General features: G+C 70.2%; 190 protein-coding genes, 4 tRNA genes and 1 other RNA gene (1 of these 195 only partly in view). 96 read left to right on the plus strand and 99 right to left on the minus strand.

Annotation, left to right across the window (positions count from 1 at the left end; all coding sequences use genetic code 11):
• Positions 1-804, minus strand: the 5' portion of a protein-coding gene (locus IEZ27_RS12145; RefSeq protein WP_189647259.1) for an MFS transporter. Its footprint begins 462 nt before the window's first position; 804 of the gene's 1,266 nt are visible here — the first part of the coding sequence; it begins with the start codon at positions 802-804; its stop codon lies beyond the left edge, outside the window.
• Between the two features lie 627 nt (positions 805-1,431).
• Between IEZ27_RS12145 and IEZ27_RS12150 the strand changes: the two genes are divergently transcribed.
• Positions 1,432-2,598: a site-specific integrase gene (locus tag IEZ27_RS12150; RefSeq protein ID WP_189647260.1), complete on the plus strand. Its 1,167-nt coding sequence runs from the start codon at positions 1,432-1,434 to the stop codon at positions 2,596-2,598.
• A 120-nt stretch (positions 2,599-2,718) separates the two neighbouring features.
• Here the strand turns inward: IEZ27_RS12150 and IEZ27_RS12155 are convergent, their stop codons facing one another.
• The 10 genes from IEZ27_RS12155 to dnaA form a co-directional block, all read right to left on the minus strand.
• The gene (locus IEZ27_RS12155) at positions 2,719-3,429 is read right to left on the minus strand and encodes a hypothetical protein (protein ID WP_189647261.1); all 711 of its coding nucleotides are present in this window, start codon (positions 3,427-3,429) and stop codon (positions 2,719-2,721) included.
• 160 nt (positions 3,430-3,589) lie between these two features.
• Positions 3,590-3,663 (minus strand) — tRNA-Ile (locus IEZ27_RS12160).
• Positions 3,664-3,799: 136 nt separating this feature from the next.
• Entirely contained in the window at positions 3,800-4,453 is a 654-nt protein-coding gene (locus IEZ27_RS12165) for a DUF3566 domain-containing protein (protein WP_189647262.1), read from the minus strand.
• Positions 4,454-4,456: 3 nt separating this feature from the next.
• A complete protein-coding gene (gyrA, locus tag IEZ27_RS12170; protein ID WP_189647263.1) occupies positions 4,457-6,955 on the minus strand; it encodes a DNA gyrase subunit A in 2,499 nt (832 codons plus the stop codon).
• Positions 6,956-6,970: 15 nt separating this feature from the next.
• On the minus strand, positions 6,971-8,914 hold the full coding sequence (gene gyrB, locus IEZ27_RS12175; protein ID WP_189647264.1) for a DNA topoisomerase (ATP-hydrolyzing) subunit B: 1,944 nt from the start codon (positions 8,912-8,914) through the stop codon (positions 6,971-6,973).
• Between the two features lie 302 nt (positions 8,915-9,216).
• Complete coding sequence (locus tag IEZ27_RS12180) at positions 9,217-9,714, minus strand: DUF721 domain-containing protein (protein ID WP_229823898.1); 498 nt, start codon at positions 9,712-9,714, stop codon at positions 9,217-9,219.
• Positions 9,704-10,936 carry a DNA replication/repair protein RecF gene (gene recF, locus IEZ27_RS12185; protein ID WP_189647265.1) on the minus strand — a complete coding sequence of 411 codons (1,233 nt, stop codon included), beginning with the start codon at positions 10,934-10,936 and terminating at the stop codon, positions 9,704-9,706. The genes IEZ27_RS12180 and recF overlap by 11 nt, the downstream gene beginning before the upstream one ends.
• Positions 10,937-11,024: 88 nt before the next feature.
• A complete protein-coding gene (gene gnd / locus IEZ27_RS12190; protein WP_189647266.1) occupies positions 11,025-11,966 on the minus strand; it encodes a phosphogluconate dehydrogenase (NAD(+)-dependent, decarboxylating) in 942 nt (313 codons plus the stop codon).
• A gap of 49 nt (positions 11,967-12,015) precedes the next feature.
• Entirely contained in the window at positions 12,016-13,155 is a 1,140-nt protein-coding gene (gene dnaN, locus IEZ27_RS12195; protein WP_125640714.1) for a DNA polymerase III subunit beta, read from the minus strand.
• A 526-nt stretch (positions 13,156-13,681) separates the two neighbouring features.
• Complete coding sequence (gene dnaA / locus IEZ27_RS12200) at positions 13,682-15,262, minus strand: chromosomal replication initiator protein DnaA (RefSeq protein ID WP_125640711.1); 1,581 nt, start codon at positions 15,260-15,262, stop codon at positions 13,682-13,684.
• A gap of 448 nt (positions 15,263-15,710) precedes the next feature.
• Here dnaA and rpmH point away from each other — a divergent pair, with 448 nt between their 5' ends.
• From rpmH to IEZ27_RS12240, 8 genes are all read left to right on the plus strand, one after another.
• Complete coding sequence (rpmH, locus tag IEZ27_RS12205) at positions 15,711-15,848, plus strand: 50S ribosomal protein L34 (protein WP_043614899.1); 138 nt, start codon at positions 15,711-15,713, stop codon at positions 15,846-15,848.
• A gap of 83 nt (positions 15,849-15,931) precedes the next feature.
• Positions 15,932-16,273: a ribonuclease P protein component gene (gene rnpA, locus IEZ27_RS12210; protein ID WP_229823899.1), complete on the plus strand. Its 342-nt coding sequence runs from the start codon at positions 15,932-15,934 to the stop codon at positions 16,271-16,273.
• Positions 16,270-16,548: a membrane protein insertion efficiency factor YidD gene (yidD, locus tag IEZ27_RS12215; protein WP_125640704.1), complete on the plus strand. Its 279-nt coding sequence runs from the start codon at positions 16,270-16,272 to the stop codon at positions 16,546-16,548. Before rnpA ends, yidD begins: the two co-directional genes overlap by 4 nt.
• Positions 16,549-16,552: 4 nt before the next feature.
• Positions 16,553-17,476, plus strand: a complete 924-nt coding sequence (yidC, locus tag IEZ27_RS12220) for a membrane protein insertase YidC (RefSeq protein WP_189647267.1) — start codon at positions 16,553-16,555, stop codon at positions 17,474-17,476.
• 20 nt (positions 17,477-17,496) lie between these two features.
• Positions 17,497-17,985 (plus strand): Jag family protein, encoded by a 489-nt coding sequence (locus tag IEZ27_RS12225; protein WP_125640699.1) that lies wholly within the window; start codon positions 17,497-17,499, stop codon positions 17,983-17,985.
• A gap of 544 nt (positions 17,986-18,529) precedes the next feature.
• Positions 18,530-19,201 (plus strand): 16S rRNA (guanine(527)-N(7))-methyltransferase RsmG, encoded by a 672-nt coding sequence (rsmG, locus tag IEZ27_RS12230; RefSeq protein ID WP_125640696.1) that lies wholly within the window; start codon positions 18,530-18,532, stop codon positions 19,199-19,201.
• A gap of 137 nt (positions 19,202-19,338) precedes the next feature.
• On the plus strand, positions 19,339-20,280 hold the full coding sequence (locus IEZ27_RS12235; protein WP_195826692.1) for a ParA family protein: 942 nt from the start codon (positions 19,339-19,341) through the stop codon (positions 20,278-20,280).
• A 445-nt stretch (positions 20,281-20,725) separates the two neighbouring features.
• The gene (locus tag IEZ27_RS12240) at positions 20,726-21,691 is read left to right on the plus strand and encodes a ParB/RepB/Spo0J family partition protein (RefSeq protein WP_125640693.1); all 966 of its coding nucleotides are present in this window, start codon (positions 20,726-20,728) and stop codon (positions 21,689-21,691) included.
• 886 nt (positions 21,692-22,577) lie between these two features.
• Here IEZ27_RS12240 and IEZ27_RS12245 read toward each other — a convergent pair.
• From IEZ27_RS12245 to IEZ27_RS12255, 3 genes are all read right to left on the minus strand, one after another.
• Positions 22,578-23,624: a threonine aldolase family protein gene (locus IEZ27_RS12245; protein ID WP_189647268.1), complete on the minus strand. Its 1,047-nt coding sequence runs from the start codon at positions 23,622-23,624 to the stop codon at positions 22,578-22,580.
• 1,440 nt (positions 23,625-25,064) lie between these two features.
• Positions 25,065-26,021 carry a D-alanine--D-alanine ligase family protein gene (locus tag IEZ27_RS12250; protein ID WP_125640687.1) on the minus strand — a complete coding sequence of 319 codons (957 nt, stop codon included), beginning with the start codon at positions 26,019-26,021 and terminating at the stop codon, positions 25,065-25,067.
• Positions 26,022-26,150: 129 nt separating this feature from the next.
• Complete coding sequence (locus IEZ27_RS12255) at positions 26,151-27,383, minus strand: aminotransferase-like domain-containing protein (RefSeq protein WP_229823935.1); 1,233 nt, start codon at positions 27,381-27,383, stop codon at positions 26,151-26,153.
• A gap of 269 nt (positions 27,384-27,652) precedes the next feature.
• Between IEZ27_RS12255 and IEZ27_RS12260 the strand changes: the two genes are divergently transcribed.
• Positions 27,653-28,270 (plus strand): GNAT family N-acetyltransferase, encoded by a 618-nt coding sequence (locus tag IEZ27_RS12260; protein ID WP_125640681.1) that lies wholly within the window; start codon positions 27,653-27,655, stop codon positions 28,268-28,270.
• 91 nt (positions 28,271-28,361) lie between these two features.
• Here the strand turns inward: IEZ27_RS12260 and trxA are convergent, their stop codons facing one another.
• The 8 genes from trxA to IEZ27_RS12300 form a co-directional block, all read right to left on the minus strand.
• Positions 28,362-28,676, minus strand: a complete 315-nt coding sequence (trxA, locus tag IEZ27_RS12265; RefSeq protein WP_125640678.1) for a thioredoxin — start codon at positions 28,674-28,676, stop codon at positions 28,362-28,364.
• A 10-nt stretch (positions 28,677-28,686) separates the two neighbouring features.
• Positions 28,687-29,619 carry a thioredoxin-disulfide reductase gene (trxB, locus tag IEZ27_RS12270; protein WP_189647269.1) on the minus strand — a complete coding sequence of 311 codons (933 nt, stop codon included), beginning with the start codon at positions 29,617-29,619 and terminating at the stop codon, positions 28,687-28,689.
• 124 nt (positions 29,620-29,743) lie between these two features.
• Complete coding sequence (locus IEZ27_RS12275) at positions 29,744-30,622, minus strand: anti-sigma factor family protein (protein ID WP_189647270.1); 879 nt, start codon at positions 30,620-30,622, stop codon at positions 29,744-29,746.
• Positions 30,612-31,247 carry an RNA polymerase sigma factor SigM gene (sigM, locus tag IEZ27_RS12280; RefSeq protein ID WP_125640669.1) on the minus strand — a complete coding sequence of 212 codons (636 nt, stop codon included), beginning with the start codon at positions 31,245-31,247 and terminating at the stop codon, positions 30,612-30,614. Before sigM ends, IEZ27_RS12275 begins: the two co-directional genes overlap by 11 nt.
• Before the next feature lie 16 nt (positions 31,248-31,263).
• The gene (locus IEZ27_RS12285; protein ID WP_189647271.1) at positions 31,264-32,781 is read right to left on the minus strand and encodes a protein kinase family protein; all 1,518 of its coding nucleotides are present in this window, start codon (positions 32,779-32,781) and stop codon (positions 31,264-31,266) included.
• Positions 32,782-33,011: 230 nt separating this feature from the next.
• Positions 33,012-34,616, minus strand: a complete 1,605-nt coding sequence (murJ, locus tag IEZ27_RS12290; RefSeq protein ID WP_229823900.1) for a murein biosynthesis integral membrane protein MurJ — start codon at positions 34,614-34,616, stop codon at positions 33,012-33,014.
• Positions 34,613-36,703: a DUF6049 family protein gene (locus tag IEZ27_RS12295; RefSeq protein ID WP_189647272.1), complete on the minus strand. Its 2,091-nt coding sequence runs from the start codon at positions 36,701-36,703 to the stop codon at positions 34,613-34,615. Before IEZ27_RS12295 ends, murJ begins: the two co-directional genes overlap by 4 nt.
• Before the next feature lie 50 nt (positions 36,704-36,753).
• A complete protein-coding gene (locus IEZ27_RS12300; protein WP_229823901.1) occupies positions 36,754-37,308 on the minus strand; it encodes a YbaK/EbsC family protein in 555 nt (184 codons plus the stop codon).
• A 100-nt stretch (positions 37,309-37,408) separates the two neighbouring features.
• Between IEZ27_RS12300 and IEZ27_RS12305 the strand changes: the two genes are divergently transcribed.
• Entirely contained in the window at positions 37,409-38,833 is a 1,425-nt protein-coding gene (locus IEZ27_RS12305) for a CCA tRNA nucleotidyltransferase (protein ID WP_189647273.1), read from the plus strand.
• Here IEZ27_RS12305 and IEZ27_RS12310 read toward each other — a convergent pair.
• Positions 38,813-40,102: an MFS transporter gene (locus tag IEZ27_RS12310; protein WP_189647274.1), complete on the minus strand. Its 1,290-nt coding sequence runs from the start codon at positions 40,100-40,102 to the stop codon at positions 38,813-38,815. The genes IEZ27_RS12305 and IEZ27_RS12310 overlap by 21 nt on opposite strands.
• 106 nt (positions 40,103-40,208) lie before the next feature.
• On the opposite strand from IEZ27_RS12310, the gene idi reads away from it, so the two are divergent.
• Positions 40,209-40,793, plus strand: a complete 585-nt coding sequence (gene idi, locus IEZ27_RS12315) for an isopentenyl-diphosphate Delta-isomerase (RefSeq protein WP_229823902.1) — start codon at positions 40,209-40,211, stop codon at positions 40,791-40,793.
• A gap of 24 nt (positions 40,794-40,817) precedes the next feature.
• On the opposite strand, the gene IEZ27_RS12320 is transcribed toward idi, so the two are convergent.
• Together IEZ27_RS12320 and IEZ27_RS12325 are read right to left on the minus strand one after the other, a co-directional pair.
• The gene (locus tag IEZ27_RS12320) at positions 40,818-41,897 is read right to left on the minus strand and encodes an inositol-3-phosphate synthase (protein ID WP_189647276.1); all 1,080 of its coding nucleotides are present in this window, start codon (positions 41,895-41,897) and stop codon (positions 40,818-40,820) included.
• A 13-nt stretch (positions 41,898-41,910) separates the two neighbouring features.
• Positions 41,911-42,495, minus strand: coding sequence for a PadR family transcriptional regulator (locus IEZ27_RS12325; RefSeq protein ID WP_125640646.1), 585 nt, complete (start codon positions 42,493-42,495; stop codon positions 41,911-41,913).
• Between the two features lie 133 nt (positions 42,496-42,628).
• Here IEZ27_RS12325 and IEZ27_RS12330 point away from each other — a divergent pair, with 133 nt between their 5' ends.
• From IEZ27_RS12330 to IEZ27_RS12345, 4 genes are all read left to right on the plus strand, one after another.
• A complete protein-coding gene (locus tag IEZ27_RS12330; RefSeq protein WP_125640643.1) occupies positions 42,629-43,015 on the plus strand; it encodes a DUF5318 family protein in 387 nt (128 codons plus the stop codon).
• 231 nt (positions 43,016-43,246) lie between these two features.
• Positions 43,247-45,736 (plus strand): transglycosylase domain-containing protein, encoded by a 2,490-nt coding sequence (locus IEZ27_RS12335; RefSeq protein ID WP_189647277.1) that lies wholly within the window; start codon positions 43,247-43,249, stop codon positions 45,734-45,736.
• Positions 45,733-47,049, plus strand: a complete 1,317-nt coding sequence (locus IEZ27_RS12340; protein WP_189647278.1) for a glycosyltransferase family 87 protein — start codon at positions 45,733-45,735, stop codon at positions 47,047-47,049. The genes IEZ27_RS12335 and IEZ27_RS12340 overlap by 4 nt, the downstream gene beginning before the upstream one ends.
• Entirely contained in the window at positions 47,046-48,110 is a 1,065-nt protein-coding gene (locus IEZ27_RS12345) for a mannosyltransferase family protein (RefSeq protein ID WP_189647279.1), read from the plus strand. The genes IEZ27_RS12340 and IEZ27_RS12345 overlap by 4 nt, the downstream gene beginning before the upstream one ends.
• 80 nt (positions 48,111-48,190) lie before the next feature.
• Here the strand turns inward: IEZ27_RS12345 and IEZ27_RS12350 are convergent, their stop codons facing one another.
• On the minus strand, positions 48,191-48,934 hold the full coding sequence (locus IEZ27_RS12350; RefSeq protein ID WP_189647280.1) for a deoxyribonuclease IV: 744 nt from the start codon (positions 48,932-48,934) through the stop codon (positions 48,191-48,193).
• 75 nt (positions 48,935-49,009) lie between these two features.
• Here IEZ27_RS12350 and IEZ27_RS12355 point away from each other — a divergent pair, with 75 nt between their 5' ends.
• Entirely contained in the window at positions 49,010-49,189 is a 180-nt protein-coding gene (locus IEZ27_RS12355; RefSeq protein WP_125640630.1) for a hypothetical protein, read from the plus strand.
• 58 nt (positions 49,190-49,247) lie between these two features.
• On the opposite strand, the gene IEZ27_RS12360 is transcribed toward IEZ27_RS12355, so the two are convergent.
• Positions 49,248-49,565, minus strand: coding sequence for a hypothetical protein (locus IEZ27_RS12360; protein ID WP_229823904.1), 318 nt, complete (start codon positions 49,563-49,565; stop codon positions 49,248-49,250).
• 192 nt (positions 49,566-49,757) lie between these two features.
• Between IEZ27_RS12360 and rpsF the strand changes: the two genes are divergently transcribed.
• The 7 genes from rpsF to IEZ27_RS12395 all read left to right on the plus strand — a co-directional run bounded on the left by rpsF (position 49,758) and on the right by IEZ27_RS12395 (position 54,203).
• The gene (rpsF, locus tag IEZ27_RS12365; RefSeq protein WP_026214314.1) at positions 49,758-50,048 is read left to right on the plus strand and encodes a 30S ribosomal protein S6; all 291 of its coding nucleotides are present in this window, start codon (positions 49,758-49,760) and stop codon (positions 50,046-50,048) included.
• A gap of 168 nt (positions 50,049-50,216) precedes the next feature.
• The gene (locus tag IEZ27_RS12370) at positions 50,217-50,762 is read left to right on the plus strand and encodes a single-stranded DNA-binding protein (RefSeq protein ID WP_189647281.1); all 546 of its coding nucleotides are present in this window, start codon (positions 50,217-50,219) and stop codon (positions 50,760-50,762) included.
• Positions 50,763-50,825: 63 nt separating this feature from the next.
• Positions 50,826-51,062 (plus strand): 30S ribosomal protein S18, encoded by a 237-nt coding sequence (rpsR, locus tag IEZ27_RS12375; RefSeq protein WP_020543048.1) that lies wholly within the window; start codon positions 50,826-50,828, stop codon positions 51,060-51,062.
• Between the two features lie 14 nt (positions 51,063-51,076).
• Entirely contained in the window at positions 51,077-51,523 is a 447-nt protein-coding gene (gene rplI, locus IEZ27_RS12380) for a 50S ribosomal protein L9 (RefSeq protein ID WP_189647282.1), read from the plus strand.
• Between the two features lie 213 nt (positions 51,524-51,736).
• Positions 51,737-52,606, plus strand: a complete 870-nt coding sequence (locus IEZ27_RS12385) for an ABC transporter substrate-binding protein (RefSeq protein ID WP_189647283.1) — start codon at positions 51,737-51,739, stop codon at positions 52,604-52,606.
• A gap of 17 nt (positions 52,607-52,623) precedes the next feature.
• Positions 52,624-53,463, plus strand: coding sequence for an amino acid ABC transporter permease (locus IEZ27_RS12390; protein ID WP_229823905.1), 840 nt, complete (start codon positions 52,624-52,626; stop codon positions 53,461-53,463).
• Positions 53,460-54,203 (plus strand): amino acid ABC transporter ATP-binding protein, encoded by a 744-nt coding sequence (locus IEZ27_RS12395; protein ID WP_189647285.1) that lies wholly within the window; start codon positions 53,460-53,462, stop codon positions 54,201-54,203. Before IEZ27_RS12390 ends, IEZ27_RS12395 begins: the two co-directional genes overlap by 4 nt.
• Here the strand turns inward: IEZ27_RS12395 and IEZ27_RS12400 are convergent.
• Positions 54,200-55,675 (minus strand): APC family permease, encoded by a 1,476-nt coding sequence (locus IEZ27_RS12400; protein WP_229823906.1) that lies wholly within the window; start codon positions 55,673-55,675, stop codon positions 54,200-54,202. The two genes, IEZ27_RS12395 and IEZ27_RS12400, sit on opposite strands and share 4 nt — an antisense overlap.
• Before the next feature lie 123 nt (positions 55,676-55,798).
• Complete coding sequence (locus tag IEZ27_RS12405) at positions 55,799-57,100, minus strand: MATE family efflux transporter (RefSeq protein WP_189647286.1); 1,302 nt, start codon at positions 57,098-57,100, stop codon at positions 55,799-55,801.
• 286 nt (positions 57,101-57,386) lie between these two features.
• Here IEZ27_RS12405 and dnaB point away from each other — a divergent pair, with 286 nt between their 5' ends.
• Positions 57,387-60,674 carry a replicative DNA helicase gene (gene dnaB / locus IEZ27_RS12410; protein ID WP_189647287.1) on the plus strand — a complete coding sequence of 1,096 codons (3,288 nt, stop codon included), beginning with the start codon at positions 57,387-57,389 and terminating at the stop codon, positions 60,672-60,674.
• A gap of 34 nt (positions 60,675-60,708) precedes the next feature.
• Here dnaB and IEZ27_RS12415 read toward each other — a convergent pair whose 3' ends face one another.
• Together IEZ27_RS12415 and IEZ27_RS12420 are read right to left on the minus strand one after the other, a co-directional pair.
• Positions 60,709-63,129: an FtsX-like permease family protein gene (locus IEZ27_RS12415; protein ID WP_189647288.1), complete on the minus strand. Its 2,421-nt coding sequence runs from the start codon at positions 63,127-63,129 to the stop codon at positions 60,709-60,711.
• Complete coding sequence (locus IEZ27_RS12420; protein ID WP_189647289.1) at positions 63,123-63,851, minus strand: ABC transporter ATP-binding protein; 729 nt, start codon at positions 63,849-63,851, stop codon at positions 63,123-63,125. Before IEZ27_RS12420 ends, IEZ27_RS12415 begins: the two co-directional genes overlap by 7 nt.
• 61 nt (positions 63,852-63,912) lie before the next feature.
• On the opposite strand from IEZ27_RS12420, the gene IEZ27_RS12425 reads away from it, so the two are divergent.
• Together IEZ27_RS12425 and IEZ27_RS12430 are read left to right on the plus strand one after the other, a co-directional pair.
• Positions 63,913-66,618, plus strand: a complete 2,706-nt coding sequence (locus tag IEZ27_RS12425) for a helix-turn-helix transcriptional regulator (protein WP_189647290.1) — start codon at positions 63,913-63,915, stop codon at positions 66,616-66,618.
• A 104-nt stretch (positions 66,619-66,722) separates the two neighbouring features.
• Positions 66,723-67,178 (plus strand): universal stress protein, encoded by a 456-nt coding sequence (locus IEZ27_RS12430; protein WP_189647291.1) that lies wholly within the window; start codon positions 66,723-66,725, stop codon positions 67,176-67,178.
• On the opposite strand, the gene soxR is transcribed toward IEZ27_RS12430, so the two are convergent.
• Positions 67,144-67,650: a redox-sensitive transcriptional activator SoxR gene (gene soxR, locus IEZ27_RS12435; protein WP_189647292.1), complete on the minus strand. Its 507-nt coding sequence runs from the start codon at positions 67,648-67,650 to the stop codon at positions 67,144-67,146. The two genes, IEZ27_RS12430 and soxR, sit on opposite strands and share 35 nt — an antisense overlap.
• 9 nt (positions 67,651-67,659) lie before the next feature.
• Positions 67,660-68,091 carry an Lrp/AsnC family transcriptional regulator gene (locus IEZ27_RS12440; RefSeq protein WP_125640599.1) on the minus strand — a complete coding sequence of 144 codons (432 nt, stop codon included), beginning with the start codon at positions 68,089-68,091 and terminating at the stop codon, positions 67,660-67,662.
• A gap of 56 nt (positions 68,092-68,147) precedes the next feature.
• On the opposite strand from IEZ27_RS12440, the gene IEZ27_RS12445 reads away from it, so the two are divergent.
• Positions 68,148-69,059: an SMP-30/gluconolactonase/LRE family protein gene (locus IEZ27_RS12445; RefSeq protein WP_189647293.1), complete on the plus strand. Its 912-nt coding sequence runs from the start codon at positions 68,148-68,150 to the stop codon at positions 69,057-69,059.
• 5 nt (positions 69,060-69,064) lie between these two features.
• Here IEZ27_RS12445 and IEZ27_RS12450 read toward each other — a convergent pair whose 3' ends face one another.
• Together IEZ27_RS12450 and IEZ27_RS12455 are read right to left on the minus strand one after the other, a co-directional pair.
• Positions 69,065-69,796 (minus strand): ABC transporter permease, encoded by a 732-nt coding sequence (locus IEZ27_RS12450; RefSeq protein WP_125640593.1) that lies wholly within the window; start codon positions 69,794-69,796, stop codon positions 69,065-69,067.
• A complete protein-coding gene (locus tag IEZ27_RS12455) occupies positions 69,793-70,698 on the minus strand; it encodes an ABC transporter ATP-binding protein (RefSeq protein WP_189647294.1) in 906 nt (301 codons plus the stop codon). Before IEZ27_RS12455 ends, IEZ27_RS12450 begins: the two co-directional genes overlap by 4 nt.
• A gap of 109 nt (positions 70,699-70,807) precedes the next feature.
• Between IEZ27_RS12455 and IEZ27_RS12460 the strand changes: the two genes are divergently transcribed.
• The 3 genes from IEZ27_RS12460 (at position 70,808) to dnaN (IEZ27_RS12470) (ending at position 74,125) form a co-directional block, all read left to right on the plus strand.
• Entirely contained in the window at positions 70,808-72,226 is a 1,419-nt protein-coding gene (locus IEZ27_RS12460) for a sensor histidine kinase (protein WP_189647295.1), read from the plus strand.
• Positions 72,226-72,879 (plus strand): response regulator transcription factor, encoded by a 654-nt coding sequence (locus IEZ27_RS12465; RefSeq protein ID WP_125640584.1) that lies wholly within the window; start codon positions 72,226-72,228, stop codon positions 72,877-72,879. The genes IEZ27_RS12460 and IEZ27_RS12465 overlap by 1 nt, the downstream gene beginning before the upstream one ends.
• Positions 72,880-73,027: 148 nt before the next feature.
• Positions 73,028-74,125, plus strand: coding sequence for a DNA polymerase III subunit beta (dnaN, locus tag IEZ27_RS12470; protein ID WP_125640581.1), 1,098 nt, complete (start codon positions 73,028-73,030; stop codon positions 74,123-74,125).
• Positions 74,126-74,129: 4 nt separating this feature from the next.
• Here the strand turns inward: dnaN (IEZ27_RS12470) and IEZ27_RS12475 are convergent, their stop codons facing one another.
• The gene (locus IEZ27_RS12475) at positions 74,130-74,585 is read right to left on the minus strand and encodes a MarR family winged helix-turn-helix transcriptional regulator (RefSeq protein WP_189647296.1); all 456 of its coding nucleotides are present in this window, start codon (positions 74,583-74,585) and stop codon (positions 74,130-74,132) included.
• A 63-nt stretch (positions 74,586-74,648) separates the two neighbouring features.
• Here IEZ27_RS12475 and IEZ27_RS12480 point away from each other — a divergent pair, with 63 nt between their 5' ends.
• Both IEZ27_RS12480 and IEZ27_RS12485 read left to right on the plus strand, forming a co-directional pair.
• On the plus strand, positions 74,649-74,936 hold the full coding sequence (locus tag IEZ27_RS12480; RefSeq protein WP_125640575.1) for an antibiotic biosynthesis monooxygenase: 288 nt from the start codon (positions 74,649-74,651) through the stop codon (positions 74,934-74,936).
• A complete protein-coding gene (locus tag IEZ27_RS12485; RefSeq protein WP_189647297.1) occupies positions 74,933-75,775 on the plus strand; it encodes an SDR family oxidoreductase in 843 nt (280 codons plus the stop codon). Before IEZ27_RS12480 ends, IEZ27_RS12485 begins: the two co-directional genes overlap by 4 nt.
• A gap of 8 nt (positions 75,776-75,783) precedes the next feature.
• On the opposite strand, the gene IEZ27_RS12490 is transcribed toward IEZ27_RS12485, so the two are convergent.
• The 6 genes from IEZ27_RS12490 to upp form a co-directional block, all read right to left on the minus strand.
• Complete coding sequence (locus IEZ27_RS12490) at positions 75,784-76,458, minus strand: FadR/GntR family transcriptional regulator (RefSeq protein ID WP_125640569.1); 675 nt, start codon at positions 76,456-76,458, stop codon at positions 75,784-75,786.
• A 100-nt stretch (positions 76,459-76,558) separates the two neighbouring features.
• Entirely contained in the window at positions 76,559-77,902 is a 1,344-nt protein-coding gene (locus tag IEZ27_RS12495) for a helix-turn-helix domain-containing protein (RefSeq protein WP_189647298.1), read from the minus strand.
• 96 nt (positions 77,903-77,998) lie between these two features.
• Complete coding sequence (locus IEZ27_RS12500) at positions 77,999-78,532, minus strand: PH domain-containing protein (RefSeq protein ID WP_189647299.1); 534 nt, start codon at positions 78,530-78,532, stop codon at positions 77,999-78,001.
• The gene (locus tag IEZ27_RS12505; RefSeq protein WP_185844973.1) at positions 78,529-78,687 is read right to left on the minus strand and encodes a hypothetical protein; all 159 of its coding nucleotides are present in this window, start codon (positions 78,685-78,687) and stop codon (positions 78,529-78,531) included. Before IEZ27_RS12505 ends, IEZ27_RS12500 begins: the two co-directional genes overlap by 4 nt.
• Positions 78,688-78,784: 97 nt before the next feature.
• Positions 78,785-79,009 carry a hypothetical protein gene (locus IEZ27_RS12510; protein ID WP_125640561.1) on the minus strand — a complete coding sequence of 75 codons (225 nt, stop codon included), beginning with the start codon at positions 79,007-79,009 and terminating at the stop codon, positions 78,785-78,787.
• A gap of 209 nt (positions 79,010-79,218) precedes the next feature.
• Complete coding sequence (gene upp / locus IEZ27_RS12515) at positions 79,219-79,857, minus strand: uracil phosphoribosyltransferase (RefSeq protein WP_125640558.1); 639 nt, start codon at positions 79,855-79,857, stop codon at positions 79,219-79,221.
• Positions 79,858-80,006: 149 nt separating this feature from the next.
• Here upp and IEZ27_RS12520 point away from each other — a divergent pair, with 149 nt between their 5' ends.
• The 4 genes from IEZ27_RS12520 to IEZ27_RS12535 all read left to right on the plus strand — a co-directional run bounded on the left by IEZ27_RS12520 (position 80,007) and on the right by IEZ27_RS12535 (position 81,570).
• Positions 80,007-80,522 carry a tRNA adenosine deaminase-associated protein gene (locus tag IEZ27_RS12520; RefSeq protein WP_379478580.1) on the plus strand — a complete coding sequence of 172 codons (516 nt, stop codon included), beginning with the start codon at positions 80,007-80,009 and terminating at the stop codon, positions 80,520-80,522.
• Positions 80,523-80,541: 19 nt separating this feature from the next.
• Positions 80,542-81,018: a tRNA adenosine deaminase-associated protein gene (locus IEZ27_RS12525; RefSeq protein WP_125640552.1), complete on the plus strand. Its 477-nt coding sequence runs from the start codon at positions 80,542-80,544 to the stop codon at positions 81,016-81,018.
• Positions 81,019-81,032: 14 nt separating this feature from the next.
• Entirely contained in the window at positions 81,033-81,470 is a 438-nt protein-coding gene (tadA, locus tag IEZ27_RS12530; RefSeq protein WP_125641180.1) for a tRNA adenosine(34) deaminase TadA, read from the plus strand.
• Positions 81,471-81,480: 10 nt separating this feature from the next.
• A tRNA-Ser gene (locus tag IEZ27_RS12535) sits at positions 81,481-81,570 on the plus strand.
• A gap of 42 nt (positions 81,571-81,612) precedes the next feature.
• Here the strand turns inward: IEZ27_RS12535 and IEZ27_RS12540 are convergent.
• From IEZ27_RS12540 to ypfJ (IEZ27_RS12555), 4 genes are all read right to left on the minus strand, one after another.
• A complete protein-coding gene (locus IEZ27_RS12540; RefSeq protein ID WP_189647300.1) occupies positions 81,613-81,936 on the minus strand; it encodes a hypothetical protein in 324 nt (107 codons plus the stop codon).
• Positions 81,937-82,045: 109 nt separating this feature from the next.
• Positions 82,046-82,342, minus strand: coding sequence for a type II toxin-antitoxin system VapB family antitoxin (locus IEZ27_RS12545; RefSeq protein ID WP_125640547.1), 297 nt, complete (start codon positions 82,340-82,342; stop codon positions 82,046-82,048).
• Between the two features lie 45 nt (positions 82,343-82,387).
• Positions 82,388-83,245: a KPN_02809 family neutral zinc metallopeptidase gene (gene ypfJ / locus IEZ27_RS12550; RefSeq protein ID WP_189647301.1), complete on the minus strand. Its 858-nt coding sequence runs from the start codon at positions 83,243-83,245 to the stop codon at positions 82,388-82,390.
• Between the two features lie 54 nt (positions 83,246-83,299).
• A complete protein-coding gene (gene ypfJ / locus IEZ27_RS12555) occupies positions 83,300-84,256 on the minus strand; it encodes a KPN_02809 family neutral zinc metallopeptidase (protein WP_189647302.1) in 957 nt (318 codons plus the stop codon).
• An 88-nt stretch (positions 84,257-84,344) separates the two neighbouring features.
• Between ypfJ (IEZ27_RS12555) and IEZ27_RS12560 the strand changes: the two genes are divergently transcribed.
• Positions 84,345-84,986 (plus strand): LysE family translocator, encoded by a 642-nt coding sequence (locus IEZ27_RS12560; protein WP_125640537.1) that lies wholly within the window; start codon positions 84,345-84,347, stop codon positions 84,984-84,986.
• A gap of 3 nt (positions 84,987-84,989) precedes the next feature.
• Here IEZ27_RS12560 and IEZ27_RS12565 read toward each other — a convergent pair whose 3' ends face one another.
• Both IEZ27_RS12565 and IEZ27_RS12570 read right to left on the minus strand, forming a co-directional pair.
• A complete protein-coding gene (locus IEZ27_RS12565) occupies positions 84,990-85,466 on the minus strand; it encodes a hypothetical protein (RefSeq protein ID WP_221762462.1) in 477 nt (158 codons plus the stop codon).
• Positions 85,467-85,719: 253 nt separating this feature from the next.
• A complete protein-coding gene (locus tag IEZ27_RS12570; RefSeq protein ID WP_268246055.1) occupies positions 85,720-86,844 on the minus strand; it encodes an NAD(P)/FAD-dependent oxidoreductase in 1,125 nt (374 codons plus the stop codon).
• A gap of 271 nt (positions 86,845-87,115) precedes the next feature.
• Here IEZ27_RS12570 and IEZ27_RS12575 point away from each other — a divergent pair, with 271 nt between their 5' ends.
• The gene (locus IEZ27_RS12575; RefSeq protein ID WP_189647304.1) at positions 87,116-87,967 is read left to right on the plus strand and encodes a DUF4253 domain-containing protein; all 852 of its coding nucleotides are present in this window, start codon (positions 87,116-87,118) and stop codon (positions 87,965-87,967) included.
• A gap of 39 nt (positions 87,968-88,006) precedes the next feature.
• Here the strand turns inward: IEZ27_RS12575 and IEZ27_RS12580 are convergent, their stop codons facing one another.
• Together IEZ27_RS12580 and IEZ27_RS12585 are read right to left on the minus strand one after the other, a co-directional pair.
• Positions 88,007-88,972: a hypothetical protein gene (locus tag IEZ27_RS12580; protein WP_189647305.1), complete on the minus strand. Its 966-nt coding sequence runs from the start codon at positions 88,970-88,972 to the stop codon at positions 88,007-88,009.
• Between the two features lie 64 nt (positions 88,973-89,036).
• A tRNA-Ser gene (locus tag IEZ27_RS12585) sits at positions 89,037-89,124 on the minus strand.
• A 107-nt stretch (positions 89,125-89,231) separates the two neighbouring features.
• On the opposite strand from IEZ27_RS12585, the gene ffs reads away from it, so the two are divergent.
• Both ffs and IEZ27_RS12595 read left to right on the plus strand, forming a co-directional pair.
• Positions 89,232-89,327: signal recognition particle sRNA small type (gene ffs, locus IEZ27_RS12590), an RNA gene on the plus strand.
• A 31-nt stretch (positions 89,328-89,358) separates the two neighbouring features.
• Entirely contained in the window at positions 89,359-91,683 is a 2,325-nt protein-coding gene (locus tag IEZ27_RS12595; RefSeq protein ID WP_189647306.1) for a DNA polymerase III subunit gamma and tau, read from the plus strand.
• A 24-nt stretch (positions 91,684-91,707) separates the two neighbouring features.
• Here IEZ27_RS12595 and IEZ27_RS12600 read toward each other — a convergent pair whose 3' ends face one another.
• Positions 91,708-93,126, minus strand: a complete 1,419-nt coding sequence (locus IEZ27_RS12600; protein WP_189647307.1) for a GAF domain-containing protein — start codon at positions 93,124-93,126, stop codon at positions 91,708-91,710.
• A 332-nt stretch (positions 93,127-93,458) separates the two neighbouring features.
• On the opposite strand from IEZ27_RS12600, the gene IEZ27_RS12605 reads away from it, so the two are divergent.
• The 5 genes from IEZ27_RS12605 to IEZ27_RS12625 all read left to right on the plus strand — a co-directional run bounded on the left by IEZ27_RS12605 (position 93,459) and on the right by IEZ27_RS12625 (position 97,351).
• A complete protein-coding gene (locus IEZ27_RS12605) occupies positions 93,459-93,809 on the plus strand; it encodes a YbaB/EbfC family nucleoid-associated protein (RefSeq protein ID WP_125640519.1) in 351 nt (116 codons plus the stop codon).
• 2 nt (positions 93,810-93,811) lie between these two features.
• On the plus strand, positions 93,812-94,411 hold the full coding sequence (gene recR / locus IEZ27_RS12610) for a recombination mediator RecR (protein WP_125640516.1): 600 nt from the start codon (positions 93,812-93,814) through the stop codon (positions 94,409-94,411).
• A complete protein-coding gene (locus tag IEZ27_RS12615; protein WP_125640513.1) occupies positions 94,404-94,934 on the plus strand; it encodes a DUF5063 domain-containing protein in 531 nt (176 codons plus the stop codon). The genes recR and IEZ27_RS12615 overlap by 8 nt, the downstream gene beginning before the upstream one ends.
• An 87-nt stretch (positions 94,935-95,021) precedes the next feature.
• The gene (locus IEZ27_RS12620; RefSeq protein WP_125640510.1) at positions 95,022-96,296 is read left to right on the plus strand and encodes an aspartate kinase; all 1,275 of its coding nucleotides are present in this window, start codon (positions 95,022-95,024) and stop codon (positions 96,294-96,296) included.
• Positions 96,293-97,351, plus strand: coding sequence for an aspartate-semialdehyde dehydrogenase (locus IEZ27_RS12625; RefSeq protein ID WP_189647308.1), 1,059 nt, complete (start codon positions 96,293-96,295; stop codon positions 97,349-97,351). Before IEZ27_RS12620 ends, IEZ27_RS12625 begins: the two co-directional genes overlap by 4 nt.
• Before the next feature lie 116 nt (positions 97,352-97,467).
• Here the strand turns inward: IEZ27_RS12625 and IEZ27_RS12630 are convergent, their stop codons facing one another.
• Positions 97,468-98,328 (minus strand): hypothetical protein, encoded by an 861-nt coding sequence (locus IEZ27_RS12630; protein WP_189647309.1) that lies wholly within the window; start codon positions 98,326-98,328, stop codon positions 97,468-97,470.
• A 319-nt stretch (positions 98,329-98,647) separates the two neighbouring features.
• On the opposite strand from IEZ27_RS12630, the gene IEZ27_RS12635 reads away from it, so the two are divergent.
• The 4 genes from IEZ27_RS12635 to IEZ27_RS12650 all read left to right on the plus strand — a co-directional run bounded on the left by IEZ27_RS12635 (position 98,648) and on the right by IEZ27_RS12650 (position 102,176).
• Positions 98,648-99,316, plus strand: coding sequence for a TetR/AcrR family transcriptional regulator (locus IEZ27_RS12635; RefSeq protein WP_185844972.1), 669 nt, complete (start codon positions 98,648-98,650; stop codon positions 99,314-99,316).
• Positions 99,317-99,382: 66 nt separating this feature from the next.
• Positions 99,383-100,348, plus strand: coding sequence for an LLM class F420-dependent oxidoreductase (locus tag IEZ27_RS12640; RefSeq protein ID WP_189647310.1), 966 nt, complete (start codon positions 99,383-99,385; stop codon positions 100,346-100,348).
• Entirely contained in the window at positions 100,348-101,766 is a 1,419-nt protein-coding gene (locus tag IEZ27_RS12645; RefSeq protein ID WP_189647311.1) for an amidase, read from the plus strand. Before IEZ27_RS12640 ends, IEZ27_RS12645 begins: the two co-directional genes overlap by 1 nt.
• A 65-nt stretch (positions 101,767-101,831) precedes the next feature.
• Complete coding sequence (locus IEZ27_RS12650; protein ID WP_229823909.1) at positions 101,832-102,176, plus strand: YkvA family protein; 345 nt, start codon at positions 101,832-101,834, stop codon at positions 102,174-102,176.
• Here the strand turns inward: IEZ27_RS12650 and IEZ27_RS12655 are convergent.
• The 4 genes from IEZ27_RS12655 to IEZ27_RS12670 all read right to left on the minus strand — a co-directional run bounded on the left by IEZ27_RS12655 (position 102,173) and on the right by IEZ27_RS12670 (position 105,639).
• Positions 102,173-103,369, minus strand: a complete 1,197-nt coding sequence (locus IEZ27_RS12655; protein ID WP_189647312.1) for an amidohydrolase family protein — start codon at positions 103,367-103,369, stop codon at positions 102,173-102,175. The genes IEZ27_RS12650 and IEZ27_RS12655 overlap by 4 nt on opposite strands.
• 158 nt (positions 103,370-103,527) lie before the next feature.
• Entirely contained in the window at positions 103,528-104,271 is a 744-nt protein-coding gene (locus IEZ27_RS12660) for a tyrosine-protein phosphatase (protein ID WP_189647313.1), read from the minus strand.
• A gap of 10 nt (positions 104,272-104,281) precedes the next feature.
• Entirely contained in the window at positions 104,282-105,127 is an 846-nt protein-coding gene (locus tag IEZ27_RS12665) for an SURF1 family cytochrome oxidase biogenesis protein (protein ID WP_229823910.1), read from the minus strand.
• Positions 105,128-105,159: 32 nt separating this feature from the next.
• Entirely contained in the window at positions 105,160-105,639 is a 480-nt protein-coding gene (locus tag IEZ27_RS12670) for a winged helix-turn-helix transcriptional regulator (RefSeq protein ID WP_189647314.1), read from the minus strand.
• A 58-nt stretch (positions 105,640-105,697) separates the two neighbouring features.
• Here IEZ27_RS12670 and IEZ27_RS12675 point away from each other — a divergent pair, with 58 nt between their 5' ends.
• From IEZ27_RS12675 to IEZ27_RS12685, 3 genes are read left to right on the plus strand one after another with little or no spacing between them, the layout of a single operon-like run.
• Complete coding sequence (locus tag IEZ27_RS12675; protein ID WP_189647315.1) at positions 105,698-106,210, plus strand: GNAT family N-acetyltransferase; 513 nt, start codon at positions 105,698-105,700, stop codon at positions 106,208-106,210.
• Positions 106,207-106,806: a TetR/AcrR family transcriptional regulator gene (locus IEZ27_RS12680; protein ID WP_125640486.1), complete on the plus strand. Its 600-nt coding sequence runs from the start codon at positions 106,207-106,209 to the stop codon at positions 106,804-106,806. The genes IEZ27_RS12675 and IEZ27_RS12680 overlap by 4 nt, the downstream gene beginning before the upstream one ends.
• A 33-nt stretch (positions 106,807-106,839) precedes the next feature.
• On the plus strand, positions 106,840-107,817 hold the full coding sequence (locus tag IEZ27_RS12685; protein ID WP_189647316.1) for an NAD(P)-dependent oxidoreductase: 978 nt from the start codon (positions 106,840-106,842) through the stop codon (positions 107,815-107,817).
• Here IEZ27_RS12685 and IEZ27_RS12690 read toward each other — a convergent pair.
• A complete protein-coding gene (locus IEZ27_RS12690; protein ID WP_229823911.1) occupies positions 107,789-108,091 on the minus strand; it encodes a hypothetical protein in 303 nt (100 codons plus the stop codon). The two genes, IEZ27_RS12685 and IEZ27_RS12690, sit on opposite strands and share 29 nt — an antisense overlap.
• Before the next feature lie 122 nt (positions 108,092-108,213).
• On the opposite strand from IEZ27_RS12690, the gene IEZ27_RS12695 reads away from it, so the two are divergent.
• Positions 108,214-109,626: a N5-glutamine methyltransferase family protein gene (locus IEZ27_RS12695; RefSeq protein ID WP_189647414.1), complete on the plus strand. Its 1,413-nt coding sequence runs from the start codon at positions 108,214-108,216 to the stop codon at positions 109,624-109,626.
• 256 nt (positions 109,627-109,882) lie between these two features.
• Here the strand turns inward: IEZ27_RS12695 and IEZ27_RS12700 are convergent, their stop codons facing one another.
• From IEZ27_RS12700 to IEZ27_RS12710, 3 genes are all read right to left on the minus strand, one after another.
• Complete coding sequence (locus tag IEZ27_RS12700; protein ID WP_189647317.1) at positions 109,883-112,897, minus strand: AfsR/SARP family transcriptional regulator; 3,015 nt, start codon at positions 112,895-112,897, stop codon at positions 109,883-109,885.
• Between the two features lie 254 nt (positions 112,898-113,151).
• On the minus strand, positions 113,152-113,796 hold the full coding sequence (locus IEZ27_RS12705; protein ID WP_189647318.1) for a GNAT family N-acetyltransferase: 645 nt from the start codon (positions 113,794-113,796) through the stop codon (positions 113,152-113,154).
• 141 nt (positions 113,797-113,937) lie between these two features.
• Positions 113,938-115,224, minus strand: a complete 1,287-nt coding sequence (locus tag IEZ27_RS12710) for a pyridoxal phosphate-dependent aminotransferase (protein ID WP_189647415.1) — start codon at positions 115,222-115,224, stop codon at positions 113,938-113,940.
• A gap of 79 nt (positions 115,225-115,303) precedes the next feature.
• Here IEZ27_RS12710 and IEZ27_RS12715 point away from each other — a divergent pair, with 79 nt between their 5' ends.
• Genes IEZ27_RS12715 through IEZ27_RS12725 form a run of 3 tightly spaced genes read left to right on the plus strand, consistent with a single transcriptional unit; the run spans position 115,304 to position 117,917 of the window.
• On the plus strand, positions 115,304-116,239 hold the full coding sequence (locus IEZ27_RS12715) for a LysR family transcriptional regulator (RefSeq protein WP_125640471.1): 936 nt from the start codon (positions 115,304-115,306) through the stop codon (positions 116,237-116,239).
• 9 nt (positions 116,240-116,248) lie between these two features.
• Positions 116,249-116,920 carry a ribonuclease HII gene (locus tag IEZ27_RS12720; protein ID WP_189647319.1) on the plus strand — a complete coding sequence of 224 codons (672 nt, stop codon included), beginning with the start codon at positions 116,249-116,251 and terminating at the stop codon, positions 116,918-116,920.
• Between the two features lie 16 nt (positions 116,921-116,936).
• Positions 116,937-117,917: an LLM class flavin-dependent oxidoreductase gene (locus IEZ27_RS12725; protein WP_189647320.1), complete on the plus strand. Its 981-nt coding sequence runs from the start codon at positions 116,937-116,939 to the stop codon at positions 117,915-117,917.
• Positions 117,918-117,959: 42 nt separating this feature from the next.
• Here the strand turns inward: IEZ27_RS12725 and IEZ27_RS12730 are convergent, their stop codons facing one another.
• The 3 genes from IEZ27_RS12730 to IEZ27_RS12740 all read right to left on the minus strand — a co-directional run bounded on the left by IEZ27_RS12730 (position 117,960) and on the right by IEZ27_RS12740 (position 120,726).
• Positions 117,960-118,346, minus strand: a complete 387-nt coding sequence (locus IEZ27_RS12730; RefSeq protein WP_189647321.1) for an SCO5389 family protein — start codon at positions 118,344-118,346, stop codon at positions 117,960-117,962.
• Positions 118,347-118,423: 77 nt separating this feature from the next.
• Positions 118,424-119,353 (minus strand): ATP-binding protein, encoded by a 930-nt coding sequence (locus tag IEZ27_RS12735; protein ID WP_189647322.1) that lies wholly within the window; start codon positions 119,351-119,353, stop codon positions 118,424-118,426.
• Between the two features lie 101 nt (positions 119,354-119,454).
• On the minus strand, positions 119,455-120,726 hold the full coding sequence (locus IEZ27_RS12740; RefSeq protein WP_229823912.1) for an LCP family protein: 1,272 nt from the start codon (positions 120,724-120,726) through the stop codon (positions 119,455-119,457).
• Positions 120,727-120,957: 231 nt separating this feature from the next.
• Here IEZ27_RS12740 and IEZ27_RS12745 point away from each other — a divergent pair, with 231 nt between their 5' ends.
• Positions 120,958-121,686, plus strand: coding sequence for a class I SAM-dependent methyltransferase (locus tag IEZ27_RS12745; protein ID WP_189647323.1), 729 nt, complete (start codon positions 120,958-120,960; stop codon positions 121,684-121,686).
• A 147-nt stretch (positions 121,687-121,833) separates the two neighbouring features.
• Positions 121,834-122,139: a hypothetical protein gene (locus IEZ27_RS53815; RefSeq protein WP_229823913.1), complete on the plus strand. Its 306-nt coding sequence runs from the start codon at positions 121,834-121,836 to the stop codon at positions 122,137-122,139.
• Here the strand turns inward: IEZ27_RS53815 and IEZ27_RS12755 are convergent.
• The 3 genes from IEZ27_RS12755 to IEZ27_RS12765 form a co-directional block, all read right to left on the minus strand.
• The gene (locus tag IEZ27_RS12755) at positions 122,117-122,677 is read right to left on the minus strand and encodes a thymidylate synthase family protein (protein ID WP_189647324.1); all 561 of its coding nucleotides are present in this window, start codon (positions 122,675-122,677) and stop codon (positions 122,117-122,119) included. The genes IEZ27_RS53815 and IEZ27_RS12755 overlap by 23 nt on opposite strands.
• 48 nt (positions 122,678-122,725) lie before the next feature.
• Positions 122,726-123,400 carry a hypothetical protein gene (locus IEZ27_RS12760; RefSeq protein ID WP_189647325.1) on the minus strand — a complete coding sequence of 225 codons (675 nt, stop codon included), beginning with the start codon at positions 123,398-123,400 and terminating at the stop codon, positions 122,726-122,728.
• 85 nt (positions 123,401-123,485) lie between these two features.
• On the minus strand, positions 123,486-124,469 hold the full coding sequence (locus tag IEZ27_RS12765) for a polyprenyl synthetase family protein (RefSeq protein ID WP_189647326.1): 984 nt from the start codon (positions 124,467-124,469) through the stop codon (positions 123,486-123,488).
• 129 nt (positions 124,470-124,598) lie between these two features.
• Between IEZ27_RS12765 and IEZ27_RS12770 the strand changes: the two genes are divergently transcribed.
• Positions 124,599-125,549 (plus strand): serine hydrolase domain-containing protein, encoded by a 951-nt coding sequence (locus IEZ27_RS12770; protein WP_229823914.1) that lies wholly within the window; start codon positions 124,599-124,601, stop codon positions 125,547-125,549.
• Between the two features lie 4 nt (positions 125,550-125,553).
• Here IEZ27_RS12770 and IEZ27_RS12775 read toward each other — a convergent pair whose 3' ends face one another.
• Positions 125,554-126,507 (minus strand): quinone oxidoreductase family protein, encoded by a 954-nt coding sequence (locus IEZ27_RS12775; protein ID WP_189647327.1) that lies wholly within the window; start codon positions 126,505-126,507, stop codon positions 125,554-125,556.
• Positions 126,508-126,595: 88 nt separating this feature from the next.
• On the opposite strand from IEZ27_RS12775, the gene IEZ27_RS12780 reads away from it, so the two are divergent.
• A complete protein-coding gene (locus tag IEZ27_RS12780; protein ID WP_229823915.1) occupies positions 126,596-127,183 on the plus strand; it encodes a TetR/AcrR family transcriptional regulator in 588 nt (195 codons plus the stop codon).
• A gap of 35 nt (positions 127,184-127,218) precedes the next feature.
• On the opposite strand, the gene IEZ27_RS12785 is transcribed toward IEZ27_RS12780, so the two are convergent.
• Positions 127,219-128,088 carry a LysR family transcriptional regulator gene (locus IEZ27_RS12785; protein ID WP_189647329.1) on the minus strand — a complete coding sequence of 290 codons (870 nt, stop codon included), beginning with the start codon at positions 128,086-128,088 and terminating at the stop codon, positions 127,219-127,221.
• A gap of 71 nt (positions 128,089-128,159) precedes the next feature.
• On the opposite strand from IEZ27_RS12785, the gene IEZ27_RS12790 reads away from it, so the two are divergent.
• A complete protein-coding gene (locus IEZ27_RS12790) occupies positions 128,160-129,038 on the plus strand; it encodes a 4-hydroxy-tetrahydrodipicolinate synthase family protein (protein ID WP_189647330.1) in 879 nt (292 codons plus the stop codon).
• Here the strand turns inward: IEZ27_RS12790 and IEZ27_RS12795 are convergent.
• Positions 129,000-129,857: an FAD-dependent oxidoreductase gene (locus IEZ27_RS12795; RefSeq protein WP_189647331.1), complete on the minus strand. Its 858-nt coding sequence runs from the start codon at positions 129,855-129,857 to the stop codon at positions 129,000-129,002. The two genes, IEZ27_RS12790 and IEZ27_RS12795, sit on opposite strands and share 39 nt — an antisense overlap.
• Positions 129,858-129,941: 84 nt before the next feature.
• Here IEZ27_RS12795 and IEZ27_RS12800 point away from each other — a divergent pair, with 84 nt between their 5' ends.
• Both IEZ27_RS12800 and abc-f read left to right on the plus strand, forming a co-directional pair.
• On the plus strand, positions 129,942-130,382 hold the full coding sequence (locus IEZ27_RS12800) for a MarR family winged helix-turn-helix transcriptional regulator (protein WP_229823916.1): 441 nt from the start codon (positions 129,942-129,944) through the stop codon (positions 130,380-130,382).
• Between the two features lie 158 nt (positions 130,383-130,540).
• Positions 130,541-132,181, plus strand: coding sequence for a ribosomal protection-like ABC-F family protein (abc-f, locus tag IEZ27_RS12805; protein WP_189647333.1), 1,641 nt, complete (start codon positions 130,541-130,543; stop codon positions 132,179-132,181).
• Here abc-f and IEZ27_RS12810 read toward each other — a convergent pair.
• From IEZ27_RS12810 to IEZ27_RS12820, 3 genes are read right to left on the minus strand one after another with little or no spacing between them, the layout of a single operon-like run.
• On the minus strand, positions 132,162-136,997 hold the full coding sequence (locus IEZ27_RS12810) for a DNA repair ATPase (RefSeq protein WP_189647334.1): 4,836 nt from the start codon (positions 136,995-136,997) through the stop codon (positions 132,162-132,164). The genes abc-f and IEZ27_RS12810 overlap by 20 nt on opposite strands.
• A gap of 1 nt (position 136,998) precedes the next feature.
• Positions 136,999-139,098 carry an SPFH domain-containing protein gene (locus IEZ27_RS12815; RefSeq protein WP_189647335.1) on the minus strand — a complete coding sequence of 700 codons (2,100 nt, stop codon included), beginning with the start codon at positions 139,096-139,098 and terminating at the stop codon, positions 136,999-137,001.
• Positions 139,098-139,583: a hypothetical protein gene (locus IEZ27_RS12820; RefSeq protein WP_229823917.1), complete on the minus strand. Its 486-nt coding sequence runs from the start codon at positions 139,581-139,583 to the stop codon at positions 139,098-139,100. The genes IEZ27_RS12815 and IEZ27_RS12820 overlap by 1 nt, the downstream gene beginning before the upstream one ends.
• Before the next feature lie 220 nt (positions 139,584-139,803).
• Here IEZ27_RS12820 and IEZ27_RS12825 point away from each other — a divergent pair, with 220 nt between their 5' ends.
• Complete coding sequence (locus tag IEZ27_RS12825) at positions 139,804-140,718, plus strand: NADP-dependent oxidoreductase (RefSeq protein WP_189647418.1); 915 nt, start codon at positions 139,804-139,806, stop codon at positions 140,716-140,718.
• A gap of 31 nt (positions 140,719-140,749) precedes the next feature.
• On the opposite strand, the gene IEZ27_RS12830 is transcribed toward IEZ27_RS12825, so the two are convergent.
• The gene (locus IEZ27_RS12830; RefSeq protein WP_229823918.1) at positions 140,750-141,271 is read right to left on the minus strand and encodes a CGNR zinc finger domain-containing protein; all 522 of its coding nucleotides are present in this window, start codon (positions 141,269-141,271) and stop codon (positions 140,750-140,752) included.
• Positions 141,272-141,367: 96 nt separating this feature from the next.
• On the opposite strand from IEZ27_RS12830, the gene IEZ27_RS12835 reads away from it, so the two are divergent.
• Positions 141,368-142,228, plus strand: a complete 861-nt coding sequence (locus IEZ27_RS12835; RefSeq protein WP_189647338.1) for an alpha/beta fold hydrolase — start codon at positions 141,368-141,370, stop codon at positions 142,226-142,228.
• 209 nt (positions 142,229-142,437) lie between these two features.
• On the opposite strand, the gene IEZ27_RS12840 is transcribed toward IEZ27_RS12835, so the two are convergent.
• Genes IEZ27_RS12840 through IEZ27_RS12850 form a run of 3 tightly spaced genes read right to left on the minus strand, consistent with a single transcriptional unit; the run spans position 142,438 to position 144,791 of the window.
• A complete protein-coding gene (locus IEZ27_RS12840) occupies positions 142,438-143,355 on the minus strand; it encodes an aminoglycoside phosphotransferase family protein (RefSeq protein ID WP_189647339.1) in 918 nt (305 codons plus the stop codon).
• Positions 143,356-143,389: 34 nt separating this feature from the next.
• Positions 143,390-144,268: a 1,4-dihydroxy-2-naphthoyl-CoA synthase gene (locus IEZ27_RS12845; RefSeq protein ID WP_125640407.1), complete on the minus strand. Its 879-nt coding sequence runs from the start codon at positions 144,266-144,268 to the stop codon at positions 143,390-143,392.
• A gap of 10 nt (positions 144,269-144,278) precedes the next feature.
• Positions 144,279-144,791, minus strand: coding sequence for a PadR family transcriptional regulator (locus tag IEZ27_RS12850; protein WP_189647340.1), 513 nt, complete (start codon positions 144,789-144,791; stop codon positions 144,279-144,281).
• 76 nt (positions 144,792-144,867) lie between these two features.
• On the opposite strand from IEZ27_RS12850, the gene IEZ27_RS12855 reads away from it, so the two are divergent.
• The gene (locus IEZ27_RS12855; protein ID WP_125640403.1) at positions 144,868-145,428 is read left to right on the plus strand and encodes a hypothetical protein; all 561 of its coding nucleotides are present in this window, start codon (positions 144,868-144,870) and stop codon (positions 145,426-145,428) included.
• Here the strand turns inward: IEZ27_RS12855 and IEZ27_RS12860 are convergent.
• On the minus strand, positions 145,421-145,753 hold the full coding sequence (locus IEZ27_RS12860; protein WP_043615149.1) for an ArsR/SmtB family transcription factor: 333 nt from the start codon (positions 145,751-145,753) through the stop codon (positions 145,421-145,423). The genes IEZ27_RS12855 and IEZ27_RS12860 overlap by 8 nt on opposite strands.
• Before the next feature lie 86 nt (positions 145,754-145,839).
• Here IEZ27_RS12860 and IEZ27_RS53820 point away from each other — a divergent pair, with 86 nt between their 5' ends.
• Positions 145,840-146,010 (plus strand): DUF3073 domain-containing protein, encoded by a 171-nt coding sequence (locus tag IEZ27_RS53820; RefSeq protein ID WP_125640400.1) that lies wholly within the window; start codon positions 145,840-145,842, stop codon positions 146,008-146,010.
• A 195-nt stretch (positions 146,011-146,205) separates the two neighbouring features.
• Here the strand turns inward: IEZ27_RS53820 and IEZ27_RS12870 are convergent, their stop codons facing one another.
• Positions 146,206-147,033, minus strand: coding sequence for an alpha/beta hydrolase (locus IEZ27_RS12870; RefSeq protein ID WP_189647341.1), 828 nt, complete (start codon positions 147,031-147,033; stop codon positions 146,206-146,208).
• 117 nt (positions 147,034-147,150) lie between these two features.
• Between IEZ27_RS12870 and IEZ27_RS12875 the strand changes: the two genes are divergently transcribed.
• Positions 147,151-147,717, plus strand: coding sequence for an NADPH-dependent F420 reductase (locus IEZ27_RS12875; protein ID WP_189647342.1), 567 nt, complete (start codon positions 147,151-147,153; stop codon positions 147,715-147,717).
• Positions 147,718-147,765: 48 nt separating this feature from the next.
• On the opposite strand, the gene IEZ27_RS12880 is transcribed toward IEZ27_RS12875, so the two are convergent.
• The 3 genes from IEZ27_RS12880 to IEZ27_RS12890 form a co-directional block, all read right to left on the minus strand.
• Positions 147,766-149,172 carry an LCP family protein gene (locus tag IEZ27_RS12880; protein WP_189647343.1) on the minus strand — a complete coding sequence of 469 codons (1,407 nt, stop codon included), beginning with the start codon at positions 149,170-149,172 and terminating at the stop codon, positions 147,766-147,768.
• A 164-nt stretch (positions 149,173-149,336) separates the two neighbouring features.
• Positions 149,337-149,996: a response regulator gene (locus IEZ27_RS12885; protein WP_125640388.1), complete on the minus strand. Its 660-nt coding sequence runs from the start codon at positions 149,994-149,996 to the stop codon at positions 149,337-149,339.
• Entirely contained in the window at positions 149,993-151,132 is a 1,140-nt protein-coding gene (locus tag IEZ27_RS12890; RefSeq protein WP_189647344.1) for a sensor histidine kinase, read from the minus strand. Before IEZ27_RS12890 ends, IEZ27_RS12885 begins: the two co-directional genes overlap by 4 nt.
• Before the next feature lie 165 nt (positions 151,133-151,297).
• Here IEZ27_RS12890 and IEZ27_RS12895 point away from each other — a divergent pair, with 165 nt between their 5' ends.
• A complete protein-coding gene (locus IEZ27_RS12895; RefSeq protein ID WP_189647345.1) occupies positions 151,298-152,338 on the plus strand; it encodes a carboxymuconolactone decarboxylase family protein in 1,041 nt (346 codons plus the stop codon).
• Positions 152,339-152,340: 2 nt separating this feature from the next.
• Here IEZ27_RS12895 and IEZ27_RS12900 read toward each other — a convergent pair whose 3' ends face one another.
• The gene (locus IEZ27_RS12900; protein WP_189647346.1) at positions 152,341-152,823 is read right to left on the minus strand and encodes an MSMEG_6728 family protein; all 483 of its coding nucleotides are present in this window, start codon (positions 152,821-152,823) and stop codon (positions 152,341-152,343) included.
• Positions 152,824-152,909: 86 nt separating this feature from the next.
• Here IEZ27_RS12900 and IEZ27_RS12905 point away from each other — a divergent pair, with 86 nt between their 5' ends.
• The 7 genes from IEZ27_RS12905 to IEZ27_RS12935 all read left to right on the plus strand — a co-directional run bounded on the left by IEZ27_RS12905 (position 152,910) and on the right by IEZ27_RS12935 (position 165,811).
• Entirely contained in the window at positions 152,910-155,189 is a 2,280-nt protein-coding gene (locus IEZ27_RS12905) for a xanthine dehydrogenase family protein molybdopterin-binding subunit (RefSeq protein ID WP_189647347.1), read from the plus strand.
• A 43-nt stretch (positions 155,190-155,232) separates the two neighbouring features.
• The gene (locus tag IEZ27_RS12910) at positions 155,233-155,934 is read left to right on the plus strand and encodes a DUF2267 domain-containing protein (protein ID WP_189647348.1); all 702 of its coding nucleotides are present in this window, start codon (positions 155,233-155,235) and stop codon (positions 155,932-155,934) included.
• 189 nt (positions 155,935-156,123) lie between these two features.
• On the plus strand, positions 156,124-156,591 hold the full coding sequence (locus IEZ27_RS12915) for an ATP-binding protein (protein ID WP_189647349.1): 468 nt from the start codon (positions 156,124-156,126) through the stop codon (positions 156,589-156,591).
• A 75-nt stretch (positions 156,592-156,666) separates the two neighbouring features.
• Entirely contained in the window at positions 156,667-159,930 is a 3,264-nt protein-coding gene (locus tag IEZ27_RS12920; protein WP_189647350.1) for a BTAD domain-containing putative transcriptional regulator, read from the plus strand.
• A gap of 51 nt (positions 159,931-159,981) precedes the next feature.
• A complete protein-coding gene (locus tag IEZ27_RS12925) occupies positions 159,982-161,697 on the plus strand; it encodes an acetolactate synthase large subunit (protein WP_125640364.1) in 1,716 nt (571 codons plus the stop codon).
• 91 nt (positions 161,698-161,788) lie between these two features.
• On the plus strand, positions 161,789-164,575 hold the full coding sequence (locus IEZ27_RS12930) for a BTAD domain-containing putative transcriptional regulator (protein ID WP_189647351.1): 2,787 nt from the start codon (positions 161,789-161,791) through the stop codon (positions 164,573-164,575).
• Positions 164,576-164,620: 45 nt separating this feature from the next.
• Positions 164,621-165,811: an alpha/beta hydrolase gene (locus IEZ27_RS12935; protein WP_189647352.1), complete on the plus strand. Its 1,191-nt coding sequence runs from the start codon at positions 164,621-164,623 to the stop codon at positions 165,809-165,811.
• Here the strand turns inward: IEZ27_RS12935 and IEZ27_RS12940 are convergent.
• Positions 165,803-167,182, minus strand: coding sequence for an MFS transporter (locus tag IEZ27_RS12940; RefSeq protein WP_189647353.1), 1,380 nt, complete (start codon positions 167,180-167,182; stop codon positions 165,803-165,805). The two genes, IEZ27_RS12935 and IEZ27_RS12940, sit on opposite strands and share 9 nt — an antisense overlap.
• 85 nt (positions 167,183-167,267) lie before the next feature.
• Between IEZ27_RS12940 and IEZ27_RS12945 the strand changes: the two genes are divergently transcribed.
• The 3 genes from IEZ27_RS12945 to IEZ27_RS12955 all read left to right on the plus strand — a co-directional run bounded on the left by IEZ27_RS12945 (position 167,268) and on the right by IEZ27_RS12955 (position 171,637).
• On the plus strand, positions 167,268-168,248 hold the full coding sequence (locus IEZ27_RS12945; protein ID WP_189647354.1) for an Lrp/AsnC family transcriptional regulator: 981 nt from the start codon (positions 167,268-167,270) through the stop codon (positions 168,246-168,248).
• A 61-nt stretch (positions 168,249-168,309) separates the two neighbouring features.
• Positions 168,310-169,290: a zinc-binding dehydrogenase gene (locus IEZ27_RS12950; protein WP_189647355.1), complete on the plus strand. Its 981-nt coding sequence runs from the start codon at positions 168,310-168,312 to the stop codon at positions 169,288-169,290.
• A 22-nt stretch (positions 169,291-169,312) separates the two neighbouring features.
• Complete coding sequence (locus IEZ27_RS12955) at positions 169,313-171,637, plus strand: polysaccharide lyase 8 family protein (protein ID WP_268246056.1); 2,325 nt, start codon at positions 169,313-169,315, stop codon at positions 171,635-171,637.
• 14 nt (positions 171,638-171,651) lie between these two features.
• On the opposite strand, the gene IEZ27_RS12960 is transcribed toward IEZ27_RS12955, so the two are convergent.
• Together IEZ27_RS12960 and IEZ27_RS12965 are read right to left on the minus strand one after the other, a co-directional pair.
• On the minus strand, positions 171,652-173,790 hold the full coding sequence (locus tag IEZ27_RS12960) for a peptidase domain-containing ABC transporter (RefSeq protein WP_189647356.1): 2,139 nt from the start codon (positions 173,788-173,790) through the stop codon (positions 171,652-171,654).
• Positions 173,790-174,071: a hypothetical protein gene (locus IEZ27_RS12965; protein ID WP_189647357.1), complete on the minus strand. Its 282-nt coding sequence runs from the start codon at positions 174,069-174,071 to the stop codon at positions 173,790-173,792. Before IEZ27_RS12965 ends, IEZ27_RS12960 begins: the two co-directional genes overlap by 1 nt.
• 121 nt (positions 174,072-174,192) lie before the next feature.
• Between IEZ27_RS12965 and IEZ27_RS12970 the strand changes: the two genes are divergently transcribed.
• Positions 174,193-175,155, plus strand: coding sequence for an endo-1,4-beta-xylanase (locus IEZ27_RS12970; protein ID WP_229823921.1), 963 nt, complete (start codon positions 174,193-174,195; stop codon positions 175,153-175,155).
• Between the two features lie 62 nt (positions 175,156-175,217).
• Here the strand turns inward: IEZ27_RS12970 and IEZ27_RS12975 are convergent, their stop codons facing one another.
• Positions 175,218-175,919 carry a hypothetical protein gene (locus IEZ27_RS12975; protein ID WP_125640341.1) on the minus strand — a complete coding sequence of 234 codons (702 nt, stop codon included), beginning with the start codon at positions 175,917-175,919 and terminating at the stop codon, positions 175,218-175,220.
• Between the two features lie 277 nt (positions 175,920-176,196).
• On the opposite strand from IEZ27_RS12975, the gene IEZ27_RS12980 reads away from it, so the two are divergent.
• Complete coding sequence (locus IEZ27_RS12980) at positions 176,197-176,589, plus strand: hypothetical protein (protein WP_189647358.1); 393 nt, start codon at positions 176,197-176,199, stop codon at positions 176,587-176,589.
• A 47-nt stretch (positions 176,590-176,636) separates the two neighbouring features.
• On the opposite strand, the gene IEZ27_RS12985 is transcribed toward IEZ27_RS12980, so the two are convergent.
• Together IEZ27_RS12985 and IEZ27_RS12990 are read right to left on the minus strand one after the other, a co-directional pair.
• Positions 176,637-177,839, minus strand: coding sequence for a cytochrome P450 (locus IEZ27_RS12985; RefSeq protein WP_189647359.1), 1,203 nt, complete (start codon positions 177,837-177,839; stop codon positions 176,637-176,639).
• Positions 177,840-177,848: 9 nt separating this feature from the next.
• Positions 177,849-178,508, minus strand: a complete 660-nt coding sequence (locus IEZ27_RS12990; protein WP_189647360.1) for a TetR/AcrR family transcriptional regulator — start codon at positions 178,506-178,508, stop codon at positions 177,849-177,851.
• Positions 178,509-178,782: 274 nt separating this feature from the next.
• Between IEZ27_RS12990 and IEZ27_RS12995 the strand changes: the two genes are divergently transcribed.
• On the plus strand, positions 178,783-180,108 hold the full coding sequence (locus tag IEZ27_RS12995) for a sensor histidine kinase (RefSeq protein WP_229823922.1): 1,326 nt from the start codon (positions 178,783-178,785) through the stop codon (positions 180,106-180,108).
• Entirely contained in the window at positions 180,093-180,746 is a 654-nt protein-coding gene (locus IEZ27_RS13000; protein WP_189647361.1) for a response regulator transcription factor, read from the plus strand. The genes IEZ27_RS12995 and IEZ27_RS13000 overlap by 16 nt, the downstream gene beginning before the upstream one ends.
• On the opposite strand, the gene IEZ27_RS13005 is transcribed toward IEZ27_RS13000, so the two are convergent.
• The 4 genes from IEZ27_RS13005 to IEZ27_RS13020 all read right to left on the minus strand — a co-directional run bounded on the left by IEZ27_RS13005 (position 180,743) and on the right by IEZ27_RS13020 (position 184,900).
• On the minus strand, positions 180,743-182,197 hold the full coding sequence (locus IEZ27_RS13005) for a DHA2 family efflux MFS transporter permease subunit (protein ID WP_229823923.1): 1,455 nt from the start codon (positions 182,195-182,197) through the stop codon (positions 180,743-180,745). The two genes, IEZ27_RS13000 and IEZ27_RS13005, sit on opposite strands and share 4 nt — an antisense overlap.
• Before the next feature lie 237 nt (positions 182,198-182,434).
• A complete protein-coding gene (locus IEZ27_RS13010) occupies positions 182,435-183,211 on the minus strand; it encodes an alpha/beta fold hydrolase (RefSeq protein WP_189647362.1) in 777 nt (258 codons plus the stop codon).
• 501 nt (positions 183,212-183,712) lie between these two features.
• Positions 183,713-183,973 (minus strand): hypothetical protein, encoded by a 261-nt coding sequence (locus IEZ27_RS13015; RefSeq protein ID WP_189647363.1) that lies wholly within the window; start codon positions 183,971-183,973, stop codon positions 183,713-183,715.
• A 423-nt stretch (positions 183,974-184,396) separates the two neighbouring features.
• Positions 184,397-184,900: a hypothetical protein gene (locus IEZ27_RS13020; protein ID WP_189647364.1), complete on the minus strand. Its 504-nt coding sequence runs from the start codon at positions 184,898-184,900 to the stop codon at positions 184,397-184,399.
• 704 nt (positions 184,901-185,604) lie between these two features.
• Between IEZ27_RS13020 and IEZ27_RS13025 the strand changes: the two genes are divergently transcribed.
• On the plus strand, positions 185,605-186,057 hold the full coding sequence (locus tag IEZ27_RS13025) for a hypothetical protein (protein WP_189647365.1): 453 nt from the start codon (positions 185,605-185,607) through the stop codon (positions 186,055-186,057).
• 16 nt (positions 186,058-186,073) lie between these two features.
• Here IEZ27_RS13025 and IEZ27_RS13030 read toward each other — a convergent pair whose 3' ends face one another.
• The 5 genes from IEZ27_RS13030 to IEZ27_RS13050 form a co-directional block, all read right to left on the minus strand.
• A complete protein-coding gene (locus IEZ27_RS13030) occupies positions 186,074-188,383 on the minus strand; it encodes a 2OG-Fe(II) oxygenase (protein ID WP_229823938.1) in 2,310 nt (769 codons plus the stop codon).
• A 160-nt stretch (positions 188,384-188,543) separates the two neighbouring features.
• The gene (locus tag IEZ27_RS13035; protein WP_189647367.1) at positions 188,544-189,788 is read right to left on the minus strand and encodes a hypothetical protein; all 1,245 of its coding nucleotides are present in this window, start codon (positions 189,786-189,788) and stop codon (positions 188,544-188,546) included.
• Positions 189,789-189,889: 101 nt separating this feature from the next.
• Positions 189,890-190,417: a hypothetical protein gene (locus IEZ27_RS13040; RefSeq protein WP_189647368.1), complete on the minus strand. Its 528-nt coding sequence runs from the start codon at positions 190,415-190,417 to the stop codon at positions 189,890-189,892.
• Positions 190,418-190,955: 538 nt separating this feature from the next.
• Positions 190,956-191,195 (minus strand): hypothetical protein, encoded by a 240-nt coding sequence (locus IEZ27_RS13045; RefSeq protein ID WP_189647369.1) that lies wholly within the window; start codon positions 191,193-191,195, stop codon positions 190,956-190,958.
• A 193-nt stretch (positions 191,196-191,388) separates the two neighbouring features.
• Positions 191,389-191,477: transfer RNA gene (locus IEZ27_RS13050), tRNA-Leu, on the minus strand.
• 308 nt (positions 191,478-191,785) lie between these two features.
• Between IEZ27_RS13050 and IEZ27_RS13055 the strand changes: the two genes are divergently transcribed.
• Both IEZ27_RS13055 and IEZ27_RS13060 read left to right on the plus strand, forming a co-directional pair.
• Positions 191,786-192,367 carry a hypothetical protein gene (locus tag IEZ27_RS13055; protein ID WP_229823924.1) on the plus strand — a complete coding sequence of 194 codons (582 nt, stop codon included), beginning with the start codon at positions 191,786-191,788 and terminating at the stop codon, positions 192,365-192,367.
• Positions 192,368-192,564: 197 nt separating this feature from the next.
• Positions 192,565-194,805 (plus strand): chaplin family protein, encoded by a 2,241-nt coding sequence (locus IEZ27_RS13060; protein ID WP_189647370.1) that lies wholly within the window; start codon positions 192,565-192,567, stop codon positions 194,803-194,805.
• A gap of 122 nt (positions 194,806-194,927) precedes the next feature.
• Here the strand turns inward: IEZ27_RS13060 and IEZ27_RS13065 are convergent, their stop codons facing one another.
• On the minus strand, positions 194,928-195,095 hold the full coding sequence (locus IEZ27_RS13065) for a DUF5703 family protein (protein WP_379478577.1): 168 nt from the start codon (positions 195,093-195,095) through the stop codon (positions 194,928-194,930).
• A 207-nt stretch (positions 195,096-195,302) separates the two neighbouring features.
• Here IEZ27_RS13065 and topA point away from each other — a divergent pair, with 207 nt between their 5' ends.
• The 9 genes from topA (at position 195,303) to IEZ27_RS13110 (ending at position 207,409) form a co-directional block, all read left to right on the plus strand.
• Positions 195,303-197,987, plus strand: a complete 2,685-nt coding sequence (gene topA / locus IEZ27_RS13070) for a type I DNA topoisomerase (protein WP_189647371.1) — start codon at positions 195,303-195,305, stop codon at positions 197,985-197,987.
• A gap of 13 nt (positions 197,988-198,000) precedes the next feature.
• A complete protein-coding gene (locus IEZ27_RS13075) occupies positions 198,001-199,212 on the plus strand; it encodes a metallophosphoesterase (RefSeq protein WP_189647372.1) in 1,212 nt (403 codons plus the stop codon).
• A gap of 72 nt (positions 199,213-199,284) precedes the next feature.
• Positions 199,285-199,860, plus strand: a complete 576-nt coding sequence (locus tag IEZ27_RS13080) for a helix-turn-helix transcriptional regulator (RefSeq protein WP_189647373.1) — start codon at positions 199,285-199,287, stop codon at positions 199,858-199,860.
• A gap of 139 nt (positions 199,861-199,999) precedes the next feature.
• Positions 200,000-202,036: a dTMP kinase gene (gene tmk / locus IEZ27_RS13085; protein WP_189647374.1), complete on the plus strand. Its 2,037-nt coding sequence runs from the start codon at positions 200,000-200,002 to the stop codon at positions 202,034-202,036.
• 9 nt (positions 202,037-202,045) lie between these two features.
• A complete protein-coding gene (locus IEZ27_RS13090) occupies positions 202,046-203,224 on the plus strand; it encodes a DNA polymerase III subunit delta' (RefSeq protein WP_189647375.1) in 1,179 nt (392 codons plus the stop codon).
• 194 nt (positions 203,225-203,418) lie between these two features.
• Complete coding sequence (locus IEZ27_RS13095) at positions 203,419-203,946, plus strand: SigE family RNA polymerase sigma factor (RefSeq protein ID WP_229823925.1); 528 nt, start codon at positions 203,419-203,421, stop codon at positions 203,944-203,946.
• Positions 203,943-204,989: a permease-like cell division protein FtsX gene (locus IEZ27_RS13100; protein WP_189647376.1), complete on the plus strand. Its 1,047-nt coding sequence runs from the start codon at positions 203,943-203,945 to the stop codon at positions 204,987-204,989. Before IEZ27_RS13095 ends, IEZ27_RS13100 begins: the two co-directional genes overlap by 4 nt.
• 118 nt (positions 204,990-205,107) lie before the next feature.
• Positions 205,108-205,968, plus strand: coding sequence for a PSP1 domain-containing protein (locus tag IEZ27_RS13105; RefSeq protein WP_379478584.1), 861 nt, complete (start codon positions 205,108-205,110; stop codon positions 205,966-205,968).
• A gap of 265 nt (positions 205,969-206,233) precedes the next feature.
• A complete protein-coding gene (locus IEZ27_RS13110) occupies positions 206,234-207,409 on the plus strand; it encodes an AI-2E family transporter (RefSeq protein ID WP_189647377.1) in 1,176 nt (391 codons plus the stop codon).
• A 32-nt stretch (positions 207,410-207,441) separates the two neighbouring features.
• On the opposite strand, the gene IEZ27_RS13115 is transcribed toward IEZ27_RS13110, so the two are convergent.
• Positions 207,442-207,801 carry a hypothetical protein gene (locus tag IEZ27_RS13115; protein WP_229823926.1) on the minus strand — a complete coding sequence of 120 codons (360 nt, stop codon included), beginning with the start codon at positions 207,799-207,801 and terminating at the stop codon, positions 207,442-207,444.
• Positions 207,802-207,945: the final 144 nt, after the last annotated feature.

Genomic DNA, 207,945 nt, shown 5'->3' on the forward strand with positions numbered 1-207,945 from the left:
CATGCTCACGCCGAAGACCAGGCCGGTCGCCAGGCTCGACCAGCCGAGCTCCCGTACCACGTAGTTGACCTCCAGCGCGGTCAGCCCGGCCAGGCAGAAGCTGACCGTGGCCATGTAGAGCACGAGCGGCCCGATCACGCGATGACGGACGACGTAACGCAGGCCCTCCCCGATCTGCGCACGCAACCTCGGAGCCTTCTCCCCGCGCTCCGGCGCGGGCTCGGGCGCGCGGATCAGCGCGAGCGCGAGCGCGCCGCCCAGGTAGGAGAGCGCGTCGGCGAGCACCGCCTTGGCGGGCCCGAACAACGAGATCAGCAACCCGCCGACCGGCTGCCCCACCATCCCCGCGACCGTGACGGTGCTGGTCAGCCTGGCGTTCCCGGCCATCAGCCGATCCGGCCCGAGCAAGGTGAGCGGGTACGTCTGATACGCGGGCGTGAAGAACACCTCACACGTCGCGACGACCAGCGCGACCGCGTACAACTGCCACAGAGTGAGCACCCCGGCGACCGCGGCCGCCGGCACCGTGCCCATCGCACAACCGGAGACCAGGAACGTCGTGATCATCACCGGCCGCTTGCGCCACCGATCACTCAGGGCCCCGGCCGGCAACGACGCGAACAACACCGGCACCCGCCGCGCGGCCGTCAGCAGCCCGAGCTCCACCGGCGAGGCGTTCAGCACGATCCCCGCGACCAGCGGCAACGCCAGGTAGGAGATCTCAGTTCCGAACGAGCTGGTGGTCTGGCCACTCCATAAGAGCACGAAATCCCGGTGCCGCCACAACGACCTCGACGTCGACATCCGCGAGATTCTGCCACCGCGCCACCGATGGCGGGGAACCACAGTCACCCGTTCGGTCACTCAGAAATCAAGAAGGCCAAAGGCCCGGTAGAGACGGGCGTGGCGGCGTGTGCTTCGGAGGGACGGCGTCGCCACGCCTGCCAGGAGTCCACCATGCACGGCTCCTGGCCCATTCCTCCCCCGCCCCCGATAGCTGCCAGATCGTGTGTCCCGACCGAGGGACACGAACACTCCGGTAGCAGGGGCGGGGGAGTCACGGCCCGCAACCCCGGAAAACCCTCGACGGGAGCGGAGACGGCCGGCGCAATGCCGAAGGCACCCCGAAGGGGCCGCGTAGCGGTTGGGCCGGCGGTCGGAGCGGCAGGCGGCAGCGCGTACCAGGGGTGGCGGGTGCGTTCGGTTCGGCGGGTGCTCGGTGCGGTGGGCGGCGGGCTTACGCCGTGCCGTCCCGGCTGGTGCGGGCCGGGACCGGCCGCCAGGGCCGCACGCCCGGCCCGCTGGCCGCGCCGGGGCGGCGGGGCGTGTCCCGCCGTGCGGCGGCGCGAAGCGCTGCCGCTTAAAGCCAGTAAAGAAACTCTGAGCCAATCCCCGACTACGTGGCACTTCTCGGACAGGAAGCGAGGCATCATGACCACCCAACGCAGCCGGGGAGACGGCGGACTGCACTGGGACGAGACCCGCGAACGCTGGATCGCCTCGGTGACCGTCGGCTACACCCCGGCTGGAAAGCGCATCGTCAAGAAGGCCAGCGGCAAGACCAAGACCGAAGCAAAGGCGAAGCTCAAAGAGATCATCAGGGACTACGACGACGGTCTGACCACGGCGGCGCACAACTACACCGTGGGCGACGCCGTACGGGCCTGGCTGGAGTTCGGGCTCAGCGGGCGGGAGGCTTCCACGGTCACCAACCGTCGCATCCTGGCCGAACAGCACGTGATCCCCGCGCTGGGCGCCCGCAAGCTCCGCGAATTGTCCGCCGACGACGTGGACCGCTGGGTGGCGGCCAAGGCGAAGATCCTGAGCACGGAGACGCTGCGGAAGATCCACTCTGTTCTCAAGCGGTCCATCGCCCGTGCCCAGGCGCGCGACAAGGTCAAGCGCAACGTGGTGATGCTGTGCGAGATCCCCAAGGGTAAGGAGGGACGTCCCTCGAAGTCGCTGACGCTCGACCAGGCGGCGTCGGTGCTCAAGGCGGCGGAGGGTGCGAACCTGTACGCCTACGTGGTGGTGTCGCTGCTCATTGGTGCCAGGACCGAGGAGTTACGCGCGCTCCCGTGGTCACACGTCGACCTGGACGGCCAGCCGGACGCCGATCCCCCGATCCCGCCGTCAATCATGGTGTGGCGTTCGGTGCGGGTTGGGGGAGACACCAAGACCGAGAAGTCCCGGCGGACGCTCGCTCTCCCCAGGCTGTGCGTGGACGCCCTGCGCGGGCACCGGGAGCGACAGGCACTCGCGAAGAAGAAGGCGGGGGATCTGTGGCAGCAGAACGACCTCGTCTTCGCCAGCAAGCAGGGAACCGAGCTGGACGCGGCCAACGTCCGGCGGGCCTTCCGGGTGATCCTCAAAAAGACCGACCTGGACCCCGACGAGTGGACGCCCCGTGAGATGCGGCACAGCTTCGTCTCGCTGCTGTCGGACTCCGGCGTCGCGCTGGAGAACATCTCCCGCCTGGTCGGCCACAAGGGCACCGTGGTGACCGAGAAGGTCTACCGGAAACAGCTCCGCCCCGTACTTCTGGAAGGGGCTGAGGCGATGGATCTGATCTTTCCCGGTGAGGCCCAAAGGGCTTAGAGCGCCTAACAGAATGCCTGCCGCGCTGTCTTTGAGGATCTCTTTCCATGGGAGCGGAGGGACTCGATGTCCGGCGATGCCCACCACGAGCGTTGCCGGACACCGGCCGAGAGCCGGCAATCATCCTCGCCGAGTACACACGCCGGGAAGGTCGCAGACCTTCTTGGCCATCTTCTTCGCCCTGTTGGTGAGTATCTTGGTCGTGTCCTCGCCGGCCCAGTAGGAGTCGGCGGTGTAGAGGACCAAGGCGCTCCCGCGGCGGACGACGACGTACCGCTCTCCGCCGGAGATGTACAGCTCGCCCTTGAGGGGCTCCTCCGTGCCCCTTTCGTAGGAGCTCCCCTTGACCAGCAGGGCCTCGTCTGCGATGTTCACCTTCTTGCCGGTGTAGCGGTGAAAGTCCCCGGCCACGGTCGCCGTCTGCGGAGCCTTGGCCTTAGCGCATTTTTCCACGTCGGCGCGGAGCTTGCGGAACGCGGCCCCGGCGTTCTTCGCGCTGGGATACAGCACGAGCTGCTCGGTGACGTACGAGGGGGCGCTGGTCCCCCCGATGATGGTCCGCATCGCGATGCGGCCATCGCGGGGCTTCTCCTTGGAGCGGCAGGGGTTGAGCTCAAGCGGCTTGGTCAGCTTGTCGCTGACCGTCCACCACTCATCGGCCGCCTGATCCTCAGTGAGGGGCTTGGTCGCCTCGGCCTCGGTCAGCAGAAACCCTTTGGGGATCTTGACGGTCTCCGCCTGGGCCGTACTGGCCGCGCCGACCGCCGAGGCCACCATGACCGCCGTTGCGATCATCGATATCATCACTCTCTTGCCCGACATTTCGATCATGAGCTGTTAGATGCGTGATCCTGCTGAAGAGTTCCCCGGCGTCGAGACGGGCAGGGGGCACAGCGAAAGTCATTCCGTTAGGAGCTGTTAGTCACTCAGTTAGTCACCCGGAAGATCAAAAAGGCCACTTCTCATTACGAGAAATGGCCTTCGAACTGGGTGGGGCTACCAGGACTTGAACCTGGGACCTCTTCCTTATCAGGGAAGCGCTCTAACCGTCTGAGCTATAGCCCCGCGCACACCGAACCGTATCGCATTCGCCTGATGGAGGCGAACCGGTTGTTCGGACGAGAAAAGCTTACCGTGTCCGACGGGCTGCTCGCGCCGCACCAAACCACCCCGGTACGGCGCGAGCCCCCGCCCAAACCTGCTATTCCGCCTCGCTGAACGTCACCTCAACGCCCCCGACCAGGTCAGAGGCGATGTTGTAGATGACGGCCCCCAGCGTGGACAGAGCCGTGATCAGCACCACGTTCACGGCGCCGATCAGCGCGGTGTATCCGAGGATGCGCACCGGCTCGAACCACGAGGCGATGTCGATCGGGATCGAGCTCTGCCCCTGCTCACCCTTGCCGAGCTGGTTGACCAGATCGACGAGCGAGTCGAACACCCCCAACGCGGACAGCACGCCGTACAGAACGGCGACTGCCACGAAGAGCACCACGAAACAGACCAGGGACACCACGAAGCTGAACTTCATGGCCGACCACGGCTCGATGCGACGCAGCACCAGGTGTGCCTTGCGAGGCAGCCTGGACCCGGCGTTGTTCGACGACTTCTTCTTGGGCATCTCGACGGGCGGCGGAGGTGCCTCGGACGTGAGCGACGGACGGATGCGCACCGTCTCGTTGCCCTCCGCCTGCGGCTCGTCCTTGGAGCGAGGCTGCGCAGAAGCACCCTGTGCGGGCGTCTTGTCCTGCTCGCCGTCGACCGAATTGAAGATTTCCGCTGCAGTGGACTTCTTCGGCTGTTGTCCGTTACCCGAAGCCGCCTGGGTCCTGGCGGGGCCACCCTGGGCGCTCATGATTTACTCTCCTCCCCCGTCTTCCTCATTCTCCACCGGAGTCTCCATTGACTCCGCGTTCCGGGCGAGGGCAACCACGCTGTCGCCTTCGGCGAGGTTCATCAATCGCACTCCCATGGTCTGGCGGCCGGACTGCTTGATCTCGCCGGCACTCGTCCGGATCACCCCGCCGGCGGACGTGATCGCGAAGACCTCGTCCTCTGGGTTGACCATGACGGCTCCGACCAGCTTGCCACGGGAACTCACGATCTTCGCAGTCAGCACGCCCCTACCGCCACGTCCTTGAACCGGATACTGCTCCACTGGCGTCCGTTTTGCGTACCCAGCCTTCGTGGCGATAAGCACGTCTTGACCGTCGGCGATCCGATTCATGGCGAGAAGTTCGTCCCCTTCGAGGAACCTCATGCCGATGACACCGCTGGTGGCGCGGCCCATGGGGCGGAGCGCCTCGTCGGAGGCTGTGAACCTGATCGACTGCGCGCCCTTGGAGACGAGCAGCAGATCGTCGGTCTCGGAGACCAGGCGGGCCCCGATGACCTCGTCGTCCTCACGCAGGTTGATCGCGATCAGACCGCCCGACCTGGGGGAGTCGTACTCGGACAGGCGTGTCTTCTTGACCAGGCCGCTGCGCGTGGCGAGCACCAGGTAGGGAGCGACGTCGTAGTCGCGGAGGTCGAGAACTTCCATGACTGTTTCGTCGGGCTGCATGGCCAAAAGGTTCGCGAGATGCATGCCACGCGCGTCGCGTCCGGCATCGGGCAGCTCGTACGCCTTGACCCGGTACACCCGACCCTTGTTCGTGAAGAACAGCAGCCAGTGGTGCGTGGTGGTGACGAAGAAGTGGTCGACGATGTCGTCCTGGCGCAGTTGGGCGCCGCGTACGCCCTTGCCGCCCCGCTTCTGCGCCCGGTAGAGGTCGGTCCTGGTGCGCTTGGCGTAGCCGCCGCGGGTGATCGTGACGACGATCTCCTCCTCGGCGATGAGGTCCTCGATCGACATGTCGCCGTCGTAGGCGATGATCTCGGTCTTACGCTCGTCGCCGTAGCGGTTGACGACCTCGGCGAGCTCGTCGCCGATGATCTCCCGCTGGCGGGCCTCGCTGGCCAGGATGGAGTTGTACTCGGCGATCTGCGTCATCAGGGCGTCGTACTCGTCCTGGATTGCCTGCCGCTCCAGGGCGGCCAGCTTGCGCAGCTGCATGTCGAGGATGGCCTGTGCCTGGACCTCGTCGATCTCCAGAAGGCTCATGAGGCCCTGCTGGGCGTGCGAGGCCGAGTCCGAGGCCCGGATGAGGGCGATGACCTCGTCGAGCCGCTCAAGGGCCTTCAGCAGCCCGCGCAGGATGTGCGCGCGCTCCTCGGCCTTGCGCAGCAGGTAACGGGTCCGGCGGACGATGACCTCGACCTGGTGGGCCACGTAGTGACGGATGAACTGGTCGAGCCGCAGCGTGCGCGGCACGCCGTCGACCAGCGCCAGCATGTTGGCGCCGAAGGTGTCCTGGAGCTGGGTGTGCTTGTACAGGTTGTTGAGCACGACCTTGGCGACCGCGTCACGCTTGAGCACGATCACCAGGCGCTGCCCGACCCGCGAGGAGCTCTCGTCGCGTACGTCGGCGATGCCCGTGAGCTTGCCCTCACGCACCAGCTCAGCGATCTTCAGCGCCAGGTTGTCCGGGTTGACCTGGTACGGCAGCTCGGTGACGACGAGCGCCTGCCGCCCCTTGTCCTCCTCGACCTCGACCACCGCGCGCATGGTGATCGAGCCGCGACCGGTGCGGTAGGCGTCCTCGATGCCCCGGCGTCCGACGATCAGCGCCTTGGTCGGGAAGTCGGGCCCCTTGACCAGCTTGATCGAGGCTTCCAGCAGCTCCTCGTCATCGGCCTGCGGGTTGTCCAGGTACCAGTGGACCGCGGCCGAGACCTCGCGCAGGTTGTGCGGCGGGATGTTGGTCGCCATGCCGACCGCGATGCCGCCCGAGCCGTTGACCAGGAGCTGCGGGAACCGCGCCGGCAGAACGTCGGGCTCCTGCGACTTGCCGTCGTAGTTGGGACGGAAGTCGACGGTCTCCTTGTCGATGTCGCGCAGCATCTCCATCGCGATGGGCGCGAGCTTGCACTCGGTGTACCGCATCGCGGCCGCCGGGTCGTTGCCCGGCGAGCCGAAGTTGCCCTGGCCGTCGACCAGGGGATAGCGCAGCGACCACGGCTGGGCCAGGCGGACCAGCGCGTCGTAGATCGAGGTGTCGCCGTGCGGGTGGTAGGTGCCCATCACGTCACCGACGACGCGGGCGCACTTGAAGTAGCCGCGGTCGGGGCGATAGCCACCGTCGTACATCGCGTAGAGCACGCGCCGGTGCACCGGCTTGAGACCGTCGCGCACGTCGGGCAGCGCCCTGGACACGATGACGGACATCGCGTAGTCCATGTAACTGCGCTGCATCTCGGACTGGATGTCCACCGGCTCGATGCGCTCAGCCGGGGGAGTGGTGTTCACGTCCGTCACAGGTTTGGATCCTTCTTAAACGTCGAGGAAGCGAACGTCGCGCGCGTTGCGGATGATGAAGTCACGCCGCGCCTCGACGTCCTCGCCCATGAGTACGCTGAACAGGTCGTCGGCCTGGGCCGCGTCGTCGAGCGTGACCAGGCGCAGCAGCCGCGTCGCCGGGTTCATGGTGGTCTCCCAGAGCTGGCCGGCGTTCATCTCGCCGAGGCCCTTGAACCGCTGGACGTTGTCGCGCGGCCGCGGGTCGGCCTTGCCCTGGGCGATGCCGTCGTTGATGACGGCGTCGCGCTCGGAGTCGGAGTAGGCGTAGGAGGCGTCCTCGCCCTTCCGGTCCCACTTGATCTTGTAGAGCGGCGGGCACGACAGGTAGACATGCCCGGCCTCGATCAGCGGCCGCATGAACCTGAACAGCAGCGTCAGCAGCAGGGTGTTGATGTGCTGGCCGTCGACGTCGGCGTCGGCCATCAGGATCACCTTGTGGTAACGCAGCTTGGCGATGTCGAACTCGTCGTGGACGCCGGTGCCCAGGGCGGTGATGAGCGCCTGGACCTCGTTGTTCTTCAGGACCTTGTCGATCCGCGCCTTCTCCACGTTGAGGATCTTGCCGCGGATGGGCAGGATCGCCTGGAAGCGCGAGTCGCGGCCGCCCTTGGCCGAGCCGCCCGCCGAGTCACCCTCGACGATGAACAGCTCGCACTTCTCCGGGTCGTTCCACTGGCAGTCGGCCAGCTTGCCGGGAAGGCCGCTGCCGGACTCCAGCAGGGACTTGCGCCTGGTCAGGTCGCGGGCCTGGCGGGCGGCGATGCGGGCGCGGCTGGCCTGCAGCGACTTGTTGATGATGTCCTTGGCCTCGCCGGGGTTGCGCTCGAACCAGTCGCGCAGGTGGTCGTTGCACGCCTTCTGCACGAACGACTTGGCCTCGGTGTTGCCCAGCTTGGTCTTGGTCTGGCCCTCGAACTGCGGGTCGGACAGCTTGACCGAGATGATCGCGGTCAGGCCCTCGCGGACGTCCTCGCCGGAGAGGTTGTCGTCCTTGCCCTCCTTGAGGAACTTCTGCTCACGTGCGTAGCGGTTGACGATGGTCGTCAGCGCCGCGCGGAAGCCCTCCTCGTGGGTGCCGCCCTCAGCTGTGTTGATCATGTTGGCGAACGTGTAGACCGACTCCGAGTAGGAGTTGTTCCACTGCATCGCGATGTCGACCGCGATGCCGTCGCCCTCCTCCTCGAAGGAGACGATCGACGCGTGCGCCGCCTCCTTCTTGGCGTTGAGGTGCTGGACGAAGTCGGCCAGGCCGCCCTCGTAGTGGTATTCGACCGTGTGGGGCTCGCCGTTGACGTGGTCGGGCCGCTCGTCGGTGAACGTGATCGTCAGGCCCTTGTTGAGGAAGGCCGTCTCCTGGAACCGGCGCGAGAGCGTCTCGTAGTTCCAGGTGGTGGTCTCGAAGACGTCGGGATCGGGCCAGAACGTGATCGTCGTGCCGGTCTCGTCGGTCTCCTCGCCCTGGGCCAGCGGGGCCGTGGGCTTGGAGTGCTCGTAGCGCTGCCGCCAGAAGTGGCCGTTCTGCTTGACCTCGACGTCCATGGCGGTGGACAGCGCGTTGACGACGGCCGAGCCGACGCCGTGGAGGCCGCCGGAGACCGCGTAGGACTGGCTGTCGAACTTGCCGCCCGCGTGGAGCGTGGTCAGCACGACCTCGACCGCGGAGCGCTTCTCCACGGGGTGTATGCCCGTGGGGATGCCGCGGCCGTTGTCGACCACACGCACGCCGCCGTCGGCCAGCAGCGTGATGTCGATCCTGCTGGCGAAGCCGGCCAGGGCCTCGTCCACCGCGTTGTCCACGATCTCGTAGACGAGGTGGTGCAGGCCGCGCTCACCGGTCGAGCCGATATACATACCCGGGCGTTTGCGAACCGCCTCAAGTCCTTCGAGTACGGTGATTGAGCTAGCGTCGTAGGACAACTGCGAAATCCTCCTGCCGCGGACACGCGGCGGGGGAGGCCATCAACTTCATGCTGCCCCTGCCGTGCCCGTCACCGTCGTGAGTGCCCCGATGCGCGGTCACCCGGGGGAGTCGGCTTGCTGCCGGGGTGACACGCAAGCGGACGTGTCCGGAATCCTTTTTCATTCTACCGCTTCCCGGAGCCCGTGGTGGCAATACACGCGCCTGTGATGCTCCCTAGCTCGTTTTGCCCCCCACTCAAGCATCCCCCCTTCGGAAAGGGGGCTTATCGCGTCTGCGGCTGTCTGATCGCCCCCGGCGCCTAACCATAGGTGTCGCCGGGCCCCCGGCTTCCGGTCACCCGCAAACCCCCTGTCGGACGGGGGGCGTTCTGTGGTCCCCTGACCTTGACCTTTGTCACGGCCCCGTCACCGAGCTCCTCGTTGAGCCTGCGGATCAGGGTGCGCGCGAGCAGCCTGACCTGCGTCGCCCAGGCCGTGGAATCGGCCGCGATGAGCACCTCGCCCTCGTCGAAGGACTCGGGCCGGGTGTGGGCGGCGAGGTCGGGGCCGACGATGTCCTGCCACCGGCCGAACACCGCGCCGACGGCCGCCGACCGCTCCCAGCCGCGGTCGGCCAGCAGGTCGGCGATGGCCCGGCCGAACAGCTGGGGATCGCCGGCCTCCCTGCGCGGGCCGGCCTTGCGCCTGGGCTCGCGGCGCGGGAGCTGGCCGCGCTTGGCCGCGTCGGCCTTGGCCTGCGCGAGCTTCTCCCTCGCCATGGCGGCCCCCCTGGCCGCCGCGTTGGGCTCATCGGACACGGGTCACGCTCCCCTCAGCGACGTCGAAACGGGCCCCGGCCAGCTCCTTCGGCACGTCGTCGGGGACCGCGGCGGTGATCAGCACCTGTTCGGCCGGCGCGACGATCTCAGCCAACCTGCGCCTGCGCTGGCTGTCCAGCTCGGCGAACACGTCGTCGAGGATCAGCACCGGATCGCCGCCGTCGGCCCGCAGCAGGTCGTAGGCGGCCAGGCGCAACGCCAGCGCGAACGACCACGACTCTCCGTGGCTGGCGTAGCCCCGCGCGGGCAGGTCGCCGAGGCCCAGGATCAGGTCGTCGCGGTGTGGGCCGACGAGTGTGACACCCCGCTCCAGCTCGGCCTGGCGGACCTCCAATAGCCGGTCGCGGAGCTGCTGTTCAAGGGTTTTCCCCAAGTCTGTGGATAACGTCTGCGCATCGGAAGATCCCCGCTCACCGGGGACTTCGTCCTCCGCGTCGTCCCCACCTGTGGACAACGTGCTGCGGTAGGCCAGGCTCGCGGGGGCGCTCGTGGGGGCCAGCGCGGAGTAGGCTCCGGCCACCAGCGGGCGCAGCGCCTCGACGAGATCCAGCCGCGCCTGCAACAGCTCTGCGCCGTGCCGGGCGAGATGGGCGTCCCACACCTCCAGCGTGCTCAGCACGTCGCCGGCGCCCGCGGCCGCGAAGGCGGTGTCGCTCTCGGCCCGCCGGGCGCTCCTGCTGCCTCTACGGGCCTGCGCGGCCGTACGGAGCAGGGCGCCGCGCTGCTTCAGCACCCGGTCGTAGTCGGCCCGGACCCCGGCGAACCGCGGGGCCCTGGCCACGAGCAGGTCGTCGAGGAAACGACGGCGCTCCGAGGGGTCGCCCTTGGACAGCGCCAGGTCCTCCGGCGCGAACAACACCGTGCGCAGCAGGCCGATGACGTCGCGCGGCCTGGACACGGGGGAGCGGTTGAGCCGCGCCCGGTTGGCCTTGCCCGGGTTGATCTCCAGCTCCACCAGCGCCCGCCGGTCGTCCCTGTGGACGGCGCAGCGCACGATGGCCCGCGCGGCCCCCTGGCGCACCAGCGGCGCGTCGTTGGCCACCCGGTGGCTGGAGTGCGCCGCGACGTAGCCGAGGGCCTCGACCAGGTTGGTCTTGCCCTGGCCGTTGGGTCCGACGAACGCCGTGACGCCCGGCTCCAGACCGAGCTCCACGGACGCGTAGGACCTGAAGTCGGTCAGCGAGAGGTGGGCGACATGCACCCCACGAAGGTTAGTGCGCCCCGGAGGCCGCTGGGGTCACCGGCGTGCCGTCTGTGGAAAACCCGGGCTTCCCGTGACGGCCTGTGGACTACTCGGCCTCGCGCGGCGGGGTGACGTCGGCGCCGGGCGAGTCGGCGCCCTTGCCGGTGCTGCCCTCGGACGAGGTGATCGCGTGGCCGCCGAACTGGTTGCGCAGCGCGGCGACGACCTTCATCGCGGGGGAGTCGTCCTGGCGGGAGGCGAACCGCGCGTAGAGGGCAGCGGTGATCACCGGCAGCGGCACGGCGTGGTCGACGGCCGCCTGTACGGTCCACCGGCCCTCGCCGGAGTCCTGTGCGTAACCGCGGAGCTGCTCGAGGTGCTCGTCGTCGTCGAGCGCCCGCACCATCAGGTCGAGCAGCCACGAACGGATGACCGTGCCGGTACGCCAGCTGCTGAAGGAGCCCCGGACGTCCTTGACGACGTCGGAGGCCTCAAGCAGCTCCCAGCCCTCGGCGAACGCCTGCATCATGCCGTACTCGATGCCGTTGTGGACCATCTTCGCGAAGTGGCCGGCACCGACGTCGCCCGCGTGGACGAAACCGTCCTCGCCCTCGGGCTTGAGCGTTTCGAAGATCGGCATGACACGCTCGACCTCGGCCTGCTCGCCGCCGCACATGAGGGCGTAGCCGTTCTGGAGCCCCCACACGCCGCCACTCACGCCGCAGTCGACGAAGCCGATGCCCTTCTCGCGCAGCTCGGCGGCATGCTTCTGGTCGTCCACATAGTGTGAATTGCCGCCGTCGACGACGATGTCGCCTTCGTCGAGCAGCTCGCCGAGCTCGTCGACCGTCTGCTGGGTGGGCTTGCCCGCGGGCACCATGACCCAGACCGTACGCGGCGCCGAGAGCCGTTCGACCAGCTCCTTCAGGCTCGCCACGTCGCTGATGGCCGGATCGTGGTCGTAACCGACCACCTCATGACCGCCGCGGCGCAGCCGCTCGGCCATGTTGCCGCCCATCTTGCCCAGTCCCACCATGCCGATCTGCATGACGCTCCTCTACCCCCTTGTCAGGCTTCCATCATCCCCGATGACGGGATCAGCCCGACAGGCGGATGGGCATGATCAGATAACGGTAGTCCGTACCTGCGCCTTCGTCCACAGGCTTGCCCCCGGTGAGGATGGCCGGCTTGGTCGAGGTCGTCATCTGCAGGCGCGCGATGTCGGAGTCTATGGCCCCCAGCCCCTCAAGCAGGAACTGGTGGTTGAAGGCGATGTTCATCTCCTCGCCCTCGTAATCCACAGGCAGCGCCTCGACGGCCTGCGCCTCGTCGCCGCTGCCGGCCTCCAGCACGACCTCGCCGCTCCTGAACGCCAGGCGTACGGGGGTGTTGCGCTCGGCGACCAGGGCCACGCGCTTGACCGCCTCGACGAACGAGCTTGTGGACAGATCCGCGTGCGCCGAGAACTCCGTGGGCAGCAGCGAGCGGTACTTGGGGAACTCGGGGTCGAGCAGCCGCGTCGTCGTGCGCCGGCCCGCGCTGGAGAAGCCGATCATGCCCTCGCCGGTGCCGCCGGCCGAGCTGAGCGCGATCTCCACCTCGGCGCCGGTGGTGCCGAGCGCCTTGGCCGTGTCGGCGAGCGTCTTGCCGGGGATCATCGCGATTGCGGCGAAGTCGGGCTGGCCCGGCTGCCACTTGAGCTCGCGCACGGCCAGCCGGTAGCGGTCGGTGGCGGCGAGGGTGACCGTGTCGCCCTCGATCTCCATGCGTACGCCCGTGAGCATCGGCAGCGTGTCGTCCCTGCCCGCGGCGACGGCGACCTGGCCGACGGCGGACGCGAACACGTCGCTGCCCACCCGGCCGGCGGCCGGCGGCATGGCCGGGAGCGACGGGTAGTCCTCCACAGGCATGGTCAGCAGTGTGAATCGCGCGCTGCCGCACGTGACCACGGCCTTGGCGCCTTCCACCACGAAGTCCACAGGCTGTGCGGGAAGCGCGCGGGTGATCTCGGCGAGCAGCTTGCCCGAGACGAGGACGACGCCCGGCTCACCGGTGTGGACCTCGAGCGTGACCTCGGCGGAGACCTCGTAGTCGAACCCCGACAGCTTGAGCTGCTGTCCCTCCGTCACCTCCATCCGCATGCCGGCGAGAACGGGCACCGACGGGCGCGCCGGGAGACTGCGTGCCGTCCATGCCACCGCCTCAGCGAGGACGTCTCGCTCGATTCGGAACATCACGGTGATCAGCCTCCAGGGTTCGTCGTTGATTTCAAGTGTTCACTCTCCCGCACCTCGGTTCGGGCGGAACCCCTCTATGGGTCTTTGATTTTCTTAGTAAGAGAGATAAGAGGTCATCACACTAGGGGCTGTGGGAACTGTGGACAACTGAAGTTCTCGCAGGTCAGTCCCCGTATTTTCATCCACCGAGGTTGTGGGTGACGCCTGGGGGAAACTTCGCCGCCTGGGGACGGAGATCCGTCACCCACAGGCCGTCCCCAGATCATGGTGTGTTCATCCACGGGTTATCCACGGGGTTTCCACAGGTTTTCCACGGGGTAAGAGGGGGCCTTCTGGAGTCCCAGATCGACTGTTCACAGGCCGTCCACACGTTATCCACGAGTCATCCCCAGGTTGTCCTCAGGATGTCCCCAGTTTCGTCCCCAGCCCTTGTGGGCGGATTTTTCCCGGCATTGGTGGGCGTACCGTCGCGGCGATTCCACGTTTCCGCTGGTCCACAGTGTTTTCCACAGGCTGTGTACGACCATCAAGATCCACGCTTGCTCTGTTTGATACGCATTGTCAGCTCGTTGACCTGGTTGTACATCGACCTGCGCTCGGCGATGAGCGACCGGATCTTGCGCTCGGCGTGCATCACGGTGGTGTGGTCGCGGCCGCCGAACTGCTGGCCGATCTTCGGCAGCGACAGCTCGGTCAGCTCGCGCGCCAGGTACATGGCGATCTGCCGGGCGTTGACGAGCGCGCGGCTGCGCGAGGTGCCGCACAGGTCCTCGATGCTGATGCCGAAGTAGTTGGCGGTCTCGGTCATGATGGCCGCGATCGTGATCTCGGTGTCGGACTCCGAGGTGATCAGGTCCTTGAGCACGACCTCGGCGAGCTGCAGGTCCACACCCTGCCTGTTGAGGCTGGCGAACGCGGTCACCCGGATCAGGGCGCCCTCCAGCTCGCGGATGTTGGTGGAGATGCGGCTCGCGATGTACTCCAGCACCTCGGGCGGCGCGGCCAGGCCCTCCTGGATGGCCTTCTTCCGCAGGATCGCGATGCGGGTCTCCAGCTCGGGCGGCTGGACGTCGGTGATCAGACCCCACTCGAACCGGTTGCGCAGCCGGTCCTCCAGCGTGATGAGCTGCTTGGGCGCGCGGTCGCTGGAGATGACGATCTGCTTGTTGGCGTTGTGGAGCGTGTTGAAGGTGTGGAAGAACTCCTCCTGCGTCTGCTCCTTGCCCTCCAGGAACTGGATGTCGTCCACGAGCAGGATATCGATCGCGCGGTAGCGGCCCCGGAAGCCGTCGGCCTTGTGGTCGCGGATGCTGTTGATGAAGTCGTTGGTGAACTCCTCCGAGCTCACGTACCGCACCCGGGCGCCGTCGTACAGGCTCTGCGCGTAGTGCCCGATCGCGTGCAGCAGGTGCGTCTTCCCCAGGCCGGAGTCGCCGTAAATGAAGAGCGGGTTGTACGCCTTCGCGGGGGATTCGGCCACCGCCACGGCCGCGGCGTGCGCGAACCGGTTGCTGGCGCCGATGACGAATGTCTCAAATGTGTACTTTTGGTTGAGTCGGGCCGGTTCGCTCGGCTTGCTGCTCTTCGCTTCCCAGCGATTCGGCGCCGGCTCCGGCGCTTTCTCCACAGGCGGTGTGTACGGCTGCGCCTGTTCAAAAGAGAACGAAGGCTGTGGATATTCGGTGGACGCCGGTGGCTGTTCAGGCTGTGGAGAATAGAACTGCGGCGGCTCGGACACCTGGTAGTGCTGCGGTTGCACGGGCTGTGCGTAACGCGGCTGGCTATCCACACTCTGGGGATAAGGCATATTCACAGGCTGTTGATGGGCGTCCGGCAAAAGCTGTTCGGGCGCCGTGGTGTCGATCATCACGGCCAGCCGCATCGTCATGCCGAGTTCCTGCGACAGCGCGTGGGCCACCAGCGGGCGCAACTTGCCCTCGATGAGGTCCTTGAGGAAGTCATTGGGGACGCCGAGCACGATCGTGTCGTCCGCGAGGGCGATCGGCCGGACCATCGACAGCCAGGTGCGCTGCTGTATGGGGACGTTCTCGTTGAGGAAGTTGCCCAGGGCCCTCGCCCATACCGTGCCGAGGTCGACACCACTCATGGTGCGGCTCCCCCTCCTCCCTCTCGCGGCCCCCCGCGATCGTTTATCCACATGGCAGTGGTCGCCCCGTGTGGCCGGCGACCCTTCGTCCACAGCGTGGCGGCAGGGCTCCGTACCCAGGTCCTCCACAGGAGATCCACAGGCTGTGTACTGTGTTTCAGGTGGTCCGGAAGGGCCGACAGTATCCATGTGCACAGCTGTGTTCAAGACGTTGTCCACAGCCTAGTGGCACCTGGATGCACAAACTGTGGACGCGGGCCCGGCGGTGGAAAAGTCGCCTGTGGATCAGTGGATAACCCGTTCGGTTTGACCTGAGACACTGTTGGCCCGTAACGTACGACGGTCGGCTTGCCACGCGACGGCTATTTCGCGTGCCCTCGCTCCCACGGCAGGCCAGCCATGTGTGTATAAGCGCCCCTGGGCGCACCTTCAAGCCTGGAGCCCACCCGTGAGCAAGCGTACTTTCCAGCCGAACAACCGTCGCCGCGCGAAGACCCACGGCTTCCGGCTGCGGATGCGCACCCGGGCCGGTCGCGCCATCCTCGCCGCCCGTCGCCGCAAGGGCCGCGAGAAGCTGTCGGCCTGATCGACCCGCGCCCGAAGTCCGGCCCGTCGGTGTACCTCGCCGACGGGCGTTAGGCGTATACGGTGCTGTCCCGTCAATCCCGCATGCGACGCGGGGATGAGTTCGAAGCGGCGGTCAGGCGTGGCAAACGCGCCGGCCGCCCCACTCTCGTGGTGCATCTCAACTTTTCCGGGGAAGAGACACCCCTGGTCGGTTTCGTGGTGAGTAAGGCCGTTGGTGGCGCCGTGACCCGGAACAAGGTCAAACGACGGCTCCGACACCTGATGCGGGACCGTCTCGACCGGCTGCCGCGAGGTAGCCTGCTGGTGGTACGCGCCAATCCACCGGCCGCGTCCGCGCGCATCGAGCAACTGGCCGCCGAGCTCGACGCCGCGCTGGATCGTTTGCTCAGGCGGCGCGAGTCCTCGACGGGTGGACACAAATGACGGAGCAGCCGCAAGGGGTGCCGGGCCTCGCCGCTCGGGTGCTGATCGTCCCCATTCGGTTCTACCGGGCCTTCATCAGCCCGCTGCTCGGTCCACGTTGCCGGTTCTACCCGTCGTGCAGCGCATACGGGCTCGAGGCGATTGCCGTACATGGGGCATTGCGCGGCACATGGCTGACTGTCCGGCGCATCGGGCGGTGCCACCCATTCCATCCCGGAGGTATAGACCCGGTGCCCCCACGCCCGGTCCGGTCCCACGAAACGCAAGGGAGCTAGCTCGGTGGAGCTGTCCTGGCTCAATTGGCTGTACACAGCCGTCGCCCAAGTCATCACCTGGATCCACCAGGTCTACAGCACTTTCCTCGACCCCAACAGCGGGTTGACCTGGGCGCTGACCATCGTCACGCTGACCGTCTGCATGCGGATCCTCATCTTCCCGCTGTTCCTCAAGCAGATGCGGTCGTCGCGGAAGATGCAGGAGCTGGCACCGAAGGTCCAGGAGCTCCGCAAGCGCTACAAGAACGACAAGCAGCGCATGAACCAGGAGGTCATGGCGCTGTACCAGGGCGCCGGCGCCAACCCCCTCGGTGGCTGCCTCCCCGTCGTGGCGCAGTTCCCGATCTTCATCTCGATGTTCACCGTGCTGCGGGCCATCGCCGCCGACCAGGCCAAGTTCGGCATGTCGCAGGAGCTGGTCGACAGCGCCAAGCACGCGCTGATCATCAACGCTCCCCTGCCCGCCACGTTCTTCGAGGCCCCTGACATCGCCCAGAAGGTCGTCATCGGCTTCTTCGTGGCGATCAGCTCGCTGACCACGTTCCTCACCGTCCGGCAGAGCGTGACCCGCTCGATGGCGCAGATGCCGGACAACCCCATGGCGCAGCAGCAGAAGATCCTGATGTACATCTCGCCGCTGTTCGCCTTCTTCAGCCTCAACTTCCCGCTGGGCCTGATCCTCTACTGGGTCACCACCAACCTGTGGACGCTGGGCCAGCAGCACTGGTTCTACAGCCGGCACCCGATGCCGCAGTTCGACGCCAAGGGCAACGCCATCCCCGTGAAGGCCAAGCCCGGCCTGGTGGCCAAGATGCGCAAGACTACTCCGGAAGAGGAGGCACCTCCCGCCCCGCCGGAGCCTAAGATCGTTAGGCAGCAGCCCAGCCGCCAGTCCCGCAGCAAGCGCACCGGCAGCAAGAAGTCTTGAACACGAAGGAGAGGCCGGCCATGACCGAGGCCGAGCAGGAGAAGGCTCCTGATCTCAACGCGCTTGAGCAGGAAGGCGAGATCGCTGCCGACTACGTCGAGGGCCTTCTCGACATCGCCGACATCGACGGTGACATCGACATGGACGTCGAGGGCGACCGTGCCATGGTCTCCGTCGTGGGGCTCAAGGGCAACGAGCTGGTCGGGCCCGCGGGTGAGGTCCTGGAGGCGCTGCAGGAGCTGACCCGGCTCGCCGTCCACCGGCAGACGGGGGAGCGGTCGCGGCTCATGCTCGACGTGGCCGGCTACCGCGAGCGGCGCCGGGCCGAGCTGAGCAAGCTCGGCACCGAGATCGCCACCGAGGTCAAGGAGAAGGGTGAGCCGAAGGCGCTGCACCCGATGACGCCGTTCGAGCGGAAGATCGTCCACGACGCGGTGGCGGCCGCCGGGCTGCGCAGCGAGTCCGAGGGTGAGGAGCCGCAGCGGTACGTGGTGGTCCTGCCCGCCTGAAACGTGCATTGTCAGCCGGTCCGGCCGTCTGTCCGCGCTTGGGTGCGCTGATGGGCGGCCGTTTCCGTATATATAGCGGTACGTCCGGGGCTCGGGGCTTGCGTGAGCTGTTGGCTTGGTTTGCAGGCGAGCATCCGGACCCGTGCGGATCGATCCAGTTTCCTGGCGTTCGGAGCGTTATCGAGGGCCTTCGTGCGCTGCCGTTCGTGTTCGGAGTGGTTGGCGGAGGTCACGCGTTTTTGTACGTTGAAGTTGGCGTTCATCCCAAAAGTGCCATTAGCGGTGTCTTTTGAGGGTTATGAGCTTCATATCGTCTATGGGTGAGTTGGCGTCGATGGCGGGATCGAGAGGTGGGTACGGCGGCGTGCTCGACGGCCGCGTACAGGCCAGCCCGCTAGTCTTCCCCTGTGATCTCACATCTAGCCTTGGGTAGACACCGTCCCTAGAGCGTCGAGACACCCGCCGTCGAATGCCACCGGCGCCACCGCCGAGCAGGCAATCTGAGAACAAGCACCATCGAAGACTGAGAAAGGGCCAGCATCCAGTGAGCGAAGAGCTTCCGGCGCCGCCGGACATAGCGCGGGACGTCTTCGCCGGGGAGGCCTGGGATCGCGCGAACGCGTTCGCCGAGTTGCTGGCGGGCCCGGGTGTCGTCCGGGGGCTGCTGGGGCCGCGTGAGGTGCCGCGTATCTGGGATCGTCACCTGCTCAACTGCGCCGTGGTCGCCGAGGCCGTGCCGCCGGACGTTCGCCTGGTGGACATCGGTTCCGGAGCTGGATTGCCCGGGCTCGTCCTGGCCATCGTCCGCCAGGACATCCAGGTCACGCTGCTGGAGCCGCTGCTTCGCCGTACCGTGTTCCTGGAGGAGTGCGTCGAGGCGCTCAAGCTGGACAACGTCGAGGTGTTGCGTGGACGGGCGGAGGATCTGGCGGGCGTACGGGAGTTCGACGTCGCCAGCGCTCGTGCGGTCGCGCCGCTCGACCGATTGCTCAAATGGGCCATGCCTCTTCTGCGTGAGGGCGGCGAGCTGATAGCCATGAAGGGGGAGCGAGCCGCCGGCGAGCTCGCCGAGGCCGAGGCCCAATTGCGGGCCAGCGGCGCCCGAACGGCCGAGCTTGTGACCGTCGGGCACGGTAAGGTCGAGCCGCCTGCAACATTGGTTCGGGTGGTAGCGGGTCGCGCGCCGGAGCAAGCCAGGCGGCGACGAAGGAGGTGACGGTTGTGCCAGTCGCGTCTTGCGGTCTTGGCTGGCCGGACAGCCGTCTGTCCGAGAGCCCAACCGGGGTTGGATGGCCCGAAATGGGCGTGTCGCAACAGCAAATTCCCGGCACCGGCACACCACTGGTTGAAAGGATGGCCAACGTGACCCAGACCCCCCTGAACCCCGGTGATTCGCCGTTGGTACGAGAGGCGCTCAGCTCAGTGGTTTCACGTGAAACACCTGCCGCCACCCAGCCTGCCGCCGCCCAGCCGGGTGGCACCGGTAGTGAGGGCGACGGCTCCTGGCCGCGTCCGGCGAAGTGCAGAGTGATCGCGGTGGCCAACCAGAAGGGCGGCGTCGGCAAGACCACCACTTCGGTGAACATTGCCGCGGCCCTGTCGATGCACGGGCAGCGTGTCCTCGTGGTTGACCTTGACCCTCAGGGCAACGCCTCGACGGCCCTGGCCACCGAGCATCGCGGCGATGTGCCCGACGTTTACCAGGTGCTCGTTGACGACCTGCCCATGGCGGACATCGTCAAGCAGGTCCCCGAGATGCCGAACCTCTACTGTGCTCCCGCCACGATCGACCTGGCCGGCGCGGAGATCGAGCTCGTGTCGCTGGTGGCGCGGGAGGCTCGGCTGCGGCGGGCGCTGGCGGCGTACGAAGAGGTGGAATTCGACTACATCATCATCGATTGCCCGCCGTCTCTTGGCCTGTTGACGGTCAACGCCCTGGTCGCCGCGGACGAGGTCATGATCCCGATCCAGTGCGAGTACTACGCGCTGGAGGGCCTGGGGCAGCTTCTCCGTAACGTGGACCTCATCAAGGCCCACCTCAACCCGACCCTGCGGCTGTCCACGATCGTCCTGACGATGTACGACGGGCGTACCAGGCTGGCTTCGCAGGTCGCCGACGAGGTGCGGTCGCACTTCGGGGACACGGTGTTGAGGACGGTCATCCCGCGTAGCGTGCGCCTGTCGGAGGCGCCCAGCTATGGGCAGTCGGTCATGACGTACGACCCGGGGTCGAGCGGCGCGATGGCCTACATGGACGCGGCCCGCGAGATTGCGCACCGCGCCATCGTGGCCTGACCGGGCCGCGGTTCTTCCGCGTACCGCACGTTAGGGAGCAACTGGTCGCCTTGGCGCCGGTTGTTTGGTCGGCCGTGCCCGAACGCCTGCTGGTGGGGGAGTCCGGGTAGGGGGCCGCTATGGTTCGTCCCGCCGTCATCGTTTGCCCGGCTGTCATCGTTTGCCCGGCGCAGTCGATCGCCGCGAGGTTGCGGCCTCCGGACGGCCGGCGTGAGACGTTCGGTCCCGGGCGGTGTTCGCCGATGGTCGCGCAGCGGTCGGCAGTCAGCCGGCGATGCCGGAGTCTTGGGTCCTCTGGTTGTCCTTAGTGACACGTAGAGCAGATTTGTGATCGTGTCGGCGTAAATCCCACGGGACTGTGTGTGGCGTGGGGGCACCCCGCTGGGCCCGCAACGGTAACCTCTCCTGGAGTGACCGGAATCGACCGGCTGGATGAGGAGACGCAGTGAGTCAGCAGCGGCGGGGATTGGGCAAGGGACTCGGGGCGCTCATTCCGACCGGACCCATCGTTGACGGCCCGGGGACAGCGCCCGCTCCTTCGAACGGATCCACGGTCGAGGTTGGTCCGAAGCCGATCGCTGGAGCGTACTTCAAAGAGGTTGCCCTGGCCGCGATCGTGCCCAACCCGCGCCAGCCGCGCGACGTGTTCGACGAGGAACGCCTCCAGGAGCTGGCCGACTCCATCCGCGAGGTCGGACTGCTGCAGCCGATCGTGGTGCGTTCCGTGGGCGGTGGGCAGTACGAACTGATCATGGGGGAGCGGCGCTGGCGGGCCTGCCAGCAGGTCGGCCTGGACCCGGTTCCGGCAATCGTGCGAAACACGCAGGACACCGATCTCCTCCGGGACGCGCTCATCGAGAACCTTCAGCGCGAACAGCTGAACGCTCTGGAAGAGGCGGCCGCCTACCAGCAGCTGCTGGACGACTTCCAGGCCACGCACGAGCAGTTGGCCAGCAAGGTGGGGCGCTCCCGTTCGCACATCACCAACACGCTCCGGCTGCTCAACCTCCCTCCGGAGGTTCAGCTCAAGGTGGCCGCCGGCACCATCAGCGCCGGGCACGCCCGCGCCCTGCTCGGCCTGAGCAGTGCGGAGGAGCAGATCCAGTTGGCCAAGCGGATCGTGGCGGAGCTGCTGTCGGTGAGGGCGGTGGAGGAGATCGTCGCGATGGGCAGCGCCAAGGCGGCCGCCCAGAAGGCGCCGCGCGAGCGACAGGTGGCCAAGCCCACCGCTCCTGGCCTGACTCATTTGGCCGACCGGCTTTCCGATCACTTCGAGACGAAGGTGAAGGTCGACTTGGGGCGACGGAAGGGGCGCATCGTGGTGGAGTTCGCCACCATTGATGACCTTGAGCGAATCATCGGGACGATGGCGCCTGAGGCTGCTCGTGCGATGCGGGAGTCCGAAGACTGACCCTCACGTGTTTCACGTGAAACCCTTCTCCTCATCCACGGCCTCGCTCTGCCAGGCATGCTCGCCGCGCCTCTTCTCCTCCTCTCCGCTTCTTCTCGCCGTCTCGCGACCGCCCGGCTTCGTTCTCCTTGAACCAGTGCGTACGCCCGCTGGTTCTTGGATGAGCCCCTTGAGCCCCTTTAGCTCTGAGGCGTGACGCTGGGGCGATTCGCGCCACCTGGCTTTGCGTTCGGGCTGCTTCACGTGAAACACGTGCCTCTTTCTCTCCGGGGGAGCTTCGGCTCGTGCGCTTCCAATTGACGGCCAGCTCGATTGACCGTCTGGGCTCACGTGAACCTGAGTCTATGAAGGCGACGTCCTGAGGGCGGGGAGAGGTTGCGCCCAAAAGGTTGGTAGCGGCTTCCCTGGAGCATGCGGATCCGTGTAGCTTCCGGACGTCTGACGTCATGCGCGCGTGCTTGGTGCGGTGCCTTCTGAGCGTCGTCTGATGTGGCCGGTGTTCGTGCGAAGTGCTTGACGCTGTGGTGGCACGTCTTCATTGAACCGTCTGCATGGGACACCACTCCTGGAGGGGCGAGTCACCTCTCTCGCCGAGGGAGGTGGCAGGGCTGGCGGGGTTCGCTTCTGGTCGGCGGGCGCGGCTTTCGCGGGACTTTGATGTTTCGCATGCAGCCCCTGGGAGCCCGTCGCCGCGACCCTTCGCTGCTTCCCCCGCGTGCGGCCTCTCGCTGTCCCGCAGCGTTTCACGTGAAACAGCTCCGGGATCCGTGCGCCTTCTCGGCTCAGGCTTCTCGCTTCGTTTCACGTGAAACGCCGGTCCTGGCTCTCCTTGCTCGTGCTGAGTCGGGCGGTGCTCCGGCGGTGTTTCACGTGAAACGGTGGCGGGTCAGGTGGTGGCGGCTTTGTGGAGGGCGGCTAGGAAGTCGTCTACGTGTTCTTCAGTGGTGTCGTAGGCGGTCATCCAGCGGACCGTGCCTGCCTGCTCGTCCCAGTAGTGGAAGAGGTAGTGCTGACGGAGGGACTCGGTGACGGCGTGCGGGAGGGTGGCGAAGACGGCGTTGGACTCGACGGGCTGAGCGAGGGAGACGCCGGGTACGTCGGTGATCCCGTTCGCGAGGCGGAGGGCCATCTGGTTGGCGTGGGAGGCGTTTCGGTGCCACAGGTCGTCGGTCAGGAGCGCTGAGAGTTGAGCCGAGATGAAGCGCATCTTTGAGGCCAGTTGGAGTGACTGCCGACGGAGGTAGGGGACTGCGTCCGTCAGGGACGGGTCCAGGACGACCACCGCTTCGGCGGCCAGGGCGCCGTTCTTGGTGCCGCCGAAGCTGAAGACGTCCACGCCTGCGTCTGTGGTGATGGCTTTCAGAGGGCAGTTGAGGTGGGCGGCGGCGTTGGCCAGGCGGGCGCCGTCTACATGGAGGCGTAGGCCGGATGCGTGTGCTGTTTCGGCGAGGGCGGCGATCTCGGTGGGGGAGTAGCAGGTGCCGAGTTCGGTCACCTGGGAGATGGAGACGACTGCTGGTTGGGGTTCGTGGTGCTGGCCCAGGAGGTTCAGGTGGGCCTTGATGTCGTCGGGGCGGAGTTTGCCTTGGGAGGTGGGGACGGTTCGGAGCTTAACGCCCAGCAGGCGTTCGGTGGCGCCTGTCTCGTGGGTGGCGATGTGGGCGCTGTCGGCGCAGAGGATGGCGTCGTAGCGGCCGAGCATGAGGGCCAGGCCGACCATGTTGGCGCCTGCTCCGTTCAGGACGGCGAAGCCTTCTGCTGTGGGGCCGAAGGTTTCCTTGATTTTGTGCTCGAAGGTTGAGGTCCAGGTGTCGTCGCCGTAGGCGGGGGCGTCGCCTTGGTTGGCGGTTGTGATGGCGTGGAGGATTTCGGAGTGCACGCCGGCGTGGTTGTCGCTGGCGAAGCTCTTGGGGTGGGTGGGATCGATCGGCACACCGTAAGGCTATGCAAGGCGGTCCGGGGCGGCTGTTTTGGGGGCGCGAGGGTGTGAGTCGTGGCGGCTGTGCGGGGCGTCAGGGGTGGTGTTGCGTTGGTGTCGAGTCTCCGTGGTGGGGGTCAGTACATGGCGCCGCTGGGTCGGGCGTGGCGTGGCGCATGCGGTGCGCGGGCGTAAGGGGTGCATGCATGATGGTGCGCATTGAGGGGTGTATGCGCTAGGTGGAGAGTATGCGAGGCGAGGCGTGATGGCGTGCGGCAGGCGCGGCCAGGTGCGGAGTGATGGGGGTGGGGCACGGCAGGGGGGGCGCGGTGAAGGCCGGATTGCCGCGAGCTGCGAGGTGGGCGGGTGGTCGTCTGATCGGTCTGGTGGGTGGCGGTGAGGGGGTGGTGCTCAAGGGGATTCGTTTGGCTCGACAGTCCAACGATGGGTGCGAGCTCTCGAAAGCGTCGGGGAGAGGGGGTAGCGCGGGTGAGGTCTCGCGGTGGGCAGTGTGCGGGGAGGGCGGAGGGCGTTGTTAAAAGTGGTCTGGCGCGTAGTGGTGTGGCGGTAGGTGAGGGACTGCCAGAAAGGTGCCGCTAGAGAGGGCGTGAGGAGGGGGTAGCAAGGGCAGCGGCGTCGGGGGCGTAGGACGGTGAATGACAGCGGATGACGGCGGATGACGGCGGAGGGCCCTGGGGGAGAGTGGCGTTGCGGCCCATGCGGTGCCGCTTTCGTGGGTCTACGAGGGTGTCCGATGCGGCTCTGTCTTCGATTCCGATGCGACGGTTGACGGCGTCGATGATCCTTCGCTTTGAGGGGAGGGGCCGGGCCCTCGGTGGCGGCCAACGGCTGCAGCGGACGGACGGTGCCTGCCAAGCCCGTCGATTGCCGGTTGCGCCCGGGAGGTAGGCGGGGGGCGGTGGTGTGAACGGCTGCGCGGGGGTGCGGGTGGGGTGCGCTTAGGAATGACGGTGGCGCGGGTGGTGGGTGACGGTGGGCGTGAAGCCGTGAAGCCGTGAAGCCGTGAAGGCGTGAGGCCGCGAAGCCGCGAAGGCGCGAAGGCGCGAAGGCGTGAAGGCGTGAAGGTGTCTGTGGTTACGGCGGTGAGGGTGCCTGGGGCGGATGGTGGTGTCCGGGAGGGATGCCTGTGACGGTGTTCGCGATGGGGGTTACTGCGGTGCCGTGAGGGCCTTCCGTGCGATGCCTGTGACGGGTGCCTGCGAAGAGGCCCCGCTGTGGGATCCGCGAGGGGCCTTTGCGGAGGGGGCCTTAGGACGGCCCGGGGGAGTCTGGTTTGAGGCCCGTGATGGTGTGGCTCTTGCGGTGTCCGTATGGGGTGCTTGAGGGCGACCCCAGCGGCGACTGCGGTGGCGCCCGTGATGGGGGTCGGGAGGGCGCCAGGTTGACGGTGGGGGAGAAGCCGGGGGCGTGGGTGGCGGTGTGGATGGGGGAGGGTTAGGGGCGGGGGCGGTGGGCGGCGTTTTGGAGGAGGGTGCGGCAGAGGTCGCCGAGGTCGCGTCCTGCCGCTTCCGCCGCCATCGGCAGCAAGGACGTCTCCGTCATCCCCGGCGCCACGTTCACCTCAAGGAAGTGCGGGTCGTCGGCCGAGTCGACGATCAGGTCCGTACGGGAGATGTCCCGCAACCCGAGCGCCGTGTGCGCCGTCACCGCCATCCGGGCACACGCCTCGGCGGCGGCCGCGGAGAGGCGGGCGGGGGCGAAGAACTCGGTGTGCCCGGCCGTGTAGCGGGCCGCGTAGTCGTACACACCGGCGTCGGGGACGATCTCCACGGCCGGCAGGGCCACGGGTCCTTCGCCGAGGTCGACGACGGAGACCGACACCTCGACGCCGTCGACGTACCGCTCGATGAGGGCGGTGTCACCGTAGGCGAAGCAGCCGACCATGGCGGCGGGCAGATCCTCGGCGGTGCGGACGATGGACGCGCCGAGGGCCGAGCCGCCGCGGGCGGGCTTGACGAACAGAGGGAGGCCGAGCCGGTCGATGATGCGGCCGAGCACCACGGTGGCGCCGAGGTCGTGGAAGGTCTCCCGGGGGAGCGTGACGGACTCGGGGGTACGCAGGCCGACCGAGCGTACGACGGCCTTGGCGGTGGGCTTGTCGAAGGCCACGCGGCAGGCGTCGGGGCCGGCGCCGACGTAGGGAACGTCGAGGAGTTCGAGCACGGACCGGATCGCGCCGTCCTCGCCCGCGCCGCCGTGGAGGGTGACGAACACCGCCTCGGGCGGGTCGGCGAGGATCGAGGGCACGAGGGAGGCGTCGGTGTCGCGGGCCTCCACGTCGATGCCCGTGGCGCGCAGCACCTCGCTCACCCGGCGGCCGGAGCGCAGGGACACCTCCCGCTCATAGGAGAGGCCCCCGGCCAGCACGAGCACGTGGCCCAGATCGCTCATCACATCTCCTCCGCTGATCGTACGCGTCCAACCGTACCGGCGGCTGGCGGCGAATGGTGTAGGTGAGGCCCGCACACGAGTACGGCCGGCGTCCCCGTCCCCGGGGAGCGCCGGCCGTGCCCGGGAAAGCTAGGCCAGTTCGGGCCCCGGCGTGTCAACGCCGATCCGCTCGGGCCCCGAGCCGGTGCCGAACATGTCCCGGAGCTGCATCTCCTGCTCGATCACCCCGGACAGGCGTCGTACGCCCTCGCGGATGCGGTCGGGCTCGGGGTAGCAGTAGGACAGCCGCATGTGCCGGGCGCCGCTGCCGTCGGAGAAGAATCCGGTGCCGGGTACGAACGCCACCCGTTCGGCCACCGCGCGCGGCAGGATCGCCTTGGAGTCGAGCCCTTCGGGCAGGGTCGCCCATACGAAGAACCCGCCGGCCGGACGGGTCCAGGTGACCTCGGGCGGCATCAGGGCCTCCAGAGAGTCGATCATGGAGTCGCGCCGCTCGCGGTAGAGCTCCTTGAAGGACTTGATCTGCTCCCGCCACGGCTGCGTGGCCAGGAACTGGCCCACGGCGAGCTGCGTGAACACCGAGTGCGACAACACGGCCGACTCCATGGCCAGGATGAGTTTGTCGCGGATGGCGTGCGGCGCGAGCGCCCAGCCGACGCGGAAGCCGGGGGCGAGCGTCTTGGAGAACGACCCCAGGTAGACCACGCCGTCGGGGTTGTCGGCCCGCAGGGCGCGCATCGGCTCGCCGTCGAAACCGAGCAGTCCGTACGGGTTGTCCTCGATGATGAGGATCCCGGCCCGCTGGCAGATGTCGAGCACCTGCTGCCGCCTGGCCAGGTTGAGTGTGACGCCGGCCGGGTTCTGGAAGGTCGGGATCGTGTAGAGGAACTTGATGGGCGCTCCGGCGGTCTCCAGCGCGTAGATGGTCTGCGCCAGCGATTCGGGCACGATGCCCTGATCGTCCATGGCGACATGAACCACTTTGGCCTGGTAGGCGGAGAACGTCCCCAGGGCTCCGACGTACGAGGGGCCCTCGGCGAGCACGACGTCGCCCGGGTCGATGAAGATCCGGGTGATCAGGTCGAGCGCCTGCTGTGAACCGACGGTGACGACGACGTCGTTCGCCCCGGCCTCGATCCCCTCCAGCCGCATGACCTCGCAGATCTGCTCGCGCAGGTGCGGGTCACCCTGGCCGGAACCGTACTGCAGCGCGACCGTGCCGCGCGTGGTGACCAGGTCGGAGACCAGCTCGCCGACCATGTCGAGGGGGAGCGCCGTGACGTACGGCATGCCGCCGGCGAGCGAGACCACCTCGGGTCTCGACGCGACGGCGAAAAGAGCTCGGATCTCGGAGGCGACCATCCCGGTAGCTCGTGCGGCGTACCGATCGACGTAGGCGTCGATACGCGACCCTTGGGTCGCGGGTGTCTGACCGTGATCCCGCTCTTGCGTCACGGCCCACCTCCTAGGTGTCATATAGGACCGAAATACCAGATTACGCCAGTCGGACATGTCCTTCGTGACCGGGCTCGACCGTCGTGGTACCCGCTGGCTGCATCTTCACTGAGCTACCATGCCAGCTACGGACGCGGTTTTCGCGCGCTTTTCTGGGTCGACGATAGGGGCCGTAGTTGTCGCGCCGGCTGGTCAACATAACCCTGGACAATCTCGAAGATCTGCCACGCCGTTGCCGGCGGTGCGTGTTCTGGGAGCTCGATCCCGTCAGCGGCGAGCGCGCGGTGAACTCGGGCGATCCCGGGCTGGAGAAGGAGGCCTGGATCTCGGGCACGCTGCTGGAGTGGGGGAGCTGCGGCAAAATCGCCTACGTCGACGGGGTTCCGGCCGGGTTCGTCCTCTACAGCCCGCCGCTCTACAGCCCGCGTTCCGTGGCCTTCCCCACCTCGCCGGTCAGCGCCGACGCGGTGCTGCTGATGACGGCCCACATCATTCCCGAGTTCTCGGGCGGGGGGCTCGGCCGGATGCTGATTCAGGGAGTGGCGAAAGACCTGACCAGGCGCGGGGTGAAGGCCATTGAGGCGTTCGGCGACCTGAAGTGGGAAGAGCCTAGTTGCGTAGTTCCTGCTGAATACTTGCTTTCTGTGGGTTTTAAGACAGTTCGACCGCATTTGCGGTTTCCGAGGTTGCGTTTGGAGTTGAAGAGCGCCGTCTCGTGGCGTGAGGACGTCGAGGTGGCCCTTGAACGCCTCCTGGGCTCCATGAGTCCGGAACGCGCCCTACGTCCCGTCTGACGCCTTCTGAGGGCCCACGACGGACCGTCCAGGACGGACATACGAAAGCCCCCCGCGGCGGTGACCGCGGGGGGCTTCGACACAGGGCGGACTAGATGATGCCCTCAAGCTCGCGGAGCAGCATGGCCTTCGGCTTGGCGCCGATGATCTGCTTCACGACCTCGCCACCCTTGTAGACGTTCATCGTGGGGATCTGGAGCACGCCGTACTCGCGGGGAACCTCGGGGTTCTCGTCGATGTTGAGCTTGACGATCTCCAGCTTGTCGCCGTGCTCGTTCTCGATCTCCTGGAGGATGGGCGCGACCTGACGGCACGGGCCGCACCACTCGGCCCAGAAGTCGACCAGCACAGGCTTGTCGCTCTTGAGGACCTCGGACTCGAACGTGGCGTCGGTTACTGCCTTCACGGTGCGCTCCTTACTTCTCGTTGTTCGCAAGCCAGCGCTCGGAGTCGAGCGAGGCGGCACAGCCGGTGCCGGCCGCGGTGATGGCCTGGCGGTAGGTGTGGTCGACGACGTCGCCCGCCGCGAACACACCGTCGATGTTGGTGGCCGTGGACGGCGAGGCGACCTTGATGTACCCGTTCTCGTCGAGCTCGATCTGGCCCTTGACCAGGTCGGTACGGGGGTCGTGACCGATGGCCAGGAACAGCGCGTCGGTCGCCAGCTCGCACTCCTCGCCCGTCTCGACGTTGCGCAGCTTGACCGCCTCGACCTTGCCGTCGCCGAGCACGTCGACGACCTCGGAGTCCCAGACGAACCGGATCTTGTCGTTGGCGAACGCGCGCTCCTGCATGATCTTGCTGGCGCGCAGCTCGCCGCGGCGGTGGACGACCGTCACCATACGCCCGAACCGGGTCAGGAACGTGGCCTCCTCCATGGCGGTGTCGCCGCCGCCCACGACCACGATGTCCTTGTTGCGGAAGAAGAAGCCGTCACAGGTGGCGCACCAGGACACGCCGTGGCCGGACAGGCGCTTCTCGTTCTCCAGGCCGAGCTCGCGGTAGCCGGAGCCCATGGTCAGGATCACCGACTTGGCGTAATAGGTGTCGGTGTGCGTCTTGACGACCTTGGGGTTGGCCTCAAGGTCGACCTCGACCACGTCGTCGGCCACCAGCTCGGCGCCGAAGCGCTCGGCCTGCTTGCGCAGGTTGTCCATCAGGTCGGGGCCCATGATGCCGTCGGGGAAACCGGGGAAGTTCTCCACGTCGGTGGTGTTCATGAGCGCACCGCCCGCCGTCACGGAGCCCTCGAAGACCAGTGGCTTGAGTTCGGCGCGCGCGGAGTAGACGGCCGCGGTGTAGCCCGCAGGGCCCGACCCAATGATGATCACGTTACGAACGTCGCTCAACGCTCCCACGCCTTCCTCGTCTGCTGTTTGCTTCGGGCTCAACAGATCCTAGGCCGAGCTGATTCCCGGCCCTGCCCGCAAAACGAAAGAGCCCGCCGAAGCGGGCTCTGACGTGGGCTTTCGATTACCAGCGGCCCAGTGTGGGCTTACGCAGGTTCTTGCAGTTGAACGGGTCGACGATGTCGATGCGCAACTTCTTGGCGGCCTGGTCCTTCCAGGAGGCCACGATCAGCGCCTCCTGACCGTTGTACTGCCCCTGGTCGACCGCGAACGTCTTCAGCTTCGAACGGCCGGCCACCTTGTCGACGCACCTGTCGACCCTGGCGGTGTCCGTGGGGCCTTCGAGGGCCGGAGCGGCGCCGAAGTACCCGAGCAGCGGCTGGCGCAGCTCCCGGTCGCTGTAGTTGTAGTTGCTGTCGGTCAGCGCGTAGGCCCTGGCCCGCTGATGGGACGACCCCGACGGGGGCGCTGGCTGCGCCGCCGTGGAGGAACCGGGCGAACCGCCCGGCCCGCTGCCGCCCGCCAGCAACCCGCCCGAGACCGCCAGCGTGCCGACCACCACCGCGGCCGCCGCCGAGGCCGCCACGGCGGGCATCGCCCACCGGCGCCGCCTGGACGACCTGGTCCTGGCCGGGACGATGGTGCCGTCGTCGGAGACCACCCCGAGACGTACCGGCTCGGGGATCTCCGCCGCCGGCTGCTCCCACGGGGAGTCCCGCATGAGCCTGTCCCAGTCAGGTGCTTCCACGAGGTCGACACCACCGCGGCGGGACTCCGCCTCGGCGGCCAGCGCCTTGTCGATGCGCAGTGCGACGCCCATCGGCATGGCCGGTGTGGGGGTCGCCGCGAGCACCTCGCGAACCGCCGCCAGGTCTGCCAGTAGCTCCCCACAGGGGTCGCAGACCGCGAGATGCTCGCGGACCCGGCGTGCCGTCGCGGCGTCCAAGAGATCCTCTGCCAGCTCGGCGAGGACCTCAAGATCGTAGTGCGTATCACCCGTCACGAAGTTCTGCTCCCTTCGCGGATGAGACGCGATTGAGGTTCGAACGGTTCCGCAGATGCGAAAGAATTGGGGCAAGTTTCGCGCGGCCCCGCGCGCACCTGCTCTTCACGGTGCCGCTCGGCACCTCAAGCACTTGAGCTGCGTCTTCGACTGAATAACCCATCATGTCCACGAGCACGAGGGCCGCCCGCTGGTCGGTGGGCAGCAGTTTCAGAGCGGCCGAAACCTCCATCGAGACCTCACGCTCGACGGTCTGGTCGGGGAGCGGGCTGTCCCGCTCGGCCGCCTCGATCAGCTCGTCGTCGGCGACCGGACGGACGGACTTGCGCCGCATCCTGTCGAGGCAGGCGTTGACGACGATGCGGTGGAGCCAGGTGGTGACGGCCGCCTCACCTCGGAACGAGGCGGCCTTGCGATATGCGGAGACGAACGCGTCCTGAACGGCGTCGGCCGCCTCGTCAGGGTCACCGAGAGTACGCAGCGCCACCGCCCACATGCGGTCACGGTGGCGTTTGACGATCTCGCTGAACGCGTGTGGATCCCCGTTGATGTGCGCGGTCAGCAGCTCGGCGTCTGTGACCGCCGGCCGCTCCGCAGATGAAGGTGTCTCGGGTGGGGAGTTCACAAGAGAGATTCCTGATTTATGCCGATCCGGGAGAATGCACCACTACCTCATAGATGGTGCCACGAAACTGGCCTGCATCCGCAGGAACGCGCGTAAACCAGATCAAAACGTACCGGCCGCTTGCCGGTTCCTCGGGAGTCAGGGTGGTCTTGCCCGAGGCGGCCTTCTGGGTCGCCACGGTCTTGAGCGAGTCGAGATCGGGGGAGTCACCGACCTTGAGGTCGACGCTCGCCCCCTCGGCCTTGGCCAGCGTAGCCACCACGTCGCTGATCTGCATGGACTTGCCCATGTCGAGCAGCAGGCCGACACCCTTCTTGAGGTTGCCCAGCTCGGCGTTGCCGTAGCTGGAGGTCGTCCAGGCCGTGCCGGGTTTGCCGTCGATGGCCAGCCCGGCGATGTCGGACTTCTCATCACCGTCGTCGCCGAGCGGGTCGAAACCCTTGGCCTTGTCGGGCTTGACCGCCTGGGCCGAGGCCGAGGCCGAGCTCTTGCCGGTGGTGGGGGTGGACGACGCCTCAGGCGTGGCCGGGCCGCCCAGGCTGCGGCCGATCGTCCAGGCGCCCACGCCCACGGCCGCGATGACCAGCAGCACCACCAGGGTCATCAGCACCCGGTTGAGCACGTTGCCGCCACCCTGGTTGGGCGGGCGGCGCGGCATGATCGGCTGGGGCGGCATGGTGCGCTGCTGCCGGTGTGCGATGTCGAGGCCCTCGGTGTGCGAGGCGGAGGCCACCGCCGGCGTCGAGGGGTAGGAGATCGCGATCGGCATCGGCCTGGCCACGTCGGCCAGCGCCTCGGCGACCTCGGACGGGCTCGCCAGCGCGCCCTGGCCCTTGCGCGACTCGGGCAGGCAGGCGCGGACGGTGACCGTGTCGAGGTAGTTGGGCACCCCGGCGGTCACCTGGCGGGGCGAGCAGAAGTGGCCGTCGATCATCGGAGCGGCGGGCAGGCCGCCCTCCTCCTCGTCGCCGGGCCAGTGGCCGGTCAGGCCGGCGTACAGCAGCCTGCCGAGGCCCTCGGCGTCGTCGAGGGCCGGCTGGTCGGTGGTGAGGCCGGACAGCGCCGCGTCGACGGCCAGGCCCAGCACCTTGACCGTGTTGCCGGTCGTCCAGACCAGGTGGGCCGGGCGCAGGCACAGGTGGTAGAGCTTGGCCTCGTGGGCGTGCGCCAGCGCCTCGGCGGCCTCGGCCACCAGGCCGGCCGCGCGGTCGGGCTCCAGCGGGCCGCCCGACAGCAGGTCGGTCAGCGACTCGCCGGTGACCCACTCGCTGACGACGTAGGAGTGGTCGTCGTCCTCGGCGGCGTCGAACACCTGCGTCAGACGCGGGTCGGTGAGCCGGCTCGCGGCACGGGCGGCCGTGACGACCTCGTGCACGCGGGGGAAGTCGGGGCCGAAGGTGTGCACCGCCACCGGGCGGGCGAGGATCTCGTCGATCGCCTTCCACAGGGTCGCGCCGTCGGACTCGCTGACGCGGTCCTCCAGCCGGAAGCGCTCGGCCAGTCGGGTGCCGGGTTCCACGGCCGACGTGCTCACAGGCTCTCTCCGCTAGGCCGATCGGGCGTGCTCATGACTCGACTCACCTGCGTGGTGGTGTCCCACGTAGGCATGGTTTGCCGGGTGGATCCGCCCACGCCCCTCCTGCTTCCATTCGCGCGTGTCGGGCACCATGGTAGTGCCGAGTCGATTCCGCCCGTGTTCTTTGCCAACGGGAAACTCGTCAGCCGTCGTGGTCAAGACCGTCCATATTGCGGATTTCCCAATTACTACCGACCTACGCGCCTTGCGACCATACCAACGAGTGAGTTGACCTCCGCTATGCGCATCCTGTGGGCGACGGCGAGGTAGAGCAGCAGCCCCAGACCGCCGCCCACCGCCAGCACGATCAGCGAGTTGACGAAGCCCAGACCGCCGAACACCTGCGTCACCACCCAGACGGTGAGCAGCGCCAGCACGGCCGTGGGCAGGGCCGCCAGGTACATCCTCGTCAACGCCATGCCGACGGTCCAGCCGCCCAGGCCGTGCACGCGGCGGCTGGCCAGCATCCAGGCGATGACCGCGCCCAGCCCGTACGCGATGGCGTACGCGAGCGCCAGCCCCATCACGGCGTAGCGGGCGGGCAGCAGCACGAAGAAGATCACCATGAGCAGCGCGTTGACCGCGGTCGCCCCGGCGCCCACGAACACCGGCGTACGCGTGTCGCCGAAGCTGTAGAACACCCGCAGCAGGAGCTGGAACACCGCGAACGGCACCAGGGCCAGCCCGTAGACCTGCAACACGTTCCCGATGTAGACGGCGTCGGCGATGCTGTTGGCGCCGTGGCCGTAGATCGGCACGGTGATCGCCGGCCCGAGCACCATCAGCAGCAACGAGACCGGCACCATGAGCGAGCAGATGAGCCGTACGCTCGACCCGAACTCGGTGCGCACGTCGTCGAGCCGCCCCTCGCCCACGGCCCGGCTCATGCGCGGCAACATCGCCGTGATCACCGACACGCCGATGATCCCGTACGGAAGCTGGAAGAGCTGGAACGCCAGCGTGTACGCGCTGATGCCGTGACCGGACACCGCGTTGCCCGCGGAGCTGGACAGGTTGGTCGTCAGCATGAACCCGAGCTGCGTGACCACCACGTAGCCGATGGTCCAGGCCCCGGCCCTGCCCATCTCGCCGAGCCGGGCGTTGCGCACGTCGAAGCGGGGCGTGAACGTGAACCCCACCCGCTTGAGCGCGACGATCAGCACCATCGCCTGGGCGACGATGCCCGCCGTGGTGCCGAGGCCGAGCAGCGCGAGATCGCCGGTGGTGACCGCGTCGATGTCGGAACCGCTGCCGACGACGGCGTAGGCCAGGAAGACGCAGATGACGACCAGGTTGTTGAGCACCGGGGCCCACATGGGGGCGCCGTAGCGGTCGCGGGTGTTCAGGATGGCGCCCGCGACCGCGCCGACCCCGAAGAAGGCGAGCTGCGGCAGGATGAACCTGGCCAGCATGACCGCGGTGTCGAACTTGGGGGTGCCGTGGTCCCAGTCGGTGTAGAGGTCGATGAGCAGCGGCGCGCCCAGCACGGCGAGCGCGGCCACCACGACCAGCACGGCGGTGGCCAGCGTCAGCAGGCGCTGCTCGTAGGCGCGGCCGCCGTCGGGGTCGTGCTGCTGCGCCCGGACGATCATCGGCACCACGACGCTGCTCAGCACGCCGAGCAGCAGCAGGTCGAGGATGCTGTACGGGATCGCGTAGGCCGCGTTGTAGGAGTCGCCCAGCGCCGCGGTGCCGATGGCGTAGGCCAGCACCATCGTGCGCGCGAACCCCGTGACCCGGGACACCATCGTGCCCGCCGCCATGATGGCGCTGGCCCGCATCATGCGGCTCATACGGTCTCACTCTCCCGGGATTTGCCCGCTCGCGCGAGCCGTCGCTCCGAGCGCCTGCGCAGGATCCGCGTCACGACGGCGGCGAGCATCACCGTCAGTGCCGCGCCCACGATGACCAGGGCGATGCCGGTGTAGCCGGTGGTGCGGATGGTCAGCCGCTGAGGTTTGCCGTAGGGCAGGTTGTCGATCGTGCGCAGTTGCACGGTGACGGTGGCGTCGCCGCTGGTGGTGGCGATCATGCCCACCTGGAGCGTGCCGCTCTGGTTGCCGCCGATCACCAGCGGCTCGTCCGGGATGGGCTGGATCTGCAGCCGGGCCCGGTCGTTCGACTTGACGTCGATGTGCAGGGTGATGGGCTTGTCCAGCGAGTTCTTCACGCTGATGGGCACCACGCCGTTGCTGCCCGCGAGCGTGCGCGGCGCGTCGGTGATCCGGATCTTGCCGATCCGCTCGTCGACGGCCGTGCCGACCAGCTTGGTGATCGCGCGGCCGGCGCGGGTGTTGTTGCGCCAGGCCGAGGAGGTGAGCCTGAGCACCGCGGCGTCGAAGCCCGAGGGGCCCTTGGGCGTCGTGACCGACGCGGTGAGCTGCGCCTGCGTGGCGACCTCCTTGACGGGGGCCAGGTACTTGGCGCTCAGCTCCTCCTTGCGGTCCTGCTCGGTGTACGTGAGCCCGGCACGCGGGACCGACGCCTTGCTCGGCCTGATCGAGTCGAGTGTGGTCATCGACAACCACGGCAGCTTGCCCGCGGTCTTCAGCAGGCTGGTGACCAGCGTCGGGTTGGGGTCCCAGCGGCGCGACGGCGCGACGACCAGCGACCTCGGCGTGACCTGGCCGGGCTCGGCGGCGATCATCGCGGTCTCGGCGATGAAGCGTTGTGTGCTGAGCAGGACCGACGTGGGCGTGGTCGGCTCGAACAGCCGGCTCAGCTCGGCGTCGGCGACCAGAGCCTTGACCGGACCGGAGACCGAGTCGAGGGTGACGGCCGCGTCGGGCGTGTGCGTGACGGGCGGCTGCGGCGGCAGGTTGGTGGAGTTGAGCAGGACGGTGGTGACCTTGCCCGGGTCGACCGAGAGCAGGTCGAGCGCGTCGGCGTCGAGCATGCCGGCGGGCGGCCAGTTGATCGAGGTCTGCGCGTTGCGGTTGAGCAGCGCCCGCGCGGTCTGGCCGCCCAGCTCGATCGCCCGGCCGGGCAGCGCGTCGAGCCCCTGGTGGGCCAGGGCCGTCACGTCGGGGTCGCCGTAGGGGGTGGCGACGACGGGGGAGGCGGCCAGCGCCGTGCTCATGGTGGACAGCCACTCGCCGGCGGTGTCGTTGGCCGGTTTGCCCTCGGTGCGGTCCTTGGTCTTGATCTGGTAGCCCTTGGTCATCGTCTTCAGGTCGTCGAGCAGCGACGGCTCGACGAACCAGGTGACGCTCTTCGGCGCCGCCAGCGCGATGCGGGCCAGGTCGGCCAGGCGGCCCTTGCCGCTGAGCGACTGGCTCAGCTTGTCGTCGACGAACGTGTCCCCGTCGGTGGCCCGGTGGGGCTGATCGATGACGGGCAGGGCGACGGCGAGCCGGTTGCGCGGCAGCTTCGGCGTGGTGGGCGGGGCATAGGTGAGGTACGTGCGCTGCGTCGTGATCGGCACGCCGTTCTGGGCGACGTCGACGGCGATCGGGTAGACGCCGAACCCGGTGTAGCCGAGCTGCACGGGGGTGGCGGTGAACGTCCAGGTCGCCTGCGCGCCCACGGCAAGGGCCGGGATGTCCATGGCCGAGCTCGGGGACACGTTGCCGGGCAGCGTGGCGGGGTTCTGGTCGCTTTGGTACGCGGCCATGGCGGCGCGGTCGAGGAAACGCTGCGGCGTGTAGCGCAGGCGTACGCGGAGGGGGCCCAGCGCGGCGGCGGTGTCGTTGCGGACCGTGCCGGTGAACGTGATCACGTCGGTCTGGCTCTTCGGGACGTCGGGCGTGATCGACGCGACGGAGACGGAGAGCGTCTCGCGGGCGACCTTCACCGTGGCAGCCGAGCTGGGCGCCGCCGCCACCAGGGGGGCGAGCGACGCGACGGACATCACGGCGAGCAGCGCGACCTTACGGATCACGCGGCTGCCCGGGCTCGAGTACGACGACGCACGCCCGCAATGGTACGGGTTCAGTGCCGCGCCGCGACCGCCCCATGTGTTCCCCTCGGTCTCGGCGCACGCAGGTCCACCGTCTTGCCGCGGAGAAGAGTGAGCAGGTCGAGCGCACGAAGGAAGAGCGCGGTGTGCCGTTCTCCGGTGGCGGTGAAGACGGGTGCGTCATCGGCCACGAGCCGGTCGTCGATGAGCACCGGCAGCGACTCGGGCAGCAGCAACGGGCAGACGAGCCCGTCGGTGTAGTCGGTGGCCGAGTTGACCAGGAAGGCCGGGGCGCGGCGCACCTGACGTACCCCGAGCAGGCCGCCGACGGCCCCCGGCTGCGGCGGGGCAGCCGCGGTGGAGACAACGGCGACGACGACCTCGTCGCCGATCCTGGTGGCGACGTCGAACACGGTGACCACGACGCACCTGCCGGGTGTGGACGAGACCGTCTCCGGCAGTTCCTCCGCGCAAGTCATGGGGCGCGGAAGGCGTACGATCTCATGATGGACCTGGTGTGCGAGGAGCCAGCGGTGGATCGCGAGGGCGTCCTTCATGAAGTCCTCCTCCGTCTCGCCCTGTTCCATGGCCCCCGACGGTCCCCAGACCGACGGTAACCCGGACCTGATGTGGCTCGGGGGATATGTTCCGGAATCGAAGGACCGACAGGGTTTGTCCGACTCAACAATGACCGAAAGCCAGCAGCGGGCGATGAACGACCTGTTCCGCAAGATCGCACCGGTGGCCGACGACCTCGGCCGCCTGTTCGCCGACCACGGGCACGAGCTGGCGCTCGTCGGCGGCCCCGTGCGCGACATCCTGCTGGGCCGCGTCGGCAACGACCTCGACCTGACCACGGACGCCAACCCCCACAGGGTCCTCGACGTCGTCAGGGACTGGGCCGACTCCGTCTGGACGATCGGCATCGACTTCGGCACCGTCGGCCTGCGCAAGGGCAACTGGCTGATCGAGATCACGACGTACCGGAGCGAGTCCTACGACCCCAAGTCGCGCAAGCCCGAGGTCGCCTACGGCGAGACGCTGGAGGCTGACCTCGAGCGGCGCGACTTCGCGGTCAACGCGATGGCGGTGCGCCTGCCCGGCCACGAGTTCGTCGACCCCTACGGCGGCCTGACCGACCTGCGCGCCAAGCGGCTGCGCACGCCGGGCACACCCGAGAGCTCGTTCACCGACGACCCGCTGCGCATGCTCAGGGCCGCGCGGTTCGCCTCCCAGCTCGGCTTCAGCGTCGACCGGGCCGCCCTGGCGGCGATGACCGCGATGGCCGAGCGCATCGAGATCGTCTCGGCCGAGCGCATCCGCGACGAGCTCGACAAGCTCATCTGCGGCGCCTACCCGCGCGAGGGCCTGCGCCTGCTGGTGGAGACCGGCCTGGCCGCGCACGTGCTGCCCGAGCTGCCCAAGCTGCGCCTGGAGATCGACGAGCACCACCGCCACAAGGACGTCTACGAGCACAGCCTGACCGTCCTCGACCAGGCCATCGCGCAGGAGGAGGACGGCAAGCCCGACCGGATCCTGCGCTGGGCCGCGATCATGCACGACATCGGCAAGCCCAAGACCCGGCGTCACGAGACCGGCGGCCGGGTGTCGTTCCACCACCACGAGGTCGTCGGCGCGCAGATGACCAAGAAGCGCATGACCGAGCTGAAGTTCCCCAAGGACGTCGTGTCCGACGTCTCCCGTCTGGTCGAGCTCCACCTGCGCTTCCACGGCTACGGCACGGGCGAGTGGACCGACAGCGCCGTGCGCCGCTACGTGCGCGACGGCGGCCACCTGCTCGACCGGCTCCACAAGCTGACCAGGGCCGACTGCACCACCCGCAACAAGCGGAAGGCGGCGGCGCTGTCGCGCACCTACGACCAGCTCGAAGAGCGCATCTCCAGGCTCGCCGAGGAGGAGGAGCTGGCCAAGATGCGGCCCGAGCTCGACGGCAACGAGATCCAGTCCGTCCTCGGCGTCGGGCCGGGGCCCGTGGTGGGCCAGGCGTACAAGTTCCTGCTCGACCTCAGGCTGGACAAGGGCGTGCTCGGCAAGGAGGCGGCCACCGAGGCGCTGCTCGACTGGGCGAGGTCAAACGACCTGGGAGCGTGACGACGACGTCGTGACCATCCGGTAGACGAGCGCCGCGACGGGGTAGCCCACCGTGATGATCACGACGGCCAGGTACGACTTGCCGTTGGGCGGCAGGATCGCGGCCGAGAGCGCGGCGGCCAGCACGTACATGCCGTTGAAGAGCATGTCGTAGAGGGAGAAGGCGCGGCCCAGATAGGCGTCCTCGACGTCGCGCTGGACGGTCGTGTCGGCGCAGATCTTGACGCTCTGGCCGGCGACGCCCAGCACGAACCCGGCGATCGGCAACCCCCACGTCTGGAACGGCAGGACGAGCGCGCCCGCCAGCACGCCGGCCGACGACAGCGCGATGACCACCCAGGTGCCGATCCCGAACCGCTCGGTCGCGTACGGGGTGATGATCACCGCGAGGAAGTAGCCGAAGCCGGAGGTGGCCACCACCAGGCCGATACCGCGAAGGGCGGCGTCGGGGTCGCCGTCGGTGAAGTAGTAGCGGTAGAGGATGATGCCGAGGGCGGTGGCCATGCCGTAGAGGAAACGGTGGGCGGCCATCGCGCCCATGGTGGCGGCGGCGTCGCGGCGGTGGGCCAGGTGCCTGGCGCCGTCGATCAGGCCCACGACCACGTTGCGCAGGGCATCGCGGGCCTGGGGGCGGTCGGGGTCGTAGGAGGGGCCGAGCAGGGCGCGATCCATGGTCCTGGCGACCAGGGCACTCGTCCCGAACATCACGCCCGAGACGACCAGCAGCAGCCCGATGCCCTGGTCGGTGTCGCCGAAGACCTCGCGCAGCAGGAACCCGGCGCCCACGCCGACGAACGTGGCCACGGTGCCGCAGGTCGGCGTCACCGCGTTGGCCGCCATCAGCCGGTCGGCCGGGACGACGTGCGGCAGCGAGGCTCCGAGCGCGGCCAGGAAGAACCGGTTGACCCCCAGCACGCCGAGCGCGGCGGCGTAGAAGACGGGGTCGGGCACGTCGGAGGCGACCAGCGCGGCGGCGACCAGCAACAGCCCTCCGCGTACGAAGGGCGCGACCACGAGGATCTGCCGGCGCGACCACCGGTCGATGAACACCCCGACGAACGGCCCGAGCACGCTGTACGGCAGGAACAGCACAGCCAGCCCGGCGGCCACGGCCAGGGCCGTCGTCTGCTTCTCCGGGCTGAAGAAGGCGAAGTTCGTGACGCCGAACTGGAAGATCCCGTCGGAGAACTGGGAGACCAGCCGCGTACGGAACAGCCGTCGGAAGTCGCGGCCTTGGAGGACGACGCGGAGATCGGCGACGAATGACACCCCGTCAGCCTAGCCGGGTGCCGTCCGCGTAGGATGCGCCCGAGGCCGGCGCGGCAGGTGTCCTATGGGTTACGCAGGTGTGCGGGGATCTCGTACGCTTCGAAGCGTGACGACTGAGGAACACGTTGTGCTGGTCGACCGCGAGGGCCACGCGCTCGGCACCGCGCCCAAGCGGTCGGTGCACGGCCGGGAGACCCCGCTCCACCTTGCCTTCTCCAGCTATGTCTTCGATCCGGAAGGCCGCGTGCTGCTCACCAGGCGGGCCGACCACAAGATCACCTGGCCTGGCGTCTGGACCAACAGCTGCTGCGGCCACCCGCTGCCCGGCGAGCCGCTCGACCGGGCGGTCATCCGCCGGCTCTCCTACGAACTCGGCCTCGACGCCGGCCGCGCCGACCTCATGCTGCCCGGTTTCTCCTACCGCGCCGTGATGGGCAACGGCATCGTCGAGCACGAGTTGTGCCCGGTCTATCGCGTCACGGTCGACACCCCGGCGGCGCCCAACCCCGAAGAGGTGGGGGAGGTGCGCTGGATGCCGTGGAAGGAGTTCGCCGACGGCGTGCAGAGCGGCCTGCTGGCGATCTCACCGTGGTGCAGGGAGCAGGTTCCGCTGCTCGTCGAGCTGGGCTCCGACCCGATGGCCTGGCAGCCGGCCCCGGACGACCAACTGCCCCCCGCCGCGCGCGGCTGAGCCGCCGGGGCGAGGGGCCGACGGCTAGCGCTCGACCTCGCCCCTGATGAACTTCTCGACGTATTCGCGGGCCTCGTCGTCGGAGTACTGCTCCGGCGGCGACTTCATGAAGTACGACGACGCCGACAGGATCGGGCCGCCGATGCCCCGGTCGAGGGCGATCTTGGCGGCGCGCACGGCGTCGATGATGATGCCGGCCGAGTTGGGGGAGTCCCAGACCTCCAGCTTGTACTCCAGGTTCAGCGGCGTGTCGCCGAACGAGCGGCCCTCAAGGCGCACGTACGCCCACTTGCGGTCGTCGAGCCACGGCACGTGGTCCGACGGGCCGATGTGCACGTCGGCCTTGCCCATCTCGTGGGGGATCTGCGAGGTGACCGACTGCGTCTTGGAGATCTTCTTCGACTGGAGCCGGCTGCGCTCCAGCATGTTCATGAAGTCCATGTTGCCGCCGAAGTTGAGCTGGTACGTGCGCAGCAGCTCGACGCCGCGGTCCTCGAACAGCTTGGCCAGCACGCGGTGCGTGATCGTGGCGCCGACCTGCGACTTGATATCGTCGCCGACGATCGGGACCCCGGCCTCGGTGAACTTCTCCGCCCACTCGGGGTCGGAGGCGATGAAGACCGGCAGTGCGTTGACGAACGCCACCTTGGCGTCGAGGGCGCACTGCGCGTAGAAGCGGTCTGCCTCCTCGGAGCCCACCGGCAGGTAGGAGACCAGGACGTCGACCCGGTTCTCGCGGAGCACCTGGACCACGTCGACGGGGGCCTCGTCGGACTCCTCGATGATCTCGCTGTAGAACTCGCCCAGACCGTCGAAGGTGTGACCGCGCATCACGGTCACGCCCGTCGGAGGCACATCGGTGATCTTGATGGTGTTGTTCTCGCTGGCGACGATCGCCTCGGACAGGTCGCGGCCGACCTTCTTGGCGTCCACGTCGAAGGCGGCCACGAATTCGACGTCGCCTACGTGGTAGTCACCGAACTTCACGTGCATCAGGCCCGGCACTCGTGCGGCCGGGTCCGCGTCCTTGTAGAAGTGCACACCCTGGACCAGCGAAGACGCGCAGTTGCCGACACCGACAATGGCCACGCGAACCGAACCCATCGCACTCGCTCCCTTACTCATCAGTTGACGTGGTATCTCTCTCGGGCCCTTCCGAGGCCCGCCGTTCCGTGGCGATCAGCTCGTTCAGCCAACGCACCTCGCGTTCGACCGACTCAAGCCCATGGCGCTGCAGCTCCAGCGTGTAGCTGTCGAGCCTTTCCCTGGTACGGGCCAGCGCCGTGCGCACGCTGTCGAGGCGCTCCTCCAGGCGGCTGCGGCGGCCTTCGAGGATGCGCAGGCGCACCTCGGCCTCCGTGTGCCTGAAGAAGGCGAAGTGCACACCGAAACTCTCGTCCTCCCAGGCTGACGGGCCGGCCTGGGTCAGCAGCTCCTGGAGCCGCTCCTTGCCCTCGGCGGTCAGCTTGTAGACGATTTTCGACCGGCCGCCGACCATCGTGGCGGGAGCGGGCTGCTCCTCCACGATGAGCCCTTGGGCCAGAAGTGATCGCAGACAGGGGTACAGCGATCCATAGGAGAACGCACGGAACATGCCCAACAGGGCGTTGAGCCGTTTGCGCAGCTCATAGCCGTGTAGCGGCTGTTCGTGCAGCGACCCGAGCACGGCCAGTTCCAGAACTCTGCCCTGTCCGCTGGCCACTGGAACCGCCTCCTCTCGCGTCGATGTATCGAGTCGATACATCCTGAGGATACGTCGATTCGCTATATGGCCGCAATCAAAGGATTTGCCAAGCCGTTGGGATGAATCGGTAAAACGCCGTAGTCTGGCGCTCATGTGGTCACAGCGGAGGGTGGTGGACTACGGCCTCGCCAAGCGGTCAGCGGTCCGTTCCCTGAAGGCGGGCCGTGCTTCGCGCGGTGACCTCTGTGACGCACAGCCGTACCTCCTTCGGGCCGCCCGCGTGTTCGGCGAATCGACCGAACGTCTCTGCCCGGTGTGCGAGAAGGAGAACGTCACCAACGTGACCTATGTCTACGGCGATTCGCTCGGGCGGCATGCCGGTCAGGCAAAGGTCACGTCAGAGCTTGTCGAAATGGCCCATGATTACGATGAGTTCCGGGTGTACGTCGTCGAGGTCTGCCAAGGTTGTTCCTGGAACCACCTGACGGTCTCGTTCGTCCTCGGCAACGGACCGCCAGACCTCGTCGGCCAACCGTGAACACCGAGGGCGGCGAGTCACCTCACGCCCATACGCCGTTTTGATCCGACGACGATGCGAGGACGTGTGAGTAACAGCATGAATGAGGGGACGGCCCGCCCGGGAAGGCGCCGTCGCTCCAACTCATCCCGTTCTGTGCCCCCAGGTTCTCCTCCGCAAACCGGCGACTCCGACTGGGGTGCGTCGCAGTCGCCGCGTCGTCCTGAAGCCGCCTACGAGCAGACCGGCGCGATGAACGCGCAGCCGTACAACGATCCCGCCTCCGGGCCGCAGCCCCAGAGGGCGCCGCAGGGGCGCGAGGAGCTGCCGCCGCGCACCCGCTCGCGGGCGCGGCAGGAGCGGCAGGACACCCGCTCGGTGAGCAACCAGGAGACGATGATCAGCGACGCGCCGCCCAGGCGCTCGCGCCGGGCAAGCGGTCAGGGCGGTCCGCCCGGCCCGCCCAGTCCGCCCGGCCCGCCGGAGGAGCCGGCCAAGGGCGGGCGCAGCGGCTGGCGCCGGTTCGTGCCGAGCTGGAAGATCGTTGTGGCGAGCGTGGTCGTGCTGGCGGCCGGCATCTTCGGCATGATCATGGTCGCGTACTCCCTCACGCCGGTGCCCGAGGGCACGCAGGCGTCGGCGGTGGCGCAGCAGAGCACGCTCTACTACCGCGACGGCAAGACCGTCATCGCCAAGCTCGGCGTGCCCCGGCAGACCATCGGCATCGAGAAGATGGCCGACACCGTCAAGGACGCCACGGTCGCCATCGAGAACAAGACCTTCTACGAGGACTCCGGCGTCTCCATCTCCGGCATGGCCCGCTCGGTGTGGATGACCGCGACCGGCCAGCAGCTCCAGGGCGCCTCGACCATCACCCAGCAGATGGCCCGCGGCTACTACGACGGCCTCAGCCAGGAGGTCTCCGTCAAGCGCAAGCTCAAGGAGATCTTCGTCGCGGTCAAGCTCAACCAGACGCTGGGCAAGGAAGAGATCCTCGCCAGATACCTCAACACCGTGAACTTCGGCCTCGCCTACGGTGTCGAGGCCGCCTCGCAGGCCTACTTCGGCAAGAACGTCCACGCCAAGGACCTGACCCCCGAGCAGGGCGCCTACCTGGCCGCCCGCATCCAGCGCCCGAGCTGGGGCCCCGACGACCCCGGCCTGCGCCAACGGTGGACCACGACCATCCAGTACATGGCCGAGCAGTGGCCGGACAAGTACGGCGGCCTGCCGGCGAAGGCGAAGTTCCCGAAGACCCGCAAGGCCGACACCAAGGACGAGTACGCCGGCCTGCGCGGATACATGATCACGCAGGTGCTGGAGGAGCTGAAGCAGCGCAAGCTCACCCCTGACATGGTCAGGAGCGGCGGCTACCAGATCACCTCCACCTTCGACGAGAAGCTGATGAAGGCCGCCAAGACGGCGGTCGAGACCACGATGGCGAGCATGTCCAAGGAGTTCCACGCCGGGCTCGCCGCCGTCGACCCGAAGAACGGCCGCGTCCTGGCCTTCTACGGCGGCTCCGACTTCATCACCGATCCCTTCAACGAGCCCTTCGACGCGCGCAAGCAGGCCGCGTCGGCGTTCAAGCCGTACGTGCTGGCGGCCTGGTTGCAGGCCGGCTACTCGCTCAAGAGCTACGTGCCGGGCAACGAGACCGTGCCGAAGGTCATCCCCGGCCAGCAGACCGGCGGTTTCCGCAACAGCCACAACGTCGGCCCGTCCGTCGACGTGATCAAGGCCACGGCCCAGTCGGTCAACACCGCGTACGTGTCGATGGCGTTCAAGCTGCCCAACCAGCTCGACGACGTGAAGGACCTGGTGGAGTCCGCCGGGTTCGACCAGGGCCGCATGGAGCAGGATGTCAAGGACCACCACTTCCAGTTCGCCATCGGCAGCGCCCTGGTGAAGCCGGTCGAGCAGGCCGCCGGGTACTCGATCTTCGCCAACGGCGGCAAGTACACCAAGTACCACGTGGTGCAGGACGTCAGGCTCAACAAGCAGGTCGTCTACCCCGAGCAGCGCACCTCGACCAGGGTCATCGACGCCGAGGTGGCCGCCGACGCGACGGTCGCCATGCAGGAGGTGCTGAGGAGCGGCACCGCGCACGGCCAGGGGCTCGGCAACCGGCCCGCGGCCGGCAAGACCGGCACCAACAACAACGAGAAGGAAGCCTGGTTCGTCGGCTACACGCCGCAGATCTCGACGGCGGTCGGGTTCTACCGCGAGCGGTGCGTGACGAAGAAGGGCAAGATCGTCCAGCCGGAGCACTCCAACTGCCCGGAGACCCCCCGCGGCAAGTCGAAGGGGAAGTACGGCCCGAACAACAAGTACACCACGGCCGAGGAGATCTCGCTCGGCTTCGAGGGCGCCGGCCCGCCCACCGCGACCTGGCGGCGGTTCATGCTCGCCGCGCACGAGGGCAAGCCGATCGAGCAGTTCCCGCAGAAGGCCGACATCGGCCTGCCGGAGAACATCGTGCCGCGCCCGGTGCCGACGCCGACGCCGACCGCCACGAACCCGCTCGACGACGGAGGTAACCCGTTCGACGACGGCAACCAGCAGGACTGCCTCGTCGCGCCGTGCAACGACGACAACGGCGACGTGTCCGACGACTCGCAGGACACCGGGATCCCCGAGGCCGACGACCACGGCATCCTGAGCGGCGGCGGGGGCGGCAGGGTGCCCGACTCCCGCCCGTCGGGCTCCTGGCCGATGAACGCCCGGCACGAGGAGTGGTGACGACCACCGAGGTACGCGCCCCTTTGGTGGCGCGTACTGTGCCGTACCTGCCTCTGGGGCTGATCGCGGCCCTGGGGGCCACCCTGGCCTACCTGGTGCGCCTGCCCTGCCGGACCGGCGGATGGAACGACCAGGTCCAGACGTACACGAACTTCTGTTACACCGACATCTTCCCGCTGTACTTCGACCGGCAGCTCGCGACCCAGAACCCGTACTTCGCCGACGTGCCCTTCGACAAGCAGGTCGAATACCCGGTGGTGCTCGGCGAGGTGATGCAGGTCATCGCCTGGATCGCGCGGAAGCTGGAGTTCGACCAGGTCGCCCAGGCCGTCAGGTTCTACGACATCACGGTCGTCCTGCTCGGCATCTGCCTCGTGGCCGGCGTCCTGCTGATGGCGGCGGTGGCCGGGCCCGCCCGGCGGTGGGACGCCCTCTGGTACGCGATCTCGCCCGCGGTGATCCTGGCCGCGTACATCAACTGGGACCTGGTCGCCGGCGCGCTGTCGATGGGCATGCTGCTGGCCTGGGCACGCAGGCGGCAGGTGCTCGCGGGCGTGTTGCTGGGGCTGGCGATCGCGACCAAGTTCTACCCGCTGATGTTCCTCGGCGCGCTGTTCCTGCTCACGCTGCGGACCGCGCGCTGGCGGCCGTTCCTGGTGTCGGCGGCGTCGGCCGCCGGCGCCTGGCTCGTGGTGAACGTGCCCTTCATGATCTTCGCCTGGGACGGCTGGCGCCGCTTCTACGTCTTCTCCCAGGAACGCGGGATCGACTGGGGATCGCCGTGGTTGTTCTTCCAGCGCAAGGGCTGGGGCATCCTGGGCGAGGGCGACGTCAGCACGATGGGCATGGTGGCGCTGGCCGCGCTGTGCCTGGGCATCGCCGTGCTGGCGCTCACCGCGCCGCGCCGGCCCAGGCTGGCGCAGATCTGCTTCCTCGCGCTGGCCGCGTTCATGATGACGAACAAGGTGTGGTCGCCGCAGTTCGTGTTGTGGCTGGTGCCGTTCGCGGTGCTGGCCAGGCCCAGGTGGAAGCCGCTGGTGTTGTGGCAGCTCGCCGAGGTCTGGTACTTCGCGGCGATCTGGCTCTACCTGCTCTCCCAGCCGCCTCTCAGCAGGAACGACCTGGGCATCGAGGACGACACGTACTTCACCGCGGTCTGGGGGCGGGTGATCACCATTGCGATCATGATGGCGTTCGTCGTCCGTGACATCCTGCGTCCGGAGCGGGACGTCGTACGCCAGGACGGCGTCGACGACCAGGCCGGCGGGGTGTTCGACGACGCTCCCGACCGATTCGTCCTGACGACGCGATGATCACCCGCTCGGCCGCCCGGGACGCGCTGTTGTTGTGGCTCGGCTCGCGGACCGGGCTCCTGGTGTCGACGCTGCTCGGCGTGTCCTTCGCCGAGTACGCCGGCAAATGGCGTCAATGGGACGCCGGCCTGTTCATCACGATCGCCCAGTACGGCTACGACGGCGAACCGGGCAAGCCGCACGACGACGGCCTGCCCGCGTTCTTCCCCGGCCTGCCGGTCGCGCTGCGGGCGGTGCATCTCGTGGTGCCCGACTGGGCGGCGAGCGGGCTGCTGGTCTCGCTGGTCGCCGGGGCGGTGGCCATGGTCGCGCTGGCCAGGCTGGCCGAGTTCGAGGGCGCGACCGGCTGGATGGCGGTGCTGGCGCTGCTGCTGTTCCCGATGGCGGTGTTCCTGGCCGCGGGATACAGCGAGCCGCTGTTCCTGGCCTTCGCGATCCCCGCGTGGCTGGCCGCCCGGCTGGGACGCTGGCCGGAGGCGGTGCTGCTGGCGGCGGGGGCGTCGTGCGTGCGGATCACCGGGCTGTTCCTGGCGGTCGCGCTGGTCGTGGAGTTCGTCAGGCGCAAGGAGTCGTGGCGGCGGGCCGGATGGCTGGTGGTGCCGTTCCTTCCGCTGGTGGCGTACTCGTTCTACCACTACCGCAGGTCGGGCGACTGGCTGGCTTGGAAGCACGCGCAGGAGGCCGGCTGGGGACGCGACTTCGCCTGGCCGTGGGAGGCGTGGCGGACGACCTGGCAGTCGGCCATGGGCGGTGACGACTTCGCGGTGGCCTTCCGGATGGAGATCGCTGCCGCCGTGCTGGCGGTGGGCGTGCTGGTGTGGCTGCTGGCGCTGCGCAGGTGGGGTGAGGCCGCCTACTGCGGGTTGCAGGCCGCGGCGCTGATGACGTCGGCGTACTACCTGTCGATCCCGCGTTCGCTGCTGCTGTGGTTCCCGCTGTGGGTCCTGGTCGCGAAGGTGGCGACCAGGAAACCGTGGGTGCTTGTCCTCTATGCGATGGTCTGCGGGCCGCTCATGTATCTGAACGCGGCCCGCTTCCTCACGGGCGCCTGGGCGGGGTGATCTCTCTACCCGTTTCTTCGCCTCGGTAATCCAGGGAAGTTATCCACAGGCTGTGTGTTTTCCCTTGGGGGCTCTCGCGTTCAGAGGTTCTTGCGCAGGAAGGCGATGTCGTCGGCCTGGCCCTCGCCCGGCGTCTCCACCACGACCGGGGCGCCCGCCGCGCGGCAGACCGCCAGGATCAGCTCGGGGTCGATCTTCCCCTGGCCCAGGTTGGCGTGCCGGTCGGCGCCGGAGTCGAAGTCGTCGCGCGAGTCGTTGCAGTGGACGAGGTCGATGCGGCCGGTGATGGCCTTGACCCGGTCGACCAGGTCGACCAGCTCCTCGCCGCCCGCGTGCGCGTGACAGGTGTCGAGGCAGAAGCCCACGTCGAAGCCGTCGAGCGCGTCCCACAGCCGGGCGATGCGCTCCAGCTTGCGGGCCATCGCGTTGCCGCCGCCCGCGGTGTTCTCGATGAGCACGGGGATCGGGCACTCCATGCGCTCGAACACCTTGCGCCAGTTGTCGAAGCCCACCTGCGGGTCGTCGCTCTTGTTGACGTGGCCGCCGTGCACGACCAGGCCCTTCGCGCCGAGCCCCGCCGCCGCCTTCAGGTGCTGTTCGAGCAGCTTGCGGCTGGGGATCCTGATGCGGTTGTTCGTCGTGGCGACGTTGATCAGGTAGGGGGCGTGGATGTAGATGTCGACGCCCTCGACCGGCTTGGCCGGCAACACCGGCTTGTCATAGCCCTGGGGGTCGCCGAGGAAGAACTGCACGACCTCCGCCCCGACCCGCCCGGCGTGAGCGGCGGGATCGTCCTGGTCGACGTGGGCTCCGATACGCAGCATGTCAAGGAGCTTATCCGTTTGCCGGTACCGCACCGGGGAAGTCGCCGAGCACCCCCTACCCCAAGGAGAACGCACATGACACGCTGGCGGCTGCGGGCGCTGATCTTATTCGTCTACGTGATCATCGGGATCTACGTCGCCTGGATCCACGACTACATCACCCCGGGTCTCCTCCGGGACGTCGCCGAGGCCCTGCTCGCGGTGTTCCTCTGGTTCCTGGTCCTGCTCGGGATCGACCTGCACATCGGCAGGTGAGCCCATATAGCCGACGGCCCCGGCGTTCACCGGGGCCGTCCGCCGCAGGCGGGACAGGTCACGGGTAGGGCAGGAAGCCGCCGTGGGCGATGCCGAGCACGGCCCCCACGAACGAGGCCACGAGACCGACGATGTTGACCGAACGCTGAGGCGTGGTCACCGAGATGTACTGCGAGAAGAGACCGACCCCGAACCCGAGCGTGCCGAGCCAGGACGAGATCATGTGGGCGGCGGGGAAGAATGTGGCGACGAATGCCACGAGACCGCACGCCAGCGTCGCGACCGCCAGGCCGTTCTCCACCGGGTGAGAGCGCCCGTCGGTGTTGAGCGTGAGCCTGAACCGCTCCCTTTCGGAGGGATGAAGCACATGTGGCACAGCCACCACCCCCTTGGTTTCCTACATGCCTTCCCACCTACTCGCGGCTGGTAACCTGGGCAGCGCTGCGTTGTGATGGGTGACCCATCGCCCCGGGGCGCCGAAATGGGGCGCCGCGGCCCAAACGTCAGCGTCCTCCTGTCACGGCAGAGTGTCGTGACCGCAAGAGTCCAGAGGAGGTTGGAGTCCCGCATGCGTCGTTACGAAGTAATGGTCATTCTGGACCCTTCGCTCGATGAGCGCACTGTCGCGCCGTCCCTCGACCAGTTCCTCACCGTGGTCCGCAACGACGGCGGCACCGTGGAGAAGGTCGACGTCTGGGGCCGTCGCCGCCTTGCCTACGACATCGACAAGAAGTCGGAAGGCATCTACGCCGTCATCGACCTGTCCGCGGAGCCCGCGACGGTCAAGGAGCTCGACCGGCAGATGAACCTCAACGAGGGCATCCTGCGTACCAAGGTCCTGCGCCCGGACGTGCACTAACAACAGGAAAGCCGTGAAGCGGACCGCCGCCGTGGTCCTCATCGGAGGACGACGGCGGAGTGACGGGCCGACGAGCGGGTTTGTTGTTGACCACCGGCTTTTTGTCGGAGAACACCCGTACTCTGAGCCGTATCCCAGCGAAGGCGTGCAGGAAGGCGAGCGCTAGCCATGGCAGCAGGCGACACCGTAATCACCATCGTCGGCAATCTTGTCGACGACCCGGAGCTGCGCTTCACCCCGACGGGTCAAGCGGTGGCTCGATTCCGCATCGCGTCCACTCCGCGGTTCATGGATCGTCAGACCAACGAGTGGAAGGATGGCGAGAGCCTCTTCCTGACCTGCAACGTTTGGCGGCAGGCGGCCGAGAACGCCGCCGAGAGCCTCCAGCGTGGCATGCGGGTCATCGTGCAGGGGCGGCTCAAGCAAAGGTCTTACGAGACCAAGGAAGGCGAGAAGCGCACGGTCTATGAGGTCGAGGTCGACGAGGTCGGCCCGTCCCTGCGCAACGCCACCGCCAAGGTCAACCGCACCTCCCGCCAGGGCGGGGGCGGCGGTGGCGGCTTCGGCGGCGGCCCCGCCGACGACCCGTGGGCCTCTGCCACGCCCGCCCCGTCCCAGGGTGGCGGCGGCGGCGGTGGTTTCGGCGGCGGTGGCGGCGGAAACCAGGGCGGCGGCTTCGGCGGCAACGACTTCAGCGACGAACCGCCTTTCTAACACCTGTCCACAAGCCCGAGTCCATTCCCGCCCGAAAGGCGGGGCTCTGAGAGGAGCACCACGATGGCTAAGCCGGCACTGCGCAAGCCCAAGAAGAAGGTTTGCCTGTTCTGCCACGACAAGATCTCATACGTCGACTACAAGGACACGGCGCTGCTGCGGAAGTTCATCTCCGACCGCGGCAAGATCCGTGCGCGCCGGGTGACGGGCAACTGCACCCAGCACCAGCGCGACGTGGCGACCGCGATCAAGAACGCCCGTGAGGTGGCTCTGCTGCCTTACACGAGCACCGCGCGCTAAGGAGGTCTGTCGACATGAAGCTCATCCTCACCAACGAGGTCTCCGGCCTCGGCGCCCCTGGCGACGTCGTCGAGGTCAAGGACGGCTACGGCCGTAACTACCTCATCCCGCGCGGCTACGCCATGCGCTGGACGCGTGGCGCCGAGCGCCAGATCGAGACCATCAAGAAGGCTCGCGACGCTCGCGAGATCCGCGACATCGGCACCGCCAAGGAGGTCGCCGGCCAGCTCGGCGCCCTGCGCGTGCGGCTGACCACGCGCGCGGGCGACTCGGGCCGGCTGTTCGGCTCGATCACCACGGGCGACATCGCCGACGCCGTCAAGGCCGCCGGTGGTCCGGTCCTCGACCGCCGTCGCATCGAGATCCGCAACCCGATCAAGAGCGTCGGGTCGCACAAGATCACCGTCAAGCTCCACCCCGAGGTGTCGGCGTCCGTCGACGTCGACGTCGTGGCCGGCTGACAACGGCTGATCAGGCCCCTCTCCTCGCGGAGAGGGGCTTTTTCGTGTTCGGGGGCCGGCCGGGTGGCACGCTCGCCGGCCCTTCTGCGGCGGGACGCCGCGACGCCGGCCGGGGTGTGGCCGACGGCCGTGGTGACCTGCGCACTTATTTCCTATTCGGGCCGCGTAGAATGCCTGCGTTCTTGTGTGTGCGTTCCCCCTGGAGGCTCTGCCATGGCCCGTTCCTCGATGCTGCTCGCGATCGGTGTGCTCGCGGTAGGGGCCGTCGCATGTGCCCCGGCGGACCAGCCGGCGAGCCCGGCCACGGCGACCGGCTCGTCCACCGCCGCCGCCTGCGCCAAGGAGCAGCTCAAGCTCGTCAACGCGGGCAAGCTGACCGTCGGCACCGACAAGCCGGCCTACGAGCCGTGGTTCAAGGACGACGACCCGAACAACGGGCAGGGGTTCGAGAGCGCGGTGGCGTTCGCGGTGGCCGGCGAGCTCGGGTTCGACCGGACCGAGGTGCAGTGGAGCACCGTCAAGTTCGATTCGGCGTTCGCGCCGGGGGCCAAGCAGTTCGACTTCGACGTCAACCAGGTCTCGATCAACCCCGACCGCGCCAAGGCCGTCGACTTCAGCAAGGGCTACTACACGGTCAAGCAGGCCGTCGTGGCGATCAAGGGCAGTAAGTTCGCCGAGGCGAAGAGCGTGGCCGAGCTGAAGGACGCCAAATTCGGCGTCCAGGTCGGCACGACGTCGCTGGCCGGCGTCAAGGAGGTCGTCAAGCCGACCGCCGAGCCCAACGTCTACAACGACCAGGTCGACGCCGTGAACGCGCTGAAGAACAAGCAGGTGGACGCCATCGTCGTCGACCTGCCCACCGCGTTCTACGTCACGGCCGCCCAGGTGGAGAACTCCAAGATCGTCGGTCAGTTCAGCTCGACCGGCGGCACGCCGGAGGAGTTCGGGCTGGTCATGGAGAAGGGCAGCGCGCTCAAGCCCTGCGTCGACAAGGCCGTCGACTCCCTGAAGTCGAAGGGTGAGCTGGCGAAGATCGAGCAGGAGTGGCTGGGTTCGGCGGCGGGCGCGCCCGAGCTGTCGTGAGCCCGACCAGTAAGCCCGTGAGCGAGTACGTCCCCTCGCAGCGGCAGCTTGAGCGCGAGCGGGTCCGCAGGTCGCGGGCGCGCCGCTCGGCCTCGATCGCGACGGCCTCGACGATCGTGTTCGTCGTCCTGGTCGTCGTTCTGGCCACGAACTCGCCCGGCTGGCCCCGGGTGCGGGAGTCGTTCTTCTCGCCCGAGTGGTTCGTCAAGGCGCTGCCCGAGGTGCTGGACGGCTTCCTGCTCAACATCAAGATGTTCCTGATCGCCGAGCCGCTGATCCTGATCGTCGGGCTGCTGGTGGCGCTGGCCAGGGGCATCACCGCGCCCGCGTTCTTCCCGATCAGGGCCCTGGCCACGCTCTACACCGACGTCTTCCGCGGCGTGCCGACGATCCTGGTCATCTACCTCGTCGGGTTCGGGCTGCCCGCACTGCGGTTGCAGGGCATCCCGACGGACCTGGCGACGCTGGGCGTGATCTCGCTGACGCTGTCGTACGGCGCGTACGTGGCCGAGGTGTTCCGCTCCGGCATCGAGTCGGTGCACCCCAGCCAGGTCGCGGCCGCCCGTTCGCTGGGCCTGAGCCACGTCAAGACCATGCGGTTCGTCGTGCTCCCGCAGGCCACCCGCCGGGTCGTGCCGCCGCTGCTCAACGACTTCGTCTCGCTGCAGAAGGACACCGCGCTGGTGGCCACCATCGGGCCGCTGGAGGCGCTCAGGCAGGCCCAGATCATCGTCCAGAGCAAGTTCAACTACACCCCCTACCTGGTCGCCTCGCTGCTGTTCATCCTGCTCACGATCCCGATAGCCAGGTTCACCGACCATCTGGCCGCCCGTACGCGCAGGAGGCGTGGCGCATGAGCCTGCTGACCATCGAAGGGGTGTGGAAGAACTTCCACGGCCACAGCGTGTTGCGCGGGATCGACCTTGAGGTGCAGCCGCACGAGGTGGTCAGCCTGATCGGCCCGTCCGGATCGGGCAAGTCCACGCTCCTGCGCTGCGTGAACCTGCTGGAGACCGTGGACGACGGTTCGATCCACCTCGACGGCCAGGAGATCACCGACCCCCGCGTGGACGCGGACGACGTACGCAAGCGGCTCGGCATCGTGTTCCAGGCGTTCAACCTGTTCCCGCACATGACCGTGCTCGACAACGTCACGCTCGCGCCCCGTCAGGTGCTCAAGACGCCCAAGGCGCAGGCCGAGGAGGAGGCGCGCGAGCTGCTGGCCAGGTTCGGCCTGGCGGCCAAGGCCGGCGCGTACCCCGACCAGCTCTCGGGTGGTCAGCAGCAGCGGGTCGCGGTCATCCGGGCGCTGGCCATGCAGCCGAGGCTGATGTTGCTCGACGAGGTCACCTCGGCGCTCGACCCCGAACTGGTGCTGGACGTGCTGGGGATCATCAGGGAGCTCAAGGAGTCGGGCATGACGATGATCCTGACCACCCACGAGATGAGCTTCTGCCGCGACATCTCCGACACCGTGTGCTTCCTCGACGGCGGGGTGCTGGTGGAGAAGGGCTCGCCCGAGAAGATCTTCGCCTCGCCGGAGCAGCCGCGGACCAGGGAGTTCCTGCGCAGCGTGCTCGATTCCGGGCGGCTCTAGCGGCGGTGGCGGCCCCGGCCGGGTTCGGCCGGGGTGTCCCGCGGGGCGGCGAGCAGGCTGTGGCGGCGGCCGTACAGGAGATAGACCAGGACGCCGAAGGCCATCCACAGGATGAACCACGCCCAGGTGAGCACGCGCAGGTTGAGCATCAGCCAGAGCGTGGCGACCAGCGAGAGCGCCGGGAGCAGCGGCGAGAGCGGCACGCGGAAGCCGCGCTCCAGGTGTGGCATGCGGCGGCGCATCACGATCACCCCGGCCGCCACGAACAGGAACGCGAACAGCGTGCCGAGCACCACCAGCTCCTGCATGGTGAGCACCGGCACGAACTCGGCCAGCACGATCGCGATGAACCCGATCACCAGCGTCACCCGCGACGGCGTGTGGTACCTGCGGCTGACCGCGGCCAGCCCGCGCGGGATCAGCCCGTCGCGGGCCATCGAGAACAGCACCCGCGTCTGTCCCACGATCAGTACGAGGATCACGGTGGTCAGCCCGAGCACCGCTCCCGCGTCGATGACGTGCACCATCCAGTCGACGCCCACGGCACGGAACGCGCTGGACAGCGGCGCGTCCCCGGTGATCTTCGTGTACGAGACCATGCCCACCATGACCAGCGCGACCGCGAGGTAGATGACCGTGGTGATCACCAGGCTGCGGATCATGCCCTTGGGGACGGACTTGGGCGCGTTCACGCTCTCCTCGGCCGAGGTCGCGACGATGTCGAAGCCGATGTACGCGAACGCGATGGCCGAGGCCGCGGCGAAGATGCCGAACCAGCCGAAGGCCATGCTCTGCCCGGAGAAGACCTCCATGACGGTCTGGGGGCGTACGGACAGGGTCTTGGACGGGACGTAGAAGTCGCCGAAGTTGGCCACGTCGATGTGGGCCAGGCCCACGACGATGACCGCTCCGATGGCCAGCAGCTTGGCCGACACCATGATCCACAGGGCTCGCAGGCCGATCCGGGCGCCGAGGGCCACGATGCCCGTGAGCAGCACCAGGATGACCAGGACGAGGATGTTCTCCACGGAGTCGGCCATCGGCACCCGTACGCCGAAGTTGGTGACCGCCTTGACCGCGATGGCCGCCCACGCCCTGGCCACCACCGCCGCGGCGAACTGCAGCTCAAGGATCAGCGCCCAGCCGATGACCCACGCCCAGACCTCGCCGAAGATGACGTACGTGAAGGTGTAGGCGCTGCCCGAGGTCGGCATCGTGGACGACAACTCGGCGTAGCACAGGCACGCGAGCAGGCACGCGATACCGGCGATCATGAACGAGAGGATCACGCCGGGACCGGCCGTGGTGTGGGCCTGCTCGCCGGCGACACTGAAGATGCCCGCGCCGATCATCACGCCGAGCCCGAGAACCACGAGGTCGGCCGGGCGGTAGACCTCGGCCAGGCTGTGGCGGGCGCCGGTGCGCAGGCCGGTCGCGTCTGACGGTGGCAGTCGTCGCAGAATCGTGGACACGGAACACCCCGCTCTGGGAACTCGCCCACTCTGTCTCACCACTCGGACGACGGGCAAGCACGGGACGGTTACGGTGACGCGGCCGCAGGCCGTCCGCGGGGGTAACGCGGCAGGTCGGGTCGGCTACGCTCCGGTCACGAGCCACGCCGTGCCGGCCGCGCGACGGCCGAGGGTGATCAGCCGGGCGACCATCCACACCCCGAGCGCGCACCAGAGCGCGACCAGGCCGAACCCGGAGGCCAGGAAGGCGGCGGGCAGGTACGCCAGCGTCGTCCACACCCCGGCCCAGGCCAGGTAACGCTGGTCGCCGGCGCCGATGAGCACGCCGTCCAGCACGAACACCACCCCGCAGATCGGCTGGAACAGCGCGACCGGCCACAACACGGCCAGGAGCTCGCCGGTCACCGCCGGGTCGGCGCCGAACAGGCCGGGCAGCAGCGGCCTTGCCGCCACCACCAGCACGCCGAGCGCCAGGCCCGACCACAGGCCCCACTGCGTCATGCGCCTGGTCGCGGCCCTGGTGGCGGCCGTGTCCCCGGCGCCGAGCGAGCGGCCGGTGATGGCCTGGCCGGCGATCGCGATGGCGTCGAGGGCGAAGGCGAGCAGGTTCCACACCTGGCCGGCGATGGCGTACGCGGCCAGTTCCGCCTTGCCCATCCGGGTGGCGACGACGGTGCCCACGAGCAACACGATCCGCAGGCAGACCGTACGGATGAGCAGGGCGAACCCGGCCGTACCGGCCTGGCGGACGCCGGCGAGGTCGGGCATGAGCGGCGTACCGAGCCGGCGGGCGCCCCTGACCACCACGACCAGGTAGACGGCGGCGCCCAGCGTCTGGGCCAGCGTGGTGCCCCAGGCCGACCCGGCGATGCCCCAGTGCAGCCCGAGCACGAACCAGGCGTTGAGCGCCGCGTTGAGCGCGAACGAGCCGACGGCCACCACCAGGGGCGTGACCGTGTCCCGAAGGCCGCGCAGCACCCCGGTGCCGGCCAGCACGACCAGCATGCCGGGCGCGCCGAGCAGGCTGATCCGCAGGTACGTCACGGCCTGCTCGGCCTGGTCGGGGCCGGCGCCGAACAGGTCCACCATGGCGGGCGCGAGCGGCCAGCCCAAGGCGATGAGCGCGGCGCCGATGGCCAGGGCGAGCCAGATGCCGTCCACGCCGTTGCGCATCGCCCGCGCGTGGTTGCCCGCGCCGCTCTGCCGAGCCACGGACGCCGTCGTTCCGTAGGCGAGGAAGACGCAGAGGTTCACCAGCGTGGCCAGGACCGCGCCCGCCACGCCCAGCGCGCCCACGGCCGTGGTGCCGAGGCCGTGGCCGACGATGGCGTAGTCGGCGAGCAGGAAGAGCGGCTCGGCGACCAGGGCGCCGAACGCGGGCAGCGCGAGCCGCAGAATCTCCCGGTCCTGGGGTGTAATGGGCATTTGTCCATTATGGCCATTACACGGCGTGTCGAGCCAACTTTCTTTCCTCCACAGCCGGTGGACACTGTTTGCCCAGGTCGAGGGGTGATCGGTGGATATCCGGAACAGTTATCCCCAGGCTCGTCCACAGAGCTTTCACACCCTGGGCGCGATAGTGCACAGCTCACCCACAGCGTTGTCCACAGGCCGCGTTGCCCTCGCGCGCCGAACCGGCGAAACTGTCACACCGGTCGACTACAAGTGGGGGTGGTGCGACCGCCTGCGAGGTTGTGTGCGAGGGGGCGCGGTGAGCATTGACGAAGAGGGCGGCGGAGGCCCGGGATTCGAGCGCACGCCGCCGCACAACATCGAGGCCGAGCAGTCGGTGCTCGGCGGCATGCTCCTGTCGAAGGACGCCATCGCCGACGTCGTCGAGATCCTGCGTTCCGACGACTTCTACCGTCCGGCCCACCAGATGGTCTACGACGTCGTCACCGACCTCTACGGCCGCGGCGAGCCCGCCGACGCGGTCACCGTCTTCGACGAGCTGCAGAAACGCGGCGAGATGGCCAGGGTGGGCGGCGCCGCCTACCTCCACACGCTCACGGCCGTCGTCCCCACGGCCGCCAACGCCGGCTACTACGCCAAGATCGTGCGCGAGCAGGCGATCCTGCGCCGCCTCATCGAGGCCGGCACCCGCATCGTCTCCTTCGGCTACGGCGGCCAGAACGAAGAGGTCGACGACCTCGTCGACCGCGCCCAGGCGGAGATCTACAAGGTCACCGAGCGCCGCACCTCCGAGGACTACGCGCCCCTGGCCGACATCATGCCGGGCGCCCTCGACGAGCTTGAGGCCATCGGCAGCCGCGGCGGCCAGATGGTCGGCGTGCCGACCGGCTTCCAGGACCTCGACCAGCTCACCAACGGCCTCCACCCGGGCCAGATGATCGTCGTGGCCGCCCGTCCCGCCATCGGCAAGGCGCTCGCGCTCGACACGCCGCTGCCCACGCCGACGGGCTGGACCACCATGGGCGACGTGCGCGTCGGCGACCTCCTGATCGGGGCCGACGGCAGGCCCACGCGCGTGGTGGCGGCCACCGACGTCATGCACGGCCGGCCGTGCTACGAGGTGGAGTTCGGCGACGGCACGGTGATCCTGGCCGACGCCCAGCACCAGTGGCTCACCGACACGTGTGCGTCCCGCCGGCCGGATCGGCGGTCGTCCGCCCAGGTGCGCACGACGGAGGAGCTCGCCGCGACGCTGCGGTGCGACGATGCGGAGAAGCGGCTCGACCACGCCGTCGTCAACGCCCGGCCGCTGGACGTGCCCGACCGTGATCTGCCGGTTTCCCCGTACGCGCTGGGCGTCTGGCTGGGTGGCGGCGACGCGGACGGTGCACGGTTCACCACCGGTGATCCCGAGGTGACCGCCGAAGGGCTGCGGACGCTGGGGATGTCGGGGGACAGACACATCCCCGGTGAATACCTGCGCGCGTCCGAGGACCAGCGCAGGGAGCTCCTAGCGGGGTTGCTCGACGCCGACGGCCACATCAGCCCCCTCGGGACGGTCCGGCTCGCCGTCCCGAACCGCCGTCTGGCGGAGGGTGCCCGGGAGTTGATCCTGAGCCTGGGATACACGGCGTCCTGGACGTCCGAGCCGGCATCCGGACGGACCGAGGCTCATGTGGTCACGTTCACGCCTTTCGACAAGGTGTTCCGGTCGAGCCGGAAGAACGCCCAGGTGAACACCGACGCCCACCCCGGCACGACGTGCCGCGAGATCACCGATGTCCGCCCTGTGGCGTCGGTGCCGGTGCGGTGCGTGGAGGTGGACAACGCCGACCACCTGTACGTGGCAGGGCCCACTTGGATCCCCACCCACAACTCCACCCTGGGGCTCGACTTCGCCCGTTCCGCGGCGATCAAGCATGGGATGACCACCGTCATCTTCTCGCTGGAGATGTCCCGCAACGAGATCACCATGCGTCTGCTGTCCGCCGAGGCCAGGGTCGCCCTGCACGCCATGCGCTCCGGCATGATGGGCGACGACGACTGGACCCGCCTCGCGCGCCGGATGAGCGAGGTGGCCGAGGCGCCGCTGTTCATCGACGACTCGCCCAACATGTCGATGATGGAGATCAGGGCCAAGTGCCGGCGGCTCAAGCAGCGCAACGACCTGCGGTTCGTGGTCATCGACTACCTCCAGCTCATGAGCTCGCCGAAGAAGACCGAGAGCCGCCAGAACGAGGTCTCGGAGATCTCCCGTGCGATCAAGCTGCTGGCCAAGGAGCTGGAGGTGCCGGTCATCGCCATCTCCCAGCTCAACCGAGGTCCCGAGCAGCGTACGGACAAGCGTCCCGCGGTCAGCGACCTTCGTGAGTCCGGTTGCCTGACCGCCGCCACCCGGATCCTGCGCGCCGACACCGGTGCCGAGGTGTCGATCGGCGAGCTGCTGGAGAGCGGCGCGCGTGACGTCCCGGTGTGGTCGCTCGACGAACGGCTGCGGCTCGTGCCCCGGACGCTCACACACGCCTTCCCGAGCGGGGTCAAGGAGGTCTTCCGCCTGCGGCTGCGCTCCGGGCGTGAGATCGAGGCCACCGCGAACCACCCCTTCCTGACCTACGACGGCTGGCGTGCGCTGGGGGAGCTCGCCGCCGGGTCCCGGCTGGCGGTCCCGCGTCACGTACCGGCTCCCGAGCGGCTCAAGGAGTGGCCGGAGGCGGCGGTGGCCCAGGCCGCGGCACACGTCGGATCGCCGAGCCACGAGAGGTACGTTCCGGAGGGGGTCTTCGCCCTGCCCAAGAGGCAGATCGCGGTGTTCCTGCGGCACCTCTGGGCGAGCGGCGGATCCGTACGGTGGGACACGGACGGCGGCCAGTCGCGGCTCTCCTACGCCTCGGCGAGCCGCCGGCTGGTGGACGACGTGGCCCGGCTGCTGCTTCGGTTCAACGTGATGACGCGCGTGGAAGAGGTGCCGATGGGCGCCGACCGGCCCGGGTACACGCTGGTCGTCGACGGCGTGGAGAACCAGCTCCGGTTCCTGGACGAGGTGGGCGTCCATGGTGAGCGGTCGGCGCAGGCGGCCTCGTCCGCCGGCAGGCTGCGGGAGATCAAGGGTGACACCAGCCTGGACACGATTCCCGCCGAGATCTGGGACCGTGTCCGCGGTGTCCTGTCGGAGCGCGGCGCGGCCCGGGTCGGCGGCGGCGCGGCGCGGGAACACGTACCGGGCCGGGCGCGGCTGGGCAGGGTGGCCTCGATTCTCGACGACGCCGACATGGACATTCTGGCGACGAACGACGTGTTCTGGGACGAGGTCGCCTCGGTCGAGAGCCTGGGCGAGCAGCCGGTGTTCGACGCCACGGTCCTGGGCACGCACAACTTCGTCGCCAACGGCATATCGGTGCACAACAGCATCGAGCAGGACGCGGACATGGTCATCCTGCTTCACCGCGAGGACGCCTACGAGCGGGAGTCGCCCAGGGCGGGGGAGGCCGACCTGATCGTGGCCAAACACCGTAACGGCCCCACGGCCACGGTGACCGTGGCCTTCCAGGGCCATTACAGCCGGTTCGTGGACATGGCCCAGCACTGACCGGTCCACGCCGGAGTGCCGGGCCAGGCGGCCATCAGCGCGGGATCGCCGCCCCCCTCGTACGGATCGCCGGCACCACCGAGGCCGCCACCCCGAGCACGAAGCAGGCGGCGACCACGCCGGCCACCGGCTGCCACGGCACCTCGAACGCGACCGGCCCGGCCAGCCGCAGCAGAGCCGTCCACAGGCCGAGCAGGCTGACCGCCGTGGCGCCGAGGGCCAGCACCATGCCCACGGTCACCACCAGCAGCGCCTCGCCCATGACGAAGCGCAACACCTGCGCCCGCGTGGCCCCGAGCAGCCGCAGGCCGCCGCGTTCCGCCGCGCGGTCGGAGGCCGCCATCAGCAGGGTGTTGACCAGGGCGATCGCGGTGTAGCCGAGCATGATGGCGAGCACCGCCAGCAGGCCGAGCCGGCTGGCCGAGTTGCGGCGGGAGGCGGAGTCGCCGCTCCAGTCCGCCTTGGTGACCGCGTGGGCGTTGTGGCCGCGCGTGGCCGCGACGAGGGCGGCGCGGACGGCTGGGGCCGAGGCGCCGGGGCGCAGCGTGACGTACGCGGTCGAGGGCAGGGCCGAGAAGGCGTGGGCGGGGGTGACGTAGGAGTCGGCGGCGGAGTCCGCGCCGAGCAGGGCGACCACCTTGAACGTGGCCCGGCTGCCGTCCGCCCGCCACATCCGTACGGTCCGGCCGAGCCCGAGCTCCCAGGTCGGCGAGACCGCGATCGTGTCGTCCCGCAGGTCGGAGAGGGATCCGGCGGTCACCGGCACGGACAGCGCCGAGGTGAGCGCGGCCGGGTCCACGGCCTCGGCCGGACGCCGGATGAGCTTGGTCCGGCCTTCGAGCGTGTACACGCTGGTCGCGGTGGCCGTGGTGATCTCGGCGCCGGGAACGGCACGGAGGCGTTCGACGAGCTGCCGGTCCAGGCCGGCCGGGCCGTCGGGCAACACCAGGAAGTCGGCGCGTACGGGAGCGGTCTCCATCGCGGTCTTGGTCGCGTCGGTCATGGCCGCGCCGCCGAGCAGGGTCGCCGCCAGCGCCACGGTCACCAGGACGGGCGCTGCGGTGGCGGCGGTACGCCTGGCCGAGGCGACGGCCCCGGCGGCGACCACGGTGCCCCCGGCGCCGCGCAGGCGCTCGACCGGCCCGGCGAGCAGACGGGTGACCGGCCGGACGAAGACCGGCGCGAGCAGCCCGGCGGCCGCGATGAGCAGCATGACGATCGGCATGAACGTCTTGTTGTTCGTGGCCGAGGCCGGATCGCCGATCGTGTTCACGGCCATGCTGACGAGCGCCGTGACCAGCAGGCCGAGCCCGGCGACCCAGCGGGGGAGCGTCATGGCGCGAGGCTCGACGGCCGACTCGCGCAGCGCCTCCGCGGGACGTACGCGCCCGGCCCGGCCCGCCGCGACGGCCACGCCCAGCATCGCGACCAGCACGCCGGTGCCGAAGGCCACGAAGGACGGCACCGAGGACGTGGAGGGCACGAGCCACGCCGGTGCCATGCCGAGCGCGGTCAGCCGGTCGAGCAGCGGCCGGGTCGCGAGGGGGCCGAGCGCGGCGCCGAGGGCCGAGGCGGCCAGCGCGACCAGGGCGGCCTCGCCGTACACCATGCGCCTGACCTGGCCGGCGGTGGCGCCGGTCGTACGAAGGAGGGCGAACTCGCGGCGGCGCTGGCCGACCGCGAACGCGAAGGTGGAGGAGACCACGAAGACGGCGACGAAGGCCGCGAACCCGCCCGCGATGCCGACGATGGTGACGGCGTTGTTGCGCGCCCGTTCGTCGGCGGCCCGCGAGGGGTCGAGCAGCGCCCGGTCCTGACCGGTGAGCACTCTGGCGGCATCGCCGACCGTGGCGCGTACCTCGGCGGCGGGACGCCACAGCGCGAGTGCGTCCAGGCGTGGCGAGAGCCGGGCGGCGCGGGCGTCGGTGAAGAAGACCGTGCCCTGCGGCCCCGCCGAGGTCACCCCGGCCACCTTGTACGTCCTGGCGCCGTCGCCGGTGATGACCTTCACGCGGTCCCCGGCGCGTGCTCCGGCGCTGACCGCGATCTCGTCGTCCGCCGCCGGGGCCCGTCCGGAGATCAGCTTCTGCGGCGCCAGCCGAGCGGCGGACCAGGGACGGCCGACGGCCGCCGGTCCGCCCGCGAGCTGCGCGGGGAAGACCCGGTCGGCCACCGCCCCGGGGAACCGGGCAACCAGGGCGGGGTCGAGCCCGCGCGGCTCGGCCAGGGGCGCGCTGCTGCCGCCCTGCCAGGTGTCCACGGTGAGCTGGTCGTCGGGCACGACCACGACGGGGACGGCGGCGTAACGCTGGGGGGCGCGGTCGGGCGAGGTGATGCCGGAGGCGAGCACCTGGCCGAGCGCGGCGATCAGCGCGGCGCCCAGCGCGAGCGCCGCGAACGTGCCGACGAAGGAGAGCCACCGGGTGCTCAGGGTGGACCAGGCGATCCTCAGCACGACGCCTCCAGCTGCAACATCCGGGTGGCGACCAGCTCGGCGGTGGGGTCGGGCAGCTCGCCGTAGACGCGGCCGTCGGTCAGGAACACGACGCGGTCGGCGTACGATGCGGCGACCGGGTCGTGGGTGACCATGATGATCGTCTGGGCCTGCTTGTCGACCAGGGTGCGCAGGAGCCGGAGCACGTCACGGCTGGTGCCCGCGTCGAGCGCGCCGGTCGGCTCGTCGCCGAAGAGCACGGCGGGCCGGGTCACCAGGGCACGGGCGATGGCGACCCGCTGTTGCTGGCCGCCCGACAGCTCGGCGGGCCGATGGTGCGCCCGGTCGGCCAGGCCCACGGCGGCCAGGCTCTGGCGTACCGCCTCCTTGTCGGGGCGGCGGCCCGCCAGACGCAGGGGGAGACCCACGTTCTGCTCGGCGGTGAGCGACGGAAGCAGGTTGAAGGACTGGAACACGAAGCCGATCCGGTCGCGCCGCAGCAGCGTCAGCTTGCGCTCGCCGAGCGCGGCCAGGTCGCGGCCGTCCACGACCACGCGGCCCGAGCTGGGGCGGTCGAGCCCGGCGGCGCACTGCAACAACGTCGACTTGCCCGACCCGGACGGTCCCATCACGGCGGTGAAGGTGCCGGCGCCGAAGCCGATCGTCACGTCGTCGAGCGCCGTGACGCCGTGCGGGTAGTGCTTGGTGACCGAGTCCAGCTCGACCGCTTGCGTGTATTTCACGAAGAGAACGCTAGAAAGAGGCACTTCAGAGCGGTATCGGACAAGTGACTAGGATGCGGGGATGCTTTGGGGGCGCAGCGCGGATCAGGCCGCGGTCGACGGCTTGCTGGAGCGCGCGCGGGCCGGGCGTTCCGGGGCCCTGGTGGTACGAGGTGAGCCCGGCATCGGGAAGACGGCCCTGCTGGACCACGCGGGACGGCGGGCCGAGGGCATGCGCGTGTTGCGCGGCGTCGGCATCGAGACCGAGGCGGAGATCCCGTTCGCGTCGCTGCATCTGCTGCTGCACCAGGGGTTCGACCGGATCGGCGCGCTGCCCGCTCCCCAGGCGGCGGCTCTGGAGGGCGCCTTCGGGCTGGCTCCCGCCACGACGGACGGCCGGCTCATGGTGGGCCTCGCCGTGTTGTCGCTGCTGGCCGAACTGGCCGAGGACGGCCCGCTGCTGTGCCTGGTGGACGACGCGCACTGGCTGGACCAGGCCTCGGCGCGGGCCCTGACGTTCGCGGCCCACCGGTTGCACGCCGAGGGGGTGGCGATGGTGTTCGGCGCGCGTCCCGAGTTCGACCCCTCCGGGTTGCCCGAGCACCGGCTGTCCGGGATCGACAGGGAGGCCGCCGCCGGCCTGCTCGCCCACGTCGCGCCCGCGCTCACCGGGCCGCTGCGCGAACGGGTCATCGAGGAGAGCTCCGGCAATCCGCTCGCCCTGCTCGAACTGCCGCGTACCGCCCCGCCCACGTACGACCGGGGCCCGCTGGCGTTGCCCGCCCGCATCCAGGACGCGTACGCCGCCCGCATCGCCGACCTGCCCGCCGAGGCGCAACGGACGTTGCTCGTCACGGCTCTCGCGGACGGCGGCGACCTGGACGTGATCGTACGGGCCGCCGCCGAGCTGGGCTGCGGCCCGGTGGCGCTGTCGGCGGCCGAACGGTCGGGCCTGATCGGCATCGCAGCGGGCCAGGTGACCTTCGCCCATCCGCTCATGCGGGCGGCCGTCTTCCAGCACGCCGCCTACGACCTGCGGCTGGAGGTCCACACCATCCTGGCGCGCCTGCTGGAGGACCAGCCGGACCGGCGCGCCTGGCACCTGGCCGCGGCCGCCACGGGCCCGGACGAGACCGTCGCGCTCGCGCTGGAGCAGGCCGCGCGCCGGGCCGAGGACCGCAGCGGGAACGCCGGGGCCGCCGCCGCCCTCGAACGCGCCGCCGAGCTCACCGAGGACCGGGCACGCAAGGCCGCCCGGCTGGCCGCGGCAGCCGTGGCCGCGGCGGACGCGGGCCGCCCCGACCGCGCGAAGCACCTCATCGAGCGGGCGACGCCGCTGGTCACGGACGTGCGCTCACGGGTCAGGCTGTCGGAGTTGCGGGCCCGGATCGCCTTCGACGAGGGCGCACCCTACCTCGCGCACGACCTGCTGGTCGGGGGCGCGGAGCAGCTCGCCGGCCTGCCCGAGGACGCCGACCGGGTGGCGGCGGGGCTCATGCTCGTGGATGCCGCGCGTAACGCCTGGCAGCTCAGCGACCCGGGCCGGGTGGCCGAGGCCGCCGGCCGCCTGCACGCGCTCGGCCTGCGGCCCGGGGACGGCCTGAACCCGGCGGTGCAGGCCGTGACCGGGGCCGCCGTGCTGCTCGACAAGGGGCCGGCCGACGCGCTGCCGATCATGCGGGGCCTGGTGGAGAGCGGCAAGGCGATCGACACGGGCGCGCACGCCCTGCGGATCAACGCCGCGTTCGTCGCCACGCTGGTCGGCGACTTCGGCACCGGCCGGGACATCTCGGCCGCCGTGGCGAACGAGTGCCGGACGAGCGGCGAGATCGGCAGGCTGCCGCTGGTGCACCTGACGCTCGCCTCGGCCGAGTTGTACCTGGGCAGGTTCAGGGACGCCGTGGCCACCGCGGCCGAAGGTCTGCAACTGGCCTCCGACACCGGCCAGCCGAACCGGGCCGGTTACCTCGAAGGCGTCCTGGCCTGGATCGCCGCCGTACGCGGGGAGGCCGACAGGTGCGCCGAGCTGGCCGCCCGCTCCCGCGACCGTTTCGACGCCAACCGCATCGCCAACGACCTGGCCTGGGCCGAATGGGCGCTGGCCCTGCTCGACCTCGGCCAGGGCCGCTTCACCGAGGCGTTCGACCGGTTCGACGCGGCCATGGACGGCCCGGTACGCCACCAGATCCAGGCCGTCTACTTCGTGCCCGACCAGATCGAGGCGGCCGTACGGGTGGGACTGCCCGCGCGGGAGCCCCTGCGCCGCTTCGAGGAGTGGGCCGGCGCGTCCGGTCTGACCTGGGCGCAGGCCGTGTCACAGCGCTGCCGCGCCCTACTCGAACCCTCCTGGGAGCGGGCCCACGACCACTTCAAGGACGCCGTACGCCTGCACGCCGTCAGCGGACGGCCGTGGGAGGCCGCCCGTACCAGCCTGGCCTTCGGCGAGCGGCTGCGGCGGGAGCGCAACAAGGGCAGCGCCCGGCCGCACCTGCGCGCGGCGCTGGAGACGTTCGAACGGCTCGGGGCCCGCCCGTGGGCCGAGCGCGCGCGAACGGAGCTGAGGGCGGCGGGGGACACCAGCGCGCCCGCCGCGCCGGACACGGCCCTCGCCGCGCTCTCCCCGCAGGAGCTCCAGATCGTCAGGCTGGCCGCCAAGGGGCTGACCAACAGGGAGATCGGCGCCCAGCTCTTCCTCAGCCCGAAGACCGTCAGCTACCACCTCTACCGGGCCTTCCCCAAGCTCAACGTGGCCAGCCGGGCCCAGCTGGCCGGCCTCGACCTCTCCTGAGCGCGGCCTCGACTCGAAGTGTGACAAACCAGACAGGCCCCGACGGGATGGCGATCGATCATCCCGCTGCTTCAAGTGATGACTGAAGCAAAGGGGAGAACGCCATGACCATCCTGATCGCCTACGACGGCTCGGCCGACTCGCGCAGCGCCATCGAGTTCGCCGCCAAGCACCTGGCCGCCCAGCCGACCGTCGTCGTCACCGTGTGGGAGCCGCTGCTCGTGCAGCTCAGGAAGTATCCGCTGGCGGCGGGGGCGATCTCCCCCGAGACCGAGACCGAGGCGCAGACCCAGGCCGAGTACTACGCCAAGGAAGGCGCCGAGCTGGCCGCCGCCGCCGGTCTGCCCGAGGTGACCTACCGCGCGGTCGCCGACAACGAGTCCATCTGGAAGACGATCGTGGACGTGGCCGACGAGATCGACGCCTCGCTGATCGTGACCGGTTCGCGTGGCCTGGCGGGGGTCAGGTCGGTGCTGCTCGGCAGCGTGTCCAACCATGTGCTCCACCACGCGCAGCGGGCCACGCTCATCGTGCCGCCGGTTGCGCGTCCGAAGGCGTGACGCAGCAGACCTTGGGCGGGGACAGCCGGGTGTCCATACGACGGGCGCCCGGTCCCTCGTCGCCGAGCCGGTCGTACGGGTTGGCGACCGGGCACCGGTCGAGCGACAGGCAGCCGCAGCCGATGCAGTCGGTCAGGTCGTCGCGCAGCCGCTGAAGCTGCTCGATGCGGTCGTCCAGCTCGCCGCGCCAGGCGGCCGACAACCTGGCCCAGTCCTCCCGGTTGGGGGTACGCCCGTCGGGCAGCTCCGCGAGGGCGTCCTTGATGGTCGCCAAGGGGATGCCGAGCCGTTGCGAGAGCCGGATGAAGGCGACCCTGCGCAGCGTGTCGCGGTGGTAGCGACGCTGGTTGCCCGCCGTGCGGCGGCTGGCGATGAGACCCTTGGTCTCGTAGAAGTGCAGGGCGGACACGGCAACGCCGCTGCGTTCGGCGAGCTGTCCTACTGTCAGCTCCTTGCTGTTCCAGGCGACCATACCTGAAGCTTACTTGAGGGTCCGTTCGAAGAACGTCTCCAGCACCACGACCGTCTGCGTGCCGGTCACCCCGTGCACCTCGAACACCTGGCGCAGGACGTCCTGCAACTCCTTGGTGCTGGACGTACGCACCTTGAGCAGCAGCGACGCGGGCCCCGCGATCACGTGGGCCTCCTCGACGGCGGGGATCGCCGCCAGCAGGTCGGCGCTGTCGCCCATCCAGCTCCCGCCGTCCACCAGGACGTAGGCGCTCACCGTGCGGCCGAGCGCGGCCTGGTCCACCTCGATCGTGGTGCGCCTGATCACGCCGCGTTCGCGCAGCTTCCGTACGCGTTCGTGTGCGGCCCCGCCGGACAACCCCACGGCCTTGCCGAGCGTCGCGTACGACTGCGTCGCGTCCTCCATCAGGAGGCCGATCAATGTCCTGTCGATATCATCCACAACCGAATACTATCTGGCAAAAGTCATCGAAGACCGAATGCCGTATGGTTGGCGACATGGACACGATCCCCACCGAGTTCGAAGCCCTCGACGAGCGTTTCGCCACCGTCGGCGGCGACGACCGGCTCGAACGCCTCCACACCGGCACCCGCTGGGCCGAGGGCCCGCTCTACGTCCCGGCCGGCCGCTACCTGGTCTGGAGCGACATCCCCAACGAGCGCATGCTCCGCTGGGACGAGACGACCGGTGCCGTCGGCACGTTCCGCCGGCCGTCGGGCTACGTCAACGGCAACACCCTCGACCGCGAGGGCCGGATGATCTCCTGCGAGCAGGGCAACCGCCGCGTCACCCGCACCGAGCACGACGGCTCGATCACCGTCATCGCCGACCGCTGGCAGGGCAGGCGACTCAACAGCCCCAACGACGCGGTCGTGCGCTCCGACGGCTCCATCTGGTTCACCGACCCCCCGTACGGCATCACCAGCAACTACGAGGGCGTCGTGGCCGAGCAGGAGATCGACGGCTGCAACGTCTACCGGGTCGACCCGGTGACCGGCGAGGTCAAGATCGTGGCCGACGACTTCGTCCGCCCCAACGGCCTGGCCTTCTCCCTCGACGAGAAGCTCCTGTACGTCGCCGACACCAGGCGGAAACACCTGCGTGTCTTCGACGTGGCCGAGGACGGCACCCTGTCCGGCGGCAAGGTCTTCGCCGAGGGCACCCCGGCCGACAACTTCGACGGCATGCGCCTCGACGACACCGGCCGCGTCTGGGCCGCCGCGGGCAAGGCCGTCCTCTGCTACGCCCCCGACGGCGCCCTGATCGGCCGGCTCAGGCTGCCGGAGTTCACGTCCAACCTGGTGTTCGGCGGGCAGAAGAGGAACCGGCTGTTCATCACCGCCTCCTCCTCGCTCTACTCCCTGATGACCAACGTCACCGGCGCCCGCCCGGTCTGGGCCCGCCGCTAGCGTCCCTACTCCCACCGGAACAGCCGCACGGCCAGGCCCCCGAACAGCACCAGCCCTGCGGCCATCACCACCACGTGCAGGAGTTGGGGAGAGTGTCCCGCCCAGGTGTCCTTGAGCGCCTGGGCGAAGGGCCCGGCCACGGAGTAGTCGCTGACCACGCGCAGGGCGTCCGGCATGGCCTCGCGCGGCAGCCACATGCCGCCCACGAACATCAGCGGGAACATCACCATCGACCCGATCCCCGAGGCCGCCTTCCCGTTGGGCGCCAGCGCCGCGATCACCAGGCCGATCGCCATCATGGCGGCGGTGCCGAGCAGGAAGACCAGTACGAACCCGGCCCACTGCCGGGGCGCCGCCGAGCCGAACACCAGCTTCGCCGTCACGATCAGCACGAGCGTGGACACCGCGCCGACGGTCACGTTGATCACCAGTTGGGCCGTCAGCAGCCGTACCGGATGCACGGGCGTCGTGGACATACGCCTGAGCACGCCCTGCTCCCGGTAGCCGGCCAGCACGGTGGGCAGCACGCTGCAGGCCAGCGTCAGCAGCGCGAGCAGGGCCATCATGGCCGGCATGTGCGTGTCCACGACCCGCAGCCCCGAGGCGTCGGCCTTGGTCATGTCCGGGACGCTGAGCCCGAGCACCAGCAGCAGCCCCACCGGAAGCCCGATAGTGAAGATCATGAACGGCCATTCGCGCAGGTGCAGCTTGGCCTCCACGAGCAGGATCTTCGTCATGACAACTTCCTTCCGGTGAGCGCGAGGAACGCGTCGTCCAGGGTCGCCTGCTCGATGCGCAGGTCGCCGGGGATGATCTCGTGCTGGGCCAGGGTCAGCGTGACCGCGTGGGCGAGGTTGCCGGTGCCACTCACCGAGACCTGCCCGCCGTGCCTGACGACCGCGTGCACCTCGGGCAACGCCAGCAGTACGGCGTCGTCCAACGGCCCCGAGGGGCGGAACCGTACGTGCTGCTCGGCCCCGACCTGGGCGATCAGGCCCGCGGGCGTGTCGGTGGCCACCACCTTGCCCGCGTCGATGAACGCGAGCCGGTCGCAGAGCCGCTCGGCCTCCTCCATGAAGTGCGTGACGAGCACGACGGTCACGCCCGTGTCGCGTATCTGCTCGACGAGCTCCCAGGTGTCCCTGCGGGCCTGCGGGTCGAGGCCGGTGGTCAGCTCGTCCAGCACCGCCACGCGCGGCCGGCCCACCAGCGCCAGCGCGACCGACAACCGCTGCTTCTGGCCGCCGGAGAGGCTCTTGAACGTGGCGTCGCGCTTGTGCCCGAGCCCCACCTGGTCGAGCAGGTGAGTCCAGTCGGCGGGGTCGGCGTAGAAGGAGGCGTACAGGTCCAGGGCCTCCCACACCTTGATCTTCTCCGGCAGTGCGGCGCTCTGCAGTTGCATGCCGAGGACCTGGCGCAGCTCGTCCCGGTCGCGCCGCGGGTCCAGGCCCGCCACCCGTACGGTGCCGCCGTCCGGCGCGCGCATCCCGGCCACGCACTCCACGGTCGTGGTCTTGCCGGCGCCGTTGGGGCCGAGGATGCCGAAGATCTCGCCCTCGGCGACCTCGAAAGACACGTCGTCCACAGCCAGGTGGTTCGGATACTGCTTGCGCAGGTTCCGCACTTCGATGACCTTCATGCCATCGACGCTAGAATCAGCGCCTTTCTCACGGAATCGCGGTAGATGCCGAGCAAGGGTGTATCTAGGTGCAGTGACCCGGCCACGGAGGATGACGCACACTGGGAGCATGCTTCAACGATTCGGGCAGGTCGCGCTCCTGTACGCGCTGCTGCTGGTCGAGGTCGCGCTGATCCCCGTGGCCGCTGCCATGATCATCTTGTCGTTCGCGATGGGGATGGTCTTCTTCTTCCCCTGGCAGGCCAGGATGATCAGGGGGGTGACCCAGCGCCACCGCCGCCTGCTGCGCGAGTGGACCGATATCGAGATCGAGGCCCCCTACCTGCCCAAGCCGCCACCGCCGGTCCCCATGGCCGACGGCCTCTACCGGGTGGACCGGACGCTGTACAAGTCGCCGCGCATGCCGGCCTGGAACGACCGGTTCAAGTGGCTGCTCACCGACCCGGCGACCTGGCGCGACAGCCTGTGGCTGGTGCTCGACCCGATCGTCAAGGCCGGCCTGCTGCCGCTGTTCGTCCTGTTCCCGGCGCGCGGCCTGCGTCTGTACGCCCTCATGATCCGCCTCCTGCTCGGCGCCACCTCCGCCAGCCGTCTGGCCTTCCAGCTCACGAAGCTCAAGCAGGCACGCAACCTCGCCGCCGACTCCCAGGCCGCCGAGATGCGCAGGATCGAACGTGACCTGCACGACGGCACCCAGGCCCGCCTGGTGGCCATCGGCATGACGCTGGGCGCGGTCGAGCAGCTCATCGACGACAACCCGGTCGCCGCCAAGGCGCTGCTCGCCAAGACCCGGGACGCCTCCGCCGAGACCCTGACCGAGCTGCGTACCGTCATCCGCGGCATCCACCCCCCGGTGCTGGCCGAGCGCGGGCTCGCCGACGCCGTACGCGCCCTGGCCATGGACAGCCCCCTGCGCGTCACCGTGGACGTCGAGCTGCCCAACCGCCTGGAACCCCCGGTCGAGGCCGCGGCCTACTTCGCGATCAGCGAGCTGCTCGCCAACGCCGCCCGCCACAGCGAGGCCGAGTCGGTGGCGATCGACATCAGCACCAGCGGCGGCGCGCTGCGCGTCACCGTACGCGACGACGGCATGGGCGGCGCCGACCCGGCCAAGGGCAGCGGACTGACCGGCATCGAACGCCGCCTGGCCGCCTTCGACGGCGTACTGGCCCTGAACAGCCCCCCGGGCGGCCCCACGGTCGTCACCCTGGACATCCCGCACGTCCTCCCCGACCAGGGCGACTCGGCCAAGCTGCCCGCGAAGAAGGCCGCCACGCTGGGCGTCCTGTATGCCACGGCCTGGTGCCCGCTCTTCCCCCAGGGCCTGGTCGCGGCCATCCTCAAGATCTTCCACGTCGACGAACGGAGCTGGTTCGTCGCCCTCTACCTGCCCGAGCCCCTGCAGTGGCCCATGATCGTGTTCAATGTCACCCTGGGCGTCATGATGTACGTCGTCGCCATGCGCATCCAGGTCGTCCACAACAGAACCGTCGGACTCGGCCGAGCCGGCGGTCCGAGGGCCTGCTGATGAAACGCGTGCTCATCGCCGAAGACCTCTACCTGCTCAGGGACGGCCTGGTCCACCTCCTCCAGGCGCACGGGTTCACCGTCGTCGCCGCCGTCGAGAGCGGCCCCGAACTGCTGAAGGGCCTGCTGGAGCTGCGTCCCGACGTCTCGGTCGTCGACGTACGGCTGCCGCCGACGTTCACCGACGAGGGCCTGCAGGCCTCGCTGGCGGCCCGCGCGAAGGTCCCGGGCTTGCCGATCCTCGTGTTGTCGCAGCACGTCGAGCAGCTCTACGCCCGCGAACTCCTGGCCGACGGCTCGGGCGGCATCGGCTACCTGCTGAAGGACCGGGTGTTCAACGCCGAGCAGTTCGTCGACGCCGTGCACAGGGTGGCCGAGGGCGGCACCGCGATGGACCCGGAGGTCATCGCCAAGCTGCTGGCCAGCAACGCCAGGAACGAGCCGCTGGCCGCGCTCACGCCCCGCGAGCGCGAGGTCCTGGAGGCCATGGCGGAGGGACGCTCCAACGCCGCGATCTCCCAGCGGCTCTTCCTCAGCGAGAGCGCCGTCGCCAAGCACACGGCCGGCATCTTCGCCAAGCTCGGCCTGGCCCCCTCCGACGACGACAACCGCCGCGTTCTCGCCGTGCTCGCCTACCTGAACAGCCGCGCCTGACACCGCGCCTGTCCGGCGTCCCACCCGCCCGGAAACCCCATGAGACACGTGGTTCACGCAGTGCGCACCCGTACCCGGGCCGAGCCGTAGTTGTCGGTGGGAGCGGCTATTTTCATAGAGGCACGGTGCGACGAAAGGGTGGATCCTCGTGAAGATCCGGGTTAACCGCGATGTACTGGCAGATGCGGTGGCATGGGCCGCCAGAGTCCTGCCCAGCCGCCCGGTGGTGCCCGTGCTCTCCGGGTTGCTGCTGGAGGCGGGCGAGGAGCTGACCCTGTCCGCCTTCGACTACGACGTCTCCGCGCGTGCCCTGGTCGACGCCGACGTGGCCGAGCCCGGCAGTGTGCTCATCCCGGGCCGGCTGCTCGCCGAGATCAGCCGCAGCCTGCCCGCCGACGACGTCGAGATCGTCACCGAGGGCGCCGAGGCCGTGCTGACCTGCGGAAGCGCCGAGTTCGGGCTGATCACGATGCCGGTCGAAGACTTCCCGAGCCTGCCGGCGATGCCGCCGGTCATCGGCGCCATCGGCGGCGGCGTGTTCGCCTCCGCGGTGAGCCAGGTCGCGCCCGCGGCCAGCCGCGACGACACGCTTCCGATGCTCACCGGCATCCGGGTCGACGTCGAGGGCGAGTCCGTGGCGATGGCCGCCACCGACCGCTACCGCATCGGCGCGCGCGACTTCACCTGGCGCCCGGCCGCCCCCGACGTCGCCTTCTCGGCCATGGTGCCGGCGAAGGTGCTGGTCGAGGTGGCCAAATCGATGCGCGACGGCGAGGTGCAGGTCGCGATGGGCGACGGCGTGGCCGGGTTCGAGAGCGTCGGCCGCAGCACCACCGTGCGGCTGCTCGACGAGCAGTTCATCGACTACCGGGCCAGGCTGACCTCCGACTGGTCGATCAGGGCCGACGTCGCCGTGGCGCCGTTCGTCAACGCGATCAAGCGGGTCGCCCTGGTGGCCGAGCGCAACACCGCGATCCGGTTGTCGTTCTCGCAGGGTCAGGTGCTGATCCAGGCGGGCGGCGGCGACGTCGGCCGCGGCACCGAGGTGGTCCCCTGCGAGCTGCGCGGCGACGACATCCAGATCGCCTTCCAGTCGCAGTTCCTGCTCGACGGCCTGACCGGCATCGAGGGCGAGCTGGCCAGGATCAACATGGAGTCGTCGACCAGGCCCGCCCTCATCCAGGACGTGCCGGGCGACTCCCAGCCCGCCTTCCGCTACCTGGTCATGTCCCTGCGCACGACCTGAGCCGTCACTCCGCCGTGCCCGTCTGGCGCTCGGCGACCAGCTTGAAGACCCTCTTGAACTCCGCGTACGCCTGCTCGCCCACGGCCCGCGCGTGCGCGGCCTCCATGGCGGCGATGATGGCGTCCGACTTCGTCATGTGGTCCAGCGCCTTCTCCGTGGGCACGATCAGCTTGGCGCGCCGGTCGGCGGGGTCGGGCTGGCGCTCCACGTAGCCGAGCGCGACCAGCTCGTCCACCAGCGTGCCGATCACCTGCTTGTGCTGCCCCGACTGCGCGGCCAGGTCGGTCGCCCGGCTGCCCTCCTCGTCCAGGTACGCCAGCACGGCCCCGTGCCGCGGCCGCAGCTCCGGATGCCCCTGCTCGGCCAGCTTGGCGAAGAGCTCGCGCTGCAGGGCGAAGAGCGTCCGCCCCGCCAGGACGCCGAGGTCTGGTTCGTCCTGCTTGCGATCACTCCTGCGCACGTGTCGGCCCTCCAATTAGTCACTAATTTTGACTGTCACTGATTCTTACTATATCGTCGTCCCGTGACGACAACGGTGGAACTCACCAGGTTCAGAGTGTCCCCGGAGCGTGCCGACCAGCTGCTGGCGGCCCGTCCCGGCATGCTCTCGGACTTCGCGGCCGACCGCGCCGGCTTCCTCGGCGCCAGGCTGGTCCGCCTGTCCGACGACGAGTGGCTGGACATCGTCGACTGGCGCTCGGGCGACGACTTCGCCGCCTCCCGTGCCAAGGGCGCGAACCTGCCCGGCATCCAGAAGTTCTTCGACCTGATCGACGAGTTGATTTCCGCAGAAGAGGGGACAATGCGATGACCATCTTGATCACCGGTGCCAACGGCACCGTTTCGGGCGCCGTACTGAGGTCTCTCGGCGACCTGGACGACGTGCGCGTGCTGGTCCGTGACCCCGCCAAGGCCCCTGCGGGCGTGGCGGCGGCCGTCGGCGACCTCGACGAGCCCGCCACGCTCGACGCGGCCTTCGAGGGCGTCGACACCTTGTGGCTGCTGACCGCCATGGGCCCCCAGGCGCCCCACGCGAGCATGAACGCCCTCTGGGCGGCCCGCAGGGCGGGAGTGCGTCACGTCGTGCGTCTGTCGGCCATCGGGGCCGCCCACGACGCCCCCACCCGCAACGGCCGCCTGCACGCCCTGTCGGACGTCGAGCTGGCCGCCTCGGGCCTCGACTGGACCGTCATCCGCCCGGCCTTCTTCATGCAGAACCTTCTCGGCTCGGTCAACGGCGACACCCTCTACGGCGGCACGGGCGAAGGCCGGATCGGGCTGGTCGACGTCCGCGACATCGGCGACTTCGCCGCCGCGGTGCTGCGCGACCCGGCGCCCCACAAGGGCCGCACCTACACTCTCACGGGCCCGGCCAGCATCTCCCTACGAGAGGCGGCCGCCGACCTGACCGAGGTCTACGGCACGCCGATCGCCTACCAGCCGGTGACGCCCGACGACGCCTACCGCTCGATGCTGGAGGCGGGCCTGCGCGACTGGGACGCGGCGGTCACAAGGGAATACCTCAAGGCGTACGCCGCGGGCTGGGGCGACCGTACGACGACGGCCTTCACCGACGTGACGGGACGCCCCGGCCGCTCCTTCGCCGAGTTCGCGAGGGACCACGCGAGCCTGCTGCGCCCCGCCGCCTGACGCCCGGGTCAGGAGTCGGTGAGAGCGATGAGGATGTGCTCCATGCAGGCGTGGCCGGCCCGCTCGGCCGCGGCTGCGTCACCGGCGGCGATGGCGCGGGCGATGGCGTCGTGCGGGATGTAGCTCTTGTTCAGCGACGTGCCCGCGGCCGTGATGCTGGCCCGCAGAGCCGCCGAGAAGTCCTCGTAGAGGTCGATGAGCACGAGGTTGTGGGTGGCGTGCGCGACCGCCATGTGGAAGGCGAGGTCGGCCTCGACGAAGAAGTCGGGATCGTCCAGCTCCCACGCCCGGTCGCGCTCGGCCAGCGCGGCCTCGATGCGGCGGATGTCCTCGTCGGTACGGCGGGTCGCGGCCAGGCGCGCCGACTCGACCTCCAGCGCGCGCCGCACTTCCAGGATCTCCAGCTGCTCGGCCTGGCGGAGCCGGCGCAGCATGGCCCCCGACAGCTCACTGGTCGCCCGGACGTAAGTGCCGTCGCCCTGACGGCACTCCAGCAGCCCGGCGTGCGTCAACGCGCGCACGGCCTCGCGAACGGTGTTGCGTCCCACCCCGAGTTGCTCGGCGAGCACCGTCTCGGTGGGGATCTTGCCGTTCATCTGCCACGACCCTGAGGTGATCTGCTCCTTGAGCTGATCGATCACCTGGTCGACGAGCGAAGCCCGCTGCGCCGTACGCAGACTCACAGTCCGCCTCCTCCGGGGAAACCAATCATCCTATGAGTCAATGACTGGTCGACCCTAATTATTCCAGACTCAAAAGTCCAAATCTGGAGCTCCCGGAGGTTCAGTGCGCGACCGTTGCCTCGACCGTCACCCCTGCCAATGCGGAGCGAACTCCGGCAGCTTCGAGGGCTTTACGATATGCGGCGGTCTGCTGTGCTCTTACGCCGACCCGGCCGTAAAGGTCGCCGAGCTCGCGCCAGCAGCGGGCGGCCTGCCTGTCGGACCCGAACACCGGACGGTCGAGCGAGTCGAGCAGCTCGTGCGCGGTCCGCAGCAGCGCCTCGGCGTTGCCGTCGAGGTCGAGCGCCACGGTGGCCAGCACGAGGTTGGCCTCGGCCGGCGTGGTGCCGGAGCCGTCGTGGGCCAGTTCCAGCGCCTCGGTGGCCAGCTCGCCCGCCCGCGCCTGGTCGCCCGCACGCAGCCGCACCCGCGCGTGCGCGACCAGGCTCTCGCCGTGCTCACGGACACTGCCGGGGGAGGCGGCGAAGGCCCGCGACGCGGCGGCGGCGAGCCGCTCGGCCTCGTCGAGGGGCGCGGTGACCAGCCTGGACCAGTGCATGGCCGCCCGCGCGAGCTGAAGCGCGAGCCGGGCCTGACGACCGGCCATGATGGCGTCGTCGGCCAGGCGCACGGCCAGCGCGGAGTCCTCTCCGGCGGCGGCGGCGGAGCTCGCCTGCCACAGCGCGTGGATCTCCTCGGAACGGTCCATAACTTCAGGAACGCCACTGTTGTCCAGCACACGCTTGACGTACTCGAGCTCGGGGGAGTCGCCCTGACGCTCGCTGCGCGCCTCGACCAGAGCCGTCGCCAGATCGACCGCGATCTCGCCCTGCGAGATGTCCAGCCGCTCGGCCTGCGCCAGCGCGGACGCGGCCAGGTCGCGAGCCCGCAACCGGTCGCCGGCCCGCTGGTAGCAGCGGCTCAGCGCGATCGTGAGCGGCAGGTCGGCCAGTCGCTCGGGATGCGCGGCGGCCTCCCTGCGCAGCCGTTCGAACGCCTCCACGGCCTGGCCGAGACGCCCCTGGACCTCCAGCGCACGGGCCCGGCCGAAGCGGGCGTGCGCGGTCAGCATGGCGTTCTCCTCGTCGGCCGCCTTCACGATCTCCGTGAAGCGGTCGGCGGCCACGGCCGGATCGCCGTGCTGCAGCTCCAGCTCGGCATGGCGAAGACCCAGCTCGGTGTCGATGCGCTGCCTGGGCTCGATGCCGTGCAGGAGGAACTCGGTGGTGCATCCCAGCCGCTCGGCGAGGAGGCGTGCCACGACAGGAGTCGGCGTGCGCTTGCCCGACTCAATGAGCGAGACATAACTGTCAGACAGGTCGGGTCCGGCCAACTGGGCCTGGGACATCCGCCTGTTCAGCCGCAGTCCACGGACGCGGTCACCGATGGTTCCCTGACTCGGCATCTCATCTCTCAAGGCGGGGAAGGGTCAACAACACGCAATGATTGCATGAAGTAGCCGAATCTGGTATCCCCGCGTGAAGAATTTGCCACGCGGAGATTAATCGTCGCTCTCGTCCTTGCTGGGGAAAAGCATCTGGCAGACCTCAAGGTAGAGCGTCTCCGGGTACGGAATGTACTCGACCGTTGACAGTGCCTGGTCCTGACCGGCGGACTCAAGGATGAACTCGCCGTAACCGAGCATGCGCCCCAGGAGAGATCGCTGGAAGCTCATGTCGGTGACCTTGCCGAGCGGCATCATCGCGACCTTGCGCGTGATCAAGCCCGTGGTGAGCAGCATGCGCTTGGACGTCACCACAAAGTAATCGACCGACCACTCCGCGACTTTCCATACGAAACGGACAAGCAGCAGGAGCCACAACCACCACACGACGACGAGCGCCGTGCCGCCGGACTCCCCACCTCCGAAGAACTTGCTGAGGAGCCCGGCGATGACCAGGCCGCCGAAGACCTCGGCGACCGGGCGCAGCAGCACGGCGGGATGACGCCGCACCATGATGACCTGTTGTTCATTGGGGAGGAGGTAGCGGTTGACCGACGACGGAGCAGAGTCCCCGTGGGTCACCAGCCTCATGCGAGGTTGTTCACAAACTGGGCCAGAGAGTCGGCCGCGTTGAACACTGTGTCGAACGCCCCCTTCACCGCGTCTGCGGCGTCGGCTGGTCGTGCGAACAGGTAGTACGCCACAAATGCGATACCACTGTAGGTGAGGACTTTTTTGACCTGCACTGTCGCCTCCGTGCCACTAACCCACTCCACCCGCCGTATACATTACCCACCCGGTAGCCCGGGTAAAGGTGTCTTGGCGGGATAGTTTCGATCTTGATTACCCACGCTCGCTGGCGACCAGCGCCAGGACGTGAAGGTGCTTCCGGGCGATGCGCTCCACAAGGCTGGGATGCGCATAGCCAGTGACCTCCAGCGCGCCGTAGTGCGCTGCTTCCACACAGCGCGTTACGGTGGTCGAGGAGTGCACGCCGGCGAACTCGTCGCGCAACGCGGCCTCCACCTCCGCGTACGGGGTTGGAGTTGCCTCGGCGTGCTCGCTCATGCGCCCTCCTTGGCCGGTCGCATGAGACGGGGCGCTGCTGTTACCGGTCGCTCGCTCGTTCACGAGGACCCCTCGGCACCGGGCATGTCGCTCATCGTGCTCCCCCACGCGCATGCAGAAGTTCCCTTCCTGTCTCTTCGTACCCACCCAACCACAGTATGTAACGAAGCGACGACCCGGTGTAATGAGAAGCGGAGCCTAAGGAAGGGTCAGACCACGCCGTAGAGGCGGTCGCCGGCGTCGCCGAGGCCGGGGACGATGTAGCCGTTCTCGTTGAGCCGCTCGTCGAGGGAGGCGGTGACGACGCGGATGGGCTTGCCGGAGTTGGCGAAGACTTTGTCCATGTAGGCCAGGCCCTCGGGGGCGGCCAGCAGGCAGATGGCCGTGACGTCGACCGCGCCCCGGTCGAACAGGAACTGCACGGCCGCGGCGAGGGTGCCGCCGGTGGCGAGCATCGGGTCGACGACGAAGCACTGCCGCCCGGACAGGTCGTCGGGCAGGCGGGTGGCGTACGTCTCGGCCTGGAGGGTCGACTCGTTGCGGATCATGCCGAGGAAGCCGACCTCGGCGGTGGGCAGCAGCCGCGTCATGCCGTCGAGCATGCCGAGCCCGGCCCGCAGGATCGGCACGACCAGCGGCTGCGGCTTGGCCAGCCGCACACCCTTGGCGGAGGAGACAGGGGTCTCGACGGTCACGTCGGTGACCCGTACGTCGCGGGTCGCCTCGTACGCCAGCAGCGTCACCAGCTCGTCCGCGAGCCTGCGGAAGGTCGGCGAGTCGGTGCGGACATCACGCAGCGTGGTGAGCTTGTGGGCCACGAGCGGATGGTCGACGACGAGGGTTTCCATAGAGGCCAACGGTATCCGGTGGCAGGAGTGGTGGCATCCCGGGCCATTGGTTTTGATCACAATTTGGTCGGAGAGGCACACGGCGCGTGGCCTGTTCTGGAACGATTGGGGTCTGGTGACGACCTGTCGTGTCAGAGGCTCGGGTGGGGATGGCGATGACAGACGAAGATGCGCTCGACTTCGCCATCGTGATTTATCGCGAGGACGAACGGTGGCACGCCGAGCTGCTGCCTGCCACGCTCACGTCCGATCTCCAGGGCCTGATCCAGGCCCTGCGGCAGCAGCCGAGCGAGAGCGGCACGATCGGCCTGGTCGCCGTCGGTGACGAGTTCTTCGTGGCGCTGCGGGTGCTCGGCGACCGGGTCGACGTCTTCCTGTCCGACATCGCCGCCTCCTGGGACTTCCCGCTGGCCCGCGAGGTCCTCCACTATCTCGACGTGCCGGTCCCCGACGAGGAGGAGCTCGACGAGATCCTCCAGGACGAGGAGACCGTGTTGCCTGCGGGAGATCTGTCGATCTTCGCCGATCTCGGATTGGACGAGATGGAGCTGGGCATCCTCTCGGGCGACATCGATCTGCTCCCCGAAGATGTGTTGTCCAGCATCGCCGCGCGGCTCGGCTTCTCCGAGCCGTTCGAGCGTGCCATCGAATCGGTCTTCGGCTGAACCCCCCTGGAGTGCGGGCATGGCGTCCAACACCTTCTCTGCGGCTTTCGTCAGGACTTCTGGCGGCTGGACCGGTGCAGAGGTCGATCTGCGTGACGCCGAGATCGTCGACGACTTCGGTGACGCCGTCATCGAGACACTGGGCCTGACGGGCGACGAACTGGCCCTGCTCTGCGTCGAGGTCGAGGACGAATGGTTCGCCATCGCCCGTTACCGCGGCGAGGACGAGCCCCGCGTGTTCCTGTCGGACGTGCACGCGATCGCCACCAACAGCATGGGCGAGCTGTTCGCCGAGTTCGCGGGCGTGGCCCCCGACAAGGAGGGCAACGGCCTCGGCGTCCGGCCGGCCGGAGACTTCGAACTGCTCAGCGACCTCGGGGTCAGCTCGGAGGAGCTGCTGGAGCTGAGCATGGAGGAGGGCATGCTGCCCGCCGACATCCTTTCCGTGATCGCCGAGCGGCTGTCGTTCGCCGACGAGCTCGACCGGTTGCGTTGACCGACGAGGAAGCGATGCGCCTGGCCCTGGCCGAGGCCGTCGCGGCCGGCGGCAGGGGCGAGATCCCCGTCGGGGCGGTCGTGCTCGGCCCGTCCGGCGAGGTGCTGGCCGCGGCGGGCAACGACCGCGAGTCCGCCGCCGACCCCACCGCGCACGCCGAGGTGCTGGCGCTCAGGCGGGCCGCCGCGCTGCGCGGGCAGTGGCGGCTGAGCGGCTGCACGCTCGTGGTGACCCTGGAGCCGTGCACGATGTGCGCGGGCGCGTCTGTGCTTGCCCGTGTCGACCGCATCGTGTACGGCGCGGTGGACGAGAAGGCCGGCGCCGTCGGCTCGCTCTGGGACGTCGTACGCGACCGCAGGCTCAACCATCGGCCCGAGGTCGTCATGGGTGTGTTGGCCGGAGAATGCTCCGCCGTCCTTAAGGAGTTCTTCGCTACTCGGAGAATCCGGTAAGCTCGTCCGCGGTGGTGTCGCCTAGTGGCCGAGGGCGCACGCCTCGAAAGCGTGTGATGGGGCAACTCATCCGTGGGTTCAAATCCCACCACCACCGCCAGCGGGCCTCCGACGACCTCGGAGGCCCTTTTCTTTTTCCTGGTCAGGGCGCCTGCGTGGGCTGGTCGGCCGGCGGGCTCAGGTTGAGCTTGATGTCCGGCGGATTGTCCTCGACGACCTGCGTCTGGACCGTCTCGCCGACGCGGCTCTCGGGGCGGCCCTCGTCGGTGAGGACGAAGAACAGCGCGCCGCAGGCACTGAGGAGCAGCAGCGGCAGACCGATCGCCAGCAACACGATCAGGTTGCGATTGTCGAGCGGCTCGGGCTCCTCGACGTAGTGCTGGACCTGCTGAACCGGCTGGTACGGGTAGTACGGCGGGCCGTATCCGGGAGGCGGCCACGGGCCCTGTGGCGGTGGATACGACACGGCATTCTCCAAATGATGTTGAAAGACGCTGGCGTGGCGCACGGCACGTCGATCAGGTTGACACATGAAAAAGGGAGCCGCGAATGGCGACTCCCTTTTTCCGGGCCTTTCAGTTGGGCAGATCCAGGACCCTGGCGTGCAGGATCGACCGTTGGTGCAGGGCCGCGCGCAGGGCCCGGTGGAGGCCGTCCTCCAGATAGAGCTCGCCGCGCCACTGCACCACGTGCGGGAACAGGTCGCCGTAGAAAGTGGAGTCGGCGGCGAGCAGCGAGTGCAGGTCCAGCATGGCCTTCGTGGTGATCAACGAGTCTAGCCGGACCTGCCTGGGAGGTATCTGCGCCCACTCTCGGTTCGTCAGACCGTGTTCGGGATAAGGGCGTCCGTCGCCGACGAGCTTGAAGATCACCCACCTCATTTTAGGAGAGAAATCGAGCTCCTGGGTTGGCCGGGCCTATCGGCCCAGCTCAGCCTGCCGGCAGTCGCCGGGCCGGCCGTTTTGGTAGCCCCGCTGGAAGGCGTTGACACGCTGCTCCGACGTGCCGTGCGTAAAAGATTCAGGGTCGATTCTGCCGCTCGTGCGCCGCTGGATTCTGTCGTCGCCGACGGCGGCCGCCGCGTCGAGGGCCTCGGAGATTTCCGCCTGGGTGAAGGGCTTTTCGTAGAAGCCGGTGTTGACGGCATTGTGCGCCCAGACGCCCGCGTAGCAGTCGGCCTGGAGCTCGACGGGGACTGAGCTGCCGGTGCCGGACTGGAGGGCGCCGCGCAGGTCCTGTACATGGTGGCCGTATTCGTGGGCGATCACGTACGCCTGGGCGAAGGGGCCGCCTTTCGCGCCGAACTGGCTGTGGAGCTGGTCGAAGAAGCTCAGGTCGAGGTAGACGCGCTGGTCGCCGGGGCAGTAGAACGGGCCGACGGCGGAACTGGCCGCGCCGCAGCTCGTACGGAGGCTGCCGGAGTACAGAACGGTCTTCGCCGGTCGATATTCGGAAATTTCCTTCTTCCAGTAGTCCTGGATGCTGTTCACCACGCCCACGACGCGGCACTTCTCCGACTGGTCGGCGTCCTTGCCCGTCCTGCATTCCTCGGAGAGCTTCGCCGGAGGCTGCTTCTGCGCGGGCTCGCCGCCGCCGCCCACGTTGTTGAGCACGAACACCAGTACTAAGGCGATCAGACCGACGATGCCGCCGCCACCGAGGATCACGCCGCCGGGGAAGCCGCCGCCCGAGAGCCCGCCGCCGCCACCTCCACCGCTTCCTCCGACGTCCTCCACCTGCGACGAGTCGAGGTTGACGTCGTCCCTGAAATCCATCTCTGACGTCCCTTCTGGGGTGCTGCCCGCAAGTCAGCTTCCCCAATGGGAGGTCTAGATGCCATCGGAGAAGGTGTCGCACCTCTCGGGTACGCCGCTGTCGTACCCGACGCTGAACCACTTCTCGCGCTGCTGCGAGGTGCCGTGGGTGAAGGCGTCGGGGGTGACGCGGCCCTGCGAGCGGCGCTGGATGCTGTCGTCGCCGACCGCGGCGGCGGCGTCGAGCGCCTGATTGATGTCGGCCTGGGTGAACGGCTCCCGGTAGAAACCGGTCTTGACCGCATTGTGCGCCCAGACGCCGGCGTAGCAGTCGGCCTGCAACTCCAGGCGTACGGACGCGCTGTTGGCGCCGGGCCGGCTGTTGCCGCCGACCTTGTCCATGGTGCCGAGCAGGTTCTGGACGTGGTGGCCGTACTCGTGGGCGACCACGTACGCCTGGGCGAACGGGCCGCCCTCGGCGCCGAAGTCGCGCTGGAGCGAGTCGAAGAAGGCCAGGTCCAGGTAGACCTTGCGGTCGCGCGGGCAGTAGAACGGGCCCACCGCCGACTCGGCGGGCCCGCACCCGGTGTTCACGGCCTGCGAGAACAGTACGGTCTTGGCCGGCGTGTACTCCTTGTCCTGCTCCCTGAACGCCTGCCGCCAGTAGGACTGGATGCTGTTCACCGTGCCGACGATCCGGCAGTCCTCCGACTGGTCGGCGTCGGCGCCCGTACGGCAGCGTTCGGCCAGGTTGCCGCTGGGGGAGAGCTGGCCGGGGGCGGTCGGGTAGCGTCCGCCGCCCTGCTGGCCGTCCTCCTCGCCGGTGAACGGCGTGGGGATGACCTTGAACAGGAACAGCCCCGCCACCGCCAGGATCAGCAGCAGACAGCCGCCGCCGCGGCCGCCGATGGGCAGCATGCAGCCCCCGCCCGGCATCCCGCCCCAGCCGCCTCCGCCGCCGGGCCGGGGTCCGGAGGCTCGGGCGTCCTCGACCTGTGAGGGATCGAGCGGCGCGTCTTCGTCGAACTGCATGTCCTACTATCTCCCCCGTAGTTGGGTGATTACGCAGAGCAATATGCAGGGACATGATTTTTCTGGATTTGTCGGTTAATCTGCCGTTATGACGGGTGGGTTGATCGGGATCGCGCTGGTGTCTCTGGGCATGGTCCTCACGCCCGGGCCGAACATGATCTATCTGGTGTCGCGCACGATCACGCAGGGCCGTCGCGCCGGGCTGATCTCGCTCGTCGGCGTCGCGCTGGGCTTCATGGTCTACCTGACGGCCACGTGCCTCGGGCTGACGGCCGTGTTCGCGTACGTGCCGGTGGCGTACACGGTGCTCAAGCTGGCCGGGGCCGCGTACCTGCTCTGGATGGCCTGGAACGCGGTCAGGCCGGGCGGCGCGTCGGTCTTCCAGCCGCGCGAGCTGGCGGTCGAGCGTCCGCGCAGGCTGTTCGCCATGGGCCTGCTCACGTGCCTGCTCAACCCCAAGATCGCGATCCTGTACCTGTCGCTGCTCCCGCAGTTCATCGACCCGGCCATGGGCCACGTACTGCTGCAGAGCCTCGCGCTCGGCTCGGTCCAGATCGCGATCGGCACCCTCGTCAACGCGCTGATCGCGATCTCCGCCGGCGGCCTCGCCGCCTTCCTCGCCCGGCGTCCGGTCTGGCTGCGCGTGCAGCGGTACGCGATGGGCACCCTGCTCGGCCTCTTCGCCGTACGGATGATGGCCGACCGTTCCAAGGCGCTCGTGCCCGCCTGATCCCTACGGGCTCACCTGGGCCCTGAACCGCTCGTGGGCCGCTTGCTTCGAGATGCCCATGGCCTCGCCGATCTCCGCCCAAGAGGCGCCGGTCTCCCGAGCCCCGGCGACGGCCTGGTCGAGCAGCGTACGCTGCCAGCTCTCCACCTGCGATAGCAGCGTGAGCGCGGCCAGCGGACGATCGGAGGCCAGCTTCACGACCTGCTCGCACAGCAGGTTCGACTTGATCACCAGCCAGCTGGGCGGCGCGGCGGCGAGCAGGGGCGGCGTGTGCCTGCTCCACCACCGGTACTCCGCCTCCTTGGCCCCCTCCGGCGTGGCCGAGTACCGCCGCTGATCGGCCCACCCGCACGAACACGCGGCCTGGTAGCCGACGAACGTCCTGGTGAACGCGCTGGACGACGAGGCCAGCTCACCTCCGGGCAGCACGGGCGCGGCGAACCCCTCATGGCCGGGAAGATCGGCGATGCTCAATGTCATGACCGTCAAGATATCCTGACGAATCCCGTTCACGCCAGAAGGTCACCGGGAAGCGGCCGTCCGACGAACGTCCACAAGCGGTGTAGCTGGTGGTGGCGAAGTTGTGCGGGGGCTTCGGGCTCAGGTGCTCCACGAAGGGGTGGTCGACCGGCGCGATCAGCCGTGCGCCGGGCCTGAGCACCCGGCGTATCTCGGCCGGCGCCTGGTCCTCCGGGTGTGTACCACCAGCGACGCGACCACGTCGTTCGTACGGTCAACTTGCCGGGTTGTCGTGGGAGAACCGCTCCGGGCGGAAGTCGGCGAGCGTCTCGTCCCTCCTCCCGCTGACGATCTCCGACGCGAGCAGCCGGCCGATCACCGGCCCGAGCGTGATGCCGCTGTGGGAGACGGCCTCGTAGTAGCCCGGCACGGACGGCACCGCTCCCACCGAGGGGAATCCGTCGCCCGGGATGGGCCGGTCGACCACCCGTGTCCCGACGACGCGGGAGTCCTCGAACCCGGGAACGACGTGCCGCGCCGACTCGTGGAGCAGCCGTTCGAGCGCCGCCGGATCTTCGCCGGTGTCGATGAGCGCGTCGACCTCGCGGCTGTGGAGGACCACCGAAGCATCTCCATCAGGACGGATCGCGACGCGGGGCGCGTGCATGGCCCGGCGGATCGGCACCTGAGCACAACTGATCCGGGTGACGACGCCGGGCTCCCGGCGCATCGGCAGGTGCCGCGCGACGAGCCCGGCGACGTGGGCGGCGCCGGGTCCCGCGGCGTTCACGACGACGTCGACGTCGAGACGGCTGCCGTCGGACAGGGCGACGGTCCGTACGCGCCCGTCGGCGCCGGTGCCGACGTCATGGACCGTGGTGCCGAACCGGTGCTCGGCGCCGGACGCGACGGCCTGGCCGACCAGGCGGCCGACGAGATGGCGTCCGTGCACCCAGGCTTCGTCGGGAAAGAACACGACCGGAACCTCGTCGGACACCGTGAGCGCGGGTTCGAGGTGGCGGCGTACCTCGGCTCCGGTGCGTACCTCGACCCGGTAGCCCCAGCCGGCCAGCAGCCCGGCCGTTTCCAGGAGGCTCGCCTCCGCCGCGGGGTCGTCCGCCCAGCGCAGGTGGCCGTCGGGGTGCCACCATGGGTCCGGCCCGATGAGCCCGGCAAGCTCGCGGTACGCCGCCATGCTCGCGACGTTCAGGTCGAAATAGGACCTGCTCGCGGTCTTGGCACTGGCGTTGACCCACGAGAACGACCAGTCGGTGACCCCTTCACCCGGCCGGCCCGCGTCGACGAAGACCACCTTTACGCCGTACCGTGCCAAATTCCAGCCCACACAGGCTCCGAGAACGCCCACCCCGATGACAACAACACATCCAGGCCGCTCCACGACCCGATTCTCTCACGAACACTCGTTTCCAGCTCCCTGGCAAGCGTCGTGACTTTCTCTTTCTGTCGCGCGGATGTGGTGACCAGTGAAGCGCGGCATCGAGGTTGTCCGCCCGGCAGCCGGTTCGACCTCGGCTGATCCTTCTGGCACTCAGATCGGCGGTTCCCTCAATTCCGGCGGCCACGACAATGATTCATCGCTCATTCGGAAACGCGCGCGTAGAAGGAGATCCGAAACCTCATATCAGTCAGGCGCGTCCTATTGTGTTGCGATGAATTCTGATCATCAGCTTCACTCGGACCTGGCAACACTGACCGGCCGCGCGGACCGCGCCGTGGAACTGTCCGGCCTGTTGCCGCCGGGTCGCCTCGTTGAGACGGACGAAGATGAAGGCCGTCCGACTTTATGGATGACCTCCGGACCGGCCTCGGCCGATCTGTGGACGGCTGCGCACAAGGCCCACGGACGAACGGGCTTGTGGCCGCTGCTGCTGGAACCATTACCGCGCGACGACGATTTCAGGCCCTGGGAATCCGGAGAACTGGACCTGGAGACGACCACTTCGCCGGATCTGCACGACCACGCGGCTCTCCTGGCGACATGGTGGGCGGGACACACCGAGGTCGATCCGGACACCGATCCACTGCCGGAGACCGAGCGGATCGCCGTGACCGCGCCGTACGGTCAACGCTGGCCCGGATTGGCGCCGGGCAGTCCGTTCACCGCCGAGCCGGCCACGTTCGCAGCCGAGTACGCGTCCCACCTCACGGACCGAAATCCGATCATGCGTCTGGGAATGGCCGCCGCAGGCCGAGGCGCGGACGCCCTGGCCGCCGTCGGATGGACGGGCCCGGCGAACCACACCGACGACACTGGTGAGATCGCCGCCGTCGTACGCAGTTGGGAAGACCGGTTCGGCGCGATGGTCGTCGGCGTCGGCTTCGCCGACCTGTACGTGAGCGTCGCCGCCCCGCCTTCGACGCTTCAGGAGGCCCTCCACGTCGCGGCCGAGCACTTCGCCTTCTGCCCGGACAACATCTGGCAGAACAGCCACCCCCACACGCTCGCCGCCTACGCGGAGCGCCTCGTGGGACTCAACTCGTGGGAATTCTGGTGGGACTGACGAGCAGCCGGACATGCCGCCCCTCGTACGAGCAAGGCCTCAGGCAGGCGGCGCCAGCCGACCTACCCGATCAAGAAGCGCGTCGTCCGGATCGCCCACCAGCACCCCGTTGTGCACCGAGGGACGGCACCCGGGATGGATCCGTACCCACGCCGGCGGTCCCTCCTCATAACCGAAGTGCAGCAGGAACGTCTCCCGTCGGCTGCCGCTGACTTCCGTGCACGTGTTCCCGCCCGTTGCGGTGTCCAGCGAGTTCAGCTCGGCCGCCAGCTCGCGTGCCTGCTGCTCCCCATGCTCCAGTCCGCGAGACGGGCCGGGTGTGGGACTCCCGCCTTGTCCGTTCCGGCAGACCAGTACCCTGATCGCCCCGTCGGGCACCATCTGCTTCTGCTGCCCCCGCCGTCCGGTCGCCGGGTCGCAGAGGTCCTTCGGCCTAGGGAGTGCCCAGGTCCCGGTGCGATAGGCAGCGGTGATTCCGGGCCCGACGTACGAATTGCTGTTGACTGTGCCGTTGGTGGTGGTGACGCAGGAGTTGACCTCTTCCGCGCTGCCCACCCACAGTGTCTGGCCACCCGGATAGGCGAACCGGATGAGGTAGTTGGTGGTCTGTCCGCCCATCAACGTGCACATCCTTCTGACGCGATCGGCGGTGACGGGAAGGTAGCCCAGGTCGTAGGCCATCGACCTGGCCTGATCGGTCAGGATCCGTGACCCGGCGAGCGGCCCTCCGCCCGGATACGAGTCGCGCCCCGGGTAGGCGCAGATCAACGCGCTCGTGGGCGCGCCGGGCACGAGGGACTCCTCGACCCCGTCCAAGTCGGCGGCGTCCGGCACCCAATGCCCGATCTCGCCGCTGTCCCATCGCCGCGGACACGAAGCCGGCGGCGCGGGCTCGCCGACCGTACGCGGAACCAGAACGACCGCGGCCAGCAGCACGACCGCCGCCACGACGATGCCGATCCAATGGCCGGGTTTCACACGCTGATGACGTCGTCCGCTCGCCACCGGTTCACCTGGGGCCGGAAAGCCGGAAGGGGTGTGCCGTGATCTCGGCACACCCCTTCTGAGCTGGCGGAGGATAGGGGATTTGAACCCCTGAAAGGTTGCCCTTTACACGCTTTCCAAGCGTGCGCCCTCGGCCACTAGGCGAATCCTCCGTCGACGAGCTTACCGGACTTCCGGCACTGCGGTGACCGCGATTTTTCACCGGACGAGCTTGGCCGGAAGCGTGGAGCGAGCACTGCTGAGGCCGGTTAGACTGTCCAGGGACCCCTCGCGCGGCGTCATCCTGTGAACCTCCCCAGGGCCGGAAGGCAGCAAGGATAAGCGGGCTCTGGCGGGTGTGCGGGGGGTCTCTTCGTTGAGAGCCCCCTCGCAGGCGGGATGGTCGCATGAGCCTTGCGCTTTACCGCAAGTACCGACCCGGGACCTTCGCGGAGGTCAAGGGTCAGGAACACGTCACAGACCCGCTGCGACAGGCGTTGCGTACGGGCCGCATCAACCACGCTTACCTGTTCAGCGGCCCCAGAGGATGCGGCAAGACCTCCAGCGCGCGGATTCTCGCCCGCTCTCTCAACTGTGAACAGGGCCCCACTCCCGACCCCTGCGGCGTGTGCGAGTCGTGTGTCGCGCTCGCGCCGACCGGCCCCGGGCACCTCGACGTCATCGAGATCGACGCGGCTTCCCACGGTGGCGTCGACGACGCGCGTGACCTGCGCGAACGCGCCTTCTTCGCGCCCGTGTCGGCGCGCTACAAGATCTACATCATCGACGAGGCGCACATGGTGACCCGCGAGGGTTTCAACGCGCTGCTCAAGCTCGTCGAGGAGCCTCCGCCGCACCTGAAGTTCATCTTCGCGACGACCGAGCCGGAAAAGGTCATCGGCACCATCAAGTCGCGTACGCACCACTACCCGTTCCGGCTGATGCCGCCGGCGACGCTCAAGGCGCTGCTGGAGGAGATCCTCACCTCCGAGAGCGTGCCTTTCGAGCCGCCCGCCCTGCCGCTGGTCGTACGCGCGGGCGCCGGTTCCGCCCGTGACTCGCTGTCCATCCTCGACCAGCTCCTCGCCGGGGCCGAGGAGGACGGCATCACCTACGCCAAGGCCGTCTCCCTGCTCGGCTACACCGACGGCGACCTGCTCGACGAGGTCGTCAACGCGTTCGCGGGGCGGGCCGGCGGCGAGGTGTTCCAGGCGGTCAACAGGGTGATCGAGGGCGGCCACGACCCGCGCCGCTTCGCCTCCGACCTGCTGGAGCGCTTCCGTGACCTGGTGATCCTGGCCAACGTGCCCGAGGCGGCGTCGAGCGGGCTGCTCGACAGGCCCGCCGACGAGCTGGAGCGGCTGGTGCAGCAGGCGGCCTCGATGGGGCCCGCCGAGCTCACCCGTGCGGCCGAGATCTTCAACGCCGGGCTCACCGAGATGCGCGGCGCCACCTCGCCGCGGCTGCTGCTCGAACTGATGTGCGCGCGGGTCCTGCTGCCGGGCGCGGCGCAGGGAGAGGCGTCCCTGCTCGCCCGGCTCGAACGCCTGGAGCGCGGCGGCACGGTCGCCCAGATGGCCTCCAGGGCGGGCGCGGTCACGATCCCGCGCCCGGCGGCTGCCGGCGACGCGCCCGTCCCCGCCGCCGGTCCCGGTGCTTCCGTCGGTACGGCCGCTCGCGGCGCGGTGGTGGCCCCGGAACCCGCGGCGCCGGTTCCGGGCGACGGCCGGGGCCCGGCAACCGGCCAGGGTCCGGTGGGCGGAGCGGCCGACGACTGGCCCGAGCCCGTACGCCCCGGCACACCCGCGCCTCCCGCCGCCGGCACGCCCGCGCAGACCCCCGCCGCTCCGGCCTCCGCGCCCGCGCCCGCGAGCGGCCCCGTCGCGGGCGGAGCGGGCGGCATGCAGCAGCAGTGGCCCGCCGTGCTGGCCGCGCTCAAGCAGCGCAGCATCGTGGTCTGGGCCAACGTCAGTACGAACGCCCAAGTCGTCGGCGTCGAAGGCAACCTGGTCACGCTCGGGTTCGCCCAGGTCGGCGCGATGAAGAACTTCACCGGCGGCGGCAAGGACGCCGTCGTGGCGACCGCGCTCGGCGACGTGCTGGGCGGCACGTGGCGGGTCGAGGCGGTGGTCGGCGGCTCTCCGGCGCCCCAGACCACCCGAGGCCCCGTACGCCAGCAGCCGCCGTCGGGCGGCCACGGCGGCCCCGCGCCTCAGCCGGCGGCCGGGTCGCCCGGCCAGGCGACGACCAGCCCGCAGGGCGGGGCGGGTGTGCACGCGGCCTCCCAGGGGCGGTCCGGCTCGCACGGCGGCTCCCAGGAGGAGCAGGGGTCGCAGGACCCCGGGCAACCTCCGGCCGACTCGGCCGCACGTCCGACCACTGACGAGTCGTGGCCCGACGCGCCCGACGACCTCAGCCCCGGTTCGCCGCCGAGCCCCGATCCCACCCAGACCATGACCGCCCGGCAGCCGGGGGGCGTCCCGGTCGGGGCGGGCCTGGCCGCCGCGCGGTCGGCGGCCAAGGCGGCCGCTCAGGCGGGGCCGCGCGCCCCAGCCTCACGCGGCGGCACCGCGGCGTGGCCGAGCGCGATCCCAGGACGTGACAAGGCCGCCGACGCCGACGACGTCGATCCGCTGAACGACGCCGACGCCGACGTGGACGCCGTCTCCGGCATGGCGCTCCTGCAACGCGAGCTCGGCGCCCAGGTCATCGGCGAGATCGACCACACCTGACGAACCCGCCCCTACCAGGCCCTTTCAGGGGAACAGGCGGGCGCGGGCGGCGGCCGAACGGGGGTCCGTCGGCGGCAGGGCCGACAGGCGTTCGAGGATCTGGTAGTCGTCGCGGCCGTTCGGGGTCTGGGCATAGGTCCACAGGTCGTCGGGGGAGCCGTGGCGCAGGAGGCAGGCGCGTACCTGGGCTTCGAGCTCCTCGCGTTCGCGCCGGATGTCGGGTGACTCCGAACGCGGCAGGAGCGGACCGGGGTAGGCACGGGCCAGGGCGGCGGTGTCGCCCGACGCGAGGAGCCTGCGCAGTTCGAGGAAGTCGGCCTCCACCGGGCACACCAGCCGGTACGGCTTCGCCGCCAGCACCTCCCCGAGCTGCCCGCGCAGCCGGTGGATCTCGGCCCTGATCGTCACCGGGTTGCCGTCGTCGCCGTAGAGGTGGAACGACAGCTGCTCGGCCGACAGACCTTGGGGATGCAGGGACAGCAGGGCCAGGATCTCGGCGTGGCGGAGCGAGAGCGGGCGTTCGCGGTCGCCGAGGCCGGCCGTCGGGGTGCCCTCGCCCAGGCAGGTCAGCCGGAGGGCGGGCGGTGTCGCGGACGGCGTGTCGCGCAGGAGGTAGCCGTCGCAGAAGGGCTCCAGGAAGGCGACGCTCCCGTCGCGCAGGATCATGCGCTGCCCGGACAGCGGCAGGCGGGCGCCGAGGCGGCCCATGGGGTCGCCCGAGATGACCCGGCCCGTGGGGGACAGCAGGATGCCCGGCCGGTTGCGCAGCGACTCGTAGCGGCGGCGCAGGCGTTCGTCGCGCTCGTGCATGCGTACGGTGAGTTGCGACTCGGCGAGCTTGGCCGTGGCGCCGACCAGGGCGACGGTGGCGGGGTGGAGATTGCGCGCGATGCCGCTGACGTCGACGCAGCCGATGACGCAGCCCGACTCGGGATCGGTGATCGGGGCCGCGCTGCACGACCATACGTGCAGCACGCGCATCAGGTGTTCCTCGGAGTAGACGTGCGTCGGGCGGCCGGTGGCCAGCGCGGTGCCGATGCCGTTGGTGCCGGCCATGTACTCGCCCCAGTGGTGGCCGTCGGCCAGTCCCACCTGGTCCGCGTGGCGCAGGACGCCGCCGTTGCCTTCGCGCCAGAGCACCCGGCCGTCACCGTCCGTGACGATCATGACGTGGTCGGTCTCGTCCGCCAGGCCGGAGAGCGTCTGGGCGAGCAGCGGCAGCAGCGGTTGCAGCGGATGGGCCTGCCGGATCTCGACGATGTCGGAGGAGTCGCAGACCAGAGGGGCGCTCTTGCCTTCCGGGTCGATCCCCGCCTCAAGTGATCGCCGCCAGGACGCCGTGATCAGTTTGCGGGGCGAATCGGGCCAGCTCTGCCCGGTAGCCGCTGCTTCGTGTGCTCCGCGTAGAAGACGGGAGTACGCATCGAGATGGCCGTAACTCATCGGTCACTCCAAGTAGTCAACAAGAGCATCCGTCCTGGCGGCGATCTGCGCAAGCTGTTCAGGGGGATTGCGGAGGGTGATTGAATGAACGCAACGTGTGTGCAACCTTTGGCGCACTAGCGTTCCGAAGCACGCGTCGGCGTGGTGCGGCCGCTCCGTCCGACGTGATGGCCGGGTCTCGGACACTGGAGGGGGGCCGAGACCCGGCCATGACAAAGGCCCGCGACGAAATGCCTGGAGGGAAACATGGGGAGCCCTCCCAGTACATGACGCCGCCCAAACACCGTAGGCTCGTGGCAGTCAAGAACCGGAGCCACGAGGAGCGCACGACGGTGAACCCAGGGGATGTCAACCTGCAGCAGCTGCTGGAGCAGGCTCAGCTCATGCAGCAGCAGCTTGTGAGCGCCCAGCAGGAGCTCAACGACGCGCAGATCGAGGGCTCGTCAGGGGGCGGCATGGTCACGGCCGTCGTCAACGGCTCAGGTGAGCTGCTCGAACTCAAGATCGACCCGAGCGTGATCGACGCGGCCGACCCGCAGGACACCGCCGACACGATCGCCGACCTGGTGATCGCGGCAGTCCGCGACGCGGTGCGCGCAGCCGCCGACCTGCAGCAGGAGAAGCTGGGCCCGCTCGCCCAAGGTCTGGGCGGCGGCGGCCTCGGACAGTTGCCAGGGTTCTAGGCATGTACGAAGGGGTCGTCCAGAACCTGATCGACGAGCTCGGCATGCTGCCCGGCGTCGGTCCCAAGAGCGCGCAGCGCATCGCGTTCCATCTGCTGGCGGCCGATCCGGCCGACGTCAAGCGGCTGGCGCACGCGCTGCTCGAAGTCAAGGACAAGGTGCGCTTCTGCCGGGTGTGCGGCAACGTGGCCTCCGAGGAGGAGTGCCGCATCTGCCGTGACCCGCGGCGCGACACGCACGTGATCTGCGTGGTCGAGGAGTCGAAGGACGTCGTGGCGATCGAGAAGACGCGCGAGTACCGCGGCACGTACCACGTGCTCGGCGGCGCGATCAGCCCGATCGACGGCATCGGCCCCGACGACCTGCGTATCCGCGAGCTCATGACGCGCCTGGCCGACGGGCGGGTCACCGAGCTCATCCTCGCCACCGACCCCAACCTCGAAGGCGAGGCGACCGCTACCTACCTCGCCCGTCTGGTCAAGCCGATGGGCATCAAAGTGACACGACTCGCCAGCGGCCTGCCGGTGGGCGGTGACCTCGAGTACGCCGACGAGGTGACCCTGGGCCGTGCTTTCGAAGGACGGAGGCTCCTGGATGTCTGATATGTGGGATGTGCTCGCCGAAGAGATCGCCGCGCACGCGCAGAACTACGTCGACGGCCTGACCAGGGTCGCCGGCGGTGAGGGCGGCGACGCGATCTGGTCGCTGCTCCTGGTGGAGGTCGCGCAGGTGAGCCTGGCCGGGGCCAAGCTCGGCGCCAACCGCGACGTGATCCTCTCGGGCAACTACGAGCCGCCGATGAGCGAGGACCCCGACATCGACGGCGTGCGCACGGCCCTGGCCGAGCGGCTGGAGGCGGTCGACGACTACGCCGAGGTGTTCGACCCGTACAAGGACACGTCGGTGACGCCGTACCGGTTGTCGGACGACCTGACCGCGGTCGCCGCCGATCTCATCCACGGGCTGCGTCACTTCCACGCCGGCCGGCCGCACGAGGCGCTGTGGTGGTGGCAGTACTCCTACTTCAACACCTGGGGAAACCACGCGGGCGCGGCGATGCGCGCGTTGCAGGCCCTCGCCGCGCACTCGCGGCTCGACGTGGCGGAGGAAGCCACCGCGGTGTGAAGATCATCCACATATTGGTATGAACCATCAGCCTCATGAGAGGCCCCCAGTAGACTGGCAGTTCACAGTCCAGACCGGGAGACTCTCGTGGCGCTCGTTGTGCAAAAGTACGGTGGTTCGTCCGTCGCCGATGCGTCCTGCATCAAGCGGGTCGCGCAGCGTATCGTCGCGACGAAAAAAGCCGGCAACGACGTGGTCGTGATCGTCTCCGCGATGGGCGACACGACGGACGAGCTGCTCGACCTGGCCGAGCAGGTGTCGCCGCTGCCTCCGGGCCGCGAGCTCGACATGCTGCTGACCTCCGGCGAGCGCATCTCGATGGCCCTGCTGGCCATGGCGATCGCCAACCTCGGTCACGAGGCCCGTTCGTTCACCGGCTCACAGGCCGGCGTGATCACCGACTCCACCCACGGCAAGGCGCGCATCATCGACGTGACGCCGGGCCGCATCCGTGAGGCGGTCGACCAGGGGCACATCGCGATCGTGGCCGGGTTCCAGGGCGTCTCGCAGGACACCAAGGACATCACCACGCTGGGCCGCGGCGGCTCCGACACGACCGCGGTCGCGCTCGCGGCGGCCCTGGAGGCCGACGTCTGCGAGATCTACACCGATGTCGACGGCATCTTCACGGCCGACCCGCGCATCGTGCCCGTGGCCCGCAAGATCCCCAGGATCTCGTACGACGAGATGATGGAGATGGCCGCCTGCGGCGCGAAGATCCTGCATCTGCGCTGCGTCGAGTACGCTCGGCGGTTCAACCTGCCGATTCACGTACGCAGCTCGTTCAGCACCAGGGAAGGCACGTGGGTCGTCTCCGACCCTTACACCGAAGGAACAGAGATGGAGCAGCCGATCATCTCCGGCGTCGCGCACGACCGGAGCGAGGCCAAGATCACTGTTGTCGGGGTTCCCGACAAGGTCGGCGAGGCTGCCTCGATCTTCAAAACGCTGGCCGACGCCGAGATCAACATCGACATGATCGTTCAGAACGTCTCGGCCGCGGCCACGGGCCGCACTGACATCTCCTTCACGCTGCCGACGGCCGACAGCCAGATGGCGCTGACGGCGCTGAAGAAGATCCAGGGTCGCATCGGTTACGAGTCGCTGCTCTTCGACGACCAGATCGGGAAGGTGTCGCTGATCGGCGCGGGCATGCGCTCGCACCCCGGCGTCACGGCGACGTTCTTCGCGGCCCTCGCCGACGCGGGGGTCAACATCGAGATGATCTCCACCTCGGAGATCCGCATCTCGGTGATCGTCGAGCAGGACGGTGTCGACGCGGCCGTGGCGGCCGCCCACCGGGCCTTCGATCTCGACGCAGACCAGGTCGAAGCCGTGGTGTACGGAGGTAGCGGACGATGAGCAGGCCCAATCTCGCGCTGATCGGCGCCACCGGTGCCGTGGGCACCGTCATGCGGGACATCGTGTCCACGCGGGAGGACATCTGGGGCGAGATCCGTCTCGTCGCCTCCCCGCGCTCGGCGGGCAAGGTGCTGAGCGTGCGCGGCGAGGACGTCGTCGTCCAGGCGCTCGCGCCCGAGGTGTTCGACGGCATCGACATCGCCATCTTCGACGTGCCCGACGAGGTGTCGGCCGTGTGGGTGCCGATCGCGGCCGAGCGCGGCGCGATCGCGATCGACAAGTCCGGCACGTTCCGGATGGAGCCCGACGTCCCGCTGGTGGTGCCCGAGGTCAACCCGCTCGACGCGCGCAATCGGCCCAGGAACATCATCTCCACCCCCAACTGCACGACGCTGTCGATGATGGCGGCCATGGGGGCGCTGCACACCGAGTACGTGCTCAAGGAGCTCGTCGTCGCCTCCTACCAGGCGGTGTCGGGCGCGGGCGTGGCGGGCTCGGCGCGGCTCTACGACGAGGTCGAGGCGCTGGCCGGAGACCGTTCGATCGGTCAGGCGGCCGGCGACGTGCGCAACGTCCTGGCCGACAAGCTGCCCGGGGAGTCGCCGTTCCCGGCGCCCATCGCGTTCAACGTGGTGCCGTGGGCGGGCTCGTACAAGGACGGCGGCTGGGCGTCGGAGGAGCTCAAGCTCCGCAACGAGTCGCGCAAGATCCTCGGCATCCCCGACCTGAAGGTCTCGGCGACCTGCGTCCGCGTGCCGGTGATCACCACCCACTCGCTGGCCGTGCACGCCCGCTTCGAGCGGGAGATCACGGTCGACGACGCTCACCGCGTGTTGTCGGCGGCGCCGACCGTCGTGCTGATGGACGACCCGGCCAAGGGCGTCTTCCCGACGCCGCTCGACGTGGTCGGCAACGACCCGACGTACGTGGGGCGCATCCGCCAGGCGATCGACTTCCCGAACACGCTCGACCTGTTCGTCTGCGGCGACAACCTGCGCAAGGGCGCGGCCCTGAACGCGGCGGAGATCGCCGAGCTGGTGGCCTCCGAGCTGTAGGCCCGACCGACTCCGTGGGGGACGCCGTGCTTCGTGTGCGGCGTCCTTCGCCTTTCCGGCGGCCGGGTCCCGTGGCTTCTGTGGGGGGTTGGCGCCCGATGAGCGGGCGGGTCCTGTCACTTGAACAGGATGTCCCAGTGGCTGCTCTCGTCGGCGAAGACGGTGCCGCTGGCCGAGCGGTAGAGGGCCGAACCGTCGCCGCGGACGCCGGTCCTCTGGTGGTGCCTGGTGATGTAGCGGTCGATGCACGCGTTGTGCGTGATGTCGAGCTTGTAGCCGTTCCCGTGGCTGTAGAGGCCGGGGGCGTGGCCCGTCTCCGTGCCGCCGGTCACCATGACCGGGCAGCCGCTGTCATGCTTGAGGTCGATGACGCGGGCGATCGTGCCGGCGCGTACGGAGTCGAGCGAGGTGCAGTGGTGCAGATAGCGGCTCGTACAGTGGCCGGATGACTTCGTGCGAAGGCCCGAGCTCTTCAGCCAGCGGGTCGCCGTGGCGTGGGTCATGTGCATCGCCGCCTGCCTGGGCAGCACGCGTGCCAGATCAAGCTGAGATCGCTTCTGCGCCCTCTGCGCGCGGCTTCTGGGCGCCATGCCCTCTCCGACGCTCGCGGGCCGCGTGACGGCTTCTGAGCGCTCGGCACGGTCCTGGGCGCTCGACCGCTCGGCGTACTCCTCGCCGGTCTCGACCCAGGCGTCCGCGGCCTCGTCCCAGGCGGCCCAGGCGTCCTCGGACTCCTCGGACTCCTCGGACTCCTCGGCCGGGAACGGGGATCCGGCGGTCGCCGGGCGGCCGGGAACGGCCTGGTGCTCCTGTGTGACGGTGAAGCGCTCGTGCGCCTCGCCGATGTCCGTGCCTGGCCAGGCCAGGCCCGGTTTCAGCCGGTACATCTCCGCCAGGGCGGCCTCGACGGCCGCCTGCCGGACGTTCGTCCATGGCCGGTCGGTCCCCTCCGGGATCCGGAGGGGCAGGTCGAGCACCCCCTCGGTCCCGTCAGGACGGGTGAACGGTGTTGGCGCCTGAACCCGCTCTCCACCTGATGGGTGGGAGGTGGCGGAAGCGGCCGACGCCAGCGCGATTATGGTGATCTGAATGCCGAGGAGCGCCACTGCGAAGGTGCGCGCTGTTCCACGTATCCACATGTCGATGCCTTTTCGCGGAAAAGAGCCCTTCCGCCTGAAACGACAATCCCACCATTCCCAGGAGATAACTCATGCCTCATGCCCATCTTTGCCCTGTGGCGGTGATCACCGTGCCACTCCATGACCCACCGCGCTTTCAAGACGTAAAGTGACGAACGTGTCCGAAGCCCGAAACAGAGGATCGGAGAGCACTCGAGAGGTCATCGTCGAGACGGCCTTGCGACTGTTCCGTGAGCGTGGCTTCGACGCGACGACCATGCGTGCCATCGCCGCCGAGGCAGGGGTGTCAGTGGGCAACGCCTACTACTACTTCGAGAGCAAGGAGGCGTTGATCCAGGCGTACTACGACCGCGCGCAGGCCGAGCACGAGGCGGCGTGCAGGGAGTTCCTGGCCACGGAGAGGTCGTTCGCCGCGCGGCTGAGCGGGGTGCTGCGCGAGTGGGTACGGGTGTCGGAGCCGTACCACGAGTTCGCGGTGAAGTTCTTCAAGCACGCCGCCGAGCCGACGAACCCGCTGAGCCCGTTCAGCGCCCAGTCGTCGCCGGCGCGGGAGGCGTCCATCGGGATCTACCGCGAGGTGGTCGAGGGGTCGAAGGACCGGATGAACGCCGAGCTGCGGGCTGAGCTGCCCGAGCTGCTGTGGTTGTTGTCGATGGGCATGGTGCTGTTCTGGGTGCACGACACCTCGCCGGGGTGCGTCCGTACGTACCGGCTGATCGAGGTCACGGTGCCGCTGGTGGACCGGCTGGTGGGGTTGTCGCATCTGCCGGGTCTGCAGGGGATCACGAAGGACTTCATCGCGGCGGTGCACGAATTGCGCGCGTAGAGGACTCCTTCAGGCCACATACCGCTTGGTATGGTCGGCTCACCGTCGCCGAACCGGAGGCCCTGAATGACGCGCAACTGGGGCATGACCATCCCCTTCTACGACCGTTCCCTGGCGAAGTCGCAAGAGCTGATCGCGGAGCTGCCCGGCCTCGGCTACACCGACGCCTGGTCGGCCGAGGTCAACGGCAACGACGGGTTCGTCCCGCTGGCCATGGCCTCGCAGTGGGCTCCGGGGATCAGGCTCGGGAGCGCGATCGTCCCGGTCTCTACGCGCGGGCCGGGGCTGCTGGCCATGTCCGCGGCCACGCTGGCCGACCTGGCCCCCGGCCGGTTCGTGCTCGGCATCGGCTCCTCCTCGCCGGCGATCGTCGAACGGTGGAACGCCGGGGAGTTCGCCAAGCCGTACGCGCGGACCCGCGACACGCTGCGTTTCCTGAGGCGGGCGCTGGCGGGGGAGAAGGTCTCCGAGCGGTACGAGACGTTCGAGATCAAGGGTTTCAAGCTGGAACGCGCCCCCAAGACCGCACCGAAGATCGTGCTGGCCGCGCTGCGGCCCCGGATGTTGCGCCTGGCCGCCGAGGAGGCCGACGGCGCGATCACCAACTGGCTCGCGCCCGAGGACGTGCCCAAGGTGCGCGCCGAGATCGGCCCCGGCACCGAGCTGATCGCCCGCCTGTTCGTCTGCGTGAGCGAGGACACCGACAAGGTGCGCGAGATGGCCCGGTGGATGCTGGCGAGCTACCTGACCGTCCCCGCGTACGCCGCCTTCCACGACTGGCTGGGCCGCGGCGAGGTGCTGCGCCCGATGCACGAGGCGTGGGCGGCGGGCGATCGTCAGGCCGCGCTCAAGGCCATCCCCGACGAGGTGGTCGACGCCCTCGTCGTGCACGGCGACGCCGCCACCTGCCGCGCCAGGATCCGCCGGTATGTCGACAACGGTCTCGACACGCCGGTGCTCGCGCCGATCCCGGGCGGCGAGGTGCCGATCGAGCAGGCCGTACGCGATCTCGCGCCCGTACGGGAGGACTGATGGACGACGTGCTGCGGCTCGACGCGGTCGGGCAGGCCCGGGCGGTGCGTACCGGGGAGGTGTCGGCGCGGGAGCTGGCCGAGGCCGCCATCGCCGCCATCGAGGCCCACGACGGCGAGCTCAACGCCGTCGTGCACCGCCGGTTCGAGCGGGCGCTGGCCGAGATCGACGACCTCCCGGCCGGCGCGCCCTTCCATGGCGTGCCGATCCTGCTCAAGGACCTGGGCTGGCGGCAGTCGGGTGAGCCGTACAGCGCGGGGTCGCGGGTGCTCGACGGCCTGGACGAAGCCCCGGACGGCCACGGCGTCGTACGGCTGCGCGAGGCCGGTTTCGTCCTGCTGGGAAGGACGAACACCCCGGAGTTCGGCAGCACGATCACCACCGAGCCGGCGGCGTTCGGGCCCACCCGCAACCCCTACGACCCGGCGTACTCGGCGGGCGGGTCGAGCGGCGGCTCGGCCGCGGCCGTGGCGGCGGGCATGGTCGCGCTGGCCACGGCGAGCGACGGCGGCGGCTCGATCCGCGTACCCGCCTCGCTGTGCGGCCTGGTGGGGCTCAAGCCGACGCGCGGCCGCCTGAGCCTGGGCCCGTCCATGGGCGAGGGCTGGAGCGGGTTCTCCTGCCCCGGCTTCGTGAGCAGGACCGTACGCGACACGGCGGCCGCGCTCGACGCGGTCTCCGGCTACCACCCCGGCGACCCCTACGACGCCCCCGCGCTGCCCGGCCCGCTGGCCGCCGAGGCGGGCGCCGACCCCGGACGGCTGCGCATCGGCTTCCTGACCGCCCACCCGCGCCAGGACGTGCCCGGCGACCCCGACCTGGCCGAGGCCGTCGCCAGGGCGGCCGCGCTGCTGGAGGGACTCGGCCACGACGTGGCGCCCGGCGGGCCTCAGGCGTTCGGCGAACCGGAATTCCCCGGACATTTCGGTGCCATCGTCGCCAACAACCTGGCCGCGCAGGTCGCGAGCCTGGGCACGTCCCGTGGCAGGCCGGTGGAGCCCGCGGAGCTCGAACCGCGCAACGCGGCCATGGTCGCCGCCGCCCGCGCCAACAGCGCGGCCGACCACATCCTGGCCACCCAATGGGTGGACGGCTTCCGCCGCCGCATGGCCTCCTGGTGGGCCGCGGGCAACGACCTGCTGCTGATGCCGTCGGCGGGGGCGGCGCCGTTCCCGCTCGGCTGGATCCCGCCCACCGACCTCAGCATCGCCTTCGGCAGGACCGCGCAGGTGGTGGCCTACACCTCGCCGATCAACGCGACCGGCCAGCCCGCGATCTCGCTGCCGCTGCACGCGACCGCGGCGGGGTTGCCCGTCGGCGTACAGCTCGTGGCGGCGGCCGGCCGGGAGGATCTGCTGATCCGGGTGGCCGCGCAGATCGAGCAGGCCAGGCCGTTCGCGCACCCGGCCATGCGCTGATCGTCAGGAACCCCCTGCCCGGCTGACACGTTATGTCGTGAGTAGCCTGGGGTAGGAGGATCCTCATGATGGCGAAGGCAGCACGGGCGGCGGCGGCGTGGCGGACGTACCGCGAGGTGACCAAGCCTGGCACGCCGGGAATGATGACCAGGGTGCGCGCGATCCCGCGCATGATCGGCGCGGTCACGCGCGGCCGCTATGACGGCATGGGCAGGGGCAAGCTCGCCCTGATGGCCCTCGGCGTGGTCTACATCCTGTCACCGATCGACGTCATCCCCGACTTCCTGGTGCTCGTCGGGGTGGCCGACGACTTCGGCGTGTTCCTCTGGCTGATCGCCTCGCTGCTCGGCGAGAGCGGCCGCTACGTCGAGCACGAGCGCAGGATCATCCAGGGGCGGCTGGAAGGCTAGATCTCCTCCATCCGCAGCCAGGCACGCGAGGGCAGCGGGTGGCCGAACAGGCGGGCGGCGTTGCCGTAGGCGACCCTCGCGATGTCGGCGGGCGGGAGCGTGCCGAGGTTCCCGGCCACGGCCTTCTGGGTGTCGGGCCAGGTCGAGTCGGAGTGGGGGTAGCCGCTCTCCTGCAGCACGTGGTCGAGGCCGACCGCGAGACGCACGCCGGACAGCGCGTGGTCGTCGAGCGTGCCGAAGAAGAAGTTGCGGCGCAGCACCTCGCTGGGCTTCAGGCCGCCGTCCCAGGCCGCCTCGCCGGCGACCGGGTGGTCGAGCGCGTAGTCGGCGCGCTCGGCCAGCATCGGCAGCCAGCCCACGCCGCCCTCGACGATGAGGATGCGCAGGTTGGGGAAGCGCAGCGGCAGACCCGACCAGAGCCAGTCGGCGCAGGCGAACATGGCGCTCGTGGGCATCAGCGTGGTGATCGCCTCGATGGGTGTGTCCGGCGAGGGCACGGGCGACCAGGAGGCGTCTCCGGTGTGCAGGGCCACGACCGTGCCGGTCTCCTCGCACGCGGCGAAGAACGGGTCCCAGTGGCCGGTGTGGATCGACGGCAGCCTGAGCCTGGTCGGGAACTCCGGGAAGACCACGGCCTTGAAACCGCGGGCGGCGTTGGCCCTGATCTCCTTGGCGGCCACGTCGGGATCGGGCAGCCAGGGCAGTTGCAGGCCGATGATGCGCTCGGGGTAGGTGCCGGCCCACACGTCGATGTGCCAGTCGTTCCACGCCTTGACCAGGGCCAGGCCGAGCTCCTGGTCGCGGGTCCTGGCGAACGGCATGCCGGACTGGCCGGCCAGCATGCCGGGGAAGCAGAGCGCGGCCCAGATGCCGGCGACGTCCATGTCCTGGACGCGGGCCTCGATGTCGTGGCAGCCGGGGCGCATCTGCTCGAATCTGACCGGGTCGAGGGTCCACTGCTCGCGCGGCAGCCCTGCGCCGACGTCGATGCCCGCGCACGGGTAGGTGGCCCCGCCGTAGCGCCAGACCTGGTGGCCGGCGTCCGTCTCCACGACCTTGGGAGCGACGTCGGCGTATTTTTCCGGGAGCCTGTCCTCGAACAGGTCAGGAGGCTCGATCAGGTGATCGTCGGCGGAGATGATCACATAGTCGCGCCGCCTTGGGTCTGGGTCGGGGAGCAGCGGCGTAGTCACGCAGGTAACCGTACGACGACGGCATAACGTCGAACAAGCTGCGACGTATCCGTTGGGTATCCATACATTCGTGCCCGGGACCGCCTGGAGGGGGATGGCGGCGATCCCGGGCTTGCGGGGTCCCTGAGGATGCTGCCCCTTGCGGACCCCGGCGGCTTCTACCCGCAGGAGATCGAATCAGTCAGGAGATTTTCCCGGAGCCCGGCGATGGTGGCCCGGTCGACCTGGAGGACGTCGGTGACATAGCGCTGGACGGAGCCGTGCCGCTCGGTGAGGTCGTCCAGGAACAGGCGCATGGCCTGGGCGGGGGCCAGCCCGAAACCCGGCCACATCGGGGCGTCAGGGTGCCTCGTGCGCCAGTCGGAGATGAAGCGTTCGGTCGCCAGGCCGGTCAGGGCGTAGTCGGCGACGATGTCGTCCTCGGCGACGCCGACGAGCGCGAGGATCAGCGCGGTGAGCAGGCCCGTACGGTCCTTTCCCGCCGCGCAGTGGATGACGACCGGCGCGTTGTCCGCGACGGCGACCGTCTCCACGGCCGCGCGCAGGTTGTCCACGCCGTCCTCGGTCACCTCCAGGTAGCGGTCGGCGAGGTAACGCTCGACGCCCGTCTCCTCGCGGAACTCGGCGAGGTTCCAGCGGCGCCCCTCGACGGGCAGGTTCCGGTACCGCAGCCCCTCGGTCTCCGGCACCCGGCCGGCCCGCTCGACCTCGAAGGGATGCCTCAGGTCGATGACGGTCCGTACGCGCAGCGCGTGGAAGGCCGGCAGGTCGTCACCGGCCAGCCAGCCCAGGGAGTCGGCCCGGTAGAGCCGCTGCCACCGGACGGTGCGCCCGTCCTGAGCGGCATATCCACCTACGTCACGAAAGTTGCAGAGATTGGCGAACTCAATGTGGCGGATCACCCTTCACACCTTAATTGGCGGCGGTTTCCGACTCCTGAGCCGCGGTCTCGCCTTCCGGCTCCTGAACCGCGGTCTCACCCGTGGGCTTGTCGGCCTTCCGCTCGGCCACCTCGCGCCGGATCAGCAGGATCCAGCCGCCGATCGCGATGCCGATGAACAACCACCACTGGACCCCGTAGGCCAGGTTGAGCCCGCCTCCCGAGCCGACGTCGGGCGCGGGCACCGGGGTGGGCGCCGCGACGCCCTCCGGCTGCTGCCCGGTGAGCTCGACGTACCCGCCCACGAGCTGGTACGGCCACCGCTTCCCGATCTTGTCCGGGTCGATCAGCAACACCTGGCCGTCCGGCAACCCGGACCGCTCGCGGATGCCCGTGGAGTCCTCGGTCTCGCTCGTACGTAGCCGTCCGGTGACAGTTACCTGACCTGTGGGCGGGGCGGAGACCGGGGGAGAGGCGTCGGCGGTGGCGGCGGCCTCGATCCAGCCACGGTTCACGATCACGGCGGTGCCGTCGCCGGTGACGAGCGGGGTCAGGACGTAGAAGCCGTTGCGGCCCTCCTGGGGGCGGCGGCGTACGAGCAGGCCGTTGGCGGCGTCGTACGTGCCGGAGGCGACGACCCTACGGTAGCGGTCGCCCTCGCCCACCGGACGGCCGGCGGCCGCGAGCCGGTCGAGCGGGACGGCGGCGGCCTCGATGTTGGAGGTCACCCTGTCCTTGTTGTCGGACCGCTCCTCGAAACGCCCGAACTGCCACCTGCCCAGGAACACGAAGGCGGGGATGACCAGCAGCACCACGACGTGGAGCGCCAGCCATCGGGGCGTCAGCAGGAACCGGTACACGCCTTCAAGGTTAGGCACCGGGGTGGGTGCTCCCTCACGCGGCTCGCCCGCTACGCGCTCCGGTCCCCGGCGCCCGAGCCGGGCACCGGCGTGACCTCGCGCGGCCCGGCCACCTCGTGGCCCTCCGTGCAGTGGAAGTGCAGCTCGACGGGGGCGCCGCAGTCGCGATGGGTGAGCAGCACCGGCGGGCCCTCCGCGTCGGCCATGTACTTGTCGCCCCAGTGCATGAGCGCGACCAGCAGCGGATAGAGGTCCCGGCCCTTGTCGGTCAGCCGGTATTCGTCACGCTGGCGCTGGCCGGGCTCGCGGTAGGGCTCCTTGCGCAGCAGGCCCTCGTCGACCAGCCGGGTCAGGCGCGCGCTGAGCACCTGACGGGGGGCGCCGGTGATCGCCTGCATGTCGGCGAACCTCCGCACGCCGCTGAACGCCTCGCGCAGCACCAGGAAGGTCCACTTCTCCCCGACGATGTCCAGGGTGCGCTCGATCGAGCAGTTGTCCACCCGGAAGCCCACTAGGAACGGCAGGTTCATCCTCGCATTATATCTGAGTTCGATTGACAGACTCAGCTCTCGCGGGCACGCTGAGTCTATGCAAGGAACCCAGATCCGCCCGGCTCGCCAGGACGACGAGGAGCGGATCAGACGCTTCCTGACGGGGTTGTCGCTGCACACGCAGACGCTGCGGTTCTTCACCGGGCTGAGCTCCCCGGGGGCCGGCCTCGTACGCACCCTGCTGACCCTGGACGAACGCCGCGACGCCCTCGTCCTCACCGCCGAGGACGAGATCGTCGGGCACGCCATGAGCTATCAGGGCGGTTGCGCCGACGTGGAGATCGCCGTCGTCGTGGCCGACCGCTGGCAGGGGTATGGGCTCGGCCCGCGGCTCGTCGACGCCTTGCTGCTCAGGGCCGCCGTACGGGGGGCGCGTACCGTGGGGATGGACGTGCTCGGCGAGAACCGGCGGGTGCTCAGGCTCGTCCGCAGGCTCTGGCCGGACGCCCGGATGAAGGTCACGTCCGGGACGGTCGAGGTGACCGCTAAGATCGATCTGGCGGGAGTATTTGCGGAACAAGGTTCTGGTAGCACACCATTGACAGCGTGAAGAGTGTCAAGAACGGACGCGACGGCCGCACCCGCATCATCGAAGGTGCCCTCCGCCGCTTCAGCCAGGACGGGGTCTCGGCCACCACGCTGGCCAGTCTGCGCGAGGAGAGCGGTGTAAGCGTCGGCAGCTTCTACCACCACTTCGCCAGCAAAGAGCATGTCTACGGCGTCCTCTACGCCGAGATCCTCGACGCCTACCAGCAGGCCTTCCTCGCCGAGCTCGTCGGGCACGACGACGCCCGCGCCGGCGTCGAGGCCGTGGTCGCCTTCCACATGCGCTGGGCCGGCGAGCACCCCGAGCGGGCCAGGATCCTGGTCAGCGAGCGGCCGCCGCGCAAGCACGAACCGGGCGGCGCCGAGGTGGCCGAGGCCAGGCGGGCGTTCTTCCGCCAGGTCTCCGACTGGTGGAAGCCGCACATGAAGAACGGCCTGCTCCAGCCCGTCCACGCCACCATGTGCTACGTCCTGTGGCTCGGGCCCGCGCAGGAGATGTGCCGCCTGTGGTTCGCCGGGGCGCACACCCCGACCGAGGAGGAGATCAAGGGTCTGGGCGAGGCGGCCTGGCAGAGCCTCCGCCAGCGCGGGGAGCAATGATCTGAGCACCGTCTGTGGTGTTATTGTCCAAATGTGAGAAGACCTCGGGCTCTGGTACTGCCCGACCTGCCGGAGAGCGCGCTCGCCCGCCTGGGCGAGGTCGCCGACGTGGCCGAGGCTCCTCCGCGGCCCAGCGTCGGCTTCACCGACGAGCAACTCGCCGACCTGGTCATCGAGACCGGCGCGAACGTGCTCATCACCGACGGCGACCAGGTTCGCACCTCGGTTCTCGCACTGCACATCGACATCGTGGCCAGCCTGGGCGTCCCCACCGGCGTCGATCTGCGGCTGGCCGCCGAACGCGGGGTCACCGTCCTGCACGCCCGTGACCGCGACCCCGACGCGGTGGCCGAGCTGACGCTCGCGCTGCTGTTCGCGGTCAGCAGGAACATCGTCACGGCCGACCGCGAGGTACGCAGGGGCCGTGCCAACCGTGGCAGGGTGCCGCCCGCCCAGCGCCACCGCGGCAGGCGGCTCACCGGGCGTACGCTCGGCATCGTGGGCCTCGGCCGGGTCGGCAGGGCCATGCGCTGGCGCTGCCAGGGGCTCGGCATGCGGGTGGTCACCTGCGACCCGTACGTCCCCGAGGCCACGCACACCCTGCCCGCGCTGCTGGCCGAGGCCGACGTGGTGTCGCTGCACGTGCCGCTGACCCAGGACACGAGGGGTTTCTTCGGCTACAGCGAGTTCGGCGCGATGCGCCAGGGGGCGATCTACCTCAACACCTCACGCGGCGCCCTGCACGACCTGACCGCCCTGGTGGACGCGCTGCGGCAGGGTCAGGTCGGCGGCGCGGGGCTCGACCACTTCGAGGGCGAATGGCTCGACCCCGCCCATCCGCTCACCAGGTTGCCGAACGTGGTGCTGACCCCGCGTCTGGGCGAGGCCACGGGGGAGAGCCTGGAGGAACTGGCGGAGACGCTGGTGGAGGACATCGCCCGGCTGCTGCGGGGTGAGCCGCCCGCGCACGCGTACGCGCCGGTCAGGCCGGTTGCCGGATCCGCGTCCTGACCTGCCACCTGGCGCGGTCGAGGGAGATGTCCAGCCGCAGGTCGCCGCGCTGCCTGCGCAGACCGGGCACGCGCAGCCGGTCGTGCACGTCGAACCTGCCCCGCGAGGGATAGCCGAAGCCCAGCTCGCCGGGCAGCACCCGCAGGTCGTCGCGGTTGCCGCAGCGCGGGCAGGTCCAGGAGACCAGGTCGAGGCCCCGGTTGTAGTCGGAGCAGGCGTTGAAGTACTCATCGGGCCCGAATCGCGACTCGCAGGCCAAGCAGGGGATCAGCATGGGTGCGCTCCTCGGTGCGGCGTCTTGCACCCTAAGAGATACCGCCCCCCACTTGTCCGTGGCTTGCAGAACACTTGGGCGCGTAAGTAACAGTATGAGCACTGTCGGTGTCTGGTGAAAGGATGGTGTCCGTGGAACGACTGCGCCATCACCTCCTGGAATCCGGCTACACGATCGACGGCGTCCGCGACCGGCTCGGCGCCATGGCGGCCTCGGCCCTGGCGCGGGAGGAGCTGGTCCCGACCCTGCGGGCGACCGCCGACGGCGACCCGCTGGCCACGCTGATCAGGCTCTGGTGGCTGGGCGTGCCGGTCCCGGCCAAGTCCGTGCCCGCCGAGGTCCTGGAGTCGGGCCTGGTGTCGGCCGACGGTGATCAGATCAGGGCGACCGTGCACCTCCAGCCGTGGGAGACCGGCGGCTACGTGGTCTCCGACCGCAAGGTGCGGCCCGGCGACCCGGCGCTGCGGCCCGACCACGTCGTCGGCGCGGGCGGCGCCTCGGCCAACCTGGCCCAGCTCGCCACGAGCCGCGCCGTGCCGCGCGCGCTCGACCTCGGCACGGGCTGCGGCGTCCAGGTGCTCCACCTGGCCGGCCGGGCCGAGCAGATCGTGGCGACCGACCTCAATCCGCGTGCTGTCGAGCTGGCCCGGCTGAGCTGGGAGTTGTCCGGCGTCACGGGTGTCGACGCGCGGGTGGGGTCGATGTTCGAGCCCGTCGAGCACGAGCTGTTCGACCTGGTCGTCAGCAACCCGCCGTTCGTCATCGCGCCCGGGGCCGAGCGCACGCTGACGTACCGGGAGTCGGGCGGCGACGGTGACGACTTCTGCCGCGACCTTGTCCGCCGTACCCCGCGTCACCTCGCGCCCGACGGCCAGGCCCACTTCCTGGCCAACTGGCTGCACGTCGAGGGCGAGGACTGGCACGACCGGGTCGGCGGCTGGCTGCGCGAGACCGGCTGCGACGCCTGGGTGGTCCAGCGGGACGTCCAGGACCCGGCCGAGTACGTCGAGCTGTGGCTCAGGGACGCCGCCGAGCAGGGCACCAAGGGCTACACCGACCATTACGACCGCTGGCTGGCCTGGTTCGACGAGCGCAAGGTCGAGGGGATCGGCTTCGGCTGGATCACCATGCGCAACTCGGGCACGCTCGACCCGGTCGTACGCGTCGAACACCTCTCCCACCAGGTGGTCCTCCCGGTCGGCGACTACGTCGACGACGTGCTCGACTCGATCGCCGCCGCCCATCGGGCCGCCGACCTCGACGCGGCGCTGTTGCGTACCGCCGAAGGGCTGCTCGACGAGCGCGTCGGCCTGCCCGGCGCGGAGGACCCGATCCGCATCGTGCTGCGTCAGACGCAGGGGCTGCGGCGCAGCAGGGAGGTCGGCACGGTCGAGGCCGCGCTGGCCGGCGTGTGCGACGGCGAGCTGGCGCTCGGGCCGCTGCTCAACGTGATCGCCGAGCTGGTCGGCGACGGCGAGATCCCCAACGCCGACGCGGTCAGGCCCCTCATCGCCGAGGGCTTTTTCCTGCTTTGATTCGCCGTTGATCCGACGTTGACCCCCTGGGTGGAGGCTTCTGACCGAGGCACGGGCCTGGGGGGTTCGAAGGCCCGGTGCCGAGTCCGGCCGGTCGTCTGTGTGAGGCGGCTAGCCGCTACGCGAAGCATCCGGATGACCGGGCCCCCTGGCGACGCGTGGCGGTCAGGATGACCGGCCGGGCTGCCATCGGCATTGACGAAGGACAGCCTTGATCAACCATGTGTGGATGACACGTCTGGACGACGAGCTGTACTCAGGACTCGACGACGGACTCCTCGACGGCGAAGCCGTCGAGCAGCAGCTTCAGGTCGCCGGCCTCGGGGGCGCCGAGCCTGGTGAAGATGTCGAAGGCCTGCCTGAGACAGTCGAGGCTCCGCGCGGCGCTGCCCAGCCCGCGTAGGGCCCGGCCGAGCACGGCGAGCGAGAGCGCCTCCCCGTAGGGGTGGCCGATCTCGCGGGAGACCACGAGTGCCTGCTCGGCGTGGCGTACGGCGTCGGGGTAGCGCGCGGCGGCGATGAACGTCTCGGCCAGCCGGGAGCACACACGCTGCTCCCAGACCCGCTGCTTGCTGGAGCGGAAGAAGGCCAGGCACTCGGCGTGGTGGTGCACCGCCTCGGTGAGCCGGCCGACCCGGCTGAGCACGATGCCCAGGTGGTAGCGGGCGCGGGCGGTGCCGGCGCCGCTGCCGATCTCGGTGAAGATGGCCAGGCCCTTCTCCGCCGCGGCGATGGCGTCCTCGGCGTGGCCGAGGCCCAGGTGGTCGCGGGCCGAGTAGCTGAGCACCAGGGCCTCGCCGGCGGGGACGCCGTTCTCGCGGTAGTAGCGGGAGGCGGCGTCGAACAGGGCCAGGGCCTCGGTGTGGCGGCGCTGGCGGCCGACGACGACGGCCAGCGCGTTGAGCACCTCGCCGGTGACGATCTTCTCGCGGCGGGACTCGGACAGCTCGTACACGCGGCGGAAGTGGGTCTCGGACTCGGCGAGCTGGTTGCTCGCGAACAACACCCGGCCGAGGACGTACCGCGAGCGCAGCTCGCTCGCCTCGTCGCCGAGGCTCAGCGCGGCGGCCAGCACGGCGCGGGTGCCGTGGTCGAACTCGCGGGTGTGGGTACCGGCCTCCAGCAGCGGTTCCATGGCCACCAGCATGTCGGCGGCGGGCAGGAGCTGCTCCCCGGTGGGGGAGGCGGTCGCGGCCTGGTTGATGGCCGCGAACAGCGAGTCGCCCTCGGAGATCAGCCAGGCCACGGCCTCGTCGACGGAGGTGAAGGTGAGTCCGGCGCCGACCACGACGAGGTTGTCGGGGATCATGCTGCCCTCGTAGGCCAGCCGGTGGGCGGACTGGGACGAGGACAGGTAGAAACCGAGCAGCCGGCGCAGCGCCAGCGTCTTGTCCTCGGGCCGCTCGGTCCGGTCGAGGGTACGCCGGGCGAACAGCCTGAGCAGGCCGTGGAAGCGGTAGCGGCCCGGCGCGGTGGCCTCCAGCAGGCTCATGTCGACCAGCGACTCCAGCAGCTCCTCGGCCTCGAACGCGCTCATCGCCAGCACGGCGGCGGCGGCCCCGATCGAGATGTCGGGGCCCTTCGGCAGGGACAGCAGACGGAACGCGCGGGCCTGGGCGGGTTCGAGCTGCCCGTAGCCGAGCGCGAACGTGGCCTCGACGGCCAGGTTGCCCACGCGCAGTTCGTCGAGGCGGCGCTGCTCGTCGGCCAGCCTGGGCGCGAGGGAGGCGACCGTCCAGGAGGGGCGGGCGGCCAGCCGCGCGGCCAGGATCCGTACGGCCAGCGGCAGGAAACCGCAGGCGGCGACCACGTCCATGGCCGCGCTGCGCTCGGCCGCCACCCGCTCGGGCCCGGCCACCGAGGCGAACAGCGACAGCGCCTCGTCCGGTTCCATGACGTCGAGGTCGATGAGCCGGGCCGCAGGCAGGTCGGCCAGCTTGGCCCGGCTGGTGACGATCGTCGCGCAGCCCGGCGAGCCCGGCAGCAGCGGGCTGACCTGGTCGGCGTCGCGGGCGTTGTCGAGCAGCACGAGGATGCGGCGGTCGGCCAGCAGCGAACGGTAGAGCGCCGAACGTTCGGCCAGGCCGTCGGGGATGACGTCGGGCGGGATGCCGAGCGCGCGCAGGAAGCCGCCGAGCGCCGACTCGGGAGCGGTCACCTCGTCGGCGTAGCCGCGCAGGTCGGCGTAGAGCTGGCCGTCGGGGAACAGGTCGTCGGCCGCGTGCGCCACGTGGACGGCCAGCGCGGTCTTGCCGACGCCGCCGATGCCGCAGAGCGCCACCACCGGCACGCCCTCGGCCGACGACTGCGAGGCCAGCAGGGTACGGATCCGGACGGCCACCTCCCGGCGCCCGGTGAAGTCGTTCACCGCGGCGGGGAGCTGGGCGGGCCGCGGCAGTTCGAGCGCCGGCGGCTCTTCCTCGGCCTCGGGCTCGTCGGCGGCCGGCTCGGCGAGGACGGCCGGGACGGGCGCGGGAGGCGCGAGGGTGAGGGCCGGGTCGGCGGCCAGGATGCGCTGGTGCAGCGTGGTCAGCTCGCTGCCGGGCTCGATGCCGAGCTCGTCGATCAGCGCCTCGCGGGTCTCGGTGAACACGTTGAGGGCGTCGCCCTGACGTCCGCACCGGTAGTAGGCCAGCATGAGCTGGGCGCGCAGGCGTTCGCGCAGCGGGTGCTCGGCGGTGAGCGCGATCAGCTCGGACACGACCGCGGCGTGCTCGCCCAGCTCCAGGTCCAGGTCCAGGAGCGTCTCGATGACGCTGACGCGGCGCTCGGCCAGCCGGTCGCGCTGGTGCTCGGCGTACGGGCCGACGGCTCCGGCCAGCGGCTCGCCCTCGAACAGGGTCAGCGCGGCCCGCATGCCCTCGGCGGCGTCCGCCGGCCGGCCGGACTTGCGCGCGGCCTCGGCCTCGGCGATCACGCGTTCGAAGCGGGTCAGGTCGAGCGCGTCCTGCGGCAGGCGCAGCGCGTATCCCCGGCCGATGGAGGTGAGCAGTTCGGGACGGGAGCGGGCGGGCCTGTCGGGTTCGAGGACCGTGCGCAGGCGGGAGACGTAGGTGCGCAGCGCGCCCAGGGCCCGCGGCGGGGCTTCCTCGCCCCACACGGCGTCGATCATCTCGGCCGGTGTGACCGCCCGGCCCTCCCGCAGGAGCAGCATGCCGAGGATGGAGCGTTGCAGGGGAGTGCCAAGGTCGAGTTCCTGCCCCTCGCGCCACGCGCGGACGGGACCGAGCACGGCGAACCGCAGCCCGCTCTCAACGCTCTGACCAGCCATGCCGTCTGTCTCCTGGGCAATGGAACGATTTGTGTCCAAATGATAGATCCAGCACTGCTCACCACCTAGAGATGGGCTGATCCACGGATGACCCGTTGATCCGCCTTTGATCCGGTGTTGACCGTGCCCCTGGATGCTGAAGGTGGGTCAGACATGACACTCCAAACACGGGGGCGTGTCATGCAGAGCCGATGGGGACGCCGAAAAATACAGGCCCCGCCCGAAAAGTATGGGCGGGGCCGTTGCCGATGTTTCTACGCTGCCTCTACCAGTCCGAGCCGCATGGCCAGCCGTTCTCGGACGAGCGGCCATTCGGAGCTCAGGATCGAGTAGAAGGCCGTATCTCGGACCGTGTTGTCGGCGCCTCGGCTATCCGCTCGCCGCACCCCGTCGAAGTGTGCGCCGAGGGCCTCGATGGCGGCCCGGGATCGGACGTTCCTGACATCTGCCTTGAGTGTGATGCGGTGGACGTTCCAGGTCTCGAAGGCGAGTGAGAGCATGAGGAACTTGCTCTCCCGGTTGACGCCCGTGCCCTGGGCGCAGGCGCCCAGCCAGGTGTAACCGATGTCCGCCACGGACGGGATCTCGCCCACCGCACCGCGTGTACCCGGAGGCCAGGGCATGGGGCCCTGCCAATACTCCAGGTGCATGAGACGGGTGGCACCGACCACGCGGTCGGTGTTCAGCCACCGGATGGCGAAGGGCAATGTGCGGCCCTCCGCCTGCTCAGCCAGTGCGGCCTCCACGTAGGAGACCATCTCGTCCCGGCCATCCGGGACGCGAGTGAAGGCGTAAGTCGCACGGTCTTCACTCGCCGCGGAGACGAGTTCGTCGATCGCCGCGAGGCTGAGAGGTTCCAGGCGCACGGAGCGCCCGGACAAGGTGACAAGAGCGGGCATGAGCACATGATGAGGCTCGCGCGGGGCGCGTGTAACCAGGCTCTCGAACCCATCTTTCCCGGGTTTCTGGATCTGCGGTGTTTCCGCAGGTCAGAGGGCTGATTTGATGGATGGTCAACCAGCTCTTGGGGAAAGATTCGCCTAACCGTGACATGGCGCTGGGACGAGCGCCGGGTGACGTTCACTGATCACGCCGTGACGGACCAGGGAGAGCTCCTTCAGGCCCATGGACAGATGGTCCAGATTCGCTGCGATCCACGGGAGTTGAAGGGGATCTGTGCTGGTCAGAGCGGTAAGTCGTTCGTCCGGGGTGTCGCCGTAGAGCAGGCTCACCGCCACGCGCACCCGGGCGGCCGACGGGTCGTCGCCGAAGGCGTGTCCGGGCAGGACGCCGATGCCGTGGTCGTCCAGCAAGATCTTGGTGATCTCGGCGGAGCCGCCGAGCCTGAGGTGGCTCAGATCGGGATAAAGGTAGAAGCCTCCCTGAGGGTTCGGGACCGACGCGCCGATCTCGACGAACCGTTCATGGACGGCCCGCGCCACGATGCCGTGCAACCGGCGGCTGCCCGCGACGCGGTCGGTCAGCTCCCGCGGCTCGTCGAACGCGTAGGCCGCGGCCTCCTGGACGGGCGCGGCCGGCGCCGACCAGATCTCGCTGGCCACGGCCAGCAGGCGGGTACGCAGCGCGTGCGCGCCCTCGGGCAGCCGGGCCACGCCGATCCGCCATCCGCCGAGCGCCAGGCTCTTGCTGAGCCCGGTGGTGATGATCGTGCGCTCGGGCGCGAGGTCGGCCGGCGAGGTGTAGACCGCCGACGTGTCGTGCACCAGGTCGCGGTAGATCTCGTCGGAGATCACGATCAGGTCCAGCTCGCGCGCCACGGCCGCCAGGCGGGCGACCGTCTCCGGCCTCGCCAGCCGGCCGGTGGGATTGTCGGGCAGCGTGACCAGCACGGAGCTGACGGTCCTGCCCTCCGCCCGAGCCCGGCGGACCGACGCGGCGACCAGGTCCGGGTCGGGGACCCCGCCCTCTCCTGGCGGTGCGGGCACCAGGATGGGACGCGAGCCCACCAGATCGGCCTGCGCGGCGTAGCTGACCCAGCTCGGCATGGGCAGGACGACGTCGCCGCCGATCGCCAGCAGCAGGCCGTACAGCAGTGACTTGCTGCCCGGTCCGCAGACGACCAGCTCGGGGTCGGTGAGGAGCCCCCGTCGTGTCCAATAGCCCGCTGCCGCGGCTCGGAGCCCGGCCGCCCCCGCGACCGGCCCGTAGCCGTTGCGCTCTGAAGCGGCGGCCAGCTTGTCGCGCAGCGCCGGGTGGACGGGCAGACCGGCCTCACCGAAGGCCAGGTGCAACACGCGTTCCCCGGCGCGTCGTCTTCGTTCGATGTCCTCGTTCGCCGCCAAGGTGGCGGACAACGTCACGGTCATGTTTGTCACGTTCCCAGGGTGGTTGTATGAAGGCATCAGCACAAGCGAGGCTTTTTGTGGGTAGGCGTAAGGAAGTCTGATGCTCGAATTCCGACGTTTGGCGCTGATCTGCGAGTTCGCACGCCGAGGCAGCATCGCGGCCGCCGCCGAGTCACTGGGCTACAGCCCGTCGGCCGTCTCCCAGCAGCTCGCGGCGCTCGAACGGGAGACCGGCACCGCGTTGATCGACAGAACCGCACGCAGCGCGGAGCTCACCGACGCGGGACGCAGGCTTGTCCAGCACGCCGAGCGCATCCTGTCAATGGTCGAGGAGGCCGAGTCCGACCTCTCCGCCCATGCGGGCACCCCGTCGGGGCGCGTCGTGGTCACCGCCTTCCCCACGGCGGCGGTGGCATTCGCGCCGGCGCTCGCGCGTTCGCTGCGCCGCTACACCGAGCTGACGCTCCGCCTGGGCCAGAGCAGGTCCGGACGGGGGATGCGGGAGGTCCAGTCGGGCGAGGTGGACCTCGCGCTCGTGGACGACTGGTACGGCGCGGTCCGCGAGAGCGAGAGCCTGCGGGTCTTCCCCCTGCTGCGCGACCCGATCGTGCTCGTCGTGCCGCGAAGGCACCGGCTGGCCGACCCCGGCGTGCCGCTCGACCTGCGCGAGCTGCGCAACGAGCCGTGGATGGCCACCCCCGACGGCGAGCCCTCGCGGCTGGCGGTCGACCGCCTGTTCGTGGACGTGGGCGGCACCCGGCCGACGCCGTGGGAGTTCGAGGGGCTGGGGACGATCCTCTCCCTCGTCGCCAAGGGCATCGGCATCGCGGCCGTGCCCGCGCTCGCGCTGGCCGCCGGGGTACGCGGCCTGGCGGTGCGGGAGTTCCCCGGCAACCCGGTCGGGCGGGACGTGCACGCGATCGCCCGCAGGTCCAGCGTGCACCGGCCGTCGGTGTCGGTGACGTTGCGGGCGATCCACGTGGCCGCCCGGTACATCGCGGGCGATCTGGAGCCGGTGACCCCGGCCGAGCGGTAGCGTCTGCCCATGGCGCCGACGTACGACATCGAGCAGCTTCTGCTGTCCATGCCGAGCACCCGCACGGTCGCGGGCGTCGACGAGGTGGGCAGGGGCGCGTGGGCCGGGCCGGTCACGGTCTGCGCCGTGGTGACCGATCTGTCCGAGCCGCCGTCCGGCCTGACCGACTCCAAGCAGGTCTCGGCCGCCAGACGCGGGCCGCTCGCCGCCGAGGTGGGCGCCTGGGCGGCCGGGGTCGGGTTCGGCGAGGCGAGCCACGCCGAGATCGACGCGCTCGGCATGACCGAGGCGCTGCGCAGGGCCGCCCGCCGCGCGCTCGACGCCCTGCCGGTCCGCCCCGACGCCGTGATCCTCGACGGCAAGCACGACTACATCGGCGCCCCCTGGCCGGTCCGCCTGGAGATCAAGGGCGACGCCGCCAGCGTCTCCGTCGCGGCGGCCTCGGTCCTGGCCAAGGTACGGCGCGACGCCTACATGGCCACGATCGGACACGACGAGTACGGCTTCGCGGAGAACGCCGGATACCCCTCGCCCGCCCACCAGGAGGCCCTGGCCCGGCTCGGCCCCACGCGCCACCACCGCCTCTCCTGGTCCTACCTCGACGACCTGCCGCGATGGCGGCACCTGAAGCAGGTCAGGGATCCGCTCGTGGGCGAAGGGCAGGCCGCCCTGTTCGGCTGAGCCGTAGCATCGGGGGGTGCGGATCGGGATCTTCGTCATCGCGGCGTGTTTTCCCGGGCAGGACCCCGGGCGGGTCCTGCGGGAGTCGGTCGAGCTGATCGAGGCCGCCGAGGAGGCCGGGTTCCACGACGCGTGGATCGCCGAGCACCACTTCATGTCCTACGGCGTGTGCCCCTCGGCCCTCACCCTGGCCGCCGTGGCCGCGGGCCGTACCAGCCGGATCGGGCTCGGCACGGCGGTGAGCGTGTTGTCCTGCCAGCATCCGGTCGCGCTGGCCGAGCAGGCGGCCATGCTCCACCACCTGTCGGGCGGGCGGTTCACGCTCGGGGTGGGCAGGGGCGGCCCGTGGGTGGACCTGGAGGTGTTCGGCACCGGGCTCGCCCGGTTCGAGCGGGGGTTCGGGGAGTCGCTCGACCTGCTGGTCAGAGCCCTGTCCGAGGGCTCGGTCGCGGCCGAGGGGGAGTTCTTCCGGTTCAGGGAGGTCGATCTCGTGCCACGCGCCCGGCTGCGGCCCGTGGTGGCCTGTACGTCGGAGGCGACGGTGGGGCTGGCGGCCGGGCGCGGGTTGCCGATGTTGCTCGGCATGCACATCGGCGACCGGGACAAGGCCCTGCTGGTCGCCGAGCACGTCGCGCGCGGCGGGAGCGGGAGCGGGCACCTGGCGGCGGGGGTGGCCCACGTGGCTGACTCGACCGAGGCGGCGGTACGCGAGCTGAAGGCGTCGATGCCCGCGTGGCTCGGGCCGGGACTGGCCGGATACGTGCCGGTGGACGACCGGCCGCGCCCGTCGCGGGACGTCGCCGCGTACGTCGACCTGCTGACCCGCATCCACCCGGTGGGGTCGCCCGAGCACTGCGCCGAGGTGTTGCGGCGGACGGCCGGGAGCACCGGGATCGAGCACGTCATCCTGACCGTGGAGGGCATCGGGGACCATCGGCGGGCCCTGGAGGACGTACGCCGCCTCGGCGCCGAGGTCCTGCCCCTGTTGAGGGACTGACGGAACCGGGGCGAGCCGGGACGAACCCGGCTCGCCGTGGGTTCAGCAGTCGACCAGCTCGGGTTTCTGGTTGAGGATCTGGGCCCTCGGGGTGACGAACTCGTCGAGGGCCTTGGTGGCCGACGGGTCGAAGACGGCGACCCGGTGGCAGTTCTGGAAGGCCAGCCGTACGCCGAAGTGGCGTTCGAGCGCGCCGCGCATCGCGTCGCTCGCCAGACACCGCAGGAGCTGGCCGCGGGCCTCCTCGGACGGCGGTGGCACCTGGTTGTCGGCGAACTCGGTTCCGCTCTGCGCGCGCTCGGTGACCAGCTCGCTGATCAGCGACCACGCGTACGGGAGCGAGTCGCGGACGCAGGCGACGAACGCGGCGTCGTCCACGTCTCCGGCTCGGGCCTGGTCCAGCAGATCGTTCGGGACGGTCAGCGACATGCTGTCTCCTCTCGAAGGGGATCGAATCTGACGTTATGCGGGGGATTGCGGTCGCTCCAGATGCCTGGAGGTGTGGTTTAGGGGCCGTAGACGAAGTCCGGATCGATCTGCCCGGCCAGGTCCGTCCCCGTACGGGCGTTGCCCCACGCGCGGGCGTTGCGCAGATGGAACTCGGCGGTCTGGCGGCCGAAGCGCGCCCAGTCCTTCTCCTGCTCGTCGAGGGTCTTGCGCAGGACGGCCAGCGCGTCGGTGTTGGCCGGCTCCAGATCGTCGAGCGTGAGGTGGCGGCCCTGCTCCATGGCGCGCACCGCCGAGGAGTGCTCCATCCAGGTGAGCAGGTCGTCGCCGACGTGCTCGCGCAGGAACTCCACGTCGGACGGGCCGTGGACCTTGTTGCCGACCACGGCGAGCGCGACGCCGTACTTGGCGGCGTGGTCGCGGTACTGGCGGTAGACGCCGACGCCCTGCCTGGTGGGCTCGGCGACGAGGAAGGTCAGGTCGAACCGGGTGAACAGCCCCGAGGCGAAGGAGTCGGAGCCGGCGGTCATGTCGACCACGACGTATTCGCCCCGGCCGTCGACCAGGTGGTTGAGCAGCAGCTCCACCGCGCCGACCTTCGAGTGGTAGCAGGCCACGCCGAGGTCGTCGTCGTCGAACGGGCCCGTCGCCAGCAGGCGCAGGCCATGGGCGGTGGTCACGGCGTAGTCGAGCGCGGCCAGGTCGTCGAAGCTCAGCAGGCGGGAGCCGCGGCCGGGCGGGGTGGTCTTGACCATGGTCTCGGCCGAGGCGATGAGCGGGTTGTCGCCGCGCAGGCGGTCCTTGATCTCGGCGAGGTGGGCCCCGAGCGGCTCGGGCTGGGCGTCGAGGCCGAGGACGAGGGCCAGGTGCTGGTTGATGTCGGCGTCCATGACGACCACCGGGTCGCCCTGGCTCGCCACGTGCCGTGCGAACAGCGCCGAGATCGTCGTCTTCCCGCTGCCGCCCTTGCCGACGAATGCCACTCTCACGTGCGCTCCCCTGAAGTGACGATGAAAATCATTTCCGTTGGGCCCGCGCACTATCATGCCACACTCCGTACACAGATGGTGGCTGCCCGGAAGGGTGGTCTTCAGCCGCAGGCGGCGTCCAGGGTGACCGGGCTCTCCGGGTCCTGGGTCGGCTCGGCGTGGTGGTGGGCGCTCGCGGACCTGCTGACCGGGCGCTCGCGCAGGGTCTCTGCGACCTTGCGCCTGATCAGGTACCAGTCGGGCGTGACGGTGCTGATCAGCGGCGGGACGAAGCTCAGGCTCCTGATCCTGGTGCTCTTCACCTTGTCCGACAACTCGATCAGGGCGGGCAGCAGGTCCTGGGGCACGTCGCTGGAGATGGCCCGCTTGGTGGCCGCGGCCAGCTTCTCGAAGCTGTTGAGCACGGTGATCGGGTCGGCCTGCTTGGCGACCGCGTTGAGCAGGCACTTCTGGCGGCCCATGCGGACGTAGTCGTCGCTGTCGGTGCGGGACCTGCCGTACCAGAGGGCCTCCTCGCCGGAGAGCTTGCGGGTGCCCGCGGGGAGCAGGCCCTCGCGGTACTTGCCGTAGACGATCGGGTCCTTGACGGTGACCCGGACGCCGCCCATCGCGTCGATGATCTCGGCGAAGCCCTTCATGTCGACCATGGCGTAGTAGTTCACCGGGATGCCGAGGATGTCGCTGACGGTGCGCTTGATCAGCGACGGGCCGCGCTTGCCCTTGGGTGTGCCGGGGACCGTCTCCGGGTGGTCCTCGGCGTACTGGAAGATCTCGTTGAGCAGGCCGGGGGTGCTCGGGCCGTCGCCGGTGAAGCCGAAGGGGAAGCGGTCCCTGGCCGGGCCGTGCGGGAGCTGGACGTTCTGCAGGTTGCGCGGCAGGCCGAACAGGGTGGTGGCGCCGGTCTCGGTGTCCACGCTGGCCACCGTCATGCTGTCGGTGCGTACGCCGGGGCGGCCCGGGGCGGCGTCCGCGCCGATCAGGAGGAAGTTGACGCGCCGCGCGCCGTTCCACGGGTCCTGGGCGACGACGGGGGCGGTGCTGGTGGTGGAGAAGACGCTGCTCACGACGTCGCGGGACAGGTAGGCCAGGCGGGTCGCGTACGCGGTCGGGGCCAGGACGAGCGCGCAGAGGGCGGCCGCGAGCGTCGTGGTCAGGAAACGGCCGGCCGTGTCGGAGGACTCGGGGCGTACGAGCAGGAACGAACGGATGATCACGGCGGTCCACGCGAGCGCGATCGCGACCAGCGTCACGGTGAGCACGGTGAGCCACGCGGGCTGGACCGCCAGCGACAGCAGACGGGTGCTGAACGCGGTGAACACGGTGAGGATGCCGGCGAGCATCAGGACGTAGGTCGCCATCAGGGCGATGCCCATGCGATGACGATGGGTGGCCAGATGCGCCACCCCCCACAACACGGCCGAAGCCAGCGTCAGCGCGATGCTGGCCCCAAGACCGAATGCGCGTTCTTTACCTGTCATGCCTGGTCAAACCCCCAATGCCGCCCCATCCAAGTCACCCTAGTTATGCGTTGCGGGCCAATTGAGGGTGAAGAGGAAGTGTTCGGTCAATTCCCAGTCAAGACCCTCTTGAGATATAACGTGAGTGTGAGCACTCGACACGGTAGCTACGGTTTCGACGCGCCGTGGGCCCTCGGCGGACTGCTCTTCGGGGCGGTCGTCCTGCTGGCTCTCGCGGCGGTCTCCTTCACGCAGGACATCCCCGCGGCCGCGATCGCCTTCGCCCTCGGCGGGCTCTACACGCTGGCCAGCGCGGGCAGTTACCTCTACACCACGCGGCGGGGCAAGTTCGCCGTCTGGGCCGAGCTGCTGCGCCCGCTCGAAGGCGGCGAGCGGGTGCTCGACCTCGGCTGCGGGCGCGGCGCCGTGTTGCTGACGGCCGCCGCCCGGCTCACCTCGGGACGGGCCACCGGCGTCGACCTGTGGAGCAGGAAGGACCAGTCGGGCAACGCCGGAGCCGTCACCTCGGCCAACGCCGCGGCCGAAGGCGTGGCCGACCGGGTCGACCTGGTCACGGGCGACATGCGGACGCTGCCGTTCGAGGCCGGCGTGTTCGACGTCGTCGTGTCGAGCCTGGCGATCCACAACATCCCCTCCGCCGAAGGACGGGAGCAGGCCGTCCGCGAGGCGCACCGGGTGTTGCGGCCCGGCGGGCTCATGCTGCTCGCCGACTTCCAATACACGCCCGCCTACGAGGAGACCCTGCGCGGGCTGGGCGTGACCGACATCCGCCGGCGCGACCTCGGCCCGCGTTTCTGGTACGGCGGCCCCTGGTTCGCCACCTCCCTGCTCGAAGCCAGGAAACCTGCCTTGTAGAAACGTTTGCCGTTCGTTTACCGGGTACCCAGATGCCCTTATGGGCGACGTGGAAACCGGCACAATCACCACCAAGGTGCCAGTGCGGCTGGACCGGCTGCCGTGGTCCCGATGGCACTGGATGATCGTCATCGGCCTTGGCGCCGTATGGGTCCTGGACGGGTTGGAGGTCACCATCGTCGGCAACCTGTCGGGCAGCTCGCCAAGCCCGGCAGCGGACTGGACATCACCCAGGCCCAGGTCGCCGGGCTCGCCGCGGCGCTCTACGTCGCCGGGGCCTGCGCGGCGTACCTGACGGTCAGTGAGATCTTCCCGATGGAGACCAGGGCGATGGCCATCGCGTTCTTCTTCGCGATCGTCGCGGGGCTGGTCGAGCTGGTCTTCGGGGTCAAGGCCGAACGCAGGGGCCTGGAGGAGATCGCGGAGCCGCTCACCGCCGCGCGGGCCGCATGACACGCAGCACCTGGGTGCTGTCGGCCAGGTACAGGTGCGGCACGTCCACGAACACCCGCATCGGCCCCCGGTCCAGCTCCAGGCCGCGGGCCATGGTCGTGTGCACCTCGGCGAGCGGCAGGTAGTTGAGGTAGCTGGTGAAGGCGTTCTGGGAGCGGAAGTTCGCGGTCATGACGAGCGCGCCGTCCCGGATCCGGAACGCCACGCCGATCAGGCAGGGCACCGCGTCGTACGGCTCGCCCGGGGTGGTCAGCGAGATCCACGCGCTCTTGCTGTACGGCTTGACCCGCAGCAGGTCGGCGGCCCAGGTGAGCTGCCCTCTGATCCGCGCGCCGTAGCTGTACTTGAACGGCGGCACGATCGTGTCCTCGCTGAACTTCCTGCTGTAGAGAGCCAGGCGTTCGGCGTCGCCGTACCGGGCGATGATCGGGTCGTCGCCGCGCACCTCGGCGATCTCGAACAACACGGACGGCGCCTCGATCACGGGACCGCGGTCGTCGTCGGCGAGGGTGCCCGCGGTCCAGACATGGCGCATCATCCACATCCACGCCTCGCCACACGACGCCCATAGCGCAGGGCCGGGCATTCAGGTCTCCTGATCCGGGAGCTTGTAGGAGTTGTGCGGGAGCCGGCGCCGCCTGGTCACGTTGCAGCGCACGTAGTAGACGGCGTAGTGGACCAGCGCGACGAGCGTGATGCTGAAGGCGAGCAGCAGCGGGTTCGGCGTCTGCCCGCCGAGTCCCGTGACGCCGACCGTCAGGTACGTCGAGTTCGCCAGCGCCAGGGTCATCACGTTGATCCCGGGCCAGGCCAGCGGCGCGTACGTCTCCGGGAAGCGGGGGTCGATCGGCAGGTTCGGGCTCCAGCCGAGCTCGTCCTTGAGTCTGGAGGCGTACAGGAGGCGGAAGTTGTTGATCGCCCGTGCCGTCCTGGCGTGGGCGTCGGCCGCCTCGATCAGCCGCAGGAACGGCAGCACGCTGAGCACGCCGAACGCCGTGACCAGGGCGAACAGGTACCACGGCACGCGTTGCCACTCCGTGAGGCTCTGCGGGTCCACCACCTTGGCGCCGGTCAGGGCGATGGCCGCCAGGAACGGCCCCGACAACAGGCTCATCGCGAGCCTGGTCATCTTCAGCCGCTCTTCCTTCGCGGCCAGATGGACCGCGTAGATGCCGGTGAAGTCCACGGCGGCGAGCTGGAGGAAGTGACTGGACTCCAGCCCGTCGTCACGGATCATCATGCGATGGGGGATCTTTCGCATGTGCGCTCCTGCTAGTGCGTGACACCAGTATGGGCGCGTTCCTCCGGGCTGTGGAGGCGATTTCTACCAATTGTTCCAACAAATCTCAACCGACGCCCGTCAACTGCCCCGATACGCCCGCGACGTGGTCGATGTAGGCCGTGGGGAGGCCGTACAGGAGGGCGGCGATCTCCCTGTCGTGGATCACCGGGAGGGCGGCCAGCGCGTCGGAGGCCAGGCCCCGGCAGAACTCCAGCGTGTTGGCCACCATGTCGCCCGCCCGCAGCCGGGCCAGTGCCTCGGCCACCTGCTCGTCGCTCATGTCCCGGCCGAGCAGGTCGCGCAGGTCGGTGCCGGACATGAGCAGCGGCAGGCTGTAGACGCCCTGCCGCAGGTCGTTGCCGGCCGGCTTGCCGAGCTGGGCGCTGGAGGCGGTCAGGTCGAGCAGGTCGTCGAGCACCTGGAAGATCAGCCCGAACTTCTCGCCGTACGCCGCCATGCGGGCCCGGTCCTCGGCGGAGGCCCGCGCGCAGACGGCCGCCACCAGACAGCCGGCCCGGAACAGCGCGGCGGTCTTGCCGGTGATCGAGCGCAGCGCGCTCTCCCGCGTCCTGGCCGGGTCGAACAGGTCGCCCGTCTCCAGGTACTGCCCCTCGGCCAGCTCGACGACCGTGGCCGCGAGCACCTCGGCGACCGGCCTGGACACCGCCGTGATCGCCGCCAGGCCCGCCCTGGCCAGCATGAAGTCGCCGATCACCAGGGCCTTGCCCTCGCCCAGCTCGGCGTTGAGGGTACGGGTGCCCCGGCGCTCGGTCGCCCGGTCCATGAGGTCGTCGTGCACGAGCGACCCGGCGTGGATGAGCTCCACGCACGCGGCGGCGGTGATCACCCGGCGGTCGGGCGCCTTGCCGAGGGCGAGCGAGGTCGCCAGCGTAAGCGCCGGACGCAACCGCTTGCCGCCGGCGCCGACGATCCGCCCGGCGCCCGCGTTGATCCCGGGCAGCGCGGACGAACCGCTGAGCCGCCTGACCCTGGCCTCGACCTTGATCAGACCTTGGGCGACGGCGGGGCTGTTCACGAGTTGCTCCATGGGACCAAGCGTGCGCCCCCGCCGCTGTGCCGCGCCTGAGAGACGCTGAGTACGCTCTCAGCCCCGGACTTGACTCTGACACCGGGTGAGCCGGTAGGAGAGGATGTGTTCCGGTCTTGGGAGGACATCATGGGAACGGCGGAGAGAGTCGACGCGGTCCTGCGGTCCGGCACGGCGCCCGGTCTGCACGCGGTCGTGGTCATGCGGGGCGGCGAGGTCGTCGTCGAGCACTACGGCGAGGGCGTGGACCAGCGCATCACCGAGGAGCCCCGGCACGTCGTGTTCGACCGCGACACGCCGCACGACGTGCGCTCGATCACCAAGAGCGTGGTGGCGCTCCTGTACGGCGTCGCCCTGAGCGACGGGCTGGTGCCGTCGCCGGAGGCCGGGTTGGTGCAGCAGTTCCCCGAATATCCGGATCTGGTGGCTGATCCCGGGCGGGCTCATCTCACCGTCGAGCACGCGCTCACCATGACGCTCGGGCTCGACTGGAACGAGGACGTGCCGTACACGAGCGACGCGAACAGCGAGCTCGCGATGGAGCTCGCGCCGGACCGGTACAGGTTCGTGCTGGAACGTCCCGTCATCGAGGAGGCCGGGACACGCTGGCGGTACTGCGGCGGCGCCTCGGCCCTGCTCGGCGGGCTCATCGAGCGCGGCGCCGGCGAGCCGCTGCCCGAGTACGCCGCCAAGGTGCTCTTCGAGCCGCTCGGGATCACCGGGGCCGAGTGGACGAAGGGCACGGACGGGGTGGCCATGGCCGCCGCCGGGCTGCGGCTGCGGCCCCTCGACCTGGCCGCGCTCGGCCGGCTCGTGCTCGGCGACGGGCTCGGCATCGTGCCCGTACGGTGGGTGCGCGAGATGACGCGCCCCCGCGTCGTGATCGACGGCCCCTTCCGGTACGGCTACCAGTGGTACGTCAACACCGGCGACCGCCCGTGGGTCGAGGCCATCGGGAACGGCGGCCAGCGGCTGCTCGTCGTGCCCGATGAGGAGCTGGTGGTGGCGGTGACGGCGGGGGAGTACAACGAGCAGCAGGTCAGCGCCACGGCCGTGCTCGACGCCGTCCTCGACCGGTGAGCCGTCACGGCACCAGCAGCACGCGGCCCGTGAGCGCCCGCGACTCCAGGCGGCGGTGAGCCTCGGCCGCCTCCGCGAGCGGGAGGGTGCCGTCGACGAAGGCCCGGCTGCGTCCTGAGCCCAGCCGGGCCAGCATCTCGGGGTAGTGCGTGCCGAAGACCTGGCCGGCCCAGCCGGGGCCGCTGCAGCCGATCGCGGTCACGCCGCGTTCCAGCAGGTCGGCGACCGTGACGGCGGCGGGCTCGCCGCTCAGCATGCCGTAGTACAACATCCGTCCCGTGCCGGGGACGAGCCGGTCGAGCACCCGCCGGGCCGACGCGCCGCCGATGGACTCGAAGACCACGTCGATCTCCGGCAGCTCGTCCGGCCAGTCGGGGTCGTCGTGCCCGATCACCAGGTCGGCGCCCAGGTCGAGGGCCCGCTGCCGCTTGGCGGGCGAGCCGGCGGTGGCGATCACCCGGGCCGCGCGGAACTCCTTGGCGTGCTGCGTCACGTACCCGCCGACCGCGCTGGTGCCCGCCTCGACCAGCACGGTCTCGCCGCCTTCCAGCCGAGCCCGGTGCAGCAGGCCGAGGGCGATCGCGCCGGGCGCGGCCCCGGCCAGCGCCTCCAGCGGCGTCACGGTCTCCGGTACGGGGCAGGTCATGGCGGCCGGGAGGGCCGCGTACTCGGCGTAGGCGCCCAGGCCGCCGGTGACGCCCACACGTACGGTGCCGAGCAGCCCGTCGTCCACGCCCTCGCCCACCTCGACGACCTCGCCGACCGCCTCCGCGCCGAGCACGGCGGGCAGCGGCAGCGGGAACGGCATCGCACCCGAGCGGATCTGCGTCTCGGCGTAGCTGACGCCGATGGCCCGCGTACGGACGACGACCTGGCCGGCCGCCGGGTGGGGACGGGGCACGTCCACGAGCCGCAGGGCCTCGGGGCCGCCGGTCGCGTCGAGCTGGATGGCACGCATGGTTGTTTCCTTCCGCAGTTATCTGAACCAGAGGTCCAGTTAATATATGGACCACTGGTCAACTTTGTCCATGGGCAAGAATGACCGGATGGAACGTCGAGAGCGGGCCGACGCCGCGCGCAACAGGCAGGCGATCCTGCGGGCGGCCGAGGACCTGCTCCGCCGGCACCCGCCCGAGCAGGTCTCCGTCGAGCGTGTGGCGGTGGCCGCGGGCGTGGGCAAGGGGACGGTGTTCCACCGGTTCGGCAGCCGTACGGGATTGATGCGGGAGCTGATGGGCGAGCGGGCCCGCGAGCTGGACGAGGCGGTCGCCGAGGGGCCGCCGCCACTCGGGCCGGGGGCGCCTCCCGTCGAGCGGCTGGTCGCCTTCCTCGGGGCGGTGGCCGAGCTGGCCGCGCGCAACGGCAACCTCGTCGCGGCGCACGAGCACGCGGTGACCACCCGCAGGTCCGAGCCCCGGGAGACCAATCCGATCTACGTCGGCTGGCACCGGCACGTGACCGCGCTGATCGCCGAGGGACGGCCGGACGTCGACGCCGAGGAGATCGCCCACCTGCTGCTGGGCACCCTGCACATGGAGCCGATCGCGAGCCAGCTACGCGCGGGCGACAGCGCCAGGCTCGCCCGCGCGTTCGCCGCCCTGGCCGAAGGGCTGCTCGGCGGTCCCGCCGCCTGACCGGCGGGACGGGCCTTCGACCAGGGAAGAGCCGATCAGAGGGGGAGGGTGGTCGCGGCGGTGTGGAAGGCGGCGACGGCCGCGCGCACCGCCGGATGATCGCCGTAGCCGCGCCGGAAGGCGGCGTGCGTACGGCGGCTTAGGGGCAGGCGGGTCAGCGCGACGCCCGCCGGCGGGGCGAGCGCCGCCAGGCGGGGCACGAGCGCGACGCCCTGACCGGCGGCGGCGAAGGCGAGCACGGTGTCGAAGTCGTCGATGTGGTGCCGGACCCGCGGCTCGAAACCGGCCGCCTGGCAGGCCCTGATCGCCATGGTGTGACAGAGCGTGCCGGGCTTGCTCAGGATCCAGGGATCGTCGCGGGCGTCGGGGACGCGGGCGCGGTCGGTCAGGTACATCGGCTCGGCGAACAGGGGCTCGGTCTCGATCGAGGCGTCGGTGACCGGGGGGACGAAGTCGTACTCGTGCACGAGGGCGACGTCGAGCTCGCCCGCCCGCAGGGCCGCGGAGACGTCGGCGGGGTCGATCTCGGCGACCATCGGCTCAAGCCCCGGGTACGCCCCGGACAGGCGGGCGAGCGCGGGCGGCAGGAGCACCCGGGTGGCCGTCGGGAACGCGCCGATCCGCAACGGGCCCGACGGCCCGCCGCGGGCGGCGGCGAGCGCGGCCGAGGCGCGTTCGAGTTGTTCCAGCACGGCCTGCGCGTGCTCGACGAGCAGCAGCCCCGCAGGGGTCAGCGTGACCGTGCGCCCGGTGCGTTCGAGCAGCGGCACGCCCGCCTCCCGCTCCAGGGCGCTGAGCTGCTGCGAGACCGCCGACGGGGTGAACGTGACGGCTTCGGCGACGGCCGTGATCGTGCCGCGCCTGGCCAGCTCGCGGAGCAGTAGGAGCTTGCGGGGATCGAGCATAAGTTCATCTTAAGCTCGAACGTAGAAATCCGAACTGGACCTAACAGGTCGCCGGACGGCAGGCTCGAAGCATGCTGAGAGGAATCCACGTACCGCTGGTCACGCCGTTCACGTCGTCGGGTGAGGTGGCCGCCGACGCGGTCGAGAAACTGGCCGGGCAGATGCTGGACGAGGGCGCGGCCGGGCTCGTGGCGCTGGGCACGACGGCCGAGGTGGCCGCGCTCGACCCCGCGGAGCGCGCCCTGGTGATCGACACCTGCGTACGGGTGTGCGCGGAGCGCGAGGCGTTGCTGACCGTGGGCGTGACGGGGAACGACACCCGTACGACCGCCGCGGCGCTGCGCGAGCTGCCCGGCGGGGTGGGGGCGGCGCTGGTGACCGTGCCGTACTTCCTGCGGCCCGGCGAGCGCGGCGTGATCGCGCACTTCGAGGCGCTGGCCGAGGCGTCACCCGTGCCGCTGGTGATCTACCACATCCCCTACCGGACCGGACAGGCCGTGGGCGCCGCGACACTGCGGGCACTCGGGGAACATCCCAACATCGCGGGCGTCAAGTACGCCGTGGGCGGCATCGACCAGGACACGATCGACCTGCTCGGTGACCTGCCCGACGGGTTCGAGGTGGTCGGCGGCGACGACGCGTTCGTCTCGCCGCTGCTCGCGCTCGGCGCCTCCGGCGGCATCCTGGCCTCCGCGCACGTGCTGACCAGGAGCTTCGTCGAGCTGGTGGACGCCTGGCAGGCCGGCGACGTGGCCACGGCGCGCCCGCTCGGGCACCGGCTGGCCCGGGTCTCCCACGCGCTCTTCGCCGAGCCCAACCCGACCGTGATCAAGGGTGTCCTGCACGCCAGGGGCCTGATCCCCACCCCCGACGTACGGCTGCCGCTGCTGCCCGCCTCCGCCGCCGCGGTGTCACAGGCTGACCTGGTGGCGGTACATCCAGGCCAGTGACTCCTGGCTCGCGCTCTTCTTCAGGAACATCGGCAACATCAGGTCGCGGAAGACCCGGGCGACCGGGCCCGCGGCCTTGCTGTTGCTGATCGTCCTGGAGTAGGCCACGACCCGTTCCACCCTGGGCCGCCGTTCGGCCTCGAAGCGTTCGAACGCCTCGCGGTGGCCCTTGCTCTCCCGCAGGCACCTGGCCAGCACGACCGCGTCCTCGACGGCCAGCGAGGCGCCCTGGCCGGAGCTGGGCGAGGTGGCGTGCGCGGCGTCCCCGGTGAGCAGGACGCGGCCCTTGTGCCAGACGGGGACCGGCGGCAGGTCGTACACCGGCAGCGCCAGGTCGACCGGGCTGCGGCGGATGATGTCGGCCGAGACGTTCGCGTCCCCCTCGAACGCCTCCACCAGGACCGGCTTCCAGTCCGCCGGCACGTCGCCGAGCCGCCTGGGCAGGTTCGCGAACCACCACGTGTCGCCCGAGCCGGACACCGTGTAGCCGAAGAAGGCCCGCTTGCCGAAGACCATGTTGTAGACGCCGGGCTCGCCGCTGACGCCGGCGTCCCGGACGATGCCGCCGAAGCTGTACAGGCCGCTGTAGCGCGGGCCGGGCGCGGCGGGGTCGAGGAGCGAGCGGGTGCGCGAGTGCACGCCGTCGCAGGCGATCAGCAGGTCGCCGGTGGCCGACGTGCCGTCCTCGAAGGAGGCCACGACCTCGTCGCCGGTGTCGTCGAAGGAGACCAGGCGTTTGCCGTACGAGATGGGGATGCCGCGCCGGGCGGCCTCGTCGCGCAGGCCGCCGATGCCGCAGCCTATGATCAGGACCTTCATGGTGATATCCTTTCGTTCGGTCGAACGAAATATTATGAGGGGGTTTGAGGGATGTCCAGGGATATTTCGGAGCATCGAAAGAAATTGTTGGACGAGCTGGTCGAGGCGGGCCGCGAGAGCAGCAACGCCGCGGTCATGTACCACAGCGCCATGGGCGAGCGGCTGGGCCTGGGGATGACCGAGGAGAAGACGCTCGACCTGCTGCAACGCCTCGGGCCGCTGACCGCGGGTGAGCTCTCCCAGCACACCGGCCTGGCCCCGGCGTCGATCAGCGGGCTGATCGACCGGCTGGAGGCCAAGTGGCTGGTACGCAGGGTCCGCGACACCAAGGACCGGCGCCGGGTCATCGTCGAGATCAACTGGGAGCGGCTGGCGGGGTTCGGCGAGCTGTTCGAGCCGTTCGTGGCCGCCATGAACGGCCTGTACGACGACTACACCGACGACGAGCTGGCCCTGATCGCCGGCTACCTCACGCGGTCCACGGCCCTGCAACGGGAGGCCACCGCGGCGCTGCGTGCCGAATAAAGGGCTGTACAAAGATCCGGTTACGGGTTACCGTATCCGGCGATATGGGCTACTGCTTCCTGTGATTCTCGCGCCCGAGGCGCCACCGCGTTGAGCCGTTCGCTCCGCCGCGCCTCGTACCGGTCATATCCGCGTTGAGACGAGGAGGTGGAGCCTCTATGCGTACCGCTGCCCAATTGGCACTTACCGAGATCACCAAGCGTTACGACACCCGGGTCGTCCTGGACCGGGTGTCCCTCACCGTCAGGCCGGGCGAGAAGGCCGGCGTCATCGGCGACAACGGCTCGGGCAAGTCCACGCTGCTCAAGCTCATGGCCGGCGTCGAACGTCCGGACAACGGCGAACTGACCGTGGTCGCGCCCGGCGGCGTGGGACACCTCCCGCAGTCGCTGGAGCTGCCGCCGCACGCCATCGTGGCCGACGTGATCGACCTGGCCCTGGCCGAGCTGCGCGAGGTCGAGGCGCGGATGCGCGCGCTCGCCGCCACCGACCTGGACGCCTACGCCGAGGCCGTCGCGGAGTTCGAGGCGCGCGGCGGCTACGACGCCGACACCCGCGTGGAGATCGCGCTGCACGGCCTGGGCCTGCCCGGCCTCGACCGGGACCGCCCGATCTCGACGCTGTCGGGCGGCGAGCGGTCCAGGCTGGTCCTGGCCGCGACGCTGGCCGCCGCGCCGGAGTTGCTGCTGCTCGACGAGCCGACCAACGACCTGGACGACCAGGCCGTCGCCTGGCTCGAACGGCACCTGCGCGAGCACCGCGGCACGGTCGTCGCGATCACCCACGACCGGGCGTTCCTCGACCGGGTCACCTCGGTGATCCTGGAGGTCTCCGACGGGCGGGTGCGCCGCTACGGCGACGGGTATCCGGGCTACCTCGCGGCCAAGGCCGCCGAACGGGCCGCGCATGTGCGGGCCCACGAGGAGTGGAGGTCCGAGCTGGCCCGGCACACGGGTCTGGTGGCGGCCAACGCGGGGCGGATGGCGGCCGTACCGCGCCGGATGGCCCAGGCGGGGATGGGCACCGGGGCGTGGCGGGCGCGGGCGCGTACGCACGGGGCGGCGGGGCGCGTCAGGCAGTCGCAACAGCGCATGCGGTGGCTCCACGAGCACCCGGTCCCGCCGCCGCCCGTCCCCCTCCGCTTCACCGCCGCCCTCACCACCACCCCGCCCTCGGAGGGCGGGGTCGCGCCGGGGGAATCCCCGGCGGTCGTGGTGGAGGCGGTGCGGGTGGCGGGCCGGCTGCGGGTGGAGGAGCTGGTCGTACGGCGGGGCGAGCGGGTGCTGGTCACCGGGCCGAACGGCGCGGGCAAGACCACGCTCATGCGCGTGCTCGCCGGCGAACTGCGCCCCGACGAGGGAACCGTACGCCGGTCCGGACGCGCCGGCCTGCTCCGCCAGGACGACCAGGCGGTACGGCTGGACCGTACCGTCCTCGCGGCCTTCGCCGAAGGACGGCCGGGCAGCCTCGACGAGCACGCCGACCGGCTGCTCGGCCTCGGCCTGTTCCGGCCGGACGACCTGCGCCGGAGGCTGGCCGACCTCTCGTACGGGCAGCGCCGCAGGGTCGAGCTGGCCCGCCTGGTCAGCGACCCGGTGGACCTGCTCCTGCTGGACGAGCCGACCAACCACCTGTCACCGATGCTGGTGGAGCAGCTTGAGGAGGCGCTGGCCCGCTACCGGGGCGCGCTGGTGATCGTCACCCACGACCGCCGTATGCGCGCCGCCTTCACCGGCTCCCACCTGGAGCTGCGCGCAGGCGCCAGAGTGGCCCAGCTCCTCAGCGGTCCGCCTCCCTGATGGCCGACCCGACCTCGCCCACCCGGTCGGCCAGCAGGCCCAGGGCGCCCACCGCTCTGGACATCGGGTCGTCGCCGTCCCCCCCGAGGGCCCTGGCCCTCAGGAAGGCCGCCTTGATCTCCGCCCACCGCGCCGCCTGGGCGGGGGTGAGGCGGCCGCGCAACTCGGCCAGCTTGAGCAGGTTCGCCTCGGCGTCCTGGGTGAGGGTCTGCGCCTCGCCCAGGTAGTGGTCGTCGATCACCGCCTCCAGCTCGTCGTCGTTCATGGCGGGCACGATGCGTTCGGCCAGCTTGTTCATGTTCCGGTACGACCCCTGCAACCGGTACGGCGGCTCGGTCCTGGACGCCTCCGACTGCGACGCCGAGGCGATGTACGCCGTGTTGTTGGCCAGCACGACCTCCTGGACCCGTACCAGCTTGGCCAGGACGCTGAGCACCTGGTCCAGCTCGGCCTTGCCGTAGGGGTGCCTGAGCTGGTCGGGGCGGACGGCCGGGTCGCCCTTGGCCAGGCGTACCAGCAGTTCGACGTCGGCGCGGTCGCGGCCCGAGAGCGGCGCGAGGACCGGGTTGGAGGTCAGTGCGTTGTCCACGTAGCTCAGCGCGAACAGGTCGTCCCTGCCGGAGAGCACGTCGCCCAGGTTCCACACGTCGGCGCGGTTGGCCAGCATGTCCGGGATACGGAAACGCTGCCCGGACTCGGTGTACGGGTTGCCCGCCATGCACACCGCGAAGCGCTTGCCGCGCAGGTCGTACGTGCGGGTCCGGCCGTTCCAGACACCCTCGATGCGGCGCTGGGCGTCGCACAGCGAGATGAACTTCTGCAGCAGCTCCGGCGAGGTGTGCTGGATGTCGTCCAGGTAGAGCAGGGTGTTGTTGCCGGTCTCCAGGGCGAAGGAGATCTTCTCGACCTCCTGCCTGGCCGTGGCGTCGGGCGCGTCGGCCGGGTCGAGCGAGGTGACGCCGTGGCCGAGGGCCGGGCCGTTCACCTTGACGAAGACCAGGCCGAGCCGGCTGGCGACGTACTCCATCAGGGTGGTCTTGCCGTAGCCGGGCGGCGAGATGAGCAGCAGCAGGCCCATCTGGTCGGTGCGCTTGCCCGCGCCCGCCGCGCCGAGCTGCTTGGCCAGGTTGTCGCCGATCAGCGGCAGGTAGACCTCGTCGAGCAGGCGGTTGCGGACGAACGCGCTCATGACCTTGGGCTTGTACTCGTCCAGGCGCAGCCGGTGGCGTTCCTGCTCGACCAGCTCGTTGCGGCGGCGCTGGTAGGCGCGGTAGGCCGGGACCCGCTCCCGGGTAAAGGCGTGGGCCCTGGTCAGCAGCTCGTCGAGCCTGATCCGCAGCCTGCGGTCCTCGATGCGCGGGTGGGCGCCGAGCAGGCCCTCGACGGTCTCCTCGGTGGCGGCGCCGGAGTCGTGCCGGGGCAGGTCGCACAGGTGCACGGCGACGGCCTCGGCCACCTCGGGACGCTGCTGGTAGGCGCCGATCCAGGCGCGGGCGAGCTGCAGCCGCTCGGGCAGGGGCAGCGCGGCCAGCTCGCCCTCGAACTCGCGGGTCCCGGCCGGGCCGAGCCGCTGCCGGAAGCCGTCGAGGAGGTCGCGGGCGGCCTTGCTGGTCACGAAGCCGGCCGGAGTGCCGCCCAGCTCCTCGACCAGGTACTCACCGGCGAGCCCGGCCAGGCTCTCCCCGGCGTCCTGGTCCGTGGAGAAGGCGGCGATCAGCGTGCCGAGCTCGGCGGCCAGGCTCTCCAGGGCCGGTGTACGACCGAAGACCGCACGGGCGCGGACCAGGGAAGCGGCTCTGGTGGCGAATGTTTTACGTGAAACCTCGTCCGTCCCGAAGGCCCAGAAGAGCTGGGCCGCCGCGCGGGCCTCGGGCGGGTAACGCAGGAGGCCCGCGTCCTCGTGCAGGCGGAGCAGGGCGTCCAGGATGAGGGCGGCGTCGTGGTCGTGCACGCCGCGTTCGTAGCCCTCGTCGTAGCGTTGCTCGGCGGCCTGGCGTACGAGGTCGGCCAGGGGATCGCCGGGCCGTACGGACGCCAGGAGGGAGACGGCCAGGTGCTCGGCCCGGTACATGTCCGGCGTCTCCGACACCAGGAGCTGGTCCCAGAACGGGCGGGTGTCGGCGAACGAGGCCGGCACGGGCGCCCGGTAGTCGGTGCCGGTGATCGCGAACTGCATGACGACGTGTTCGCCGTCGCGGCCGGTCCCCCCTCGCTCCACGTGCGGGACCAGCGTCAGGTCGATGGGCTGGGTGTTGACCGCGAAGCGGTGGTGGCCGAGGCGCAGCGTCTCGCCGCCGTCGGAGAACAGGTCCAGGCGGTCCCGCAGGGCACGACCGGCCTCCTGCTGCGCCGCCTTGACCCGCCCGTCGAGCTCCTCGGCCCGTACGGCGTCGCCCAGCGAACGCAGCTCGGCCGCCGCCGTACGGATCCTGCCGACCATCGGATCGGTGGCGAAGTACGTGTTGACCTCGTCCGCCGACTTCAGCGCCGCCAGCCGCCCGGTCACGCTGCCCAGGATGCGCTCGGCCGAGGCGAAGAGCCGGTCGGCCCGCCTGGCCAGGCCGTCGAGCTGGGTCTGCTTCCTGGCCGAGAACGCCTCGTAGACCTCGTCCCGCTTGGCCGCGAGCTGGGCGGCGAAGTCGTCGAACTCGCCGAAGCGCGACTCCAGGCCCTCCACCTGGAGCATCAGGCGGCCCAGTTGCTCGTCGCACTTGTCCGGTGTGTCGGCCATCGCCAGCGCGCCCGAGACGGCCTGCCCGAACAGGGCGAACTCGGCGGCGAAGGCCGCGCGGCCCTCCGAGCCCAGCAACTCGCGCCGGCGTCCGTCGAGCACGGCCCGCGCCCGGTTCACCCCGGCGAGCACCTCGGCGATCCGGCCCAGGATCGACGTGCGGACGGTGGCGTCGGCGATGTCCAGGGAGCCGACGACCTCCGTCACCACCTCCAGGCCCTCCGCCTGCTCGGCCAGCCGCTCGGCGACCGGCGCGGCCTCGGCCACGGTCGCGATCGCGGCGGCGTCGGCGGCCAGCCGTTCGACCGCCGCGTGGTAGGCGGTGAACGCGTCGGCGCCCTCCAGGAAGGCGACCGCCCGCCTGCCGGTCGCGGCCAGTTCCCCGGTCACGGCGGCGGACAGCTCGTCCAGGCGGGTGAGGTCCAGGTGGCGGACGTCGCGCAGGGTCACCAGGCGGCCCTGCTGCCTGCGCAGACCGGCCAGCGTGGTGACCCAGGCGTCGGCGGTGGCCGGGGTGTCGGCGGCGGCCTGGCGTACCAGGTGGGTGGTCTCCTCGGCCGCCGCCGCCAGGGTGCCGGCGGCCTGGCGGGTGAGCTCCTCGACGTTCTCGTACTCGTCGAGCACCTGCTCGGCGGTGGCGCGTACGTCGGCGAGCGGCTCGGCGAGACCGTGCTCGCCGAGCCAGTGGTAGGAGTCGGCCGCGCGGGTGCAGGCGGCGATCAGCGCCTCGAACGTGGCCGCCGACGCCGCCATCTCCTCGACCATGCGGGCCACGGACAGGCAGTCGGAGATGCCGCGCACCAGCTCGGCGTTGCCGATGCGCTCCAGGGGCCCGGTCCCGGCGGGCTGGGCGGCGGCGTAGGTGTCGGACACGTACGGCGTCTGCCACACCTGCATCGGGTGGACCCGGGTCGGCTCCTCGGAGAGGGCGCGGAAGACCACCATCGTGCCGTCGTCGAACAGCGAGTACCCGTGGCAGACGATGGGGTTGGCCACCTCCTTCCTGATCACGTTGTACGGCAGCAGCAACGAGCGGCCGTCGCCCCGGGCGTGGAAGACGTACAGGACGTCCTCGCCGTTGGGGGAGCGCACGACCCGCTCGAACTCCAGGTCCGTCACGTCCGTGTCGAACGTCTTGCTGATCCCGGTCGCCAGGTAGTACCCGCCCGGGAAGATCAGCCCCTGGTCCTCGGGCAGCCGCTGGCAGGACTGGCCGATGCCGTCGAGCCTGGTCACCGCCTTGGTACGGGTGTTGAAGACCAGATGCCGCCAGTCCGGCTCCTTGTACGGCCTGATCCGCATGAGCACGAGCGGCCCGACCCTGGCGTACTCGACGTCGGCGTCGGCCAGGGACTGGAGGCGTTCGGCGACCGGCTCGGAGTAGACGCCCGCGCCGGTCTCGGTGTTGTTCTCGACCTTGATGGTCAGGTCGCCGCCGATGGTCTCGACGAAGACCTCGCCCTCGATCGAGATGTGCGGATGGCGGCCGAGCACGTGGTCGTCGCGGGTGGTCGGCGTCCACTCGAAGTCGTGGGACGGGGGGAAGACGTGGTCCCGTTCTCCCCGGTTGTCCAGATATTTCGGGACTCCGCCGTTGCTGACCGCCCATCTGAGCACCCGCGTGTCCGCCGGACCCGTCCTGAACACCGCCAGCAGCTTGCCCTCGACCCGCCTGAGCTGCTGGAGACTGGTCTCCTTGTAGTACCGGTACAGCTCGGCGAAGTCCTTCCTGAACGCCGGCTCCTCCAGCGTCTCCAGCTTGCCGGTCTCGAACGTGAACGTGTCCCCGTCCCTGGTGAAGCGGTGCACGGCGAACACGTCGGCCACGGTCGTCTCCGGCTTGAGCCCGATGAAGACGTTGTAGCCGAACAACATCACCTCGCCCAGCGAGACGATGTCCCTCGGGACGCAGTTGTTCTCGGTCCTGATCCGCTCGGTGCCGAGCAGGCGCAGCTCCGCGCCGCCGAAGACGCGCAGCCGCTGCCCGTTGACCTCGTCGGCCGCCGCCGCGAGAGCCTTGGCCTGCGTCTGGAGACGGTTCCTGAGAACCTCGTAGGTCCCGGCTTCCAGCCCGGTGGTGCTCACGTCAGCCCTTCGCCGCCGCCGTCAGCGCGGCCACCGGGGAGTCGGCCACCCCCAGGCGCCGCGCGGTCTCCAGCAGCTCGCCGAGCGCCGACGACTGCGGGCCGCCGTCCTGGATGAGCCGCATGAGCACGGCTGAGACGGTCAGGTTCTTGATGTCCTCGGTGCGCACCCCGCCGACCACGCTCGCGAGGTCGGCCGCCAGGCTGGCCGTCCCGTTCAGGTACGGCTTCACCAGGGCCCCGGCCACCTCCGAGTGGCCCACGAAGCCGTCCACCGCCTTGCCCGCGGTGATCGAGCCGACCACCTTGTCGAAGAACATCGTGTCGCCGCCGACGATGTCGATGTTGGCCCTGGACAGGCCCGCCGCCAGCACGCTGGCCTGCGACTCGGCAACCTGGCGGGTGACGTCGATGTGCTTGAGCCTGATCTCCTTGTCGGCCTCCAGGCGCAGGCGGTACTCCTCGTGGCCCCGGCTGGCCTCGTCCAGGGCCGCCATCGCGGCGGCCTTCTGGGTCAGGCCCTCGGCCTCGGCCTTCAGCTTCTCGCCGATCGCGGTGGCGCCGGCCAGCGCCATGGCCTGCTCGCCCTCGGCCTGCGCCTTGAGCCGGTCGCCCTCGATCACCGCCATGGCCCGCGCGCCGTCGGCCTCGGCCCGCAGCCTCTCGCCCAGGGCCAGGGCCTCGGCGCGGCCCACCTTCTCGATGGCGTCCGCGTCGCGCTCCTTGACCTGCACCTGCGCGAGCCCGGCGGCGGCGGACTCGGCCTGGACGCCCTCCGCGAGCCGGATCTTGGCCCGCGCCTCCATCTCCGCGGCCTGCTGCTTGGCCTCGGCCAGCACCAGTTCCTCGCGGGCCCTGAACTTCGAGGCCGCCTCCGCCGCCTCGGCCGCCTTGATGTCCTTGACCAGGTTCTCCTGCGCCTCGGCCTCGGCCGCGATGATCACCTGCTGGCGGGTGCGCTCGGCCTCCTCGACCACGCGCAGCCGCTTGATGCTCTCCTCCTGCTCGGCCACGGTCTTGTCGACCGCGATGCGCTCGCGGATGACCTCGGCGATCGACCGCTTCTCGGTCTCGACCTCCTTGTCCTTCGCGATGCGCGACAACTCGGTCTCCCGCTCGCGGGCGATGACCTCCAGCAGGCGGTCCTTCTCGATGCGCTCGCTCTCGATCGCGAGCACCCGCTCGCGGTTCTTCTCGGCGACCGCCACCTCGCGGGCCTGGTTCTCGCGCTGCACGCCGAGCTGCTCGTCGGTCTTGATGCCGGCCGTCTGCGCGCGCAGCCGCTCCTCGGCCTGTACGCGGGAGATCTCCGCCTCCTCGCGGGCCTTGACGGTCTCGATCTCGCGGCGCTGCTTGAGCTCGGCGTCGGCCTGGCGGCGCTGGAGCTCCAGGATGGCCTCGCGGGCGTCCACGTTCTGGCGGGTGATCTCCTTCTCCTCCGCCCGCTGGAACTCGTTGGTCCGTACGTGCTCCAGCGCGGTCAGCTCGGTGATCTTCCTGATGCCCTGCGCGTCCAGGATGTTGCTGGAGTCGAGCTGGGTGAGCGCGGTCTGCTCCAGGTAGTCGATGGCGGCGTCCTCAAGGCTGTAGCCGTTCAGGTCGGTGCCGATGAGCCGGATGATCTCGTCGCGGAACTCGTCCCGCTTGGTGTAGAGGTCGACGAAGTCGAGGTGCTTGCCGGCCGTCTTCAGCGCCTCGGAGAACTTGGCGCTGAACAGCTCCTGGAGCGTGTTCTCGTCGCTGGCCCTGGCGGTGCCGATGGCCTGGGCGACCTTGATGACGTCCTCGGCGGTCTTGTTCACCCGGACGAAGAACGTGATCTTGATGTCGGCCCTGATGTTGTCCCGGCAGATCAGCCCCTCGCGGCCGGTACGCGTGATCTCGATGGTCTTCACCGAGATGTCCATGGTCTCGGCCTTGTGGACGACGGGCAGCACGATGGCGCCGGTGAACGTCACGTCCACCTTGTTGACCTTCGACACGATCAGCGCCTTGCCCTGTTCCACCTTGCGGAATAGGCGGCCGATGATGACGAGCAGGCCAATCACGATGACCAGGACCACGGCGAGAAATACGCCGAAGCCCGTGGAGATGACGTCCATCAGATCTCGCTTTCGTAGGGCATGACCCAGAAGAATTCGCCGTCTTTGTCGTATTCGAAGATGAGTGCTTTGTCGCCGCGGGCCAGGCGGTCCCGTCCGGTCGTACGGACCTGGACGATCGCGGTCGAGCCGTCCGCGGAGGCGACCTCGGCCTGGCCGAAGTCGGCGGTGGCGGCGCCGGTGCGGATCACGCACGGGCGGCCGACGAGGTCGCCGCGCGAGTGGTGTCCGCCGTCCGGGAACGCCCTGCGCAGAGGCGTGATCAGGGCGCGCGTGGCGAGCCAGGCGCCGGCCGCCGCGGCGAAGGGCACGGCGATCCGCGCGCCGTCCGGCAGCACCTGGCCGCCGATCAGGCTCAGCAGCCAGGCGATCGCGATCAGCAGGGACAACGCGATCCCGGCGGGCACACCCCCGAGGCCCAGCCAGGGCGCGTCGTGATCGAGGTCGAACAGGCCGGCGATGACGGCCAGCCAATAAGCCACCACGGCCGCGAGAAGGAAACTGAAAATGACAGTCGGAAAGCTCAGAGCGGCGTGTGAGAACTCGGTCATCAACCCTCGGTCTGCCCATCCCCCGGTGTGTTCTGACGGACTATATACATATAAAGCGTGACTAAAGCGGAAAGTTCCCGAGTTCATATGGAAAGTTATCCGACTTGACCTCAAGTGCGGTTGAGGTAGCAAGCTCAGGGACATGAGCGAAGTGATGAGGGCTGCAGCGTTCGCCGAACCGGGCGGACCCGAGGTGCTGAAGGTGATGGAGGTGCCCGCGCCGCAGGCGGGCCCGGGAGAGGTGCGCGTACGGGTGCGGGCGGCCGGTGTGCAGCCGTTCGACACGGCCGTACGGGCGGGTTGGCTGCCGCCGTACCTGGGGGACGTGCCGTGGCCGCGCATCCCCGGCAACGAGTTCGCCGGCGTGGTCGACCAGGTGGGCGACGGGGTGGCCGGGGTGTCGGCCGGTGACGAGGTGCTGGGGTTCTCGCGCCTGTTCGCCTACGCCGAGTACGTCGTCGTCCCGGCCGCCGACGTGGCTCCCAAGCCCGCCGGGATCCCCTGGGAGGCGGCCGGCGGGCTGACGTCCGGCGTCCAGACGGCCGAGCTGGCCCTCGACGCCCTGGCGGTCGGGGAGGGCGACACGCTGCTCGTGCACGGGGCGGCCGGGTCGGTGGGGACGGCGGCCGTACAGATCGCCCGCATGCGGGGCGCCACGGTGATCGGCACCGCCCGTGAGGTGAACCACGAACACCTGCGCGAGCTCGGCGCGATCCCGGTCGCCTACGGGGACGGGCTCGCCGACCGGGTACGCGCACTCGCCCCCGGCGGCGTGGACGCGGCCCTCGACGGCGCCGGTGGGCACGCCCTGGAGGTCTCGCTCGAACTGGTCGCCGACCGCGGGCGCATCGTCACGATGGTCGAGCACGGCAAGGCGGCCGAACTGGGCGTCAGGACCGTGATGGGCGAGCGCACCGCCGAACGCCTCGGCCGGTACGCCACGCTGTACGCCGAGGGCCGCTTCGTCTTCCCGGTGCGGCGGACGTACCGGCTGGACGAGGCCGCCGACGCCCATCGCGAGGTCGAGACCGGCCACGGCCGGGGCAAGGTCGTCCTGGTGACGGCCTGAGGACGCGCGCCGAGATCCCCCGGCGGGCCGGTCAGCCGGCGCTCTTGTGGCGCTGGCTGAACCGGCCCGCCTTCGCGCGGTTGCCGCACACCTCCATCGAGCACCACCTGCGGCTGCCGTTCTTGCTCACGTCCAGGAACCACAGGACGCAGGCCGGGTTCGCGCACTTGCGCAGCCGTTCGGGACGCTCCCGCAGGAGGGGGACGACGGCGGCGGCCGCCGTCCAGGCCGCCTCCCAGGCCGGGTCGGACACCACGACCGTGTCGCGCGGGCCGTCGTCGCCGAACCGGGGCCTGGTCGAGCCCTCGTCGAGCACCGCGTTGAGCCGGTCGTGCCCCCGCCCTTCGAGCAGCCCGCGCAGCGCGTCCCGCGCGAGGACGAGGCGGTCGCGCACTCGTTCCAGGTCGTCCGCGCCCGGCAGGCCGTGATCGCCGAGCCAGGCGCGCACGCCTTCCAGGTCGTCGAACTGGTCCAACAGGGCGCCCTGGTCCACCCACACGGTGTCCACCAGGTCCAGCGCCAAGGGCTCGTCGCGGAGCGGCCGTATCCTCACTGCTTCTAACCCCTCAAAGCGATTTGACTGGTTATCTCTTGGCATGCTATCACTTAACCATCAAAACGGATTTAGCCGGTTAGAGAGTGTGTTGACATGACTGTTCAGTACCGCACCGCTGTGATCGACGGCCTCGACGTGTTCTACCGGGAGGCGGGCGACCCCTCGGCGCCCACGCTGGTGCTGCTGCACGGGTTCCCGACCTCGTCGGTGGCCTACCAGGAGCTGATCGCCGAGCTGGCCGACGAGTTCCACCTGATCGCGCCCGACTACCCCGGATTCGGCCACAGCTCGGCCCCCGCCGCCGACGAGTGGGACTACACCTTCGACCACCTGGCCGACGTCGTCGACCAGCTGCTCGACACCCTGGGCCTCACCAAGTACGCCCTCTACGTGCACGACTACGGCGCCCCGGTCGGCTTCCGGCTCGCCGTCCGCCACCCGGAACGCGTCACCGGCATCGTCACCCAGAACGGCAACGCGTACGAGGAGGGGCTGACGCCCTTCTGGGAGCCGCTGCGCAAGGCGTGGGCCGACCCGTCCGAGGAGAACACCTCCGCGCTGCTCGGCCTGCTCACGCCCGAGGCCACCCACTGGCAGTACACGCACGGCGTCCGTGACTCCGGCCTGGTCAACCCGGACAAGGCGGTCCTGGACCAGGCCCGTCTCGACCGGCCCGGCAACCACGCCGTCCAGCTCGCCCTCTTCGTGGACTACGGCCGCAACCTGGGCCTCTACCCGGAGTGGCAGGAGTACCTGCGTACCAACCAGACGCCGGTGCTGGCCGTGTGGGGGCGGCACGACGAGATCTTCGGCCCCGACGGCGCCCTCGCCTTCGACCGGGACACCAAGCGCGTGCAGATCCAGCTCCTGGACGCGGGCCATTTCGCCCTGGAGACGCGCGGCCCGCAGATCGCCGCGCTGGTCCGCGACTTCCTCCGCCGCCTCTCCGACTGAACGCACACACCCGCCGCGCCCGCCGGCGGCCTGCTCACCCCTGGGACTGGCCGAGCGTGGACTGCTCGCTGTCCACCAGTTCGCACGCGGCCACCGGCCCGTCGGAGACCCGGGCCCAGATGCTGGCCAGGCGCGCGCGAGCCGACCGCCCTGGCCGGCGGGGCGTCCTGACCAGGGCTCTACGTGGGGCGGGTTCTACGTGGGGCGGGCTACTGACGGTGGCGCATGGCCTCGCCGATCACCAGGCCGGTCTCGTTGAGCTCGGTCTCGCCGTCCTCGACGTCCCAGAGCGCGTTCTGCAGGAGCCGGCCGAGGGTCCAGCCGGCCGCCCTGGCCGGGTCGAGGCCCAGCGCGTCCACCATCAGGTCGAACCGTCGCAGCACGCCCCGGACCGGGTCACCGGTGGCGACCACGGCCTCCCACCGGTTGTCCAGGGCGGGCCACAGGTCGAAGCCGGGGTCGCCGGCCAGCGGCTTGGGGTCGATGGCGAGCCACGGCTCCCGCTCGGCGGCCAGCACGTTGTCGTAGTGCAGGTCCCAGTGCAGCAGCCGGTCGCCCGGCTCGCCGACGAGCTCGGCGACCGTGTCGGCGCACCACCGCAGCCAGTGCCTGTCCCCTTCCCGGGGCAGCGCGGTCACCGCCTTGTCCACGTCGGCCAGCATGTCCTTGGCGATGTCCCCAAGGCGGCGCATCCCGGGCGGAGCGGGGAAGGCGGTCAACCGGCCCAGCAACTCGGTCAGGATCGTCAGCGCCTCGACGTCGTCGGGGACGGCCGACAGCGGGCGGGCGGAGTCGAGGCGTTCGAGCAGCAGGGTGCCGGTCTCCGGGTCCTCGTCGAGCAGCAGCACCGACCCCTTCCCGGCCCACGTGCGCAGGCCGGGCGCCTCGGTGGCGTTCTCGTCGGTGACGGGCTGGAGCTTGAGCGCCGCTCTGGTGCCGTCCTCCCGTACGACGGGCAGCACGAGGGAGACCACGCCGTGCATGGGCCGGCCCTCGTCCAGCCGCAGAGCCCATTCCTCCAGGTAACGCTCGGCCAGCGCGGGCAGGCCGGCCGACCAGGCGCGGCCCTTCTCCCCGTCCATCTTCACATGTGACTCGGTCAACGCCTCGGGCACCTTGATCTTCATCACCCAAGTCTGCCTCCCGGCGCGGAGTCCGTGGCTAGAAGTGCCAGGGGTAGGGCGACCAGTCGGGCGCCCGCTTCTCCAGGAAGGAGTCACGGCCCTCGGCGGCCTCGTCCGTCATGTACGCCAGCCGCGTCGCCTCGCCGGCGAAGACCTGCTGGCCCACGAGCCCGTCGTCGATCATGTTGAAGGCGAACTTCAGCATGCGCTGGGCGGTCGGCGACTTGCCGTTGATCTTGCGGGCCCACTCCAGCGCCGTCGACTCCAGCTCGGCGTGCGGGACGACGGCGTTGACCATGCCCATGCGGTGGGCGTCGGCCGCGGTGTAGGTGTCGCCGAGGAAGAAGATCTCGCGGGCGAACTTCTGCCCGACCTGCCGCGCCAGGTAGGCCGACCCGAAGCCGCCGTCGAAGCTGGCCACGTCGGCGTCGGTCTGTTTGAAGCGGGCGTGCTCGGCGCTGGCGAGTGTGAGATCGGCCACGACGTGGAGGCTGTGGCCACCGCCCGCGGCCCAGCCCGGCACCACGCAGATCACGATCTTGGGCATGAAGCGGATCAGGCGCTGCACCTCAAGGATGTGCAGGCGCCCGGTCGCGGGCGAGCCGTCGGCGTACTGGTAGCCGTCCTTGCCCCTGATGCGCTGGTCGCCGCCGGAGCAGAAGGCCCACCCGCCGTCCTTGGGCGAGGGGCCGTTGCCGGTGAGCAGCACGCAGCCGACGTCGGTGGTCTGCCTGGCGTGGTCGAGAGCCCGGTAGAGCTCGTCGACCGTCTGCGGCCTGAAGGCGTTGCGCACTTCGGGACGGTTGAAGGCGACCCGCACCGTGCCCTGGTCGAGGGCACGGTGGTAGGTGATGTCGGTGAAGTCGAAGCCCTCGACGACCTGCCACATCTTCGGATCGAACAGCTCGGAGACCATGGGCAGGAGCCTAACGGATCTGCCCCTCCGCCCATTCGGCCCACGACTTCTGCACGGCGCCGAGCCGCATGCCGTACTCCAGGGCCAGGCGGCCGTAGACCGACAGGTTGTCCTCGCCGCTCTCGACGAAGCCCTTGATGGCCTGCATGTGCTCCAGGTGCCGGCCCACCACCTCGGCCTGGCGGCGCAGGTACGCGCGGGCCTGCTCGGGATCGACCTGGCCGAGGAAGAACACGCGCAGCAGCATGTCACTGCGCCCGACCCTGGTCGGCTCGACCTCGGTGATCCAGTGGCGCAGCTCGGCGCGGCCCTCCTGGGTGATCTCGTACTCCTTGCGGCCCCGGGGGCCTTCGGCGGCCACGTTCACGAGCCCGGCCTCGGCAAGTTTGCCCAGCTCTGCGTAGAGCTGGCTCTGGGTGGCCGGCCAGACGTTGGACAATGAGACGTCGAAGGTCTTCAGCAGGTCGTAGCCGCTCGCCGGTCCCTCGGCGAGGAGACCCAGCACGGCGTGTCTCAAGCTCATATTCCTATATTGACATATCGCGGCAGGAGGTTCTACCTTCGACATGTCTACACAGGAATGTCTAAGGAGTTCCACGATGCGCGGTCTGCTCGGTTTCCTCCCCTGGGTCGTCTACGCGGTCATCGCCACCGGCGACGAGTGGCGCTGGGGCGCCATCACCGGTTTCGTGATCGCTCTCGCCCTCGTGGTCATCGACCGCCGGTCCGGCCGGGCCTGGGACGAGATCGTCATCGAGACCAGCGCCGCGATCTTCTTCGCCCTGCTCACGGTGGTCTCCTTGGTGGCCCCGCACTCGCCGCTCACGCCGTACGGCCCCGCGCTGGTCAACGTCTGGCTGGCCGGCACGGCCTGGGGCTCGATGGCCATCCGCAAGCCGTTCACGCTGGGCATCGCGCGCACGATGGCGCCGAAGGAGATCTGGGAGACCCCCGCGTTCTACCGCGTCAACGTGGTCATCACGACGGTGTGGGCGGTGGCGTTCACGCTCGCCGCCGTCTCGCTGACGTTCGTGCTGGCCGCGGCCCCCCACGCCACCACGGTGGTCATCGCCGTCAAGGTGCTCTCGTTCGTCGTCCCCGCCGTCTTCACCGCCCGTTACCCGAAGATCGTCCGCCGTCGCGCCGCCGCCGCTAAGTGACCTCCGCCCGCAGCTCGGCCAGGAGCTCTCCCTGGTCGGCCAGCATGTCGGTGAGGATGCGGCGGGCGGCCCCCAGCAGGTCGGCCAGCTCGGGAGTGGCCAGCGTGTAGACCACCGTGCTGCCTTCGCGGATGGCGCTCACGATCCCGGCCCTGCGCAGGACCGCAAGCTGTTGTGAGAGGCTCGACGCCTCGATGTCGATCTGGGCCAGCAGGTCCCTGACGGGCAGTGGCCCTTCCTGGAGCAGCTCCAACACTCTGATGCGAGCGGGGTGGCCGAGCGTCCTGAAGAAGTCGGCCTTGGCCTGGTAGACCTCCACGTGCATATTGCAAGACTAATCCAGCGCAGTTGCATAATTCTTCAAGTCGTAACGTTGTTGGATAGCATGACAGCGGGGACTAGGGAGTAGCCATGGGCCGAGGAAGAGCCAAGGCGAAGCAGACGAAGGTCGCTCGCCAGCTGAAGTACACCAACCACAACATCGACTACGACCGGCTGCGCGAGGAGCTGGGCGCGGACACGCCGCGGGAGGAGATGTACCCGTCCACGGGTTCCGAGCAGGAGTCCGAGCGCGCGCAATGATGCGCGTGAGCTTCGCGGGGGCGTCCGCGACGTTTCTGGACCGCCTGGCCTCCGGCGCCCGATCGGGCGCCGCGAGCCCCAGGCGGTGCGGCGCCCTGCCCGTCGCCCTCACGACGGTCCTGCTCGGTTAACCCGACACCGCTTCCGGCACCGCTTCCGGCAGACTGCCGGTTCGGCACCGCGTCCGGCGGGCGGTCAGCTCGACGCCGCTTCCAGCAGGTGGCGCGCGTCGGTGAGCAGGCGGTCTACGGCGGCCTGCGACACGGGGTCGGTGTTCTGCTGGAACCCGTGCGCGAGGCCGGGCTCCCTGCGCCGCGTGACCGGCACACCCGCCTCGGCCAGCCGCCTGGCGTACGTCTCGCCCTCGTCCCTGAGGGCGTCGTGCTCGGCGGTGACGATCAGTGCGGCGGGCAGCCCGCGCAGGTCGGGCACGAGCATCGGGCTCAGCCGCGGATCGGCGCGCCGCGCCGGGTCGGGCGCCCACTGCCGTACGGCCCAGGCGAGAAAGTCCTCGTCGAGCGCGTGACCGGTGCCCTTCTCCCGTACGCTCGGCTGGGAGAGCGTGAGATCGGTGTTGGGGCAGACCAGGATCTGGACGGCGGGCAGCGGGCCGCCCTCGTCCCGTAGCGCCAGGCAGGCCATCGTGGCCAGGTAAGCGCCCGCGCTGTCACCCGCCACCGCGACCGGACGGGCCCAGCGCAGCACCTCCACCGCGTCCTCGACCGCGCCCGGGTACGGGTGCTCGGGCGCCAGCCGGTAGTCCACCGCCATCACCTCCACCCCGCACCCGTCGGCCAGCAGCCGGCAGAACCGGTCGTGCGTGTCCAGGTCGCAGAACACCCACGCGCCCCCGTGCAGGTACACCACGAGCGGCCGACGTTCCTCCGCCGGCCGGTAGTGCCGCAGCCGCAGCCCGCGCGGCCCGGTCAGGTCCGTCACGTACGGCAGCTCGGGCCCGCGCGGACGCAGGTGCCCGCGCTCGGCGCTGGCCCTCCTGAGCTGGTGGACGTCGGGATCGTTCATGGACGACGAGTGTAGGGATCACCCGTGGGCAAAGGTCTCGCTGCCCCGGCGCAAAGACAGGCATGCCGGGAGGACCGCTGGGCAGGTGCCGGGCGGGCGTGACAAGGAGATCGAGACATGCGCGTAGGAATCGTGGGTTCGGGAAGGCTCGGCGCGCCGCTCGGCCGCCTGCTCTCGGCGGCCGGTCACGACGTGCTCTTCAGCGACGCCCGGCTGACCCTCGCCGAGGAGGCCGCGGTGGCCGCCGGGGGCCAGGCGGGCGGCGGCTCGCCGATCGAGGCGGCCCGCTTCGGCGAGGTCGTCGTGATGGCGGTGTGGTGGGAGGCGTTCCCCACCGTGGTCGAGGAGCTGGGCCCGGTGCTGGCCGGCAAGATCGTCATCGATCCCAGCAACCCGATCACCGAGCGCGACGGCGCCGAGGCGGTGGTGGCCGTGCCCGGCGGGCTCACCAGCCCGCAGTACCAGCAGCACGTGCTCGGCCCCGGCGTACGGCTGGTGCGCACGTTCAACACCAAGTACCCCAACGAGCTGCTGGAGCTCGGCATGGCCGGGCAGCGCGGCGGCCCCCGGGCCGACATGCCCTACTGGGGCGACGACGACGCGGCCAAGAAGGCGGTGGTGCCGCTCATCGAGGACGCCGGGTTCACCGCCATCGACGGCGGCGGCCTGGCCGACGCCCTGTGAGCCGGGCGCCGGGTCGCGCAGGTGTCGTGGGACGCCCTGTGAGCCGGGTCAGGTCGCGCAGGTGTCGTGGGTGGCGTCGAAGCCCTTGAGCGCCTCGGTGTCGTCGGCGCGCTGCGGCTTCAGCCCCTTCCAGTCGTTGCCGATCACCAGCACCAGGTGGTTGGTACGGGCGCCCGCGACCAGCCTGGGCGTGGCGGCCAGGAGGTCGTTGGTGAGCGTGGGCACCCGCGTCTCGCCGTTGGGGCCGTAGAGCAGCGCGGTCTTCGCCAGGGGTTTCGTGGCCGAGTCGCCGATCTTGCTGATGTGGTAGCCGCGCTGTTCGAGGAAGGCGGCCACCTGCGTGCCGAGTCCGCCGCGGTAGGTGCCGTTGCGCAGCTCGATCTGGATCTTCGTCCGGCCCACCTTGGCCTGGCCGCCCTTCACGCCCTGGACGCGCTGGTCCCTGGCCACGATCTGGAACAGCCTGCCCGCCTGCGGCTGCACCCACTCCACCCGGCCCGGCTGGCTCAGCGAGTAGTGCCAGGGGGTGGTGATGAAGCGGATCTCCCCGGCGTTCAGGCCCTGGAGGCTGGTGGCGAGGTCCTTCATGACGCCGATCGACAGGTCGTCGTCGACGGTCACCGACTTGGTGCCGGCGTCGAGGAAGCCGAACAACTTGTTCGGGTCGGTGAGCGTGGCGCCGCTCATCACCTTCTTGAGCATGGAGGCGATGAACATCTGCTGCCGCTGGATGCGCCCGATGTCGGAGCCGTCGCCGAGGCTGTAGCGGGCGCGTACGTAGCCGAGCGCCTGCTCGCCGTTGAGCGTCTGCCGCCCGGCGGGCAGGTGGAGCAGGGCCTTCTTGTCGTTGACCGGGCCGGGCAGGCAGACCTCGACGCCGCCCACCGCGTTGACCATGCTCTTGAAGCCGGTGAAGTCGACCTTCACGAAGTGGTCGATGCGGATGTGGGTGAGCGCCTCGATCGTCTTCCAGGTGCAGGCGATGCCGCCAGAGTTGAACGACTCGTTGATCATGCCGAGGTGCGGCTGCTGGCCGGGCAGGCCGCCCGTCGCCCGGCAGGCGGGGAGCTGGACCAGCGAGTCACGCGGGAAGCTGATCACCATCGCGTTGTCCCGCTTCGACGAGACGTGCGCCAGCATGATCGTGTCGGTGCGCTCGCCCGCGATGCGGTGGCCGTACCTGGCGTTCTTGCCGTCGCGCTGGTCGGAGCCCACGATCAGGACGTTCATCGCCGAGGTGGCGACCTTGGGCGGCCGCGTCTCGCCGAGGTCCTCTTTGGTGACCTCGGCGCGCTTGAGGTTGCCGTTGAGTTTGGCGGTGACGCCGACGGCCACGCCGACGACGAGGAGGATGACGGTGACCGCGATCGCGATCGTCCAGCGCAGCCAGCGCCGTCGGCGCTTGGGGGCGCCGGGGTCGCTGGAGGGGGGAGCGTCGAGAAGCCCGCTGCTCACGTGACTCCAGAGGGACGGGGGCCGAGGGGCCACCGCCCCGGGCCAAGAGCCTCGCCGTACAAGTCTCGGCCGTTGAACCTGCCCGAGTGTACTCAGTCCGGGACGAGGATGCGGAGGGACGGCATTCCCCGTAGGTCAAGGCAGGCCGCGCGGGCCCGGCCGCGTCAGCGTTCGCGTGGCGTGACCAGGCCGGACTCGTAGGCGAAGACCACGAGCTGGGCCCGGTCGCGGGCACGCAGCTTCGTCATCGCCCGGCTCACGTGCGTCTTCGCGGTGGTCGGGCTGATCACCATCAGGGCGGCGATCTCGTCGTTCGACATGCCGCGGGCCACCAGGGCGGTCACCTCGCGTTCCCGGTTGGTCAGCACGTCCAGGCCCTTGGGGTCGGGTTCGGGGCGGCGGGCGACGTACTCGCCGATCAGGCGGCGGGTGATGGCGGGGGCCAGCAGGGCGTCGCCGCGGGCGGCCACCCTGACGCCCTGGAGCAGGTCGGCGGGCTCGGTGTCCTTGACCAGGAAGCCGCTGGCGCCGGCGCGCAGGGCGTCGAAGACGTACTCGTCCAGGCCGTAGTTCGTCAGGATCACCACGTGGACCTCGGCGAGGCGGTCGTCGGCGGCGATCCGCCGGGTGGCCTCGATGCCGTTCATCACGGGCATCTGCACGTCGACGAGCGCCACGTCCGGGCGGTGCTCCAAGGCCAGGGCGACGGCCTGCTCACCGTTCGCCGCCTCGGCGACCACCTCGATGTCGTCCTCGGCCTCCAGCAGGGCGCGGAAGCCGCCGCGGATGAGGGCCTGGTCGTCCACCAGCAGTACGCGGATCATCCGGCCTCCCGCAGCGGCAGCTCGGCGCGTACGGTGAACCCGCCCTCGGGACGCGGGCCGGTGCGCAGCCGCCCGCCGAGCGCCGTGACCCGTTCGCGCATGCCCAGCAGGCCCACGCCGGGGTCGGCCGGGCCGCCGTCCGTGTCGCCGTCGTCGTCCACCTGCACGATCAGCTCCTCCTTGCCGTAGTCGACGCGTACCGAGGCGGTGGCCGGCCCGGCGTGCTTGGAGACGTTGGTCAGCGCCTCCTGGACGATCCGGTAGGCCGCCCGGTCGACCTCGGCCGGCAGGTCGCGGCGGTCGCCGGTGACCGTCACCGTGGCCGGGACGCCGGTCGAGCGGGCCCGTTCGACCAGGTCGGGAAGCCGGTCCAGGCCGGTGGCCGGCCGCTCGCCGTCGGCCTCGCGCAGCACCTCCAGCGTGGCGCGCAGCTCGCGCATCGCCTCGCCGCTGGCCTCCTGGATGGCCAGCAGCGCCGCCGGCACCTCCTCGCCGCGCTTGCGCGCGAGGTGCACCGCCACGCCCGCCTGCACCTTGATGACCGAGATGGTGTGGGTGAGCGAGTCGTGCAGCTCCCTGGCGATGCGCAGCCGCTCCTCGCCGGCGCGGCGCAGCGCCGCCTCCTCGCGGGTGCGCTCGGCCTCGGCGGCCCGCCGTTCGACCTGCACGAGGTACGCCTGCCGATGCCTGGTCACGGTCGCCGTCACCCCGGCGGCCAGGAACCAGCCGAGCAGCAGCGTCGTCTTCTGCACGATCTCCTGCGGCGACTGCCCGGCGGGGGCGGCGGCCAGGTTGGCCGCGAGGGTGGCACCCAGGAACACCGCGCCCGCCACCGCCGCGAGCGCCCGGTGCCCGGCCCTGACCGTGCCGAACACCGTCACCATTACGGGGAAGGCGGCCGGCGGTCCGGGCAGGGCGTGCACGGCGTAGACCAGCATGCAGAGCGTGGCGGCCAGCAGCGCCGGCACCGGCGCCCGCCGCCAGGCGACGAGCGCGAGCGACCCGGCCAGCACGGCCGCGTAGTCCACGGCGGACGCCCCGGGCGTGGTCAGCGCGGTCGCCGTCAGCAGTACGGCCACCACCGCCGCCAGCGCCACGTCCATGGCGGCCGGACGCCACCGGTGCTCCAAGGTCATGCCAGCACAGTAGAGCGTGAAGTGCCAGTAATCCTCCCCATCTGGGCTGAATCGGGCACTACTCCCGCCGTCGTACGCGGCCCGTCCCTGCGTCCCGTGCCGTAGCCGCACAAGTCACCCGGAGCAGGACGACTCCGGCACGCCCTGTGGCACACCATGACGGCCATGGACACGACAGTGAAGACCGGTGGGCAGTTCCGCTACGTCACCCCCGTCCGGCCGCAGGACGCGACGGGCCGGGTGGCCCAGGTCTACGCGTGCCTGGCCGACGACTTCGGCATGGCCCGCATGGCGGTCTTCCTGACGTTGTCGCCCGCGCCCGCCGTACTGGCCGGGACCTGGGCGTTGTTGCGGGAGTCGCTGCTGGCCGGGCAGGGGTCGAGGACGGGCCGGGAGGTCGTGGCGCTGGGGGTGTCGCTGGCCAACCGGTGCCCGTTCTGCGTGGCCGCGCACACGACGCTGCTGCACGCCACCGGCGACCACAGGCTGGCCGAGACGGTCGCGGCGGGTGGTGTCCCGGAGGATCCCGGGCACGCGGCGCTGCTGCGGTGGGCCCAGGACCGGCGGGCGCCCGCGCCCTTCCCCGCCGCGCACGCTCCCGCGTACGTCGGGACCGCGCTCACCTTCCACTTCGTCAACCGCGTCGCCTCGGCCCTGCTGACCGAGAACCTGCTGCCGGGAAACCTGCAGAAGTCGCGCCTGGTGCGCAGCGTGGGCGGCCGGGCGATGTCGCGGACGGTACGCAGGGAACTGCCGCCCGGCGCCGGCCTGGACGTGCTCGACGGCCTGCCCGCCACGGCCGAGCCCGCCTGGGCGGCCGGCACGCCCGTCGGCACGGCCTACGCCACGCTCACGGCCGTCGCGGGGGCGGGCGGCGAGCTGCTGGGGGAGGCGGCGCGGACGGCCGTCACCGAGGCGGTCGCGGGCTGGGACGGCGCGCATCCGCCGATGGGCGGCGACTGGGTGTCCGGCCCGCTGGCCGACGTGCCTGTGGCGGAACGGCCGGGGGCCAGGCTCGCCCTGCTCACCGCGCTGGCGCCGTACCGGATCACCGACGCGGACGTCGCGGCGTGGCGCGGGGCCGCCACGACGGACGAGGACCTGGTACGGCTCGTCGCCTTCGGTGCCGCGACGGCCATGCGACACGTGGAGTCCCAGATCGCGGGGGAGGGCGTCCGAGCAGCCGGAGTGACGGGACGGGGCTGAGGTCAGGCGGGCAGGCAGGCGGGCGGGCGGCCCGAGGGGGGCCAGACGTACTCCAGGTCGTCCGGCTCGTCGCCGAACAGCGGGCGGTAGTGGGCGGGGTCCTTGCGCAGGAGGGCGGAGCGGTGGCTGCGGTGGAAGTCCTCGTCGCCGAGCCAGGGCGGCAGCTCACCGGCCGCCGCCAGCTCGTGCTGGGTGCGGACGACGGGCGTGCCGCAGGTGTGGCCCAGCTCGGCGGACATCGTGGCCGCGCAGGTGTCGGCCCGGCCGGTCGAGCACCAGTGGGCGCACACGTCGAGGCCGTAGCGGACGAGGGCCTCCTCGTAGCCGGCCCACATCTTGACCACGGGGTGGTGGCGCCAGCCGTAGCCGGGGACGGTCAGGGCACGCAGGATCTGCAGGGCCTCGACCCGCTGCTTGCCCAGCCGCAGGGGGTCGAGCACTCCGGCACTGGCCTCGAAATCCGGATATGGAAGAAAAGTTTGCATCCATCCCCCCGCTGACCTGCTCTTTCTCGCCCGCCATCCCGCGCGATCGTATAGACCGCACGCCCGGCGGCGCGCACAATCGGCCCATGGGCTATGTCGGCGCACGGACGCCTCGCAGGGAAGACGCCAGACTGCTGACCGGAAAGGGGAGGTACGTCGGCAACGTACGTCTGCCGGGCATGGCGTACGCGGTGGTGGTGCGCAGCCCCGTCGCCCACGGCCGGCTCCTGGGCTGCGACGCCAAGGCGGCCTGGACGGTCGAGGGCGTGCTCGACGTCATCACCCCCGCCGACGCGGCCGACCTCGTGCTGCCCTGCGTCAGCCTCGCGCCCGGCCAGCGACTCCTGTCCTACCGGGTGCTCGACGACACGATCAGGTACGCCGGTCAGCCGATCGCCGTCGTCGTGGCCGAGACCCCCGCCGCCGCGCAGGACGCAGCCGGCCTGCTGGACCTGGAGCTCGACCAGTTCCCCGCGACGGTCGGCGCGGAACGCGCCCTTGAGGCGGACGCCCCGCTGCTGTACCCCGACTGGGGCACGAACCTGGTCACCGACTTCCCGCTCGGCGACGCCGACTGCGCGGACTTCGTCGAGGCCGCCGAGCACGTCGTCGAGATGACGTTCAGGATGGGCCGGATCTCGCCGCATCCCATCGAGCCGCGCGGCGTCGTGGCCGCCTACGCCGACGACGAGCTGACCGTGCACATCTCCTCGCAGGCCCCGCACCACGTGCGCGAGCACCTGGCGGACGCGTTCGGGCTCACCCACGACCAGGTACGCGTGATCAGCCGCGACACCGGCGGCGGGTTCGGCGGCAAGGAGCACGTCTATCCCGACGAGGCGCTGGTCTGCCTGGCCGCGATGCGCTTGGGCCGCCCGGTGAGCTGGACCGAGTCGCCCGGCGACCGGCTGTCGGCGACGCTGCCCGCGCGGGCCGCCGTCCACCGGGCCAGGCTGGCGCTCGACGGCGACGGCCGGTTCGTCGCGCTGTACGCCGACATCCTCGGCGACCTCGGCGCCCACCCGTCGAACGTGGGCATCTCGCCCTTCGCGGTCTCGGGCACCCTGTTGCCGGGGCCGTACCGGTTCGAGCGGGTCGGCGTACGGGTGCGTGGCGTGGTCACCAACACCACCCCGACCGGCTCCTACCGCGGCTTCGGCCAGCCGGAGTGCACCTGGACCAGGGAGCGCCTGATCGACGAGGCGGCCCGGCGGCTCGGTCTCGACCCGGTCGAGCTGCGGCTGCGCAACATGCTGGAGCCGGACGAGCTGCCGTACCCGAACCGGGTGTACCAGCCCTACGACTCCGGCGACTACCCGCGGGCCCTGCGCACCCTGCGCGACCTGGTCACGCCCGTGACCGGCGTGGACGACGGGCGCCGGCGCGGCATCGGCTACTCCTGCCACGTCGAGACCACCGGCCTGGGCCCGTCCATGGACCTGAAGGCGACCGGTATCCAGGCGGGCGGGTACGAGACGGCGGTGTTGCGGATGGAGCAGGACGCTTCGGTCGTGGTGTCGTCCGGGGTGGTCGCGATCGGGCAGGGCATCGAGACCGCGCTGGCCCAGATCGCGGCCGACCGGGTGGGGGTGCCGATCGAGCGGGTGCGGGTGGTGCTGGGGGACACGGCGGCGACGCCGTACTCGTCGATCGGGTCGATCGCCAGCCGTTCGCTCGCGGTCGGCGGCGGGGCGCTCGTCCGGGCCGCCGCCCGGCTGCGGGACAAGCTGCTGGCCATCGCCGCCCACCGGCTGGAGGCGGCGCCCGGCGACCTGGAGATCGCCGAGGAGTCCGTACGGGTGAAGGGCGACCCGCGGGCGTCGGTGCCGCTGCGCGAGCTGGCCACCTCCGCCTGGCGGGCCTGGGACCTGCCGGAAGGCGTCACGCCCGGCCTGGAGGAGCGGGTCAGCTACGACCCCTCCGCCTACACCTTCGCCTACGGCGCGCACGCCGCCGCCGTCGCGGTCGATCCCGAGACCGGCGCGGTCGAGGTCGAGCGTTACTGGGTGGTCAACGACGCCGGGACGCTGGTCAACCCGTCCCTGGTCGAGGACCAGATCCGCGGCGGGGTCGCGCAGAGCATCGGCATGGCGCTGACCGAGGAGATCGTCCACACCGACGAGGGGCAGCCGCTCGCCGAATACTTCCTGCCGACCACGCGCGAGGTGCCCGACATCGAGATCGTGTTGCTGGAGACGCCCTCGCCGGTCACCCCCGGCGGCATGAAGGGCGTGGGCGAGGCCGGTACGATCGGCCCGCCCGCCGCCATCGGAAACGCGGTCGCCGCGGCCGTGCCGGAGCTGGCCGGACGCCTCACCGACGTGCCGCTGACCCCCGAGGTCGTGTGGAGGTGTCGATACCCCTGACCAGGGCACGAGGAGCCTGAAGGTTCGGATCGGGGGACGAATCATGGAATATCGCGCACTCCTGGCCTCCATCGGCCGCATGACGGGCCTGGGGGCCGGCCCGGCCAGAGCGGCGGCCGAGGCCACACTGACCACGCTCGCCCGTACGCTCGACGAAGAGGACCGGCGTGAGCTCATCGAGGCCCTGCCGCCCGAGCTGACCGACGACTTCCCCATGGACCATCCGCGCAACGACGGCACCGAGGAGGGGTTCGTCCGCCAGGCCGCGCTGCTCGGCCGCCGCCCGCCGGAACAGGCCAGGCTGAGGGCCCAGGCCGTGCTGGCCGCCGTCGCCGAGCAGGACCCCGAACTGATCGCCCGGCTGCACATCCCGGAGCAGGTGCGCCCCTTGTTCGAGCCGCCGGGCAGCGGCGGCGGCATCACCGGCCCCAAGGGCCACACCGCGCCGCTCACCGACGACGAGATCGCCTCGGCGCTGGCCACCCTCCCGCTGTGGACCGGCGACCGCTCGGCCCTGCGCCGCGAGATCGCCCTGCCGCGCGAGAACCTGCGTGCCGTACGCCGCGCGCTCGACCGGCTCAAGGCCACCTTCGGCCGGCAGCCCCACCTCCAGGACACCGCCGACGGCCTGGCCATCGTGGTCAGGACGGTCTCCGTGAACGCGGTGACGGCCCTCGACGTGGAGCTGGCCCGGCGGGTGGACGACCTCATCGAGGAGGTGGGCGCCGGCATCGGCCGCCCCTAGTCGTTCGCCTGCTGACCTGGGCAGACAGGTCGGACGGGAAAGAAAGCCGGGATTTCTCGGGAAACCTTCGACCCGGACGGCCCTTTCGTGCGTACACGTTTCGACAGCCGCATGTCCGTCAACTCGGAGGCAGGTCTCGTGTTGATTGAAACGAGCGTTCGATGCCGCCCTTCCCACGAAGGAGAGGCCATGTCCAGGCTGCGGTCGGCCCGGCGGAGCCGGATGCAGTACGTATGGCCGCTGCGCGCGGAGGCCAGGACCGTCGGCCACGCGCGGTCGATCATCCGGGAGGAGCTGTCCGGGCTCGACCTCCACGACGACGTCGTGGACGACGCCGTGCTCATGGTGAGCGAACTGGTCACCAACGCGTTCATGTACGGCGAGGGCCCCTATGAGCTGCTCCTCCACGTGGACGCCAAGGAGGTCATGTGCGTCGTCGTGGACGCCGGGCCGCCCCTGCCCGCTCCCTCGCCCCCCGACCCGATCGCCGAGCACGGACGGGGCCTGCGCATCGTGGCCAGGCTCTCCGACGGCTTCTACGGCTGCCATCCCCAGCGCTATCTCACCCACCCCGACCTGGTCGGCAAGGCCACCTGGTTCGCGCTGCCGCGCCGCGGCCGGCCCGGCAACGTCGTCCCGATCAGGGCGGGCACGTGACGCGGGTTCCAGTCTCCTTCAAGTCGGCCCGACCATACTGGTGTTGATCAGGACGAAGCCGATGAGTGGATCAACGTGGAATTCCGAGTTCTGGGGCCGCTGGAGGTCCGCGACGCCGACGGGGGCACGGTCGCCCTCGGCGGTCCGCGCCCGAGGGCCGTACTGGCCCGGCTGCTGGTCGCGCAGGGGGCCGTGGTCCCCGCCGACACGCTGATCGAGGACATCTACGGCGGCGCCGCACCGCCGAGCGCCCTGCCCACCCTCCACTCCTACGTCTCCAACCTGCGCCGGGCGGTCGAGCCGGGCCGCGGGCCGCGTACCCGGCCCCGGACGCTGATCGCCCGGCCGCCCGGCTATCTGCTGGCCGCGGACGACGTGGACGCGCTGCGGTTCGCCGACCTGGTGAACCGGGCGGAGTTCCGGTCGGCCGGGGAGGCGCTGGCCTGCCTGGAGGAGGCGCTGGAGTTGTGGCGCGGCTCGCCGTACGAGGAGTTCCAGGACGAGCCGTGGGCGGTCACCGAGGTGAGCCGCCTGCGCGAGCTGCGCCTCGTCGCGGTCGAACGGCGTGCCCGCGCGCTGCTCGACCTGGGCCGGCCCCAGCCGCTGATCAGCGAGCTGGAGGCCGAGACCGCGGCCAACCCGCTGCGCGAGCGTCTGTGGAGCCTGCTCGCGCTGTCCCTGTACCGCACCGGACGCCAGGCCGAGGCGCTGGCCGTGCTGCGCATGGCGGCCAGGCGGCTGTCCGACGAGCTCGGCCTCGACCCGGGGCCCGAGCTGCGGTCGCTGGAGTCGGACATCCTGCGCCAGGTGGACTCCCTCGAACCGGTGCGCGACACCCCGGAGCTCGTCGCCGCGCCACGGCCGGTGGACACCCTGCACGGGCGGGAGGCCCAGCTCGCCGAGCTGATGGCACTGCCCGAACGGGCCACGCGCACCGGGCTCGCGGTCGCCGAGGTCAGCGGCGAGCCGGGGATCGGGAAGACCCGGCTGCTGGAGGCGTTCGGCGAGCGCTGCGCGCGGCACGGCCGGCTCGTGCTCTGGGGGCGCTGCCACGACGCCGAGGGCACACCCGCGCTGTGGCCGTGGACGCAGGTGTTCGAGGCGCTGGCCGCCCACTGCCCGCCGCCGGACCGCGAGGCCCTGTCCGGCCTGCTCGACCACCGGCCCGACCCGCTCCCGCCAGGGAAGGGCTCGGCCGACGCGCTGCTCTCGCGGCGCAACCAGGCCGTGGCGCGGTGGCTCGGCACGGCCTCGCGCGCCCAGCCGCTCGTGATCGTCCTGGACGACCTCCAATGGGCCGACCCAGCCTCGCTCGACCTGCTCAGACACCTGGTCATGCTGGTACGGGACGGCGCTGTCACCCTGGTCGCCGCCTTCCGCTCCGGCACCGGCGACGTGCTCGGGCGGCTGGTCCGCTACGACCTGCTGCGGCTGCGCCTGACCGGCGTCGGGCCCGAGGCGGTGGGCGCGATCGCGGCCGACCTAGGCGTCGAGCTGGACGGGGAGGCGTGCGCCAGGATGGCCGACTGCACCGGCGGCAACCCGTTCTTCCTGCGCGAGAGCATCAAGCTGATGGCCCAGGACCCGGACGTGGACGAGGTGCCCGCCGCGGTGACCGAGCTGGTGCGCCTGCGGCTGGACGCGCTCGCCGAGGTCGCGGGCACGCTGGCGGTCGCGGCGCTGGTCGGCCGGGAGTTCGACCCGGCGGTGGTGGCGCGGGTCGCGGGGGAGGAGGCGTACGAGCTGCTCGACCGGGCGGTGCGCGGCGGGCTGCTGGCGGCGCGTCCGGGCGGCCGGCTGGCCTTCGCCCACGACCTGGTGCGCGAGGCGCTCGTACGGGACCTGCCGCCGCTGCGCAAGGCGGCGCTGCACCGCGACGTCGCGGCCGCCCTGTCGCGACGTCCGTCCACCGACGTGGAGGTGCTCGCCCATCACGCCGTGCAGGCGGGGCCGGTGGCGTACGGGGAGGCGGTGCGGTGGGCGCGGGCCGCGGCCGAGCAGGCCGGGCTGCGCCTGGCCTACGCCGAGTCGGCGTCCTGGCTGGGCCACGCGGTGACCGCGCACGACGCCTCCGGCGGTGACCCGGCCGAGCACGTCGAGCTGCTGCTGGGGCAGGTGCGCGCGCTGCTGGCGGCGGGCGAGCCGGCCAGGGCGCGGCAGGTCAGGGACACGGCCGTACGGGCGGCCGACCGGGTCGTGGCGGGCGGCCCGATGCTCCGGGTCCGGGCGCTGACCTCGTTCGACACGCCGTCGATCTGGACGTTGCGCGACCCGTACGGCGCGGCCGACCCGCTGCTCGTCCGCCGCTTCGAGGGCGCGCTGAACGAGCTGCCCGAGTCGGACGGCCCCGAGCGGGCGATGCTCCTGGCCGGGCTGGCCCAGGAGCTCTACGACGCCTCCGGCGACCCGCGGGCGGACGCGCTGTCCGCCCAGGCCGTGGCCATGGCCAGGCGGCTGGGCGACCGCCGCCTGCTGATGCGCGCGATCAACGCCCGGCACCTGTCGCTGCCCCGGCCCCTGCACGTGCACGAGCTGATGGACCTGGCCGCCGAGCTGCACGAGCTGGCCGCCGACGAACCGGCCTTCCAGCTTCTCGCCAACATGATGGACGCGCACAACCGGCTGGAGCTGTTCGACGTCACCGGCGCCGACCTGGCCGCCGCCCACTGCGACGACCTGCTGGAACGCCTCCCGCTGCCCTGGCCGCGCTTCCAGCACACGCTGTGGCGGGCGGGCCGGCTGGTGCTCCGCGGCCACTTCGACGAGGCGGAGGACCTGTACGCCGACGCCGCCGACCAGGCGACCCGGCTCGGCATCTGGCACGCCGCCCGCTCGGTGACCGCCGGCCGCGTCGTCCTGGACTACCACCGGGGCACGCTGGCCGGCGCGGGCCCGCTCATCGACGCCCTGCAAGGTGTGAACACCGCGCTCGACCAGGCCGCCCGCACCCTCCACCTGCACGCCCAGGGCCGCGTGGACGAGGCCCGCGAGCTGAACGGGCAGCCGCTGCTCGACCGGTCGCGCCCGTCCACGCTGTGCCTGCGGGCCGCCGCCGCGGCGGCGCTCGGCCGGGTGCACGAGTGCCGCGCGCTCTACGAGGCGCTGCTGCCCTACAGCGGCCGGATCACCGTCCTGTCGGCGTGCGCCTGGGTGGGCCCGGTGGACTGGCACCTCGCGCTGCTGGCCGAGGCGACCGGCCGGTACGAGAGCGCCGCCCGCCACCTGACCACCCTGGAACGGCTGGCCGCCCGCAACGGCCTGGCGTGGTGGCGCGACCGGGCGGTCGAGGCCCGGCGGCGCCCCTGCCGCAAGCACCTGCAACTGGCCACCAGCGGATGACAAGGGCCGCCTGATCGACTTGTGCGCCGGCCGACAGGAGGGAGATCGGGGATGACGGGCGCACAGGCACTGGTGAGGGCTCTGGAGCAGGTAGGCGTGGACACCGTGTTCGGCATTCCGGGCGGCGCCGTCCTGCCCGCCTACGACCCGCTGTACCGCTCGACCTCGATCAGGCACGTGCTCGTACGGCACGAGCAGGGCGCCGGGCACGCGGCCGAGGGGTACGCGCAGGCCACGGGCAAGGTCGGGGTCTGCATGGCGACCAGCGGCCCGGGGGCCACGAACCTGGTGACGCCCATCGCCGACGCCTACATGGACTCGGTGCCGATCGTCGCGATCACCGGCCAGGTGCCCAGCTCGCAGATCGGCACGGACGCCTTCCAGGAGGCCGACATCTCGGGTATCACCCTGTCGATCACGAAGCACAACTTCCTGGTCACGGACGCCGCCGACATCCCCCGTACGATCATGGAGGCGTTCCACATCGCCTCGACGGGACGTCCGGGGCCGGTGCTGGTGGACATCACCAAGGACGCGCTCCAGGCCGAGACCGACTTCGTCTGGCCGCCGGTCATGCGGCTGCCCGGCTACCGCCCGGCCACCCGGCCGAACGCGCGGCAGATCAGGGCCGCCGCCGAGCTGATCGCCGGTGCCCGGCGGCCGGTCCTGTACGTGGGCGGCGGCGTGCACAAGGCGGGCGCGTCGGCCGAGCTGCTGCGCTTCGCCGAGCTGACCGGCATCCCGGTCGTCACCACGCTCATGGCCAGGGGCACGTTCCCCGACAGCCACCGCCTGCACATGGGCATGCCCGGCATGCACGGCTCGGTCCCGGCCGTCGGGGCGCTCCAGCGGGCCGACCTGATCGTCGCGCTCGGCACCCGCTTCGACGAGCGCGTCACCGGCGACCTGGCCACGTTCGCGCCGCACGCCAAGATCGTGCACGCCGACGTGGACCCGGCCGAGATCTCCAAGAACCGGCGCGCCGACGTGCCCATCGTGGGCGACTGCAAGGAGGTGCTGGCCGACCTGATCGCCGTCCTGGACGGCCATACGGTCGAGCGTCCGGCCTGGCTGCGCACGCTGGAGGGCTACCGGCGGACGTACCCGCTCGGGTACGAGACGTTCGAGGACGCCCTCGCCCCCCAGTACGTCATGGAGCGGCTGAGCGCCCTGGTCGGGCCCGAGGCGATCTACACCTCCGGCGTGGGCCAGCACCAGATGTGGGCCGCCCAGTTCATCGGCTACGAGCGGCCGGGCACGTTCATCAACTCCGGGGGCGCGGGCACGATGGGCTTCGCCGTGCCGGCCGCCATGGGGGCCAAGATCGGCTGCCCGGACCGTACGGTGTGGGCGATCGACGGCGACGGCTGCTTCCAGATGACCAACCAGGAGCTGGCCGTGTGCGCGCTGGAGGGCGTGCCGATCAAGGTGGCCGTCGTCAACAACGGCAGCCTCGGCATGGTCCGCCAGTGGCAGACCCTCCTGTACGACGGCCGCTACTCCAACACCGACCTGCGTCCCGCCCGCCGCATCCCGGACTTCGTCGCCCTCGCCGAGGCGTACGGCTGCCACGGCCTGCGCTGCGAGCGCCCCGAGGACGTGGACACGGTGATCGAGAAGGCCATGGCGATCGACGACGCGCCCGTGGTGGTGGACTTCGTGGTGCACCGGGACGCGATGGTCTGGCCCATGGTCCCCGCAGGGACGAGCAACGACGACATCAGGATCGCCAGAGACCTGGCTCCGAACTGGGGTGATGACGAATAAGTCAAGCCATGCCAAAAGCAGCGATCCATACAAAACCTCATTTAAGCTTCCTTGACCCGGGGCGCCCCGGGCGGCTGAACCGAGGTGGATAGTGGCGCTGCGCGTCAAGGTGCTGGGGCCGATCGTGGCCGAGCTCGACGGGGTGGAGGTCGCGCTCGGCGGCCCGAGGCAGCGAGCCGTGCTCGCCGTGCTGGTCGCGGCGCGCGGCCAGGTGGTCTCGGCCGAACGCGTGCTGGACGCCGCCTGGGACGAAGACGAACCCGCCTCGATGCCCACCCTGCACTCCTACATCGCAAGGCTCCGCAAGGCGCTCGAACCCGGCCGTACCAACCGGTCGCCGGAGAGCGTGCTGGCCCGCGTCGGCAACGGGTACACGCTGCGCGTCGAGCCCGACGCCGTGGACGCCGAGCGCTTCGCCCGCAAGGTCGGCGAGGGTCAGCTCCTGCTGGAGGCGGGCGACGCGGGCGCGGCGCTGGCCGTGCTGGCCGAGGCCGTGGAATTGTGGGGCGGGCAGCCGTACAGCGAGTTCGCGGGCGCGGCGTTCGCCGTGCCGGAGATCGTCCGGTTGCAGGGGTTGTACCTGTCGGCGCGGGAGAGCCTGTTCGCCGCGCAGCTCGCGCTCGGGCGGCACGCGGCCGTGGTGCCCGAGCTGGAGAAGCTGACCGCCGAGCAGCCCATGAGCGAGCGCGGCTGGGAGCTGCTGGTGCTGGCTCTGTACCGGTCCGGACGCCAGGGAGACGCGCTGGCCGCGCTGCGCTCGGCGCGCCGCGTACTGGCCGAGGAGCTGGGCATCGATCCCGGGCCGGGGCTGCGGGACCTGGAGGCCGCGGTGCTCGCCCAGGACGAGGCGCTGCGGCCGGGGAGCGCCGGGCCGCTGCCCGAACGCGGCGGCAACCTGCCCTTCCCGGTGACCGCGCTGGTCGGCAGGGCGGCCGAGGTCGATCAGGTGGCCGCGCTGCTCGCCGAGCACCGCCTGGTCACGCTCGCCGGGCCCGGCGGCATCGGCAAGACCCGGCTGGCGCTGGAGACCGCGCGGGCCAGGGACGACGCCGACGGGCCGTGGCTGGTCGAGCTGGCCGGGCTGGACGACCCCTCACTGGTGGCCAGGGCCATCGCCCAGGTGCTCGGCCTCACCGGGCCGGCCTCCGCGCAGCGCCTGGCGTACGCGCTGCGCGGCAGGAGCCCGCTGCTCGTGATCGACAACTGCGAGCACCTCGTGGCGGCCGTCCGCGACACGGTCGCCGAGCTGCTGGCCGGGGCGGGCGGCGTACGCGTGCTCGCCACCAGCCGCGAGACGCTCGGCGTCCCCGGCGAGGCCCTGTACGACGTGCCGCCGCTGTCCGCGGCCGACGCCCGCGACCTGTTCATGAGCCGGGCCAGGGCCGCCGCGCCCGGCTGGGAGCCGACGCCGTCGGAGCTGCGCAGCGCCGAACGCCTCTGCCTGGGGCTCGACGGGTTGCCGCTGGCGGTCGAGCTGGCCGCCGGGCAGTGCCGCATGTTGTCGGTCGAGCAGATCCTCACCTCGATGGACGACAGGTTCGCCGTGCTCACCGACGGCCCCGGCCCGCGGCGGCACCGTACGCTCGCCAGGACCGTCGAGTGGAGCTACGACCTGCTCGAACCCGCCGAGCGCGAGCTGTTCCACCGGCTCGGCGCGTTCGCCTCCGGGTTCGACCTGGACGCGGCGGCCGCGGTGTGCGGGCGGCCGGTCCTGGGCGGCCTGGGCGCGCTGGTGCGCAAGTCGCTGGTCGCGGTCGAGCCGGGCACCTCGCCGCGCCGCTACCGGCTGCTGGAGACCATCAAGGAGTTCGCCCGCACCCGGCAGGACCCGGCCGAGCTGGCCGAGGCCCAGGCCGCGCACCGCGTCTGGGTGCTGGCCCGCGCCGAGGCGGCCGAGGCCAGGATCCGCGGCGACGGGGCGACCGCCGCGATGGACCTGCTCCTCGCCGACCAGGCCGAGCACCGGGCCGCGTTCACCTCGGCGATGCTGGCCGGCGACGGCGAGTACGCGCTGCGGCTCACCGGCGTCCTGTCCTGGTTCTGGTACCGCAGAGGGCACGTCGCCGAGGGGCTGGCCAGCCTGTCGGCGGCCATGGAGCTCTACCCCGACGCCGAGCCCGGCGTGCGCTCGCAGGCGCTGATCGGCATGGCCGGACTCCACTACCTGACCGGCGACTTCCCCGCCGCGCACCGGCGGGCCAAGGAGGCGGCCGAGATGGCCCGGCTGGCCGACGACCTGGTCGCCGAGGGGCAGGCCCTCACCTACCGGGCGCTGTTCGGCGGCCTGAGCGGGCAGCCGAACGCGCTGGTCGACGCCCGCGCCGCGCTCGACCTGGCCGAGGTGGCGGGCATGGGATGGTTGCACGCCGAGGCGCTGATGGTCCTCGGCATGTTGCTGGTGTTCGCGCGCGAGACCGCCGAGGCGGCCGAACGGCTGACCGAGTCGATCACGGTGGCCGCCGGCACGGGACACCGCTTCGTCACCGCGTCCGCGACCTGGTTGCTGATGAAGATCGACCTGCTGACCGGCCGTACCGACCGGGCTCTGGCGTCCGGGCTGCCGATCCTGCGCATGCTCGACGCGGACCGGGACGTCACGTCCTGGATGGTGATGAGCCACACCCTGGCCGGGGTGCTCACCGCGGGCGGGCTGCCGCACGACGGCGCGCGCCTGCTCGGCGCGGTAGAGGAGGTCGGGGCCCGGGTCGGCTTCTCGCCGTTGGAGCTGGACCCCGCCGACGGCGCCGAGCGCGAGGAGCGGATACGCCGTTCGCTGCCCGCCGCCGAACTGGCCGAGTGCCTGCGCCAGGGCGCCCGCCTGTCGCCCGCCCAGGTGCACGACCTGCTCGACGCGCTGATCAGGACCCGCGTCCACTGACCCGAAGCCCTTGCGCGGGCGCGGCGGGCGGGCTTTGGTACAGGTATGCCACCAGGTGATCGGCTCGCGGTGCAGACCATCGAGTTCCATGGTGACCAGGTCGCCTTCGGCGAGGCCGGCGTGACCGACGAGGAACGCGCCGCCGCCGGCCGCGAGACGCTCGCCCAGCGCAACCAGGCCCTGCTGCGGGGCAACCGCCGCCGGGCCAGGCGCCGCTACGCCCAGGACCTGCCCGCCGGCCAGGACTTCGCCCGCGTGTGGCGGCGGCGCGCCCTGGCCGAGCTGCGTCCCAGGCTGACGGGCGGCCCGCTGGCCGTCTGGGGCGAGGACGACGACGTGCTGCACGTGCTCTGGCAGGGGCCGAACGCGCGGCTCGTCTCGGGGGTGCTGCTCCCGATGTGGCCGGTCAAGGGGGCGGGCGACCTGTGGGAGCTGTCGGTGCGCGTACGGCACCTGGACCGGGCCGTGATCGGCGTCACCGCCGCGCCTCCCGGCGGCCGGCCGGTGGAGCTGATCTGGCACGGCCCGCGCGCCGGCCCCGCCCCCGCGACCGCCACCCGGCTCGCAGGCACGCTCGTCACCCGTGAGATCGGCAGCGTCCACCTGGGGGAGCGTCGTGCGATCACCGTCTACCGCCCGCCGGGCCCGATCCGGCCGATGCCCCTGTGCCTGCTGGCCGACGGGCAGGCGGCCGGGTCGTACGCCCGCGTGCTGGAGCCGGCGATCCTGGCCGGCGCGCTGCCGCCGGTGATCCTGGTCGCTCCGCACGCCGCCGACGTGCCCGGCCCCTACCCGGACGGGCGGGCCAGGGAGTACCTGCCGTACGCCGATCCGCGGCGCTTCGCCGCGCACCTGGCCTTCGTCACCGGCGAGGTACTGCCCGGCTTCCCCGAGGCGAGCCACGTGATCAGCGCCGGGTTCGCGGACGGCGCCGGCTTCGCGCTGACCGCCGCCGACCGGTGCCCCGGCCGGATCGCGGCGGCGGTCGGCCTCAGCCCCGGCCTGCTGCCGCAGCTCCTCGACACCACCGTACGGGTGCCCCGCTACCTCGCGGCCGGCACGCTCGAACCCGGCTTCCTCGACTGCGCCCGCTCGCTGGCCGCCCGCCTGCGCGGCGCGGGCATCGCCCACCGCCGCGAGGCGTGGATCGGCGGCCACGACGGCTACTGGTGGCGCGTGCACCTCCTGGCCGCCCTCACCTGGCTGACCCGCGAGCACCTGCCCCGCTCACGCTGACCGTACGGGCCGGGCGGCGGCCAGCACCAGCAGCCCGGCGAACAGCCCGGTGACCGCGGCGGCCAGGTAGACCGCGTTCAGCGCCGAGGGGAACGAGCCCGTCCCGGCCAGACCGTCCTGGAACAGGACGCCGAACACGGCGATGCCGAGGGCGTACCCGAGCTGCCTGACGGTGTTGACCGCGCCCGCCGCCATGCCCGAGCGGTGCGGCGGGACGTGCGCCATGGCCGCCGAGCTGAGCGAGGGGATCGCCAGGCCGACGCCGATGCCGGTCACCACCAGGCCCGGCGCCAGGGACGTCCACGTCGAGTGCTCGTCCAGCATGCCCTGGAGGAACGCGCCCGCGGCGATCAGCAGCAGCCCGCCGCCGACCGCCGCGCGCGCCGACAACCGGGGGAGCAGGCGGGCGGCGGCGACCGAGACGACCAGCGACGTGCCGGCCATCGGCGTCAGCGCCAGCCCGGCGCGTACCGGCCCGAGCGCGAGCCCGCCGGGCTGCTGCAACCAGAGCGAGGTGAAGGCCAGGCAGGCGAACGCGGCGGGCATGAGCAGCGCGGCCCCCGTCAGGATCCCGCTGAACGCCGGGTTCGCGAACAGCCGCAGGTCCACCATGGGAAGCGCGCCCCGCGACTCCACCAGCACGAAGGCGGCGAACGCGACGGCCGCCACGGCCAGCGGCACCAGCGCCCGCGCCGACCCCCAGCCGTACGGCCCGGCCTCGATCAGCCCGTACGTGAGCGCGGCCGCCGCCAATGTGAACGTGCCCATCCCGGCCCAGTCGAGCCGGCCGCCGCCCGGCAGACGGGACTCCTCGACCGTGCGCAGGGTCATCCACGCGGCGGCCACGCTGATGGGCAGGTTCACCAGGAAGATGGCCCGCCAGTCCAGGTGCTCGGTGAGCAGCCCGCCGAGCACGGGGGCCAGCGCCGCGGCGGCCCCGTTGACGCCGCCCCACACGCCGAACGCGATGCCGCGCTCCCGCCCGTGGTAGGTGGCGCTGATCAACGCGAGCGTCGTCGCCATCATCGCGGCGCCGCCCGCCCCCTGCGCCACGCGGGCCGCCAGCAGCAGGCCGCCGGTGGGCGCGAGGCCGCAGGCCAGGGAGGCCAGCGCGAACACGCCGAGGGCGATCAGGTACACCTTGCGCCGCCCGGCGTGGTCGGCGACCGAGCCGGCGGCGAGCAGCAGCGCGGCCAGGGCCAGGGCGTAACCGTCCAGGAGCCATTGGGTGTCGGTGAAGGACATCCGCAGGTCGGCGGTGATGTCGGGCAGGGCGACCATGACGATGGTCACGTCCACCAGCAGCATGAAGGCGCCCAGGCAGGCCGCCGCCAGCGGCCACCAGCTCGTACGTGTCAGTGTTGTGGTCATGGCGGCAAGGGTCGGGGCCGGGTGGGGTTTGCCCCTAGTCGGAGCGAGCTTTCTGCTGGAATTCCTCGCCGGATAGCCTCTCCTGATGGAAAACGTCACGCTCGACGAGGTCGATCGCGGGCTGCTGCACGCGTTGCAGGTGGACGGGCGGGCCTCGTTCAGCCGGATCGGCGAGGTGCTGGGGGTGTCCGACCAGCGGGTGGCCCGCCGCTACCGGCGGCTGCGCTCCAGCGGCATGGTCCGGGTCGTGGGCGTGGTGGACCGGCAGCGGCTCGGCCACCAGTCGTGGGCCATCCGGTTGCGCTGCACGCCCGACGCCGGGGCCTCGATCGCCGAGGCGCTCGGGCGGCGGCCCGACACGTTCTGGGTGCACCTGCTGTCGGGCGGCACCGAGATCTCCTGCGGCGCGATCCAGCGCCTCGACCAGGAACGCGAGCCGCTGCTGCTGACCAAGCTGGCCAGGACCAACCGGGTGCTCGCGGTGTCGGCCCACCGGACCCTGCACATGTTCGTCGGCGGCCGGATCGGCTGGGCCGGGCTCGCCGCGCTGTCCGCCGAACAGGTCGCCCACCTGCTGGCCGGGCGCGTCCACGGCCCGCGCGACACCGCCGAGGCCGTCACGCTCGGCCCCGGCGACGACGCGCTGCTGGCCGAGCTGTCACGGGACGGCCGTACGGGCTATGCCGACCTGGCGGCCGTGACCGGCTGGTCGGAGTCGACGGTCAGGCGGCGGGTGGAGCAACTGTGCGCGGCGGGCGCGCTGTTCTTCGACATGGACGTGCTGCCCATGTTGCTGGACTACCAGGTCGAGGCGCAGTTGTGGATGTCGGTGCCGCCCGCCGACCTCGACGCGACAGGGCGGGCGCTGGCCGACCATCCGGAGGTCGCCTTCGCCGGGGCGACCACGGGCCCGACCAACCTCGCGGCCAGCGTGGTGTGCCGCGACGACGCCGCCTTCTACCGCTACCTCACCGACAGCCTGGGCGCGCTGCCCGCCATCCGGCACATCGAGACCGCGCCGATCATCAGGACCATCAAACGGGCGGGCGCCGGGCTGAGCAGTTGACCTCAACTCGACTTGAGGTAGCAGGCTGGTCACCGGACACGATCCCGGATGAGGAGTGATCATGAGAGTGGTACGGGTGGCGAGATTCGGCGGCCCCGAGGTGCTGGAGACGCGGACCGCGCCGGACCCGGTGGCCGGGCCGGGCGAGGTCGTGGTGCGGACCGGGTTCGCGGAGATCAATTTCATCGAGACGCAGCTCAGACAGGGGTTCACGCCGGGCCCGCCGCTGCCCGAGCTGCCGTACGTGCCGGGCGGCGGCGTCGGCGGGCACGTGGTCTCCGTGGGCGAGGGGGCCGATTCCGGGCTGGTGGGGCGGCGGGTGGTGGCCCGTACGCCGGGGTTCGGCGGCGGGAACGCCGAACTGGTCGTGGTCAGGGCCGAGGACCTAATCGAGGTGCCCGACGGCGTCGAGCTGGCCGACGCGACGGCGCTGCTCAACGACGGCAGCACGGCCGTGGGACTGTTCGCGAACGCCGGGATCCGGCCCGGCGAATGGGTGCTCGTCGAGGCCGCGGCCGGCGGGCTCGGCAGCCTGCTCGTGCAGCTCGCGCACGGGGCGGGCGCCCGGGTGATCGGGGCGGCGGGCAGCCCGGCCAAGCTGGAGGTGGCCGCCGGGCTCGGGGCCGAGGTCACCGTCGACTACTCGCGTCCCGGCTGGACCCGCGAGGTGCTCGACGCGACCGGCGGGCGCGGACCGGACGCGGTCTTCGACGGCGTGGGCGGCGAGCTCGGCCGCGAGGCGTTCGGGGTGACCGCGCGCGGCGGGCGGTTCTCCGTGCACGGCGCCTCCAGCGGGAGCGTCACGGCCGTGGACCCGGAGGAGGCCGCCCGGCGGGACGTCACCGTGATCGGCCTGGAGCAGCTCATGGCCATGAGCGAGATCAGGGGCGCGAACGAGCGGACCGCGCGGGCGCTCGCCGAGGCGGCGGCCGGGCGGCTGCGGGCGGTCGTGGGGCGTACGTACCCGCTGGAGCGGGCGGGCGAGGCGCATGCGGCGATCGAGGCCCGCGAGGTGAGCGGCAAGACGCTGCTGACGATCTGATCGCCGGGGTCATAATCGAGGCGTGCACCGGCCATCCAGGCGACTGTTGTTCCGGGCGGGCGCCGTGACCGTGGCCGGCGTGGCGGGGGCGCTCGTCCGGGCCGACCCCGCGCACACGCCGGACTCCTCCTTCGTCACGCTGCGCCGGCAGTGGCGCCACGTGACCCTGGGCTTCGACACGGGCGCCGACGCAGGGGCTGACGCAGGGGCTGACGCAGGGGCCGACGCAGGGGCCGACGCTGAGGCCGGGCGGCATGGGGTGGGGGTGGGCTTCGAGGCGGGGGCGGAGCCGTACCGGACGTGGCTGGCCGAGGCGGGGCGGCGGGCGGGGCGGTACCGCGCGGCCATGGCGCCGGGGAACGCGTCGCTCTGGCCGGACCAGCCGTTCCCGTCGTTCGTGGCGACGCCGGGGCGGCTGCTGGCCATGGCCCGCGCGTACGCGCTGCCGCGGACCGGGCTGACCGGCGACGCGGGCCTGGCCGCCGCCGTCGCCGCCGGGATCGACCACTACCGCCGCCACGTCTACGCTGACGGCGCCGACCCGGCGGGCAACTGGTGGCACTGGGAGATCGGCGTGCCGAGGGCGCTGCTCGACGCGGCCGTACTGATCGGCCCGCACCTCGGCGAGAAACGCAGTGCCGCGCTGCGGGACGCCGTGGACCACTTCGTGTCCGAGAGCCGCCTCGCGCACTACAGCGGCACCAGCACCGCCGCGAACCGGGTGGACCTGTGCGTGGTGACGTTGCTGCGCGCCATGCTCAGGGCCGACCCCGGCAAGGCGGCGCTGGCGGTCTCGGCGCTCTCCCCGGTGTTCCGCACGGTCTCCGAGGGCGACGGTTTCTACCGTGACGGGTCGTTCATCCAGCATTCGACCGTGCCCTACCAGGGGGCCTACGGGGTGACGCTGCTCGACGGGCTGGCGACGTTGTTCGCGGTGCTGCGCGGCACCCCCTGGGAGGTCGTGGACCCCACTGTGCTCGCGATGGTGGAACGCTCGTTCGCGCCGTTCGTCCGCGACGGGTTCTGCATGGACCTGGTGCGCGGCAGGGGCGTCGGCAGGAAGCCGTTCGGCGACCACGACAAGGGGCGCGCGCTGGCCGCCGCGATCCTGCTGCTCGGCGAGGTGGCCCCGGCCGCCGACCGGGCCCGCTGGCAGGCCATGGTCAAGGGATGGGCGGTACGCGAGACGTGCCGGCCCATGCTCGCGGCGGCCGACCCGGCCTTCCACGCACGCCTGACCGCCGTCCTGGACGACGACGCCGTGCCAGCCGCGCCGGAGCCGATCGAGCACCGGCTGTTCCCGATGAGCGCCCGTGCCGTGCACCGCCGGCCGGGCTGGTGCGCGGCGCTCAGCATGGCCTCGTCCAGGATCGGCCACTACGAGCACGGCAACGGTGAGAACCCGCGGGGCTGGCACACCGGCTCCGGCATGCTCTACTGGTGGGCCGACGGCCACGCCGACCAGTACTCCGACTCCTTCTGGACCACCGTCGACCCCTACCGGCTGCCCGGTACGACGGTCTCGACCCGGCGGCTGCCCGACGGCGCGGGCCCGGCCTGGGGCGACACCTGCCCGCCCGGCCGCTGGGTCGGCGGCGCGACGGACGGCACGTACGCGGTGGTCGGCCAGCACCTCAACGGCCTCGACAGCACGGTGGAGGCGTTCAAGTCGTGGTTCTTCCTCGACGACGCGGTGGTCTGCCTGGGCGCGGGGATCAGCGGCGCGGACGGCGTACCGGTCGAGACGATCGTGGACAACCGCAGGACCGCCGCCCCCCTGACCACGGACGTACGGGCGGGCTGGGCGCACCTCGACGGCCACGGCGGCTACGTCGTGCCGGCCGGCCTGCGGACGCTCCGGGAGCGGCGCGGCGACCGCGACTACGTGACGCTCTGGCTCGACCACGGCCTCGACCCGGACCAGGCCGGCTACGTCTACCTGCTCCTGCCGGGCGCGAGCCGGGAACGCACCGCGGCCAGGGCCGCCGACCCCGGGTGGGCCCGCGTGCTCGCCAACAGCGCCCGGCAGCAGGCCGTCCAGGTGGCCGCACTCGGGGTCACCGCGGCCGCCTTCTGGAACGGCGGCGCGGCCGGCCCGCTCGCCGCCTCCGCGCCCTGCGCCGTGCTGGTCAGGGAGAGCTCCGACGCCACGGCCACGGTGACCGTGGCCGATCCCCGGCGTGACCTGGCGGAGCTGACCGTGACCTGGGCGCGGCCGGTCGCCGCCGTGCTGCGCGCCGGCCCGCTCCTGGCGGACGCGGCGACCGGCGACCGGTTGAGGCTCACCTTCGGCCCGTCGGCCGCCCTGGAGGGCGGCTCCGCCACGGTGGCCGTGCGGCTGCCCTGAAGGTCGTCATGCGGTCATGACGGCACGGATTGGGCCGCGACCAGGTCGGCGTACTTGCCGCCCATGGCCGTCAGCTCGTCGTGCGTGCCGCGCTCGACCACCCGGCCCGAGTCGACCACGAGGATCAGGTCGGCGTCCCTGACCGTGCTCAGCCGGTGGGCGATCACGATCCTGGTCTGGACGAGCCGGCTCAGGTTCGCCTCGATGGCCGCCTCGGTGGCGCTGTCCAGGTTGCTGGTGGCCTCGTCGAGCAGCAGCACCTTCGGCCGCGACAGGACGGCGCGGGCCAGGGCGAGCCGCTGCCGCTGCCCGCCCGACAGGCCGCCGCCGTCGGTGAGCATCGTCTCGTACCCCATGGGCATGTCCATGATCTCGTCGTGCAGCGCGGCCAGGCGGGCCGCCGCGACCACGCGTTCCAGGGACGCCCCCGGCTCGTTCAGCGCGATGTTCTCCCTGATCGAGCCGCTGAACAGGGACGGGTCCTGGGTGACCACGCCGAACTGGCGGCGCAGCGTACGCAGGTTCAGCTCGGCGGCCGGGACGCCGTCGTAGCGGATCTCGCCGAGCACCGGGGTGTGCAGCGCGAGCAGCAGCCTGGCCAGCGTGCTCTTGCCCGAACCCGACGAGCCCACCAGGGCCACCTTCTGACCGGGCCGGACGGTGACCGAGACGTCCCGTACCGTCCAGGGGGCGCGCGGGTCGTGGCGGAAGCTCACCCCGCGCAGCTCGACCGCGCCGCGCAGCCGCAGCACCTCGATGCCGTTGCTCGGCTCCGGTTCGGAGGCCAGGATGTCGGACAGCCGGTCGAAGTGCGCGCCCGCCTGCTGCAGGCTCTGCAGCCCGGTCATCAGCGAGCCGAGCGGGGTCAGCGCGCCGAGCGCGATGGCGTTCAGCGCGACCAGCGCGCCGATCGTGAGCTGCCCGTCGAGCACCCGCCAGGCGCCCAGCCACAACAACCCGAGCGGCGCCGTCACCCGGATCGCCGACAACGCCGACTCCAGCAGCCCTCTGGTCAACCCCGCCCGTACGTCCGCGTTGAGCTGTTTCGTGAAGTGGGCCGACCACTGGTCGACGGCCCGCTTCTCGGCTCCCGACGCCTTGAGCGTCTCGATGCCGGTGATCGTCTGGATCAGGCTGGCCTGGGACGCCGACAACGCGGTCAGCTCCTGCTGGGTGAGCCTGGCGATGCGACTCGTACTGGCCAGCAGCAGGACCGTCTGCAGCACGGTGACCCCGGTCAGCGCCAGCCCGAACACCGGGTCCCACACGTAGACCAGCACCAGATAGCCCACGGCCAGCGGGCCGTCCAGCAGCGCCGCCACGACCTGGCCGGTGAGGATGTCGCCGAGCGTCGAGACACTGGCCGCCCTGGTCACCAGGTCGCCCGTGCCCCGCTGCTGGAAATACCGGTACGGCAGCGTCATCAGATGGGTGACCAGGCCCTCGGTGAGCTCCTGGTCGGCCCGGGCCCGTACGGCGACGAGCAGGGCCGCCCGCAGGTAGCCGATCACGAACTGGGCCGCCCCCGCCAGCAGCACGGAGACGCCCAGCAGGGACAGCACCTCCACCGCCCGCGTGGGCACGATGGCGTCCAGGAGGAGCTGCGAGAACATCGGCAGGGCGAGCCCGAGCAGTTGCAGCAGCAGCGAGGCCGCGATGAGCTGCGCGAGCAGCCCCCTGCGCCGCCTGAACAACGTCCGTACGAACTCCCTGCGCCAGGCCCCCGCCGCCGAGGTCGTCCCTCGGTGGAAGCCTTCGCCCGGTTCGAAGACCAGCAGCACGCCGGTGAACCCGGCGCCGAACTCCTCCGGGGTCAGCCTGCGGCGGCCGTCCCCGGGGTCGACGACGTCCACGCGGTCGGGGGACCAGCGTTCGATCACGATGAAGTGGTTGAACTCCCAGTGCGCGACGGCGGGCAGCGGCACCCGGGCCAGGTCCTCCGGGGCCAGGGAGAAGGCGCGGGCCTTGAGTCCGTGCTCGCGGGCGCCGTCCACGAGGGCTTTGGCGCTCAGGCCGTCCCTGCCGACCTGGAGCCGTTCGGCGACCTGGTGGAGGGTGGTGCGCTGCCCGTGGTGGCACAGCACCATGGCCAGACAGGCGGCGCCGCACTCGGTCTCGGTGTTCTGGAGCAGTACGGGGAGGCGGCGGAACATCACGCGACCGCCTCGACCGCGACCGTGGTCACCAGGAGGCCGACGACGAGCAGCGCGGCCACCAGGAGCCACAGCGCGAGGAACGACGGGGTGCTGATCACCAGCGGCATCCGGGTGATCCGCGACATCGCCCGATGCCGCAACGCCTCCTCCCGGTAGATCCCCCGCCCGGCCCCGTCCGGCGCGGGGGCGGGGGCGGGGGCGGGCGCGGGGGCCGCGTGGCGGGGGAGCGGCGCGGCGTGGCGCGGGACCGGCCGGGTCGTGTCGTAGGGATCGCTCAAGGCCGACGCCCCCCGGCGCGGCTCGGCGCGGCTCTCCACCCCATCGTCGTCCTGCCCCCCTCTGTACGAGTCCGGACAAAGGCTAAGAACGCCTACTTGGAAGCCACTTGGGATCCACTGCTTGACGGGACGCCCCCACGCGCTTACGTTTCCCGCCCCCGCCCCCGCCCCCGCCGTGGACGTCGCGGCCCTGCGTACCGAGCCCGACTACCGCGCGGCCCTGAACCGCGAGTTCACCAACGTCACCGCCGAGAACGCGATGAAGTGGGAGTCGGTCGAGCCGCAGCGCGGCGTACACACCTGGGCCGACGCCGACGCCGTGGTCGACAACGCCCGCCGCCACGGCCAGCAGGTACGCGGCCACAACCTGGTCTGGCACAACCAGCTCCCCGCCTGGCTGACCGAGGGCGTGCAGAACGGCACGATCGGCGCCGCCGAGCTCAGGCGCATCCTGCGCGACCACATCACCACCGAGGTCCGCCGCTACAAGGGCAGGATCCGGGCCTGGGACGTCGTCAACGAGGTGATCGACGAGGACGGCACCCTCCGGAAGAGCATCTGGCTCACCCAGCTCGGCCCCGGCTACATCGCCGACGCCTTCCGCTGGGCCCGCCAGGCCGACCCCCGGGCCAAGCTGTACGTCAACGACTACAACCTCGAATGGAACAGCCCCAAGATCGAAGCCACCCTCGCCCTGATCAAGGACCTGCGCTCGCAGGGCGTCCCGGTGGACGGCATCGGCTTCCAGGGCCACCTCGGCATCCAGTACGACTACCCGGGCGACTGGGCGAACGTCATGCGCCGCTTCGCCGACCTCGGCCTCGAGGTGGCGGTCACCGAGCTGGACGTACGCATGGTGCTGCCCGTCACCCCCGAGAAGCTGGCCACCCAGGCCGCCTACTACGGCCGCGCCCTCACCGGCTGCCTGAGCGTGCCGGCCTGCAAGGAGTTCACCGTCTGGGGCTTCACCGACCGCCACTCGTGGGTGCCGGGCTGGTTCGACGGCGAAGGCGCCGCCTGCCTCCTGGACGAGTCCCTGACCCCCAAACCCGCCTACACCACCCTCCTGACCTCCACCCCCTGACCCACCCCACGACGGCTACCCCTGTCGAGGCCCCGCGCTCCCCTCATCGCCGTCGGGACGGGTCAGCGGGAGCGGCGCTCTTGCGAAGGCGGGTGGGGGGTTTCGCTGGGTGGGGACGGTGACAGGACGGAGGTCGGCGTGTCCGAGGGGGTGGGGTCCGGTGTGGACGGCGGGGACGGTTCCGCCGAACCCGTCCCACCGCCCGAGGGCGTGGGCGTCACCACAGCCGAACCGGACGGCGTGGGCGTCGCGACCGCCCCGGTGGACGGGCCGGGTGAGGGCGTCGGGCTGGGCAGCCGGGTCACGGGCCGTTCGTGCCGCGGCTCACCCACCGCCCGCCCGTCCCGCCGGTCCTTCTTGCCCTGCCCCTTGCCCGCCTCCTCCCGGGTCCGCCCCGCGACCTGGTCGGCCACCGTACGGTCGGCGATGAGCTCGTAGATCAGGATGCTGCCCATGCTGACGGTGAACACCAGGGCCGCCGCCATCCCCACCCTGGCCCACCGCCGCCGCCCGCCCGCCTTCGCGTCACCGGACTGCCCGCGCCAGGCGATCACCGTGTGCTGCTTCACCTTGTCGCCCGTACGCTTCAGGTAATGCGTGTAGACGTCGGCGACGACGGTGCTGGCCAGGCTCATCATCGCGGCGCCGATCAGCGTCCCGGCCGTCCCCAGGTACGAGGCCGCGACGGCGGCGGTGAGCGCGGCCAGGGCGCTCCCCACGATCTGCGGCACGCTCAGCTCCAGCTTCCGCTGCTTGCCGCTCATAGCCAGGATCGTCCCCTCTTGTGCTGCGACGGCGGTGAACAAGCCACCTTGGCCACAACGGGACGGGACACCCACGGCAACGCGCGGCGGTTTGCCACCTCCTGGCCGCACATTGCCCCTGGCGGGAACGTGGCGGGAACCGGGCGGGAACCGCATGCCCCGGATCTGTGGCGCCCATCACTCAGGCTGTGTGCATTCCTCCACAGAAGATTCGGTGCGTCCTCCGTAACGTCCCTTCTGCCGGAACGACCGGCAGCACGGACACGGGAGGCACCCCATGCGCAAGACCCTCGCCATCGCGGCCCTGGCCGGATCCCTGGCCGCTTCCACGGCCGTCACCGCCCTCGCCGCCGCCCCCGCGGCCCAGGCGTCCACGGTCGTCAGCTGGGGCAGGTTCTTCTCCAGCGACCACAAGGCGTACACGTTCGGCAAGACCTGGAAGAGCGGCGGCAAGGTGTTCACCACCTGGCACGGCGTGGACAAGCCCGGCGGCAAGAAGGCCTGGGTGTGGTTCGAGTTCTACCAGAACGGCGGCTGGCACAAGTTCAACCGCTCCTGGGACGGCAAGGTCACCGGCAGCTGGAACGGCCGGGGCGTCAGCAAGGTCTACACGTTCACCTGCTGGGCCGGGAAGTTCGACAACTGCGGCGACAAGCACCGCATCTACTGACCCGCCGCCCGCGCCGTCGGCGCGGGCGGCGGACGCCCGGCGCCGGATCAGCGCAGCAGGGGGAGCCGGCTCACCCCGGTCATGGTCGGCGTGGGCATGAAGACCACCGGGTCATCGGGATCGGTACGGAAGGTGCCGATCCGGTCGAGCAGGATGTTCAGCGCCACCCGCCCTTCCAGCCGGGCCAGGGGAGCGCCCAGGCAGAAGTGGATGCCCCGGCCGAAGGCCAGATGCGGGTTGGGATCGCGGCCGGGGTCGAAGACGTCGGGATCGGGGAACTGCCGGGGATCCCGGTTCGCCGACCCGAACCAGAGCATGACGATCTTGTCGGCCGGTATCGTCACCCCGGCCAGCTCGACCTCGCGGGTGGTCGACCGAGCAACCGCGGCGAACGGGGTGAAGAGCCGCAGCGACTCCTCGATCACGGCCGGCACCGTGGAACGGTCGGCCCGTACCCTGTCCTGCTGCTCGGGGAAGGCGTCCAGGCACACGACCGTGTTGCCGAGCAACATCGTCGTCGTGATGTGCCCGGCCAGCAGCAGGAGCATGGCGAAGTTGATCACCTGGTCGTCGGGCAGGCGCTCGCCGTCCACCTCGGCCTGGACCAGCTTGGTGAGCAGGTCGGCACGGGGATGTTTCCGGCGTTCGGCGGCGTGCTCGGCGAGGTAGCGGGTCATCTCCCGCCACGGCCGCATCGTGGCCTCCATCTCCGCGGCCCGGTTCTCGGCGGGCTCGGAGAAGGAGATCTTGGTGTCCCGCTGGAACAGCCCGTCGGCCCACTTCCTGAACAGGGCCCGGTCGCTGCTCGGCACCCCCAGCAGCTCGGCGATGACGATGACGGGAAGCGGGTAGGCCAGGTCGGTCACCAGCTCCAGGCGGTCACGGCCGTCGGCCGCGTCCAGCAGCTCGTGGGTGAGCTCGGCGATGCGCGGTTCGAGGTCCGCGACGACCTTGCGGGTGAACGCGCTGCTGACCAGCTTGCGCAGCTTGCCGTGCTCCGGCGGGTCGATCTGGGTGATGAACCCCTTCAGCGAGACCTCCTCACCCTCCGGCAGCAGTCCCTTGGGGGTCAGCCGTACGGTGTCGGAGGAGAACGTGGTGGGGTCGGCGAGGACGTCCTGCACTTCCTGGTAGCCGTGGACGTTGTACATCCCGGCGGCGGCGTCGTACTCGACGGACGGGCCCGTTCGAGGCCCGTGCAGCCAGAAGTGCTGCTTGGAGATGTTGTACCGCTCGACGATGTCGGACATCGCCTCTCCTTAGTCGTAGATCCACTTGCGGTAGGGCGGGATCAGTTCCTCAAGAATCGCGACGTACTCCGCGGCCGCCGCCTCCAGCACCTCGGCGGACGGCTCCGCGGCGGGCTCGAAGGCGTGGCGTACGGTGAAGGCCAGCGCGTCGGCCTGTTCCTCCACGGTCAGCTCCGAGCCCATGGTGTCGATGCCGTTGAGCACGTAGAAACCCATGGACGCGGCGCTCAGCGTGTAGTGCGGGTGCGGCATGTCGGCCCTGAGCAGCCCGTACCGGTCGGCCACGCGCTTGAAACGTTCGGCCGCGTGAAGGTCGTGACTGCGCAGCGGGTGCTTGGCCAGCTTGCCCAGGAGCTCGATGTCGGTGGTGAACAGCGCCCGGAGCAGCGGTCTGCGGCTCACGGAGATGAAGCCCGCCCGCGAGAAACGATGCGGTCGCACCTGGGCGGGTTCGTGCCGCAACAGCGCCGCGAACTCCTCCACCACCTCGATGGACTCGCGCAGCAACAGCGCCTCGAACAGCTCGTTCTTGGTACGCCAGTGCAGGTAGATCGTGCCCTTGCCCACCCCGGCGCGGCCCGCGATGTCCTCGACGGTGACCCTGCGGTATCCGTGGCGCAGCAGCAGCTCGCCCGCGGCGTCGAGGATCCGGTCCGCCCTCTCGAACATCTGCTGCACCTCATGACTAGATATGAAATCTGGTCATGAGTCACGCTACGCCGCGCCGATGCCGTCCACAAGGCTCCCGGACGGCTGGGTCCAGACCCACTTCATACGGGGTTCAGCGGGATACCGGAGGTACGGGCCCCGGCCGTAGGTTTCCGACGTCGGACGGAACCACCCGCGAACGGAGAAGACGAACGTGGTCGCACTGCCGGGTACCGGAACCTCCCAAACCAGGACTGGCTGGCACAATGAGGACCATGGTCAGGGAAGCGGGCGGATGAGGTCCCCCGTGGGAGGCGGCTTCCTGCGCCGGTGCTCGGAGATCGTGCTCGGGCTCTACCGCTCCGCCGTACTCGTCCTGCTCACCTGCCTGATGCCGATCGTCGGCGCCGCCGTCGGCTACGGCGGTTCCAAGCTCGCCTACTCCTGGTCGGCGAACCTGACCGGGCCCCCGCTCGTCGTGGCCCTGGCGCTCCTGGGCGAGACGCTGGTGGTGATCCTGTGGATCGCCGTGGCCCTGTGGTGCGTGCACCCGCTGACCAGCCGGCCCCTCAGCCAGGCCGCCCGCCGGCTCGCCGCCCGCTGGCTCGGCCTGCGCATCGAGGTGACCTACCGCACCGCGTCGCCGGTCACCCGCATGGCCACCGGCCACTGGTGGGACGGCGAGGAGTACCACAAGTCCGAACGCGAGGCCCGCCGCCGGGCCAGGATGAACGCCCGCTTCCACGATCCCCAGCTGCACTGGGACGGGTTGTGGAGCGTGCTCGCCGGGGTGACCGTGCTGCCGGTCGCGGCCCTGCCGCTGGTCGGGCTCGCCGGCGGCGTCCACCTGACGCTGACGCCGGGCTTCCTCGGTCCCGGCATCGCCATGATCGTCGCCGGTCTGGCCGCCGCGCCGTTCGCGTGGCGGGTCCTCGGGCCACTGGCCCGCCGCTTCCTCGGGCCCATCCCGTACGCGCGGCTCGGCCGGCGGGTGGCGGAGCTGGAGGCCATCCGCGCCGACCTGACCCAGACCCAGGCCGCCGAGCTCGAACGCATCGAACGTGGCCTGCACGACGGGGCCCAGGCGCGGCTGGTCGGCATGGGCATGTCGATGCAGGCCGCCGAGCACCTTCTCGAAAGCGACCCGGCCGCAGCCAGGGCGATCCTGGCCGAGGCCCGCGCCTCCTCGGTCACCGCGCTGGCCGAGCTGCGGTCGCTGGTACGCGGCATCAACCCGCCCGTGCTCACCGAACGCGGCCTGGTCGACGCCGTACGCGCCCTGGCGCTCGACGCGCCCGTCGAGGTCGCCGTACGCAGTTCCGTGCCCACCCGGCCCGAACGCCCGGTCGAGGCCGCGGTCTACTTCACCGTCGCCGAACTGCTGGCGAACGTGGCCAAACACGCCCACGCCCGTCATGTGACCGTCGAACTCGGCTACGAGGCGCGTACCCTCACCGCGACCGTCACCGACGACGGCGTCGGCGGCGCGAACCTGTCCTCGGGCTCCGGGCTGCACGGCGTCGAACGCCGGATCGCGGCCTTCGGCGGCCGGCTGGAGATCGACAGCCCGGCCGGCGGGCCCACCCGCGTCCATGTGGCGGTGCCATGCGTATTGTCGTAGCCGAAGACCTCTTCCTGCTCCGCGACGGGCTCGTCCGCCTCCTCCAGGCGTACGGGCACACCGTGGTCGCGGCCGTCGACTCGGGCCCCGCCGCGCTCGAAGCGCTGCTCGGCAACCGTCCCGACGTGGCGATCGTGGACGTACGGCTGCCGCCGACGTTCTCCGACGAGGGGCTCCAGGCCGCGCTCGCCGCCCGCCGTGAGGTGCCGGGCCTGCCCGTGCTGATCCTGTCCCAGCACGTCGAGCAGCTCTACGCCCGCGAACTCCTCGCCGACGGCCAGGGCGGCGTCGGCTACCAGCTCAAGGATCGCGTACTCGACGCCGGACAGTTCATGGACGCGCTCACCCGCGTCGCCGAAGGCGGCACGGCGCTCGACCCCACGGTGGTCGCGAAGCTGCTGGGCCGTCCCGCGCACGCCGACCCCCTCGCCACCCTCACCGAACGCGAGCGCTCGGTGCTCGAACTGATGGCCGAGGGGTTGTCCAACGCGGCGATCGCGGCCCGGTTGTTCCTCAGCGAGGGCGCCATCAGCAAGTACACGACCACGATCTTCGCCAAGCTCGGCCTCGCCGCCGACGACGACACCAACCGCCGGGTGCGCGCCGTCCTCACCTACCTGGACGCCACCGGCTCCTAGTGCCCGGCGTGGCCGGCGGAGCCGGCCGCCGCCCGCGCCGGCAGGAGCAGCGCGGTGACGACCACCGCCACCGACAACACCGCGCCGATCACGAACGCCAGCCGCATGCCCCCGAGGGTCGCCATCGTCTGCGTGAGGCCCTCGGCCCTCAGGGTGTCGGCCTTCGCGCTCATCACGGTGATCACGAGCGCGGTGCCGATCGCCGCCGCGACCTGCTGGAGCGTGCTCAGGATCGAGCTGCCGTGCGAGTACAGGTGCGGCGGGACCGCCCCCAGGCCGAGCGTGAAGACCGGGGTGAACGTCGCGGCCAGGCTCACCATGAGCAGCGCGTGCAGGCCGAGCAGTTGCCAGTACGGCATCGTCATCGTGACCTGGGTCAAGCCGGTCAGCGCGAGCATGATCCCGATCGCGCCGGGGACGACCAGCACCCGGCCGCCGTAGTTGTCGAACAGGCGGCCCACGGCCGGACCGAGCAGACCCATAGCGAGGCCGCCCGGCATCACGAGGAGCCCGGTCTCCAGCGGGCTGAGCGCCCGGATGTTCTGCAGGTACAGCGGCAGCAGGATCATCGAGCCGAGCATCGCCATGAAGGCCACCGACATCAGGATGAGCGCGACCGTGTAGGTGCGGTGGAACAGCGTACGCAGGTCCATCAGCGGCGTCCCCCGCCGCTGCAGCACGAGCTGGCGCACGACGAAGACGGCGATGGTGACCAGCCCGGCCCCCGTGACGGCCGCCGCGACGCGGACGTCCCCGCCCTCGAACCGGCTGAGCCCGTAGACCAGGCCGCCGAACCCGGCCGCCGCCGTCACCACGCTGAACCAGTCGATGGCGCTGATCTTGGGCTCGCCCGCGTTCCTGAGCCGCCTCAGACCGCTCCACGTGATCAGCCCGGCGATCGGCAGCACCACCGCGAACAGCAGCCGCCACGACCCGAAGTGCAGGATCACCCCGGAGATCGCCGGCCCCATGGCGGGCGCGACGGAGATGGCGAGGGTGACGTTGCCCATCACCCGCCCCCGGTCCTTCTCCGGCACGACCTGCATCAACGTCGTCATCAGCAGCGGCATCATCACGGCCGTCCCGGACGCCTGGATGATCCGCGCCCCCAGCAACACCGCGAACGACGGCGCCACGGCGGCCACCGCCGTACCGACCAGGAACAACCCCATCGCGGTGGTGTAGGCGGTCCTGGTGGTGACCCGTTGCAAGAACCAGCCGGTGATCGGGATCACCCCGGCCATGGTCAGCATGAAGGCCGTGGAAAGCCACTGCGCGGTCTGCTCGGTGATGTGCATGGCGTCCATCAGCCGCGGGATCGCGTTGATCAGGATCGTCTCGTTGAGCACCACCACGAACGTCGCGAGCACCAGCAACCGGATCACGGCCGGAGTACGCCCCGAGCCCGCGGCCGCGGCCTCGGCGGAGGATTCGAGTTGTGGGCTGGACACGGTACCTCTATCGGAGTCGGGCCCGGCCGCGTCACGGCCGGCCTTACGGTTGTCGGTCTCACCAGCGGTCATCTTCATGCCCATACTGACCACCCCCACCGACGAAACTCATCGCCCTATCTCAAACCACCCCTCAGCCGAACGAGCCCGCCCCACCCACCCCGAACACCTCCGAACGGCCACCGAACGGCCACTGGACGGACGGCACGCCGTGTTCACGACCGGATCTGTAGCCCCTCACCGACCAGGGACGATGATCTCCATGAGCCGTTCCGGCGCGCGCAGCGGCAGATAGTGATCGGCCGCGGCCACGATCTCCAGGCGCGCACCGGGAATGCCCTCGGCGAGCCGGCGGGCGATCACGCCGATCTCCGGATGATCGTGATCGCCGACCACGACGGTGGTGGGCACCGCGACCCGCTCAAGGACCTCGACGGCGCCCACCTCGGAGAAGCGGACGTGACCCTTCTCGGCGGCCACCCGTACCTTGGCGTTCTCGGTGACCATGCCGGCGATCGCCGCGTACCCCGGCGCGCGGTCGCCCAGCGAGGCCCACACCGTGAGCTCCATCTCGGCCAGGCGGTCGGCGTCGTCCCCGCGGTCCGCCGCCGTGTAGGCGTCCATCTCAGGAGACCGCGGCCAGTCGTGCCCACTGGCCGACGCCGCGACGAGGACCAACGAGCGCACCCGTGCCGGATGTTCCAAGGTGAAGTCGAGCGCGACCTCGCCGCCCATGCTCAGCCCGACCAGCGTGGCGCTCTCGACGCCGAAGTGGTCGAGGACCGCGAGCAGGTCGTCCTCGTACCGGAACGGCGCGGTCGGCGGCGTCGAACGACCCAGCCCCCGCGCGTCGTACCGGATCACGGTGTGGTGGCGCGCGAGTCCAGGGAAGACGCCGTCCCACAGACGGCTGTCATGCACGGACCCGTGCAGCAGCACTATGGGCGCCCCGCTACCGCCCTTCTCGGCCCACAAACGGCCGTCACCCGAGACAGGGACGTATTCGATCGTCATACAACCGATTCGACCACACTCACCCCACTCCACCTCGAACACCCACCCCTGGGCGGCCCGGCTTGGCGGAAGTGCCGACCCCGACCTGGGAAGGCGCGGTAGTCGCCCGCTCAGCCCGGCTGCCCGGCTCCCGCGTTGGCGTACGGGTTCGAGCTGGGATCACCCCAGCTCGCGCCCTTATGATGACGCCACTTCGGTCAGCGCAGACCGGGCGGCCCTACAACCCGTACTTGCTCCAAGGGAACAGAGCCGCGCCATGAGCTCTTACGGACTGCCACTCTTTCGACGTCAGACTGCTTTTGATCTCGGTCAGAACCGGCGCGATGTTGGCTTTGGCGAGATATTGGGCCGTCATCACGTGGACCTGGCTGAGACATTCTGCTTTCGTCTTCCGATTGTTTTTCATCACGAGAATCGCTTGCTCATATTGCCGTAATATGACTCAAGGCCTGCGGAGAAGGGCTGCGCGGACCTTTGTCGACGAAACCCCGGAGGCCGACCCTAAATCTTCTGCAAGCCACTCCTCGCCTTTGCCGTGATCGCCACTTGACTTGCGGTGAGATCGACCGAGGCGGTGAGGGCGTCGAAGGATTCCTTGAAAGGCTTGTTGGCGTAGATGTTCTCCGCCATTGTGTCCAGGATTCTGGACAGCTGCTGATGGGTGAAGAATGTTGTCAGCAGGGATTTGACCCCGTTAATGGTCGTCTGCTTGGGCGTGACCAAGGTTTGCGGCCTCTGCGGCAGGACCGGTTCGGCTGACATCGATGCGTAAGTGGAGCTGCACTTGCCGCTGGGGCATTCGCAAGGCGGGCCGAAAACGTGAGGGCGGCAGCCAGAAAAGGAGTTTCGGGACATGGGGCATTGCGTTACTGATTTCTTCGGTGCCCGTCCACGGTGACGTCTCGGCGCAGGGCTTGGGCGAACTGAGCGTGACCAGGCAGGCCAGGATCCGCCCCGGGGCGTGCTGGAGGAAGTGGGCGCCGATGCCGATCAGGCCGTGCAGCAGGTCGTACTCGGCGAACGCCGGGAGTTCCCCGCGTGTGGTGCCCCAGAACTGCATCCATGGACAAGCCGCGACTTGAGTACGGAAGGCCCTTCACACCCTCAACCGGGCCTCTAGCCTGCGGGAGCAGTCTCGGTCGAGGAGCTGCGCCGAGAAACGATCAGCAAGAATCAAGCCGTGAACTAGTTGTAGCGATCTGACAAGATGACTACTTGGCACTTGTCCGCATCGGCCAAAAGCACTCCCATTTGGCTGTTGCGGAATTCATCGGGAGCCTTGACGTACGTTCCTCGCACTGAATATCGGTTCGACTCCATCCCGAAGGAGCGTGCCGCCTCCTCGACTCTGGCCTCGTCGTAGAGATCCCCATCGTCTTCTTGTCGTTCGAGCCCCTCCTTCTTGAAGAAGGCGGATCCTTGAGCGCAGTCGACCGAGAAAGCCAGCTCCAGCCAGTAAGGATCGTTATCCCTTCTGGATTTGAATTTTACCTCGGAGGCGGCCTTCGGAAGGCCTAGCCGGTGATCGGCCAGCACGTTGTCGAGTTTGAGAGTAGGTGCTGTTCCGGGGAGCGCGCGCGGATCCGGATTGTGGTCGGTCAGCGGTGGGCCCGAGGAGCATGCGCCCAGAGCGCCGACGAGAAGAGCGAGCAAGAAACATGCTCCGACTCTGATCGAATCCATATCCATGCACCACTCCTTACGCCGAGCCTTCACTTTACCGTGAGCCTGGCCCAGGACATTCGATATCCTTCGGTTTCACGTTCGGAGCGGCGCGGGTCGACCGCATCGAGCCGTAGACGTCGAAGTCGCAGGCTGGGGCGTGTCGAACACGGGACCTGGGCCGCGATTCTCGCGGGCGTTTCCGAAGTTGTATCGCCTATAAAACTCGACGGTGTACGACTTTCTTGAGGTAGTTCTCGATGTTCTTCGCGAGCGTGGCGCTGAGCTTGATCAGCGACTCGACGCTGCTTGACCCACCAGTCCCGCGCCTTCGGCTTGCCGACGCCGTACGGACGTCCATAGTCCGTCGGTGACCAGTGCGGACGCACCGAGAAATACTCAACCGGGCTTGCCTTCCGAACCGGGTCCAGCTTGAGGAGGAGTTCATTGGAGTACTCGTATCCTGCGGGCTTGTCGTCGCACGGCGTGGCGAGTGTCTCGCCACAGGGGTTGGTTCGAAGACCGTTCGGGTCCGACATCCCGACGGGGGTTGTTGCCCGCGTACAGCCGGCGCCTCCACCCCACCCGGCGTCCGTACGCCTTCCCGGGCCTGCTGTTCCGCGGGTACTGCGAGCGCCGGATGCAGGGCAACTGGAACAACCGCCAGGCGTACTACCGGTGCCGGCTCCCCGCCCAGTACGCCATCGTCAACCGCGGCGACGGCCGAGCAGGTGATCGACCCGAACGAGGCGGCCCTGATCGACCTGCGCAAGCAGCTGTCGAAGTGTGACCGCAGGCTCGGCCAGTACCGCTCCGCGCTCGATGCCGGAGGCGACCCGGTCGAGATCTCCTCGTGGATCAACGAGACGAAGAGCGAGCGAGCCCGCCTGGAGGGGGAGTCGAAGGCCGTTCCGGCCGCGCAGCGTGTCACCATTGCCGACATCAGATCGATGATCGAGGAGGTCGGGGATCTGGTGCGCCTGGCTTCGGAAGCGGACCCGGACGACAAGGCCGAGCTCTACACCCGGCTTGGGTTGCACCACCCCGAAAAGCAGAATGTGGAGGCCCGGATCCAACCGGAGCCCCCACATGTGCGTGCGGTGTGTGTCCGAGGACTGAGCGCCACCGATTACACCTGGCCTGCCGCCATCCTCATTCCCGTACACCACATTCACGTGGCGTGACGACGTCCGTGATGGTTCAGATGGAGACCTTCCACTTGTCAGTGAGCCAGGCCAGGTCCGCTTCGTGACGCTCGCGGGCGATACGCTCCCGTTCAAAGAGGGCCTCCGCCTTGGTCAGGACCAGGGTGTACGGGCGGCCCTGCCGTCTGGTCTCGTGGCGGACGGGCAGCTCCGCGTCATCGATTCGAGCGTGGACATGCCTGCGCCTGTCCTTTGCGAGCGGCCAGTCGAGAGCACGCCGTTCAGGATGTTGGAGGAACGTGCCGAGCACTTCGCACAGCTCGCACGCGCATCCGGTGGGCAGCTCGATCGACCAGTCATCCAGTGCGCGTTGTGGCTGCGCCAGCAATGCCCGAATCCGTTCGGCACAGTTGCCGGCCAGCTCGTCGAAGCCCGCTTGGTGCGTCCCGGCGGCGCGCAGCGTGGCCATCGCCAGTACGTGCGCCCGATCACCGGCCGTCCGCGCGAGCTTGTGGGCGTCCTCCAGTACGCCCGTCGATCCCAGTTGGGCCGCGGCCGCGATGATTCCGGAGCAGGGCGCCCCCAAGGTGGTCAGCCATGCTTCCCGCCGGGAGGTGAGGGGCCCGTCGAGCGCCGGACCGACCTGGCCCGCGAACATCGTCCACGACAGTTCGACGATGCGGCGGGCGGCCGTGATGGACGGGCTCCCCTCTACCGAGAGCGCGGTACACAGCCGGGGGAGGTTCTCGAGCCATTCCAGCGGTGCCTGGGCGAGGCCGTGGGAGCCGGGCCGCCAGCTTTCGGACCAGTCACGCAGCAGACCGTCGATCCAGATGTCGCCGTAGTGCGCCGCCAGGCCGCCGATTGCCGGGCCGTGTCCGGGGACCAGCCGCTCCAACGCGAACGGCCGCAGCAGAATGGCGGCGATCTGGGCGTCATCCAGCTCCCTGGCTGCTTCCAGCGCCTTGCGGAGAAGTTCGGTCTGGTCGGGGTAACGGCCTGCGGCGTGCCAGAAGGACTCCAGCGACCGCGCCGCCTCACGGGCTTCCGCGATCTCCCCGGAGCGGGCCATCGCCGTGAGCTCGTCCAGCGCCCATCCCGGGGACGCCTCGGCCCGGCTGGCGAAGCCCTGGTCCCGTGGCCAGATGACCATCGCCGCCCGCCGGTACCAGCGGTCCAGGGTGTTGCCGTAGTTGCCCATGTAACCCTCGTACTCCGAGGCGTAGGGCGTCATGTCAGCAGTCGGGGTCGTCGAGGCCACCTCGGCGTCGCTGAGGTCCAGTGAGATGTTCTCGAGTCGCCCTGTTTCCGGGCCGATCCAGTGGGCGAGCGTGGTGGAGGTCTCGATCAGATCCTGAAGAACATACTGTCTGTCGTCCGCGCTTTCCGAGTCCTTGTGCTCGTCGGGATCCTCGTCCTCATGATCGCCGTACCACGCATCCTCGTCCTCGTCGGGATCGTAGGCGTCCCAGGTCTCCTGGATCTCCGCGAGGGCCAGGGTGATCTCGCAACCCGCCCGCTCCGCCGCAGCCCGTAGGAGGGCGCCCCGCGCGGCGTCGGAGCCCTTCAACCGGGACCAGCTCAGCCCGCGGGCGGTGTACTCATGGTCGAGGAGGTACGCCAGCCGCGCCGGCGGATCCCCCCTGCGAGAGCTGTACGGGAGGACGACCGGGGTGGCGAAGTGAGTGAGAAGACCGGCCGCGAGCTCACTGACCAGCGGATTATCGGCCGCCGCAGCCTGGCTGTCTCCTGTCAGGAGCAAGTTGTAGGTGAGGGCGACACGGTTGCCTGTTTTGACGGGAAGAACCTGGTGCCGGCAGTCGGCGTAGAAGGCCACCAACGAGGCCGCGGTCTTCAGCCCCCGGTACTTCTTGGTCTGGCCCTGGTGCTCGACGACGAGCTCGCCGCCGGTGTGCGCGGACGGCAGCGTCACCACCAAGGTCGCGACCATGGCGTCGTCCTTCTCGGAATCCTGGTGGGCGAGGAAGAACTGCCCGGTCTCATACAGGAGCATGGAGTGCAGCTCCGGCGTGAGCTCGCAGTGCGGCGGCAGCCCCAGTTCCGCGCGCATTCCGTCGAGGACGGCCGCGAACGCCGCCGTCCACTCGACGCGCACCAGCTCCTTGGGAATCTCCCAGGTGTCGCGCACCTCCGGATCGGTCAGGGTCTGCTCGCCCCGCCCGAACCGCGCACGGTGGCCGAGCCCGCGCAACTGGGCGGCCTGCTCATCGGAGACGGGAAATCGCAGCGGGCCGACTCCATCGACCGCCACCGACAGCTCGGTCTCGGGAAGTTTTCGATAGACGCTGGACGCGGCGGGCTCCGTCGACGCGTCGAGCAATTCGGCCACTCGTTCACGAGCCATGCCGGGCACGGAATCCCCTCCTTTGCTGTGGAACCAAATTACTGCGCGGGAAGGGCGCTCCGATGGGGCATTCAGGAACGCCGCGGATGCCGAAGATCACGATCGGGACCTCTACACGTCTTACATCGGCCCGTGAGATGTCCGTGGTACCTCCAACTGATCACGGGAGGAGACGGCGTGCGAGTTGTTCGGCGTTGAGTGCGCGGATGGCTTCATCGACGGCTTCCCGGTTGGTGAGATCGATGCCACGGTCGGTGAGGGCGGCGGCGATCTGCTTGGCGGGGCCCCAGGAGGTGTCGTCATCGAACGCTTGGCGGAACTCGCGAAGGTGGGCGTCGACGGCGTCCATTACCGGGGTGATCCAGCGGGGATCGACGCCGCGCTGGTCGAGGGCGTACGCCAGCCACCGGCGCAGGACGTCGGGAAGGGCCGCGCGCTGGGCGGCATCGAGAACGGCCTTTCGGGGCAGCCAGTCGGTGAGCAGCAGCGTGACCTCGTCCGGGCTCCACGCCAGCGGGCCGGAGACGATGTAGCCCTCGCCGTAGTCCAGGAACAACTCGGCCAGTGACCTGCTCACCTCGTCGTCCAGGTCGTTGGCGGTGGTGAACTGCTGGATCAGGCGGTGGCGTTCGGCCTCGGGCAGACTGTCTCCTTCGGGCCAGCCGGGCAGGTGGTCGCGGCAGCGGGACCAGGCCAGCGCCCGATTGTCGATGAAATCCTCGTCGTCGTTGCGCGGCCAGGCGATGTCGGTGGTGCGCAGCGCATCGGCCAGGTCGGCGAGCACCTCGGGCGCCGGAGCCTGGCTGATCGGCATGGGAACTTCGTCGGATACGTGTCGTTGGTCCCACTGCGCGGCGGCACCGGGTTCCAGGATCGCGATCTTGCCGATCATCAGCCCCCCGGGCTTGAGCACCTGGGCCATCAGCGTGTGGGGATGGGGGCCGTCGTAGTCGATGAGCAGCACCTGTTCGCTGTCCCACACGTCCACCGCTCGCCACGCCGACGTTGCGGTCCATGTGGTGTCCGCGGATGCGGCGGTGTACCAGGGCGGCAGCGGCTGGGTCTCTTCCAGGATGTCGATCGTCTCGGCCAGCATGGTGATGTCGGCGGCGGGTGCGACCCGCGCCAGCGCGGCGATCGCGGCCAAGCCGTGCGGTGAGGGAGTGGTGGATGCCCGGCCGGTCACCTCCATGCACAACCGATGCTCGGCCTCGCGTTCGCTCAGCTCCGCGGTCGCCCATGCCTGGCCGAGCCAGCTGCTGGCCCAGATCTCGGCCATCAGCGGATCGGTCAGGCCAGTGAGCTGCCGGGCATCGCGCAGCAGCAGGTCTGATCGGCGCGGTAGGGGCGAGCGACGGGCCGGTTTGCTGCTGGTGGCCTTGCGGCGGCCGCGGCTCTTGGGCATGCTCCAGTCCATCACACCCGGCGACTGCGCCGCATTCTGACCGAGTGGGCAGATAGACCGCGTGGCCGAGGCTGATGACCACTCGCTGCGACGTCCGTGGCCTACGTCGAGCCGAACCAGTCGGGTGCAGCGTCGGTGAGTTCGGCTTCCGGCAGTGCGACGCAGGCCTTGCCGAGGCGTTCGATGAGCGTTCGTGCTCGTTGGCGGGCGAAGTCCTCTCCGCAGTACGAGAAGAGCACCATGTTGTCGAGTTCTGTGGGTATGGGCAGGGCGTACAGGCATTCGACGATGTCGAGGCACATCGTGATGGCGGTGTCGACGGCACCGGCTTCGGCTCGTCGTACGGCATCGGCCATGAAATCCTCGATGACCTCGTCGAGGATTTCATCGGCGACGTCGTAGGGCTCGACCCAGCCTCGCCCCGGCTGATAGCCGGTTCGTCCGGACAGTACCTCGATGTCCAGTTGCATGATCGAGGTCCGGAGCTTTTCGGCGAGTCCCGTGGGGACAGTCCGGACCGCTTCTCGTGCGATCGTCTCCGCCTCGTCCCCCAGCTCGGGGTGTACGGCCAGGAGCTTGGTGAGGACGAGAACGGCCTCGTGGTCGGAAAGGTGAGAAAGAGCAGTCACACCGACTCCAATCAAGCGGGGGAACCGTGACCTCGCAGTCGGTGAAGCGGCCGACGGGAGTGTGGAGGAGCACGCGGACTTTCGCGGGGCGAAGTCGACCACCGTGCCGGTCACGCCGTGCAAATAGGAGGGACGGATGCTGTGGTTCACCCGGATTCGGTCACCGGTCTCTCTCGACGCCGTCGGCTCCGTGGTGGGTGGCGGGTTCGTCGTTCGGATGCCTTGGGTGGCCGGCTGCGACCCTGGTGAGCCAGATGGTCGCTTCGGTGTCGTCGATGGCGTACCGAATGCGCCCTCCGGAGGTGACCTCGTATTGCCACTGCTCCAGATTACGGTTGTCGTGCTTGACGGTGCCCAGCGAGCGACAGTGGGTGTTGCCGGTCGTCGACCCTGCGTGGATCGTCTGTGAGGTCCAGCCGGCACCGCTCGCAGTTGCCGGGCACTTGCGAGCGTAGTTCGCGCCATGCCTTCCAAACTTCGGCGCTGGCGGCTCGTACGATCCATCCGGTAGGTCGGCGGATCTCTTCGCCCTGGCCGCTCACTCGGCACCGTCGACGGACTGCCCGCCGCTGCCGTCGAACGGATCGGCGAGGTCACGGGCGATCTCAGGATCGCTCCAGGCCAGCAGATGAGCGAGGAACTCGCGGACACACTGCAGCCGCTCGTGCGGCAAGCAGGCGTGCCACTGCTGCCCAGCAAGCTGGCGATCGACGCGTTTGCAACGGGAACGCGGCTTGGAGCACGCTCTGGCCCGCCATCGGCTCTTCACCGACGGCACCGAAGTGCTCCCTGACCACGCGGGTTTGAGCAGGCGAGTGAGTGCCCGTCCGAGGGCCATGGGCTACCGCGCATGTCGGAGAGGGAGATGAACCCCCATGCCCCTGGCCTGGGGCTGTAGGTTCCCGAGTTGAACCCTCAGAGTCATGAGAAAGCAAAAGCGCCAGGTCAGAGACCTGACGCTTCGATAAAGCTGGTGTCCGAGGGGGGACTTGAACCCCCATGCCCATCACTGGGCACTAGCACCTCAAGCTAGCGCGTCTGCCTATTCCGCCACCCGGACTTGGTGCCTGCACGCGGGACCGTCATCTCGCGTCGGCTCCGTAAGGTTAGCAAACTCTGAGGGGTGCGTCATACCGAGTATCGGCACAACGACCGGAGCCGCCTCTTCCGCGCCCTCGCCGGGCCACCCCGATGACCCTTCCGGGTGTCATCCGTGAAGCGGATCCGCGTGTCCTTGGCCATTTTCGGGGTCTCTGCTGAAAAGCCCTTGCGACAACGTTGGGTGCTGCTACGGTTACGGACCGTTGAGGGGTGAGTCCACGGACCGGCCTCACGACGTGAAGCCGGTTCGGGAAGCTGGGAGGTCACGTGGCACGCACGACGGTCGGACAGACGAGGGCGACGTCCCTCGCTGTGCGCCGCGTGCCCACGACGTTCCCGGGGCGGGACACGACCGCCGAGCGGGCCGACCGGATGGCGCGGTTCGCGGCCGGCGCTCGTGGAGTTGTCGTGCGGGCAGTCACGATGGGCGCCCTCGTGGCGGCAGGTTGGCTGCTCGCTGTCGTGTTCGGAATGATGTCCGCCGCTCCGGCGGCCGCGGATGCCACCGCGGCCACCACAGGAGCCGCCGACGCGGCCCCGGCCCCTCTTTCCGCCCCCGCTTCTCTCTCGGCGTCGGACAACGCCGAGGCGATGGCGGGGCGCACCGTGGACGGGCTCAACAGCCAACAGGATCCTGGTCTGCCACCACCATCCTCCGCCGGAAAGATCTTGGACACCAATGGACTGGTGCCCAATGGTGGTGGCAGCGGCCCGTTCGGGCCCGGTTTGGGGGATGTCGCGCGGTCCGGTGTCGACCCGCGGCTGCAGTACCAGCTCGCCATCGCGGCGCGCGTGCTGCCCCCCGTCGTCCGCACAGCGGCGGACGACCCTTCCTTCTCACCTGACTGATCCCGCCATTTCAACACGCCCCGGACGATCCGTCCGGAGAGCGGCGGCGGAGCGTGGTCATATCCCCTCCGCCGGCGGGTGAGACGTCAGTCAGTCTGTTCGCGAACCCGAGGTCACCGCTGTGCGCGACCTCGCACGGCCTCGGCTGCCCGCGAACCGTTCAGGTATCCCCCCAAGAACCACTAGGAGCATTCAGCATGCGTACGTGGGCTAAAGCATCAACCCCTGCGGCCCTTCTGGCGGTCGCGGTCATGTCGTTCGGCAGCGGCACCGCCCTCGCCGACACCTCCGGAGACTCCTCGGTCGGCGGCGGCAACCAGGTCAACCTGCCGATCAACCTGCCCATCGACATCAGCGGCAACTCCGTCGGCGCGGCCGGCCAGTCGAGCGCCGGTTCCCAGGGCGGCGCCTCCGTCGAGAACGTCGGCCGCAGCGACATCCCCAACCGCACCTCGGGCAACTCCAGTGTGCTCGGCGGCAACCAGGTCAACGCGCCGATCTCCGCGCCGCTGAACGCCTGCGGCAACGCGATCTCCCTGTTCGGCAGGTCCGACGCGGGCTGCCGCGGTGGCGCGACCGTCCACAACAAGGGCGGGGGCGGCGCCGGCGGCAACCAGACCTCGGGTGACTCCAGCCTGCTCGGCGGCAACCAGATCACCGCGCCGATCACGGCCCCGCTGAACGCCTGCGGCAACGCGCTGGCCATCTTCGGCGACGCGACCGCGGGCTGCAAGGGCGGCGCGGCCGTGCACAACAGCGGCGTGGGCGCGGGCGGCAACCGTACGTCGGGCCGCTCGTCCGCGCTCGGCGGCAACCAGGTGATCGCGCCGATCAGCGGGCCGGTCAACATCTGCGGGAACGCGGTGGCGGTGTTCGGACGGGCGTTCGCGGGCTGCCAGGGCGGCGCCAGCGTCACGAACTCGGGCGGCGGCGGTGGCTGGCAGCACCACATGGCCGCGCCGGGCTCCACGGGCAACGACACCGACGGGCGCTACGGCGCGGGCAGCGGCAACCAGGTGATCAGCCCGATCTCCCTGCCCATCACGGCCTGCGGCAACGCCGTCGGCAACGCGCCGGCCAACTGCAAGGGCGGCGCGACGGTGCTGAACACCCGCGCCGGTTCCGGGGCGGGCGGCAACACCACGTCCGGGCGTTCCGGGGTGCTGAGCGGCAACCAGGTGATCGCGCCGATCACGGCCCCGATCAACGTCTGCGGGAACGCGGTGGCCGCGTTCGGCAAGGCGTTCGCCGGGTGCAAGGGCGTCGTGTCCGTCAAGAACGGCGGCCGGGGCGCCGGCGGCAACCACACCTCCGGGCAGTCGGGCGTCGGGGCGGGCAACCAGGTCGTGGCTCCGATCACCGCGCCGCTCAACGTCTGCGGCAACGCCGCCGCGGTGCTCGGCGCCTCCACCGCCCACTGCAAGGGCGGCGCGGCCGTCTGGCCGCACGACGGCGTGGGCGGCGGCGGCAACCACACCTCCGGGCGCTCCGGGGTGCTGAGCGGCAACCAGGTGATCGCGCCGATCACGGCCCCGGTCAACGTCTGCGGCAACGCCGTGGCCGTGCTGGGCGACGCCGCCGCGGGCTGCCTCGGCGGTGCGCACGTCGGCAAGCCGGGTTACCCGGGCGGCGGTGGCGGCTACAACCAGTTCCTGCGTTCCACGAACCACACGGCCGCGGCCAAGAGCGGGCTGCTGCCCGCCGTGCCGGCCGTCCCGGCGTTCAACAGCGTGAACGGCGCCGGCGGCGACGCCGGCCTGCCCAACGTCGGTGGCCTGCCGAACGTCGCCGGTGTGCCCGACACGGGCGCCTCGCCGAACGCCGCCGGCTCGCCCAACGTCGGCGGCCTGCCGGTGCCGGGCAACCTGACGCAGCAGCTCCAGGGCGCGGGCCTGCCCGCCCTGCCGGTCAACGGCGGCCTGTCGTCGCTGCCCCTCGTGGACGACGCCTCCAGGACCCTCGGCCTGCCCGCTCTCCCCGAGCTGCCCGGCCTCCCCGGCCAGGCGCAGGCCCCGGTACGCCCGCTGCCCGGCCAGGTGCAGCTGCCCGCCAAGCCCGAGCCCGGCAAGAAGGGCCCTGCCGACAAGGGCGGCAAGGGGGGTAAGGGTGACAAGGGCGGCAAGGGCGGCAAGGGCGGCAAGCACGGCAAGGACCACCAGGCCGACAGGACCGACGCTGTGCGCAAGGGTCCGGGCCGCCCCTCCTCGCCGCTGTCCCCGGCCACCGACCTGCTCGGCTCCACCCCGGTCGGCGGCGCGGTGACGTCCGCCACCAGTGGCCTGCCCGTCGGCAACCTGGGCCTGATGAGCGCCGCTCAGCCCGCCGGCCTCACCGGCATGAACTCCAGCTCGCTGCTCGCGCTGCTGGTCGGCTCGATGTTCGCCGCCTCGGCCACGCTGTTCGCGACCGCGCGCCGGTTCCGGCCGGGCCGTAAGTAGATATATGGCATAGCTCGGCAATCGCAGGTACCGCTACCGCTCAACCGCCTGTGAGCAGTAGGCGAAAGATGCTTTGCCCGTTCCGGGGGCGCGGCCCGGGGCGGGCAAAGCCATGTCCAAGTTCAGAGCGTGCTGCGGACACGGATGACCTTGCGGCGCAGCCGTACGTGCCGGCTGCCGTCGGGGTGCACCCGCACCCGGGCGAGCTCCCACTGGCCGTACTCCGCGTGTTCGGTCAGCAGTTGACGTGCGGCTTCGCGGGTGAGGTCGCGCGGAATGAAGATATCCATGTAGGAGTAGTCGAGCACAACGATTAGTCTCCAGGGTGAGTCAGGGCGCCATGCCGCTCGATGGGCCTTATTCTGCGTGCTTGTGGGTGGACCCGGAAGCTAGTGGGTAGCCCGGGGGAAGGAAATTTCCGCGAGTCGGGTTACCTTTCAGATCTATGCCGACTCCCGGTAGGGGGATTGCAAGCGAACAGTGAGGTAGGAAGCAGCGTGCCAGCCAAGAACGGCAGCTCCGGCGGAACACGCCTGGTGATCGTCGAGTCGCCCGCCAAGGCGAAGACGATCGAGAAATACCTCGGCGCCGGCTACACGGTGGAGTCCAGCATCGGCCACATCCGTGACCTGCCGGAGCGGGCCGACGACATCCCCGAGGCGTTCAAGAAGGAGCCTTGGGCGCGCCTCGGCGTGAACGTCGAGCACGGGTTCGAGCCGCTGTACGTCGTCAACCCCGACAAGAAGGCGCAGGTCAGCAAGCTGCGTCAGCTGTTGAAGGGCGCCGACGAACTCTACCTGGCCACTGACGAGGACCGTGAGGGCGAGGCCATCGCCTGGCACCTGCGCGAGGTGCTCAAGCCGACCGTGCCCGTCCACCGCATGGTGTTCCACGAGATCACGCCGCAGGCGATCCGCGACGCCGTCGCGAACCCGCGCGACCTCAACCTCCGCCTGGTGGACGCCCAGGAGACCCGCCGCATCCTCGACCGCCTCTACGGCTACGAGGTCAGCCCCGTCCTGTGGAAGAAGGTCAAGCCGCGGCTGTCGGCCGGCCGGGTGCAGTCGGTGGCGACGCGGCTGGTGGTGGAGCGCGAGCGGGAGCGCATGGCGTTCACCTCGGCCCACTACTGGGACCTGCAGGCGCTGTTCGACTCGGGCAAGCCCGAGGAGCGGCCGCGTGACTTCACCGCGACGCTGAGCTCGGTCGACGGCAAGAGGGTGGCCCAGGGGCGCGACTTCGCCAGCACCGGGCAGCTCAAGACGGCCGGCGTGCTCCACCTGTCCGAGGCCGCCGCCGGTGAGCTGGCCGGCAGGCTCCAGGGCACGTCGTTCTCGGTCAAGTCCGTCGAGCGCAAGCCGTACACGCGTAAGCCGTACGCGCCGTTCCGGACGACCACGTTGCAGCAGGAGGCCAGCCGGAAGCTGGGCTTCTCCGCCAAGTACACGATGCAGGTCGCCCAGCGGCTGTACGAGGGCGGTTTCATCACCTACATGCGTACCGACAGCATCACGCTGTCGGAGACCGCCATCGCCGCCGCCCGCTCGCAGGCCATCAAGCTCTACGGCGCCGCGTACGTGCCCGACAAGCCGCGTGTCTACAGCAGCAAGGTCAAGAGCGCGCAGGAGGCCCACGAGGCGATCCGGCCCTCCGGCGAGGAGTTCCGCACGCCGGGCGAGACCGGGTTGCCCGGCGACATGTTCCGCCTCTACGAGCTGATCTGGCAGCGCACCGTCTCCTCGCAGATGAAGGACGCGGTCGGCGAGTCGATCAGCGTCAAGGTGATCGGCAGTTCGGCCACCGGCGAGAACGTCGAGTTCAGCGCCTCGGGCCGGACGATCACGTTCTACGGGTTCCTCAAGGCGTACGTGGAGGGGGCCGACGACCCCTCGACCGACCGCGACGACTCCGAGAAGCGGCTGCCCAACCTGGCCGAGGGCGACGCGCTGACCGTGTCGCGGCTCGACGTGGCCGCCCACTCGACCAAGCCGCCGGCCCGCTACACCGAGGCCTCGCTGGTCAAGGAGATGGAAGACCGCGAGATCGGGCGGCCCTCGACGTACGCGTCGATCATCGGCACGATCCTCGACCGCGGCTACGTGTTCAAGAAGGGCACGGCGCTGGTGCCGTCGTTCCTGGCGTTCGCCGTGGTCAACCTGCTTGAGCAGCATTTCGGCAACCTGGTCGACTACGACTTCACGGCCGAGATGGAGAAGGTCCTCGACGACATCGCCAACGACCGCGCCGAGCGGGTGCCCGAGCTGCAGCGCTTCTACTACGGCGCGGGCGACGGGGACGAGGGCCTGAAGGAGATGGTCACCGACCTCGGTGACATCGACGCCAAGGAGATCAGTTCGTTCCCGATCAAGGGCACGGACATCGTCCTGCGGGTCGGGCGTTACGGGCCCTACCTGGACAGGGACGGCGCGCGGGTCAACGTGCCCGAGGACACCACGCCCGACGAGCTGACGGCGGAGAAGGCCGAGGAGCTGTTCTCGCGGCCGACCGGTGACCGGGAGCTGGGACGCGACCCCGTGAGCGGGCACACGATCGTGGCCAAGGACGGTCGTTACGGGCCGTACGTGACGGAGATCCTGCCCGAGCCGGCCGAGGACGAGACGCCGAAGAAGCGTACGAAGAAGGCGGACGCCCCCAAGCCGCGCACCAGTTCCCTGTTCAAGTCGATGTCGCTGGACACGATCACTCTCGACGACGCGCTCAAGCTGCTGGCGATCCCGCGGGTGGTGGGCGAGCTCGACGGCGAGGAGGTCGTGGCGCACAACGGGAAGTTCGGGCCGTACATCAAGAAGGGGACCGACTCGCGGTCGCTCACCTCGGAAGAGGACCTGCTGACGGTCACGATCGAGCAGGCCAAGGAGCTGTTCGCGCAGCCCAAGCAGCGCGGGCGGCGGGCCGCGGCGGCGGCGCCGCTGCGGGAGCTGGGCGACGATCCCACGTCGAAGAAGCCGGTGGTGGTCAAGGAAGGGCGGTTCGGCCCGTACGTGACCGACGGCGAGACGAACGCCTCCCTGCGCAAGGGCGACACGGTCGAGGACATCACCATCGAGCGGGCCGCCGAGCTGCTGGCCGAGCGCCGCGAGCGGGCGCCCGCGCCGAAGAAGACCACGCGCAAGGCCCCGGCGAAAAAGACGACCGCGAAGAAGCCGGCGGCCAAATCGTAAGTAGCATCGACGTGTGATCGTGCTGGTCTTCGTCGCTCTGGTCCTGGCGGCGCACCTCTACCTGTGGCATCGGACGGTGCGCTCCACGACCCGCCCCGGGCGCGCCCGCAAGGCGCTGACCTGGGGCCTGGTGGGGTTGGTCCTGCTCGTGGTGGCCACCTTCGTGGGGACGCGCCTGGAGCTGGGCCGCTGGCTGGCCTGGCCGGGCTACCTGTGGGTGGCGTTGATGTTCTACCTCGTGGTCTTCCTGATCGTGCTGGAAGTGCCGCGGGTCGTGGCGTCGGTGCTCATCCGCGGGAGCGAGCGCAGGTCGGCGGCGGCGAAGGAGCCGGTTCCCGTCATGGCGGGCGCCTCCGCGCCGCCCGCGGCCGAGCCGGCCGCGGCGCCGCCCATGAGCAGGCGGCTGTTCCTTGGACGTACGACCGCGGCCGTGGCCGGGGTGAGCGCGCTGGGCACGGTCGGCTACGGCATGACCAGCGCCCTGGGCGATCCCGTGCTGACGCCGGTGCGGGTCAGGCTGCCGAAGCTCGACCCGAGGCTGAACGGCCTGCGGTTCGCCGTGGTGAGCGACATCCATCTGGGCCCGCTGACAGGCATCGGGCACACCGAGCGCATCGTCAGGATGATCAACGGACTGCGCGCCGACGTGGTGGCCATCGTCGGCGACCTGGTGGACGGGTCCGTCGCCGAGCTGGGCGCCCTGGCCAAACCCCTCAAGAGCCTTGAGTCCCGCTACGGGGCATATTTCGTGACCGGTAACCACGAGTACTACACGGCGAACGGCCCGCAGGAGTGGATCGAGGAGCTCGACCAGCTCGGCGTCCGCTCGCTGCGGAACGAGCGTGTGGAGATCACGCACCAGGGCGCCGTCCTCGACCTGGCCGGGGTGAACGACCTCAACGGCGAGGCCACGGGCGACGGCCCCGACTTCGGCAAGGCACTCGGCGGGCGGACGCCCGGCCGGTCCACGGTGTTGCTGGCGCACCAGCCCCTACAGGTGGAGCAGGCGGCCGGCTACGGCGTCGACCTCCAGCTCTCGGGGCACACGCACGGAGGCCAGATCGCGCCGTTCAACCTGGTGGTGGGCCTGCAGCAGCCCGTGGTGTCGGGGCTCGCGACGGTCGACGGCGTGCAGGTCTACGTCACCAGGGGCGCGGGATTCTGGGGGCCGCCCGTACGTGTCGGAGCACCGCCGGAGATCACTATGCTGGAGCTGCGCTCCTGACTTTGCGCTACGTGGTGGTCACATGAGGTCATCTTGGCGTAGTATCCAACCGGATACTCGCAGGAGGTGAGCATGGTTTCCTCTCCGGCCGAAGGGGCGGTTCGCCAGGCGGCCTCGCTCGTGCCCGACGTCGCCTTCTGGGCCAGGCGCGGTGGCTTGCTGTTCAAGCAGGCGCGTCACGCGGCGAGCCTCAACCAGAAGGCGCTGGCCAGCAGAAGCGGCACCTCGCGCACCACGTTGTCGGCCTACGAGCACGGCAGGAAGTCGCCCACGCTGGAGACGGCCGGGCGCATCCTCGACGCGGCCGGGTTCCGGCTGGCCCTGGAGCCCAAGGTCGAGTTCACCGTGGAGACGGCCGGCGGCCACAGGTTCCACGTGCCGAGCCGGCTGCGGCGCCTGCCGGTCGCCGCGGCCCTGGGCGTGCTGCGCTTCGGCGGCCGGGCCTACGACCTGGCCGACCGCGGTCAGCGCCGGGCGGCCTACTCGGCGCTGCTGTCCGAGGGCGGCCCAGCACACCTGCTCGATCACATCGACGGCGCGCTGCTCGTCGAGCTCTGGGACGAGCTGGCCCTGCCGGCCGCCGTCCGTGCCGCCTGGTCACCGCTGGTGGAGGAGATCAGGCAAGAGGCGGGAGTGATGCGCCAATGATGTTTTCGGTGAGCCGTTCCAGCGGTGTGGCCTGCGCGCCGCCCCGCGAACGTAATACCCTCAGCCACGGACAAGCGGGCGATTCCGGCTTGTCTTCTGGCTTTCCCATGTCCGGTCGACACCTGGATACGCTGAAATCATGACTGCCCCAAGGCGCGCTGCCAATGTGCTGGCCCATGCGCCGTTCCGCCGGCTCTGGACGGCCATGTCGGTGTGCAGTCTGGGCGACTGGCTCAACATCCTGGCCCTGACCGCCCTCGCCGGAAACCTCAACCAGGGCGACTACCGCATGCAGTCGCTGGCCGTGGGCGGTGTGTTCATCGCCAAGATGTTGCCCGCGGTGCTGCTCGGGCCGCTGGCGGGGGTGTTCGCCGACCGGTTCGACCGGCGGCTGACCATGTTCACGGCCGACCTGGCCAGGTTCGCCGTCGTGTTGTCGATCCCCCTCATCGGCACCTACCAGTGGGTGATCGTCGCGACCGTCCTGGTCGAGTGCGTCAACCTGTTCTGGGTCCCGGCCAAGGACGCCACGGTCCCCAACCTGGTGCCGAAGGACCAGCTCGAGTCCGCCAACCGGCTCAACCTGCTGGTCACGTACGGCAGCGCGCCGATCGCGGCCCTGCTGTTCGCCGCTCTGTCCCTGGTCGGCGACATGGGGCGGAGCGTCCTGCCGTTCCTGTCCGGGATGGACCCCACCGCGCCGGCGCTGTTCGTCAACTCCCTGGCCTACCTCGTGTCGGCCTTCCTGATCTTCACGTTGCGCGGCATCCCCAAGCGCGACGGCGCGATCTCGGCGCCTTCGGTGCTCAAGCAGGTCGTCGAGGGCTGGCGGTTCGTGGGCGGCAACCGCCTGGTGCGCGGCCTGATCATCGGCATGCTGGGCGCGTTCGCCGCGGGCGGTGCCGTGGTCGGCGTGGCCAAGATCTACGTGGTGGCCCTGGGCGGCGGCGACGCGGCGTACGGCGTCGTGTTCGGCGCGGTCTTCGTCGGCATGGCGCTGGGCATGTTCGTGGGCCTCAGGCTGCTCCAGGGATTGTCACGGCGGCGGTTGTTCGGGCTGGCCATCACGACGGCCGGGGTGGTGCTGGTCGCCATCGCGCTGATCCACAACCTGCCGATCGTGGTCATGCTGACCGTGCTGCTCGGGGCGTGCGCGGGCATCGCGTGGATCATCGGCTACACCCTGATCGGGCTGGAGGTCGAGGACACGCTGCGCGGGCGCACGTTCTCGTTCCTGCAGTCCACGGCCCGGGTGACCCTGCTGCTCGTGGTGGCGGTGGCCAACCCGCTGGCGGCGCTCTTCGGCGCCCACCAGTTCGGCCTGGGCACGCTCGCCTACCAGTTCGACGGCTCCAACCTGGTGCTGGTCATCGGCGGGGTGCTGGCCGTGGTCGTCGGGATCCTGGCGCTGCGCCACATGGACGACAGGAAGGGCGTCTCGCTCTCGGCCGATCTGATCGCGGCGGTGCGCGGCGAGCGTTACCCCGCCGAGGCGGCCGAGCACGTCCCAGGGCTGTTCGTGGCGTTCGAGGGCGGCGAGGGTTCGGGCAAGACGACCCAGTCGCGGCTGATCGCCATCTGGCTGCGTGACCAGGGTTACGACGTGGTCCAGACGCGGGAGCCCGGCTCGACCAAGATCGGCATGCGGCTGCGGGCCATCCTGCTCGACGCGGCCGAGCGCGGCCTGTCGGCCCGTTCGGAGGCCCTGCTCTACGCCGCCGACCGGGCCGAGCACGTCGAGAAGGTGATCCGTCCCGCGCTCTACCGGGGCTCGCTGGTGATCACCGACCGATACGTCGACTCGTCGCTGGCGTACCAGGGGGCCGGCCGGGCGCTCGACCCCGCGGACGTGTCCAGGATCAACGCCTGGGCGACGGGCGGGCTCGTGCCGCATCTGACCGTACTCATCGACACGCCACCCGAGGTGGGGCTGACCAGGCTGGGCGGGGCGGCCGACCGGATCGAGTCCGAGCCGCTGGAGTTCCATCAGCGGGTGCGCAAGGAGTTCCGCGCGCTGGCCGCCGCCCATCCCGACCGCTACCTCGTGGTCGACGGCACGATGGCGCCCGAGGTGCTGACCCGCCAGATCCAGGACCGCATCCGCGAGATCCTGCCCGATCCGGTGCCCCGGGAGTCCGAGGACATCACGGGCACGATGCCCGCCATCCGCGACTAGCCTTACCCCGTGACGGTTTTCGATGACCTCGTCGGGCAGGACCAGGCGATCTCCGTGTTGTCGCGGGCCGCTGCGGCGGCCGGCGAGGCCGTCAGGGGCGGTCGCGGCACGGGCATGACGCACGCCTGGCTGTTCACCGGCCCGCCGGGCTCGGGCCGGGAGGAGGCCGCGCGGGCGTTCGCCGCCGCGCTGCTGTGCTCCGACGGCGGCTGCGGCCACTGCGACCAGTGCCACCAGGTGCTGATCGGCTCCCATCCCGACCTGGAGTCCGTACGTCCGGAGGGCCTGTCCTACAGCGTCAAGCAGACGCGCGAGCTCATCCTGCGGGCCGCCGGAGCCCCCACCCAGGGCCGCTGGCGGGTCATCCTGTTCGAGGACGCCGACCGCGCCACGGAGTCCGCGGCCAACGCCCTGCTCAAGGCCATCGAGGAGCCGCCGCCGCGTACGGTCTGGCTGCTGTGCGCGCCGGCTCCCGACGACCTCATGATCACCATCAGGTCGCGCTGCCGCCAGGTCACGCTGACCACGCCGTCCACCGAGGCCGTGGCGCACGTACTGGCCACACGTGACAGCGTGCCGTGGGAGACCGCCACGTTCGCCGCGCGGGCCGCGCAGGGACACATCAGCAGGGCGCGGTCGCTGGCCCTCGACGAGGGCACCCGGCACCGGCGGGAGGCCGTGCTGGGCATCCCGCGCTCGCTGACCGGGGTGGGCGAGTGCGTGTCGGCCGCCGAACGCCTGGTCAAGACGGCCGAGGAAGAGGCCGCGGCGGCGACGGCGGCGCTCAACGAGAACGAGACGACCGAGCTGCGCAGGATCTACGGCGAGGGGTCCACGGGCAAGGGGCTCAACCGGGGGCTGGTGCGCGGCGGGGCCGGGGCCCTGAAGGAGCTGGAGGACCGGCAGAAGTCGCGCGCCACCCGCATCAAGCGCGACTCGCTCGACGCGGCGCTGCTGGAGCTGGTGTCGTTCTACCGGGACGTGCTGGCCATGCAGTTCGGGGCGGGGGTGGAGCTGGCCAACGACGACATCCGGTTCGACCTCGACCAGCTCGCCAGGTCGTCCACGCCGGAGGAGACACTGCGGCGGATAGACGCGATCATGCGGTGCCGGGAACGGCTGGGGGCCAACGTCAACCCGCAGATGGCGGTGGAGGCGATGATGTTGTCGCTGCGCGGGGCGGCCTGAGCCGATCGCGGTCGCCGTCGTCGGGCGGCGGAATGAGCTGATCACGGGCGTTGCGGTCGGGCGGGGGCTTGAGCTGATCGCGGTCGTTGCCGTGGGGTGGGGCTTGCGCTGATCGCGGTCGCTGACGGGTGGGGTGGCTGGAAGATATCCGGGTGACCAGAGCAGCAGGTGAGCCTGCGAAGCGTCTCTGTAGCGTGGAAGTCGAACTGCTCTCCCAACAACAGGCCCTGGCGCGGCAACGGGTCGACATCGCGTCGATCTTCGCCGAGCATCACGTGGGCCTCGTGCGGCTCGCCCTGATCATGGTCGGTGATCAGGCCACCGCCGAAGACGTCGTACAGGAGGCGTTCGCGCGTACGCACGCGGGTTGGTCCCGGCTGCGTGACGCGGACAAGGCGCTGGCCTATGTGCGGTCCGCCGTGCTCAACGGGTGCCGGTCCGTGCTGCGCCGACGGGCGACGGTGTTCCGGCGGCCTGTGCCCTACGAGCCGCCGGTCTGGTCGGCCGAGAGCGCCGCGCTGCTGGGCGAGGAGCGGCGCGAGGTCCTGCTCGCCCTGCGTGAGCTGCCGCGCAGGCAACGTGAGGCGCTGACGCTGCGCTACTACTTCGACCTGTCCGACCACGAGATCGCCGAGACGATGGGCGTCAACGCGAGTACGGCCAGGTCCACGATCGCGCGGGGGCTCGCCGCCCTCGGCAGGGCGCTTGGGGAGGAATCATGAACAGCCCGATGGAAGACCGACTCCGCGACGCCCTCACCGAGGCGGGCGCGGCCGTCAACACCGCCACGTTGAAGCCGCTGCGGGCGCCTGAGCGGCGCCGGAGCTGGGTGGACCTCCGGCTGGTGAGCGCGGCCGTGGCGGTGGTGCTCGCGGGGGCCACGACCGCCGTATGGCTGGGCCTGCGAGGCGACGAGCACGTGGCGACGCTCGCCGGCCCCACCGGCGGTCAGTCCGACGCACTGGAGCTGTCGATCTTTCTCTGTTCGAGGTCGGCCACTGGGAAGGCGCGGTCCTGTCAGGAGCAGGGCGTCACGCCTGAGCAGGTGAAGTCGATCGAAAAGGCGGCGAAGGAGGTGCCCGGCGCCACCTCGCTCACGTATGTGGACCAAGCCGAAGCCTTCGAGAGCTTCCGGCGCGATTTCGCGCACAACCAGCCGTTGCTCGACGCGGTGACGGTCTACGACCTGCGTGCCTCGTTCAGGCTGCGGCTTGAGCCCGGCACAGATCCGGTGCGGGTGAAGCAGACACTCGTCCTGCTCCCGGGGGTCGAGGACATCGACCTGGTGCCCTCCGCCGCTTCCCTTCCGTCATCCGACGATCAGGTCACCGTCTTCCTCTGCGGCGACGGTACGGAGCTGCCCACCTGCGGTGCCGAACGCGCACTGGACAGCGAGAAGGTCACGAAGGAGGGCAAGGGAGCCACGACCAGACAGAAGAACGAGATCGTCGCACTCCTGCGCGCGTCCAGGCAGGTCAAGTCCATTTTCTTCGATGACCGGTCGACGGCGTACGAGAACTTCAAGCGCAGCAACAAGGACAACAAGACACTGCTCGCCGCCACCAGGGTCGAGGAGATGCCGGAGTCGTACCGGTTGGAGATGAGGACGGAGCGCGGTGACTGGAGCGCGCTGCTCAAGGCCCTGAGAAAGCAGCGGGGTGTCGCATCCGTCGTCGACCGCCGTTGTGTGGTCGACGCGGCTATGGCCATGGCCCGCTACCGGGTCTCGCTGCCGAAGGGCCAGGACTGCCGGACCGGCGGCTGATTCAAGATCAGGCTCAGTGCCCCTCACGTTCAGCGGGTGGACACACGTAGTGTGGCAACGAAGGCCGTAACAACCCCGAGGCCGTCAGGGAGGCGAGCTCTAGCCCATGGGAATGATCATGGCCGTGAGCTTCACGCGCTACGGGAGGCTCTACTACCTCGATCCGGGCGGGCACACCCCCAAGGTCGGCGACAAGGTGCTGGTGCCGACCGATTCGGGCCCCGAGGTGGCGGAGTGTGTGTGGGCGCCGCAGTACACGAGTGAGGACATCGACGGGCTGCCGGTGTGCGAAGGCTTGGCGGGCGAGGAGCACCTCTCGCGCGACGAGTCCAACAAACGCCGCAGGGCCGAGGCCCGCAGCGTCTCCAAGAAGCTGATCAAACGGCACACGCTGCCGATGAAGGTCGTCGGCATCGACTATCTCGACGCCGACAACGTCTACACCGTCTACTTCTCGGCCCCTCACCGGGTCGACTTCCGGGCCCTGGTCCGCGACCTGGCCCGTAATCTGCGGGCCAGGGTCGAGTTGCGGCAGATCGGCCCCAGGGACGAGGCGCGGCTCCAGGGCGGCATCGGTCCCTGCGGCCGTGACCTGTGCTGCGCCACGTTCCTGAAGGACTTCGAGCCGGTGTCCGTGCGCATGGCCAAGGACCAGGACCTTCCGGTCAACCCGTTGCGCATCGCGGGGGCGTGCGGGCGGCTCATGTGCTGCCTGAAGTACGAGCACCCGTTGTACGTCGAGAGCCGGTACAGAATGCCTCGCACGGGAAGCCGGGTGAGCACGCCCCAGGGCGACGGGACCGTGACGGGGCACAACGTGCCCGCGGACACGGTGACGGTGCGCCTGGACGACGGTGGGAGGCGCTGTGCGTGCCCTTCCGCGTCGGTGTGCTCGCCTCGCATCCAGCACGACACGATGTACGGCGGCGACCGGCGGGAGTCGACCGGCCAGGAGCCTTCCGACGAGGAGAAGATCTAGTAACTCATCGCCGGCCGGTGGAGAGCTGATTACGCGTGGGCGCCCGCGCGGTTCCGGCGGACAAGCCGATCAGCAGGTAGATCCCCGGCTGGAGCGGCCGGGCGTCGTACGTTGGGTGCGTCACTTCCGCGTACGACGCGGCCCGGGCCACAGGCTCGACGCCGGACGCGCGGAAGGCCGATGTGCGCATGCCCGGACCCGCGGCCCGTACGGACTCGTCGCCCCGAGCGGCCACAGGGGGTGAGACCTAGATCCCTGGAGAGCCATGAAGAAGCCGGTGGAGCCGAGCGACGGCGTGCCCGCAGTACGGGTGCTGCTCTCACCTGCCAACGTCTGGCGTGCCGGGATCGCCATCGCGGCCGTCGTCGCCGTGGTGTTCTTCGTCCGATTCGTGCTCATCGACGGCGGGTCGCTGATCGCCATGCTGGTGATGGCGTGGTTCCTCTCGCTGGCCATGGAACCCGCCGTGCGCCGCCTGTCGCGGCACATGCCCCGAGGCAGGGCCACACTGCTGGTGATGACGCTGTCCATCCTGGGCTTCGTCATCTTCCTCGGGCTGTTCGGCAGCCTGTTCGTGCAGCAGGTCGCGGTGTTGCTGAAGGCGCTGCCCGAAATCGTCGCCGGCGTCGTCGACTGGGTCAACGCCCGTCTCGGCACCCGCTATCAGATCTCCGACATCCTCAAATCGATCAACCTGACCCCGCAGCAGGCGGCCGACTACGCGCAGGGCGCGCTCGGCGGGATACTGGGCCTGCTGGGGACGGTGACCGGAACGGTGTTCAACCTGTTCACCCTGGGGTTGTTGTCGTTCTACTTCTCGGCCGACGGGCCGAGGTTGCGCCGGTGGATCGCGCAGTTGCTGCCCGGCCGGTTCCAGCAGGTCTTCATCAGCGTCTGGGACGTGTCCACGATCAAGACCGGTGGCTACGTCTCCTCCCGGCTCATCCTGGCCGCCATCAGCGGCACCGCCTCGGCCCTGGTGTTCCTGGTGCTGGACATGCCCTCCTGGCTCGCGCTCGGAGCGTGGACGGGGCTGGTCGCCCAGCTCGTGCCCACCATCGGCACCTACATCTCCATCGCCCTGCCGGTGGTGGTGGGACTGGTCTCGTCACGTCCCTGGATCGGCCTGGTCGCGCTGGCCTGGGGTGTTCTGTACCAGCAGGTGGAGAACCTGACGCTGGAGCCGAAGATCAGCTCGCGGGCGGTGGACATCCATCCCGGGGTGTCCTTCGCCGCCGTGATCCTGGGGGCGTCACTGTTCGGTGCGATGGGCGCGCTGCTGGCTGTCCCTGTGGTGGCCATGTTGCTTTCGCTGGTCGACACGTTCGCGACACGTCAGGAGTTGCAGGAGGCCGCGGCCGCCGCCGAATCGGCGCCGCCGAAGGGCAAACCAGGGGTAGCGCCTCCGAAGGGCGGGGATGAGCCGCCGCCGTCCAAATGACGTGAACCCTGGCGTGGCGAGAATCGGCGCGGTCAGGCTCGGGGATAGCCGGGGATCTGGCGACGCTGGGTCGCGGTTCCGACCCAGTGGAAAATGTCCAGCAGGACCGCCAGGCCGATCCAGAACCAGTCCCCTCCTCTCAGCCCGACGCCGGGTACGTAGAGGATCACGTACATCAGGGTGGTGAACGGCAGGAAGATCAGGCCGAGCAGGGGCCAGATCCAGGTCTCGAAAGCCGCGCTGACCAGAGCCGGGCGGGCCACCCAGATAATGAAGACGGCGAGTCTCGGAAAAAGTCCGGCAAAAATAGCGAACAAACATGGCATGGCTTTTCGCATCTCCCCATCGCGTCTCGCCGGAAAATGGGCGATGTGGATGATCCCCGCGGTCATGGTTGCTCACCCTTAATAATTGGCATGGAAAACCCCTCAATGAAGTGATCTCAGCGAATTTCTGGTAGCCAGTTGTGCTCGAAATGGGTGAGGACAAGGGCGGCGCGGGCGATGTCGCCGATCGCGCTGGGACTGGCAGTGATG

Origin of the sequence: Nonomuraea spiralis (genome assembly GCF_014648435.1) — a bacterium.
Classification (GTDB): Bacteria; Actinomycetota; Actinomycetes; order Streptosporangiales; family Streptosporangiaceae; genus Nonomuraea; species Nonomuraea spiralis.

Excerpts from the sequence above, each read along its gene's own strand:
- IEZ27_RS12150 (WP_189647260.1), top strand. The coding sequence starts at position 1,432 with ATGACCACCCAACGCAGCCGGGGAGACGGCGGACTGCACTGGGACGAG.
- IEZ27_RS12155 (WP_189647261.1), bottom strand. The coding sequence starts at position 3,429 with ATGATCGAAATGTCGGGCAAGAGAGTGATGATATCGATGATCGCAACG.
- IEZ27_RS12165 (WP_189647262.1), bottom strand. The coding sequence starts at position 4,453 with ATGAGCGCCCAGGGTGGCCCCGCCAGGACCCAGGCGGCTTCGGGTAAC.
- gnd (WP_189647266.1), bottom strand. The coding sequence starts at position 11,966 with ATGCAGATCGGCATGGTGGGACTGGGCAAGATGGGCGGCAACATGGCC.
- dnaA (WP_125640711.1), bottom strand. The coding sequence starts at position 15,262 with ATGAGTGGTGTCGACCTCGGCACGGTATGGGCGAGGGCCCTGGGCAAC.
- rnpA (WP_229823899.1), top strand. The coding sequence starts at position 15,932 with ATGCGACGCGGGGATGAGTTCGAAGCGGCGGTCAGGCGTGGCAAACGC.
- yidD (WP_125640704.1), top strand. The coding sequence starts at position 16,270 with ATGACGGAGCAGCCGCAAGGGGTGCCGGGCCTCGCCGCTCGGGTGCTG.
- IEZ27_RS12225 (WP_125640699.1), top strand. The coding sequence starts at position 17,497 with ATGACCGAGGCCGAGCAGGAGAAGGCTCCTGATCTCAACGCGCTTGAG.
- IEZ27_RS12235 (WP_195826692.1), top strand. The coding sequence starts at position 19,339 with ATGGCCAACGTGACCCAGACCCCCCTGAACCCCGGTGATTCGCCGTTG.
- IEZ27_RS12250 (WP_125640687.1), bottom strand. The coding sequence starts at position 26,021 with ATGAGCGATCTGGGCCACGTGCTCGTGCTGGCCGGGGGCCTCTCCTAT.
- IEZ27_RS12255 (WP_229823935.1), bottom strand. The coding sequence starts at position 27,383 with ATGGTCGCCTCCGAGATCCGAGCTCTTTTCGCCGTCGCGTCGAGACCC.
- murJ (WP_229823900.1), bottom strand. The coding sequence starts at position 34,616 with ATGAGCCGCATGATGCGGGCCAGCGCCATCATGGCGGCGGGCACGATG.
- IEZ27_RS12300 (WP_229823901.1), bottom strand. The coding sequence starts at position 37,308 with ATGGAACAGGGCGAGACGGAGGAGGACTTCATGAAGGACGCCCTCGCG.
- IEZ27_RS12305 (WP_189647273.1), top strand. The coding sequence starts at position 37,409 with ATGACCGAAAGCCAGCAGCGGGCGATGAACGACCTGTTCCGCAAGATC.
- IEZ27_RS12320 (WP_189647276.1), bottom strand. The coding sequence starts at position 41,897 with ATGGGTTCGGTTCGCGTGGCCATTGTCGGTGTCGGCAACTGCGCGTCT.
- IEZ27_RS12330 (WP_125640643.1), top strand. The coding sequence starts at position 42,629 with ATGTGGTCACAGCGGAGGGTGGTGGACTACGGCCTCGCCAAGCGGTCA.
- IEZ27_RS12335 (WP_189647277.1), top strand. The coding sequence starts at position 43,247 with ATGAACGCGCAGCCGTACAACGATCCCGCCTCCGGGCCGCAGCCCCAG.
- IEZ27_RS12345 (WP_189647279.1), top strand. The coding sequence starts at position 47,046 with ATGATCACCCGCTCGGCCGCCCGGGACGCGCTGTTGTTGTGGCTCGGC.
- IEZ27_RS12350 (WP_189647280.1), bottom strand. The coding sequence starts at position 48,934 with ATGCTGCGTATCGGAGCCCACGTCGACCAGGACGATCCCGCCGCTCAC.
- IEZ27_RS12355 (WP_125640630.1), top strand. The coding sequence starts at position 49,010 with ATGACACGCTGGCGGCTGCGGGCGCTGATCTTATTCGTCTACGTGATC.
- rpsF (WP_026214314.1), top strand. The coding sequence starts at position 49,758 with ATGCGTCGTTACGAAGTAATGGTCATTCTGGACCCTTCGCTCGATGAG.
- IEZ27_RS12370 (WP_189647281.1), top strand. The coding sequence starts at position 50,217 with ATGGCAGCAGGCGACACCGTAATCACCATCGTCGGCAATCTTGTCGAC.
- rpsR (WP_020543048.1), top strand. The coding sequence starts at position 50,826 with ATGGCTAAGCCGGCACTGCGCAAGCCCAAGAAGAAGGTTTGCCTGTTC.
- rplI (WP_189647282.1), top strand. The coding sequence starts at position 51,077 with ATGAAGCTCATCCTCACCAACGAGGTCTCCGGCCTCGGCGCCCCTGGC.
- IEZ27_RS12385 (WP_189647283.1), top strand. The coding sequence starts at position 51,737 with ATGGCCCGTTCCTCGATGCTGCTCGCGATCGGTGTGCTCGCGGTAGGG.
- IEZ27_RS12395 (WP_189647285.1), top strand. The coding sequence starts at position 53,460 with ATGAGCCTGCTGACCATCGAAGGGGTGTGGAAGAACTTCCACGGCCAC.
- IEZ27_RS12405 (WP_189647286.1), bottom strand. The coding sequence starts at position 57,100 with ATGCCCATTACACCCCAGGACCGGGAGATTCTGCGGCTCGCGCTGCCC.
- IEZ27_RS12425 (WP_189647290.1), top strand. The coding sequence starts at position 63,913 with ATGCTTTGGGGGCGCAGCGCGGATCAGGCCGCGGTCGACGGCTTGCTG.
- IEZ27_RS12430 (WP_189647291.1), top strand. The coding sequence starts at position 66,723 with ATGACCATCCTGATCGCCTACGACGGCTCGGCCGACTCGCGCAGCGCC.
- soxR (WP_189647292.1), bottom strand. The coding sequence starts at position 67,650 with ATGGTCGCCTGGAACAGCAAGGAGCTGACAGTAGGACAGCTCGCCGAA.
- IEZ27_RS12445 (WP_189647293.1), top strand. The coding sequence starts at position 68,148 with ATGGACACGATCCCCACCGAGTTCGAAGCCCTCGACGAGCGTTTCGCC.
- IEZ27_RS12450 (WP_125640593.1), bottom strand. The coding sequence starts at position 69,796 with ATGACGAAGATCCTGCTCGTGGAGGCCAAGCTGCACCTGCGCGAATGG.
- IEZ27_RS12455 (WP_189647294.1), bottom strand. The coding sequence starts at position 70,698 with ATGAAGGTCATCGAAGTGCGGAACCTGCGCAAGCAGTATCCGAACCAC.
- IEZ27_RS12460 (WP_189647295.1), top strand. The coding sequence starts at position 70,808 with ATGCTTCAACGATTCGGGCAGGTCGCGCTCCTGTACGCGCTGCTGCTG.
- IEZ27_RS12465 (WP_125640584.1), top strand. The coding sequence starts at position 72,226 with ATGAAACGCGTGCTCATCGCCGAAGACCTCTACCTGCTCAGGGACGGC.
- IEZ27_RS12485 (WP_189647297.1), top strand. The coding sequence starts at position 74,933 with ATGACCATCTTGATCACCGGTGCCAACGGCACCGTTTCGGGCGCCGTA.
- IEZ27_RS12495 (WP_189647298.1), bottom strand. The coding sequence starts at position 77,902 with ATGCCGAGTCAGGGAACCATCGGTGACCGCGTCCGTGGACTGCGGCTG.
- IEZ27_RS12500 (WP_189647299.1), bottom strand. The coding sequence starts at position 78,532 with ATGAGGCTGGTGACCCACGGGGACTCTGCTCCGTCGTCGGTCAACCGC.
- IEZ27_RS12510 (WP_125640561.1), bottom strand. The coding sequence starts at position 79,009 with ATGAGCGAGCACGCCGAGGCAACTCCAACCCCGTACGCGGAGGTGGAG.
- upp (WP_125640558.1), bottom strand. The coding sequence starts at position 79,857 with ATGGAAACCCTCGTCGTCGACCATCCGCTCGTGGCCCACAAGCTCACC.
- IEZ27_RS12520 (WP_379478580.1), top strand. The coding sequence starts at position 80,007 with ATGGCGATGACAGACGAAGATGCGCTCGACTTCGCCATCGTGATTTAT.
- IEZ27_RS12525 (WP_125640552.1), top strand. The coding sequence starts at position 80,542 with ATGGCGTCCAACACCTTCTCTGCGGCTTTCGTCAGGACTTCTGGCGGC.
- tadA (WP_125641180.1), top strand. The coding sequence starts at position 81,033 with ATGCGCCTGGCCCTGGCCGAGGCCGTCGCGGCCGGCGGCAGGGGCGAG.
- ypfJ (WP_189647301.1), bottom strand. The coding sequence starts at position 83,245 with ATGGATTTCAGGGACGACGTCAACCTCGACTCGTCGCAGGTGGAGGAC.
- ypfJ (WP_189647302.1), bottom strand. The coding sequence starts at position 84,256 with ATGCAGTTCGACGAAGACGCGCCGCTCGATCCCTCACAGGTCGAGGAC.
- IEZ27_RS12560 (WP_125640537.1), top strand. The coding sequence starts at position 84,345 with ATGACGGGTGGGTTGATCGGGATCGCGCTGGTGTCTCTGGGCATGGTC.
- IEZ27_RS12565 (WP_221762462.1), bottom strand. The coding sequence starts at position 85,466 with ATGACATTGAGCATCGCCGATCTTCCCGGCCATGAGGGGTTCGCCGCG.
- IEZ27_RS12575 (WP_189647304.1), top strand. The coding sequence starts at position 87,116 with ATGAATTCTGATCATCAGCTTCACTCGGACCTGGCAACACTGACCGGC.
- IEZ27_RS12595 (WP_189647306.1), top strand. The coding sequence starts at position 89,359 with ATGAGCCTTGCGCTTTACCGCAAGTACCGACCCGGGACCTTCGCGGAG.
- IEZ27_RS12600 (WP_189647307.1), bottom strand. The coding sequence starts at position 93,126 with ATGAGTTACGGCCATCTCGATGCGTACTCCCGTCTTCTACGCGGAGCA.
- recR (WP_125640516.1), top strand. The coding sequence starts at position 93,812 with ATGTACGAAGGGGTCGTCCAGAACCTGATCGACGAGCTCGGCATGCTG.
- IEZ27_RS12615 (WP_125640513.1), top strand. The coding sequence starts at position 94,404 with ATGTCTGATATGTGGGATGTGCTCGCCGAAGAGATCGCCGCGCACGCG.
- IEZ27_RS12625 (WP_189647308.1), top strand. The coding sequence starts at position 96,293 with ATGAGCAGGCCCAATCTCGCGCTGATCGGCGCCACCGGTGCCGTGGGC.
- IEZ27_RS12640 (WP_189647310.1), top strand. The coding sequence starts at position 99,383 with ATGACGCGCAACTGGGGCATGACCATCCCCTTCTACGACCGTTCCCTG.
- IEZ27_RS12645 (WP_189647311.1), top strand. The coding sequence starts at position 100,348 with ATGGACGACGTGCTGCGGCTCGACGCGGTCGGGCAGGCCCGGGCGGTG.
- IEZ27_RS12650 (WP_229823909.1), top strand. The coding sequence starts at position 101,832 with ATGATGGCGAAGGCAGCACGGGCGGCGGCGGCGTGGCGGACGTACCGC.
- IEZ27_RS12670 (WP_189647314.1), bottom strand. The coding sequence starts at position 105,639 with ATGAACCTGCCGTTCCTAGTGGGCTTCCGGGTGGACAACTGCTCGATC.
- IEZ27_RS12675 (WP_189647315.1), top strand. The coding sequence starts at position 105,698 with ATGCAAGGAACCCAGATCCGCCCGGCTCGCCAGGACGACGAGGAGCGG.
- IEZ27_RS12690 (WP_229823911.1), bottom strand. The coding sequence starts at position 108,091 with ATGCTGATCCCCTGCTTGGCCTGCGAGTCGCGATTCGGGCCCGATGAG.
- IEZ27_RS12695 (WP_189647414.1), top strand. The coding sequence starts at position 108,214 with ATGGTGTCCGTGGAACGACTGCGCCATCACCTCCTGGAATCCGGCTAC.
- IEZ27_RS12700 (WP_189647317.1), bottom strand. The coding sequence starts at position 112,897 with ATGGCTGGTCAGAGCGTTGAGAGCGGGCTGCGGTTCGCCGTGCTCGGT.
- IEZ27_RS12705 (WP_189647318.1), bottom strand. The coding sequence starts at position 113,796 with ATGCCCGCTCTTGTCACCTTGTCCGGGCGCTCCGTGCGCCTGGAACCT.
- IEZ27_RS12710 (WP_189647415.1), bottom strand. The coding sequence starts at position 115,224 with ATGACCGTGACGTTGTCCGCCACCTTGGCGGCGAACGAGGACATCGAA.
- IEZ27_RS12715 (WP_125640471.1), top strand. The coding sequence starts at position 115,304 with ATGCTCGAATTCCGACGTTTGGCGCTGATCTGCGAGTTCGCACGCCGA.
- IEZ27_RS12720 (WP_189647319.1), top strand. The coding sequence starts at position 116,249 with ATGGCGCCGACGTACGACATCGAGCAGCTTCTGCTGTCCATGCCGAGC.
- IEZ27_RS12730 (WP_189647321.1), bottom strand. The coding sequence starts at position 118,346 with ATGTCGCTGACCGTCCCGAACGATCTGCTGGACCAGGCCCGAGCCGGA.
- IEZ27_RS12740 (WP_229823912.1), bottom strand. The coding sequence starts at position 120,726 with ATGGGCATCGCCCTGATGGCGACCTACGTCCTGATGCTCGCCGGCATC.
- IEZ27_RS53815 (WP_229823913.1), top strand. The coding sequence starts at position 121,834 with ATGGGTCCTGGACGGGTTGGAGGTCACCATCGTCGGCAACCTGTCGGG.
- IEZ27_RS12755 (WP_189647324.1), bottom strand. The coding sequence starts at position 122,677 with ATGATGCGCCATGTCTGGACCGCGGGCACCCTCGCCGACGACGACCGC.
- IEZ27_RS12760 (WP_189647325.1), bottom strand. The coding sequence starts at position 123,400 with ATGCGAAAGATCCCCCATCGCATGATGATCCGTGACGACGGGCTGGAG.
- IEZ27_RS12765 (WP_189647326.1), bottom strand. The coding sequence starts at position 124,469 with ATGGAGCAACTCGTGAACAGCCCCGCCGTCGCCCAAGGTCTGATCAAG.
- IEZ27_RS12770 (WP_229823914.1), top strand. The coding sequence starts at position 124,599 with ATGGGAACGGCGGAGAGAGTCGACGCGGTCCTGCGGTCCGGCACGGCG.
- IEZ27_RS12775 (WP_189647327.1), bottom strand. The coding sequence starts at position 126,507 with ATGCGTGCCATCCAGCTCGACGCGACCGGCGGCCCCGAGGCCCTGCGG.
- IEZ27_RS12780 (WP_229823915.1), top strand. The coding sequence starts at position 126,596 with ATGGAACGTCGAGAGCGGGCCGACGCCGCGCGCAACAGGCAGGCGATC.
- IEZ27_RS12785 (WP_189647329.1), bottom strand. The coding sequence starts at position 128,088 with ATGCTCGATCCCCGCAAGCTCCTACTGCTCCGCGAGCTGGCCAGGCGC.
- IEZ27_RS12790 (WP_189647330.1), top strand. The coding sequence starts at position 128,160 with ATGCTGAGAGGAATCCACGTACCGCTGGTCACGCCGTTCACGTCGTCG.
- IEZ27_RS12795 (WP_189647331.1), bottom strand. The coding sequence starts at position 129,857 with ATGAAGGTCCTGATCATAGGCTGCGGCATCGGCGGCCTGCGCGACGAG.
- abc-f (WP_189647333.1), top strand. The coding sequence starts at position 130,541 with ATGCGTACCGCTGCCCAATTGGCACTTACCGAGATCACCAAGCGTTAC.
- IEZ27_RS12815 (WP_189647335.1), bottom strand. The coding sequence starts at position 139,098 with ATGGACGTCATCTCCACGGGCTTCGGCGTATTTCTCGCCGTGGTCCTG.
- IEZ27_RS12825 (WP_189647418.1), top strand. The coding sequence starts at position 139,804 with ATGAGGGCTGCAGCGTTCGCCGAACCGGGCGGACCCGAGGTGCTGAAG.
- IEZ27_RS12835 (WP_189647338.1), top strand. The coding sequence starts at position 141,368 with ATGACTGTTCAGTACCGCACCGCTGTGATCGACGGCCTCGACGTGTTC.
- IEZ27_RS12840 (WP_189647339.1), bottom strand. The coding sequence starts at position 143,355 with ATGAAGATCAAGGTGCCCGAGGCGTTGACCGAGTCACATGTGAAGATG.
- IEZ27_RS12845 (WP_125640407.1), bottom strand. The coding sequence starts at position 144,268 with ATGGTCTCCGAGCTGTTCGATCCGAAGATGTGGCAGGTCGTCGAGGGC.
- IEZ27_RS12850 (WP_189647340.1), bottom strand. The coding sequence starts at position 144,791 with ATGAGCTTGAGACACGCCGTGCTGGGTCTCCTCGCCGAGGGACCGGCG.
- IEZ27_RS12855 (WP_125640403.1), top strand. The coding sequence starts at position 144,868 with ATGCGCGGTCTGCTCGGTTTCCTCCCCTGGGTCGTCTACGCGGTCATC.
- IEZ27_RS12860 (WP_043615149.1), bottom strand. The coding sequence starts at position 145,753 with ATGCACGTGGAGGTCTACCAGGCCAAGGCCGACTTCTTCAGGACGCTC.
- IEZ27_RS53820 (WP_125640400.1), top strand. The coding sequence starts at position 145,840 with ATGGGCCGAGGAAGAGCCAAGGCGAAGCAGACGAAGGTCGCTCGCCAG.
- IEZ27_RS12870 (WP_189647341.1), bottom strand. The coding sequence starts at position 147,033 with ATGAACGATCCCGACGTCCACCAGCTCAGGAGGGCCAGCGCCGAGCGC.
- IEZ27_RS12875 (WP_189647342.1), top strand. The coding sequence starts at position 147,151 with ATGCGCGTAGGAATCGTGGGTTCGGGAAGGCTCGGCGCGCCGCTCGGC.
- IEZ27_RS12885 (WP_125640388.1), bottom strand. The coding sequence starts at position 149,996 with ATGATCCGCGTACTGCTGGTGGACGACCAGGCCCTCATCCGCGGCGGC.
- IEZ27_RS12890 (WP_189647344.1), bottom strand. The coding sequence starts at position 151,132 with ATGACCTTGGAGCACCGGTGGCGTCCGGCCGCCATGGACGTGGCGCTG.
- IEZ27_RS12895 (WP_189647345.1), top strand. The coding sequence starts at position 151,298 with ATGGACACGACAGTGAAGACCGGTGGGCAGTTCCGCTACGTCACCCCC.
- IEZ27_RS12900 (WP_189647346.1), bottom strand. The coding sequence starts at position 152,823 with ATGCAAACTTTTCTTCCATATCCGGATTTCGAGGCCAGTGCCGGAGTG.
- IEZ27_RS12905 (WP_189647347.1), top strand. The coding sequence starts at position 152,910 with ATGGGCTATGTCGGCGCACGGACGCCTCGCAGGGAAGACGCCAGACTG.
- IEZ27_RS12910 (WP_189647348.1), top strand. The coding sequence starts at position 155,233 with ATGGAATATCGCGCACTCCTGGCCTCCATCGGCCGCATGACGGGCCTG.
- IEZ27_RS12915 (WP_189647349.1), top strand. The coding sequence starts at position 156,124 with ATGTCCAGGCTGCGGTCGGCCCGGCGGAGCCGGATGCAGTACGTATGG.
- IEZ27_RS12925 (WP_125640364.1), top strand. The coding sequence starts at position 159,982 with ATGACGGGCGCACAGGCACTGGTGAGGGCTCTGGAGCAGGTAGGCGTG.
- IEZ27_RS12935 (WP_189647352.1), top strand. The coding sequence starts at position 164,621 with ATGCCACCAGGTGATCGGCTCGCGGTGCAGACCATCGAGTTCCATGGT.
- IEZ27_RS12940 (WP_189647353.1), bottom strand. The coding sequence starts at position 167,182 with ATGACCACAACACTGACACGTACGAGCTGGTGGCCGCTGGCGGCGGCC.
- IEZ27_RS12945 (WP_189647354.1), top strand. The coding sequence starts at position 167,268 with ATGGAAAACGTCACGCTCGACGAGGTCGATCGCGGGCTGCTGCACGCG.
- IEZ27_RS12950 (WP_189647355.1), top strand. The coding sequence starts at position 168,310 with ATGAGAGTGGTACGGGTGGCGAGATTCGGCGGCCCCGAGGTGCTGGAG.
- IEZ27_RS12960 (WP_189647356.1), bottom strand. The coding sequence starts at position 173,790 with ATGTTCCGCCGCCTCCCCGTACTGCTCCAGAACACCGAGACCGAGTGC.
- IEZ27_RS12975 (WP_125640341.1), bottom strand. The coding sequence starts at position 175,919 with ATGAGCGGCAAGCAGCGGAAGCTGGAGCTGAGCGTGCCGCAGATCGTG.
- IEZ27_RS12980 (WP_189647358.1), top strand. The coding sequence starts at position 176,197 with ATGCGCAAGACCCTCGCCATCGCGGCCCTGGCCGGATCCCTGGCCGCT.
- IEZ27_RS12985 (WP_189647359.1), bottom strand. The coding sequence starts at position 177,839 with ATGTCCGACATCGTCGAGCGGTACAACATCTCCAAGCAGCACTTCTGG.
- IEZ27_RS12990 (WP_189647360.1), bottom strand. The coding sequence starts at position 178,508 with ATGTTCGAGAGGGCGGACCGGATCCTCGACGCCGCGGGCGAGCTGCTG.
- IEZ27_RS12995 (WP_229823922.1), top strand. The coding sequence starts at position 178,783 with ATGAGGTCCCCCGTGGGAGGCGGCTTCCTGCGCCGGTGCTCGGAGATC.
- IEZ27_RS13000 (WP_189647361.1), top strand. The coding sequence starts at position 180,093 with ATGCGTATTGTCGTAGCCGAAGACCTCTTCCTGCTCCGCGACGGGCTC.
- IEZ27_RS13010 (WP_189647362.1), bottom strand. The coding sequence starts at position 183,211 with ATGACGATCGAATACGTCCCTGTCTCGGGTGACGGCCGTTTGTGGGCC.
- IEZ27_RS13015 (WP_189647363.1), bottom strand. The coding sequence starts at position 183,973 with ATGTCAGCCGAACCGGTCCTGCCGCAGAGGCCGCAAACCTTGGTCACG.
- IEZ27_RS13020 (WP_189647364.1), bottom strand. The coding sequence starts at position 184,900 with ATGGATATGGATTCGATCAGAGTCGGAGCATGTTTCTTGCTCGCTCTT.
- IEZ27_RS13030 (WP_229823938.1), bottom strand. The coding sequence starts at position 188,383 with ATGGCTCGTGAACGAGTGGCCGAATTGCTCGACGCGTCGACGGAGCCC.
- IEZ27_RS13035 (WP_189647367.1), bottom strand. The coding sequence starts at position 189,788 with ATGCCCAAGAGCCGCGGCCGCCGCAAGGCCACCAGCAGCAAACCGGCC.
- IEZ27_RS13060 (WP_189647370.1), top strand. The coding sequence starts at position 192,565 with ATGCGTACGTGGGCTAAAGCATCAACCCCTGCGGCCCTTCTGGCGGTC.
- IEZ27_RS13065 (WP_379478577.1), bottom strand. The coding sequence starts at position 195,095 with ATGGATATCTTCATTCCGCGCGACCTCACCCGCGAAGCCGCACGTCAA.
- IEZ27_RS13080 (WP_189647373.1), top strand. The coding sequence starts at position 199,285 with ATGGTTTCCTCTCCGGCCGAAGGGGCGGTTCGCCAGGCGGCCTCGCTC.
- tmk (WP_189647374.1), top strand. The coding sequence starts at position 200,000 with ATGACTGCCCCAAGGCGCGCTGCCAATGTGCTGGCCCATGCGCCGTTC.
- IEZ27_RS13100 (WP_189647376.1), top strand. The coding sequence starts at position 203,943 with ATGAACAGCCCGATGGAAGACCGACTCCGCGACGCCCTCACCGAGGCG.
- IEZ27_RS13105 (WP_379478584.1), top strand. The coding sequence starts at position 205,108 with ATGGCCGTGAGCTTCACGCGCTACGGGAGGCTCTACTACCTCGATCCG.
- IEZ27_RS13110 (WP_189647377.1), top strand. The coding sequence starts at position 206,234 with ATGAAGAAGCCGGTGGAGCCGAGCGACGGCGTGCCCGCAGTACGGGTG.
- IEZ27_RS13115 (WP_229823926.1), bottom strand. The coding sequence starts at position 207,801 with ATGACCGCGGGGATCATCCACATCGCCCATTTTCCGGCGAGACGCGAT.